The organism is Formosa sp. Hel3_A1_48 (assembly GCF_001735715.1).
Lineage (GTDB): Bacteria > Bacteroidota > Bacteroidia > Flavobacteriales > Flavobacteriaceae > UBA3537.
On the sequence record NZ_CP017259.1, the window covers coordinates 1,021,200 to 1,251,885 of the forward strand.

Genomic DNA, 230,686 nt, shown 5'->3' on the forward strand with positions numbered 1-230,686 from the left:
CTGTATATTGAAACAACATCTCCAGGCTGTCTTGCAGGTGGTGTTGGTGCTGCTGTTGTTGGCGCTAAAATTTCTGTAACCTCAAAGTCCTCTTCAACATATGTAGTTGTTTGAATTGCTGCACCTTTTACTTCAATTGTGATATCGTAAACCCCAGCATCATTATATTGAATAGCAGCAGTTTCACCAATATTTGCAGAAATAGGATCTGTACTGCCAGTCTCACCAGAGTAGACATCAAAACTAACCGCAAAATCTGCATCTACAGTAACATTAACTAATTTTGATACAGATGTACTATTTTCAACTGTTACCTCCAAATTTTCAGGCGCATTAAAAGACACCACAAGTTCTTGGCTCAATGTAGTTGAAAGGCCAGTTATACCGTAAGCAGTAGCAGTAACTGTATAAGTACCCTCTGCGTAAGTGTGCTCAGTATTACTCCCATTTTCAAGTTCAACTAATTCCTCGGTATCATCGCCTAAAGAAATATCGAACGTAATAGCGCCTTCAGCAGTAGGCGTAATGGTAACCAATCCTGTGTTGTCTTGTGTGACATTAAATGCCATCGCAAGGGCTGTAGGAGCTTCAACAGCACTTAAATTCACGTTTTTTTCGTCATCGGCACAGCTCCAAATAGTTGCTACTACCAGACATAAACTAAATATATATTTTATTGTTTTCATCATTTATATTTTAATAGTTTGGATTTTGATCCCAATTACCCGCAGAGAATTGAATCTCTTGAAAAGGGATAGGAAATAATTCATGCTTTCCTGCAACAAAACCATCAATAGCTTGAGCAGCTCTACCCGTACGAACAAGATCAAAGAAACGGTGTCCTTCGCCTAAAAGTTCATGACGTCTTTCATCCAGTATGGCATCTGTCAATGCAGCTCCTGTAGCAGAACTGTTATGACTGCTATCGCCAAATGCACGTTCTCTGACTTGGTTTAAGTACGCCAATGCTTTTGTTTCATCTAAATTACCTCTGTTATTAGCTTCAGCAGCCATCAACAGCACATCGGCATAACGAATGGCTCTGTAGTTATTCGGATTGGTAAGATTTTGATCCCCAATATTTTGATCTCCTTTTCGAGGTAAATATTTACGGTTGTAAAATCCAGTATGTTCATAACCTTCAACATATGTGGCCTCTGTCTCTTCAGCCCAAGCAACGATATCTAAAATAGAAACGTCTTTTCTTGTGTCATCATTGTCAAAATTGTCAAATGCTTCTTGAGTTGGTACATTGAAACTATACCCAGAGTCGTAAGTCGGTCCTGTATGGTTACGTATACCCATAAAACCAACGGCAACATTTCCTTCACTACATTGAAGACAATCAAATCCAGCACCTTCACCATCGGAGTACTGTACCTCAAAAACAGATTCAACACCATTTTCACCGTCATTTTCAAATATTTCTGAATAATCATCAACTAATTGATAAGGACCATTGTCAATCAAATTACCTAAAACAGTTGCAGCATCAGAAAATTTATCTTGATATAAATACGCTTTACCAAGTAAAGCTTGTGCTGCACCTTTTGTTACTCTACCGACTTGAGGGGCGGTATAATCAAGGTTGTTAGCGGCAAAAATTAAATCACTCTCTATGAGCGCATAAACTTCTTCAACTGAATATCTAGGAATAGAGGTTTCGTCTCCTGGTGAAAATCGTTTTCCACCACCTTCAAGTGCGTTAGCGTAGTCCTTAACTGGAATTCCACCAAACCATTTCACCAATTCGAAATGAAAATAAGCTCTTAAAAAACGAACTTCAGCCACCATTTGTACGCGGCCGTCAAAATCTATGTTATTTTGAAATTCTAAGAAATAGTTAGTCCTTTTAACTCCTGCAAACATCCAATTCCATATATCTCTAAGATTTGCATTAACTGGAGTATGGGTCATGTCATCAATTTGTTGGAATCCGACAACATCAGTAGCACTTTCGCCACCACAGAGTGTATTGTCCGAAGCAATCTCTCCTAGTAGATTATTGACATAAGTTGCTTGGAGTAAGTCGTATGCTCCAACAAGTGACATGTAATAATCGTCCTCAGAGTTAAAATAGCCTTCCGAATCAATCAAGTAATTTTCTTCCTCGTCCAAAAACTTGTCTGTACAAGAATAGAGTCCTAGTGTTAGTAGCACTAGCGCTACTAAAGTAAATTTATTGTTTTTTATTGTTTTCATTGTGCTCTATTTTAAAATGAAATATTTAGTCCTAAAAGGAATTGTCTTGTTACAGGATAAAAACCTGGGTCAATTCCTCCACCTATGGCATCTCCAGTAGTTGCCGCTGGGTCAAATCCTTTATACTTTGTAAATGTAAAGGCATTGTTTACAGATCCGTAAACTCTTAGTTTAGAAATCCCAGCTTTTTCAATAGCCGATGAAGGCAAGCTGTATCCTAGTTGAATGTTTTGGATTCTTAAGAAAGAAGCATCTTCAACAAAGAAATCTGAAAATAATTTATTGGAAGTCGCCCCGGTAGTAGCTCTTGGAACTTCATTACTAGTTCCAGGACCGGTCCAACGATCTAAGTAGTAATCTAGTCTATTGACATTTTTTTGATCTCTTTCATAGTTACGTACCATGTCTTTTCCAAGCTCTGCATAAGCATAAGCTGAAAAATCAAAATTCTTATAGTTTATTCCAATATTGAAACCCATAATGTAGTCAGCTATTGGTTTACCTATAAATGTACGGTCATTGGCATCAATCTCACCATCACCATTGACATCCACAAATCTTAGGTCACCCGGTTGAGCTGCATTACCCAAACCTGCTTGAGATGGGTGCGCATCAACTTCAGCCTGACTTTGAAATATTCCATCAGTTTGAAGTCCATAAAAATAACCTATTGGTTGACCAACTTCCATTCGTGATGGAGCTAATTGACCAATCCCGAAAGACCCTCCTTCAATTGCAACATCGCTGTTGATTGAAGTTACTTCTCCGTCAAGATTAGTGACATTGTAACTTACATTGTATGACAAATTATCGTTGATCTCATTTGCATAGTTAAACATCAACTCGAGTCCTTTAATTCTTGTTGTTCCAGCATTTACTATAGGCGTTCCAGAACCAGGAGCTGTGGCTCCAAGAATTCCAGAAAATGGAAGGCCAGGAATTAAAAGGTCTACACGGTCTTCAACAAAATAATCGGCAACAATTTCTAATTTATTATCAAATATTTTCGCATCTAAACCAATATCAAGTTTTTCTGCAGTTTCCCATGAAGCTACAGAATTCGGTAAGGGCCCAAGCGCAGTACCGTTGGTCAAAGTATTATCAAATACATAAGTGGCTTCTCCGTTAAGTGATGCTCTATACAAGTCACTTCCAACTAAGTTTCCTAGTGTACCGTACGATGCTCTCAATTTTAAGAAGTTTATAAAATTAACGTTTTCCATGAACGATTCTTCAGAAACTTTCCAACCAGCAGTTGCTGATTTGAAATAATCTACTCTATAATCTTGAGCAAATGCAGAGGAAGCATCTCTACGCAACATTGCAGAAATTAAATACTTCCCTTTGAAGTCGTACTGAAGACGTGCAAAATAAGACAAAAGTCGGTTATCATATGTGTATGACCCATTTTCTTTAGCCTCATTTGTTCCAGTGGTAAGTGCTATATCAGCAAATGCCCAGGAGTTGTTAGGAACATCATATCCGGTTGCAAATAATCCATCACCCCAATCTTTAGTCACGGCCATACCCAATGTAATTTCAGCATTGTGGTCGTTTAAGAATGTTTTTTTGTAGTTAAGAAAACTATCCCATGTATAAGAATTAAATTGTTCTTTACTTTGATTTACTGTACTTCGTGTTGTGTTGAATACCTTACCTGCTCCATATTCAACAATTGGTGAGAACTTTTTCGCCTTGTCAGAGTATGACTTGAACCCCATACGCGTTGTTGCAGTCAAGCCATCCAAGACTTTATATTCTATTTGGAAATTCCCTTCAATACTACTTCCAAAATAGGAGTTGTAGGTGTCTCTTATCTGAGAAAATGGATTAATAATCTCGTTACCAAAAGCGCCATTCAAATCTTCTTGATCTAAGGCATACAATGGCGAATAACTCAATGCATTAAACAATACTGAGCCTAGGCCAGATTCATTAATGGTTTTGCGCTCATTAGCGAAATAGTTTAGGTTTAGCGTTGTTTTTAAACGTTCATTGACGTCAATTCCTAATCTAAGCTTGACGTTATCTCTTTTGAAGTTGGATTTATTACTCGCAATAATACCTTCTTGATCTAGATGTGATGCTCCAAGGTAATAAGTAATTGCATCAGTTCCACCAGAAAGACTTACATTATGATTTGTGATCATGGCTTGATCAAAAAGGTTGTCTTGCCAATCGTTGTCGTTTTCTAAATTATTTAGATTTGGGTAAGGAATAGTTTCTCCATTTGCAGCATAACTTTCGTTTATTAATGCTGCATACTCTGAACCGTTGAGCAGAGACAATTTCTTAGTGGTCTCTTGAACACCTGAGTATACATTGTAAGACACTTGAGGTGCAGAGTTTTTAGAACCACTTTTTGTGGTGACTAAAATAACACCATTAGCTCCTAATATTCCGTATATAGCGGCTTGTGCGTCCTTAAGAACAGTTAATGATTCAATATCGTCTGGGTTGACGCTATTCATAGAAGCTACATAACCATCTACAATAACAAGAGGATCATTACTGCCATTAGTACTTACACCACGAACAAGAACACGAAATCCACTTCCTGGAGAACCAGATGCTGTAGTTACAGAAACTCCTGCAGATCTACCTTGAAGTGCTTGCGCTACATCGACTGGCTTAAGTTTCTCAATAGTTTCAGACTTGATCATAGAAACTGCTCCTGTAAGATCTTTTCTGCTTTTTGATCCATATCCAATTAGCACAACTTCATCCAAAGATTCGTTATCTTCTTCAAGATTGACTTGCATGTTAGCTGTAGCTGCAAGTTCTTGTGTCTTAAACCCTATGTAAGTAAATACAATAATTGAATTTTGAGAAACACTACTTAATGAGAAATTACCATCAAAGTCAGTGACTGCTCCATTATTTGTGTTTTTTACTAGGACGTTAACTCCAGGAAGCGGCATTCCATCCGCGCTGGATTTTACAGTTCCAGTTACTGAAAACGATTGCGCAAATGCATATGAGGAGCAAAGAGCAATCATCAGTATGGAATAAAATATTCTTTTCATAAAAATCGGTTTGTTTGTTTTTTGTTAAATTTATCATAACATAATGTTGTGGTTGAAAAATTTACCGCTACAAAAAATATACATCTACTAAAAAAATACAAATCGACGTATAAATTATGTTTACAGGTTAGGTTTGGGGAGAGTACTAGAGAATTAAAGTTAAATTGTTTTCTTAAATTACATTATTGTTTGGGTAGTGTATGGTTTTTTTTAAAAAAAAATGAAATTACAACTCTAGAATATAATTCGCTAGGCTTGTTTTTGGTGGTAAATCCATCTTTTTTCGCAAACGATATCGCTTGACCTCAACACTTCTAGGTGATATATTCAGCAACGGTGCTATCTCTTTTGATGATAAATTGAGTCTTAAATACGCACAAAGCTTTAGGTCATTTGGCGTAAGTTTTGGATGGTTTTGTTTGACTAATTTTAAGAAGTCCTTGTCGGCATTGTCAAATGCCTCTTTAAATAATTTCCAGTCGTCAGTATTATTTAGATTTTTATCAATGATTTTTATCACCTTATTGATACCCTGTGAAGAACTCTCTTCCTTGATTGCTGTTTTAATGGTATTTAAAAACTCGTTTTTCTTGATTAAACTCATTGTTGAGATGGCTAGTTCACGATTTTTACTTTCAATATCTAACTCGAGTTTTTCATTTTTTAGTTGCATTAATTTTTGATTAGTTTCTAGCTCATTAAGTGCCATTTCTTTTTGTGACTTAAGTAGCAACTGTTGCTGTTGGCGCTTGTAATATCCTTTGTAAATAATATGGATAATTACAGAAAAAATAAGAAGAAGTATTACATAAATAGCTATAGCTACAGCGGATAAATACCATGGGCGCTTGATAATGAATGGAAAAGAAGCAACATTTATAGTTTCTGTGTCTCCTATTTTGCCTTTAACCTTAAAAACATACTTGCCATAAGGAAGATTTTCAAATATTTGAGTGCTCTGTGGCTGCCAATTAGACCAATCTTCGGACCAGCCTTCTAGCTTATATGCGTAATTCAAGTCTACTATATTTCCATACTGTGGAATGTTATAACTAAAGTTTAGGTTGTTGTTTTTGTAATTTAATGTTGGTGATTGATATAAGTCCAATGTAGTTCTAGGCTCATTATTGACGTTTGCCTGTATGTAGTTTATTTGGATGTTCTGCCGATTTTCCTGCCTTGGAGTATCCACTTTCAGAACGAAATAGCCATTAGAAGACCCCAACAAATAATCAGAATCATTAATTTTTGTGAGGTTTTCAAATCCTACAACTACTTTTCTAAAATTAGGTATCGACACCGGTATTTCCTCCAAGTTTGGCTTATCACTTAAACTTCCAGGACTCATAAGCAAGAGGTTATTGTCGGCAAAACACCATTTGATTTGATCGGTTCCGTTGACATCCAAAATGGTAGATGTTGAATTGTAGCTGTCCAAAACATCAGAAATAAATGGATCTTTGGTAAATGACCCTGTTGAATCATCTAATTTATAAACCCCATTGGCAGAAGTATAATAATAACTGTTTGAGAAATTTATAAAGTTTGAGCCAAAGCCAAAATCAATCGAATCTATTATCCTCGTATCATTTACTTTTTGAAAATCATTGGACAATTCCAAGACATGTAAACCCCGTAATTCGTGATTAACATAAAGCCTTAGTCCATTGAGTTGAAAAAAACGGCTGGAGATATCAAAGCCTTGAATTTTGTTTCGATATTTCCAACGATTGGATTTGTTTTCTAGCACGTGAAGACCAGAATAATTTCCTTGTAAAATTAAATTTGTTTCTTTAATTTTCTTGAAATCCCAAGTTCCATTAGCATCAAATATTTTTGTTTTTATTCTACCATCTGCTACAACTAAAGTTCCTAAATCGTGACCGCAAAAAAGTTGATCATCAATAACTTTTAACACCCATACCTGGCCGCTTGTCCCCTCAACAAAATCAAAATCTCCAGAACTATCTTTTGATTTCTTGAACAGGCCCTGATTTGTGCCAAGATATAAATCATTATTATGAACTACAGAAGTGTAAACAGTCCCTATTTTTCCTTTTGCATCATTATAAACCCTAAATCTTGATGATAAATTCACATGACTTATTCCAATATCCATCCCTAACCAAATATTATTTTTTTGATCTTCAAAAATCGATAGAACCGTATTATTACTCAGTCCTTTTTCATAACTCAATCTGTACTTGAGACGTCCATCATTTTCAATGTGAATCAATCCGTTTGAAATAGTCCCCAAAACCAAACTACCATCACTAAGTTGTTTAGATGTATAAATGGTTAAGTCGTTTGTGTCTATGTTTAATTTCCAAGGGCTAACCTGGTTGTCCTTAACAAAATAAAAGCCATTTTTTGAGGTTATAAAGAGGAGTTTGTTGTCTATTATTGAAATCCCAACAAGTCGTGAAGCTATCAACGACGGATTGTCTGTTACTAATACCTCAATCCCATTAACAATTTTGTATATCCCCTTATTTTTTTTTGCAAAATAAATAATCCCTTCAACATTAAATATATTCCAGATTTCATCTTTCGATTCAATGACACGGGTTTTCTTGGTATCCCTATTGAGCATATAAATTCTGGACAAGGATTGAAATAAAATCCAGTCATCTAGAACTTTAATATTCCAAAACTGTTCTTCTTCCAAAACAGATATACCATACTCCTCAACAAGAGATTGATAAATTAGATCTCCATATTGATTGTGCTCCCAATAACCAAAGTCCATGTAACTGCCCGAGTAAACTTTTGAGCCATCAGCTTTTACAGATCGAACAATAGAGCTGTCATCAGTTGGATGAAGCTTCCACTTTGAACCATTGAATTCAAGAACCCCAGTATTATTAGCAAAATACATTTTCAAATCATCAGATTGGGTAATACCCCAATTTTGATTTGCTGCATTGTATATCTCTGGGGGGAAAGTCATCACAGGGGGATGTTCTTGAGTATGGCCCAAAAAGACAATATGGAAAAAAAGTGTAAATTTTAATAACCTCATTGTTAAACCAATTAAATTGCAAGAAAGTTAAGCTTATCTCTTGATTTGACTTGCAAAATACGAATTTTAAACAAAGTGAAGATAAAATTTAACACCCAAAGAGATACATATGATTTTTACCTACCATACAATAGTGTCAAATAATTATTTTTTAAATTAAAGTACAGCTCTGAGATTTATCATTTCTATATCTGTTAAAGGGATTATTTAGAACTCATTTAAGCTCTATCAACTATACAACAAGATTAAAAAATAACCATACATTAATTATTACATTAAATCACAATAATTGAAATAAAATTCAATAGGTAAAAACGCAAAACAAAATGAAAAAGCAAAGCACCGCCGAAGCGATGCTCTACCAATTAACCAATTTAACTTTGTAATAAGATATTAAATTACAATGTAAATATAGATCAGTATATAATACGCTGCAAGCGCTATGTAACAAACGGCTTATTGATGTAATAAACGGCAATCTGACGTAATAATCGGGAAAAACAAGCATTAAAAAATATGTTTTTTTATGAAAATATTGGGAAATATTAATCACTAATTAATAGTAATACTATTATATTTGCATTGTTTTACTATGGAAAATTCAAACTTGCAAATAAAAATAAGAAGCTCCCTTTTTTCTAAGGACCCTGAATCCTCGGACTTAGGGAGGGACATCATTTCTAAAAGCATTGAAATGATTAATCTTTTGGGGTTTGAATCTTTTACATTCAAGAAACTCGGAGCAGCAATTGGCTCAAATGAAAGCTCAGTTTACCGCTATTTTTCCAATAAACACATGCTATTGGTATACCTTGTAAACTGGTATTGGAGTTGGATGGACTACAAAATTGTTTTAGAAACTTCAAAACTCAACAAAGCAGAAGATAAAATAAAAATGTCCATAGAGCTTCTTGTAGCTGATATCAAACAAGACAGTAATTTTTCTTTCATTAATGAAGTTTTACTCAATAAAATTATTATTACTGAGTCATCCAAAGCGTACCACACAAAAGATGTTGACAACGAAAATGAGAAAGGATTTTATAAAACATATAAACAGGTCGTTCAAAGGGTGAGTGATTTTATTATAGAATACAATCCAAAGTACGAGTTTCCGCACATGTTGGTGTCTACCATTATAGAAGGCGCACACCAACAGCGTTATTTCGCAGAACATCTGCCTGCACTAACGGATGTTGAAAAAGGTCAAAACAACATCATACGCTTTTATACAAACCTCATTATTAGCACATTGAAATGATATTAAAGCCACTTTATAAAGTTTACTTTGCCCGTATTGTTTTTAGCAGTATTCTCGCTCTAACAATTATTCTTCAATCGGCAGCACCCGTTTTCGATTTAAGTTTTGACACAGATTACAATATAAATTGGAACGATTCAGATTCAAGTGAGTCCGATGTAGTTGATGTTGAAGAAAACGAACACAAGAAAGATTTTAACCCTTTACTTCATTTTTATTACCAATCGTGTACATACGGCTTAACCAATGCATGCTATCGTTTGCATAAACATTCTAACATACAACTAGATATAAATTTACCTCCTCCTGAGCAGTTTTGTGTCTAAATTGTAAAAAGACAGTCTCTTTCGTAAAACTATCACAAACATCATTAACCTAATTAATCTTTTTTTTAAAAAATTAAGAAAACCAATTTATAATTAATCATGAATCATTTAAGTCCTTTTAAAAATTTAAAATCTGATATTCCTGCTAGTATTGTTGTATTCTTTGTTGCACTCCCTTTATGCTTAGGTATAGCCTTAGCCAGTGGTGCCCCATTGTTTTCTGGCCTAATTGCTGGAATTATTGGGGGTATTGTTGTTGGATTACTCAGCGGCTCTGCTATTGGAGTTAGCGGCCCAGCAGCGGGATTAGCAGCTATCGTTTTAACCTCTATTGGAACGCTTGGCGGTTTCGAAAACTTTTTACTTGCTGTTGTTCTAGGTGGTGTCATACAAGTTCTTTTTGGTGTACTCAAGGCTGGAGTAATTGGCTATTACTTTCCTTCATCTGTGATCAAGGGCATGTTAACAGGAATAGGAATCATCATTATCATAAAACAAATTCCTTATTTCTTTGGCTACGACAAAGTACTTGCTGCAAATGCAAGTTTTACAGAAATGTCTAACTTCATTAGCCCTGGAGCTACACTTATCGCCTTTATCGGCCTAGGCATCTTAATTTTGTGGAATACTTGGTTGAGTAATGCGCATAAATTTTTTCAAATCATACAAGGCCCAGTTGTGGCAGTTGGAGTAGGAATATTATATTTTATATTAACTAAAAATAATCCCAGCTGGCAAATAGAATCGGCCTTATTGGTGAATGTTCCAATACCAGGTGATATCAACTCGTTTCTTGGGCAATTTTCTAGTCCTGATTTCAGTCAAATAAGTAATCCTGAAATTTGGTTAACAGCCTTCACAATCGCACTTGTGGCAAGTTTAGAAACCTTACTATGTGTTGAAGCCACAGATAAATTAGATCCAAGAAAAAGAGTTACTCCGACAAACAGGGAGCTTTTTGCACAAGGAACCGGAAATATTATTTCGGGCTTAATTGGGGGGCTCCCAATTACACAAGTTATTGTACGCAGTTCAGCGAATATTCAATCTGGTGGAAAAACAAAAACATCGGCAATTGTCCATGGTTTTTTGTTGTTGCTTTCAGTATTAATTATTCCAAAGCTTCTTAACAATATTCCGTTATCCGTTCTTGCATCCATATTATTAGTTGTTGGATATAAGCTTGCTAAACCTAAACTATTTATTTCTATATACAAGCAAGGATGGAAGCAGTTTGTTCCGTTCATAGTTACCGTACTTGGAATCATCTTTACAGATCTTCTAATTGGAATTGGACTAGGATTAGCGGTTGGTGTAATTGTTGTTCTTATTAAAAGCTTCCAAAACTCGCACTTTTTACACATAGAAGACAAAAGCAATGGAGTCCGAAAATTAAAAATGACTCTTGCAGAAGAAGTTACATTTATAAATAAAGGAGCAATTCTCAAAGAACTAGAAGCGATTGAAAAAGATACTAATCTAGAAATTGATGTTCGAAAAACACGTTTTTTAGACTATGATATTATTGAAATTCTCGAAGATTTCTCACTCAAAGCCAAAAATAGAAATATTGATATCACTCTAATATCTGAACGTGGAACAGTAAAAAACCCCGAAAGTTTTATTGAATTTTTTAAACTACGCCCTACGGCATAATAATTTATAACAATTAAAATATAAAAATAATGAACGCACACACAAAAGATACACAAGATAAAATGACTCCTCAACTAGCAAAGAATACTTTAGTTGAAGGCAACACACGTTTTGTTCAAGGCCAACAAGCTGGTCGAGACCTTATGAGTCAAGTGAAACAAACAAGTACTGGACAATATCCGTTTGCTACTGTATTGAGTTGTATAGATTCAAGAGTTTCGTCCGAGCTAATATTTGATCAAGGAATTGGTGATATATTCAGTGTTAGAATTGCTGGGAATTTCGTCAACGAGGACATTCTTGGAAGTATGGAATTTGCCTGCAAATTGGCAGGAACAAAATTGGTTGTTGTATTAGGGCATACTGCCTGTGGCGCTGTAAAAGGAGCTTGTGATCATGCGCGCCTAGGAAACCTCACGGCTTTAATAAATAAAATTGAACCTGCTGTAGAAGCCGTTACTGAACCAACAGATGAAAGCCAAAGAAACTCATCCAACATCGATTTTGTCAATGAAGTAGCAAAAAAGAATGTATATATGACTATTGACAACATTCGTGAATCAAGCCAAGTTCTAAAAGAAATGGAAGATGCTGGCGAAATTGAAATCGTTGGGGGTATGTATGACATAAAAACTGGAGAAGTAATATTTTATTAATCTATGAAACTCAGATTTATATTGAGCATTGGCCTTCTTTTTTGGGGGTCAATGTTTGTTAAAGCTCAAACCGACACTGGAAATTGGCTGATGTATTTTGGCACTAATAAAGTCAGTGAAAAATTCAGTATTCACACAGAAGCTCAATACAGAAATCATACCATTAGCCCTACAAATATAGAACAGCTATTGCTTCGTACTGGGCTAAATTACCATTTCAGGCCCAACGCATCGGCAACTTTTGGTTACGCACATATTGGCAACTATGAATACGACTCTGAAAGGAAAAGTCCAGAAGTTGAAGAGCATCGTATATGGCAACAGTTTTTGACCACCAATACCATTGGTCGGGTAAAACTGGAACATCGTTATCGGCTGGAAGAACGTTTTGTAGAAGATGATTTCAAAATGCGCTTTCGCTATCGATTAATGGTTTTTATACCTCTAAATCGTCCTAAAATAGAAGCGGGAGCTCTATACTTAGGTATTTATGATGAGCTATTCATAAATGATAAACGGAATTTTTTTGATCGCAACCGATTGTACGGAGGATTAGGCTACCAATATGCAAACAACATACACTTTCAAGTAGGTCTATTGCGCCAAGAAGTACAAACTACTGCCAAAACATTTTTGCAGTTTGGCTTGATTTTTAATACAGACTTAAGAAATACTAAGAATTAATTTAATTTTGGAAACTTGGCTTTGATTTTGTTCAAAGCCAAGTTATCTATACCGCCAATATGCTTGTGTTTATGTCGTGTACCGCATGCATAAGATCCGTCTTGAACTTGTGCCCCAATAGTTTGGTAAGCTTCCCTAAACGTCGCGCCATTTTGTACCAGTGAATTGATGCTGTCTACAGTAAATAAATACTTATACTTATCATCATCCAAATTCACGGATTTAACTTCAATCTGTTTCAGTCCATAATCAAAAATAGACAATACTGTTTTTAGTGTCTCAAAAGCTGAAATCATTGGCGATTTTAATAATTGAAAATCCCGATGGTAGCCGCTTGGTAAATTGTTTGTCATCAATTGTATTTGAGACGACAATCCTTGTAAGCCATTACATTTCGAACGTATTAATTCAAACACATCTGGATTTTTTTTGTGCGGCATGATGCTACTCCCTGTTGTAAGCTCTTCTGGAAAGCTGATAAAATCAAAATTTTGACTCATGTACAAGCAGATATCCATTGCAAACTTGGAAAGAGTAAATGCTAGGTTTCCTAAACTCGATGCAATTATTTGTTCGTTTTTCCCTCTTGACATTTGAGCAGATACAACATTGTATTTTAAATCTGAAAAATTCAGTAATTCTGTTGTCATCTCACGATCAATTGGGAAGGAGCTCCCATAGCCAGCTGCAGAACCTAATGGATTTTGATCCACAACTTTTTGTGCTGATTGAAGCACTATAACATCGTCAATAAGAGATTCGGCATAAGCCGAAAACCAAAGCCCAAAAGACGATGGCATAGCCACTTGAAGATGCGTATAACCAGGCAATAATTCTGACTTATGTTGTTCTGCTAAATTCAATAATGTATCAAACAAGACTTTAACTTGCTTTTGAATGCTTTTCAAATTATCTTTATAATACAACTGCAAAGCCACCAAAACTTGATCATTTCTTGAGCGTGCAGTATGTATTTTTTTTCCAGCAGTGCCAATACGCTGGGTTAGCTCGTGCTCAATTTTAGAGTGAACATCCTCAAACTGATTTTCGATTTTAAAAATACCGCGCTTTTCTTCTTCTAAAAGTTTGCCGATAGCGCGCTCAACTTGTTCAAGCTCACCCTTGTCTAAAATTCCAATATGGGCTAACATTTTGGCATGTGCAAGGGAGGCTTGTAAATCGTACTTAGCAATATACAAGTCAATGTCTCGATCATCTCCAACCGTAAACGCTTCAATAGTTTTATCAATAGATACTCCTTTGTCCCAAAGTTTCATAGATTATAGTATTTTATTTAATAATTGGATATATAATGCAATCCCTTCTTCAATTTCATGTACGTAAATAAACTCATCAGCTGTGTGCGATCGAGTACTGTCTCCAGGGCCTAACTTCAGTGAATGACAACTCAACACCGCCTGATCTGAAAGAGTTGGCGAACCGTATGTTTCTCTCCCCAACTCAATCCCCGCCTGGACTAACGGGTGGTTTTTAGAAATACTAGAGGAATTTAAATTTGTACTTCGCGCTGTTACTTTTGCATTTGGCAAATGCTCTTGTAGGAGAGCTACAATTTGAGCATTAGAATAACAATCGTTCACGCGCACATCTACCACCATAACAACCTTTGCTGGAACGGCATTATGTTGCTGACCCGCATTAATTTGTGTCAGTGTCATCTTTACACGGCCCAAAGCCTCAGATTCTTGTTCAAATTGATAGGTCTTTATCCATTCCATCACTGGAATGGCATTGTATAGTGCGTTGTTCTCATTGGGGTGAGCGGCATGACTCGGCGTTCCTGATACCTCAACATCAAAAACCACCAAACCTTTTTCGGCAACTGCCAAATGCATTTGAGTAGGCTCACCAACTATAGCTACATCAATTTTTGGAACAATGCTAAGCATAGAATTGAGGCCATTTGGCCCACTACTTTCTTCTTCTGCTGAGCCCACGAAAACCAAGTTATAAGCCAATGAATCCCGATCATAAAAATAAGTAAAGGTTGCTAAAAGTGACACCAAACACCCCCCTGCATCGTTACTCCCAAGACCATAAAGCTTGCCATCTTCAATATGTGCATCAAAAGGGTTTTTAGTGTACCCACTGTTTGGTTTCACGGTATCATGATGAGAATTGAGCAAAAGTGTGGGTTTTGCTGTATCAAAAGATTTATTAGTTGCCCAAACGTTATTTTGATAGCGATTGTATGGGATTTCGAACCTTTGAAACCATCGTTCCAAAAGCAAGGCCGTTGGGTCTTCTTCAGATGAAAATGAAGGCGTTTCTATCAAGTTCTTTAATAATTTAATAGCCGACTGAGTAAGAGTGTCTATGGTTATCATAGTGTTAAAGTTGTGTAGTTGTTAGAATCCCCCGAAAGCATACTTGGCTGACCAATACATACCCTCGAAACCTGATGTTGTAAAGCTTCAAAGCAATTTTGTAATTTTGGCAACATTCCGTCTGTAACTAATCCTGATTTTACAAGTTCATCATATATCGGCTTATCTATTGCTTTTATTAATGAATTTTCATCATTCTTGTCTTTTAAAACTCCTTGTTTTTCAAAACAGTAATATAATGTAACATCAAAAATATCGGCTAGAGATTTTGCTATTGAAGCGGCAATAGTGTCTGCATTGGTGTTGAGTAATTGTCCTTTTTTATTGTGCGTAATAGCAGAAAAAACTGGCGTTAATCCTGCACTTAACAACATTGAAATATAGTCCGAATTTACATTTTGAATATCCCCCACAAATCCATAATCAACATCCAAAACAGGCCGTTTTACAGATTGAATAGAATTAGCATCAGCTCCAGAGCAACCTATAGCGTTACACCCCAGCGCTTGTAGCTGAGCTACTATCGAAGTGTTTATTTTTCCAGCATAAACCATAGTGATTACTTCAAGAGTATTAACATCTGTAATACGCCGTCCATCCACCATTTGAACCTCTAATTGCATTTTTTTTGATAATTCTGTCGCTGATTTCCCACCACCATGTACCAATAGTTTAGATCCATCAATAGCAGCAAATTGAGACAAAAATGAATTTTTGGCTTCAGGATCATCTAAAATATGACCTCCTATTTTTACAATACTTAGTGACTGTTTCATAATGATTCTAAAATTTGTTTCAACACAATTTGAGCAGCAAAAGTTCGGTTATTAGATTGGTCGATGCATAAAGACTTTGGGCTATCAAGTACAGCGTCCTCTACCACAACGTTTCGTCGGACTGGAAGGCAATGCATAAATTTAGCTTTGCCAATTTTCTCTTCTGTAATCATCCAATTTGATTTTGGTTTTAGAATTTTTCCATAATCAGTAAAACAGCTCCAGTTTTTGGCGTAAATAAAATCAGCATTTTTAAAAGCTTCTATTTGGTTATTGGATACAGCTGTGTGTTTTACAATTGATGGATCCAAATCATAGCCTTCAGGATGAACTATACTAAAATCCACATCTTGAAGCTGCATGGTCCGCACAAAAGAATTGGCAACTGCATGCGGTAAAGCTTTTGGATGTGGGGCCCATGAAAGCACAACCTTTGGCTTGATTTTATCACTTTGCTCTGCAATGGTAATGGCATCCGCTAAACCTTGCAAAGGATGAGCTGTAGCGCTTTCCATATTGATTAGAGGAACTGATGCATAAGCAGCAAAGGCATTCAAAACCCACTCGGACTGATCCTTGACCTTGTCTGTCAAAGTTGGAAATGCTCTTACACCAATAATGGTGGCGTATTGAGAAATGACTTGAGCGGCCTCTTTTATATGTTCCGAAGACTGTAAGTCCATAACCGCACCTTCTTCAAACTCTAATTGCCATGCGTCATTGACATTCAAAACAATGACACTCATTCCCAAATTTTTAGCTGCCAACTCTGTGCTTATTCGCGTTCTTAAACTTGCATTAAAAAACAATAAGACTAAAGTCTTTTGAGTACCGAGACTACTGTACGCATATGGATTGGCTTTTAGTGCAAGGGCATCTTGAACGGTTTTGTTCAAATCTTTAATACTTTTGATGTTTAAAAAGTGATTCATAATTCTTGTTTTAGAGCGCTGAAAAAAGTATCGATATGTTCCTTTTTGATCGTTAAAGGAGGTAAAATGCGTATTAAATTTGGGTTTTTGGAACTTCCTGTAAATATCCTGTGGTTAAACAGCAGTGATTTCCTTAATTGAGCAACCGGGAATTCAAATTCCAATCCGAGCATCAAACCTCTACCCTTAAGTTGAACAATTTGAGGAATATCTTTGACAAGTTGCCTAAAATAGAGCTCCATTTGTTGTGCATTATTCATCAAATTTTGACCCTTTAACACGTCTAAAACACTAAGAGTAGCCGCACAGGCCAAGTGATTTCCTCCAAAGGTTGTTCCTAAAAGTCCGTAAGACGCTTCGATCTCTGGATGAATCAAAATACCCCCGACTGGAAATCCGTTGCCCATACCTTTGGCCATAGAAATAATATGCGGGGTAATACCATGTTTTTGAAAAGCAAAAAAATCTCCGCTTCGGCCAAAACCAGATTGCACCTCATCGGCAATGAGTACAGCACCATAAGTTTTACAAAGCATTTCTAGTCCTTGACAAAACGCTGTAGTAGTTTGATCTAACCCACCTACTCCTTGAATACATTCAATAATAACAGCACAGGTTTCTCCTTTTTTAAGCGTGTTCTCTACCGCCTCCAAATCCCCTAATGGATGAAAATCTACTTTTTGCTGTGCATTAAGTGGTGCTATAATATTTGTATTGTCCGTGCTCGCTACTGCTGCAGAGGTCCGCCCATGAAAAGAATTTTCAAAGGCAATAATGGATGCTTTGTTGGTATGAAATGAGGCTAACTTTAAAGCATTTTCATTGGCCTCTGCCCCCGAACTACACAGAAATAATTCGTAATTTTGACATCCAGAATCTATGGCCAATTCTTTGGCCAATTCAATTTGTAATGGGTTTTTAACCGCATTACTATAAAAACCAATTTGGTTCAGCTGTTGAGTTATGCTCTCAACATATTTAGGATGAGCATGCCCAATAGAAATCACAGCATGACCGCCGTAGAGATCCAAATATTGTGTGTCTTGATCATCAAAAACATAGACATCTCTTGCACGAACTGGCGTTACATCAAATAATGGATAAACATCAAATAATTTCATACTTGATTGGTTTTTATAGCATTAATTTTCTGAAATGAAGCTACCATTCCTTGAATCAAAGAAGAGCTTAAACCCTTGTGTTCCATTTCATTCAATCCTTCAATAGTACAGCCCATTGGTGTGGTCACTTTATCTATTTCTTCTTCGGGGTGATGTCCATTTTGTATCAAGAGTTGCGCTGCGCCTTCACTGGTATGCATAGCCAAGCGTTGCGCTTCTTTAGCATCAAAGCCCAATTGAATAGCGGCTTGAGTTGTGGCACGAATCAAGCGCATCCAAAAAGCAATACCGCTAGCACACACTACTGTTGCGGCTTGCATTTGCTCTTCCGGAATACAAATTGTTGCTCCAAGTCTATTGAAAATAGCTTCGGCAACAGATAATCTTGATTTGCCTGTTTGATTACTGCACAAGCAGGTCATGGATTTACCAACAGCAATAGCTGTGTTAGGCATCGCTCTTATGATGTAATTTTGAGCACCAACTATACTTTCTATTTTAGAAATAGAAAATCCGGTTATAGTCGAAATCACAATGTGCTTTTCTGTAAGATGTGACGCAATTGATTCTAAAATAGATTGTAAATGCGCGGGCTGAACAGCAAAAATCAGAATATCAGAATTCTGTACAGCTTTGCTATTGTCCGCCGTTAGATGAACATTCTTGTAGCCTTCAAACTCTTGCAGTGCTTCTAGCCCTCTTCGCGTTAAATATAAAGATGTAATGGCGTTGTTGATAATAAGCCCTTTAGCAATCGAGCGCCCTAGGTTACCTGTTCCAATAATTGCTATTTTCATAGTTTATAAAGTGTATAATTGAGTGTTAATTCTTCTCCTTTTGAAATTGATCTAATTGTTTTCACAAATCTGTCTTCGCTTATGAAAATTGTCTCCAAATTTGGAGCTTCTGAATGATTAATAAAACCCCCTAACGGTGTTCTTATAAAACCATTTTCAAATCGATTGTCACGAACATGTGAAATACCTAAAATTACCCCCTTCTTGATATCCTCAGAAGCGAATAAGCCCAAACCTTCTATTTTTGATTTGGCAATTGTAAGCTCTTTTGGTAGTGGTCTGTAAGTCATGATTAGAAATAGCTTGCTTTGAGTTTTAGTCCTGTTTTTTCTTCAATTCCAAACATCAAATTCATGTTTTGAATAGCTTGGCCTGAAGCGCCTTTTAAAAGATTATCGATAGCACTAGTTATGAGTAGTTTATTGTTGTATTTCGTAAGATGAAGTATACATTTATTGGTGTTTACCGCCTGCTTGAGATGGACTTCATTTTCAGAAATAATGGTGAAAGGTGCATCTTTATAAAAAGACTGATAAAGCGATTGAATGGTCTCTAAGCTTTCATCAAGTTCTAAGTATAAGGTCGCAAAAATTCCACGAGAAAAATTCCCTCTATTTGGAATAAAGTTTAGCGCAGAATCAAACTCTTTTTGTAGTGAAACTAAAGACTCTTTAATTTCCCCTAGATGTTGATGCCCAAAGGCTTTGTAGTACGAAAAATTATTATCACGCCATGTATAATGAGTTGTGGCGGAAAGTTTTGTTCCAGCACCTGTAGCGCCTGTAACAGCGTTGATATGTACTGGGTTTTGAATCAAATGATGAGCTGCCAACGGCAATAGCGCCAGCTGAATCGCTGTTGCAAAACAGCCAGGATTAGCAATATAATTAGCCTTTATTATCTCCTTTTTATTTAATTCGGGCAGCCCGTATATAAATTGTTTAGCTTGAAAATTAGCTGAAGTTTTTAACCTAAAATCATGACTCAAGTCTATGATTTTTGTACAACTTGAAAACTCATGGGCCTCTAAAAACGCTTTTGAATTACCATGCCCTAAACACAAAAACAAAACGTCTATATTTGGATTTATTTGATCTGAAAACTGTATAGAAGTTTCGCCTAACAAATCTTGATGAATAGCACTCAATAGTCGCCCCGCACTTGATGTGCTGTACACAAAATTTATGACAGCTTTTGGGTGATTTAACAACAATCGTATTAGCTCACCAGCAGTGTATCCTGCTCCACCAATTATTCCAACTTGTATCATGATTTTGAATTTAAATTTTGAATAATTTTATTTTGATTGGCCGTTATTTTTATAAATCCTTTCGCATCGTCGGCAGTCCATGCAGTATTCATTTCGCCATAGCTTGCAAAATTAGAGTTCATTAAGTCATAATCAGATGTAATACCCTCTATTGTAAAATGATAAGGCTTCAAAACAACGGTGACATCTCCACTAACACTAGCCTGACTGGATTGAAAAAATGCTTCCATATCACGCAGCACAGGATCAAGGTATTGACCCTCATGAAGATGCATCCCATAGTAACTAGCCATACTGTCTTTGTGTTGCAGTTGCCATTTGGAAAGGGTGTGTTTTTCTAACAAATGATGGGCTTTGATGATGATCAGAGCTGCAGCAGCTTCAAAACCAACACGGCCTTTGATACCCACTATGGTATCGCCAACATGAATGTCTCTGCCAATGGCGTATGCTGATGCTAGTTCATTAAGCATTTGAATATTGACAACCGGAGTGTTTTCTACATCATCTACAGCGACTAATTCTCCCTTTTGAAAACTAAGTTTCACCAAAGTTTGTGCGTTGTTTTTGAGTGGAGAAGGGTAAGCTTCTTCTGGCAAAGCCAAGTGAGATGTCAAGGTTTCATCACCGCCTACACTCGTCCCCCAAAGGCCTTTATTAATAGAATATTTAGCTTTATCCCAAGCCAAGTCAACCCCCTTAGATTTTAAATACGTGATTTCATCTTCCCTACTTAATTTATTATCACGAATAGGGGTGATAATTTCAATTTCTGGTGCCAAGGTTTGAAAAATCATATCAAAACGCACTTGATCGTTTCCTGCTCCTGTGCTTCCGTGTGCAATGTATTTAGCGTTTATAGATTTGGCATAGGTTACTATTTCTATGGCTTGGATTATGCGCTCAGCACTGACGGAAAGTGGATAGGTATTATTTTTGAGAACATTTCCAAAAATTAAATACTTAACAACTTTTTGATAAAATTGCTCTGTGGCTTGAATATTTTTGTAGGCAAACGCACCCATTTTATAGGCTTTTACCTTAATGGATTCAATTTCATTTTTAGTGAAACCCCCTGTATTTACACTAACGGCATGAACCTCATAACCAAGATCTTGTGACAGATGTACTGCACAATAAGAGGTATCCAAGCCGCCACTGTAGGCCAAAACTAATCTGTGTTTAGAATTCATTTTATTGTTTTTTAAGAAAAAGAGTTTGTTTAATACTTTTTAAGCGTTTAAAAGTTGAAGTCTTAATTTTTTTTGGACGTTTCTTTTTTTGCTGTTTTGGATCGAACAACATTCCGGTGCACAAGCACATTGATTGCTCAGTACGCTGTAAAACATCATAATTTTTACAAGTTTGACAGCCCTTCCAAAAAGACGGCTCCTTAGTCAACTCAGAGAAGGTCACAGGTTTGTACCCCAAATCCGTATTAAGTTTCATCACGGCCAGCCCTGTGGTAATGCTAAACACCTTTGCTTTTGGGTATTTAGTTCTAGAGTGATCGAATACCAATTGTTTGATTTTTTTTGCTAATCCCTGGTTTCTATAATCAGGATGTACAATTAGACCAGAATTGGCTACAAATCGCTGGTGGTCCCAAGTTTCGATGTAACAAAATCCAGCAAATTTATCCCCATCTAACGCAATAACTGCATCACCTTGATCCATCTTTTTACAAATGTATTCGGGAGAGCGCTTGGCAATACCTGTACCTCTGACTTGTGCAGCAGATTCAATAGTGGCACAAATAACTTGTGCATAAATATGATGTGATTTATCTGTGATAACTAGTTTCATTATCAGAAGATTAATTAGAGTTAAAGCTTAAAGAAAATTGAAAAGGAAGAACCGGACTCACCTAAGTTCCAAAAATTATAAATACACCCTAAGGGCGACGACGGTAGTGACGCGGACACAATGGAGCACTACTCGGTAGAGTTAGTGAACAAATGTTTGATAGTAAAAACTTTGTGTCAATCATGATAATTTTATAACGGGGTAAAACTATAAATTAATTTTTTATTTGAAACTCCGAATCCAAATTATTTTCAAAAATTAAAGAATTGTCATTTGAAAATAAAAATATTAACTATTTATCAATTAAAATTCTGCAAATCAAACAAAACTTAAAAATAGGCACAAAAAAACCACCCAAAGGTGGCTTTTGTTGTGATTTATTATGGTGAAATACTAATTATCTGAAGCTGGAAGTCGCTGGTAAACATAAAACTTATCAACTTTACCATTCTCAAAATATACATCTGACAAATGAATAACACTCCTATCTTGACCCTCAACTGTCATTGTAACTTGTGCCCCAGTGACCACCCACTGCCCATCTTTTTGAGCTTGCAAATCATTAACTTTCATTGGAAATGAGAAAAATGTATTCCATTTTGGATTTGCTCCTTCAAACCATTCCGCCAAAAATGCTGCATGTGCTTTTTTACCTTTAATATATTCTCCATTTGGGCCCCAAATTTGTATTGACTCAGATTCCATTTCCATAATGGCTTCAATATCCCTGCTGTTATGGACTGCAATATATTCATCCCACAATTTTACAACAGAATTATCTCCAGAGGAAGCTGTATAGGTTCGATTTGGTGTTTTTAAATAACCAACTTCTCTGTCGACTTCCACAGCGCTTTCTGGGGGTGAAGTTTTTTTTGTATTACCAATACTAATGGCACAAGAAGACATTAAGATTAACGTCATACTAAGCAATGCTACTCTGTTCATTGTTTTATGTTTTTAAAAGATTAATGACCTAAATATAAAAAAAATTAGTTGTAAATTAAAAGTTAATTTAATAGATTTAAGCCATAATTAACCAATAATTAAAACTATGAAAAAAATATCCTTATTAGCAATAGTAGTTCTATTTGCTTCTAGTTGTATGCAACAACAACACCCTGACTATGCAAAAAACTTAGAAACAGCCAAAAAGCTTTTTCAGCTTCATGAGCTAGAAGATTATGACGGACAAGCCGCACTTATAAGTAAAGATATCGTTGCTGAAACGTCTTTGTATGGTTCAGAAAAAATGGGCTATGATGAGTTTATGGCTAACATAAAAGGCTACCATATGGCCTTTGATAATGTTAAGTACACTCCTGAAGTTTGGCTCCCTGGATCAGACACATTAGGAAACTTGAATGGAAGTGTACGCACCTATGGGGTATGGACAGGAACACAAGTTCAAACCAAAAAAGAGTTAAGCCTAAAAGGCTACTGGTACTTTGGTTTTGACGAGGATGGTTTACTTAACGCACAAGGGGATTATTTTGACTTTGGTGGAATGGTTGACGCTGTTTATCCCAAAAATTTAGTTATTGTTTCTTTGGATATAAAAGAAGGGAAACTTGACAATGTTTTGGAAATTTTAAACAGCGAAGGTGGTCTACCTACCACAAGAGCATACGAGGGATGCCTTTCTTTAGAGATGACAATCAATGAGAATAGTAATACCATTTGGGTCGTTGGTGAATGGGCGACAAATGACCACTATGCCGCTTATTTAAAATGGAGGCAAACCGAAGATACTGTAATAGGCGCAATGGTGCCTTTCCTTAAAGGAGGTGCAGATGGGATTAATATTGTGCATCCAAATACGGGCTACCAGTCCTTTTAATTGTTTAAATTTTAAAACCAAAATATTATGAAATACATAATTAGTTTTTTTTCAATATGTGTGTTGCTAAGCAGTTGCAACAACACAGCGTCTGTTGACATGGAAAAGGCTACTCAAGAAGCGAATGATTTTATTGCAAGTCAATTTGATTTCTTTACAGAAAGTAGTCTTGAATTAGCCAAAGAAACCTTTACCGAAGATGCAATCTTAATTGGTACAGATGCAGCTGAGTACCTCTCTGGCTGGGCTGAAATTGAGCCTTCAGTAGAAGCTCAGTTAGCTATTAAAGATCCCGTCTTTAGCGCGCGGAAATTAAATGTTGTCATGGCTGATGGCGGTGATATGGCTTCATATACGCAAGAGCTTGATTTCACCTTCAATATTGGTGGGGAAGCAGGAGAAGTTAATAACGTTAGAAATAGTGGTGTGATAAAAAAAATAGATGGACAGTGGAAAATCGTTCAAATTCATTGGTCTATTGGGCTTGAAGGACAAGCTGTAGAATATGAAATACCAGAATAAATCTTAGAGCACTTTAATTACTAACCAATACCAAAAAAAGGCACCCAATTGGGTGCCTTTTTATATAGAATAATTTAAATTTAAACTAGTACTGATAAAGGGTTATAAATAGAAGAAAAAAACGATGTTTATACGATATAACCTATTACAGCAAAAACGAATTAGAGTGTAAATCTGAATTCAAAACAGTCGATATTTTGACAAAAACTAGCTCTTGAAATAGAAAACAAGATGTTATAAGGAATAAGAGTTTCAAATTGGTAGTATTTAAGGTTAATATTACTAAAGATTTTAATAAATAAAAAATTTAAAGAATCTTACATAACAAAAAAACCCGCAACGACTGTTGCGGGTTTTGTACACCCCATTGAGCTATTTTCGAAACAGAGTTTGGAATTTTTATAAAGATTTAAATCGACCTAAACTATAACAACGATAAATTCAAAAATTCCACAATTTCTTTTCAAGTTGTTCAAGACTAACCCCTTTGGTTTCGGGTATACATCTGTAGACAAATAGAATTATAAACAAAGTGAAACCAATAAAAATGAAATAGGGTAAAGATCCATTCCAAAAGACATTGTTGTTTATTTCACTTCCAGTAACCATTGGAAATGTTTGAGATACCAAATAATTGGCAGCCCATTGTGCTGCTACAGCTATTGACATGGCAACACTTCTAATTTTATTGGGAAATATTTCAGAAAGTAATACCCAAACAACTGGACCCATTGATAAAGAAAATGAAGCAATAAATATCAATATTCCTATTAGTGATAAAACACCTATGGATTGTTGTTGTAGAGTGATTCCCAAAAATAAAAATCCTATTATCATACCAATACAACCAGCATAAATAAGTGGTTTTCTGCCAAATTTATCAACACCATACATGGCAACTAATGTGAATACAACATTTATAAAAGCAAGAAGAATTTGCTGCTTTAACACATCGTCTTGCCCAAAACCTAATGCTTTTTCAAAAATATCTGCACCATAATACAATACCGCATTGATGCCTGTAAACTGCTGTAATATAGATAAAATGGACCCTATGAAGATAATGCTTAATACTGATTTTGAAAAATAATTTACTTGGTTCGAGTCCGTTTTATCAGACTGTAACGATGAATTAATTTCTTGCATATCTTGGTGTGCACTCTCTGCGTCTTGAAGTTTAATTAAAACCTCTACGGCCTCATCATGTTTACCTTTAATCGCTAGCCATCTTGGGCTTTTGGGGACAAAGAATAATAAAATTAAAAACAAAGTACTTGGAATTAGTTCCGACCAAAACATTCGTCGCCAACCAAATGAAATATTTTCTGATTGAGATAAATCATTGCCAATAAAATAGGTTGCCAAAAACACAGCAAAAAAACCAATAACTATAGCGAGTTGATAATACGTTACCATCTTACCTCTTATGGAATTTGGTGCAATTTCAGCAATATACATCGGTGCATTCATTGATGCAATACCTATACCTAAACCACCAATTATTCTAAAGATCACTAAAACAGTTACAGATTCAGGAAATAGACTTGGAAGACCAGAACCATATGCTGAAATAGTAAAAAGTATTGCAGAAATTATTAATGATCTTTTTCTTCCAATTTTAATACTTAATTTTCCTGAGGTTATTGCACCTATAAAGCAGCCTAAGAGACCACTACCGACTACCCAACCTTTTAAGGCGTCGCTTAATTCAAAATACTTGCTTAAATAAAATTGAGCGCCATTTATAACTCCTGTGTCGTAGCCAAATAATAACCCTCCAAGAGCCGAAATTATGGTAATAAATAAAAGATATGTCCTCTTACTCAATGTAATAATTTTTTAAATTAATATAGTACAGATTGCATTGCATGAGGCAAAATTGTTTGCTGAATTTCCGCACCCTCAACAATGAGTTTATAATCAATTGGCAGGTCCGTTTTATTCATGACCACAGTTACAATATCCCCATTTGGATTTTGAAAAGATGTACTTTCAATTGTACTTCTACTTGTCGTTGTGCTAATACGCTTTGCTTTGGGCTCTATGAATTTTGAAAAATGTCCAATGTAATAATAGGTTGGGGTATAAATTAGCTCGTTTGTTTTTGTATTGGCATGTATAGGCGCAAAACAGAAATTCTGTACATGGTTTGGTCCTCCAAATTCATTGAGTAAAATATTCCAATCGGTCCAGCCTACAGTACCACTATTAAAATCATTAATCATAGAATTTCCATAACGTTCAGCATTAGACCATCGTTCGTATTGAGTGGGGTCAAATTTTTCTTGACATCCTTCAGTGAATAATAAATTCATTTTGGGAAATGATTCTTTAATATTTTTTAGATTGTCATATTTCGGGTCTCCACCAGTCCATGTTTCGTACCAATGAAACCCTATCCCCCATGCATATTTCTTGGCTTCAGGATCTTCAAAAATAGTGTTGGCTCGATGAGATATTAAATCTCTATTATGATCCCATACGACAATGTTTTTGTCACCAAAACCATTCTTTTCAAATGTTGGTCCCAAGTAATTTTTTAGGAAATCTCTTTCTTCTTCGGCAGTATATATACAAGACTCCCAACGCTGTACCGCCATAGGTTCGTTTTGGATGGTAACGCCCCAAACAGGGATTCCTTCTGCTTCATAGGCATCGATAAATTTAACGTAGTAATTTGCCCAAGCTTGATTGTATTCCGGCAGTAGCTTCCCCCCACGAAGCATATGGTTGTTGGTTTTCATAAATGCTGGTGGACTCCAAGGGCTAGCATAAAACACCAAATCGTCATTTATTATCGCTTGTGCACGCTTTATCATTGGTATGCGTTTTACTTTATCCATTTCTATAGAAAACGTCTTAAGTTCTTTGTCGCCTTCCTCTATATAGGTATGACTACCTAAACCAAAATCACTACTGTGAATACTGGTTCTTATGATGTTATAGTTAATCCCTTCTTCAGTAAAATAAGCGTTGAGAAGTTCTTCTTGTTTATCTTTACTTAGTTTAGAAAACACTTCTGCTGAAGCATCTGTAATTGCACCTCCAATGCCTAAAAATTCTTGAAATTGTTTTTGAGGATTGACAAAAATAGCCACTTCCGTTTCTAAAGGTTGATTTGCTTCAACAAAAAAATTTTTGCTGTCTAAAGAAAGTCTTTTATTTGTGTTTTCCGCTGTGGTGTAAACACTAACCTCATTGTTAATATAGTTAGATTTTGTATCGATTACATTGTGGTTCTCGATTAAACGTTCTGTTTTTTCGCTTTGTTTACACGAAAAAAAGGTAATTATTAGGGCAACTAGATATAAGGGATTTTTGTTCATATTTTTTATTATTTACCATACATATGTGCCAACAGCGCCTGATTTTAGTGATGTCGTAACAGACTCTCCAGGTGTCTTTATGTTAAAAGATATATCTATGTTGGAATTATTAAGTACAATTACAACAATATTACCCTCTGGAGTTTCAAATGCAACATTGGGTAAATCAGAAGAGTAATTGGATTGAATTCTTTTGGAACCTGGCTTAACGAATTTTGAAGCGTGAGCAATGACATAATACCCAACATTCCTCTGAACATTATTACCGTCAATGGTTAGTCCTCCCAAGCATTCTGTACATCCTCCATCGGTGTGAGGTTGAAGGCTTGAATTTGAGGCTAAATTCCATTCTAAGACCGTTTTACACCAATTTCTTGTCGCACCAATAATCAACTCTTTCATGTGCCAACGCAAATTGTCGTCAAATTCACTATTGACACCAACCCATTGTTCTGTGAAATATAAATTTTTGTTAGGGTGGGCATTGTGTAGAGAAGAAAGATTATTAATAGACCCATTATAAAGATGAAATGCAGAACCGTCTACATACGCATTAGCAACAGGATCATCTAAAATACTTTTAGCATAAATTATATTGTCTGCATTGTGGTCCCAAATAATAATTTTGGTTTGAATATTGGCCATTTCAAATGCTGGACCTAAGTGATTTTTAATAAAATTTAATTGATCCAATGATTCCATATACATACTAGGATTGTTCCCGTCATGCAAAGGCTCGTTTTGAACTGTTATGGCACTAATGGGAATGCCTTGGTCGGCATATGCTTGAATATAGTTTACAAAATAATTGGCATAAACTTCAAAATATTCTTGTTTTAAACTCCCTCCAATAGAATTATTGTTGGTTTTCATCCATGATGGTGCAGACCATGGTGAGCCCATTATTTTAATGTTTGGGTTTATGGTAAGAATTTCATTCAATACAGGGATTAAATTTTGCTCATCATTAGCAATAGAGAAATTATCTAAATTAATATCTGTCTGCCCACTAGGCATATCATTGTATGAAAATGGTGTGGCGTCAAGATCAGAAGCTCCAATACTAACTCTTAAATAACTAATTCCCATATTATCTGGATTAAAAAGCTCATTTAACAACTCTGCTCTTTGAGAAGGTGACATATTGTTTATGTGTAGGGCACTCCCTCCTGTCAATGTAAAACCAAAACCATCCATTTCTTGAAATTTAATTTCTGGATTTACCGTAATAGAAAAGTTTTGATTTCCCAAAAAAAGAGGGACTTTATCCGATTGTAAATCAAATAATTGTGTTCGATCTGCATTGGTTAAGTACAAATCAACATTGCTGTAATCAATAGTTGGGTTTGTTGGTATATAACTATTATTCGAGTTATCTTTTCCTGATGAGCAATGAAATAATATCGTGCTCAATAATATTAGTACAAATTTATTCCTCAAAATATAAATTTAAATGGTCTGTTTCCATAGCTATGGGCCCATTTAATCTCTTGGAAATGGGCCCACAAACAAATAAACCAATTCAAAAAAATTCTTTTTTTAATTAATAGTTCTCATTTCAATATTGTCGACAGAAACGCCGTCCAATAAATCTTCGCCACCGCACTTGATTACCAAATAAATAGTTTCTGTAGATTGTGCAACAAAAACACCTTGTTCGCCTGGAAAATCACAACCTACTACAGAAAGATAACCGCTAAATGCTTCAGTGGCACAACCACCCCATGTGCTAAATTTTGCTATCGCTCCACCAGCAGAGTAATCAGAGCCGTCTACAGGGGTTGTAGAAGATGCAAATACTTCAAACCAAGTATTTTGAACACCTGTAGTTGAACTCACCAACATGTCGACTTTATAAGTTATACCTTCTATAACGTCAACCGCTTGATAAATTCCTTTTTGGTTCCAGCCACCACCAGCAACTTTTGCTTTACCATCAGCAAAAGTCCATTCAGTTCCAGAAGCGCTAATATTAAGTACTGTCCATTCAGAAACATCATCAGCAGTATCAAACTTTCCTCCTCTGACAATATTCCCAGCTAAAGGGTCAGATGTTTCAACGACAAGCTCTTGTTCTGCAATTGTTGATGCTCCGCCAATTCCTGTAACTCTGTGTTTAATAGTATAAACGCCAGCATCTGGGAAGAATACTTCTTTTGTAGCGCCTCCAATATTAAATCCAGTATCATCGGCAACATTCCATTGTGATGTTAAATAAGTGCTGTTTGCTGTAAACAAATATGTATTGTTTACCCCATCAACTGGAGTAATAGTAAAACTAGCATCCATTTCAGAAGCACTAAGTCCATTTGCATCTTGAAATTCATCAGGCTGACATGAAATTACGATTAAGGCCGTGAGTAGTACATACAAAACCTCAAAAGCACTGTTTTTTGTTCTATTTAATTTCATAATATTACTTTATATAATTAATAATTAGGGTTTTGAACTAATGTTGTATTTTCTAGTTCTGGAAGAGGAATCGGTAAAATTTCATTTTTATTAGGCGTAAATCCTTTAAATGCTAATGCCGAAGCAGCATTCCCTGTTCTAACCAAATCATACCATCGGTGACCTTCACCAGCTAATTCTAAGCGACGTTCTTGCGTAATCGCTTGTAAAGAAACTGGAACTGAAGGCAGTCCTACTCTCGCTCTCACAGCATCTAATAAAGCTTGTGCACGTGTTCCAGTGCCTCCAAGAGCTTCAGCTTCCATCAAATAAGTGTCTGCTAAGCGAATGATATATGTATTTTGTCTGTAATTCAAAACTGGCTCTCCTCCTCCTGTTGTTACATCACTTGTTAATGGCATAAACTTTTTCAAATAGTAGCCTGTGTGTTGGTAGCTTTGTTCAAATTCCACTTCTCCAGCATCGGCATACGCTTGCAAATCTTCAATGGTTGAATCAAATCTTGGGTCGCCAACCATTACATCATATAAATTTTGAGTAATGATATTGAAACCCCAACCAGATGCATAACTTGGTGCATTAGGGCTTAACCTAACATATCCTCGAGGTCCACTCATCACATTTAGACTATTTCCTTCGTCTGAATCTGAGCCCCAATTACCCCATCCTGAGTTACTAAGGTTTGAATGAGACACTTCGATGATTGCTTCAGGATTGAAATCAATATCCGCACCCCATAAATCTGAGAAATCATTCAATAAGGCATAACCGTAAGGACTAGTCGCACCAGGTGTACCATTCACTTCTGAAAGTATACTGGCTGCTTCTGAGTTTTTATTTCGATATAAATAAACTTTACCCAAAAGTGCTTTTACTGCCCCTTGACTAAGTCTTCCTGCCTCGCTGGCCATATCCAATTCTGCAAGGGTTGCAGGAAGGGCTGGGATAGCTTGAGTCAAATCAGTTTCTATTTGATTATATACGTCATTTGGGTCCGCTTGTGTGATAGTATAATAATCATCAATACTGATTGGACCCGTTATTAATGGAATGTTTCCAAATAAACGTACCAATTCAAAGTAATATAAAGCTCTGAGTGACTTTGCTTCAGCTGCAAATCTTGCTTTGGTATTCTCTGGCATATTTATTTGCGGTAACTTCGACAATAAAACATTGGCTCTGAAAATACCTTGATAATAATCATTCCAATAGCTTGGCGCAATGGTTGATTCGCTTATAGTGTAATTAGAAAATACCTGCAGTTGGCTTCCATCTGATGAACTTCCACCACCTGTATAATGATCGTCCGAACCAGAATTTAGTAATGAAATCATATTTTCAAAACCTCCTGATTGTTTTCTTAAGATATCGTAAACTGCAACTAATCCAGAATATGCTTCACTTTCATTGTTGTAGTAATTATCTTCAAGAAAAGTTCCTTTAGGATCTACTTCCAAGTATTCTTTGTCACATGCCATTGTGATTAATACTACAGGGATGTACATCAATACTTTTTTAAATGTTTTTAACTTCATAATATTATTTTTAAAACTGTAAATTAATTCCAAGTTGATTGGTAACAGCTTGTGGATAATACCCACGATCGATACCAAAAATTCCACCTCCAATTTCAGGGTCATATCCGCTGTATTTAGTGAAAGTTAAGAGGTTTTCTGCGGTGTAATAAACCCTCAATTTATCAATTCCTAATTTGTCCAAAACACTTTCTGGTAGACTATAACCAATTTGAATAGTTTTTAGTCGCAAGTAATCACCATCTTCCAAATAGAAATCTGATGGATTAGAAAAGTTGTTGTTTGTGTCATTGGTTGTCAGTCTTGGATGAGTATTTGAGGTTCCCTCACCTACCCATCTCCCCAAGGCTGCTGTTTGGTAATTTGCATTAACAATGTCTAATCGTCTTAACCCTTGAAAAATCTTGTTCCCTGAGGCACCTTGACAAAACATGAAAAAATCGAAGTTTTTGTAGTCTAAATTCAGTGAAAAACCAAAAGTGAATTTTGGTAGCGAACTTCCTAAGAATCCTCTATCATCAGAGTCAATATCCCCATCATCGTCCATATCAACCCACTTGAAATCTCCTGGTTGCGCATTTGGTTGAATAATGGTTCCATTTGAACTAACATAATTGTCAATTTCTGCTTGGTTCTGAAAAATTCCATTGGTTTTGAACCCATAAAAGGAATTCACGGGCTGGCCAACTTGAGTTCTTGTTATTGGAAAGTTCGTCGATTGAATAGATGCTCCTCCAGAAAGAAAATCTACTCCATTTCCTAAATGAGTAACCTCATTTTCTACATAAGAAACGTTTCCATTAAAGGAAAGATCGAATTCTCCAAAACTTTTGTTGTAGCCCAACTCGATGTCATAACCAATGTTGTCCATATCAGCGATATTGCCAACAGGATCTCCTATAGCACCAACATAACCTGGAATTGCTATATTTTGCAATATTCCTGTAGTAGTTTTTTTGTACCAATCGAATGATAATGAAATGTCATTGAACAAACGCGTGTCAAATCCAATATTTAACTGGCTTGTTTCCTCCCATTTTAAATCTGGATTAGATGGTGCATTAGGGCTATTCCCAATAACTATTGAACCAGGGTTGCCAATGGTGTAGTTTCGTCCTCCACCAATTGTCGACAAGTATTGAAAATCTCCAATATTATCACTTCCTGTTACACCAAAACCACCTCTTATTTTAAGTTGATTTACGACATCATTATCGTTCCAAAATTCTTCTCTAGATGGAACCCATCCAGCAGAGAATGATGGGAAAAATCCAAATTTATTATTTGAACCGAATCGAGAAGAACCATCTCTTCTAAAAATTGCTGTAAGCAAATATTTTTCATCAAAATCATACGTTAATCTCGAAAACAATGAGGTTACTCTGTGTTCTACACCTTCATATGAAGAAGCATTAATTTGTTCTTGAGGGACTGAAAAATTGAATGATGCATCGGAATAGTTATCTACTGGAATATCATAATAAGTTACACTCTCTCCAAAAGTAATATTATCAGCATATACACCTTGCCCTAAAAGAACAGTAAAATTGTGGTCTTTGATTTTTTTAGAATACGAAATTGTGTTTTCTAAATTCCACCCCAATCCTCTGTTCGTTCCACGCGATATATTGTTTTGATTTACAATTGTAGCAGCATTCAAATAAGAAACAGGAGTAAAACTTTTGTATCCCCAGTAGGCAAGTTTTGCCCCAACCGTACTTCTTAATTTAAGCCCCTCAATTGGTTCATACTCTACAAAAGTATTCCCCACAAAATTATCAGACCAACCATAGTTGCCTAAACGGGTCTTTTGATAGGCCAATGGATTTGACATTTCCTGTGCAACAAAATTAGAAATACCATAAGGGTTCCCGTTATTATCTCTCCAAATTCCTTCATTGGTGTATGGAGCTTGGCCTGCAAATACAGGATCTGTTTCTACAATTGGAGTTGTTGGGTCCAAATTGATGGCAGAAGATAATGGGCCACCAAACTCACTGTTTGTGTTTCCAATACCAACATTTTTCTCATTAGAATATCCTAAAGTTTGTCCAAAACGTAATTTATCTGAAATTTCGTGTGTTGAATTTAATCGAACATTTTTTCTAGTATAATTAGAAATATCGCTCATAACGATCCCCTCTTGTTTGTTATATCCAAAAGATGCATAAAACTTGGACACATCGTTACCCCCACTAAGACTCAACTCGTGCTGAGAACGCATGGCACTATTGTTAAAAATTACGGATTGCCAGTCTGTACCTTCTCCGAGAGATGATGGATCTGTAATTTGAATAGTTCCTCCTCCATTAACATATTTTTCATTTAATAGAGTAGCATATTCTCTGGCATTTAAAAGGTCTAATTGTCGAGATGCAGATGATACACCTGTATAGCTGTTTACATTTACACTTAGCTTTCCAGATTTACCTTTTTTGGTAGTAATAAGGATTACACCTGCAGCGGCTCGAGCACCGTATATTGCTTGGGATGCAGCATCCTTAAGTACTTCAACAGATTCAATATCAGATTGATTTAAAAAGCCAATACCACCTGAATCTACAACAACTCCGTCTACAACCCATAGCGGTTCGTTAAATCCTAATGTAGTGATTCCTCTAACTCTGACTGTAGAATTAGAACCAGGTTGTCCAGAAGTTGCAGCAATTGTAACTCCAGAAACACGCCCTTGTAGTGTTTGCTCGACTCTGGTGATTGGTAAATCTTCTAATTCTGTTTGTTTTACCCCAGAAATCGCACCTGTAATAACACTTTTCTTCTGTGTGCCATATCCAACGACAACAACTTCGTCTAGTAGGCTTGTATCTTCCTCCATTAGAACATTTATAACGGATTTACCGTCGACAATAATTTCTTGAGTTTTGAAGCCAATATAGCTAAACACCAATACTTTAGAATCTGAAAGCTCAGTGTTTAAACTGTAGTTTCCATCAAAATCAGTAATAGTTCCTACGGTAGTTCCTTTTATCACCACAGAGACACCTGGTAATGGCATGTTATTGTTGTCAATGACCTGACCAGTAAGACCATTCTGACCAAATGCTGTGTAACTTAACAACATCATAGAAATGGTAAAAAATAACTGTTTGGTTAGTTTCATATTAAAATATTTAAGATTACTATTTCGTTTGCGTTGCAATATAGTTTGGTATTTATCTTAAATCAATGGCGTATAAATAAAAAGTGGATTTTGAATTTGTAAAAAAATACCTAAAATACTGTTAATCAGTAATTTAAAATTTTAATTGGATAAATTAAAAGTGGATTAATGTCACGGAAATCGGTAAAAAATTAAGAAAATTTTAAGAAATTGAGCTATAAATAAATGTCAAAATCGAAAATTGTCAAAACCTTAACTGTATTTTTAGTAAAATGAAAATAAACTAAAGTCAATGATTAGGTTATATATATTTTAAAGAATCCTCGAATGTGTCTTTATCCAAAGCACGATTATTTATCGCAGCTCGATAATTATAAATTGTATTTACCGAAAACCTTAATATTTTGGCAATATTTGAACTTCGTGTAATTCCTAATTTTATTAGAGCCAAAATCCGCAGTTCTGTATTGAGTTTAGATGAGTTATGTATGGATAATTGATTTTCGGGTTTAAGCAATTTATTTACTGACTCAATAAAATTTGGATGGATATGCAGAAAAGATCCGTCAAAATTTTTATTAAAAATCTCTAACTCCTCATCAATCAACTGTTTAGATTTTGATAATTTTAGTAAGGCATTCATTTGATTGCTGTTTACATACTTACTGACCAATTTTCTATAAGAATCTAGTTTAGATATATATTCAGAATATAAATTTAAAAAAGAACCTATATAATGTTCTTTAATTTTATCTACTTTTGATAGCTTATCGTATAAACTTTTTAAATCCTCATTAAGAATTTTTAATTCATTTCTAGCTTTTGAAACTTTGACAACCTGTTTGTATAAAGAGAAAATTGCAAAAATTAAAAAAATTGAAAGCAAACCAATTGATATGACCAATACTTGAAGTTGCTTTTTTTGTTTTGCGCTTTTATCTTCATACGCTTTAGTAATTAATGGCATCGTATTGGCAATATTTACAAATCTTAAATTGGAGTTGAAAAACTCGGCATCGTCATAAGAAAAATTTATATAACGGTATGCTCGGTCAATGTCACCTTCGTTGAAAAGAATCTTCGCAAGAGTTCCAAGAGAAGCATTGTCTTTTACCGAAGCCTGAATGTCAGAGATTGCGGAGAGAATTAAATATTCTTTTTGTTTTATTTGATTTCCAGTCATCTCATAGAGCAGAGATCTTTCAAATGTAATTAATGAAAATAAACGAGTCCCTAAGCTAACTTTTTCAAGTCTGTTGTTATTGATTTTAAAAGCCATGTCAATATTACGGCTGTCTCTAGATTCTTTTTCTTTAAGTCTCAGTGCTTCATCTGAATTCGGTTTTAACTCTAAAAAAAGAGAGTCCTTGTATATGTTATAAAGATGATTATATTTTAATTGCCTGGATTTTACAGAAGTACTATAAGCCAATCCTGAGTAACCTTCTTTTAATGCATAAAAATAATTTTCGAATAATGGTTTTTGAAGTGAGTTTCGGTCTATTTCGCTCAAAGCATCAATTGATTCTTTGTAGCGCCCTGTATTTACTAAAACCATACTCATTTTTAATATAGCATCATTAATCAAAATCTTATTGTTTAGCTGATTAGCAAGTTCAATATTCTTTTCAATATATTTTAATGAGTTATCAAAATTGTAATATTGATACAGCTTAAAAAGTTCATCATTGACTCTAATTTTTTCTTCAAGAACATTGGTTTTAAAATAGTCATCTAACAATCTTTTTATTTGATTCTCTTTTGCCTTGTCAAATACTTTTTGCTTTTCCATTTTATGCTCAAGAACACTAATTAATGAGTCGATATTTTGACAAAAAACTAGTTCTTGAAATAGAAAAAAAGATGTTATAAGGAATAAGAGTTTCAAATTGGTAGTATTTAAGGTTAATATTACTAAAGATTTTAATAAATAAAAAATTTAAAGAATCTTACATAACAAAAAAACCCGCAACGACTGTTGCGGGTTTTGTACTGAAGACGGGACTTGAACCCGTACGGCCTAATGGCCATTGGATTTTAAGTCCAACGTGTCTACCAATTCCACCACTTCAGCATTAAGACTTAAAAATTCTGAGCGAAAGACGGGATTTGAACCCGCGACCCCCACCTTGGCAAGGTGATGCTCTACCCCTGAGCTACTTTCGCAATTTATAAGAACGTCCCTTTGATATACAAAGGGGTTGCAAATTTAACACATTTCTGATAATACCAAAGTTTTTTTTGGTTTTTGTCATCACTTCTTTGTGAGCATTCGCTTAATTTCATTAAGCTTCATCAAAGCCTCAACGGGCGTCAGGCGATCGATATCTGTATCCAAAATATCGGTTTTTAATTCCTCCAACAATGGGTCGTCCAAATTGAAAAAACTCAATTGCATGTCAGAATTTAAATCTTTGACTTTAGCCGTAAGTTCATCACCAGAATGTGATTTTTCGAGTTGTTTCAATATTTTTTTTGAGCGTTGTAGTACCGCCTGTGGCATTCCAGCCATTTTTGCGACATGAATTCCAAAACTGTGCTGACTACCTCCAGCAACTAAGGTTCTTAAAAACAATACATTGTCTTTCAATTCTTTAACCGCAACATTATAATTTTTGATGCGCGAAAACGATTCTGTCATTTCATTTAATTCATGATAATGGGTTGCAAAAAGTGTTTTAGCGCGCGAAGGATGTTCATGTAAATATTCACTAATTGCCCAAGCTATAGAGATCCCATCATAGGTGCTTGTTCCTCGTCCAATTTCGTCTAACAACACTAAACTTCGCTCTGAAATATTATTCAAAATTGAAGCGGTTTCATTCATTTCTACCATAAAGGTGGATTCACCCATAGAAATATTATCACTTGCGCCCACTCGCGTAAAAAGTTTATCAACCACGCCAACCCTTGCCTTTTCAGCAGGAACAAAACTACCTATTTGTGCCAATAAAACAATCAAAGCGGTTTGACGTAAAATTGCAGATTTACCCGACATATTAGGCCCTGTAATCATTATGATTTGCTGGGTTTCACGATCTAAAAAGACATCATTGGCTACATAAGTTTCACCCAAAGGAAGTTGCCGTTCTATGACAGGGTGACGGCCCTTTTTGATGTCTAAATCAAAAGTGTCATCAAGTTCTGGTTGGGTATATTGATGCTGTTTGGCCAAATGTGCAAAAGCACTTAAGCAGTCCAATTGGGCAATCAATTGAGCATTTTGTTGTACGTCTTTGATATAGTCGTGCATCCAAACAATTAATTCTGAAAAAAGGCGCTGCTCAATAGCTAAAATTTGATCTTCAGCTCCTAATATTTTTTGTTCATATTCCTTTAGTTCCTCAGTAATATAGCGTTCAGCATTAACCAAGGTTTGTTTCCTTACCCAATGCTCAGGCACCTTGTCTTTATGGGTGTTACGCACCTCAATATAGTAGCCATAAACATTATTTGAAGCAATCTTCAGTGAAGGAATACCCGTAGCTTCACTTTCACGGGCCAACATTTGATCAAGATAGTCCTTCCCCGAAAAAGCAATAGCACGCAAAGACGCTAATTCTTCAGATGCAGAAGAAGTAATACTATTCCCCTTTAAAATATTTACGGGCGCATCTTCATTAAGAGTACTTTCAATTTTTGTAATAAGAGCATCACAATCCTGAATCTGCTCCCCTAAACTTTTCAAAGTTGAATGACCACTCTCCAAGGCAAGTGTTTTAATTGGTAGGATTTGCTCTAAAGAATTTTTAAGTTGCACCACTTCACGGGGGTTAACTTTACCCGTGGCAACCTTAGAAACCAAACGCTCCAAATCACCAATTCCTTTGATGCTCGATTGCAATGCCGACAATGCAGATTCACTTTGATAAAAATAGTCAACCACATCGTGACGGGCTTTAATTTTTTCAACAGTTTTTAATGGAAGTGCAAGCCAGCGCTTAAGTAGCCTTCCGCCCATTGGAGATAAAGTTTTGTCTATAATTTGTATTAAAGTAACGGCATTGTCGTTGCTGGAATGATACAACTCTAAATTGCGAATCGTAAATTTGTCCATCCAAACAAATTCGTCTTCTAAAATACGCTCAATAGAAGTAATATGTTGCAATTTATGGTGCTGAGTCTCACCCAAATAATGAAGTATAGCACCTGCAGAAACCAAGCCATATGGCAAGCCCTCAACGCCAAATCCTTTTAAGGTTTTGGTTTGAAAATGAGTACATAAAGACTCATAAGCATAATCCTCTTGAAACACCCAGTCTTCTAAATAAAACACATTAAAATCATCCCCAAAAGTTTGACTGAACTTTGTGCGCTTTTGTTTCTCAATTAAGACTTCACTTGGGGTGAAATTTTGAAGCAATTTAGCCACATAAGCTTCCGTTCCTTGTGCTGTCAAAAACTCCCCAGTAGAAACATCCAAAAGAGATATCCCAATCGATTTTCCAAAATAAACAGCTGCTAAAAAATTATTGGTTTTAGAGCTTAAAACCTCATCATTCAGCGAAACACCAGGTGTTATGAGCTCTGTGACCCCGCGCTTGACAATCGTTTTTGTTTTTTTAGGATCTTCTAGCTGGTCACAAATCGCTACACGGGCTCCTGCTTTTACTAATTTTGGTAAATAGGTGTTTAGGGAATGGTGTGGAAATCCTGCAAGCTCTGTTTCACTCTGACTTCCAGCACCGCGTTTGGTCAAGATAATATCTAATATTTTTGCGGCCTTTACAGCGTCGCTGCCAAAAGTCTCATAAAAATCGCCCACACGAAATAACAAGAGAGCATCGGGGTACTTTGCCTTAATGGCATTGTACTGTTTCATGAGCGGTGTTTCTTTTTTTAGTTTTTTGGCCAACGATTCTTCCTTTTAAAAAGTGTACTTTTGTGGGTATATAAAGATGCTAATGTAACTAATTTTAGCGTGTTTTAAAACCTAACAACAGACAAATAAACTCATGCGAAAATTAAAAAATAGCGAATTGAATCGGCTGAGTATTGAAGACTTTAAAACAATAGAAAAAACTCCTCTGATTGTCATTTTAGATAACGTAAGAAGTTTAAATAATATTGGCAGTGTTTTTAGAAGTTCGGATGCTTTTCGCATTGCGCATATTTACCTTTGTGGCATAACGGCCACTCCTCCTCATAAAGACATTCAAAAAACAGCTTTAGGCAGTACAGAATCTGTGTCTTGGTCCTACGCCGAAAATACTTTATCTGTTGTACAAGACCTTCAACAAAAAAAGGTAACCGTCCTCGCTGTGGAGCAGGCCGAAAACGCAGTTCTATTGCAGAATTTTGTTCCTCAAAAAAAGACAAGCTACGCAGTTGTTTTTGGGCATGAGGTTAAAGGCGTTTCTCAAGAAGTTGTAAATCAATCGGATGGTGTGCTAGAAATCCCTCAATTTGGAACCAAGCATTCCTTAAATATTGCCGTAAGTTGCGGGGTTGTATTATGGGATTTATTTTCAAAAATAAATCAATCTTGAATTTGTTTAAGCAGCCATAGATAGTCGTGACGATTTTCAATAAAATCGCGCTCCGAAATGTCTATTATTTTCACTTCAGACTGTGGGTTATTTTTCATAAATTCTAGGTAGCCAAGATGAATTTTATCTAAATAAGCAGATGCTAAATTACGCTCATAGTCGCGCCCTCGTTTTTTAATATTCTGCTGTAGTTTGTCTGTGTTCTGATGCAAATAAACATACAAATCGGGGCGTTTTATATCTTTATAAACTTGATAAAATAATTTTCGATACAGTAAAAACTCATCAGCAGATAAAGTAATTTTCGAAAATATTAGTGATTTAAAAACATCATAATCCGCAATGATAAAGTCTTTAAACAAATCCAATTGGGCTAAATCATCCGAAATCTGTTGGTAGCGGTCAGCTAAAAAAGACATTTCTAAAGTAAATGCATACCGTTCGGCATCTTCATAAAATTTGGGCAAAAAGGGATTATCTGCAAAACGCTCAAAAATAGATTTTGCATTAAAATCCTGGGCCATCATATGAGTTAAACTCGTCTTGCCTGCGCCAATATTACCCTCGATCGCAATAAAATTGTAGGCTGTAAAATCAAAGTCCTGTAGTGGGTTTTTGAGCTGAATGTCGTGTTTTGTAATCGGACTGTTGTCTGTACAAACATCTAAAATTTTTGACACTGTTTTGTTTTGTTGAGGGTGGAACAAGTCTGCTGCAATTTCAACCAAAGGTTTGAGCACAAAAAGACGTTGATCTAATCGCGGGTGTGGAACTGTTAAAATATTGTTTTCAATAATTTGATCATCGAAAAACAATATATCCAAATCTATGGTTCGAGCGCGGTATTGGCCATCATCAAAGCGCTTACGCCCGTGACGTTCTTCTATTTGAAGAAGTTTTGAGAGTACTATTTCAGCAGATAAACAAGTCCTAACTTGAAGACAAGCATTTAAAAAAGCATCGCCTTCAAACCCCATTGCAGGTGTTTCATAACAACTGGATAAACGCAACACACTCCCTACCTCGTAATGAATGGCCTCAACCGCCAATTGAAGATGAGAAAAACGATCCCCAACATTACTGCCAATTCCTATAAAAATACTTTTTTGTTCTGTCATAAGAAGCAGCAATTTAAGTAAAAGAAAAATTAATATTATATCTTTACTAAAGAAATTATTGACAACGAATGACACTGAAAGACAAAGTCTTAGCGCAACGCCTTTATTTGATTTTAGGGATACTGTTCATCACATCTCTTGTTGTTTCTAACCTTATATTTAAAAAATTCTTTTATTATTACCCTTTTGATATTTCTCTTTTCGGAGTCAATTTATTTGAAATTTCTGTAGGCATCTTGCCGTACCCTATTACCTTTTTGATAACTGATTTGATCAGTGAAATTTACGGCAAGAAAAAAGCAAACGAAGTGGTTGTAGGAGGAATTTTTGCTTCATTTTTTGCCATGGGAATTATTTATGTAGCCAATGCGGTACCAGCAACTGATTGGTCGCCTGTTTCAGACGATTTATTCTCAACAGTGTTTGGGAGTACAGCCATTGCTGTTTTGGCAAGCATGATGGCCTATCTTTTTGCTCAATTTATCGACATACAGATTTATCATTATTGGAAACGCCTGACTGCGGGTAAACATCTATGGTTACGCAACAATTGCTCTACGTTTTTATCACAATTTATTGATACTGCTACGGTACTTTTACTACTGTGTGCATTTGGAGAAATCAGCTGGAATTTGTTTGGTGGATTACTGCTTGCTGGATTTCTATTCAAAATTATCATCGCCGCACTTGATACTCCATTTTTATACCTTGGTGTATATATGTTTAGAAAACGCTTTAAACTTGATATCAACGAAGAAATTGAATTGGATTAAGCTTGTACATCAAGACCAATAACAAGACCTTCATTGCTGCGTACATTAAAAACTGTTTCATCATCAAAAATGAGGTATTGCCCTTTAATACCTACTAAAATTCCTTCGTATTCTGGTGTTTTAGTAAGGTTCAAGCTTTTCGGTTTTTCAGGGTATTTATGAACTGGGAATTGCAAGTTTAGCGGCTCATTATTAATTAGAAAATACGGCTTGACTTCTTCTGGAAGAAAGGACGAGAGTTGATGCCGCCAAACAGACAAATCTTCTTGTGTTGCGTTGCCTTTTAACATTTCTCGCCAATTGGTTTTATCGCTAATATGTTTTTTTAAAGCGACCTCAGCCACACCTGCTAAGTACCGATTAGGTACTTCTAAAATTTCAAGAGCAGTTTGTGCCCCTTGATCGATCCAACGCGTTGGGACTTGTGTTTTTCTCGTTACACCTACCTTAACATTACTCGAATTGGCCAAATACACAATATGGGGTTGTAACTGAACTTTTTTTTCAAATTCTAAATCGCGTTCTTCAATATCCAAATGCGCCTTACTTTTCTCAGGATGCATAATCCAATCGGCAGTTTGTGGTAGTTCAAAAAAACAAGACTTACAAAAGCCTTGACGAAAGGTAACTTCCCTGCTTCCGCAACTTAAACATTCAAATCCAATAAATTTTAATTTTAGCTTTTTATGAATCAATTGATGTGCTTGAATAAGCGCGCCTCCAAGAGACAAATAATAATTTATGGGCGCCGCTAGCTCCGTTTGCATTTTTGTAAGCACACCTTGATAAAGCATAAATAAATTTTGTTACTTTTAACATTGTAAATATAGCTATTTTTTATGCCAATTCCATTAGTCAATTCCGTTGCGTCCTGGTTTTTAAAGAAGCGTTTTCATCAAATTGATTTGTTTCTTAAATACCCCTACGAAGTTCAGAATGAGTTACTTACTCAACTGCTGGAATTGTCAAAAAACACTGAAATTGGAAAGAAATACAATTTTGAATCCATTGGGTCATACAGAGAATTTGCTGAGCGAGTTCCTGTTTCTACTTATGAAACTTCACATGAATTGATCGAGCGCTCGCGCCGAGGAGAGCAAAATATTTTTTGGGCTAAGCCTATTAAATGGTTTGCAAAATCAAGCGGGACTACAAATTCCAAAAGTAAATTTATCCCCGTCAGTAACGCCTCTTTGGAGGACTGTCATTATGCAGCAGGGAAAGATTTGTTGTGTATGTATTTGAATAACAACCCTGATTCTGAGCTTTTTAATGGTAAAAATTTACGCCTTGGGGGGAGCAAAGAACTTTACGAAGAAAATGGGACTATTTTTGGGGATCTTTCAGCTATTTTAATTGATAATATGCCGTTTTGGGCAGAATTCAGCAGTACGCCAAGCAATAAAGTCTCGCTAATGAGCAACTGGGAAACAAAAATGCAAGCGATTGTGGATGAAACTATCAAAGAAAATGTAACGAGCTTAGCTGGTGTTCCTTCTTGGATGCTGGTGTTGTTAAATAATGTTCTTGAGACTACAGCTCACTCTAATTTATTGGAGATATGGCCCAATTTGGAAGTTTACTTTCACGGAGGAGTTAGTTTCATGCCCTATGCCGATCAGTACAAAAAAATAATCCCGTCCTCTTCATTCAAATACTATGAAACCTACAATGCTTCAGAAGGATTTTTTGCCATTCAAGATCAAAACGACTCAAACGATTTATTATTGATGTTGGATTATGGCATTTTTTATGAGTTCATCCCTATGGATGTATATGGTACTAAAAACGAAAAAGTAATTCCATTGTATGCGGTCGAAAAAGGCAAAAATTATGCTGTGATCATCACGACCAATGCTGGGCTTTGGCGCTATCAAATTGGCGATACGGTTCGTTTTACTTGTATTGACCCCTACCGCATTAAGGTAACAGGGCGTACGAAGCATTTTATTAATGTGTTTGGGGAGGAATTAATAATAGAGAACAGCGAGCGCGCCTTAAAAAATGTATCAGAAAAAGTGGGTTGTGAAATTAGCGAATACACAGTTGCACCAATTTTCATGCAGGGTAATAACAAAGGGGCGCATGAATGGCTCATTGAATTCAAAACACCACCGAAAGATCTGAACTATTTTTCAGAACTTCTAGATAATGCACTAAAAGCATTGAATTCCGATTATGAAGCCAAACGCTACAACAACATGACTCTAAATCCTCCAAAAATTATTCTTGCACGCAATGGACAATTTCACGATTGGCTGAAAAGTAAAAACAAATTAGGCGGACAACATAAAATTCCTCGGCTCTCAAATTCAAGAATATTATTAGAAGAGTTAATGGCACTAGCCTAGATTGTAGCCCTTGCTTATGCAACAGCATATTACTTTTAAAAGAATTGTAAACAGAAAGCTATGAGACCGCCTTAAGTTGATTTAAGCGGGTTCTACTCAGGTGCTTTTTAACATAGGCTTTATCCACAACCAGAGACGTTTCTTCGCTTCCAGGAAGCGAAAACATAGCATCGGTTAGAACTTCCTCACATAAAGAACGCAATCCACGGGCTCCTAGCTTATACTCTACTGCTTTTTGTACGATAAAATCCAAGGCTTCGTCTTTAAAGCTTAGCTTGATGTTATCCATTTCAAAGAGTTTAATATATTGCTTGGTTAGTGCATTTTTAGGCTCTGTAAGAATCGCTCTCAAGGTTGCTTCATCCAATGGGTTCATGTGTGTAAGAACGGGAAGTCGTCCAATAATTTCAGGGATAAGGCCAAAATCTTTCAGGTCCTTCGGAGTAATATATTGCAAGAGATTTTGGGTGTCTATTTGTTCGCCTTCTTGAACAGATTTGTAGCCAATAGCTGCCATATTGAGGCGTTTCGAGATATGACGCTCAATACCATCAAAGGCTCCACCGGCGATGAATAAGATATTTTCAGTATTAACTTCAACGAATTTTTGATCAGGGTGTTTTCTTCCTCCTTTTGGGGGAACATTAACTACAGTCCCTTCCAACAATTTAAGCAATGCTTGCTGTACTCCTTCACCCGATACATCTCTTGTAATCGAAGGGTTATCACTTTTTCGTGCAATTTTATCAATCTCATCAATAAAAACAATTCCACGTTCGGCTTTTTCTTGATCATAATCAGCCGCTTGTAAAAGACGTGTCAACATACTTTCTACGTCTTCCCCGACATAACCCGCCTCTGTCATGACTGTTGCATCTACAATAGCCAAAGGGACGTTGAGCATTTTAGCAATGGTTTTGGCCATTAGTGTTTTGCCTGTTCCTGTTTGGCCAACCATGACGATGTTACTTTTCTGTATTTCAATATCCTCATCAGTAGTGGTCTGCAATAAGCGTTTGTAATGGTTATAAACAGCCACAGCCATCACTTTTTTTGTTTGATCTTGGCCAATAACATAAGCATCCAAAAAAGCTTTTATTTCTTTCGGCTTCTTGAGCATCAGTTCAGAAGAGAGTTCTTTGTCTTGATGCTTTGACTCTTCGGCAACAATTCCATGGGCTTGTTCTATACAACGATCGCAAATATGCGCATCAAGGCCTGCAATAAGTAGATTTGTATCTGCTTTTTGTTTACCGCAAAATGAACATTCTAATTCTTCTTTAGCCATAAGAGATTGAGGTTTTGTGTGGTGGCACTATGCCTTTCTTGACAATATTTCATCAATCATTCCGTACTCAAGGGCTTTATCCGCTTTCATCCAGTAATCTCGATCACTGTCTGCATATACCTTATCATAGTCTTGTCCAGAATGCTTGGAAATAATATTGTAGAGTTCTTCTTTTAATGTTAAAATTTCCCGTGCAGTAATTTCAATATCGCTTGCTTGCCCTTGAGCGCCACCCAAAGGTTGATGAATCATGACACGAGAATGCGTCAGCCCACTGCGCTTTCCTTTTGCACCAGCACACAACAGCACAGCACCCATAGAAGCTGCCATTCCTGTACAAATGGTAGCAACATCTGGTTTGATCAGCTGCATGGTGTCATAAATACCTAGACCAGCATAAACACTTCCACCTGGGGAATTAATGTAAATCTGAATGTCTTTAGCAGCATCTGTACTTTCCAAAAACAATAATTGAGCCTGAATAATATTGGCCACTTGGTCATTGATTCCCGTACCAAGAAAAATAATTCGATCCATCATAAGACGTGAGAAAACATCAAAAATTGCAATGTTCATTTGGCGTTCCTCAATAATATTTGGGGTAAGCCCCGTTGGCATCATACTGCTAACAATCTTGTCGTAGTAGGTGCTGCTGATGCCTTGATCTTTGGTCGCAAATTTTTTAAATTCCTTTCCGTAATCCATATATATGTTTGTTTTTGAGAATGTAAATATACTATTATTTTCGAAGGATAGTTTATTTTTTAAATACAAAAAAACACTTCCGAAGAAGTGTTTAAAATTTATTTTACAGCTAAAAATTACTTTCCGTAAACTTCTTTAACAAAAGCCTCATAGCTCATTTCTTTAGCTTTAAGTTTTGCGTTGTCTTTGTAAAAACTTAACAATTTCTGGCTTGTCAATTGCTCTGACATTCGTTTTACTTCATCTTGATTTGACAACACACGCGCCACTATATCTTCTACTTCTTTTTCAGAAGGATTCAATTGTCCGAATTGTGCCATCTGACCTTTAATCATTTCACCAGCATAAGCTTTCAATTCCTCAAAATTCACCTGTAGATTATTGTCTACAATCAGTTTGCTCTCTATCAACTGATAACGCATACTTTTCTCAGACTTTTCATACTCTTCTTTAGCCTGAGCTTCATTCATAGGCTCTTCACCTACTGTTTGAAGCCACTTTTGTAAAAATTCAGCTGGTAAATCAAACTTGGTATTTTCTACTAAATATTCAGTGACATCATTTAATAATTTCTGATCTGATTGCTGAACAAATTGCTTTTCTGCATCTGCCTTAATTTTTTCTTTTAGTTCAGTAACCGTTTTTACAACGTCTTTACCAAATAATTTATCGAAAAGCTCTTGATCCAAATCGGCTAAGCCTCTTTCGTTTATTTCATTGACTGTAAATGTGAGCTGAACATTCAAATCATTAGCCGTGTTTTGATCAATTTTTAGGTAGGTTGTCAAGTCATGTGCTTCCTTGAAAAGTCCTTTTGATTTTACAGTGATGATATCTCCGGATTTTGCACCAATAAATTTCTTTAGATTGGATTTCCCCTTCAATTTGTCCAATGAAATGGTCGTGGTCGATTCAATACCCACTTCATCATTGAAAAACACTCCAGTTAGTTCGTCACCTTCACTAGCTTCTGACTTAGAAATCAGTTGACCATATTGCTTTTGTATATTGGTGATTTGATCTTGAACCATTTTATCGTCCGCCACAATAGTATATTGTGTGATCGCTTTACGTCCTTTTAGCTTTATGTCAAACTCTGGACTTAATCCAATTTCAAATTCAAAAGAGAATGCGTCAGTATCCCAATCAATATCATCTTGCGCTTTTGGCAACGGATTCCCCAAAACGTCTAACTTTTCATCATTTAGATATTTACCTAAAGATTCTTGAAGTAGTTTGTTGACTTCCTCAGCCAAAACGGCTTTACCGTATTGTTTTTTGACCAAGCCCATTGGAACTTGACCTTTTCTAAATCCTGGAATATTTGCAGACTTTCTGTAATCGGTAAGAATTTTTTCTACTTTATCAGCATAATCTGACTTTTCAATGTCGATTTTTACAACCGCATTTAAAGCATCTTTATTTTCTCTTGTAATATTCATTGTTATGAATTAAAAATTGGGTGGCAAAAGTACAACAATTTTAATGGAGTACAAATATTTTAATAATTTGAAAATCAGGACAAAAAGTTTGAAACAGCTGCAAAAAATGCTTCAGGGTTTTCGGCATGAAGCCAATGGCCTGCTTTTGGGATGGTTTCAATTCTAACATTTGAAAATTGCACAGAAATTTGTTTTTCATCATCTGGGCCGATGTATTCGGAGCGATCACCTTTAAGAAATAGTGTAGATCGCTCCACGCTCATTTGAGCTGGTAGAGCTTCACCTACCTCAGCAACATTCTTTTTTAATGCTTTCAAATTGATACGTAAAGCCAATTGTCCAGGCTGAATCCAATATAAGTTTTTTAATAAAAACTGTCTGATTCCGAGTTCAGAAATATACTCGGACAGTTTTTCATCGGCTTGTTTTCTTGATTTTATTTGCGAAAAATCAAGCGAGTCAAGCCCTTCCAAAATAGCATCGTGATGCACCGGATAAAACCGAGGGGCAATATCGGCTACAATGAGCCGATGAACTAAACTGGGGTAAAGAGCGGTAAAAAGCATTGCAGTTTTTCCACCCATTGAATGCCCCAAAAGAATGCATTTTTCAATGGCGTTTTGTGTGCAATACCTCAGCAAATCTTGCGTAAGAAGTTCATAATCAAATTTGTCGTCGTGAAAACTTCTGCCGTGGTTTCTTTGGTCAATAAGGTGAATTTGATACCCCAATTTTGAAAAGCGAAGAGCCATGGTCTTCCAATTGTCGCCCATCCCAAGAAATCCGTGTAGTATGATAAATGGCTGCCCTACCCCAATTACTTTTGCATGCAGATTCATGACTCCAATCGATTCAAATACATATTGATGACATTTTCTACTCCTAAGTATAGGCTTTCAGAAATTAAGGCATGACCAATCGAAACCTCCAATAAGTTTGGAATATTTTGCTTGAAAAATTTAATGTTATTTAAAGATAAATCATGCCCTGCATTTATACCCATCCCTAATTCATGAGCAAGAACAGCGCAGTCGGTGTAGGGTTTAATTGCAGCTGAATTACCAATGGCATAGTTGTGTGCAAAACTCTCTGTATACAATTCAATGCGGTCTGTGCCCGTAGCCTTGGCAGCTTCTACTTGATGAAGGCTAGGGTCCAAAAATATTGAAGTTCTAATGCCTTGCTTTTGAAATTCATCAATAGTTTCACGCAAAAATGAATGGTGTTTTACGCAATCCCATCCAGCATTGCTCGTGATGGCATCTTCAGCGTCAGGTACAAGGGTCACTTGATCTGGTTTAATGACTGAAACTAAATCTATAAATTTTGGAATCGGGTTTCCTTCTATATTATACTCTGTATAAACTTCGGTTTTAAGATCATGTGCGTCCTGATAGCGAACGTGGCGTTCGTCTGGTCGTGGATGAATTGTAATGCCTTGTGCGCCAAACTCCTGAGCGTCTTTTGCAAATTGTATCAGGTTGGGCGTGTCGCCACCTCTTGCATTTCTCAATGTTGCTATTTTGTTGATGTTCACGCTTAATTTTGTCATAACCAGATTGATTTATCTGCAAAAATACAAAGTCCGTAGCTTTTAGTATATTATTTTTGATTAATTTGCAGAGACTTATAAATAAGATATGCCACTGGATCAACACATCATCAACGATCTTAGACCTTTTGATGTAAGCGCCAAAATCAAGGAGCTTCAAGAAGTGTTTAATCAACTGACTTATTCGCATGTGCCGATTCAAAAAGATGGAATTTATATCGGATGTCTTTCTGAAACTGATGTGTATTGCTTTGATGGAAACGAAAAAGTGGAGGATGTCCTTTATGCTGTTGAGCATTTTTTTGTAGAGCAGTCTGCAATTTGGTTGGACGTCCTAGACACATTTGCACTCAACGATTCTAACCTGATGCCAGTTCTAGATTCAAACCACAATTATTTGGGGTATTATTTACTTATTGATATTATTTCATTGTTTAGAAACACTCCTTTTTTTGCAGAACCAGGTGGTACTATCATTATCGAAAAGGCATACAAAGACTACTCGTTAAGCGAAATATGTCAAATTGTTGAATCAAATAATGTAAAAATGCTTGGCGTATTTGTTTCTAAAATAAAGAATGATATGGTACAAGTGATCATCAAAATTGAAAACTCTGGCTTGAGTGCCATATTTGAAAACTTTAGAAGGTATGGCTATACAATTATTTCTGGTCATGAAGACGATCGTTTTTTAAAAACACTTAAAGATCGTTCTGCATACTTGAATCGATATTTAAATTTGTAATTTTGTCCCCATGAAAATAGCAGTCTACGGTCCAGAATTCAATGAACGATCTCACTCGGCTATTGCTGCCCTCTTCGCTTATTTGGGAAGCAAATCTGCTGAAGTTTTTGTAGATGCTCATTTCTTTAATTCCATTCTCGAACACTCCAGCATAAATATTAAAGCCAACACCCTTGGAACCTTTACTGATTTGGATGACTCTTTTGATCTTATGATTAGCGTGGGCGGTGACGGAACAATTTTAAGAGCAATAACACATGTTAAAGATTTAGATATTCCTATTGTAGGTATTAATACAGGTCGACTTGGATTTTTAGCAACAATAAAAAGGGATGATATTATTGGCGCTCTAGACCAAATATTTGAAGGGAAATACCGCATATCGAAACGCAGTGTTTTATCGGTAACGACCAATCAAAAAGAATCGAATTTTGAACTAGACTTTGCATTAAATGAAGTTACGGTAAGCAGAAAAAATACAACCTCGATGATTAGTATTGAAACCTGGCTAGATGATGAGTATTTAAACTCGTATTGGGCCGACGGCCTTATTATTTCTACGCCTACTGGATCAACAGGCTATTCCATGAGTTGCGGAGGACCAGTCATTATGCCAGAATCCGATAGCTTGGTAATTACCCCCATTGCACCTCATAACCTCAATGCACGCCCTTTAGTTATTTCAGCAAAACACAAAATTAGATTAAATGTTAGTGGTCGTGAACATGAGTATTTAGTTTCTTTAGACTCCCGAATTAACTCACTAGACAATTCGATTGGAATTACCATCAAAAAAGCAGCTTTTGACATTAAAATGATTGAACTTAAAGCAGGTACCTTTATTCAAACTTTGCGCAAAAAACTGCTCTGGGGTGCCGATCCCAGAAACTAAAGTAATAATCTCGTTATTTTTCCGTTTAACTTATTCAAAATGAATCTGTTTTGAAGCGATTTCAATTTTGTTATATTTGCACTCATTTTAAATTACATGAAAAAAATTTATTGCATTTTACTTTTTGTTTCAATCATACAATTGGGGGGTGCTCAAATTTATGAAATTGGTGTTTTTGGCGGAGGATCAAATTTTATTGGTGATGTGGGTTCTACCAAATTCATAGCCCCAAAAAAATTAGCAATTGGAGGAATATTTCGCTGGAACAGAAGTGCAAGACACTCTTACAGAGTTAGTGTTATTTACACCACTTTATTAGGAAATGACCGCAAGTCCTCTGATCCAAAAAGACAAGAAAGAGGGTATTTTTTTAAAGAAGAGGCTTTGGAGGTTTCTGCAGGTATTGAATTTACTTTTCTAGACTTCGATTTGCACCGCAATAGCTTTAACTTTAGCCCTTATATTTACACTGGTGTAAGCATGCTTAACCATCCAAACTTTTACTATAACAACAATAAACTAATCTCTGAAAAAACAAAAAGCAATGCTTTTGGAATTCCCATTGCTTTGGGAATGAAAGTGACCCTTACCGAGGATTTAATTTTTGGTATAGAAGTTGCAGCAAGATACACTTTCTCGGACGAATTGGACGGTAGCCTTCCTGATGCTGATGAGTTAAAAGAATTACAATTTGGAAACTTTAACAACAATGACTGGTACGTGTTTAGTGGAATTACCTTAACTTACACTTTTGGACAAAACCCTTGTTTTTGCGACTATTAAATGAGCTCAAAAGACGACATACTCAACCACCCTCTCCCCAAACATATTGCCATTATTATGGACGGCAACGGGCGATGGGCAAAATCTAAAGGAAAAATTCGTGCCTTTGGCCATGAAAATGGCACAAAATCAGTGCGAACCACAGTAGAAAGTTGTGCGCAATTGGGCATTGAACAACTTACGCTTTATGCTTTTTCAACTGAAAACTGGAAGCGCCCAAAACTGGAAGTAAAAACTCTTATGCGTTTATTAATTTCATCCTTAAAAAAAGAAATTAAAACCCTACAGGAAAATAATATCCGGTTGAACGCGATTGGAGATATTAAAACACTTCCAACAAAAGTATACAACGAGCTGATTCATGTGGCCGATGCCACCAAATCGAACACTAAAATGACTTTAAATCTTGCTTTAAACTATGGTTCAAGAGATGAATTAACGCAAATGGTGCAAAAAATTGGAGAAAAAATCAAAAATAATATAATTTCTTCTGAAAAAATTGATGAATCGGTAATAAATCAGCATCTTTACACGCGAAATTTGCCAGACGTAGATTTACTGATAAGAACAAGCGGTGAACAACGACTAAGCAATTTTCTATTATGGCAAATTGCTTATGCTGAATTGTATTTTACAGAAGTGTTTTGGCCTGATTTCAGCGATGAAGATTTATATAAGGCTATTGCCAGTTACCAAAAAAGAGAACGAAGATTTGGAAAAACAAGTGAACAACTTAACTAAACACACCTACAGGTTTCTTAATATAATTTCTTGTCTCATGATTTTAATGTGCTACACAGCACATGGACAAACACTAGATATTTCCAAAAGAAAAGACTACACAATAGCAGATATCAGTGTTAAAGGGGAAACCGTTTATGGTGCTGAAACCATCATCACCTATTCTGGCCTTATCAAAGGGGAAAAGGTAACTATTCCGGGAGGAACAAAAATTAGTGATGGAATAAAAAAATTATGGGATTCGAATTTATTTTCAAATATTGATGTTTTTATATCAAAAATTGAAGGGAATCAAATTTACCTGGAAATTCAACTCGACGACCTCCCTGAGCTAAAAGAAGTGAAAATTACAGGGGTTAAGAAAGGAAAAATCAGTGGAATCGTAGACGAAAACAAACTGACTCCCGGAATTAAAGTCACTGAAAACCTAATCACTACAACAAAATACTATTTAGAAAATAAATACAAAAAAGAAGGATACTTAAACGCAAAAGCATTGATAAGTACCAGCAAAGTCATTGATTCTGTTGAGAAAACTCGTGTTGATATGCGTATTCGAATAGATAAAGGTCAAAAGGTTAAGATTAAAAAAATAGCATTCTATGGCAATAAAAAAATGAGCAGTAAGCGCCTGCGCAAAGCCATGAAAAATACAAAGCAAAAGAACCTTATTAGAGTCCATAAACGTTCAAAATATATTGAAGCTGATTATGAGGAAGATCTAGTGAATGTTGTAAACAAGCTAAAGGAAAAAGGATTTCGGGACGCAAGAATAGTTTCGGACTCATTGGTTGTGAATGATGACAAAACAGTCGACCTCAAGATTACCATTGAGGAGGGCGAAAAATACACTTACGGTACTATAAACTTTTTGGGGAACACCATCTACTCTGATGAACAGTTAAATCAAGTCCTAAAAATTAAAAAAGGGGATACCTACAATGGTGTAGAACTTGAGAAACGTATTGCTGATAACTCAGATCCAGATGCATTTGATCTAACTAACTTATACCAAAACAACGGATATTTATTTTCTACAATAACACCTGTTGAAGTTAGTGCTGATGGCAACGTCATTGACATGGAAATTAGAGTAACTGAAGGTAAGCCTGCTTATTTCAAAAATATTTCTGTCAAGGGCAACAACAAAACCAACGATCATGTGGTGTATCGCGAATTGCGTACACGCCCTGGGCAGCTTTACAGTAAAAGTAATGTCGTAAGAACTGTTCGTGAACTTGGGCAGTTAGGATTTTTTGATGCGCAAGAAATTGCTCCAGACTTTAAAAATGTAAACCCTAACGACGGCACACTTGATATGGAATTTAGTGTTGTAGAAAAAGGATCTAGTCAGATTGAACTTCAAGGCGGTTATGGTGGTGGTGGATTTATTGGCACACTTGGGCTATCCTTCAACAATTTTGCCATAAAAGATTTGTTCAACAAAAAAGCCTATACTCCAGTCCCAATGGGCGACGGACAAAGTCTATCGTTGAGATTACAAGCCAGTCAATTTTTTCAAACCTATAGCTTTTCATTTTCAGAACCTTGGTTGGGTGGGGAAAAGCCTGTACAATTTTCAACTTCGATTTCACAAACAAAACAATTCCTTTACAATAGAGCTACGCGATCAGCTGATAAAGATAGAAGTTTCAATATAACTGGTATTAACTTTGGAATTGCAAAAAAATTAACTGTCCCAGATGATTATTTTGTGCTTTCACAGAACTTAGGTTATCAATATTACGATTTGAATAACTACAATACGGGACTTTTTACTTTTGGTGATGGTAGCGCAAATAATTTGGCATATACAATAGGCTTAAGCAGAAACAATACCTATAATGACCCAATTTACCCAGAAGGAGGGTCAAATTTTAGTTTATCCGCAAAAGTAACATTTCCATACTCTGCAGTTAATGGCGTTGATTACACTGCGCTTAAAAATGAGCGGGACGAAAAAGCTGAGCGAATTCGTGAATTGAGTAATACTACTGATGATGATGAAATTGCTGAAAGAAATGCAGCGAATGAACGTATTAGCGAAATTGACCAAGAGCGATTCAAATGGTTAGAATTTTATAAAATTAAGTTTTCGGGTGATTGGTACACAAGAATTAAAGGAAAGTTGATTTTGAGGCCGCGCTTTGAATTTGGGTTTTTGGGGGCATATAACAACGATCGTGGTGTAATTCCTTTTGAGCGCTTCTTTTTGGGTGGAGATGGAATGACTACCTACAGACTAGATGGCCGTGAAGCTATAGCGCTACGCGGTTATGCCAATCAATCCTTATCGAGTCAAGATGGTGGAAGTATCTACAACAAATTCTCACTCGAACTTAGACACCCAATTACATTAAAAGGACAAACAAAAATATTTGCATTGGCATTTTTAGAAGGTGGAGCCTCGTACAACGACTTTAAGGATTTCAACCCTTTTAACATACAACGTTCTGCTGGGCTTGGAATTCGTCTGTTTATGCCGGCGTTTGGACTCCTAGGAATTGACTTTGGTCACGGATTTGATCCAATCCCTGGTAGTACTGTAAAAAATGGATGGGAAACACATTTCATTTTGGGTCAGCAGTTTTAACTATTGGTAGCGCAAAACTGCTGAATGTTAATGAATTAAAATAAATTGAAATTAATTTCGTTAATTTGATAACTTAAGTCAGAACAACGAAATTCATACAATATGAAGTATCTTAAAATAAACATATTCGCTTCAAACCAAATGAGAACTTTAGCAGTTGTATTGTTTCTTACCTTGCCTTTTTGTTTTTCTTGTTCTGCGCGGAGTCCGGATTGGTTATATCGATACTGAGTATATCTTAGAAAATGTTAATGAATATCAAAATGCCCAAAATCAATTAGAAGCTAAGGTTCAGCAATGGAAAATAGAAGTTGAACAACGACTTGCAGAACTAGAAACTCAAAAAATACAACTCAATAACGAGCGCGTCTTACTTACCAATGAGCTCATCGTTGAGCGTGAAGAAGAACTCCAAATTATAGAAAATGAAATCATTGATTACCAACAAAAGCGATTTGGCCCAAATGGAGATTTGATGATTCAGAAAAAACAATTGATTCAACCCATTCAAGACCAAATATTTGCAGCGGTTCAAGAAATTGCCACAAGCAAAAAATATGATTTTATTTTTGACAAATCTGCTGATGTCGTCATGCTGTACTCTGCAGATCGTTATGATATTAGCGAGCAAGTACTGCGCACTATCAACAGGACTGCTAAACGCGAACAGATAAAAAGTAAAAAAGAACGTAAAGCTGCTGAAGAAGAAGACAATATTGTAGAGGTCGATTCTGATAAAGATGAGCGGCAAAGGTTAATTGACGAACGAAATGCTAAACGCGCTGAAACCCTAGCTAAACGAAAAGCAGAACTAGATGCAAAGCGCGAGGCGCGCAAAAAAGAAATTGAAGAAAAAAAGCGTATAGCTAAGGAAAAGAGAGAAAGTGCACGCACTAAAAAGCAAAATAGAAATTCAAAACAAGAAAGTGAATCAAGTCAGGACAAAGAAAATAGCAATGACGTTGATTCTGCTGTAGATAAGCGCCAACAGTTACTTGATGAACGCAACGCCAAGCGAGCTGAAGCTTTAGCCAAACGAAAAGCAGAACTTGAAGACAAACGCGAGGCACGCGAAAAAGAAATTGAAGAAAAAAAGCGCAAAGCCAAAGAAAAAAGAGAAAAAGCACGCGACAAAATAGAGCGTAAAAAGGCGGGGGAAGAAGACGCAACTACCAAAGATGAAACTACTAGTGACGAAAAGAAAGACACTAAAAGCAATGAAAAAGCAAATAAAACCCTCAGCGATAGAGAAGCAAGAAAAAAAGCTTTAGAAGAAAAGAAAAAGCGTATTTTAGCCGAGCGCAAAGCAAAATTAGAAGCGCAAAAACGTAAACGCGACAGCATTAAAAACAATAAAAAGTAAAATTAAATTATAACTAAAAACAATGAAACATTTAAAAAGTCTACTATTAGCAGCAACCCTTATCCTATCAGCTAGTCTTACTCTTCAAGCGCAATCTAAAGTTGCACATATCAATACACAAGAATTGGTAGAGTCTATGCCTGACATGAAAAGTGCAAAATCTGAACTTGAAAAATTAGCTAAGACCTACGAAACTGACATTCAAGCAATGGCTACTGAACTTCAAAATAAAATTACGCAGTACGACGCTGAATCTTCCACAAAAACAGATGAAGAGAACGGTAAGCGTTTACAAGAGGTCCAAAGCATGGAACAAAGTATTCGTCAGTACCAAGCTCAAGCCCAACAAGACTTGCAAAAAAAGGAATTAGACCTTCTAAGGCCTATAACTGAAAAAGCAAAAAATGCTATTCTTAAAGTTGGTAATGCACAAGGGTTTGACTATGTGCTAGATTCTTCACAAGGCCAGGGAGTTATTATGGCGAACGGAAAAGACTTGTTAACAGACGTACGAACTGAATTAGGGTTCTAATAAGTCTAAAAAATACTTCTAAAAAGCTGCTCCTATGTGAGCAGCTTTTTTATTTTTGTACATATATGAGTTCAAACCCTATAGGTCTTTTTGATTCTGGCGCTGGAGGGCTTTCTATTTGGAAAGAAATAACAACATTATTGCCTGATGAATCTACAGTTTACATCTCCGATGCAAAATATGCCCCCTATGGCACAAAAGGAGAAGGGGCAATTCTAATCCGCTCAAAAATTAACACAGAATTACTCCTAAAAAAAGGCGCAAAGGCTATTGTTGTTGCTTGTAATACAGCAACTACTAATGCAATTTCACACTTGAGAGCACAGTATAAAGTCCCATTTATAGGAATAGAACCTGCCATAAAACCAGCTGCGTTTAAAACGAAGACAAATGCCATAGGAATCTTAGCCACAAAAGGGACCTTGAGCAGCACACTTTTTCACGAAACGTCTAAGCGATACACTTCAAACTTAAACGTCGTTGAGCAAGAAGGCAATGGTATTGTAGAGCTTATTGAAGCTGGTGCGCTATTTTCTGAGGAGATGGAGCAGTTACTCAAAGCCTATTTAAAGCCAATGCTAGAAGCCAAAATAGATAATTTGGTATTGGGGTGTACACACTATCATTTTTTAATACCTGTCCTCAAAAAATTACTGCCTGAGGGCATTACGATAATAGAATCTGGCCCTGCAGTTGCAAAACAAACCAAAGCAATACTTGAAAAATATAATCTTTTGAATTCTAGTCAGCAGAGTGTGAATTATTCATTCTTCACAAATGGATCGACTGGCGTAATGGCTAATTTGATGAATTTGGAAAAAAGGACTATTAAAAAATTAGATTAAAATCTAATTCACACTTGGACAGTTACAGTCATACTTTTCTTTACGGCATCCAAAATTGAACCCTAGTGTCAACTGATGGTACCCTCCATTGTCAAGAACAATCGAATTGGCCTGATAAGAATAGGTGTAGGCAAACATAAAGTTGTTGTATTCAATACCAATAAGCGGTGTAAAGTATTGAAGCTTTTGACTGCTGACCGTGTTTCCGTTGATGTATTCTGCTCCATCAAAACTCCTTCTGTATGATACTCCCGCGTAGATAGAACCAAAATCAAAATCTCTGTAAGCTTTAAAATTTGCATCAAAAAATGATTCTTCAGTAGCGTCTTTGTACGAAAACAAAATAGATGGTTCAAAACTCCAATCACTTCCAAATTTTGAAAATACATTTCCTGCAGAAAAAAGGTATGTTGTCAGATTATCATAACTGACGCCTTGCTCGTTAATATTAACACCTTCATTTTTAAGAAGATTTTTGATCGTCGCGTGCGCATAAAAATTAATAAAATGGTATGAAAATCCAAAGTCCACATTAAAGTCTGTAGCGCTTTGTTCTATACCTCCAATAATGGGGTCAAACTCAATAAAAGCAGTCTCGTCTAACTTATACTGAATCATTCCAGCGCTGAGGCCAAACGAGAGCATATTTAAGTCGATTGTGTTTCTAGAAAACATTAAATGATGTGCATAAGTAAAATAGGCTCCTGTTTGAGAATGATATCCATTTTGATCATTAAAAACAATAGCACCAACTCCAGATTGAGAATCCCCAATTCGCCCATTAATACTTAATGTTTGTAAACTTGGCGCGTTTTCCTGTCCAAACCATTGTTGTCTGGCGGTCAATCGAACTTTATTACAATTAGCTACCCCAGCCATCGATGGGTGAATCAAATAGTAATTATCAGTCAAGTAATCTGAATATATTGGTAATCCTTCTTGAGCTTGAAGTTCATGAATTGAAAAACACAAGACAAGCAGGAATGTAATTTTATTGGTTAATTTCATTTTAATTTTATCTTTTCAAAGTAAAATGTGCTTTAAATTGCTTAAGGTCGTTTTGGCCTTCAGTATGGTATTCTAACGAAAACCAATAGTCTGAAGTTGGCATCTGCTGGCCATTGTATGTGCCGTCCCATCCTTCACCTGCAGGGGTGATTTGCTTAAGCAATTTTCCGTACCTGTCAAATATATAAATTTTTGCGTTAGCTTGATACCTTAAACTGCTAATATTCCACGTGTCGTGGTAGCCATCGCCATTGGGTGTGAAATATTTTGGATAATCTACAATATAAATCATCGTTGCTGTTACACCACAACCATTCACATCCCGTACGTAAACCGTATGATCACCGGGGTCTACCCCTATAAATGTTCCGCTGTCTAACCATGGACCCTGATCCAAACTAAACTCGTAAATCCCTGTCCCAACAGCTGTAGCGACAACCACATGTGTGTCTGCAAAAGCCTCAGTCACCACATCTACCGCTACTGCTGGGGCTCCACTCTCACTAACCGTGAAAATCTCTAAAGGTGCTGAGCAGCCTGCCGCTGTTGAAGCAAAACTGACCTCTAAGCTGTAAATACCACCCTGATCAACCGTGTAGGTTGAATCAGTACTGAGTACATCTCCAAGTTCGTCTCGCCATATAAAATTGTAAGTCGCTGGTGAAAGCCCTGGATCAACAACAACATAATCTAATCCGCCCCCTGTAGCATCAGAACAAATCACATAATTGCCCTCCAAATCGATCTCAGGCAAAGGATCAACCACCAAATCTATGGTACTGGTCGCATAACAATTGGTAAGTGTGTTCTCCAATCGTATGTGGATCGTTTGCAGGTTTGGTGTCGTTGTGGTGATGTTATCCCCCAAGGCAGCTGTGTTGTTCTCTGCATCTGTTAGTGTAAGGTGGTAGCTCACCACCATATCCGTCTGCGCCCCTATCACCTGAGCAGCTACTCCACTCATATCAAAGGTCTGTAAACCATCGGTATCATCATCACATTTAGAGTCAATAAATGCTGGGGCTGGAACTGGTAAAGGATTGACCGTGACAGTGACTGTAAAGGCTGCGCCTGTACAATTGTCCGATGATACTGGCGTAAAACTATAAACCACATCCAATGGTGTAGCTGTAGTGTTGGTCCATACATCCGATGCAATGGCATCTGAAGCTAAATTTGTGCCCAACACCGCGTTTGAAGCATCTGCTGCTAATCCTGCCTCTGGTGTAATTGACGTAAGATCATAACTCACCACAGATGGTCCGTCTACATCATCAGCCAAAGTAAGACCTACAGTCGATGCGCTACAAACAGTGGCACTCTGGTCTGTGACCTCTGGATTAGGATACACAGTAATATCAAATTGAGTAGTTTCATAACAATCAGGCAACCCATCCTCTTCAACTCGAACATAGATCGTTGTTGAAGTTATAGTCAATGGACTAACAAGAGGACTATCCCCCGATTCTGCATCTGTAGGGTCAGAATGATAGGTTACTGTAAACGTTGATGGATCCTGAAGAGCCCCTAAAATAGTTGCCGTTTGTTGTTCTAAATCAAATGTGGCCTCCAATGCGCCTGTACCGCTAGAATCACATTCAAAAAAATCTTGTGGCGCTGCGGCAGTAGCTTTATTAGTTACAATCAAATAAAACAAAGGATCAGGACTGACACTAAAACAATTTTCATCATCCACAGTATCAATTCTTACGTATATGGCTTGATCGGATACAGAGCTGTAAATATTAGGTAAAGAGTTTTCAGATAAAGTTGCATCTTCATAAGTGGTATAGTAAGTTACATTATAATTGTCAGAATTTAAAGTGCCTAAAATATCTGTATTTTGTGCTTCTAGATTAAATTCTTCAATTCCATCATTGGTCACATCGTCACATAAAACTAAATCACCAACATCAGAAATTGGCGGACTATCTATAAGAATCAGATTAAATGAACTTGTTATAAAACAGCTCCCCGTCAAAGCGTCTTCTATTCGGACGTATATCAATTCGAGATTAGAAATTGGCGTATAATTGGTGAATGTTAAAATGGGCGCAAGATCATTTTGAGCATCCTCAGGTGTGTTATGATAAGTAATATTGTAATCTAGTGGGTCTTGGGTGCCTAAAATAAGTGTATTGTTATCAGAAAGATCGAATGTGGGGTTTGCCGAATTGCAGGCAGTCAAATCAGAAATAGCTTCAATACTTGGTGAAAGCTTATATTCAACGAGTACTGAGTCTGAGGCGACACAATCTGCACCAAAAGAAATATCAACAGAATAGGAGCCAGCAAGACTGACTTCAAGCGTTGATAAGTTTTCCCCTTCGATTTCGACTTCGTTAAGATACCATGTATGCTGAGCATCTGGAAATTGAGTGTCTAAAGTAAGAGAATCCCCTAAGCACAATGCTGTACCGCTTTCGATAGTGATATCGTCTCCAAGATCTCCCCCTAAATCAAAACTCCCTGCTTCCAAAAATACAGCAGCATCCCACGAGGTATCAATTGCATCTGCTATAACAAGCTTTATTGTATAACTTGTATTGGGAGTTACTTGAGATTGTGCAGTCATACTAACGGAATGGCCAATAAAATCAATCGGACTATCAGTTGCAGGTAACCCTCCACCACCATAATAAGCAGCGAAAAACTCTTCATTAGAAGATTGGCAGTCTTGGTTATATGCCCCATTGCGAACACTAAGTACAGAAATTGGATCAGTAGTCTCTGGAACTAATGCTAGATTGGTTGTTTGACCAGTATCATTGTTCGTTAAGAGAAATGCAAAGGCATCTGTATATTCACACTGATATGTGCCATATTCTTCAGAGGCAAAAACAAAATTGAAACTGATGGAATTAGCCAAAGGAACAAAATCAAATTTTATATAAGTTGCATTATTACTTGTGCCAGGGCTAAGGTCAGGAATAACATTTTCTAAGTCTGTATCACCGGGCCAATTAGATGATCCAGATGAAAGAGTGGTCGCTTCTGGTCCTTCAGCTTCAGAAGCATCTCCTGTCGTTAGCAAAATTCCCTCAGTAAAAGGAAATGATACGCCATTCCCAGAAAAATAACCAATTCCATTTGTTGATTCAAAATTAGTCCCTGTTGAAAATTCAATATTTGAAATTTCAGCACAAGCGCTGTTGACTAATATATCCTGAACTAACTCTTCAACTGTATACGTGGATTGGTCAACCAACAAATAAGGTCCAAGGACTTGAACCACAATAGTAGTCGAATCTGAGCATCCCGTTGGGTTAGTATCCGTTACATTAAGCGTGACCGTAAATGTTCCAATCGTGAAGAAATTGTGACTTACATTCTGTCCAGAATCAACTGAACCATCTCCAAAATCCCAATCATAAGTTGCACCGGTTCCATCTAATGAAAAGGTAGCATCTCCTGTAAAATTTACTGAGTCTCCTTGATTAATTACTAAGTTCCCTCCCAAACCTGTAGGTGGGTCTGTTGCGGCAATAATTGCTTCAATATCTTGACAAGGAGTTGCACAACTAATTGTTGCTGCAAAACCTCCTGCACCTATAGAGCCATTACTTTGAAAAGTTAGTGTGAGACAACCAGAAGTGTTTGTAGCAATGACTTGCCCTGGTGTGTTGGTGCCAGAATAGTTCCCTAAGATTGAGGCAGTATTGTCATCGCCATTATAGATAGTTAGAATATCCGCGCCATTTTGAGTATCAAAAAAAGTAAAATCTAATTGAACTGCATCACCAGGATTTTCAGCGCAGATAGTCAGCGTTATGTCCTCACTGTTTGCGTAATTAGCACTAACCCCGCCAGAATCATAAAGAGTCCCGGTACATTGATTTATAGCACCATCTTGCATGTTAATTTCCTGAGCGAGGACAGAAAAACTGCATACTAAAGTCAATAAAAAAATGGGGGTAAATACCTTCACAATAATTTACGTATTATCCAAATATATTAATTTGTTTTTAATATTGAATTCCAAATGACTACACTATGTGTTGTTATGATAAGTTAAATTACAGAACCGCAATAGAATTCTTTAGTATCTTTGCAAAAAAAATGCCATGAATGCCATTGACATTACGCCTCAAGAAACGAGCAATCCAAAAATATTAAAATTCGAAGCTAACACATTCCTTGTTCAATACGATAGCTTTGAATATGCCAATATAGATGAAGCCAAAAACTCCCCCTTAGCACAACAATTGTTTTATCTGCCTTTTGTCAAAAAAGTTTACATATCGGGTAATTTTGTTGCTATAGAACGCTATGACATCGTAGCCTGGAGTGATGTACAGAACGAGGTGGCAACGCAAATACAAGATTACCTCAACAATGATGGTATTGTAGTAATTGAAGAAAAATCAAAAAAGAGTCCAGTTACCATCTATGCTGAAAGCACACCAAATCCAGCGGTATTGAAATTTGTAGCTAATAAAAATTTAGTCAATTCGTCATTTGAATTTGGTTCAATTGAAGAGGCAAAGCACTCACCATTTGCAACCGCTTTATTTCAGTTTCCATTTGTAAAGTCTGTCTTTTTAGAAAAAAACTTTGTGTCAATAACAAAATTTGATGTAATAGAATGGGAGGACATCACTCTTGAGCTTCGGACTTTTATTAAAACTTATATTGAGCAAGGAAAACAAATGATTCTCAGCTCAGCAACAGAAGAACTTGAAAAAACAACTGAACAACTGGACAAAGCCTACGAAAAATTAGATGATATCTCCAAAGAAATAATAAACATCCTTGAGCAGCATGTGAAACCCGCAGTCGCAAGCGATGGGGGAAATATTATGTTTGATTCCTATGCTGCAGACAGTAAAACAGTACGAGTGGTTCTACAAGGAGCATGTAGCGGGTGCCCTTCTTCGACATTTACGTTGAAAAATGGCATTGAAGCAATTCTTAAAGAAATGATGGGTGATAAAATCAGTTCGGTTATCGCTTTGAACGGATAGATTCTGAAATATTTTTTTATATTTATATTCTGAATCATTCTTAACCTAAAATCTATTATTATGGGAATTCTTAAAGTTATCGAAGTATTATCTAATTCCAACAAGAGTTGGGAAGACGCCACAAAAAAAGCAATTCAACACGCTTCAAAAACTGTTAAAAACATACGGTCTGTCTATGTACAAGATCAAAGTGCCACCGTCAATAACGGCGATGTTGACGAATTTAGGGTCAATTTAAAAATAACTTTTGAAGTGAATTAACTTTTTTTAAAAGTACAAGAAAAGCTGCTTTTAAAGAGCGGCTTTTCTTATGGAACTAAATTAGCTATTGCTTTAGCAACTGCAGCCCCAAGGGCAATGCCCATACCACCCATACGCACCCCTATAAAAACCCGGTTAGAGTATTGACGGACGATGGGTGTTTTATGATGTCCTATCCCCATTATGCCCGACCACTTCTGCTCAATTTCTATCTTTGTATTTGGTAAAATAATAGTTTTTAAGATCGTCTCCAGGTCAGATTGAATTAAAGACGTTGTTGCCATAGCCGTTGTCGTCTCATTAGCAAAATCCAAATTTCGACCACCCCCAAAAAGAATTCTATTATTGATGTTTCTAAAGTAATAATAGCCTCGATCGAAGTGGAAAGTCCCTTTTATATGAAGTGCGTCAATGGGCTTTGTAACCAATACCTGTGCGCGGGCAGGCTTTAAATCTAGCTCGAGTAGTTTGTTTGAAAATCCATTAGTTGCAATCACCATTTGAGAAGACTCAAATTCAAATTGATTGGTTTTTATGTGAACTGTATTATTTGCCTCCTGAAACGAATCGACGTTTACTCCATTTAAAATCAAAACCCCTAAACTTTGTGCTTTAAGAAGCAAAGACTGCATCATTTTACCGGTATCAATTTGGCCTTCAAATTTATTATATAGGTAATTTGGAAGAACCCCATTGAAGTTAAATTTGTTAGTATAAAGTAAAAAAACGTTCTCCTTGAAAACAGGTGTCAACATCGAATTAATAGCGTTCATTTGATCAATGCAAGAATTATAAAGCTCTAAATCTTTTTTTAGAAATAGTTCATAGCCTCCATGTGCTTGATACCCGATTTGATCGTCCCCTAACAATTGTCTAAGCAACTTAAGCCCTTCAACTCGCTTCTTCAATAATTCAAGCACCTCATCTGTCGAATGTGCTTCCATATCATCAATAAGCTCACTCAAGCTTCCGAAGCATGCGAAGCCTGCATTTTTTGTACTTGCTCCTTGAGGAAGAATTCCTCGTTCCAAAACTACTATTTTTGAGTTTGGAAAACGCTGTTTCAGAAATACCGCTGTGCACAAACCCACAATACCACTCCCTACAATTGTAAAGTCAATGTTACTTAACCATTCTTTTTGTTCCCAATAGGATAAATTCATGGTCTAAAGTTAGTGGTTTTCATAAAAAAACTCCGAAAATATTCGGAGTTTATAAAAGGAGTTAGTTAGGTGATTCGATGACAAAATCTTCCATGAATTTTGTAGTATAATTACCCGCAATATAATCTGGATGATCCATCAGTTGTCTGTGGAAAGGAATTGTTGTTTTTATGCCTTCAATCACAAATTCGTCTAAAGCTCTTTTCATTTTGAATATGGCTTCCTCACGAGTTTGAGCCGTGGTGATGAGTTTAGCAATCATTGAATCGTAATTCGGGGGGATAATATAACCCGCATATACGTGGGTATCCAGACGAACACCATGGCCTCCTGGAGAATGTAATGTGGTGATTTTTCCAGGTGAGGGTCTAAAGTCATTAAATGGATCTTCGGCATTGATTCGGCATTCGATTGAATGTAAATTGGGGAAATAATCTTTACCTGAAATAGCTACTCCAGAAGCAACCAAAATTTGCTCTCTAATAAGGTCAAAATCAATAACCTGCTCAGTAATAGGGTGCTCTACTTGAATTCTAGTATTCATCTCCATAAAGTAGAAGTTTCTGTGTTTGTCCACCAAAAACTCTACTGTACCCGCACCTTCATACTTAATGAATTCAGCAGCTTTTACAGCAGCCTCACCCATTTTTTTTCTCAAAGCATCCGTCATAAATGGAGAAGGAACTTCCTCTGTCAGTTTCTGATGACGTCTTTGAATAGAGCAATCTCTTTCTGATAAATGACAAGCTTTTCCGTTTGAATCTCCAATAATTTGGATTTCAATATGTCTTGGTTCTTCAATGAGTTTTTCCATATACATGTCATCATTTCCAAAAGCAGCTTTTGATTCTTGTCGTGCAGAATCCCAAGCATCTTTTAGATCTTCTTCTTTCCAAACTGCTCGCATTCCTTTTCCGCCACCTCCAGCAGAAGCTTTAAGCATCACTGGATAGCCCGTTTTCTTAGCTGTTTTTTTACATTCACTGAACGTCTCTATTACACCTTCACTCCCGGGGACACATGGTACACCTGCAGCTTTCATAGTGGCTTTTGCATTGGCTTTGTCACCCATGCGGTCAATCATTTCGGGCGATGCACCAATAAATTTTATACCGTGCTCTTCACATATTTTAGAAAAACGTGCATTTTCTGATAAGAAGCCATATCCAGGATGGATTGCATCTGCATTTGTGATTTCTGCTGCAGCGATGATATTAGCTACCTTTAAATATGATTCACTACTTAAGGCAGGACCAATACAAACAGCTTCGTCTGCAAATTTGACGTGTAAACTTTCTGCATCTGCTGTAGAATAAACTGCTACAGTTTGGATGCCCATTTCTTTACAAGTTCTGATGACCCTTAGCGCAATTTCTCCTCGGTTTGCGACTAATATTTTTTTAAACATATCTTGTTGATTTTAAAACGTTAATTTCTTCTTTTAAAGTAAATTCTCATTACTTTTAGAATTCAAATTAAGAAGGGTCTACCAAAAATAAAGGCTGATCAAATTCCACAGGTGAAGCGTCGTCGACAAGTATTTTGACAATTTTACCTGATATTTCAGATTCAATTTCATTGAAGAGCTTCATCGCTTCAATAATACATAACACATCGCCTTCAGCAATAGATTGACCAACTTCTGCGAAAATAGGTTTGTCTGGTGAAGGTCTTCTGTAGAATGTACCAATGATTGGAGATTTAATAGTGATGTACTTTTCATCTTCAGCAGCAGTTTCAGCTTTCGGAGTTTCAGCAGTGGCCGGAGCAGCTACTGGTGCTTGCGCAACTGGTGCTGTCGGCATTTGAACAGGAACAGTCACTTGCTGAACTTGTTTTGTGTCTGACTCTTTGCCTGTACGGATTGTGATTTTTACATCATCCATTTCAAGCTTTACCTCGCTTGCTCCAGACTTAGCAACAAATTTGATTAAATTTTGAATTTCTTTTAAATCCATAATTATAGTATTTAGTATTAGTTAGTTTTTGTTTTTGTGTAGGCCCATTTAAGATAAATGGCGCCCCAACTGAATCCGCCTCCAAAAGCAGCAAATATTATGTTATCCCCTTTTTTCAGTTGATCTTCATAGTCATTAATAAGTAATGGAAGTGTTGCTGAGGTTGTGTTTCCATATTTTTCAATATTGAGCATTACTTTATCATCCTCCAATCCCATTCTGTTTGCAGTAGCATCGATGATGCGTTTGTTGGCTTGGTGAGCTGCCAACCACTGCACATGATCTTTCGTAAGCTTATTGCGTTCCAATATTTTAACTGCTGCGCCGGCCATGTTGGAAACAGCATTTTTAAAAACTGTTCTCCCTTCTTGAAAAGCATAGTGTCCTCCATTGTCTAAAACATCATGAGTTATTGGATGAGAAGACCCGCCATATGTGGCTTGGAGAAACGATCGGCCTGAGCCGTCTGTCCTAAGATATTCGTCCTGCAAACCTAGATTTTCTTCATTTGGCTCGAACAAAACTGCACCAGCACCATCGCCAAAAATGATACAAGTCGCACGGTCTTTGTAGTTAACAATTGAAGACATTTTATCTGCTCCGATAAGGAGTATTTTTTTATAGCGCCCCGACTCTATGTAACTCGCTGCAGTTGACATTCCAAAAAGAAAACTAGAACATGCAGAATCCATATCATAAGAAAAAGCGTTTGTTGCGCCAATTTGTGTAGAAGTATAAGAGGCCGTGGAGGCCGCCTTCATGTCTGGTGTTGCCGTAGCTACGATAACCAAATCAATTGTGGCGGGGTCTAGACTGGCTTTCTGAATCAAATTCTGAGCAGCTTTAATAGCTAAAAAAGATGTCCCCTTGCCCTCAGCTTTGAGTATTCTTCGTTCTTTAATTCCTGTTCTTGTGGTAATCCACTCGTCGTTTGTCTCTACCATATTTTCTAACATAGCATTGGTGAGTACAAATTCAGGAACGTAGGCACCTACAGCTGTAATTGCTGCTGAGATTTTGCTCATATGTGTTTTATTAAATTCATAGGTTTTGACGAAAAAGTGCTCAAAAACATTAAAAAACGCTTCAAAAATACTGCTTTTTGTTCAAAATGAAGCAAAAATTGTAAATTTTTAAAATTAAAAAAAAACGCTCAATGAGCGTTTTTTTTATTAGAATACGTTTGTGCTTTATGCCACATTTTCTTCACCAGCGGTGTTATCGATAAGGACTTGTCCTCTATAATATAACTTCCCCTCGTGCCAATGTGCTCTGTGGTATAAGTGTGCTTCACCAGTTGTTGGGCATGTCGCTATCTGTGGCGTAGATGCCTTGTAATGGGTACGCCTTTTATCTCTTCTTGTTTTGGAGATTTTTCTTTTAGGATGTGCCATTTTTTATATTATTTATCCGTTAATAATTTTTTTAATGAATCCCAACGCGGATCAGTGTCTTTGTCAGAATTTTTATTTTCTAAGCTTTTTGGGCTTAAGTCTTCTAGTGCTTCAAGTATGTCAGAGTTAAGTGTTCCATCTTCGATGCCTGGGTGAAGCCGTTTTTGTGGAACAGACAACACAATAAGTTCGTAAATATAGTGTGCAACGTTGATTTTAAATTCTCCATGAGGAACAATTAATATCTCTTCGTTATCATCGTTATATTCTGAACCAAATTTGACAATCAAACTAAAATTAGATTTGATTGGCAGGTCAAAGGCTTCGTTAGTGAGGTCGCAATTTACATTGACTGTACCTTCAACTTCAAAATCCAACTCCAAGAGAGTTGTCTTTTTTTGAAACTTAAGCGTTGTTTTTAATTGGACATCGTTAAACTCGTCGTACTCAAAATGTTCAAAGAACGTATGCTCTATATCGTACTCGAAAATATGCGCGCCAAGCTTAAGTCCTACAAATTGTACATCAAATGCTTTTAATGGCTTCATTATTCTGCATATTCGAGCGTGCAAATATATACATTTTTTTTAGGTTTTGCCTCAACTCCGCTTTTTTTATTTTCTCTTTTTGGGTTGCTTTTGAAGTGGGTTTTCATTCAAAACAGCAGCCATATTTCTATTTTTAAAAATTTCAAGACCCGTAAAAATTGCCTCTTTGAATGAGTCAATATTGGCAATCCCTTGTCCAGCTATATCGTAGGCTGTGCCGTGGTCAGGTGAGGTTCTAACTTTGTTGAGGCCAGCTGTATAGTTTACGCCATTTCCAAATGTTAAGGTCTTGAAGGGGATTAGTCCTTGATCGTGGTAGGTTGCCACAATTGCATCAAAATTTTGATAATTGTTGGACCCAAAAAAACTATCAGCTGCATAAGGGCCATAAATAAGCTTTCCTGATTCTTTGATTTTTCTCAGAGCTGGGCGTAAAACTGTGTCATCTTCAGAACCAATAACGCCATTATCTCCAGTATGTGGATTGATTCCCAATACAGCAATTTTAGGAGTTCCTATGGCAAAATCGGACTTTAAAGACTTATAAATGAGGTCTATTTTGCTGGAAACAAGTGCTTCATTAATATGCTCTGGGACTTCGCCTACAGGCACATGATCTGTAAGTAACCCTACTCTCAACGAATCGGAGACCATAAACATCAAGCTGTTGCCTTCCAATTCTTGGTTTAAAAAATCGGTGTGGCCTGGAAACTGAAATGCATCAGATTGAATGTTGTGTTTGTTAATCGGCGCAGTCACCAAGACTTGAATTTGATCTGTTTTAAGGTCTTCTACAGCTGCTTTTAGAGAGCGAAGAGCATACTGCCCTGCCTCAGCAGTTTCTTTGCCAAATACAATAGCCACTTGTTCTTCCCAAACATTCAAAATATTGAGTTTGCCATCTATAGCTTTATTGGTATTTGGAATCTCATTGAATAATATAGAACTTTGAAAATGCTGCTTTAAAAAAGACATTGATTTCATTGAAGCATAAACTACAGGAGTGAAAAAATCAAGTACCCTTTTATCTTCAAATGTTTTGATTATGAGCTCGCCTCCAACGCCATTTAAATCGCCTATAGTAAACCCAATTTTTATTTTTTTCTCTTTTCTCATCAAAAATGATGTCTAATGTTCGTAATTTTGACATTGCAAATTTAATGATTAAAAACATGTTTACTGGCATTATTGAAGATTTAGGGGTAATTGAAGCACTCAATCAAGAGGATACAAACTTACATTTAACGATAAAGAGTAAGTTAGCTTCAGAGCTTAAAATAGATCAAAGTGTTTCACATAATGGGGTTTGTCTCACAGTCATTGATCTAAGTCCGACGACCTACACCGTTACTGCAATAAAAGAAACACTAGATAAAACCACCCTCAACAGCCTAAAATTAGGCGCTATAGTAAACTTGGAGCGTGGTCTTAAGCTTGGGGCTCGATTGGATGGACATATGGTACAAGGGCATGTGGATCAGGTTGGGCAGTGCGTTGGGGTTGAAGAACAAAATGGGAGTTGGATATTCCGTTTTGAATATGACTCAAGCTTGGGCAATGTTACTATTGAAAAAGGTTCTGTGACTGTAAATGGCGTGAGCTTGACTGTAGTTGACTCTAAAGACAATGGGTTCAGTGTTGCTATAATTCCATACACCTACGCGCATACCAATTTTCACACCTTCAAAAAAGGCTCAATTGTCAATTTGGAATTTGATGTAATTGGAAAATATGTTTCAAGGCTTTATGCAAAAACCTCTATTTCTTAATCAGAGCCTCGTTCTGCGCTTCTAGTAAATCTTTAATTTTTGAGAGCAATTCAATATCAACTGGTGTAGGTACTGATTGGTCCTCTAAATCGTTGGCCTGATTTTTAAGCTTATTTATAAATTTTACAACAATAAAAATAGTAAAGCCAACAATGAGGAAATCCAGAACCGTTTCAATCAATAAGCCGTAATCAATCGACACTTGTGCAGCAGTGCTACTAGCCTCTCTCAATACAATCTTCTTTTCTCCAAAACTAATGCCGTCAGAGAGCAATGATAAAGGAGGGAGAATAATGTTTTTGACCAAAACATTAACAATCGCATTGAAGGAAGCACCAATAATGATTCCAACAGCCATATCTATCATATTTCCTTTTACAGCAAAATCTTTAAAATCTTTTAATAGTTTCATTGGTTTTCGTTTTTGTCAAAAATAAAAAAAGCCTCAACAATGTTGAGGCTTTTTTTAAAATTAAAGAGTTATTATTTGGCAAGGCCAAATTTCTTTGTTTCAGGATCATGGCCTCCAATAAGCACCAATATTTCATCATCATGACCTTCAATAGCAGACCAGAATTTTTTTCCTGAATCGTCCATTTGTACTCCAATATTTGCTTCTTCAAAAGCAGCAAAATCTGCCCAAGTATCAAAGAATTGATAGGTGTGCCAATCAGCTCCAGAGCCATAAAGATGTCTACTAGCATAAGCTGCAACAGCATGCCCACTTTCTTTCAAGTTTTTTAAACTTCCATTTACAATACCTTCAAAGAAATCTCTATTTTTACCCCACTTTACTTCGTATTTACTCACTACAACGACTTTTTTTGTAGACCAATCCAATGATTGAGCTTCGTATGTTAAATCTTCTAACCCTTCGCTCATCCGAACTTGATCGGAGTGGTTGTCGGCATACATGCGCGTGTAAGTTCTATAGTCAGACGTCATTTGATTTTGACCTTCTTCATCTAAATTCATTGCTTTTATATTCGCTTGAAGAGCCTTATTTGCAAAATCTGCGTCTTTTACTAAATCTTCTGCAGAGGCATAAAAATCGTAAATCGCAAAACTGTAATCCCCAGCAAAAGCATGTGCAAATAACCCACCGCCTTGAAGGGTTCTTTCTTCAGAAATTGAAAGATTTGAAAATTTCTCATGAAGATCCAAAAATTGATCTGCTTCCTCTCTTGGAACTGTTACATAAGTGATGTTTACAACTTGAGCAAAAAGTGAACCCCCAACGAAGAGACAAAGTATAATAATTAAGTTTTTCATAGTAAAATTGTTTAAAGTTTTTAGTTTTTAAGCATTGACTTAAATAAATCTAAGTAAAATTAATTTCCGTAAAACATGGTGCTCATGGTATTATGATATAAATTTATTAGTAAATCCAGCCACCAATATTACCTCTAAATTCTGCAGGATAATTCTTTACGCGCTCTTTTAGTTGTTGAGAAACATTGCCTGCAACCACTAGAGATTTGAAGGCAAACATCTTCATAAAAGTTTCAATGTTTGGCCCATTTTCAAATTTATCAGCATGGAAAATGAAATCCTCTGAGGATCTGAATTTTTCAATCAAAGTTACTCTTTTCCCGTCTTCAGATATAAAATAACTGTAGTCGTATGTGTTTGGCTCGTTGTCTCTTATGAATTGATTTAGATTCTTTGTAAATGCTTTTACATCCTCTTTTGAATACCCTGAATTTACAGCCATATCAATGGTAATTACCACCTTTGGTGAAGTATTATTTGCGGCTGCCTTCGCATTCATTTCTTTCTGAAAAACAGAGGTGTCAAAAAACTGCACCTCTTTGATGATTTTATCACCAGCCCATTGATAAGACAAATGAAACGGAAAGGATACATTTTGACCAGTATACTTGCCTTTTGCTGAAAATGTATTCCAGATGTTGGTCCATACAATACCATTGGAATAGGTTACGGTTTCAACTTCAGATCCAAGAGCATCACCATTCATTTCCAGTACTGAAATATCATCGAACATATCGTATAAATTTTCAACAGCAGAAATAAATCCTGATTTATTTAATTTATTTCCAGCAGGATCTACAAATTCCATGCTATCTGAAAAGATTTCTTTAAGGTAATCGATGTTTTCCTCGCCAACTTTTTCGAAAAGAGTTTTGATGGTTTCTGATTTTTTATCATTAGTCGTAACCTCAGCATAGGGTTGTTGGCATGCGCACATCAATAGGGCAACAGAGTATATAAATAATTTTTTCATTAAAAGTTTTATTGGTTTGGAGACTAAAATAAAAAAAATTACTTGCAAAAAAAAATTAAAATAAAAATTAAACTCCTGACTTTTGAAAATTTTGTTGTATTTAAAATTTATTAACTTTAGAACATGAAAGATTTGAAATATTTATTTGCTTATACCGTGCCAATTTCGGCTTATATCTCATTCGAATTTGGAGGTGTTTTATCTTATACCGCTGTTTTTTATGCCTTTGTTGTGCTTCCCTTTTTGGACATCATTACTGGACAAAACAAGGGGAATCTATCAAATGAAGAGCTAATGAGCAAAAAAAAGAAATGGGTCTTTGATGCTATGCTTTACCTAAATATTCCCCTTGTTTTTGGACTTTTGCTTATGGTATTTACAAAAATCCAAACAGAGGTTTTAGCTACATACGAACTCATTGGCTTAAGCCTTTCGGCTGGTATTTTATTGGCTACAAATGCCATAAACGTAGCACATGAACTTGGACATAGAGGGCCTTACATTGAGCGGTTTATGAGTAAATGTTTGTACATGCCCTGCTTGTACATGCATTTTTATATCGAGCATAATTTTGGGCATCACCTCAACGTAGCTACACCTGAAGATGGTGCTACTGCCAGATACAACCAAACGGTATATTCTTTCTGGTGGACTTCAGTTTCAAAGCAATACTTAAGTGCTTGGAAACTTCAACTCGAGCTTTTAAAACGCCAAAATACTGGATTCTTTTCTTTGAAAAATGATGTCTTTTGGTACCATTTGATTCAAGCTGCCTACCTAATGGGTGTTTTTAGCTTTTTTGGGGTACAGGTTATGTTGTTTGCCGTTGTTATTGGTGTAATTTCTTTTCTTTTTCTAGAAAGCATCAATTACATAGAGCATTATGGATTAAAACGTTTTAAAACGCCTTCAGGACGTTACGAACGAGTAAGGCCACAACATTCTTGGAATTCAAATTTCAATATAGGGCGTATTGTTTTGTATGAACTCACCCGACACAGTGATCACCACTACAAATCTTCAAAAAAATATCAGCTTTTAAATAGCTATGAAGAAAGCCCAACCCTTCCATTGGGTTATCCGGCTTCAATATTACTTAGTTACATACCTTTTCTGTGGTTCAAAGTCATGAACCCACTTGTTCCAAAACAAATGAAAACGAATTTACTTTGATAATAGAATAGTTGCTTATCCTTTTTCTAGAAATAGCCAAAAGACAAGATAGACCATACCCAAACCTGCAAAAATGGCTAATATGCGCCATATAATAGGATCTGTTTTGGTATAAACAGCAAAGCCATAACATACCCCTCCTAAGTAGCCTTTGTTGGGGTATCGATATAATTTATTCATGACAGAAGATTTGATATTTCAAAGATACTAAATAATCTTATGCTTGATTAGCTTTAAGAAATGAACTCATTTTTTATTCTACAGCAAAGAATTTTCTGTAGACGTGTTCGTCTAACATTTGCTTATATTTTGGTGTAAAATAATTATCCCAAAAATCAGTGATTTCATCGGAGTGGGAATTTTCATATTCTGTATCACTTTGCCAAGTACTAAGCCACATATAGCGGTGCTGTTCAGCAAGATCATCTGACTTGACCTCATAAACTTTGTAACGCGCTTTACCAAAACCGTTTTTTTTATAAATGGCATTAGCAACGCCCAAGTCTTTTTTGAATTCTTCAATAGTAACACCAGCTGGCAAATCGAAAAGATGAAGACTAATACGTTCTTTGGACTGGCCAAATGAAAAAGCAGAAATTAAAAAGGCAAAAAGATAAACTAGTTGTTTCATTGTTTTGATTTTGATTAACTCTACTAAATTAAAAAAATTAGTTGCAAAATAAAATTTAATTATTGAAATTGCAGAAACTAAACATTAGATTTTTTAATTCAATTATTACCATTAAATAAAACAAACATGAAAAATATTAAAAATTTAGCTCAAGGAATGCTGTTTTTATTTGTAATTCTGAACTTGTCAAGCTGTAATACTGTTTCTGAAAAACATGCGCAATTAGAGGCAGATGAAATACAACTGAATGCAGATATTAAGCTGTATACTGCGGTTTGGGACAAAATAATTAATGATCGACAAATTGATTTAATTAACGAAGACGCTTTTGATGTAAATGTCACTGCTGTTGCCACTTCAAATGGTGACGTTGTTGGCTTAGAAAATTTTAAAAAATATTACGCCAATTATATAGTAGGGTTCTCGGATGCAGAATTTACTTTTATTGATGTCTTTGGGCAGGGCGATAAAATTGTAAAGCATTGGAATTTTAAAGGAACACACGATGGCGACTTTTTTGGTGTGCCTGCTACAGGTAAAAAAGTAGATGTTTCTGGTGTAACATTAGTACAAATGAAGGATGGTAAGATTGCTGCGGAACAAGACTACATGGACTTTCTTGCCTTTTACAAACAACTTGGATTGTTGTAAGAAAAAATAATGGAGCTGGATTTTTCAACTTAATAACAGCAATCATTAAAATGATGGAGTGTACAGGATGATTTTTTTATTCATAAAAAATTGCTCAAAATTTTAGCTGTAGTTGCGGCTCATAAAAAAAGCCTCCTAAAAAGGAGGCTTTAATGTCTAATAAATTCTAATCCTTAACTATTCCTTGACGGGCGATACGGAGAAATTGACTTTTCGGTTTACCAGGTCCCAGGATCCAGTAACTAAATTAATCAGGCCACCAACCTTGTCATTGTCCATGGCAATTGACTTGAATTTTCCGTCTTCTTTTTTCCAAACTCCATTGGTGGTGCCTCTAAAAAGCTTGTCTTGAACTTGAGTGAAAAAATACCCAAAATACTCCCCCTGAGTTTCATCGGTTGAAAAATTTGAGAATGTAATTGATCCATAGGCCATACCGTAAGGCCCTGCTTGACCAGAAATTGCCATTTGCCAATCTTCTCCATCGACAGTTGAGGCACTATCAATATCAAATACGACATCAAACGATTTTGAGGAATCCCATTCTAAATCCTGAGCTAAAGAAAGAGTTGAAAATAAGACCGCTGTAATTAAAAATAGTTTTTTCATTTTTTATGTAAAATTGGTTAATATTAGTAATTCAAATATACTAAATATTCATTTTAAAATACAAGTTACTTTAGCCCCCAAGTTACTAATGAGTTGAAAAACAGCGCTCTACTAACTCAAATCAACAGCCCATAATTAGTTGTGCCTAATTTTAATTTACTATACACCTGCGAGCAAATTCAATGAGTGCAACAAGGGATAATGACTATAGCTTAGGATTTGATTCATATTTGTCATCTCCAGCCCTGCTTTTTTTTTAAGGACCTAGATCCAAATGTCGTTTTCTGCTGTGTTTTCACTTTCGATTTGATCGCCAGTATTCTTTACACCAACCGGCTCAATCATCATTAAATGAACCTCGTTCTTTGCATAAGGCTTATGCTCCATCCCTTTGGGTACAACAAAAAGTTCCCCCTCGCTAATAGTGACTGCTCCATCTCTAAAGTCAATTCTTAATTCCCCACTAATGACTATAAAGGCTTCATCAGTATCAGAATGAGCGTGCCAAATAAAGTCTCCTTCCAGTTTGGCAATTTTAAATTGATAATCATTCAATTCTGCAATGACTTTTGGTTTCCATTTGTCCTGGAAAAGTGAAAATTTGTTCTTAAAATTTATTGATTTATAATTCATGAACAGGATATAATAAATTGAAGTTTAACCTATGAAAAAGTACAGAAACAGCTGATCCAAAAAAAGAAGGATATGCCTAGGGTTTAGCTTGGTCTGCATCTAAATTAGTTGCATTGGTCTTGATCGCTTCTGAAAAATAGAATTTAAACTTCAGTTTACCATCTACCTTAAGGGCGTAAGTGCTTTCAAGCCACTCAAATTCAAGTTTAGTTTTACCCTCTGGAGTATTGACAATAAACTCACCAAATTGTTTGAGAGAAATATGAGCAGAATTATAGTCAGTATCAATTGTAATATTTTCAAATTTTCGCTTACTGCTTATAATGTCGAAACTTTTTACAAAGGCAATAAATTCATCTTTTGAATAGCGTCTGCTATTTTCAAATATAAAAAAGTCGTCTGTAACTAAAGAATCAAAACTGTCTAAGTCGTTATCTAAAACCTCAAAAAAGGTCTCAAATGTTTCCATGACTTCTTTTTCAGAAATTTTTATTGGTTTTTGACAAGCGAAGATGAATAAAGTGGAAAGTAAGATTAGTTTTTTCATTTGTAATAATTTAGAGGAATCGAATTCTGATGTATTTTTTTTGGCTAATTTTCAAATCAAAATACAATCCATAGAAATTTAATGCATAGCATTTATAAAGAAATTTGTTCCAAATTGCTCGCACAATATAAATTTAACAGCCCAATAGGTTGCATATCCAGCCAACACAACTAAAAAGTGACACGGCTAATACAGCCAATAATGTAATTTCGATTTTCTTCATTCTAAAAAATATTTTTTAAATATAAGAAATTTACGTTTAACTTATTTAATAGGACTAGAACTAGCTAGATTAAAAGAAGAGAGGATAAGCCTGTGTTTTAATCACAACCAGAGCTTAACCTAACCAAACTATATCCAGGTGTTTCAAAATATGCTTCTCCACCATTACATTCAAATATAATTGGAGTAAGTAATTCACTTCCAAAATGTAAATCAATAGTAAGGACATTGTCTTCAAATGTGTAAGGATTGGTGGTCGGTAAATGATTTTCATCGTTTGCTTCAAAAGATTCATACAGAGATTCACAGTCGTCAGAAAGCTCAGAAGTACAGTAATAAGTATACCTTATTCCGTTTTCAAATAGGTACATTGTGTTTGAAATGCCTTGCTCCCCTATTCCAGGGGTATCTGAGGGGAACACCCATTTACCCTCCATCGTATAAGCTGATTGTGTATCATCACTACAAGCGAAGATTAAAAAAGCGGAGATTAAGAGTAGTTTTTTCATTTTAATTAAATTGGTTTATACTTCAAATATATGAACTTTAAGTTAAACTTGTTTAAGAGGTTTAGAAATAGCAGAACTGAAAGTAGAAGATAGCCTTTGGTTTAGTTGTTACTAAACCTTTGATTTATTTTTCTTTAAATTTTTTACTGCCAAATAGGTAATGAAAAGAAACCAATAAAATAATGGAGTTTCCAAAATTGGTGGAACAAATTCAAAATCAGTAAACTCATTACAATAAATATCAAAAAGAACTATCGCAAGAGAGCCAAAATATAATATTGAAGGGAGATATTTTTTTGAGTGTATAAATTTTTCAAGTTTATTCATAAGGAAATATTATAATTGCTAAACTACGAGAAGTTATGCCTATAGTTTAGTCTCCCAAAATTAATGAGGCTACAATCATAGAAATGATAATAAAGCCTGCAACAATAAGAAAAATTTTAGTTTTCTTTTTATTTTTTTCACTGCCAGCATCATTAAGGTCTGGAAGCCTGCCTCCTAAATAAATATTCATTAACTGCTAAATTGAATTATACTTCAAATATAATGAATGTATCCCTAACATATTTACGTGGTTTAAAAATAGTAGAATTATGAGTTGAAATTCCGATTAGACTACTACTCCTTTAAGACCATATCAATACATATGACAGCGGCAAAAATTAGACGCCTTAAGGGGTTTGCTTTTTCAACACTATCACTTATATCAAGGACATAATTATCAGCGCTTGTAAGCAGCTCTTTCCCAATCCCAGCCCATTTTTTTGTGACAGTAGCAATTGTGTTTTTGTCCTTTAAGAATTTAAAATTCCAAGCAATTAGGCTGCCGTCTAATTTGGAGGCAAAATTCCCTTTATCGTCAAACATCTCAAAATTATTTCCTAATGGGAATAATCTCTGTTTAAGAACGCCAATAAGCTTATCATTTTCATCAAATACTTCAGTTTTAGATAAGACTAATGAAATTCCTTTTTTTACCTTCATAACTTTTTTTCCATCGATCCCACTAACCTCAATTTCAAATGGGGTCATAGATTTAAAGTCTGATAAAAGCAGTCTAATTATTTTGTAAAAAGGGTTTAAATTTTTCTCTCTACAATGTAAAATGATTTCATTCGTTTGTGGGTCATAAACATCATAATTATTAGACGCTTTAAACAGATTTACGTGCTCTTTAAAAAGAAATGTATTTTTTTGTAAACTATTTATCATTTAGTTTGTGAATTAAACTTGCTATCACTGCTTTAAGCGAAGATTAATAAAACGGAGCGTACGAGTAGTTTTTTCATTTGTTTGTCTTTTTAGTTTTTCTGTAAATAAGCTCGAAAAGACCACCAATAACAATAAATGCAACAATGCGCTCAAGAAGACTTAAGCCAATATATCGTCCGCCTAAAACTACAATTCCTCCAATTGTAAAAGTTAAGATGTTGTAAGTCTTTTTGTTCATAGTTTTGAATTATTCTACAATGTACAAAATAAATTCACATCGTTTAAGTCCAAGTATAGTACTTGTTAGCGCAGTAGCTTTGGAACAAAGCGTGTTGAGAAAACAACTAAAAGCCAATGTCTGTCAAATGTCTGTCAGTTTTTAGTAAGTTTAAACTGTTTTTTGAGATGTTTAAATGAAAGACGTGAAGGGCGCTATTTAAGAAGAAACCCACCTGTTGGTGGGCTTTGATTATACTTATGTAGTGTAGCGGTGACACTTGTGGAGAAGATCGGATTCGAACCGACGACCTCTTGACTGCCAGTCATTAAATCCCCAAAAAACTACAATAACTTGCCGCTTTTGTTAAAAACTTCCCCTATTTTTTTAAGATGTAAATATATAATTTAGTCCCGAATACCGCAAAACATTAACTCATGTTTTGGGGACCAAATTAGGGACCATATGGCATTATTGATTGGAATTAGAAACGAAACTAATAAAGATGGATCTGTATTATTACATGTACGCTTTAAAAATAAATATTTTGACAAGAAAGTTTACACTCAAATCAAGGTTTTAAAAAAGTATTGGGATAAAAAAAACAAGACGGTAAAACCCAATCATCCTTGTTTCGAACAAAAGAGCAAACAAATAAAAAAATTAAAGGATATTATTCATGACCTCAACATGCAAAATATCGTCTCATCACTGTCATATAAAGAGGTGCGTTATAAACTAACCAATGGCTCCTATGTAAATACTATTGACTCATATTTAGATCAATATCTTAAGAGTCAAATTAAAGAAACTACATTTAAAGACTACAAATCAAAAATACAGTCTATTGGTAAAAACATGGATATTGATAGCCTCAAATTCGAAGATATATGTGACAAAAATAATTGGATAAAATTGAAAGAGAAACTTAAAGAGAAAGACAGAAGTCCAGCAACCTTCAATTCCTATTATAAGGCCGCAAAATCAATTCACACTCATGCATCAAAAGACGAGATTACATTTTCTGTCTTTCCTTATGTTAGATATAATTCTGAAAATAATTATACCAAAAAATGGTTAAAACCTGATGAATTAATTGATATCATTAATAATCTCAGTTCTGATAAAGAAGGATTTAAAAATGATGCAACTTCGATTTTAATTTACTTAATGATGTTCTCAATGAGGGGAATGTACAGAAGAGATATTGATAAACTTTCAATGGAAGAATTTGTTGACTCGACGTATAATAATTGTACAAATTTTTCATTTGGAGAAAAAAACATGGTTTATAGACACTTTAGATCAAAAACTAATAAAATGGGGCTGATTTATCTTGGGCTATATCCAGTTCGCGAGATTATACTGTCATTAAATCATTTAATTAATCCAACTAGCAATTATCTTTTCCCTGTTTTTGGGGGTAATCTGCATCCAAATTTTTGGAGTTTACAATCAAAAAGGTTTAAAAAACTAACAAGTCATAATTTTAAGTCTGCAAGAAAAGCCTTCAATACAATCGCATCAATAAATAACATTCCTGACTACGACATAAGGGAACTTATGTTTCAGCAAGACAATACTATTTCGAAACACTATAAGGACACTCAAGCGCAAGAAATGTTAGTCAAGTATTCAACATATCATTTTGAGATTTTAATTAAATACAGAGTTCATGAGATGTTTGAAATGATAATTCATAAATTGATTGAAAACGGACAAACCAAACTTAAAAAATTACTAAAGTTAGAAGATATTATTAAAAAAATAAATAACCCTAAAGTTAATTCTACAGGTCAAAGAGTCATTAAAAAAGTCCGACATAAAAATGACAATCAAATTTTATCAGCATAAATGTCAAACATTTTTATTATTGCGCTACAGATAGAAAGTCTATCGAAAGCGTGAGAATCGCTTAATCTATGTTATGTCTAATAATCATGTTATGGAAATAAACAAACAATACGCATCTTGGTTAAATACCTACAAATGGAATTACTTTATTACACTACGTTCAAATTATAAATACAACTACATGACAGTTCGAACTTGGATGAAAAACCTATTTAATAAACAAACTTCCGTTACGCGTGTTTTCTTTGCTACTGAAAGAGATAAAGGGGACTGGAAAAGCAATCACACTCATGTGCTCATATCATCAAAAAAAACTATAACGTATTCCGAATTAAAGAAAACATTTAGTTGCTCTGTGGGAGACTATCAAATCATCAACGATAACGAAGGTGTTACAAAGTATGTTACAAAGTTTATGGGTAAAAACATTGATTATGGCTTTAAGGGAGATTTTTAAAAATTAAAAATCTCTACCTACCCTATTTTACTTTTTGATTTCCCTTTTTACAGTTTCGGGCGATTTATTGTATGTTGGATCATTACCACAATTAAACAGTTTGAATGCTTACGATTTAATTAAGTTGTTTATAAAATCATATTTTTTATTTGACAGCCTATTAATTAATCTAAAATAATCATCCTCCCAAAACTCAGTATTGTAATAATACTTCATTTTTACTTTTTCATTTTCCACAACACTGGAATATTTTGAAATTAAATTTTTATATTTTTTTCGGATATCCTTATAAATTCGAAATGCGGATTCTTTTTTCATAATTTCATAGTACAGTTCTGGGTAATATATTTTGGAATGCAATATGTACTCCTTGATCCAAAAATCAAACTCATGATATGCAGTCATTTTACTTTGCAGATCCATTACCCATTCCATTAGATAATCATTAGGGTATATTTCCTTATATATCGGTAGCATATCAAAAGAGAACTTAGATGAATGATAGTATGCATTAAACTCGTCTAATAAACCAATAATTCCATCAACTTGAGTGGATGAATCTCCTTTAATGTAAGTTTCATATCTTGAAGTAATTAATGCTTCAGGGATAATCTTCGCTAATTCTGATGAGGGGAACACTATACCTTTAAAAATACTTATATAGTTATTTTTATCTGATATATAAAAATAAGATCTTATATCTTTAAAATCGTGAGGCAGATAATTAGATTTCATTTCTTTAAAAAAGTATAAACTTGTAAGGCCATGACATATCTCGTGAATATTAACAGACATAGATTTAAGTATACTTTCTTTTGACGATAGGTCTAAATATGAGTAGGTACCTGAACTCTTTTTTGTGCTAATTTCTGTACCATCATGTGTTGTGTAGGATAATTCATTTGGTAAATCATTGTATAATTTTAAAATATTATACGATTCAATTGAATTATTCATCATTTGAGCCAATATCCAATCTAAATTATCTTCCTGTCCAAACCCTAGTGCAGTTGTAAATAATAATAGAAATAAATTTCTCATTAAAGTAACTTAAGATATTCACACATTTTACTGTCTGCAATTATTATATATATGCCGCCTAGTGTAAAACCAATTGGGATTACTAAGTTTAAAAAATTAAAAATGAAACTTAAATCTCCTCTTTTTGATCTAATTAATTTATAATTTTTAGCGGTACCAATTTGAAAAAATGAACATATTAGTCCAATCCACAAGTATATGAAAGCATCTTCGTGATCTATTCCACCCAGAGTACATAATAAAGAGTCTCTGAAAAAATATAATGCAATGGAAATTAACACAACTGTTAACCAAATAATAAGAAAAATAAAACGTTTTTTCTTATGCTGCTCAGAGTCACTTTTGCTGCCAAACCAACTATCAATAAATTTTCTCATAAAACTAAGTTAAGGGTTTTTGACTATAAATTAATCTTCATCTCTATTTCCATATCTATCTCTCATCATTTCAGCGAATAACTCTAAAGAATTAATATCTATTGAATCCATTAGCCTGCCACAGTCGTCTTTAGGTTTGAATGTTTTAATCTGAATTTTCTTTAGATTTTTCGAATCTTCTCTTCTTGTGTCTGTAGTGTTTCTTTGTGCGTGTTTTGCCATTTCTTTTAAAAAAGTCTTCTGGTCCATTGTGTCTGTTTTAATAATTAATTATTTAATATATTGCAACAAGGAGAGGATATGGTATACTCGATTATTTTGGAGAGTTCCCGCATTCTAAACCACCGTGCATCGATTTTGTCGGTTGGTACGCATTAGCGTTCTTGATGCTTAACAAATATAGACAAAATGAAAAAACAAACAATTGTATTTATTATGATACTTTCTTTTCTTGTATCGTCTAGGATAATTTATAAGGAAAGATATTATCGAACACGATCAATTCATAAAATAGAGATAACTCAAAATGAATATAGTCGATATGAAAATTCCAATAGTAGAGGAGGTAAGCATGCACTCTTCATAGAAAAAGAGTACGATTATTTAATCGGTGGTATTATATCTTTCAGTTTAGGGCTTCTACTAATTGGATACAATCATTTTAAAAAAAAATAATCCTACAGAGGTAATTGTGAATAATTTAAATAACAGTTTGTGTTAATTATGAATTTAAATTTGGTAAAAAAACAATACAATAATCTACTCAACGATATAGAATTTGACGAGTTGGATTTAGGGTTAAAGAAGCCTAATATATTTCAAATCTTAAGTATAACAAGAGCGGAAATTAGGCATTCAAACTTTTTAGCCTGGTTGCTTGACCCGAATGAGTCACACAAATTAGGGGGATTATTTTTAAAAAGGTTTTTAAGAGAAGTCTTCTCTTCTAACCGTTTTGAAGATATTGATCAAGTTGCTGTCGAGGGATTAGATCTTTCATCCACAAAAGTCTTAAGAGAGTGGAGTAATATTGACATTCTTATAAATGTGGATGGTATAATCATATGTATAGAAAATAAAGTTGGATCAAAGGAACATTCAAATCAATTAGAACGCTATAAAAAAATTGTTGAAAACCAGTTTCCAGAGCATAAAAAAACATTTGTTTATCTTAACCCTGATGGATTAGATTCCGAAACACAAACAGACTACTATCACCCTATTGGGTATAACTTTGTAGTTGAGTCTTTAGAAAGAATTTTGGATATTTATGACCATTCATTAAACGAAAGAGTAAAAAATTATATATCAGATTACATTATAACAATTAAGAGAGAAATTATGGGGAGTGACAAACTAATCAAGACCGCACAAAATATTTATGAAAACCATAGAGAACTTTTTGATTTTGTAATCGAACACAAACCTCAGCCTGTTGATAGATTAATTCCAATTTTAAGTCAAGAAATTGAAAAAAAGGGATGGATCTTAGGATCTTGTAGCGGAAAGTATTTAAGATTCTACACTCCAGAAATAAAAGACTTAATATATTTTAATAAGATTAAGAAAAATGGATGGAAAAATCGAGAATCATTTTTAATGGAATTTATAGTTTACCCTCCAAACAAAAAACTAGTATTTAAGCCTGTAATTGCTCCTTCTGATGACAATTATGATGTTAAAAAACTAGACTCAATGCTAAGAGAGATTGAAGGTTTTAAAGAACCTAAGGGTAAACAATGGTTAGTGAATTATCAGCAGAATATTAAGTTTGATTTTGACCAAATTCCCGAACTAACTGATGACGAAATCAAAACAAAAGTAAACTTGTTTATAGAAAAAATATCCCCTGCAGTAAATAAGATTACAAATAAATTTTTAGAAAACTCTCAGGTGCTTTTGAAAATGAAGGAAAATAAATAACCTTGCCAAAAGATGCCGTCAAAAAATAAAAAATCACTTGCTGAAACTCACCCTGAAGTTGCCAAACAATGGCATCCCACAAAGAATAGTGGTTTTTCTTTTGACGATGAAAACCTAAAAAAATATATAAAATATTGGTGGAAATGTGACGTAGCAGATGACCACGAATGGCAATCGAATATTTACAACCGATTAGATGGGAAAGGATGTCCTGTTTGTATTGGACAAAAAGTTGTTAAATCGAATTGTTTAGCAACAATAAATCCTGAATTAGCAAGACAATGGCATCCAACAAAGAATGGGGGTTTATCACCTTATAATGTTAGTCCAAAAAGTAATAAAAAGGTATGGTGGAAATGTGATATAGGAGATGACCACGAATGGGAATCTAAAATTAGCAATAGAGCAAATGGCAAAAACTGCCCAATTTGTTCAGGTCAAAAAGTTGTATTATCAAATTGTCTCGCCACAACAAATCCTGAATTAGTAAGACAATGGCATCCAATAAAGAATGGAAATTTAACCCCTCACGCTGTTACTTATGGATCAAACAAGAATGTATGGTGGAAATGTGATAAAGGAGATGACCACGAGTGGGAAGCATCCATTGTGAATAGAACTAAAAGGAACAGTGGTTGTCCTGTGTGTGGAAATGATAAAATAGTATTATCAAATTGTCTCGCCACAACAAATCCTGAATTAGCAAGAGAATGGCATCCTACTAAAAATATTAAACTTACTCCTTTCGGAGTTACTGAAAAAAGTACAAATAAAGTATGGTGGAAATGTGATAAAGGAGACGATCACGAGTGGAGAGCAAGTCCTCTAATGAGAAAGAAGACTTCTTGCCCTGTTTGTGTAAATCTAAAGATTGTTAATTCCAACTGTTTAGCAACAACCCACCCAAAAATCGCCAAACAATGGCATCCAACAAAAAACGGAAACTTAACCCCATTAGATATTAGCGTTGGAAGCGCAAAAAAGGTATGGTGGAAATGTAATAAAGGAGATGACCACGAATGGAAAACAAGTTCTGCTAAAAGGTTATATGGAAGAAATTGTCCTTTCTGTACCCTCACTCCCCAATCAAAACAGGAACTTACAATAACTTTTGAGTTAATGAAACTGTTTAAAAATATTGACCCAAAAGGGTTAAAAACTCGTTTAGAAGGACGATTAAGGGCAATCGATATATTTATTCCAAAACTTAATTTATGTATAGAATTTGACGGTTCTTATTGGCATAAAGATAAGCGAGACATAGACAAAATCAAATCTGAAATGCTATTTGAAGAAGGGTTTAAGTTAATACGAGTAAGAGAAGAACCACTTAAAAAGATATACGATACAGATGTTATAAGTAAGAAACCCTACGACGGCAAACAAGTGACTAACGACATACTATCAATGATTTTATCTATATTTGAGTTAGACTATAAATTAGTGTCTAAAATTAAAGCGTATCAATCCAAAGATGGTTTACAAAACGAAAAAGGATTAGATAAATACATTGATAAAATACTAACTGAAAAAGCAGAAAAAAGTGGATAAAATAAAGAACTTCTTTCTAAATAATTTCATAATAATAATTCTTATAACTCTCTGTTATTTGATTTATAATGAATACTATAATATTCTTTTGTACTTGTTTTTGATATGGATAATTTCTGTAGCCGGAATATGGATTTATGCCGCTTTTCGTGCGTATCAGTTAAAGGACCTAAAAATAATTTTAACGCGTTCGTTATTACTTAAACTTTTTTATTTATTAATAATTATTGGTTTTGTTGTTAAATCAATTCCTTCAGTATTAGATTCGTTAACCTTTTTATATTATGACGAAAACAAAGAAAAAATAATAAATGCGCTTGTAGCAAGTAATTCAAAAACAAGTGTAAGATCCGATGGATCAACTTTTACAAGCATAAATGATAATAACGATGGAGTTAAATATATTTTTACCCTTCCATATTATTCATCCACTGAAAGTGATTCATTACCAACCTCAACAACAAAAGAGGAAACAATTAATTACTTGAAAGAAATACTTAAAGATGAGGATATAAGACGATTTAAAAATTATGATATCTACTTTAAATTTATGTATTACAACCAGAATAATTATTTAGTTAGGGAAATTAAAATAGACCCAAATAAAGATTTTTAGTTTAAAAATAAACGTGATTTTTCTTTAACCCCAATCCAATGGTTCATTAATCGTATGCAATATGTTTCTATTGTTAGATAGGAGAATTATCAATACAATAGCACCATTTAGACATAAACAATTTCAATTCAATTTTGAAGATTAAAAAATTGCTGTAAATCAACAAGTTAAGATTAAGTTTAAAGTGTCAATAGAAAAGAAAATCTATTTTCATTATTAAGTGAAATAATGCACCAAATATAAATGTCATATTATGAGAGCCTACTTTGAAAAGCACCAAAAGCGTAATAGAACTTCCATAAGACTTCCGGATTGGATGGAACACCAATGCAAAAGAATAGGATTATTTGAGTCTAAATCAACTTCAAAAGTGATTAGAGAAGCCATTAATGAGTATTTAGAGGGCAAAGAAATGGGATATGGAAGTTATCTTCAAGTGCAGGGTAAATTTATCAACAAGTAAATTTAGGGACCAAAACAGGGACCAAAAAAAGAGACAGTTCACTTTGAAAAGTCTCTTTTAAGAAGTGGAGAAGATCGGATTCGAACCGACGACCTCTTGACTGCCAGTCAAGCGCTCTAGCCAACTGAGCTACATCCCCTTTCTTTTGGTTCTATGAACAAAAATTTTTGCAAATTTAATTCTATAGAACAGGCCAAATTTAGTAAAAACATAAAGACAAATTACAGTCATTCTCATTCTTTTCTGTTTATTTTTCAATCCCATTATTTTCTTGGCCTGTGGTTTTAATGACTATATTTGAACTTAAGCTATTTAAACTCATGAAAAAAATCATATCCGTATTATGCTTTTCAATTTTTCTCTCGAAAATTTGTTCCGCACAGCAATTTTCTAAAGCAGTAACCAAAGAGTCGTTTACGGAATGGAATTTTGGTGTAGCTTTCATAGAAAGTGTGGCTCCCTTCCCTGGCGCTTCATTTCTTTGGGGTAAAACACACACATATGAAAATAATCTAATATTTGAGTACGAAGGTGGATTTGCTTTTCCTACACTTGTGACAGGAAAAGTAGGAATAGGTAAAAAATTCGAAAACACTAAAGCTGTCATCGGAATTAGGCCATTCCCATTTAATATCTATGGACAAATGAGTATTGCTGAAAAAGAAAACGGTTATTGGATTGCTTCAATTGAATACAACCCGCTGAACCCTAAAATACGCACATCAGTGGCCGTAATAAATTTTGGATACAGACGGAATTTTGAGCTTAAAAAAAAGAAAAGTATACCCCCGAGCTTATAAGCTAAAAAAGCGCATAAAATTTCAACGCTCATACACAATAGTTATTTGTATTAAAATTCTATATCTTTGGTTAATTCACAACTCATGAGAACACTTTTATACCTTTTTTCTGTTTTTTTGTTTTTTTCTTGCGCTAATAATGATGCTGTTGTTTCATGTGTGTTTTCTCCGGATCTAGAAACTTTTGAAGTTACTTATATATCATCCAGCTCAGCTATACTAACGGGAAGGATATCCTTTAATGCTGAAAACTGCAACATCCCCCCTGGGGCCCAACAGGGGTTTGTATATAGCACCTCATCTCTACCTTCAATTGAAGACAATTTAATTGCTGTTTACGGGACCGATGTTGGTGTCAATTTAGATAATTTAGAACCCAATACAACATACTATGTGCGGACATTTATCGCTAATTCATTAGGTGAGTACTACGGTAATGAAGTGCTTTTTGTGACCTCAAATGCTATTAATTATGGCATTAGTACCTATGAGACTAGTTTCCAAGGATTGGACAGAGATTATATTGTTTATATCCCTGAAAACTACACCCCAGAACACCCTTCCCCCCTGTTGTTTGTATACCATGGTTTTGGGGGTAACAACAACCTTACGATGAACTACACTGGCTTTAATGAAATTGCAAATCAAAACAATTTTATAGTGGTATATCCACAAGGGAGCAACTTTATAGGCGTCCCTCACTGGAATGTAGGTGGATGGACTCTGGGAAGTACAACAGATGACATTGCATTTACGGAGTACCTGATCAATACTATTTCCGATCAATACAGTATTAATAACGATAGAGTATATGCCACTGGAATGTCCAACGGAGGGTTTATGAGTTTTTTATTGGCCTGCCAAATGAGTGATACTTTTGCCGCTGTAGCCTCGGTTACTGGTTCGATGACCACAGAAACATATGAACAATGTACTCCTTTGCGCGAGTTGCCTGTTTTACAGATTCATGGTACAATCGACCCAATTGTACCCTACGCTGGTGTTCAAGCTTGGAATACGCCTATAGATGAAGTGTTGACTTATTGGGCAACTAATAACGAATGTAATTTAACCCCGCAAATTATTAGCTTAGAAGATATTGACCCTGACAACAATATTAGAGTTGATGAAATTACATATGACGGCGGGACTAACGCTAGCGTTGTAAAACACTACAAAGTCTATGGGGGGGGTCATGACTGGTTTGATAACGCTGAGATTAGCGCCAGTGAATTGGTATGGGAATTTTTCTCTAACTACGACCTCAATGGGTTAATCAATTGACTAAAGAACTAACCCCGTTCAAATTGATTTTGTATTTTTGAATTCAATTTCAAGTCCTTGAATACAGCCATTAGCAATAATCAAATAAACAGACTCGCTGTTCCCGCGATCATCGCTGGAATTTCAGAGCCCATTTTATCATTAACTGATGCAGCCATTGTAGGCCACATCTCAATCAATGCTACAGAATCACTAGCTGCAGTTGGTATTGTTTCGTCTTTTCTCTCCATGCTAATATGGGTTTTAGGACAATCCCGTTCGGCCATATCCGCAATTATTTCTCAATATTTAGGGGCAAATAAGTTGAATGAAGTCAAGCAGCTCCCTGCACAAGCTATGGCTATAATTATAACTTTAAGCATTGGCGTTTGTGCGCTGACTATGCCGTTTTCTGAAGCAATTTTTAAGTTTTATAATGCCAAAGATCTTTTGCTTAGCTACAGTGTAGAATACTTCAATATTCGGATTATAGGATTCCCATTTACATTATATACCTTTGCAATATTTGGTATTTTTAGAGGCTTACAAAACACATATTACCCAATGGTAATTGCCCTTATAGGGGCAGCAGTGAATGTTCTTCTTGATTATGTTTTAGTATACGGATTAGATGGGGTTGTCCCAGCACTAAATCTAAAAGGTGCAGCCATCGCAAGCGCTTGTTCCCAATTTCTGATGGCACTTTTATCTACTGTTTTGTTATTGAAAAAAACACCCATCAATTTAAAATTGGCGCTGCCGCTCAATAAAGAGTTGCCAAAATTCTTACAAATGATTGGTAATCTCATCATTAGGACTTTAGCCTTAAATTTGGCCTTATATTTTGCAGCAAGCTTCGCAACTGCCTACGGCACCAATTACATTGCTGCCTACACAATAGCAATAAACTTATGGTTTTTTGCAGCCTTTGCTGTAGATGGTTATGCCAGTGCGGGAAATATAATGTCAGGCAAACTTTATGGTGCAAACCAAATCAAACTACTAGTCGAACTGAGCAATCGCCTACTAAAAAGAGCGTTAATTGTTGGTTTCTTAATGGCGGGGCTAGGAGCTCTTTTTTACAGCGCTTTGGGAACAATATTTACCAACGAAAAAGCTGTGCTTTCTGAATTTTATAAAGTTTTTTGGATCGTTCTTCTCATGCAGCCATTTTGTGCCTTAGCTTTTGTCTTCGATGGTATTTTTAAAGGGCTTGGGCAAATGAAAACATTAAGGAATGTACTAGTGTTGTCTACAATTTTAGTGTTTATTCCTGCACTTTTTGTTGGACACTACAATAACATGAAACTTCATGGAATACTTCTTGCGTTTACCCTATGGATGATTGCACGTGGCGCCCCATTAGTTGTAAAATTTAGAAAACAATTTTTACCCCAAATTCAAAACCATTAACTTTGTTTAAAATTAACAAATAATCACAACATCAATCTATGCAGAAAATAAGAATAACAAAGCAGTTTTCGTTTGAGACAGGGCATGCATTACACGGCTACGATGGAAAATGTAAAAACATTCACGGGCATAGTTATCGGTTGGATGTTACTGTAATAGGAAAGCCTGTAGCAGACGAATCGAATCCAAAGTGCGGCATGGTGATTGATTTTTCAGATTTAAAAAAAATTGCTAAAGATGAGATTGTGGACGTTTTCGACCATGCTACAGTTTTCAATAAAAACACCCCTCATTTAGAATTAGCAATGCTACTGAAGTCTAAAGGACACAATGTTCTGTTAGTTGATTATCAACCAACTACCGAAATGATGGTGATCGATTTTGCTGAAAAAATTAAAAAACGACTACCCAATAACATTAAATTACACGCTCTAAAACTTCAAGAAACAGCTACTAGCTTTGCTGAATGGTTTGCGAACGATAACGAATAATGCGTATGAACACCATCAACGTTCCAAAAGGGAAGAATGTATATTTCACATCAGATCATCATTTTGGTGCCCCTACAAAAGCGGCTTCAAAACCTAGAGAGGAAAGGTTTATTTCCTGGTTAGACCACATAAAACAGGATGCTGATGTGCTTTTTATCTTAGGGGACTTATTTGATTTTTGGTTTGAGTACAAGTACGTTATCCCAAAGGGCTTTACAAGAGTTTTAGGAAAATTAGCTGAATTGAGCGACCAAGGCATAGAAATACACTTTTTTGTGGGGAATCACGACCTTTGGATGCGGGGGTATTTTGAAGAAGAGTTAAATATTAAAGTTTATCATAACACAGAAGAATTTAAAATCAACGATATGGTATTCTTTATCGGCCATGGCGATGGTCTTGGGCCACATGATAAAGGGTACAAAAGATTAAAGAAAGTGTTTAAAAATTCATTTTTCAATTGGCTTTATCGTTGGCTTCATCCCGATATTGGCGTACGTTTTGCCCAATACCTTTCGCTTAAAAATAAACTTATTTCTGGCGATGAGGACGCAAAGTTTTTAGGAAACGATGACGAGTGGCTGGTGCAATATGCACAGCGAAAATTAAAGGATAAGCACTTTGATTATTTTGTTTTTGGCCACCGCCATTTACCGTTGGAAATACAATTAAATCCCAAATCCAAATATGTCAATCTTGGTGATTGGATCACACACTTTACCTACGGTGTTTTTAATGGTGAAAAACTTGTTCTTAAAAAGGCTAAATCTTAAATTATCTCTATTTTAAACCAGTAATTATTTTTTGAGAATCTCCACTGCATATTCAAAAAAGTTCTGCTGAAAACATTACAATTCAATTTTAAAAAAACGAGCGTAACCATCACCTTTTTCATCCTCAGATGTAAGCCAAAACCTATTAGGGCTTAAAATTTTTATTGCCTCTACTTGACAGACTCCAATTGGAATTTCATACATGTTTATATTATAATCTGACTTTCGAGTTAAAGTGAAGTTTTTTAGAGTAAGTAAATAATAAATGTTAAAGTCAATCGTCGCAGACATCACAAGTGTTTTGGTTGCTTCGTGATAATCTGCCCCTGTAATAATAGACTGGGTGTTTAACTCTCCTATTTTTTCAGCTTCATAATTGCCTGGAGTTTTTGGCAATTTATAAATTTGAGTGGTTTTGGTTGCTCTATTCTTTGTAAAAATAAGTAGATTTTCTCCAATAGATATAATAGCCTCAGCATCAAATCTTGACTTTAATTTATAATTAAAATCTTTTTGTTCAGGATACGTGAATTGTATCAATTGTATTTGCTCTGAACTCTCTGGGTCTATTGGGATTTTAATGATATTTAAATTTTTTCGAGTGTCATAATTATTTCCAGTATCAGCTATGTATAAATATGTTTGATCTCTTGTTATATCCTCCCAATCATTATTTACTTGGTCTTTTAGTAAGCGTTTCTGGATAATTTCCCCCTTTTTATTTAGATAATATAATACTGGGGCACCCCCTGAATCATTATGAGTTACAAAATGATTCCCAATAATTTCTAATCCAGATGTTTCATTTAAAAGCGATGAGAGGTCGTATAGCCTAGTGACTTTCTGTGAAAAGGATTGATAAGAGATTATACATACAAAAAATAAAATGTTTTTAATCATTTCATTATCTTTTGCCAATCCACAATTTTAAAATTTTGATTTAAACCATCATTGTCATCATCTTGAGCAATAAAAAACCCTTTAGGGAACAAACTTGTTGAAATAGTCGAAACATCAATTCCGTCTGTTTCTGTAGTCCCATCTATAGATTTATTAGCAATTATTCTAAAAAATTGAATTGGCGACAAAGTTTCTCGGTCTATAATTAAGTATCCATTAGAGCCTTGTATTGAAGCAATTAACTGACCTTTACCATTTGGCTCTTCTCTTAAAGCTAAACCCTCAAAATCCGGCTTCAAATGCTTATTTTTTTTATAAATTAGCTTGCGTTCTGGTGATATTGATGGATTAGCATTCACTTCCCAAATCCCTTTACGTTCTTGTGCAATATAGACTTTCTCTTTATATTCGTCTGTAACAATTCCCTCAACTATGGATGAAAATTTAAGCGTTCTGATTTTCTTAATTTTAGGTAAGGCCTGATTGTTATTATAAACCCATTGTTCAACGCGTCCTTTCTTATCGCTAATAAATATATATGTATTGACTGGACCATTGTAAAATGTAATTCCATACACATCTTTAAGTGAATTTAAGGGCTGCCTTATAAGCTGTTGCTTTAGATTACCCTGAATATCAAACAAATACAAGTCAAGAGCATTATAAGTTCTATTTGTACCACAAACAATAAATTGATTCGTATTGTTTTTTGATGGTATGATATCAACATTATTAATTCGGCCTAATTCATAATCATGAATTTTATTCCCTTTTAGATCATAAACAATTATTCCATATTTCTTATCAGATGAAATAATTAGTGATTGGTCTGGGGATGATTTGTTTTCTAACACACAGATGTCATCAGCCGCATCATCCTCTGCAAACACAGGCTCAGTTTCAACATCAGCACTGACTTCATGATATGGCAAAGGACCTAATAAAATAGGTCCCTGCGCATTCAAAAAACAAACATTAAATAAACAAACAATTAACTGTAAGATTTTTTTCATTAAAAATCATATTTAAGTCCTAAGTTCCAGCTGACGTTATAATATTCAAGTTGCATCGTTCTTGACTCTACTCCTTGGAAATATCTTAGGGGTTGATTTGTTAAATTCTTGCCTTCGGCAAAGATACTCCAGTTGTCATTGATTCTATAGTTAGCATTGACATCCAAAAAGGCTTGCTCATCATAGTAACGATCAAAATCTTCATCGTCACTAATTTCGTCTAACGAACCTTCAGAATAATTATAAGACGCTCTAATAAAGAATTTACTGTTTTCGTAAGCTAGCGATAGGTTATACATATTATCGACTTGACCTACTAAAGGAACATCTGAACGGACCACAGTATTTTCTGGGTCTTCGTCAGGGAATATAACGTCACCCGTTGATGAGCTTGTAAAAGTGTAGTTACCCATAAATAGAAAGTTCTTCAAAAACCTTGTCTGATAGGTAATTTCTAATCCATTTACATCTGCTTCTGCACCATTTCTTAATTGACTGAACTCAACATTATCGTAGCCAGCATATGATTCATTGAAAGAAGTATAACGGTAAAGCCAGTTTTCAATTCGTTTATTAAAATAACCTAGGGAGAAAAATCCAAATCCATCAAAATAATACTCTGCCATAATATCAAGGTTTGTGGACAATGCAGGTTTTAAGTCAGGGTTACCAATATTTACAGCTTCTTGTTCTTCAATAGATATGTAAGGCACTAAATCAAAATAAGCTGGTCTGGCTAAAGACTGAGTGGCAGCAAAGTTTAAATTAAATTTATCATTAACATCCCACTGAATGGTTAAATTCGGAAGTATATTGGTGAAATTTGAAGAACCTGAAACAGGATTTAAGTCTGAAGGCGTTTCCATTGTCTCGTCATCAAATTCGAAACCTGTGTAATCTATACTTGTAGCTTCAAGACGTGCTCCAACAATTGTTTTTACATTTCCTCTTTTGTTTTTTAATGTAGCCATGGCATATGCAGCTGTAATTGACTCGTCCGCATCGTAATTACCTGCTCCAAATTCATCTAATGGATACCCTACAAAAAAATCATCATTTGTTCCACCAAGAGATAAGTTCCCCAAAGCATTCGCAGTCATGAAAATTCCACTCTGATATTGGTGGCCTGGCTCATAACCAGAAATTGTAGCATCAAAATTAGAAACAGTATCTAAATTTCCAAGAAGTGCATCACCATTAGAATTTTCTTCGTATTCATACCATACATCATCGCGCATTTTTGTTTTTGTATTTTGCTTAAACCCAAATTTTATCTTATCATTATTCGCTACTGGCAATTCAAAATCAACTCTAAATACAAAATGATCTTCCTCAGTCATTTTGAAGGCGTCTTGAGCCCATTTGAACTCATAGTTTGATGGATCATTCCATAAATCACCATCCCAGCTAAAAGTTGGGAATTTAGGATTTGATATGTCTAATGAAGTAAAAGGAACATCAACATCTGATTGATAACGAACATAGCGCTCGTTTGGTCGTTCCTCACTAGCTTTGGAAGTACTAACTTTCCAATCGACCGCTAATTTTCCCAATTGGTGCTCTCCACCAAGAGTAAATTTTTGAGTTCTCTGATCTTCAAGACGTGCGCCATCATTTTTATCATCATTGATACCACCTTTTGTTTGACGTCTTATAGTTGCAGTCCCAGATATTCCATCAGAAGCCATGTCAATGCTTCTTACTCGCATTCGAAATCTTTTTTCCCAATCGTCTCTATGGTTATAGATAGATTTAAAATACAAGGAGTTGTTTTCATTAAATTGGTAATCGAAGTTCAAACTTGCACTTCGTCTTGTACGTTTTACGTCGTATCGTCTAATGTCCATTTCACCAATAGGTCCATCTTCTGCCCAATCCGAAGGATCATTCCACTCAAATTCAATATTATCGGAACCATAATCCTTGGTTTGGATTGTACCAGAAAATGTATAACTAAATTTGTCCGAAAGTTGATCACCAACAACAACAGCAAAATTAGAATTGTAACCTCCAGATCTAATGGGCTGACCACCTCCACCTGCAGTAATATTTGCTCTAAATCCGCTAGGTTTTGAACGTGTGATTAAGTTTACAGAGCCCCCAATCGCATCAGCTTCCATATCTGGAGTTAATGTTTTATTGACTTCAATAGATTGAATCATTGCGGAAGGTATTAAATCTAATTGAATATTTCTATTGTCCCCTTCGGCTGATGGAATTCGTTCTCCATTTAAGGTAACAGAGTTTAGGCCTGGGCCAAGACCTCTCATTACAATATTACGTGCTTCACCTTGGTCTGCTTGCATACTTACGCCAGCAATACGCTTGATAACATCACCAACGTTATCATCTGGATATTTCCCAATTTGATCTGCAGATACAACGTTTGTAATGTTTAAATCAGATTTTTGTTTATTGAGACCTTTTATGATTCCATCTTGAAAAACTGATAAAACAACTTCATCTAACTCATCAACAGTCGGACTGAGTACAAAAATTTCATTTGTAGTTTCCCCGGATATTATGTTAATTTTTTCTTCAAAAGCTTCAAATCCAAGATAAGAAATCTTAATCGTTTGTTCGCCTTCAGTATCCAAAATTGTAAAGAATCCGTTGAAATCTGTAACAACAGCTTTGGACGAAGGTTGTGTTTGAACAGTAGCCCCAGGAAGAGGAAAACCGTTATTATCAAGAACACGACCTTTTAAATTCGTGGTTTGTGCATAAGTTAAACTTATACAAAGTAATAAGATAAATGTAAAATAATTTTTCATAATTTTTGGTTGTTTAAAACAATCCAAAATTACCTTCACATTTCTATTATGATTTTAAAATTATTTTATTTAAATGTTAAAGAAAATTATTAAAACTTTATCTGTAAGTTAATAATAATTCTAAACCATAAATTTAAAGTTAACACATTTTTGAAAAAAAAATTTAAAACTATTTTTGGTTGTCATCTTTTAATGTTTACAAAACCAATTAATACGTTAAACTTAATGTTACGCTAAATTTAATTTATTGTTAGCATTTTATGGATTTGTTACGTTAAAATGAATATCTTAGTATTTACAAACCAATATGTCTGAAAATGGAACTATTTGATATACCAATTTTTGATAACGACTTTTATAAAATGTGTTTTAGGTTTTTAATTAATATAGCATTCTTAACTTTCGTTATTAGATTCTCGTATTATCACTTTACAAAAAAAGCAGATTATTTATTTGCCTTTTTTTTAGTGGGTATCGTTGTGTTTTTCTTGTGCTTTACACTCAAAAAATATGAGATAAACTTAGGATTGGCTCTCGGGCTTTTCGCAATTTTCGGGATTTTAAGATACAGAACCGATCAAATTAAAATTAGAGAAATGACTTATTTATTTGTTATTATTGGGCTCTCTTTAATCAACGGATTATCCAATAAAAAAATGAGTTATGTAGAAATACTAACATTAAACACAACGGTTAGCATATTTGTGTTTTATTTGGATCGTTACTGGAGCTTACAACGCCTAATACCTCAAGAAAAAATTGTACCAAAAGATTTCAGAACGCAAGACATCATTTACAACTCACTAGAAAATATAAAACCCAAACATCATAATTTACTCAAAGATGAACTTGAGAATTCCCTTGGGGTTAAAATTTTAAAATTAGATATTGGTGAAGTAGACTTTGATAAACAAATCGTTAAAATAAAAATCCGCCACAAGAAGTTAATATGAAAACCGAAATGCTTCTCCAAAGCTCTTTTCGCCTCATTTTAATGCTTTTGCTGGTGGTCAACAGTGTTGATGCGCAAATCAGCAACGATCTTGAAGGTTGGAGCGCTGTTGAACTAAACTTAAAGGCCACCAAGAAGTTGTCCTTTTCGGTAGCAGAACATTTAAGGTTTCGCAACGACATTTCTACTGTAAAAAATTACTTTACCCAGATTAAAGTGAATTACGAAATCCTTAAAAACCTTGAGCTTGGCGCTGGAGTGCGCTACATTACTAAAAATGATGATGTTGGCGGACAACAAGGATATGACCCTTTTTTTAGATATCAATTTGATGCGGCTTATAGACACAAAATTGAAAAGCTTGGCCTATTCTTTCGCCTGAGGTATCAAAACAAAAATCAATTGGGACGCTCTGAAAGTGAAGGAGATGTCGCTAAAGAATTCATACGAACGCGCTTTGGAGTCGGTTATAAAATCAAGCCCCTTAAACTCACGTTAAGGTTGTTTGCAGAGCATTTCAATCAGCCAAATAATTCAAAAATAGAGCAAAGCGAAACGCGTATGCGTTACACACTAAAACTGAACAGAAGGTTTAAGAAAATTGGTGCTTTTACTCTTTTTTATGGCATACAAAACAATAGTGTTGGGGATTTGAAAACCAAAAAATCTTTTTTAGGGCTTAAATATGCCTACAAGATTGACTTTACGAAATAAGCTCTTAGTCCTCATTTTCATGAGCTTCAAGCTCGCCCTCAAGGTCTAAATTTCTAAAACTTGGTGAAACAATTCCTGTTGTCAAAACAGTGATCAAGGTCATTGTTCCGCCAAAGACAACGGCAGTGACTGTACCCATCAACTTTGCAGTAAGCCCACTTTCAAAAGCGCCTAATTCATTCGATGAGCCTACAAACATGGAGTTTACAGATGACACTCGTCCACGCATGTGGTCTGGTGTTTTGATCTGTAAAATAGTTTGTCGAATAACCATCGACACTCCGTCGGTTACTCCACTAAAGAAAAGGGCAACTACCGAAATCCAAAACACAGAAGAAAGTCCAAAAACAATTATAGATACCCCAAAGCCAAAAACAGCAAAAAGTAATTTTAACCCCGCTTTTCTGGCAATGGGTATGTAGGCCGTTGTAAGCATCGTTAAAAAAGCGCCTACAGCAGGTGCAGCGCGTAAAATTCCAAATCCTTCGGAGCCAACTTTTAAAATATCTTGAGCAAAAATTGGTAAAAGCGCAACAGCGCCACCAAAAAGCACTGCGATCATGTCCAAACTTAAAGCCCCTAAAATCGCTTTTGTTTTAAATACAAATCGTACCCCTTCTTTCAAGCTTTGAATAACAGGCTCCCCAATTTTGGGGTTCAAAACCGGTTTTTTTGAAATCACCAATGCGAGTAAAAAAGCGCAAATGACCAACACAAAGACAATACAAAGCGACCAATGAACTCCAATCCAATTGATGGTGAACCCAGCAAAAGCTGGCCCTAATATCGACGCCATTTGCCAGGTTGAGCTGCTCCATGTGGCAGCATTTGGATAAACCTTTTTTGGGACGATAAGAGCAATTAACGAAAAAATAGTTGGTCCAAAAAATGCACGTAACATTCCCCCAAAAAACACAAACGCATAAATTGAGTACAAAATAGATTGTTGAGACCATGCTACAGAAACAGAAGCATCAGAAAGAAAAAATAAACCCAAACTGATTAAAGAAAACAGGCCAATACACCACAAAAACAAATTGCGTTTTTCGCGCTGATCAACAATATGACCAGCAAATAATGCCATACTTAAGGCTGGGACAATTTCCATAAGACCAATAATACCTAGGGATAATGGATCCTTGGTAAGCGAATACACCTGCCATTCAATAACTATAAATTGCATTGACCAGGCAAAAACCAACATAAAACGCAACAAAAGAAAAACATTAAACTCTTTAAATCTTAGCGCTGCGTAAGGATCTTTTGTTACCATATTTATTGCTTTATATCTTTGAGTTTTAACTGCAGACTGATACGGCCGTTCCATTGGTTTTCATCTATAGCATAGGCAATACTGAAGGTGCTTTTATTTGCAACATAAGGCAGTTTATCCCCCAACCCAAATCCAATACCATTGATGGGCTCTCCATTGTGTTGAGCCACGCTAATTTTGAGGTGTTTGTCCTCTTCTCCAACACATTTTGCATATCCGGTATCTACCACGTCACTTGTCATAAAAACAGGAGCCATGTTTTGTGGTCCAAAAGGTGCAAATTGTTTTAAAATTCTGTAAAATTTTGGCGTAACAGCACTCAGTTGAATTTCTGCATCGATAAGCAATTCTGGTGTTCTTAAATGCAATGCCAAAGTTTTATCCACTTCGTTTTCGAAGGCTTGTTTGAATGCTCTAAAATTTTGCTCTTTAATGCTAAGCCCTGCCGCATACTTATGCCCGCCAAATTGCTCAATATATTTACTGCAGTTTTGCAAGGCTTCATAAACATCAAATCCACGAACAGAGCGAGCAGAAGCTGTAAGTAAGTCTCCGCTTTTTGTGAATACCAATGTTGGACGGTAGTAGATTTCAATAAGCCTTGAAGCCACAATTCCGATTACCCCTTTATTCCAAGACGAGTCGTAAACAACAGTTGATGAACATTCGGTCTCATTAAGTTCCTCAATCTGTGCAAGAGCCTCTTTGGTGATGTTTTGATCCAATGCTCTACGGGTTGTGTTGAAAGACTCAATCTCTTGAGCAACAAGCTCAGCCTGGGTTATGTTGCTTTCTTTTAGAAGTGATACCGCATAATTACCATGCTTCATTCGTCCTGCCGCATTGATACGGGGTGCAATAACAAAAACAACATCAGCTATTGTCAACGTAGTTTTTTTAATATTTTTTATAAGTGCCTGAAATCCTGGGCGAGGACTGGCATTCATGACGCGAACCCCGTGATAAGCCAATATTCGATTTTCGCCTACTATAGGAACAATATCGGCGCCTATTGCCGTTGCTACTAAATCTAAATAGGGTAAAAAATCTTTAAGAGACTCGCCTTGATTATGGCCCAAAGCGTGAATCAACTTAAATCCAACACCACATCCACAAAGCTCCTTAAATGGATAGGTACAATCCGCTCTTTTTGGATCTAATACGGCAACCGCTTGAGGTAATTTATCTCCAGGGCGATGATGATCACATATAATAAAATCTACTCCTTTATCTTTTGCATATTGTACCTTGTCAACCGCTTTAACTCCACAATCCAAAGCAACAATTAACGTAAAATCGTTATCAATAGCATAATCAATACCCTTGTAGGACACGCCATATCCCTCTTCGAATCGATCGGGTATATAGGTCGCGATTTGATCCGTTTTTGTTTCAAGGTAAGTTGCCATCAAAGCTACAGAAGTAGTGCCATCAACATCGTAATCTCCATAAACCAATATGCGTTCGTTTGTGGCCAAAGCACGTTCAATGCGTTCGACAGCTTTATCCATATCCTTCATCAAAAAAGGATGGTGTAAGTCTTCAATTTTGGGGCGGAAAAATGCCTTGGCCTCCTCAAATGTTTCTATACCGCGTTGGACTAAAAGATGAGCGATAGAGCGATCTACAGCTAGTGCATCTACTAAATGCTGAACTTTGTGTTCGTCTACTGAAGGCTTAAGGGTCCAGCGCATTGGTTATTGAGTTTGAAAATGAATTTTAGTATTTACATTTGCAAACTTTCGAAACATTTCCATCACTCCACAATATTTTTCTACCGACAACTCAACCGCACGTTTGTGTTTTTTTTCATCAATGTGTCTACCTGAAAAATAATAATCAACATCTACATTATGATAGTATTTGGGATGATCATCAGTAAGTTCACCAACCACATCAATTTGCAGCCTGTAGTCTGTAATTTTCATCTTTTTAAGAATATCAACAATATCAATTCCCGAACAACCTGCAAGAGAAGATAACATCATCGCTTTGGGCGAAAGCCCCTGCTGTCGAGCAATACCATGGTCTGTAGTATCCATAAGCACGGTATTACCACTTGGATTATCAGATTCAAAAAGCATCCTGCCTTTCCAATGCGTTGTCGTTTTGTGGGCCATAATAAAATTATTTTTTGTTACTTGTTCTATCAAAAATACCATTAAAAATTTAAAGTATGCCTTTAGTCACACCATTAAACCCAGAACATGATTTAGAAACTAAATCATTAGCAGATTTTTTTAATGAAACCTTAGGATTTTGTCCTAATTCGGTACTTACTATGCAGCATCGCCCAGCAATTAGTAAAGCATTTATTAATTTAAACAAAGCCGTAATGGCCAATGAAGGGCGAGTTTCATCAGCGCTGAAGCGCATGATTGCATGGGTGAGTAGTAATGCTACAGGATGCCGATATTGTCAGGCTCATGCTATTCGAGCAGCAGAACGTTATGGTGCTGAAGAAGAACAATTAAATAATATTTGGAGCTACAAAACACACCCTTCGTTTAGCGAATCCGAACGTGTAGCATTGGACTTTAGTTTAGCAGCCTCTGTAATTCCAAATGCTGTGGATGATGCTCTTAAAAAACGATTGTACACCCATTGGGATGAAGGGGAGATTGTAGAAATGTTAGGGGTTATTTCATTGTTTGGTTACCTCAACCGTTGGAATGATTCAATGGGAACAAAAATTGAAGATGGAGCTGTGGAAAGTGGGATGATGTACCTTGGGAAAAATGGCTGGAATAAGGGGAAACACCTCTAAATTTATCGCCCAGAAATAACAATTACAATCTCACCCTTTACAGCTGCCTTACTGTAATGGTCTAAGAGTTCTTTTGCTGTTCCTCTGCGGGTTTCCTCGAAAAGCTTAGTAAGCTCCCGAGAAATAGAAATTTGACGATCTTCCCCAAAAAATAAACAAATTTGCTCTAGGGTTTTGTTTAGTTTGTGTGGGCTTTCATACAACACTATTGTTCGTTCTTCTTCTGCTAAGAGTTTTAAGCGCGTTTGACGGCCTTTTTTAATGGGTAAAAATCCTTCAAAGATAAAGCGATCATTGGGAAGGCCTGAGTTTACAAGTGCGGGTACAAATGCTGTAGCGCCTGGCAAACACTCCACGGGAATTTGTTCGGCCACGCAAGCGCGAGTAAGTAGAAATCCGGGGTCTGAAATAGCAGGTGTCCCTGCATCACTTATCAATGCAATTTCAAATCCAGATTTTAATTTTTCTATGATACGGTCCAGTATTTTATGCTCGTTGTGCATATGATAGGATTGCATCGGGGTCGATATTTCGAAGTGCTTCAAAAGTTTTCCTGATGTTCTGGTGTCCTCGGCTAAAATTAAATCCACAGATTTTAGTGTAGAAATTGCACGTAATGTGATGTCCTCCAAATTACCAATAGGTGTTGGTACGATGAATAGCTTCATGAACACAAGTTTATAACCAAAGGTACAATGTTTTTAAAAAAATAGATTTGTTTTTAAGGATTATAAATCAATTCAATAATTTATTTTTGTTAAAAACCACAACTATGAATCGAAAATCACTTAATCCACGTAAATAAATATTTATATTCTTTTCAAGAAGAAATTACGATAAAATCTTTAAGGTAAAAAGGCTCAAAATAAGCTACATCTTCGAACTCTTGTTTTTTAAACTTACAATAGGAAAGATGGCACATTTGTTCCGCTGAGGGAAGTTGAGAATCAAAATGAGCATTTGGATGGTTGATGATTGCTTTAGTTTTTTCTACTCCGTTGCCAATAAAAAAAACAGCATTCTTTTGTAGTAAATTGCTGTATGAATTTTCATCTAAAATTTTAGCTGATGTGGTTTCAATAGATTTATATGTTTCGTCAAATACTGCAGAATACACTTCCATTCTTCGAGCATCTAGCATTGGCACAATAAATCCCGATTTAGCTTCCGCTTTATGGGCGAGAACTTCTAGTGTAGGTACAGAAACTAGAGGAATTCCCAATGCAAAACAAAGCCCTTTTGCGGCAGAAACGCCAATACGCAATCCGGTGTAAGACCCCGGGCCTTTACTCACTGCAACAGCATTAAGATCACTCCGCTTTACCCCAGCTGAGCTTAATACAGAATCAATATACACATGCAAGCGTTCTGCATGAGAATAGTTTAAACTATTGTCTTCTTTAAGAACTGTTAGTTTCCCATCAACGGAAAGGGCTACCGAACAATTAGTAGTAGACGTTTCAATATTTAAAATATTGGCCATTTACAAATTTAATGGTTTCCCAAGATAAAAGTCAAGAACTTTAGTTTTAAAAATGAAATCGTATTTGGCACGCACCAAACTAGACTGCGCATTGACCAACTGTGTTCTGTTTTGCTCCAGATCTAAAGAGTTGAGTACGCCGATGTTATAGCGCTCTTGTGCGTTATCAAAAGAAAGTTGACGTGCAGCAACTGTTGTTTGTGCTGAGGTGAATGTTTTCAGCGCTGCTTTAGCATCAGTAAAAGCGCGCTGTATGTTGACCTCGAGGTCTAATTTTGCTTGCTCTAAAGCCAATTTTCTATTCTCTACTTGTATGGAAGATTTTGACAAAGCTGTCTTGTTTTGAAATCGCGAAAAAATTGGAATATTTAAATTTAAAGACAGGCTGTGTCCTTTATTGTCATTAATTTGTTGAAAAAATGAATTGTCGGAAGATAAATTAGAAAAGTTTGCTCCAGTGTTGAGCCCATAGCTAAAACTGAGTGTAGGATAAAATCCACTTTTAGAAATTTCGACACCAAGCTCAGCAGATTCAATATTTTTTTTGGCGACCCTAATTTCGCTTCTGTTTTCAAACGCATAATTCAATATTGGGCGTACATCACTGTACATAAGCAACTCCGAAGGGGCATCCAAATCAATGATTTCTACATCAAAACCATCAAAGGAAACTTGTAATGTTTGTGCTAATGACAAAAGCGCAAGTGTAGAGCTATTTTCGGCTACTGTCAAGTTTTGTTCGTCATTTGCAAGAGTAGCCTCAGCATCAAAAATATTAGCCTCTGGCTGTGTCCCTGCTTGAACAAGAGCTTTGACGCGCTCCAATTGTTCTAGTGAAAAATTATACTGTGCTTGCGCAATGGATAGATTTTCCTTGTTCAGTAAAACGTTTAAATATGAGTTTACAACACTTAAAGCAACATTGTCTTTGATCCTATTAAACTCTTCAAGATTTGCTTCTTTGTTAATTAGAGCCTGCTTGTAAATATTAGTGTTGCGAAATCCATTAAAGACCGTTTGTGAGACATTTAAACTCAAATTTGTTGAATGAAAAGTTCGGTCTACAAAATTTCCATCAAAAACCTCAACATTCCCCAAATTAAGACGCTGAGAAGTATTTGCCCCAAGTGCCGGTAAGAAATTTCCTTTGGCTGCAATAATATCTTGATCATTTGTCAACAAGTTATTTTGACTTTGTTTAACTGAAATATTGTTCTCCAAAGCATGAGTAATACACTCTTGTAGTGTCCACTGTTTTTGAGCAGAGCTAATGAACGAACCTAAAAAACAAAAGAATAGGAGTAGTTGTTTCATGTTTTTGTTTTGTATTTGATTACTAATCATTTTCATCTTCGGATTCGTCTTCATCTGATTCTTCAAAAGTTTTATTCCAAATTTTGATCCTGTCTGCTTCGTCCAGACCCTCTGTAATTTCAATATTTATTCCGTCCGAGATCCCAATTTCAACATTTTTTGTTCTAAAGGAACCATCATTAGTCAGGAGTTCAACAAAAGGCTTTTCGGTAATTCTATTGAATTGTAATAAGGCTTCTCTAATGACTAAAATACTGTCTTTACTTTCCACCTCAATTTCTGCGTTTGCGCTATAGCCTGCACGAATCTTATTGCTGGATTCTACAGTAACATCGGCCTTAATCACAAACTGAACTGCACCACTTTCCTCAACCCCTTTTGGAGCAACAAAAGTTAGTTTTGCTGGAAATTCTTTTTCGTTAATTGCGCCCAGAATTACTTTTATTTCTTTGCCTTCTTCCAGCTTGCCCACTTCTGATTCGTCTACTTTGCCTTCAAAAATCATTTTGCTCATGTCTGCAACCGTCGCAATTGTTGTCCCTGCATTAAAGTTGTTACTCTGAATAACTTGATCGCCTTCACGAACTGGTATTTCTAAAATAGTCCCAGGGATTTGTGCCACAATATTGGTATTTGCAGATCCGCCTCCGGAAATAGAGCCTTGGCGAATAATCTGGTAATCGTTTTGGGCTTGTGTGTAATTTTCTTGCGCTTGGTTGAGGCTCAATTCATTATTTTCAAAATCTTGGCGCGAGATCACCCCCTTTTCATAAAGACTTTTGTTTCGGTCAAATAAAGTTTTTGCATTATCATAAGAAAACTTTGCTGTTTTAATACGACTTTGTGCACTAACCAAGGATTGCTCATTGGGGACAACACGAATCTTCGCAATCAAATCTCCTTTTTGAACTAAATCTCCTTCTTCAACTAGAATTTTATCTACTATTCCAGAAATTTGAGGTTTAAGTTCAATTTCCTCCTCGGGGTTTAACTTACCTGTAGCCACGATTTTGGTGTCGAGTGTCGTATAAAACGGAAGTTCTGTTTCATAATCTACAACATCCTCTGTATTAGAGTCCTTAAAGTATTTAAGTACGACGACTAAAAGTAGCAGCAATACGATGCCTAAAATAATTTTTACTGTTTTATTCATTGTTTTAATTTATTTATTCTTCTCTTAATGCTTCTATCGGTTTTACACTAGTTGCTTTGAAAGCAGGGATCAAACCAATTAATGTGCCTAAAATAACTAATATAATTAGAGCTATAAATACAACGGAAATGGAAACTGATGCATTTACTAAAGTAGCATCATCACCCTGTCCCCAAGCTCTATCGATAAAAATCAATATCCATCCGCCTGAAATAATTCCTAATAGCCCAGACATTATAGTCAAAAACACGGCTTCAACAACAATTTGACGTTTAATTTCGAATGGTGTTGCCCCCAGTGCTCGGCGTACGCCTATTTCCTTGGTGCGCTCTTTAACTGTAATGAGTAGTATGTTTCCAATAGCAAAAACACCCGCGATTAGGGTCGCTATTCCTACAAACCAAGTTAGAAATTGCATACCCGTTAAAAACCCTGTAACCTTCGCAAACTCTTTCCCCAAATTGAAACTCCCAAACGCGCGCTTATCTCTTGGATGAATCTTGTTCAAGTTGCGCAAAAGAAGTTTTGTGTCTGCTTCAATTTGTTTGATGTTATATTCTGGTTTTCCGGTTATGACCATCCATCCTATATTATCACCTTGATTATAGATTTGTTGAAAGGTTGTAAAAGGGATGTGCACATCGCTTGATGGCCCCATGTTAACGTTCCCATTTTGAAAAACCCCAATAATTGTAAAGTTGATGCTATTCATTTGCACATAAGCCCCTATGGGGTTCTCGTCCTTCTCAAAAAGTTGCTTATAAATATCCTCCGAAATAACTGCTACTTTTTTGTTGAGATTAATGTCATTTTGATTGATAAAACGCCCCTCAATCATCTTCTTTTTTTGAATTTGATCAAGCAAAGGGTAATCGCCATTTACGCTAAAATTTCCAGATAAAAAGTTGCGTACAACTAAAGCTTGATTTCTGTTTCTAGGGACTACAAACTCAATCCCCTCTATATTGTCTTTAATTTTATCAACGTGAGATAGTTTTAGGCGTACCCTTTTTCCTTCTTGAAATCCTTTGAAAGGCATACTTGTACTTTGTCCCCAAACAAATACACTGTTAGTTGCAAAATCGCCAAAAATACGATTAAAGGAATTCTCCATTCCTTTTGCAGCGCCCAAAAGAGCAATAAGCAATAAAATCCCCCACCAAACACCCACCATAGTGATGCCTGTACGAAGCTTATTTTTGCTCATACTGTCGTAGACTTCTTGCCAGGTATCTCTTTCAAATAAAAATTTCATAATACTAGTCGTCTCTTAGTGCTACTATTGGTTTTATTTTAGATGCTTTTTTGGCTGGTATATAGCCTGCTATTGTACCAGCAGCAATTAGGGTTATAGTCGCAGCAATAACAAGCGATCGGCTGACGCTCGGGTCAGTTATAAAATAGCTTTTTAGACTTGGTCCAGCCCATTCCAAAACCCCAACCCCTGCCAGCAATCCAACATAGCCTGCAATAGTTGTTACTACTACAGATTCGACCAAAATAATTGCAATTATTGCTTTTGGTGAAGCTCCTAATGCTTTCCTAATACCTATTTCTTTAGTGCGTTCTTTGACAATAAAAATCATGATATTACTAATCCCAACAACGCCTGCAATAAGTGTCCCCATGCCTATAATTAAAATCAAAATTCCTAATACAGAAGTCATTTGATTAATCCCTTTGTTTTGCATAGCCATATTGAAAACACGGATAGCACGCTGATCATTTTTAGCCACAGTAAAACGCTCTTTTAATTTTTTTTCTAAGGCTACACTAAAATCAATCGCTTGATCGTAATTATATTGGGGATTATAGGTTAAATTTATTTGATCCACATAATCATTATTTCCATAAAGCTGTTGGGCCGTTGAAAGGGGCATATGAATTAGTCGTTCTTCGTCATCACCGCCGTCATCAATATAGGTCCCCACGACTTTATACATAATACCGCTTAAGTTTAAGTATTTGCCAATTGGATCTTCGCTCAAAAATAAATCCTCGCGTACTAAATCTCCAATGATTATAACTTTATTGGCCATTTTCATGTCGCGTTGATTGATGTAACGCCCATGAGTTACTTTAGTTTTTTCAACATATTTATTGTCGGGATGAACTGCTCGAACAGAGTAGCTGTTTTTTTCGTTTTTATAGTTAGCCAACACATTTCGGTAAACACGGGAGGTTATAAATTCTATACTTGGATCAAAATCAGATTTTATATAGTCATAATCTTGGTTTTTGAATTGTATACGGCGGCCTGTTTGAAGGCCTTTGTTGGCTTTAGTTGTTCTTCCAGAACGAATATACACTGCATTAGCGGCATCATCTACAAATGCCTTAGAGAAGGTGTTGTTTAGCCCATTAGCTAACCCAAAGAGAATAGTGAAAAGTAAAATAGCAAACGCCACCGTGAAGCCAGAAAGAAGACTTCGGGTTCTGTTTTTATTTATGCTTTGAAATATTTCGCGCCAAAGGTCTATATCAAACATCGACTGTTGCTCTTACCTGTTTCACTAAGTTGTCTTCCGTAATGACTCCGTCTTTCAAACGTACAATTCGTTTACACATGGCGGCAATATCTCGTTCATGAGTAACAATTAAGATAGTTTTACCTTCATCATTGAGTTGCTGTAAAAATGCCATTATATCGTAGGAGGTTGTTGTATCTAAAGCACCTGTTGGCTCATCTGCTAAAAGCAGTTTAGGCTCAGAGGCTAAAGCTCTGGCAATAGCCACTCTCTGTTTTTGACCTCCGGAAAGTTCACTAGGCAAATGAGTTGCCCAATCTAAAAGACCAACTTTTTGTAAGTGAAATTTGGCTTTTTCTTGGCGCTTTTTTCGCTTCAACCCTTGATAATACAAGGGCAATGCAACGTTTTCTAAAGCATTTTTATAATTTATTAGATTGAAGGATTGAAAGATAAATCCCAAGAATTTATTTCTATAAACAGCAGCTTTTTTTTCCGTTAAATTTTTAATAGGAACATCGTCCAAAATATAATCTCCCTCATCGGCTTCATCTAACATCCCAATGATGTTTAATAATGTTGACTTCCCTGAACCAGAAGAGCCCATGATAGCTACCATTTCTCCTTTGTCAACAAAAAGATCAATACCTTTTAAAACATGAAGACTAGAATCTCCAATAGGATATGATTTGTGAAGCTTTTGAATTTTTAACATGTGCTATTATTCATTTTTAATATTAATAAGACGAGTTCTGATATATTTTGTTACAATTAATACTGAAAAAATGCGCCATTGAACGATGGCGAACCCAATTTTTATTTATATTTATTTTGTCTTTATGTGCAAAGCCCCCGCAAATACAGACTTTAACAGAGTATCATTTATAAAACGCCTACTTATGACCTCAAAGCGATCAAAACAGTTCTTACTAAAAACCCTAGGCCAACGCATCAAAAATTTACGTAAAGAAAAAAACATGTCTCAGTACGTAGTGGCCAAAAAATGCAATATGGACTTTGGAAGTTATTCAAACATCGAAAATGGAAAAAGGAACGTAACAGTATTCACCTTACAAAGAATAATAAAAGTGCTTAAAGTGCCCTTTCGTGAACTCTTTAATTTTTAGAAGATTTTTTAACAAATCTGTATAAGATCAATGCCAATCCCCCAATAAGTACATAAGGGATTAGCATAAGGTATACAATGCCATCATTCACCCCTTTGGCGGTGGCTTGTCCTGCCTCACTCTCAAGGACAGCTCTACACATGGCACATTGTGCACTGGAATAAGCAGTAAAACCGACTGACAATATGATAACCCAAAACTTTTTCAAACTTAAATATAATATGGTGAGATCATTACATAAACAATCACGCCCGTAGTAGCGACATACAGCCATACAGGAAACGCATATTTTACAATCCTTTTATGGGCTTTAAAGTCTCCTAAATAGGCACGGACATAACTGTGTAAAACCAAAGGAATTACAATAATAGATAGAACAATGTGAGATATTAAAATAAAATAGTATAACGATTTTATCGACCCCTCACCCCCAAATGGTGTAGGGTCACTAGTCATGTGATAGGCAACATACATCAAAAGAAAAACCAATGAACAGGCTACTGCGGTCTTCATTAAGTTTTCGTGCAACGCCACTTTTTTGTTTTTTATGGCCCAAAGTGCTGCAAGTAATAATACCGCTGTAATCCCATTTATAGATGCGTAAATAGGTGGTAAAAATGTAAGTGCTTCTACATTTGGAATTCGAATTCTAAAAAGCAATGCAACTACAACCGGTATGGCTACAGAAACAATATTAATCCACAATTTGAATTTCTTTTCTATTGGTTTTGCTGAGTTATTCATGATTTAATAATTTTAAAATATCTTCTTTTAAAGCTGAAATTTCTTCCAATTCTCCTTCATCGTTTATTTGCTCTTTCTGACTGATAACTCCTTTGTAATAAATTTTAGGATTGCCAAAATCATCAGTTCTGGAACGAATATACCCTTGTCTATCAATTAAGGCAAAGTTGCCTGAGTGTTCAAAACCTCCAGCTGCACCCTCAACTTCTGCGGCATAGAGATTGAATCCTAAATTAGCTAAATTATAAATATCCTCTTGTTGCCCCGTTAGAAAATGCCAATTTGGATTGCTTACTCCATATTGATCTGCATAATTTTTCATGACCTCAACAGTATCATAATCAGGATTAATAGTAAAAGAGGCAATACCAAAATCATCGCGCTTGGGAAAAGTGTTTTGAATATCAACTAAATTTTGATTCATTTTTGGACAAATTGTTGGACATGTTGTAAAGAAAAATTCTACTAAATACACTTTCCCCTCAAAATCTTTATTTGTAATAACTTTTCCATATTGATTGGTAAAGCTAAAAGGCATCACTTTTTTTCGTTCGCCATTTATTACCAAATATGAAAGTTGAGTGTCATCTTTTGTTTGTAGCTTGACATTATCGCTTCTGCTCTCAACCCTAGTGACATCATTATTTTGTATTCTATCTATTATTCTTGGAATAAAAATTATACCAAAAACAAGAACAATAAAGGCAATGCCTACGTATGAATAATTAGTTGATTTCATTGTTTAATATATCATCAGCTCTACGTGTGTTAGAGTCAAATTTACCTTTTCGTTTTTGGCGGTATTCCGTGAACAAGATCCGCATGTCATCACTCATTTTATTTTTGAGTTCAGATACTTCTAAAACATTATAGGAATATAGTCCTTGAATTGGTGCGTCTTGTTCTTTTTGCGTTTTTGTTCTGTCATCCAAGCGCCCACGTTGATGGCGCTCTTTGTCAATGATGAAAACGTAATCGGATCCTAAATCTGGTCTCAAAACCGCTGAAATTTTTAAATTGGTATAAGCGTTTTGTAAAGCTTCTGGAGACCCGAAGGCAAAAGTCCAATACTTTAGAGGTTCAAATGCGTTCAACTCTTTTTTTAAAGCTTGGGCTTGGGATTTAGCCGATTCTGGTAACAAAACAACGATTTGAAAGCGTTTAAACCCGCGGAATTTATCATAAACCAACTCTTTTAAATTTAGTGCTGGCGTAGCGTCTTGCATTGGATCTTCGCCAAGGAACCCTAAAACTGTAAGTTGGTTTTCTAGGGTAATAGACCCTCCTTCACTTGTTTTGAAATTGTGTAGTTCCGGAATGTTTGTTTTAACAATATCTAAAGCGTTGTAATTATGCTTTGAAGGATATAAAAACAACAAGAAGAGCACTGGCAAAAAAAACAGGACACATAAAACAAGGGGTTTTTTAATCTTTGAAAACATCATGCTGCAAAAATAAAAAAGACGGTCATAAGTAACCGCCTTTTTTATTATAATATATTCTTAATGTTTAAAAGTCTCTTTTTACAAATCCGTTAGTGTAAACAGATTCGATGTATCCTCCTTCTTGAAGTAATATAAATACTAGGTAAAAAATGAGAAAAACTGCAGTCCAAACTACCAGTCTTCTGAGTGATTTTGTCTCATCACGCATGTGCATAAAATCCCAGGTGATGTAATAGGCCTTGACTATTGTTAAAACAATAAATATTAAATTTAGACTTTTTGTATAAATGAAAGCCGAAAATAAAATGTTTAGTAGTGTTGCACCTAATCCGCCTTCAAAAGGCGTCATGGATGGTGACATAAGAATTTCTGGTTTAAAAATCCCTAGAACAACTTCCACAGCAGTAACTATAGTCAGGAATATTAAAACACCCCATATTTTTTGTGTGTTAGATTTAAATTTTATTAAACCTCTGAAAATTTCTAATTTATGTGCGTGTGCCATTTTAAAAATATTATATAATTATACAAGGTAAAAGAAAGTGAATACAAAGACCCATACTAAATCGACAAAGTGCCAGTATAGCCCTACTTTTTCTACCATTTCATAGTTCTTTCTGCGTTCGTAGGTGCCGATAATAACATTAAAGAAAATAATGATGTTGATTACAACACCTGAAAAAACGTGGAATCCGTGAAACCCTGTGATAAAGAAGAAAAAGTCTGCGAACAATGGTGCACCATATTCGTTGACCTCAAGATTAGCACCCTTGACATAGCGCTTGCCGTTGTTTTTTACTTGGGCTAATGAGGCAGCCCTTGAAAGAACCGTTTTTTTGCCTTCTTCGTTGATGGTTTGAGTGCGCACTAAAATATTTGGATGTGTCTCTAGTCCGTGGTACACATCGTTTATTGTAAATGCAGGTAAGCTGTTTTCGCTCACGAACCATATTCCATTTTTACTTTGGTGTTGAGTGCGCTCCGAATGAGCCGCCGTTGTAAATTCCTCAACAGCCACTCTTTTAAAAACTTCTTCACCATCAATCGTTTTGTATTCACCAAACTGCAAAATATTCCCCCCTTTTGTCTGAACAGCACCATAATCCCCCTGAATAAATGTTGCCCATTCCCATGCTTGAGAGCCTACAAAAATGACTCCTCCAATGATGGTAAAAAACATATACCAAATCACTTTGTTTTTCTTCATTTGATGGCCGGCATCTACAGCAAGAACCATAGTCACTGAAGACATTATTAGTACGAAAGTCATAAATGCGACGTAAATCATAGGAAGTTCTTGGCCGTGTAAAAAAGGTACGTGTGTAAAAACTTCATCGGCGATTGGCCAATAGTCTATAAACTTGAATCGAGAAAAGCCATAAGCAGCCAAAAAGCCAGAAAATGTTAAAGCATCCGAAACAATGAAGAACCACATCATCATTTTTCCATAACTTGATTTTAGTGGCTGATTGCCCCCGCCCCAAGTTTTTCCTTCTGTTCCTGTGCTAACTACTGTAGAATCCATAGATGAAATATTGTTTTTTGAATTGTGCAAAAATAATCAATTTATTTTGTTAAAGAAATATAAAAAGAAAAAGAGATAAAGCCATAAAATATCAACAAAGTGCCAAAACGTTGCGGCCAAATCAAAGCCTAATTTATTTGTGGGCGAATATTTCTTTTTCAAGTGGTTAATCGTTACTACGCTAAGGCAAATTAAACCGGCAACAACATGTAAAATATGCACAACAGCTATCACGTAAATATAAGACATGGTGATATTGCTTGTAGGCCCTGTAAAATTAAATCCAGACGCAATAATTTCATTGAATCCAGAAAATTGGGTATAAATAAAACCAAGCCCTAAAATAAAAGCCCCTATGAGAAGTGAAAGACTTAACTGATTTTGTTTTTTTTGGAGGGCTTTTTTTGAGAAATATAAAACAATACTACTCATTACAATAAGCACAGTACTCGCTGTAAATGATTGAGGCAAATCAAAGTTAGAAAGCCAATCCTCTCGTGTGCTGCTTACTATAAATGCACTTGTAAGTCCTCCAAATGACATTACTAGGGATATAATGCCAAACCAAAGCATCATTTTTTTTGCTCTTATATTCTTTTCTTTTGGTGTTCCTTGAGTTAAATCCATAATACTATATAAATTTATCCAGCACATAAATAAATTGCAAGCTTGTGATGTACAAAATACTCACAAACATCAATTTCCGTGCGGATTGATCCGTTTGTTGTTGAAAAAGTTTGAAGCCATAATATAAAAACCCCAGCCCAATGACGGCAATAAGTACAGCTCCCAATAGCGAAAGTTGTAGATTACCAGTAACCCCAAATGCTGGGACTAGTGAAATAAGAACGGTCCAAGCTATATAAATTATAACCTGCAAAACAGTGCCTTTATCTTTAGCTCCAGTAGGGAGCATTAAGAACCCTGCTTTCTTGTAATCGCTATCTAAAAACCATGCAATTGCCCAAAAATGAGGAAATTGCCAGAAAAATTGAATCAAAAAAAGAGTCCCGGGTTCAATATCAAATTTTCCTGTAAAAGCAACCCAGCCCAACATAAAAGGAATTGCTCCGGGGATAGCGCCAGCAAAAACCGACAGTGGAGTTTTTTGTTTAAGAGGAGTATACACACTGGTATATAAAAAAATTGAGACCGCAGCAAACATCGCTGTTCTTGGGTTAATAACGTACAAAACCGACAACCCTAAAATTGTAAGTACAAGGCCTAATATAAAAGCATTGGTTACAGAGATTCTCCCCGAAGGTATAGGCCTATTTTCTGTACGAATCATAAGCGCGTCTAGGTCACGTTCAATAATCTGGTTAAAAACATTTGATGCCCCAACCATACAATATCCGCCAACCGCGAGTAGGCCCAAAACTGAAAAACGTACCTCCTCAGCAGCTAATAAATACCCCGCAATAGAAGAGAAAACAACACTTAAAGATAAGCCCATTTTAGTAACGGCCTTAAAATCCTGAAAGCGTGTAGCAACATTTAGAGATGAAACAGCTTGTTGGGTCATATAATAGAATGCTTGGGATTTGCGCTGCAAAGATAATCCTTAATTGCATCTAAATCAATATATTTTGGAAAGAAATCCGGGGTAAAAAAATTAAGTAATCACAAGATGAAGCGGTAAGTTGCTTTGATCAAAAATATATTTTGCGGTTGTTGATCCAAAATCCCTGTTTGAAATCCATCAATAAGACCTTCTGCAGTTGAAATATTAGCTCTTGTCCCCTGAGACCAAACCAAAAATAGCTCTGAGCCAGGAATATATTCCCAACGCAACACCAAATTAGAATTGAACTGAACAAATGAAAAATCAGGGTTATTAAAATTGTAATCCGTCAGGCCGTCAGCATCGTCATCAACTTGATAAGTGTCATCAATTAAATCGATTTGTGAGGCATTGTAAGCATAGAACCGGTCGTTCAGGCGGTTGGCGGTTGCATCAGTTACATATTTAAAGTCTTTAAACTGGCCCTTTGAAATAAATGGCTGGGCATAGTATTGTATAGTTAAGTTTGGGTTGATGGTATAATTTAAACGAAAGGAAGCACTTAGTGTTTGATTGTCTATAGTGCCTAAAATATAGCGCTTTGAATTATTGTAATCTACTTGAGTTACATACTGCGTCTTGTTCGGACGTGTTTCAAATTCTGGTGAAATTGAAATATTCAACGCTTTGATGGGTTGATAATTTAAATCTAATTCAAACTTGAGAAATGAAAAATTGTCCTCTTCGGCTTGAGAGTGAATGGCTCCAACACGAGCATTAAAGTTCTTTCTGTCGTCGGTATTTATGAACAAAAACTTAAAATTTTCTTTCGAGAAACGCCATCTAGGCCCTCCTCTCAAGGCCGTGTTTTGATAAATTTTAGGTTTGTGTGTTAGCCCTATGCTCATTCTCCAATTGTTCAAAAACCCTAACCGCGATCGAAAATCATATTGGGTTCTGATGTGATTTCCCTCAAAATCATGAGTAGTGAATTGTTTAAATCTCAAAGTAACATCTCTAAAAATAGAAACTGGTTTTGCCGTGTTGTAACTCAAATCAAAAAATTGAAACTTTTGATCGGCACGACGTAAAAACCCAATATCATTGAGTTCTAGCTCCGGGGAGGCCCAATTAAATCCCGCTTTAAAATTCCAATTTATACCACCAACTCTACCAACTTCAAAAAGCCCACCAGTCCCTGTAAGTGAAGTTCTATTCGGATCCACTTCTACATGAGAGGCATCAACTCTATTAAAAAGGTGGGTGATATTTTCTTGTGTGGCCTTTATGGCCTCAGGGCTTCCTTCCACACGGCTTAGTACAAAATTAGTCTGTATGTAGTAGTCCCGATTTTTCCATTGGTGTTTAAAATCGATACCTCCAGAATAGGCTGCTTTCCTAAGTTCGGATGTTGCTTCAGAAGTAGAACGATTAGTTGCCGTAAACATACCGCCCAAAAAGGTGTTTCGATCGTTCATGTCCTTTTGGACTCTTCCTACAAAATAATTTGTAAAAGGCTCTGCCTCAGCTTTTTCCACTGTCCCATCATTGTTGATTTCAACATATTCTTTAGCGGTCATACTTTCTAAAACTCCGATTGACCATCCATTTTTTGTTTTACCGCTAAATTTGGCCGCTCCTAGTATAGTTGTGTTTTGAGGCCGATTTGTGTAGGCAACATCATCTACAGGTGGATATACTTGAGGGCTTCTCCCAATACGTCGGGAAAAAAACAGATTGTTCCGGTTTCCTGCAAAACGATAATCAAAAATGTTTTTATTTTCTACAAAAAATGGTCTTTGTTCACGGTTAAAAATCTCAAAGCCGTCTAGAGCAATAGCAGCAGGATCTGCCTCAACTTGTCCAAAGTCTGGATTGACCGTTAGATCTAAAGTCAAATCATTAGTTACTCCAATCTTTGCGTCCAAACCGGCATTGATTTTAGAATCCCGCCCATCGCGATATGGGTTGCCAGCTTCGGCCTTGTAAGACTCTAACTGAGCAACAGTGAAAGGTTGAATTTCTAACTGCTTTTGGGGCCTTATATTTTTGATTCCCCTAAGTTCTCCTGCTTCGCTAACCCAGCCCGCAGAGCCTACTGGAATTCGATCCCATGCGGATAATTCATTTGCTCTAAATAAATTACGGGCTACATTTAGACCCCAAACTTGTTCATCCGGATCACCAAAACGCAATTGACTTAAAGGGATTTTCATTTCAGCAGACCACCCCTCTGAAATAATTTGTGCTTTTGTGGTCCAAATTGGGTTCCAGCTATCGTCAATATCACTCCCGTTTTCGGTAATAAGTTCATCTCCACGAACACCTGCAGCAGTGACTGTAAATAGAAATGCAGTACGGAGGTCATGATAACTATCAATGAGAACATTCATTCTATCGCCCTCAAAGCCGTCACGCCTCGAAAGGCGATTGGTTATTGTTTCAGGTGCAGTATCCAAAGCCAATAGCCCTATGTATAAATGCTTTTGGTCGTATAAAATTTTAAATTTCGTTTGTTCACTTGGCGCAGTATTTTCGTCAGGAAACACTTCAATAAAATCTGAGCCCCAATCCACCATGCTCCAAATAGAGTCGTCAAGTAAACCATCAATTTTAGGCGCTTTTTCCGAGCTTATTTCTACAGTAAAATATTGGTTTGGAACTGTTATTTGTGCTGTCATCCAGATTGGCAAGAATAAGGAAAATCGTATAAAGCATTTAAATCTTAGCCTTTTCATAGAGTTTAGAGCAGGTTCATTCGTAAAATATGGTGTAAATGTACAATCACAATAAAAATATCCGCTTGAATTTTGAAAAATTTAACATTCAAATTATGTGGTCTTTGCTGAAAACTCTTTTGAATTAATGTAAAAAATAAGCAGCAGAAGATTTTGTTAATAACAATTTATAATTGTAGATTTGCAAACTCTTTTTTTAAGAGGAATGTATAATTTGAAAAATATTTTAACGTGGATACCCTAAGTTATAAAACAATTTCAGCAAACAAAGCCACTGTCGATAAGCAGTGGGTACTTATAGATGCAGAAGGACAAACCCTTGGGCGTTTGGCTTCTAAAGTAGCGATTCTTTTAAGAGGAAAGCACAAGCCAAACTTTACACCTCATGTTGATTGTGGTGATAACGTGATTGTTATCAATTCTGAAAAAATCAACTTATCAGGAAACAAGTGGAATGACAAATCTTACATCCGCCATACAGGATACCCTGGTGGGCAACGATCTTTAACAGCAACAGAGATGTTTGCTAAAGATCCTGCACGCTTAGTTGAAAAATCAGTAAAAGGAATGTTGCCCAAAAACAAATTAGGAGCGGCATTGTTTCGCAACTTGGACGTTGTAGTAGGCGCTGCGCACAAACATGAAGCGCAACAACCAAAAACAATTAATTTAAACGAAGTTAACTAATGGAAGTTATTCACAAAATTGGTCGAAGAAAAACAGCTGTAGCGCGGGTTTATGTTTCTGAAGGAAAAGGAAACATTACTGTAAATAGTAAAGACATTAAAGACTATTTCCCAACAGCAACTCTTCAATATAAAGTAAATCAGCCATTGGCACTCACTGACAACGAAGGCAACTTTGACGTCAAAGTTAATGTTCATGGTGGAGGTTCGACAGGACAAGCGGAAGCTGTTCGTTTAGCTATATCTCGTGCTATGTGCGAACTTAATGAAGAAAACAGAAGTGTTTTGAAACCAGAAGGCTTACTTACAAGAGACCCTAGAATGGTTGAGCGTAAGAAATTTGGACAGAAAAAAGCGCGTAAGAAATTTCAATTCTCTAAGCGTTAATATATATTTTATAACCCAGTTATTGTTGTCCATGACAGGCCAACTGTCAGGATTTAGTTTAGCATCTAAATGTATAAGGCCTAGTTTTAGCCACTTGTACATTGCTAATTCAACAGAACGTAAACTAACACAAAAATGGCACAAGTAGAAGTTAAAGACTTACTCGACAACGGTGTACACTTCGGACACCTCACAAGAAAATGGGATCCAAACATGGCTCCTTTTATTTACATGGAGCGCAATGGTATTCATATCATCAACCTCTACAAAACAGCTGCAAAACTAGAAGAGGCTACAAAAGCTCTTTCTAAAATAGCGGCCTCTGGACGAAAAATTCTTTTCGTAGCTACAAAAAAACAAGCAAAAGATATTGTCGCTGAAAAAGCAGCAAACGTCAATATGCCTTACATCACCGAGCGATGGCCAGGCGGGATGCTTACAAATTTTGTAACAATCCGTAAAGCCGTTAAGAAAATGGCTGCAATTGACCGCATGAAAAAAGATGGCACATTCAATACGCTTTCAAAAAAGGAACGCCTTCAGGTTGATCGTCTACGTGCTAAGTTAGAAAAGAACTTAGGATCTATCTCTGATATGACACGTCTACCAGGTGCTTTATTTGTTGTAGACATTAAAAGAGAACACATCGCAATTAAAGAAGCTCAGAAACTTAACATTCCAATTTTTGCAATGGTAGACACAAACTCAGACCCGAGACAGGTTGATTTTGTTATTCCAGCAAATGATGATGCTTCAAAGTCAATCAACAAAATTCTAGCCACTGTTACAGATGGTATTGCTGAAGGGCTTGAACACAGAAAAGCAGAAAAAGAAGGCAAGAGTAAAGAGTCTAAAGAAACTGTTGCAAAAGCTGTTGCTGCTCCAGCTGTTGAAGCTGTTGAAGCTACCAAACAAGAAGAGGAATAAAATTTTTTAAATAAATACAAAACAACCAAGTCGTTAAGTTCTTCTATTGAATAATTTTTCGACTTTTTTTAAAACTTAAAATCATGACAAAGATTACAGCTGCCGAAGTAAACAAATTAAGAAAAGCTACTGGTGCAGGAATGATGGATTGTAAAAAAGCACTTGTTGAAGCCGAAGGAGATTTTGATAATGCAATTGATATCCTGCGTAAGAAAGGGCAAAAAGTCGCTGCCAAAAGAGCTGACCGTGACTCTACGGAAGGCGCTGCTGTTGCCAAAGTAAACGAAGAAAACACGCTTGGTGTTGCCATTGTATTAGGATGTGAGACTGATTTTGTTGGGAAGAATGAAAACTTCCTCGCATTAGCAAATCAACTTGCAGAGATTGCGCTAGACCACACATCTAAAGATGCGTTTTTAGCAGCAGACTTTGGCGGTATGTCTGTAGCTGATAAACTAGTCGAGCAAACAGGTGTGATTGGAGAAAAATTAGATTTAAAGTCTTTTGAAAAAGTGGAAGCTCCATATGTAGGTGCCTATGTACACATCAATAAAATTGCAGCCCTAGTTGGTCTTTCGGCAAACGTGGACAATGCTGCAACACTTGCGAAAGACCTCGCGATGCAGGTCGCTTCAATGGGCGCAACTTCATTATCGTACAAAGATTTCGATCCAGCTTTTGTTGCCTCTGAAACCGAAGCGCGTATTGCTGTTATTGAAAAAGATAATATTGAGCTTGAACGACTAGGTAAAACATTAAAGAATGTTCCTCGCTACATTTCTATGGCGCAATTGACCCCTGAAGTTTTGGCTCAAGCTGAAGAGGATGCAAAAGCACAACTCAAAGCTGAAGGAAAACCAGAACAAATTTGGGATAAAATTTTGCCAGGAAAAATGGACCGCTTTATCTCAGATAATACAACTTTAGATAAAGAACAGTGTCTGTTAGATCAAGATTTCATTAAAGACGATAAAAGCACAGTTGCAAAATATGTCGCTTCTTATGGTGAAGTTGAAGTTACTGAATTTAAAAGGGTAGCTTTAGGATAATTACAATAACTAATTACTGATATAATTTAAAACCCTGTGTCTAATGGACACAGGGTTTTTTTAAACTTAAATCAAAACGGAAAAAATACAAGGGCTAATAACCTTTTAAGATATTCCTTATATTTGTATAACGATCAAAACAATTATGACATACAAACGCATATTACTGAAACTATCTGGCGAAGCCCTCATGGGCAATCGACAGTATGGAATTGACCCTCTTCGTCTTTCCGAGTACGCAAGGGACATCAAAGACATTGTTAACAAAGGTATAGAAGTTGCTATTGTTATTGGAGGAGGAAACATTTTTAGAGGAGTTGCAGGGGCAAGTAATGGAATGGATCGTGTTCAAGGCGATCACATGGGAATGCTCGCAACAGTCATAAATGGATTAGCACTCCAAAGCGCTTTAGAAAATGAAGAGGTCCCTACGCGATTGCAATCAGCGATAAAAATTAATGAAGTTGCAGAACCATTTATACGCCGTAAGGCCATGCGCCATTTAGAAAAAGGGCGAGTTGTGATTTTTGGTGGAGGAACCGGAAATCCATATTTTACTACAGATTCAGCAGCAGTTTTAAGGGCAATTGAAATTGAGGCCGATGTGATAATGAAAGGAACTAGAGTCGATGGCATCTATTCTGCCGATCCCGAAAAAGATGCAACAGCAAGTAAATTTGACAATATTAGCTTTTCTGACGTCCTCAGCAAAGGCCTTAAGGTTATGGATACAACAGCATTTACGTTAAGTCAAGAAAATGAACTGCCTATTATTGTTTTTGATATGAATAAAAAAGGAAATTTAATGAAGATAGTTTCAGGAGAACAGATTGGAACGACAGTAAGTTAATTTAAAAGAAATGAACGAAGAAATTGAATTCATATTGGACAGTACCAAAGAAGCTATGGAAAAGGCCCTCAAGCATCTAGAAAAACAATTTATAAATATTCGTGCTGGTAAAGCAAGCCCATCTATGTTGGGTAGTGTAAACGTTGATTATTACGGGACACTAACGCCTTTAGCTCAAGTTGCTAATGTAAATACACCTGATGGCAGAACCATCACTGTTCAACCGTGGGAAAAATCAATGTTACAAGATATTGAACATGCTATAATGGTCGCCAATCTTGGATTTAACCCCATGAATAATGGCGAAAGTATCATCATCAACGTACCACCACTCACCGAAGAGCGTCGACGTGAGCTTGCTAAACAAGCAAAGGGAGAGGCTGAAGATGCAAAAATCTCTATTCGCGGTGCTCGAAAAGAGGGCAATAATGAACTTAAAAAACTAAATGACATCTCTGAAGACCTTAAAAAAAACACAGAGGCTGATATTCAACAGATGACCGATACACATATCGTGAAAGCTGATACTCTTTTTGCTGCAAAAGAAAAGGAGATTTTGACTGTGTAATTGTCAAAAAAGCGCCAAACTAATTTAACTCTTTTTTTAGAAAAGGCAGCGCACAATTATGCCCCGAAATCCATTGGTTTTCTATACCTTTGGGGACTTCAAAATCAAATATGTTTAAAGTATTTACTTCTGGCTTTTGGGAAGCTGTAGCACGACTAATTCTTCGTAACCGCATCGTTATCCTCATAATGATAGGGCTGGGTACTGCTCTTATGGTTTCGCAATGGAATAAAATGCGCTTTTCGTACACTGAAGCCAATTTGCTTCCTGATCAGCACCACGTAAATCTTGACTACAATACCTTTTTGGATATATTTGGCGAAGAGGGAAATATTATTGTACTTGGCGTAAAAGATAGTACACTTCTAACCGCACAAAATTTTAATGCATGGAACAGCTTTAGTAAATCAATTGAAAAAAATGAAAATATCGAAGCTGTAATCACGCTTCAAGACCTAAAAAAATTAATTAAAGATCAAAAGAAACAACAGTTTATTTTTGAGCCAATAGTTAATGATTCAATCCGCTCGAATGATGAGCTTGAGCAACTTCAAAGCTCACTATTTTCTGATTTTCCTTTTTATGATGAGGTACTTTACAATAAAGACTCTAAAGCAATTCGTACAATTATATACCTTAAAAAATCAATTGTAAACACCTCAGCCAGAAAAGAGTTTATAACGGAGGTCTTGATTCCAAAAATTAAAGCTTTCGAAGCCGCTACAAAAATGAATGTACGAGCATCAGGTATGCCCTATGTCCGCACGCTTAATTCTCAAAATATAATTGATGAAATTGAGATTTTTATACTCGCAGCTATTCTAATCACGTCCCTTATTTTCTATTTGTTTTTTCGTTCGTATCGCGCAACGTTCATCTCTATGTTTGTAGTAGTTATAGGGGTAATGTGGACTTTTGGTATTTTAGGTCTCCTTGAATACGAGATTACTGTACTGACAGCACTAATCCCTCCTTTAATCATAGTTATCGGTATCCCCAATTGTATATTCTTAATTAACAAATACCAACACGAAGTCAATAAACACGGAAATAAAGCCAAGTCTCTACAACGTGTTATTACTAAAGTCGGAAATGCAACACTGATGACCAACACAACTACAGCCTCTGGTTTTGCTACTTTTGTCATTACTCAAAGTAAGCTTCTCACAGAATTTGGAACTGTAGCCTCTTTGAGTATTATGGCTATTTTTGTGCTATGTTTGCTCATTATCCCCATTATTTACAGTTTTATGCCTATGCCTAAGGAAAAGCATTTAGAACATCTGAATAGGCAATGGATCAATAGATTAGGGGACTGGATTGAAAAAACTGTAAAGCACAAAAGCATCACTATTTACTCCTTTTCACTTATCTTATTAATCACGAGTATTATTGGAATTTATCAAATAGAAACAACGGGCAGTTTGTTAGAGGACATGCCTAAAAGCGCAGAATTCTTTAAAGATATCGAGTTTTATGAAAAAGAATTTAATGGTGTAATGCCCTTAGAAATTCTAGTCAACACCAAGCGAAAAAAAGGGGTCCTCAAAAGGTCAACTTTAAAGCGAATGAACGAGCTTGAATTGCTTATTGAAGATATTCCCGAGCTCTCTAAGCCAATATCCATTGTTGGCCTTGTAAAATACGCCAAACAAGCATACTATAATGGAAATCCCAAGTACTATCAATTACCTACAGCACAAGAAAATACTTTCATTTTGTCTTATGCAAAAAACACTACCAATGATGTAAGTTTGCTCAAAAATTATGTTGACTCTACCGGGCAATATGCGCGTATAACTACCTTTATGAAAAATGCAGAAATAGAGAAGATGGAGCGAATAGAAGAGCAGTTAAAGGAAAAAATTGCTAAAATATTTCCAGAGGACCAGTACGAAGTAACCCTCACAGGGAAAGCGTATTTGTTTCAAAAAGGCACTCGATTTCTGATCCGGAATTTAATTCTATCATTGGCTCTAGCAATTGTTCTTATTTCTTTATTCATGGCTTACATGTTTAGATCATTCCGAATGATCATCATATCCTTAATTCCGAACCTTTTACCGCTTTTGATTACAGCCGGAATGATGGGCTATTTGGGCGTCCCCATAAAGCCCTCAACAATATTAGTTTTTAGCATCGCTTTTGGAATTTCTGTTGATGATACCATTCACTTTTTAGCAAAATACCGCCAGGAACTAATAGCTAATCACTGGCGCATAAAGAAATCTATATTTGCCGCACTACGAGAAACAGGAATAAGTATGTTTTACACATCAATTGTTCTGTTTTTTGGATTCTCTGTATTTATTACCTCAAATTTTGGCGGAACAGTAGCTCTAGGGGCGCTAATTTCGGGAACTTTATTACTCGCCATGATGGCTAATTTATTACTTTTACCTGTACTGCTGTTATCTTTGGAGCGTAGTATTGCCAATAAAAAAGTTTTAAAAGAACCAGCGCTTAACATCATCCCTGAAATTGAGGATGTTGATGTGAAATAATTATCAGCCTTCTTTGGTTCTAAAGTTTTATATTTGTACCTAATTTTAGGGACAAATGATCAAGAGTACAATAGCAGAGCTTTTTGCGCAAGAAATAAAACATATAGATGTTGAAGTTAAAGGGTGGGTAAAATCGTTTAGAGCGAATCGCTTTATTGCATTAAATGATGGATCTACGCTTCGTAATATTCAGTGTGTGGTAGATTTTGAATCTATGGATGAGGCATTACTGAAGCGCATTTCAACAGGTGCTGCTGTGCACATAAAAGGCAGTTTAGTCGAAAGTCAAGGCAAAGGCCAAGACGTAGAAATTCAAGTTACTTCGTTAGAAGTTTTAGGAGATGCCGATCCTGAGCTCGTGTCTAAGACTATTTTACAACCCAAGCGCCATTCATTAGAATTCTTGAGAGAACAAGCGCATCTAAGAGCTCGAACCAATACTTTTGGGGCCATAATGCGCCTGCGTTCGTCTCTTTCATTTGCCGTTCACCAGTATTTTCACAACAATGGATTTAACTACATGCATGCCCCCATCATTACAGGAAGTGACGCCGAAGGAGCAGGTGAAATGTTTCGAGTTACAACCCTAGATCCAAAAAACCCTCCGCTTACTAAAAGCGGAGAAGTAGATTACTCAAAGGATTTTTTCGGAAAAGAAACAAACCTCACCGTATCAGGGCAATTAGAGGCTGAAACCTACGCCATGGCGCTAGGAAAAGTGTATACTTTTGGACCAACATTTAGAGCCGAAAACTCTAACACTTCAAGACACCTTGCTGAATTTTGGATGATTGAGCCCGAAGTTGCTTTTATGGATTTGGAAGGAAATATGGATCTTGCTGAAGATTTTCTAAAATATGTAATTGCCTATGTTTTAAAAAACAATGTTGATGATCTCGCCTTTCTAGAAAAACGCCTCGAACAGGAAGAGAAATCAAAACCTCAAAACGAACGCAGCAGCATGAGCCTGACGGAGAAATTAAATTTTGTTTTGGATAACAATTTTAAGCGAGTAAGTTATTCAGAGGCTATTGATATTTTAAGAAATAGCAAGCCTAACAAAAAGAAAAAATTCAAATACCCAATCAATGAATGGGGCGTAGATTTGCAAAGTGAGCACGAACGATTTCTAGTCGAAAAACACTTTAAATGTCCAGTCATCTTATTTGACTACCCGGCTAATATCAAAGCGTTTTATATGCGGCTAAATGAAGACGGGAAAACTGTCCGTGCTATGGATATTCTCTTTCCTGGTATTGGAGAAATTGTAGGCGGGTCTCAGCGTGAAGAGCGCTTAGAAGTCCTCAAGGAAAAAATGGCTGCACTCGATATTCCAGAAGAAGAGTTATGGTGGTACTTAGACCTTAGAACCTATGGAACAGCAGTGCACTCTGGGTTTGGACTTGGCTTTGAAAGACTAGTTATGTTTGCTACGGGAATGAGTAATATCAGAGATGTTATCCCATATCCAAGAACCCCGCAAAATGCTGAATTTTAAGTCCAAGACAGCAGTAGTACACTAATTAATTAAAACTAGAGCCTATTCATTTAATTGTTTTTTTTAATTTTATACAAACCCAAATAAGCAATGCTAAAGCAGTACTTACAATATAAACTTTCACAAAAACTGTCTCCACAGCAGATTCAGCTGATGAAGCTTATACAGTTACCTACACAAGCATTTGAACAACGTCTAAAACAGGAGCTAGAAGAAAATCCTGCTTTGGAGCGCGGTAAAGAGAAAGAAGAGGATGGTTTTGACGATATATATTCCGATCAAGATTATGAAGAAAATGAAAAAATAAATGCTGATGATATTAATATCGATGACTACCTGAGCGATGATGAAATACCTTCCTACAGACTACAGGCCAATAATCATAGTGCAGATGATGAGTCAAAAACAATTCCTTATGCCTCTGGAACATCATTCACACAACTATTAACAGACCAACTCAACACCTTTCGCTTAGAAAACCAAGATTATGAAATAGCAAAATTTCTCATTGGAAGCATCGATGATAGTGGTTATATTCGCCGATCACTTTTAGATTTAACAGATGATTTGGCCTTTACTCAGAATATTTTCACAGATGTTGATACCCTTAAAAAGGTGCTAAAGGTTGTGCAGCAACTAGATCCGCCTGGCGTAGGAGCAAGAAATTTACAGGAATGTTTACTGATTCAATTGCAGCGAAAGGAACAAACACCCGATACAGAGCGTGCAGCTAATATGATTGAAAATGCATTTGAACAATTTACAAAAAAGCATTACCAGAAATTACTCAAAAAATTTGATATCTCTGAAATTGAGCTTAAAGATGCCATATTGGAGATTGAACGGCTCAATCCAAAACCTGGGAGTTCATTTTCCAACAACCTACGCTCGACAGAGCATGTCGTCCCTGACTTTACAATTAAAATTATTGACGGCGAATTGGAGCTGGTTTTAAACGGACGTAATGCCCCTGAGCTACATATTTCTAAATCCTACAACGAAATGTTGCTTGGGTACAAGGCTTCCAAAGAAAAGTCCAGAGCACAAAAAGAGGCTGTTTTATTCATTAAACAAAAACTCGATGCTGCCAAATGGTTTATCGACGCAATACGACAGCGTCAACAAACACTGTTGCTAACCATGAGTGCAATAATGCACTACCAAAAAGCCTACTTTTTATCTGGTGATGAAGAACAACTTCGCCCCATGATTTTAAAAGATATCGCTGACGAAGTAGAAATGGATGTTTCCACTATTTCTAGAGTTGCAAACAGCAAATATGTAGACACTCCCTATGGGACAAAACTCATTAAAGAGTTCTTTAGTGAATCAATGACCAATGACCAAGGAGAAGAAGTGTCTACTCGAGAAATAAAAAGTATTTTAAAAACCATTATTGTTGAGGAGGATAAAAAAAAGCCTTGGACCGATGAAAAATTAGCTAAGATCCTTAAAGAAAAGGGCTATCCTATAGCACGACGGACGGTGGCAAAATACAGAGAACAGCTAGATTTTCCTGTCGCGCGCTTACGAAAACAAATCTAAATTATACTTTTTTAATCACATTGGTTACAATCCCCCAAATCACAAAATCATTCTCAGATGTAATTTTGATAGGATTATAGTTTTTATTTTCAGGCTGTAACCAAACCTCTTCTCCGTCAACCTTTAATCTCTTTACAGTAAACTCACCATCTAAAAAACAAACTGCAATTCTGTTGTGTTCCGGCGTAAGACTACGGTCTATAACTAATAAATCATTGTCATTTAACCCCGCATCTATCATAGATTGACCGCTTACACGGGCAAAAAAAGTCGCCTCTTTATTTTTAATTAGCTCTGAATCTAGAGACAAGCGTTCTTGCTTAAAGTCATCGGCAGGCGAAGGAAAGCCTGCAGAGATTCCGGTATCAAAGTAAATAACTCCGGTGTTGTGTTCTCCGGGTTTTGGAATAAAAAAAGTTAGGGCTTGATTGGTTTTTTTTGACATTGGATTGTAATTATATCTTTCAGATTGGTAGTATAACGCGGCGATAAATGCTCTTGCCGCATTTTCCACGTTCGGGTTAAATCTTGATTAGCTAATTTAACCTTTGAAGTGCCATATTTTTTATTAACACGATCAATCGCATGCATTAGGGGTTTGTGGCGTGTATCTTCATGGGAAAACATTTGTAATTGGTGGTTGTAAGTAGGGACAATTCCTGTCAGTATTACCCCTGCCTTTTTGTAGTGAACGCCTTTTTTGTAAATAGAGCTTATGGCTCGAATGGCGCTAGTACTAAGCAACAAGCTAGAATCTGTAGGAAAGGGAATACTTACCATTCTACTCGCGCGGTATTGCGGGCTATTGGTTTTAAAGCGATCACTACGCAAAAACACAATAAGCATATGACAACTGGAATTTTGTCGTCGAAGTTTCTCAGCACAACTGCTTGCAAAAGTGGAAACACGCTCTTTCAAATCCCCTAAATCCGTTAGGGTTGTCTCAAAACTTCTAGTTGTTGCAATAGCCTGTTTATTTTTGACCTGATCCATCTCAATTTTAGAAATCCCCTCGAGATCCTTCTTGAGCTTCCATTCGGTAATGGAAAATGTTTTCCGTACCCAAAGGTCTGGAAGTTGAACAAAATCATAGGCTGTTTTGCATTGATTTTGGATAAGTCGTTTCTCAAGTGCACGCCCTATCCCCCAAACTTTGTCAATAGAAGTCCACTTAAGTGCTTTAATGCGTTTCTCTTCAGTGTCAATAATATAAACTCCGCCTGTTTCTTTAGGAAATTTTCGGGCAATTTTATTGGCGACCTTTGAAAGTGCTTTTGTAGGGCCAATACCAACACAAGTCGGAATTCCCGTCCACTTCAAAACACGATTGCGTATCTCATGCCCATAAGCATCAAGCTTATAATTATCGAAGCCCTTGAATTGTAAAAATGCCTCGTCTATACTGTACACTTCGATGTCGGGGGTAAATTGGCTCAAAATCTTCATGACTCGACTACTCATATCGCCATATAAAGGATAATTAGAAGAAAAAACCTGAACCTTATTCGCCTTAAAAAACGACTTATACTTGAATGCCGGGGCACCCATAGGAAGCCCAAGTGCTTTCGCTTCATCGCTACGAGCAATAACACAGCCGTCGTTATTCGACAAAATAGCAACAGGTAGCCCTTGTAGATTAGGGTTAAAAACCCGCTCACAAGAGGCATAAAAATTATTACAATCAACTAATGCAAACATGATTTAAAGGTAGTGTATTTATGCTTTTTTTTAAAAGTATCCTGTAATTTATTTCAACACCTACAGCTACTATAAAAATACTTTTTTTGTGCAATTTCTAAAGATTTATAATGTTCGATTTATAGATTTATATACCTTTGAGGCTTATTTTGAATGTGTTAAAATATAAACATGAAAACTAACCTATTTACACTTATTGGTTTGCTTGTAATACAATACGGCATTGCTCAGCAAGTCCAATCTTTAGATTCAGTTACCATTGAATCAACAAGAATAGATTTGCCTTTCAAAGAGAACTCACGAACCATAAGCATCATCACTGCAGAAGTTATTGAAGATAGCCCAGCCACTAATCTAGCAGAGCTATTACAACAAGAGGCAGGAATAGATATTCGTCGTCAGGGAATCTATGGGATGCAAGCAGATTTATATATCCGCGGTGGAAGTTTTGATCAGACGCTCTTACTAATTGATGGTATTAAGGTTGAAGACCCACAAACTGGACACCACACACTAAACATCGCACTTCCTTTGGAAGTGATTAAACGCATCGAGATCATTAAAGGTCCTGCTGCAAGAATTTTTGGGCAAAATGCTTTTACAGGAGCCATCAATATTGTCACCAAGACCAATGGAGACCTAAAAAACAATGTTGGATTCCAGCTGGGTTCATATAACCAACAACACGCAACTGCAACACTTGGGAAAAGTCTAGATAAAGCAAGTGTTATGGGGCATGCATCAATAAATAGTTCAGAAGGATACCGCTACAATACAGATTTCCAGAATCAAAACTACTTTTTAAAAAGTAGCTTCAACACAAAAACAACCCCAATCGATGTTATTGCTACTTTTTCAGAACGCAAGTTTGGTGGTAACCAGTTTTATGCCATAGATGCTAAAGAACAATACGAAGAAACTCAAAGCAGTTTGGTCGGAATTTCAACCATAATCAAACGAGGCGATTTGAAAATTAGTTCTCAACTCTATTGGAAACGAAATCAAGACATGTACCTCTATATTAGAAATAACCCTTCGGTGTATAGGAATTTACATATTTCTAATAAAGTTGGTATACAAATCAACAGCTCATACTCCTCTTCTTTTGGAGTAACTGGCTTTGGCATTGATGTTGCAAAAGTAAAGATGAATAGTAATCGGTTAGGTAATCGTGAACGATGGATGGGGAATTTCTTTTTAGAACATCGTTTTTCGTTATTAGACAACAAGCTTGATGTAACTCCTGGGGTCGCCGTAAACTACTTTTCAGAATTTGATTTTAACGCTTTCCCTGGAATTGATTTAGGCTACCGCATTAATGATTCTTTCAGAGTTTACGCAAATGCTGGTTATACTTATAGAGTTCCAACATATAACGATTTGTACTATGTTGGACGACAGGACATTGGAAACGAAAATTTAGTCCCTGAACGTGCAATCTCAGAAGAAGTTGGACTCAAATATTTTGGTAACAAACTTACCGCATCAGTGGCCTTTTTCAACAGAGATTCCGACAACTTAATAGATTACACCAAAGAAAATGAGGACGATAAGTGGCAGTCTAACAACTTGAAAAGGTTAAATTCTAATGGTATAGAAGCGCAGCTGTCTTCTCCTTTCAAATTGGGCCAGTATACACAAAGCCTAAGCCTAGGATACACCTATTTGAATGAAGATTTAGGGACTGTAAAATCTAATTTCTCAAAGTATATTATTAATTCTTTAAATCAACACCTCACGGCAAATATAAAAACACAGTTTTCGAAAAATTTCTCTCAAAGTGTCGTTTATAAATTTGCAGACAGGGCTAATGGGGAGAACTACAGCGTAGTAGATGTTCAACTGAAATTAATGATCAATACACTAGAACTTACATTGACTGGAAATAATATCTTTAATGCCTCATATATAGAAACGGGTATCGTACCAATGCCGAAAGGTAATGTTTTAGTTGGGTTGCGAGCTTTTTTGTAACTGAGGTCTTTCCCTCTAAAAAATCTGGTTGATTTTATCATAAACCAAATGTGCTTCCCAGCCACGGTACAACAGATAATCAGCCAACTTTTTCCGCTTTTTTGCTATAGAACCTCCTGTAATGGACTCCGCTTTTTTGTGCACGAGCGCTTCAAAAGTTGCCTTATAATCTGTCTCTGAAATTTGGCCTAAGGCTTTTTGGATAAGAAATTTTGAAATGTTTCTTTGCTTAAGTTCAGAAGCAAGGCGACGGCGGCCCCATTTTTTAATTTTAAATTTCCCGCGAACAAAAGCCATACTAAATCGCTCTTCATTTAAAAAATCCCCCTCGATCAGTGCAATGATAATTTGCTCAGATGCCTGAGAAATCATACGCATCTCTTTGAGCTTTTGAGCAACTTCTTTATGACAACGGTCTTGATAAGCACAATAGCTTTGAAGTTTAGCCAAAGCTTCCTCAACAGTATATGTCTTTTTTGAAGAGTACATTAGTTTTTGTAGGTAATGGAGAAAATCAGATTTGTGCCTGGCCCGCTAATTCCAGAAGCATATGGACGATAGCCCTCATTTGATATATTTTCTATGCCTCCAACAAATGAAATAGTATCATTGAATTCATATTGTGTTCGAAAATTAAACGTTAACCAAGAAGGAACAAAAGGGTTTCCATTAGAGTCAAGAGCAAATAAATGAGGAGAAAGTTCGCTTGAAATATCACTCCGACTAAGGCCTGAATTATAATTTAAATAGCCGTCTAGAGTTATCTTGTTGTGCTTCCATATAATATGGGTATTGCCGAATGCAGGCGCAACATGACGTACAGGAACATTAGCGTTGTTTGTGTTTCTTTGCTGCCCTTTGGTTAAACTAAATTGAGACCTTAACTCCAAGGCTCTAGAAAAACGTGCGTTTAACCCGAATTCAAAGCCATAAATCCAAGCCTTCGAGGAGTTTTGAATACTTTGTGTTGTGCTTACCTCTCCGTCGTACATAAGTTGAGATAAGCCGTTAACAACATAATGATCTCTAATCATGGCGTTATCCAAATAAGTATAATAAGAAGATATGTCTAGCAGTAAAGAGTCATCAAAATTCATGTTCAGGCCAAGTTCGGCCCCATAGGCATACTCGGGCTTCAAATTTGGATTTGGCAAAACTACAACACCAGGCTGCGAGTCAAAAACTTTTCCGACATCGTCAATGTTCGGGGCGCGAAAGGCTGTAGATGTATTTAGCTTCCATAATAAAGTCTTGCTCTGTTCCCATGCGATTCCAGCAGTAGCGGTCAATGCACTTGTGTCGAGGCTTAAATCTGCAAAAGGGAGGGCGTAAAATTGCGCATTACCAGATAAGTCTGCATTGATAGTAATTACATTATATCTGATTCCAGACTGAAATGTAAATTTATTTGTTGGTTTGTATTTTAAGCTTAGGTAGGATGCTAAACTACTCCACTGCGAATCATCTGGATAACGTGAAGCTATTCGTTCTACAGAACTATTCTCTAAGTTAATAGACAGCCCTTCAGAATTGATTTTGTTGTAAATATATTCAGCACCATAAGAGATATTCATTTTGTCTGTTATGGTTTTATCTAAGTCAAGATTTATAGAAACGGCCTGAACCTTTTCGGTTCGGTTTTTTTGATTTAAATCATTAAACTTTCGACTTATTCGGCTTTCGCCAAAGTTCTGATAAGCAATTGTTGTTTTTATTTTATCATAAAGGTTGGATTTACTGCTTAGCTTTGTCAGTTGTAAATTGGCTAGCAGCCACTTTTGTGGGCCATAACTCCACTCGGCATAATTGAGGTTTTCGGCTGTGCTTTGAAGCGCTAAACGGTCATATCTAGGGATATCTGAAGTGGTTGCGTAGTGAAGGCCAAAGTCGAGATTTAATGATTCCGTTGGCTTGTATAATATCTTTTGTGCAGCGTGAAATTGATTATAATTTGTGAACTTTTGAACACGGGGGTTGTGGTTAGGCATTGTTATATCCTGACCATTTTGCTGAGTTACATAAAATGGCGTTAAATATTGTTGAATTTCTGTTCTTCCCATTCTCAAATCTCCAAAATCCGAGAAACTCATGCTTGTGTGAAACCCCCATTTGTTTAGGCCTACGTTTAGGCCTACTTGGGCTGTTTTTTCGTTATTCGCAGATGAATACCTTAAATTACTTTTGGTTGAAAATTGAGGCGAGTTAAGTTGGGATAGTTCTGGAGTTGTTGTGTAAAAATTCATGACACCTCCAATAGCATCACTGCCGTATATTACAGATCCGGCACCCAAAATAACTTCAGTGTTTTGAATATTAAATGGATTTATCGAAATAACGTTTTGAACATTTCCCCCTCGAAAAATAGCATTATTTAGGCGTACCCCATCTACAGTGATGAGAACGCGATTTGTTGAAAATCCCCGTATCATGGGGCTGCCTCCGCCAAGTTGACTTTTCTGGACAAAGACACCAGCACTGTTGGCTAAAAGGTCAGCAGAAGTTTGAGGAGTTGCTTGTTCGATCTCTTGTGCATCGATACTGATAATTTTTTGAGGAACTTCCTTTTTACTTTGTTCGAATTTTGAGGCTGAAATGACAATTTCATTAAGATTAGTGGATTTAGGGGTAAGAAAAATCGTGTCTCCTATCTTAGATTTCAAGATGGATTCTCTGTGGTAAGAAATATGCTGAAAATAAATACGTTCAAAGCCCTGAAAACGGGCTAAGGAAATTTGCCCATCAAGGTTAGAAATATTAGTTTTAGTTTTAACCAAATTAAAAACCGCAACACCAGCAATAGGGTCTAAGTTGGTTTCGTCTACAATTGTAACTTGCTGCGCGGATAAATTCCACAAGAAAACACATAAAATACAACTATAAAAATGCTTCATTTTAATTAAAAACCTGATTCAAAATAGATAGGGATTTTGGCGGCTTGAACCCTTGCAAATGTAATTTAAAATACAGTAATATCATATTCAATAGATCTTGCTTTTCAGTAGCATGCATTGGATGATTATTTAGTTCATCAAATTTCGTACCTAATACCGCATTGAATAAAATTAATTTTTGGCCATGAATACAATAAGGGCTATTGGCCATGGCTTGAAATTTTCCTTCTTCTAGATTAAAATACGTCAAATTCATCTTGTTCAATTCAGGAAAGAACCCTAAGTATTTTGTTAAACCCATAAGAAACTTGTGGTGAAAAATACTGCTGTGGTCTATCGTATCAAACCATAAAAATGTTGTCTCTATATACGAAAAAAGTGAAGGGTTAGCCTCCTCTTCCTTGAGAACAGCACTTAATATTTCAGCCAAGAATATCACAACGGTAGACTTTAATATTGCAGTGTGTAGAGATTGAAATGAATGTAGTAAGCGAATATTTTTAAAATAATGTAGATCTCTGCTGTTTTTGTAATCAAATTCAACTTGCAACATTGATAAAGGTTGAAAATATGCAGGCTTGAGTTTTCCTTTTTTAGACGAAAACGCATTTTTTACCACAAAACTTACAATGCCTTTAGCTTCCAAATAGCATTTGACAATAAGATCGTTGTCTTTGTATTTGAGCTTTGAAAGCACTATGGCCTTTGTCGAAATAATCATTGGCGTACAATCATGATTTTAACCACTTTAGTTTCAAAATTATCTAGGTCTGATATCAATACCACATATACCCCTGAAGCGACTGTATTATTTGCTAAATTTCTTCCATTCCAATACGCTGTACCTCCGTCGATTTCTAAATTATAGCCTTTGAAGCGTAGATTGGTATTGGATTCTGCCTCGGCTACCAAATTTCCAGTTACATCAGTTATTTTTATGTTAACATTTTCGCTTAGGTTTTTAATTTTTACTTTATCAACTGATAAATTAAACCCTGGACGTACTGGATTTGGATAAGCAAAAACATCTTCCAAAGAATCGGAAGGGCTAGAGCCCCCAGCTTTAAAAGAAACTAAACCTCTTGAAGTCCCAAAATATATGGTACCGTCATTTACATTTTGAGTCATTGTTATTACAGTGTTGGAGGGCAATGGAGAATTTTCTTTTGTGAAATGATAAATTGTTTTTTGGCCATCAGCACTCAAATAAAAAACACCTGCATCTGCCGTTGAAATCCATTTGTTGTTGGAGCCGTCAACAATGATTTCAGTGATGAATTGAAGCTCCAAAAGTTCTTTTGGGATTCCCTCTTCTAAAATTATAATCGGCTCTGTCCTTAAAACATCTTCTGTGAAAAAATTAGCCGTATTATACAAAATCCTCAACCCTTTGTACGTTCCAATCCAAAGCACATTGTTATTGTCTAAGGCTAGTGCCTTAATATGGTTTATGGGAAGGTTTGCAGTATCTTCACCCTTGACTTGTCGAATCAAATTTCCGTTTTCATTAAAGCCTATCACTCCATTGCTGTAACTTCCAACCCATTTAGTGCCGTTTGGTCCAATAACCAAAGCACCAAATCCATTTTCATCATAAATTGGGTCCTCGATGATAGCATCAAAGCTATAAGTCTGCCATTGATTTGTGGCAGGATTGTACTTTTTCAATGGTTTATCTACTAAGCTTGTAAGGCTCCAAAGGTAGCCCTGCTCATCAAACTGTAAGCCCGAAACTCGAATACTTTTATAATTTGGAGCACTAGCAAGTACTAAAGATTGTAAAGGGCTATTGGTGTCATCATAGAATTCCATGGATTCATTTTTATGAAAATCTAAGAGACCACTGTGAAACGAACTTATAAAAATCTGGTTGGCATTGACGGGGTTTACAGCAATTGCATTTAAATTATATATAGGTTTTTGAATTATTTCCTGAATACTGTCGTAAGGGATATTGTTCCATTTTTCATTTTCGTAATAACTAAATCCATGTGTTTTTAATGGGCTGGGGTTAAAATCCTGATCATAATCTCCATAAGTAACCCAAAGATTTTCAAAAGCGTATTTTAAAGCAAATGGAGTGTTGAGTAATGGCCCGTCTGGGCAAATTTCTTCAAAAGCATTAGGCATTTCTAAAGAAGACTTCAAAACCCCTAGGCTTTCTGAGCCAATAAACATTGTTTGATCAATGAATTGAGCTGTTGTAAAGTTAGTATCATATTGCGGCGAAGCCGAATAAGTAGTTTCGAGAATTAAGCCCGTTCGGTAATTAAATACATTGTCTTTAGTAATCACTTGCAAATTATCTCCACTAGAATTGAAATCAACGACAGTTTCAGAAAAAATTAATGACTGTTCTAGGTTAGAACCATCCAATCGATACAGTTTATTATCTGATTTTAAGGTGTAAAGATTATTATCAAGAGAATTTAGTGCCAAAAAGTTGCCAAAAAATAAAGTGTCCCAAAATTGAAAATCAACTAGATTTGGATTGTCTACATCTGCCGCTTTTAAACCGGAATCCGTGGCAGCATAGAGTACGTTATTAAAAACAAAAGTTTCATTAACCTGAACTTGCGAACCATTCGCGCCAATGTAAAAAGTGTCTCCAAACTCTAAAGTTCCTAAATCATAAATAGAAATGCCGTAGTTGGTTGCAATATATACAACATTGTTGGACTCGTAAAAATGATTTATCTGTTTATTATCCGGCGGGATGGTCGTTTTATTTAAAATATCTACAACTTTTAAAACCTCATTGGTAGATAGGTTAAAAACCTCAATGAGTCCTGTTCTGTATCCAATAATCAAAAGATCATAATCATTGCTAAAGTGAAAAGTTGTGATAAATTCTCCAGATAATCCGTCAATTGTAGTTAGGGTTTCTGTTTCGGTAGTCAGAAGATTATACGAAAACAAAGCATTTTCACTGGCAGCATATATTTTATCACCTCCAGATGCAAGAGCCTTAATATCCGTGTAAGAAAAAAATCCTTGCCAAGCCTCAATATTAGTAACTTGCCCAAATGATTGCTTTACAAGACATACAACTAAAATTATGAAGATTTGTGGTTTCAAAAATATAAATTTTATCAAATATATTTATATCTAACGACAAAACACGGTATTATTATGCATAAACAAAAAAAGCTTCTACGTTGTAGAAGCTTTTTAGTTTTGAAGTAAAGAAAATTAGACTACCCCTTGGGCCAGCATAGCATCGGCAACCTTAACAAAGCCCGCTATATTTGCTCCTTTTACATAATCTATATATCCCGTTTTTTCATCTTTTCCGTACTTGATACATTTGTCGTGTATATTGCCCATAATTTCTTTGAGCTTATCATCTACCTCTTTTCTTGTCCAATTATAGCGCAATGAATTTTGGGTCATTTCTAATCCAGAAGTAGCTACCCCGCCAGCGTTTGAAGCTTTCCCTGGTGCAAATAAAATTTTTGCTCTTTGAAATAGAACTATTGCTTCCTTTGTTGACGGCATATTAGCACCTTCGCTAACACAAACACAACCATTGTCGAGAAGTGTTTTGGCGTCGGATTCATCAAGTTCGTTTTGTGTTGCACAAGGTAGTGCTATGTCGCAGAGCTCGCCCCAAGGCGTTTTATTGGGAAAAAACCGGGCACTTGGATAAGCCTCCACATATGCGCTAATGCGTCCGCGTTTGTTGTTTTTGAGATCCATGACGTAGGCCAACTTTTCTTCATCAATTCCGTTGTCGTCTACAATATAGCCTGATGAATCTGAGAGTGTAATGACTTTACCTCCAAGTTGAAGAACTTTCTCTGCCGCAAATTGAGCTACATTTCCAGACCCTGATATTGTGACCGTTTTACCCTTAATATCATTGCCTTTAGTTTGCAACATTTTTTGTGCAAAATAAACAGTTCCATAACCTGTTGCTTCTGGTCGGATAAGAGATCCGCCCCAAGTTACCCCTTTGCCCGTGAGCACGCCTGTGAATTCATTTTTTAATTTTTTATACATCCCAAACAGAAACCCAATCTCGCGTCCACCTACACCAATATCCCCTGCTGGTATATCCGTATTTGGCCCAATATGACGGAATAATTCGCTCATAAAAGCATGGCAAAAACGCATAATCTCATTATCACTTTTACCTTTGGGATCAAAATCGCTTCCTCCTTTTCCACCACCCATTGGAAGGGTTGTCAAACTATTTTTAAACACTTGTTCAAAGGCCAAAAACTTTAGAATACTCATATTGACCGTAGGGTGAAAGCGCAAGCCTCCTTTATATGGGCCAATAGCCGAGTTCATCTGAATTCGGTATCCTCTATTGACTTGGATTTCCCCTGAGTCATCAACCCAGTTTACTCTAAACATCACTGCGCGCTCAGGTTCTACCATGCGCAAAAGAATATTCTTCCCATGATAAATATCGTGCTGTACAATATAAGGAATCACCGTTTCTGCAACCTCTTCAACAGCTTGCAAAAATTCTGGCTCAAGACCATTTCTTTGTCGCACTAAATCTAAAAATCCTTCAATTTTGTGTTTCATTTAATTTAGTTTTAAGTATACAAATTGTACTACAAATATAATATATCTTAAAAAATAAATTAATATTTTTTTGAATTCGTAATTTTAACTGCAAAACGTGTGCAAATATTGCGAATAATTCAAATATTTAAAACTTAATAGAATTAAATAAATCAATTATGCTCCATGCAGCGCTTGCCTGAGATCTTCGACAAGGTCTTGTTCGTCTTCAATTCCAACACTAAGCCGAATTAAAGAATCGACAACGCCTGTTTTTTCACGTTCCTCTTTCGGAATACTCGCATGTGTCATGCTCGCAGGATGTCCTGCCAAGGACTCTACACCCCCCAAAGACTCTGCTAGAGTAAAGACTTTAAGGCGTTCCACTACCTTGATCGCTTCTTCATAATTATTCCCTTTAGTGGTGAATGATAACATGCCACCAAAATCATTCATTTGATCTTTTGCAATATGATGGTTGGGGTGGGTTTCTAAACCTGGCCAATAAACATTTTCTACCTTGGAATGTTGTTGTAAAAACATGGCTACAGCACGTCCATTTTCACAATGGCGTTGCATACGAACATGCAATGTTTTTATTCCTCTTAATACCAAAAAACTATCTTGAGGACCACAAACGGCGCCACTTGCGTTTTGAATAAAGTACAATTGATCTGCTATACTTTTGTCCTTTACAGCCAAAGCACCCATGACTACATCACTATGCCCGCCAAGGTATTTTGTTGCAGAGTGCATGACAATGTCTGCGCCAAGATCTAAAGGCTGTTGAAGATAGGGTGTGGCAAAAGTATTGTCTACTGCCAATAAAATATTGTACTTTTTAGCTATGGAGGAAACTGCCTTGATATCAATAACATTAAGCATAGGGTTGGTAGGCGTCTCTACCCAAATCAACTTTGTTTTTGAGGTAATATTTTTTTCAATTTCACTAATGTTTTCCATTCCAACAAAATGAAATTTTATCTGAAACTTTTCAAATACTTTCGTGAATAGCCTATAGGTTCCTCCATATAGATCATTAGTAGAAATCACCTCATCACCTGGGCTTAAAAGCTTGATTATAGCGTCAATAGCTGCTAATCCTGAACCAAAAGCTAATCCATAATCCCCGTTTTCTATACTAGCAAAAGATTGTTCTAGCGCATGTCGGGTAGGGTTGTGGGTGCGAGAATATTCATACCCTTTATGTCCTCCTGGGGTCGTTTGCGCGTAGGTAGATGTTTGGTAAATCGGCGGCATTACAGAACCGTATGCTTTATCTGGAGCTTGACCTCCATGAATAGTTTTTGTGTTGAATTTCATTGTTTATTAATTTGAAATTTTATGGTATAATACTGTTTTTCATTGCTAATATATAGCCCAAATGAATGCCTTCGTGAAAATTATTAAATTCAATGGCTTCTTCTACATTAGTAAGAGTGCTTTTGGTTGAGACCGTGTAGGAGTTGTATGAGGTAAAGCGTCCTGCATCGTAATCCTTTTGAGTTTGTTCAATGGTTGAAAATAATAGCTTTTTTAGGTGCTCTACCTCATGTTGGGTAGCGTCGCGCTCTGTTTTGGTTCCTTTTCGAAAGGCATCTACTAAGTCCGAACCAATGAGCATAGGTACATCAGAAAGCTTATAGACTAGTAATTGCTGAGTGACCACCACATGAATAATATTCCAATATATTGAATTGCGGTATCCATCAGGAACTGTATTAAGCTGACTTAAACTAAAATCGACTAAAAACCGATGTAAAATTGCTCTGTTTTTTAGGGTAATATCAAAACTCCTATTCATAATTAAAATTAAATACTTCAGAAGTTAATTTAGAAATGATTTTCTTTGTAAAAGTAATGAAACAATCGCATGAAAAAAATCTATTACCTCAAAAGTTGCAATACATGTTTACGCATCCTAAAATCCTTGGCGCTTTCTGATAAGTTTGAGCTCCATGACTTCAAAGAAAACCCACTTATATCATCAGATTTAGAACATCTTAAAACACTTGCTGGCAGCTATGAAGCACTATTCAGTAGACGGGCAAAACTGTACGGAGAAATGGGCCTAAAAAATGAATCTCTTACAGAACGTGATTACAAGCACTATATCCTGAAACATTATACTTTTTTAAAACGCCCGATCTTGGTGATAGAACAGCAAATTTTTATTGGAAATAGTCCAAAAACTATTGCAGCCGCAAAATTAGCCCTTGCACATGAATAGCCGAGGCAATGCACTTGTTGCGCTTATTTTAGTGCAATTGTTTTATGGGGTGACATTTACTTTTGCCAACGACGTAATTGTAGGTGGATACATTATGCCTTTTGGGTTTATCCTGTTAAGAGTCACTTGTGCCGGCGTTTTATTTTGGTTATTTAGCCTTATGGTTCCTAGTAAAAAAATTGCGCGTAGTGATTTTCCAAAATTGCTTGCTGCTTCCTTTTTTGGTGTGGCTTTAAATATGTTGGCTTTTTTCAAGGGCCTTCAGTACACCACGCCCATCAATGGATCTGTAATCATGATTACTGTTCCTATTATTGTTTTGATATTATCCGCTATCATATTAAAAGAGCGCATTACAGGATTAAAAGTACTTGGGGTTATGTTGGGCCTCTCTGGAGCTTTGGTGCTGAGCTTGTACGGGCAGTCATCTGAGTTCGGTGAAGATATTTTATTGGGGAATTTCTTAATTTTCATAAATGCAGCTTCATATAGCTACTATTTAATTTTGATTAAAAAACTGACTGCAAAATACCACCCTTACGACTTTATAAAATGGCTGTTTTTATTTGGGTCCATTATGGTTTTTCCTTTCGGATACAGCGAATTAAGTGTTGTAGAGTGGGGAAGTTTTCCGGCCTACATTTGGTTTTCAATTGGATTTGTAATTGTCTTCGCAACCTTTGGTACTTATTTGTTAAATCCAATGGCCTTGCGGAATTTAAAAGCCACAACTGTGAGTACATTCTTGTACCTCCAACCTATATTTGCTGGCTTATTCGCTGTGTTTATGGGTAGCGATCAAATAGATACAGTAAAAGGGTTGGCCGCTCTATTAATTTTTATTGGTGTATATTTAGTAACCAAAAAATAATCTTTTTGAAGACCTCCTTTTTTACATCCATAGACCAGCTAGACGATAGCTTTTTAGAGAAAATCAATCCCAATGCTAGTGTATATTTTTCACGCCACTTGCTTTATGGATTTGAGACTTCAAATACAGCTGTTGATGTGCGTTATGTCTGTATCTCAAAAAACAATAACCCTCAGGCACTCGCCTTAGTACAAATCGTTGATTTGAGCGTTGACGTAATTCTGAAAAACATTAAAGTCTCTGAGCGCTTTAGACAAATATTAAATCTATTTTTCTGCAAAGACCATATAAAAATCATGTTCTGCGGGAATGTGTTTTTAAGTGGTGAACACGGCATTAGTTTTGCTCCAAGTTGCGATCGAAAATTAATAGCTGCTGAAATTGGAACAGCTTTAGACGAAATTGCCAAATCAGTTCGGCCGCTGCATGCTATTTTTATCAAAGATTTTCAAACCTCAGCCTTGGAATACACCTCGTCATTTGAACATTTTGGCTTCACCAATATAAAAGTAGAGCCAAATATGATAATTACACTAAAGCAAGATTGGACAACTTTTGATGAATACAAGGCGGCGCTAAAATCTAAATATAGAGTAAAAGCCAATAAAGCAGACGCAAAAAGCGAGCGCTTAGAACTGCGTGCTTTTTCTCAAAATGACATAGAAATTTACAAAGATGAGCTTCAAAATTTGTATCAAAATACCATTGATAACGCGAACTTCAACGCACAAGTTTTAGACCTAAATACTTATATAAAGCTAAAAAACACTTACAAAGATGATTTTATTGTTCAGGGCTATTTTTTGAACGATAAAATCGTTGGTTTCCTATCCGCTTTAGTAAACAAAAAAGATCTTGATGCGCATTTTATCGGATTAGAATATGATTTAAACAAAACCTACGCAATTTATCCCAGGATCCTCAACGATTATATCCGCCTTGGACTAGAGAAAAACGTAGAAAGCATCAACTTGGGGCGAACTGCGTCTGAAATAAAAACAACTATTGGTGCAGAGCCCTTGGAGTTAAGCTGTTACATAAAGCATAAAAACAAATTCATTAATAGATTGATTCAGCCCTTTTTCAGAAGAATTCAAATCAAAAGCTTCAAACAACACAGCCCATTTAAATAGTGCGCGCTTTTCTGTATCTTTGAGCCATAAATTTAACAACAAGGCATGATACACTCGATGACTGGATATGGTAAATCTGTACTAGAATTGCCCACAAAGACCATTCGCTTAGAATTGAAATCGCTCAACAGTAAATCATTGGATTTGAATATGCGCATGCCCTCCATGTATCGCGCAAAAGAATTAGAACTTCGTAAACTTATTGGGCTGCAATTGGGGCGTGGCAAAGTTGATTTTAGCCTTTATGTTGAATTTAATAAAGGAGAGGCTCCCGCAAAAATTAATGTTGAAGTAGTAAAAAGTTATATGGGTCAACTTCAAGGCATATCATCTGCAGCGCCTTTAGAGTTATTAAAAATGGCCGTTAAAATGCCCGACGCTTTAACCACAGAGCGAGAAGATATTGACCCGAAAGAATGGAAGCTTATATCTAGCGAATTAAGTGTCGTTTTGGACCGTGTTGAAGAATACCGAAAAGATGAAGGGGCTGTGCTTAAAACCGACTTTCTCAAACGAATATCTAATATTGATGCTCTTTTAAAAACCATCATTGATATCGACCCTGAGCGTATAGAACATGTGCGCGTTCGCCTCAACAAAGGAGTCGCAGACTTAAAAGAAAAGGTTGATCAAAATCGATTTGAGCAAGAACTTATTTATTATATAGAAAAGCTAGACATAACGGAAGAAAAAATCCGTTTGAAAAACCATTTAGATTATTTTAATAAAACATTAAAATCTGATGATTCTAATGGGAAAAAGCTGGGGTTTATCAGTCAAGAAATTGGTAGAGAAATCAATACTATTGGCTCAAAAGCCAACTTTGCTCCTATGCAAAAACTCGTCGTACAAATGAAAGACGAACTTGAAAAAATAAAAGAACAATTGCTCAACGTACTATAAATATGTTCAACGGTAAACTCATTGTATTTTCAGCTCCTTCAGGCTCTGGAAAAACTACTATTGTCAAACACCTCTTGAAACAAGAAGCGTTAAACCTCGCCTTTTCTATTTCGGCAACTTCGCGGGAAAAGAGAGGAGATGAAATTGAGGGGAAAGACTACTATTTTTTATCCACTGAGAACTTTAAAAAACACATCAAAAGAAGCGACTTTTTGGAGTGGGAAGAAGTTTATCGTGACAATTTTTATGGCACACTAAAAAAAGAAGTTGAGCGAATATGGGCCATGGGCAAACATGTTATTTTTGATATTGATGTTTCTGGCGGATTGCGCATCAAAAAGAAATTCCCAGAAAAAACACTTGCGGTATTTGTAAAACCCCCAAGCATAGATGAGCTCAAAATAAGATTGAAAAAACGTAAAACAGAATCTGAAGATAAAATCAATATGCGGATTTCAAAAGCTTCTGCAGAGCTTGCTACCGCTCCTCTTTTTGATTGCATCATTGAAAATGAAATTCTAGATAACGCTAAAAAAGAAGCGTATTCAACGGTTTTAAAATTTATCGAATCTTAGAAAATGAAAGTAGGTCTCTATTTTGGTACGTTCAACCCAATTCATGTGGGGCACCTTATCATTGCCAACCACTTTGCAGAACATTCCGATTTGGAAGAGATTTGGTGTGTAGTCACTCCGCAAAATCCCTTTAAAACCAAACAGAGTGTTTTAGACAATCACCAACGCCTAGAAATGGTATATTTAGCCACTAAAGAGTATCCAAAAATAAAGCCCAGCGATATTGAATTTCAACTCCCTCAACCAAACTATACAGTGCACAGCCTTGCTTATTTAGAAGAAAAATACCCCAAGCATGAGTTTGCGCTCATCATGGGAGAGGATAATTTAGCGTCTTTACCTAAATGGAAAAATGCTGAGGTTCTCTTAGACCGTTATCCTATTTATGTCTATCCTCGAAAAATAGAACAATCGTATGCTGCTGTTGATTCAAAAGGAACCATAATAAAAGTAGACGCGCCCATCATTGAGATTTCTTCATCATTCATAAGAAAATCCATAAAATCAGCTAAGAATATAAGACCATTATTGCCAGAATCTGTTTGGGTATATTTAGATGAAATGAATTTTTATAAATAATTATGGTAAAAATTGGAGCTATAGAATTGCCTGAATTCCCATTGCTGTTGGCGCCGATGGAAGATGTTAGTGATCCGCCTTTTCGGGCGCTATGCAAAGAACAAGGTGCCGATGTGGTCTACACCGAATTCATATCTAGTGAAGGTCTGATTCGAGACGCTGCCAAAAGCACAATGAAACTCGATATTTATGAAAAAGAACGCCCTGTAGGTATACAAATTTTTGGGGCCAATCTAGACAGCATGCTTCGCGCAGTTGAAATTGTAGAGAAATCAAATCCAGATATAATTGACATCAACTTTGGCTGCCCTGTTAAAAAAGTGGTCAGTAAAGGAGCTGGGGCAGGAATATTAAAAGATATCTGCTTAATGGAAAAGCTAACTGCCGAAATGGTTAAGCGCACCCATTTACCTGTGACCGTTAAAACCCGCTTGGGCTGGGACCACGACTCAATTCGTATTGTAGAGGTTGCGGAAAGACTTCAGGACGTTGGCATAAAAGCGCTGTCTATTCACGGAAGAACTCGAGCTCAAATGTACAAAGGTAATGCGGATTGGGTTCCTATTGCTGCGGTAAAAAACAATCCTAGAATGCATATCCCCATTTTTGGAAATGGAGATGTCAACTCTCCAGAACGGGCCATGGAAATGCGCGATTCTTATGGTTTAGACGGTGCCATGATTGGTCGAGCTTGTATTGGAAACCCTTGGTTTTTTAAGCAGGTTAAACATTACTTTGAGACGGGAACGCATCTAGAACCTATAAGTATGTCCGAACGTGTAGAGGCCGCAAGACGGCATTTGAAAATGGCTATTGATTGGAAAGGGGAAGTTTTGGGTGTGCTCGAAACAAGAAGGCATTATACCAACTATTTTAAAGGAATCCCTAATTTTAAACCATACAGAACAAAGATGGTGACCAGCGACCACAGCCAAGATGTATTCAAAGCCTTTGATGAAGTCGAAGCCAAATTTGCTGCCCATCAATTTGCTTGATCTGTAAACTGAAGTTTCTTTAAGTTCCAAGATGCTAATCTTGAAGCAATAAGCCCTAAGATAAGAATTGTTGAAAAAGCGATTGTAAAATTACTCCCCTTTAGCACAACGGGGTAAGCCAAGCTTGGTGTAATCATAAGCAAATCAAAACACAACTGAAGACCGATAATTATAGCGCCTAAAAAAAGACCGATCAATCCCCCGATAATAGTCATTAACCCCCCCTGTATAAAAAAAATATTTTGAATTTCTTGTTTGGTGGTACCAATGCTATATAAAGTCTTTAAATCGTCTTTTTTATGCAGAATCATCATGATGATTGATCCAACAATGTTAAATAATGCTATAATTAATATTAACGTAAAAATAAGATAAACCGCAAGGTGTTCAGCATTGAGCATTTTGTATAAAGCGGCATTGAGCTGTACTCTACTTTTTATGACAATTTCATCATCAAAAATCTTTGAAAGAGCTAATCTTATTTTGGTTTCATCTACACCTGGTACACTTATTATTTCGATCGCACTTATTTTGTCTGGCTTAAGACCAAGCAAATATTGAGCATTTTGAAGTGAAGTATAGACTCGAGAACTGTTAATTGACTCATTGATTTGAAAAAGCCCAACATTAGCCACTTTCATGCTTTTAAATGCCCCTTTGACAGAAGTAATTTGTCCGGTGCCTGGTTTGGGTGCGTAAATGCGTATAATTTTAGTAAGGTCGTATACACCAAACCCTAGAGTGTTGCTGACACCCCAACCCGCAACGATCTGTTGAAGATCTTGTGAAATCCAATCGCCGTAAGTCAAAATAGAGTCTATGGTTTTCTGAGGGTAGTGTTTGTCTACGCCTTTTAAATCAATAGCTAAATACTTCTCCTCACAACTCAATAAAACTTTTTCTTCAACAACTGTAGAAAATGAGGCAATCCCTTCTATTTCGCTGAGCATCTTGCGCTGAGTTGAAGACAAACTAATATTTTTAGATTGGCTTGGCAAGACCTTAAAATCAGGGTCTGTAAAAGATGTAAACTCTAAGCTAAATGCCTTGAGCCCATCGAAGCCCGAAAGGACTATGAATAGAGCTGCGGTTCCTAAAATTATACCCAATCCAGCAACCAGAGTAATGTAATTAATCGCTTTGTTTTTACTTTTTGTAAACAAATATCGCTTGGCTATGTAGAGCGAAAAATTCAACTATGCTTTTTTTCTTTTTTGTAGAAGGTCATCGTTAAGAATAGGGTTTTCTGTCCCTTTTAGAGATCGATCGATTTGATCAATATATTCCAAAGAATCGTCGATAAAAAACAACAATTCAGGCATCCTTCGAAGCTGATGTTTGGTACGTTGTGCCAATTCGTGTTTGATGATGGGTGCATTTGAAGAAATACCTTCAATCAGTACTTTGGCCTGCTTGATCGGAAAAATACTTAAGTATACCTTAGCAATAGACAAGTCTACAGTGACTTTGACTTGAGTTACTGAAATAATAACCCCTTGCATGCCCCCTTCTCTAGCGGCGCCTTGAAGGACTTCAACTAAATCCCGCTGTAAAACCGAGGCTATTTTCTTTTGTCTTTGACTTTCCATAGGGCAAAAATACTACAATTCTTCTGTAATTTTTCAAAAGCCTTGTTTTTTGCTTTAAATTTGTAAAAGATGAAAAAAATTGAACACATCGGTATTGCCGTGAAAGATCTTAGGAAATCTAATCGGCTTTATGCAAAATTGCTGGGGGTTGAGCACTACAAAATTGAGTGTGTAAAATCCGAAGGTGTCAATACCTCCTTTTTTAAAGTCGGCGAGAATAAGATTGAATTGCTGCAGGCGACCAGCCCAGATAGCCCAATTGCAAAATTTATTGAAAAAAGAGGAGAGGGCGTACATCATATTGCTTTTGCAGTAGATGATATTGGCGCTGAAATCGAGCGATTGAAAACAGAAGGATTTGAGCTGATTCACCACAAAGCTAAGCCTGGTGCTGATGGTAAGTTAATTGCATTTTTACACCCAAAATCATCTGGTGGAGTACTTATAGAACTGTGTCAAGATATGGATAATAAAGAATAAATTTCTTTTCATAATTTTAAAAATGGTTGTAATATTGCAGCCACTTTGGTCCCATAGCTCAGTTGGTTAGAGCATCTGACTCATAATCAGAGGGTCCTTGGTTCGAGCCCAAGTGGGACCACCCTGAAAACCCTTCTTAATTGAGGGGTTTTTTGTTCCAAAGCAACTGCGCTAAAAATGTACTTTACATAAAATAAAATTCAATATCTTTGACTAAACCATTTTAGCAAAATGAAAAAACTCTTCTTACTCTCCGCTTTATTAATCTTTGCTTGTAGTAGTGATGATTCAGACTCTTCAAATTCGAATGAAGATTCAATTAATCCTCCAGCCTGGATTCAAGGGGTGTGGACTAACGATTCTATTTCTGCCTTTGAGTTTAGAGCTGACGATATGTGTGTTACAGCTGGGAGTACAAATTGTTACAAAGCACTAATGGCTCTTTCTACTGAAAGCAGTGCGTATGAAGAAATTTCTGATACAAGATACTATGTTGTGGTTAGTTACGGTTTTTCTGAGAACACCTATGAATTTGAAAAAGTTTCTGAGAGTACTATAAATTGGATTTTATATCCGTCAGGTATAATTTCTACATTCACCAAAAATTGAGAAAATACTACCTCAACCAAACTTCACAAACTGTAATCCTAACTAAATGAAAAAAACACTCTTCTTACTCTGCGCTTTATTAATCTTCGCTTGTAGTAGTGATGATTCAGAAGACAACCCATTACCAGCTTACACAGTTGAAGGCAAATGGTTGTGGTCTCCAGACCCAGAAGACAGAACATATGTAAATACAATGTTTGAATTTGTAGGTGGTAACGTGTATACATCTTATGCAGTAAACTGTGGCTGGGAAGATAACTATTGTACCGATGCAGATTTTAATGCATTGGATGAATCAGATAGAATCCCAGGAGTTGATACGTACACATTTGATGGAAATACTTTAATATGGGATGAAATCCCACGAGAAGTTTCATTTGAATGTGATGGTGGTATAATGCTAAATGAAAATAGTTATAAACTTTGGAGATTAAATTCTGACTGTAACTAAACCATAGGCATATCTTCTTCTTTTAGTTCTGCTATTTCTAAACTTCTTAAGTAGGTTAGAGATACATTTCTTATATTTAGGCTATGAAATTTCGAAATCCAATGAAAAATAAATGGGGACAATGGAAAGACGATGCGACATTGGCTGAAAAATGTTTTTGGTCTTTCATCTTTGTAGCTGCAGGAATGACAATAGGGGATTTAATTCTTGACCTTTTTATTTAGGAAACCATAGGCATATCTTCTTCTTTCAGTTCAGCTATTTCTAAACCTCTTAAGTAGCTTTGGCTTATGTTTCTTATATTTGAGAATATAAACATTTTAATTTTGAAGAAATTTTTGTTGTTAGCTTTAATTGTTTTAGGCATTACTTACTCCAATGCCCAGTCATTATCTGTTAATGAAGCATTCGATGTTTTGACAAAATGGGAAGGGCAATGGAAAAACAGTGCAGTTTTTGAAGAATCTGTATGGATACGAGAAAGCGTTAAAACTCGTGGGAGAACAAGCTCAAGTTTAATACTTTCCAACAATTACCTTGAGATAAACATTAATAATGGAGATAACACATCAAAACATATTATTTGTTACGACCAAAACTCAAAAAAATTCAATAGATGGGAATTTAAAAATGATGGTGCTAATACTTTTTGGATTGGAGAATGGAATAAGAAAGACAAAACTATGACTTGGGATTTTATAGATTTTTCGGGAAATGGAATCGTTGGTCAAATTATTGAAAGTATTGCATCAGAAGAAGTTATTAATTCAGAAATTATTATGAAAGACAAAGACGGAAACACATTGCTTAAAATTAATTCCACTAAAATCAAAATCTAAACCATAGGCATATCCTCTTCTTTTAGTTCATCTATTTCAAGTCCTTTTAAGTAGGTTTAAATTTATATTTATTACGTTTATAATATGAGAAACTTCTTTGTAATATTATTGTCAGTTTCAATTTTATCTTGCGGCAAAGACCCTTATCCTAAATTTGACATTAAACTCCCTTCAGGTTTTAAAACCGAAGTTTATAAAGACGGATATAATTTATTAACAGCATCTAAATATGTTAATGGAAATATCGAAAGTATGATTGAATTACGATACTCTGATGATTGGTCTTTTTCAACATTTTCAAATGACACCTACATTTCTGAAATGCTAAAAACTGACAAGTTTGAGGATGCTTCATCAATGACGTTCAATAACTTTAAGGTTCAAATTAAAGAGAAAATGTACTTTAAAAATTTAGGCTATTGTTTCTACTCTATTTACAGTGGGGATTATTATGCTAACAATGTTAGAGTTACAAATGTTGTCGTTCAATTTGTTAAAGGAGACAAATTATATACTTTGTTGGGAAGTACATTCCCTGAAAACTTTTCTAATTATCACAAACAATTTTTAAATACATTTGAAACTTTCACACTATGAAAAAAGCACTATTAATTATTTTGAGCATTATAATTTACTTATTTGTTTTGTGGTTACTTGTATTAATTTCTATTGGTATTAATTTTGCTGTTTTTGAAAGAGGTACAGGCGGTATAACTGCACTAGGCTCAATTATATCTTTTTGGCTTTCTTACAAATTTGTAAAATGGCTATGGAAAAAGTACTTTTATCCTACTAAACCATAGGCATATCTTCTTCTTTCAATTCAGCTATTTCTAAACCTCTTAGTTCTGAACTTAGTTTAATTGTAAAAACTTAAATTAGTTGTGTTTTTCAATAAGTAAAATCTTTTTTATATTAGAACTTCTAAATTTGATTATTAATGAATAACCTTTTGTTTGTTTTTTTGACTGGCACTTTAATAAGTTTTGGTCAAACTCTCTCCGTAGGGCCTAATAGTTCAATAAATATTAATTCCAGTAGCTCTCTTTCAGTTGATGGCTTAGAACTTGCGCCTAACGAAGCTTATACTATTTCAGGACCCAACACTATAGACCGTTCTAATGGACCTATTGTTGTGGGCGATAATACAAGTATTAATAGAGTCTACGAATTATCTGCTGAATTGTCTAACTATTCTGGAATACTCAACTTTAAATACTTGGAAAGCGAACTTAATAGCATATTGGAAGCCGATTTGGTATTAGAGGTCCTAAATACAAACGGAGTTTGGACGTCTGTTCCAGCGAGTATTGATGAAGCCAATAATACCCTAAGTTATGATTTCACGGAACTTGTTGGGTTTACTTCAGTCACAGCCAGTGATGTGTCGGCAACGCTAACCGTTAAGCCAGTCTTATTAGACGGCTATGTACGTGTGTATCCAAACCCTACAACAGACTTTTTACATATTGTATCCAACACAGCCCAAAAAGCCACACTATTTAACACAGCAGGCCAAAAAATATTAGAAACTAATAACGCTACAGCGTTAGATGTCATAGACCTACCTTCAGGGGTTTACTTATTAAACTTAACAAACGGTCAAAACCAAATTTCAACTTTTAAAATAATAAAGAAGTAAGATGAAAAAAATTACATTAATAGCACTTATGTTGTTCACAGCATTGGGTTACGCACAAGTAGGTATCAACACAAATAACCCAGATGCCTCTTCAGCATTAGAGATTGAATCCACTACAGGTGGAATTTTAATACCAAGACTCACAGAGACGCAGCGCGATGCGATATCTGCACCTGCTACAGGTTTAATGATTTATCAAACAGACCAAACGGCTGGTTTTTATTTTTATGATGGAAATGTTTGGACTAAAATCGATGGAGTAGCTGGCCCAGCAGGAGCAGCAGGAGTAGATGGAGATGACGGAGCAACAGGCCCAGCAGGAGCAGCAGGACCAACAGGCCCAGCAGGACCTGTAGGCCCAGCAGGACCAACAGGTCCAGCAGGACCAGCAGGAGCAGATGGTACCTCTTACACACAGCCCACTTATAATATTGGAGATATTGTTAATGGCGGTGTAGTTTTTTGGTTAGATAGCACGGGTCAACACGGTTTGGTTGCGGCATTTTCAGATGTAGCAACTTCTGTAGAATGGGGTTGTTATGGTACAGATTTACCAAACGTACTGAATCGCCCTTATAATGGAGGTAATCCTTCGGGTTTAGGTGCTGAAATAGGAGATGGTTTTAATAACACTAATGATATACTTCAAGATTGCCCTACTGCTCCCGCTGCTTTAGCGGCAAGGTCTTTAGGAGCACAATGGTTTTTACCAAGTGCAAAGGAGTTAAACCAAATGTATATCAATAAAACAACTTTAGAGGGGGTCTCTGGGTTTAATGGATTTAGTTTTGTCTACTGGAGTTCTACGGAGCTCGATGCCAATATCGCGTGGAAACAGTATTTCGTCAGTGGTAATCAGTACAACACCAATAAGTACTCCACAAACTTTGTGCGTGCTGTTCGGGCTTTTTAGTTATTTATCAATTAAAAAACCTAAACCATAGGCATATCTTCTTCTTTTAGTTCAGCTATTTCTAAACCTCTCAGGTAGGTTAAACTTACGTTTATAGATGAATGTCCCATAGCTTTCTGTAGCTTTGTAATAGAACCTGTACGCTTGAATATTTCTATAGCCCCTGAGTGTCTAAATGAGTAGAGTGTTATACTGTCGTCAACTGATTTATTGCTGCGCTTAAATCGCTTAAAAAGGGTCTTAAAATAACCACTGTTATAGGGCTTTTCAGTACCAGTAAAGATATTGTAGTTCTCGTCTGATTTTCTAAGATATGAGCGTACTATATGAGGTACTGGTACGAGTCTATTGCGCTTAGATTTTACTTTATCTCCAGAGAGTCTAATAAGTGATAAATCCGTATTAAAATCACCCCACTTTAAGCGTCTAATCTCTTGATGAGGTCTTAGTAAACAGCAGTACGTTAGTAGACAGCACAGATGCAAGTTCTTATTAAACTTATATACCTCATCTAATAGACCTTTTACATCGCTAATAGGCTTATGTAGTGTTTCAGTCTGTTTACGAGTCTTTAAAGTCATCCGCTCTATAGTAAAACCATTATCAGCCAAGTAATTAACCAGTACGTTTAAGTGTCTTCTAGCTGTATTGTAAGAGGTGTTATTAGCATACTTTAAAGGTATACTGTGCAAGAAGCGAATAGAAATAGAACCCTTATAAATTAACTCTTCTCTTAAACAACAAGACAGTAAAGTAAGCGTCTTTATATAGGATACCGACAGAGGCTCTTTTAGTTTGGCTTCTATGAGACTATCAAACAGCACAATAGTCGTTAAGGGTTTAGTAAATGAGTAATTATTAGAGACTAAATAACGATAGACCTCATCAGCTAATAGAACAGCTTTACTACGTCTTAGTTTAGTGGGATAGGAATTAGGAGCGAGAGACGAATTAATACGCTTACCATTAAACAACCGATAACGCTTATAATTTAGATTGAAATCTATAAAGTAATTATCGTAGGAGTCTTTACGTACTTTAGGGTAAGATAGACTATAATTTGGCATATATATGGCAGTTTAATTAAACATTACATTTAAAGAACTACGTAATATACTGAGGCTCAGTGGTTAGAAAGCTTGCTTCGTCGAAGACAGCATCTGACTCATAATCAGAGGGTCCTTGGTTCGAGCCCAAGTGGGACCACCCTGAAAACCCTTCTTAATTGAGGGGTTTTTTGTTCCAAAGCAACTGCGCTAAAAATGTACTTTACATAAAATAAAATTCAATATCTTTGACTAAACCATTTTAGCAAAATGAAAAAACTCTTCTTACTCTCCGCTTTATTAATGTTTTGTTGTGACGATGATACAGACTGTTTCACGGTCATAGATAAGATTATTTCGGAAGGCGAATACATTTTGGTTGGCGATTTTGACACCTCAAATACAGATGATGACGGCCCTCTCAATGGCTATGCGGACGTCAATTTGCCCGTTTCCCAAGAGGTTTATGACACCTATGATATTGGCGATAAATATTGCTACGATTAGTAAAGCCACAGGAAACAAGTATTCTAAACTAACAAAAACACTAAAATACTTACAAAACTTTTAACATTTTTTAAATTAATAATATTTATTTTTAAAAAAATTTAAAGTTTTATGAAAAATATTAAAGATTTCGTATTCAAATGGTACCCTGTAATTCTTGCATTTATATGTCTGCTTTACTCCGTTGGTTTGGGCCTTATGGGACAAACTGAAGAAGCCCAATATTCGGCCCATTGGCCAGGAACAATTCTTTTATTTGCATTAGTAATCAGACAAAGAAGAAGAGTATGAGTGTAGCAATGTTTATTATAGGGGCTATCATTTTCTCATTTTATGTGTACTTCCTCATCTGGAATATTTTCCACAGTACAAAAAAACAACGCGAGGAAAATAGGTACCCAACACAAAATGATCCAGTAGACCTTGACGGCATGGGGAATTTTAGCCGATTCCCTGAGAATAAATAGTTAGTCAAGAGAATCATCGCTGTTTAATGATTTTATTTTACAAGTAAAATTTAATATATTTGATCTAATTCATTAAAATATTAAAAAAAATAAATCATGAAAATTAAAAGAGGGGGTGTGGGCTTTCACGTGGCATATAAAGTACCAAACAACAAGACACAAATGATGGAGTCATTCTTGGATTCGCATGAAAACTTCATGCGTGAAACTCACCATATCGAAGGGACAGTAGAGCCTGTTGTGCTTTGCTATGCGGTTTTGAAAAGTCCAGAGTTTAATAATCCACTCGATCCAAGCAGTGGCGAAACAGGACATACGCTGTATGGTATAACAGAAATTTACAATGGCCCTGAAGGCGCGCAAGCACATATGGTGCTTGGACAAGAGCGTGCGGAAATGTTTGCAGAGCTTGTCAAATTAACTAATGAATATTGCGTAAGTGGGATATTGGGCGCGCCAATTATTCGCGCCATGCATTAAACTAAAATAGTCTAAAAAATGAAAAAAATAATTATTTTATTATTGTTGTTTGTAGGTATCAATGCCACTGCACAGCAAATGGGGTTCAATTATGTAGAGATTACGGCCGAGGAAAACGCTGAAAAAGCAATCGCTGAGTTGTTTGACAGCTATATGGAAGGCAAGGACAGAAAATCTGGAAATATCTTTTTAGAGCGTCTTCGCCATGGAGGAGAAAATGGGCGAACACATCGAATCGTCTGGATATGGGAACTAGATAATGGAGGCTTTGTGGAAGAACCAGGTGAAAACGAATCAAAAGCTTTTTGGAGAGGACTTAGAACATTGGTTGATTCATGGGGCGAGGCAAGGGCTGGTCGAATATTAAACGTTCGTTTTGGTGATGAGGAAAAGAATTCATCCATACACATATGGGACATAAAAGCAAGTGATGAAGAGGCTTTTATTGCAGCTCAAAACACATTGGTAGAAGAGGCTTCATCAGCATTTGAAGACCGATTAGTTGGCTTTGGAACTTATGATGTCAATACCCCAAATGGCGCTACTCACTGGTTTCTGGTTTCTGGAGAGGACATAAACGATCATTTGAGTCTGTATAACGCTCTTCGCAAAGAACACGAGAATGCTTTTTCGAAATACTTTAAGAACAGAGGCGAAGTAGAATACGCTCAAGATTTTATGGTAAAGAGAATCAAAACCTACTAATAGATTTTGAAAAATATTAAGCATAAAAAACCCACTCTTAGGAGTGGGTTTTTTAATTGTTTTCGGAAAACGTATTATACAGACTTTACGAATGGAAGTCCAGTTTTTTCATTTTCAACAATCTTTTTTCCAGCAGGAAGGTCACACGTGTTTGAACGCTCATCTTTTGCGAAATAATAAATTGTTTGGTTTCTTCCACCTTTCAAGACCACGTCTTTAGTGTGTAAATAATAAGTTTTTCCTTTGCTATTTTTAAATGAATATCCCATAATGTAATTATATTTTAATCTAAATTACAAAAATTACTTCGGTATTACCAAAAATTTTATCAGATAAATAACATTTTTCTTAAGAAGTAGGCCTAATTGTTAATAAAATCCAATATTTCTGCCCAAACTTTTATTAAGTTCGGAGGCATTTCAGAATCTTCCCAAGGCTGTTTTGCCCCAAAAACATGATTCCCTCCCTCAATGCATTTATAAATACTGCTTGAGCTCCATACGTGTAGTTTTTTAGCTTCTTCAATAGAGACGGCTTGGTCGTCATCGCCATGAAGAATAAGGTGAGGAATAGTACATTTTTTAGCGGCACGTTCTATATCTAATCGAGCCTCATGGGCTAAAAAATCATTGTAAAACTGAATGTGGTGGGGCATTTGCTGCCTGGTGCGTTTGTTTTCTACATAATACACACCGTCTTTTTTCCACCTCCTAAGTGCATCTCCTTTTGGAAACCTTGATTTATAGTCGCTAACCCCCGCCAAGGTGATTACTTTTTTTACTCTTAGATCTTCGCTGGCTTGTATGGTGACTATTCCACCAGCCCTACTATGGCCCATAAGAAAAATAGATTTCAAATCTATGGCATTACCCTCTTCATGATTTTCAATAACCCAATCTAAAACACAAGACAAGTCATGAAGCTCTTTGGAATAGTTGTTTTGTGCAAAGGCTTCTAGGTCGGGAAAATCTAAAGGCTGTTGAACAGTGCCGCCATTGTGTGAAAAATTAAACTTTAAAAATGCAATCCCCTGAGAAGCAAAAGCTTTCGCCAGTAAACCCCATGCCCCCCAGTCCTTATAGCCTTTGTACCCGTGACAAAACACAATAAGCGGGGCGGATTTAACAGTATCTTCAAAAATAAGATCAAAAACAATAGGCCGATCTTGTGGCCTATAGATAACCTTATTTAGCTGCTGAACAATCATACCTCTTTTTCAATAAATTTAATGTCTGGATTAAACAATTCTGCAAGCAACTCAACTAATTGTTTTTCATAGGCCTCTAAAATTGTCTCGGAAATGTGTTGCTGTTTTAAAGCGCTATTCCCTAGTTTATCTTTCTTAGTGAATTTAATATACCCTGATTTAAAATTCTTAAATGAAAAAATTCCTGCTTCTGTTGGGCCATCATAAGGGTGGGTCTTATTAAGTATATAAGCATACATTAAAATTTGGAAGCTCTTGTTATGCTTTTTATAATCCTTCGTGATATCACCCCAGTCGACTAAATTTAAGTCTGTCTGTGTCACCTTTGAGGTCTTGTAGTCAATGATTCGCTTAGTTCCATTACAAATATCTATTCGGTCAACATTCCCCTTTAATCGAATGGGAAATTCAAATAATGAGTTAGTGAAATCATAGGCAACAGGCTGCTCAACAGCCAAGAGCTGAACCTCATTACCTGCTTTTAGAAATTGAATTTCGTAGTCCAAAAAATTACGAATATAGCGTTTAGCGATTTCAAAACTTATGAGGTTTTTGCCCTGTGTTATGTCGCCTCTCTTATAGAGTTTTTTAAAAAATTTTTCTACTGTTTTAGAAATTTGGTGTTTTAGTTCTTCCAGCTTGTTAGGTTCTAAAAACGCTCCGATGAAAGGGGTGTAAAACGCCTCCAAAGTGTAATGGATAACACTGCCAAATGTGCTAGCCTCTATGATTTCCTCTAAATTGTTAGGCTGTTTTAGTCCTAAAATTTTATGATTATAAAACTCAATTGGATTTCTAACGTATTGCCCCAAAGATGAAGGCGAAAATCCAGCTTTGGCTATAGTCTCAAGGGATTTTAGAAGTTTCTCTGTCTTTATAACTTGTAGCGGAGATGGGCTGAGTATTTCTATTTTAGGTGTAACTATTTTGTGCTGTAGCTGGTGATGGCCTTCAAGTTCCATTTGTGCCAAAAATCGACTAGGCTCACCGCCATTTAAAGCGTCGGGTTCTGTATTGTAAACAAGATGAATATTTTTAGCACGTTGCATAAGTCGATAAAAATGATAGGTGTACACCGCGTCTTTTTCTTTATAGGTTGGCAGACCGTTTTCAAGTTTGACGTCAAATGGAATAAATGAATTCTGTGTTTTTCCAGCCGGAAGAATCCCCTCATTCACTGAAACAACAATGATAGTTTCAAAATCTAATACACGCGATTCCAGCATGCCCATAATTTGAAGACCCCTAAGTGGCTCTCCCTTGAAATCTAAGGTTTCCTTTGCCAACAACTCTCGGTATAAAGAGTGCATGATTTTAATGGAGCTGATGTAATTATAGGATTGACTTAAATGCTCTATTTGATTGAATAATTCGAAAAAGCGCAATAAATACTCCAACGGCAATACATTGTTACTTTTTTCAGCATCATATGCTAATTTCAGTTCAAAAATCAATGTTTTAATCTGTTGTAAAGCAGTTTTTGGTTGATTATTCCAAGGCGCTAAAAGAAGCTCAAATAGGTGTTTTAAATCTGGGGCGAGTATAATCAAATCGCGCAAAGATATGGTGGTACGATTTTGGTCCTTTATAGCATTGAAAACACTCTTAAGAGAGTTCGTGGAGTTTTTAAACAATAACGAAATAAAAGGATGTGTTAATATTTCATAAACATCTTTGTAGTAAAATACAGACTCTTCAGATGTGGTCTGAACCAGAAACCACTGTTCAAAGAAGGAGGCCAGCGGGATTTGACGTAGTGGCAATCCCATCGTGATATTTATACTTTTGACCTTTTTAGGGATCGAGTGCAATACAGGAAGTAATAATGATTCATCACCTAACACTAGAGCCGTGTTTTCAAGTTTATTTTGTTCGTATAAATTGTCTAATAATTCTCCGACATACTTGACCTGACTAATATTTTTTGGAGTCCCTGTTATAGTAATGTTTTTCTGTTCTTGATAGTGCTTGGTTGTCCAATTGAAATTGTGCGTTTTGTAAAAAGGCCATGTCTTTTTATAATGCCTCATAAAGTGGCCTGCGTCATGAAAATTTGACTCCAAAAAACCTTGATCAATATCCCAAAAGATCTGTGCTTTATTTTGCTGCAATAGTTCTTGGACTAAGATGGCTTCTGAAGAATTTAAAGCATTAAACCCTAAGAAAATGTGTTGGCTGCGCTTGCTGTTTTGAATATACTCTTCAATATTATCAACAGCAGCTCTATACATCAGCCCCTGATAACCAATTCCTTTATTTAAGAGTTGGTCCACAAGTCGTGTATAATAGTGTTTTAGCTCTTGCCAAAAATACAGATAGCCTTTAACCATTGTGGTAGGGTTGGGCTCCAAAGACCAGTGATTGATGTGTTGAATAGCACTGAGGTAATCAAATATTTTTGATGGGGGAATTAAATACCGGTCAATCTCATTGAAATCTTGTATGACCATAGGAGCCCATTTTGAAAACTGATCAAAAGACTCTTGTTTGTCCTTTGGGGTTACTGAAATATAAACACCATAAAATTCAAAGAGCAACTCGACAGCATTTATCTTCTTCAGCTGTGAGAGCTCTTCCACAAAGGATTCAATAGAGCAGATCTCTGGTAAAAAACTTGCTTCTGTTGTATGTGTTGAAAGTTCTTGTTTTAAAAAGACCCCTGCGCGTTTGTTGGGCAAAATAAAGGTTAAAGCAGATAAATCTACTTTTTTGTTTTTTAACTCTTTTAATACCTCTGCGATGAAACTTGCCATACCCTAAAAATAAAAAACGCCTCGCAAAAGCGAAGCGTTTTTAAATATATTTTTGAGGTTTAAACGATTAATTCGCAAGTTTTACCTCTACTCTTCTGTTTGTAGCTCTTCCCTCAGAAGTATCATTAGAAGCAATTGGTGAATTTTCACCAAAGCCAATAGACGACAATCTTGAAGCATCAACTCCATTAGCTGTTAAAAAGCCAACAACTGTTGCTGCTCTTTCTTCAGAAAGCTTTTGGTTGAATTGTTCAGAAGCAGTGCTGTCTGTGTGTCCTTCAACTACAAAATTTGCTTTTGGGTATTCTTTAAGAATCGCGACGATTGCTTGTAATGTTTCATTGGCAGCCTCTTGAATATCAGATTTTCCAGTTGCAAAGTTTATTGTTCTTGCATAGCTTGTCAATTGAGCTTGTACATCTTCATTTGGCGCTTCTGGGCAACCGTTGTTTGCTACTGTTCCTGCTTCATTCGGGCATTCATCGTCCTTGTCTAAAACTGAATCGCCATCAGTGTCTGGCCATGGGCAACCACCATTTGCAGCGTCACCAGCTTCGTTAGGACACTTGTCATCGGCGTTAGCAACACCATCATTGTCTGAATCAGGGCAGCCGTTTAGGGCCGCTACTCCTGCTTCACTAGGGCAGCTGTCTTTGTCATCAGAAACACCGTCTCCGTCAGTGTCGGCACAACCATTAAATTCGGCTAAACCTGCTACTTGTGGACAGGCATCCTCAGAATCTTGAATGCCGTCACCATCTGAATCCGGACATCCATTAAACTCAGCTAAACCAGGAACTTCAGGACAAGCGTCTTTTTTGTCATAAACGCCATCGCCATCTGTGTCTGTACCTCCGAAATTAATTGAAAGACCAACATTATGTTGGAAATGCTTTGTTAAATAGTCTTGAAAAGAGTGCTTATATGTTGCCTGGTAAGTAAAGCCAATGTTGTCAGAAAACCAGTATGATACACCTGCGGTTCCATTTACTGTTCCTGCACCAACAAGTGCACTTGCAGAACTGCCGGTGTTGTTTGAGTTATAAGGCCCTTCTTCAATCCATGTGTAACCTCCACCTAGGCCAAGGAAAGGTTCAAAGTTTCCAAAATTAGCTAAATCTCTAAGTGAATACTTTACTGTTGCGTCAAGCGCATAATACTTTAATTCTTCTATTGAAACAGTTTCATTTGTCACATTATCAGATCCCCATTTTTCAATGATGTTAAAAGACCCGGAAACACCAAAAGAAAAGTTGTCCGTAAGGTATTTAGAAACAGAAATTGAAGATAGAGAAGGAACAAAGTTCCAGTGCCCTTCAACATTGTAGAACTCGTTAAAAAGCTCTCCTTGTGGTGAATCCTCTCCAACAGGATATACATCCACAGCGTTAACACCAACGGTGATTTGCCAAGGGTTGTTATCGTCTTGAGCGTTTACGTTAGCAACAGACACGACGAGCATGATAGAAAGTGCTAACCTTTTTAAATTTTTCATAATTATTTTTTTATTTTGATAGAAGTTAAATTCATTGCAAAAGTAATACCTAAAGTTCACTAAACAAATATAATGTATGAAAATTGCACTTTTTTAATTTAAAAAGCTAAAAATCAGTAGATTAACTAATTATTTTCAAGTGTTTGCCAACACTTTTAAATGCGGCAATTGCCTTATCTAGGTGTGATTTTTCATGAGCTGCGGAGAGTTGTACACGGATTCTGGCTTTTTCTCTTGGCACAACAGGGAAGAAAAAACCTATGACATAAATCCCTTGTTTAAGAAGTAAACTTGCCATTTTTTGAGCCAACTTTGCATCATAGAGCATCACGGGTACTATTGCGGAATCACCATCAATAATGTCAAATCCAAGATTTCTTATACCTTCTTTAAAATAATTTGTATTGTGTTCAAGGCGATCTCGTAAACTTGTGTCATTTGATAATAAATCAAAAACTTTAATGGAAGCACCTACCAAGGCCGGCGCTAATGAATTAGAAAACAAATAAGGTCTAGACCGTTGGCGCAGCATAGATATAATCTCTTTTTTCCCAGTAGTATAACCCCCCATGCCGCCGCCAAGCGCCTTGCCTAAGGTGCCTGTTATAATGTCTATTCGACCCAAAACATTCTTGTCTTCCAATGTGCCAATCCCTGTTTTGCCTATAAACCCCGCTGCATGACACTCATCAATCATAACCAAGGCATCATACTTATCTGCTAGATCACAAATAGCATCAAGAGGGGCAAGTAAACCGTCCATAGAAAAGACGCCGTCTGTCACAATAATTTTAAAGCGCGCACCACTAGAGTCAGCAGCTTGTAATTGAGTTTCTAAGTCCGCCATGTTGTTATTCTTATAACGAAAACGCTTGGCTTTACACAAGCGCACACCATCTATTATAGAGGCGTGGTTTAAACTGTCCGAAATGATCGCATCCTCTGCGCTTAAAAGTGGTTCAAAAACTCCGCCATTAGCATCAAAAGCTGCAGCATACAATATAGTATCTTCTGTTTGATAAAAATGTGCAATTTTTTGCTCTAGTTGTTTGTGTATGTCCTGAGTACCACAAATAAATCGAACGGAAGCCATTCCAAATCCATGGGTATCCATGCTGTCCTTTGCAGCTTGAATAACTTCAGGATGATTGGCGAGACCCAAGTAATTATTGGCGCAAAAATTCAACACCTTTTGTCCTGTATCTAGCGTGATTACTGGGCCTTGAGAGGATACGATAATACGCTCTTCTTTGTATAACCCTTGTGCCTTTATGGCTTGCAGTTCTTGTTCTAAATGTTTTTTAATAGATGTATACATGGGAAATTATTTATATGACCGTTTTAATTGTAAGCTCTGGGTGAATGTACACCAATATTTTTTTCTCCACAATATACCCCAATTGCTGGACAACAGAAGCATAAGTTTGTAGCTGCTGTTGGTGTTTTTGCAAATATTGGCCGGTCTTATAGTCAATTATTACAGCCTTGCCGCTCGCATTTACAATGAGCCGATCTGGTATAATAATTTGACCTGAACCAGTAATAATCTCGCGCTCGTTATACACCTCAACACCAGGACTAAAGTACAACTTAAGTTGTGGGTGGAAAACGATAGATTCTAGAATTTTAAAAAGCGGTTGGCTTTGCTCTGTTGAGATTAACCCTTCCTCTAAAGAAGTGTTAATTGTCATTTGAATATCTGATGACAAATACACTCTAGCTAATAACAGGTGGATTAAGTTTCCTTTTTCAATAGCTTCTTTTTGAGCACTGTCCCAAAAATAATCAGCTTTTAAGGCCATAGAAACATTGAGTTGGCTTTTTAGTGTTGACACAAATTTTCTTTGTAGCTGCATTGGATGTTGTGGGGCATCGAGAGCAGCAATTGGCTGCATTGAACCAAAGGAGTATCTAGAAACTCCAGCACGCCACGTTCCTGTAGATTTTAGAAATCCAATAAGAATGTCTGAATATGTCTTTAAATCTGCTGTTGATTTGTTTGCTGATGATCGATTTCCGATAATGTAAAGCTGCTCAGCAGCACGGGTAAAAGCTACATAAAGCAAATTAATATTATCTAATTCTAACTTGGCCTGGTGCGCCTTATATCTGGCTTTACCCTCAGTACCATAATGCTCAAGATCTTTGTTGTAATTGATCAAAAAATAGGGAAAATTATCATCTAGCTCTTGTATTGGCATCCATTCTTTAGGTTCAATTTCTTTATAAATACTTAGTTCTGCAAAAGGGAAAATAACAACAGGAAACTCTAGCCCCTTGGCTTTGTGTACAGTCATAATCTGTACTGCATCTATCCCCTCAGGTGAAACAACACTAAGCTTTTCTTTATTGTGTTCAAAATAAGTTAAAAACGGGGCAATACCCGACGACTTTTTTTGAGTAAACTCAAAAATAATGTCCAAGAAAAATTGAATGTGCGCATTCGTGTTTTGGACCAAATGAAATGTAGATATAATGTATTCCGCCAACTCATATACAGACAGCTGAATGGCTGTCTGAGGGTCGAAATTGATATTGAATTGTGAAAATGACGCAAAGTACGGCAAGAAATCTAAGTGCAAATAATTCAATCGAAACTGATGCCCGTCCGTGACATTGTTTCGGCTAATCAAATAATTCAAAATATTTAATTTCGCTGTAGTGTCCGTATTGTCTTTGAGGAATGAGAAAACATTAATGATAAACTTGACTTCCTTTGATTCGGCTACCAGAAGTGTTTCGTTAGAAATAATATCAATGCCTTTGGAACTCAAGTAGTTTGCAACAGCAACCCCTTCCTTCCGTTTGCGCACCAATACACAAATGTCTTTATATTTGGCGTCAGGATTAGAAGCTTTATATATACTAATGTTGTTATGCACTTCTTCAGCGTAGAGCGCTTCTTTGTCAGAGCCTTGATCGAAATCTAAAAAAGAAAGCTGAACATACCCCGGCTTAGTTTTGTTCTGTTCTTGAGTTGCGGATAAATAAAGGTTCTGATGTGTAGCCTCAGAGAAAACTGCTTTTGAGCAGAAGTTGAAGAAGTCATTATTAAATTTGACTACTTCTTTACAGCTTCTGTAATTTGTCGGCAAATTAGCAATACGTGCATCAACAGGAAGTGTATGTTGATTGTTAATAAGACTCATAAACTGCTCTGGCTTACCCCCTCGCCAACGATAAATCGATTGTTTTGCATCACCCACAAGTAGCACACTGCCCTTCCCTGCTGCTAAAGCGTTTGTAATTAAAGGGTCGAGGTTTGTCCACTGCAGTTCTGAGGTGTCCTGAAATTCATCAATAAAATAATGATTAAATTTTTCACCAATTCTTTCGTATATAAAAGGTGCGGGTTGGGTCTTTATTTCTTTCCCAATAATGGTATTAAATTCTGAAATTAATATAATATTTTGCGCCTCCTTGATTGCATTGATTTCATTTTGAATAAGAGTTAAAACAGAAACTGGTGTGATATTTTTGCGGATATTTTGAAGATAACGTAAGCGGTAAACCGCTTGCTTTGTGCTCAAAAAGGCGGCTACTAAATCCGTTCGTAAAGCATCTATTTTTTGTGAAATACGTTCAGGGGTGTTCTTTTTATACAAAGGAGTTGTCTCGATATTCTTTTGCCAAACCAAATCAAATTTAATATTATATTTTTTGGCTGTAAGGGCTGCAAAATGCTTAGGTAAGGAGCCCTTATAAAAATCCACAAAAGTCAGTCCTTGCCCAACAATAAGGTCTAAAACTTGAGTGGCGACCTCTGTTATTTGTTGCTCTAATGCTTTATATTCTCTTTCGAGGGTGGCTTTCAGGCCTTCAAATGCAGCTAATTTTTGATTGGATAAGGACTCCAAATATGGAAGAGCAGTTTCTTGAGTGAGTAATTTTGCTGATTTATACAAATCCAAGGCAATGTCCCAGCTTTTATCATCCTCTAATTTAGAAAGAGCATAGGCCACAAGGACTTTAGTAAGCGCCTTGTCTTTTCCTGTTTTTGAAATCATCTGATCAACGGCTTTTTGCAACAAACTATCTGTATCTAACTCTACCTCAAAATTTACAGGAATTCGGAGATCATAAGCAAATGTTCTTATGAGCCGTTGATTAAATTTATCAATTGTGGACACATCGAATCCGCCATAATTGTGTAATATTTTGCGGATTAATTGTCTTGCTTTATCATGGATTTTTTCTGGACTTAAACTCAGTTCATGAGTAAGGTCAGTAAATAAATCGTCTTTTGTGGTTAGGATGTTTGACGACGAAAAGCGAAGTAAGGCTGAGACAATACGCCTTTTCATTTCGTCTACCGCTTTGTTCGTAAATGTAATTGCAAGCACATGACGGTGAGGTAAATAAGCTTCTGAAGTCAGTACTATTTTTAAGTAATCCTTGACTAAAGTATAGGTTTTGCCGCTTCCAGCAGAAGCATTGTATATCTTGAATGATGAGCCGCTCACTAAATAAAATTTATACCAAAATAAACAATCTAAATCACATACTTAATTTAATTTGATTGGAAAATCGTAAATTTGATCTAAAGTATTTAACCTTAAAAATAATAACATGGCTTTTGAATTACCAAAATTAAACTATGCTTACGATGCATTAGAACCAAACATTGATGCAAGAACAATGGAAATCCACCACTCTAAGCATCACAACGGATACACCACAAAATTAAACGCTGCTATTTCAGGAACAGCATTAGAAAACCAGAGTATTGAATCAATATTAAGCTCTTTGGACATGAGTAACAAGGCGGTTAGGAATAATGGTGGTGGATTTTATAACCACAGCTTATTTTGGGAAGTAATGAGCCCAATTGATAAAGGCGAACTTTCAGGAGAATTAAAAGATGCAATCCTTGAAGCTTACGGTTCTTTTGAGGACTTTAAGTCTGCGTTCTCAAATGCCGCTGCAACACAGTTTGGCTCTGGTTGGGCGTGGCTTTGCGTCCACAAAGGGGGTAAAGTAGAAGTGTGTGCTACACCTAATCAAGACAACCCACTCATGCCGGGTGTATCATGTGGCGGCACTCCAATTTTAGGTATTGACGTATGGGAACATGCTTATTACTTAAATTATCAAAACAGACGTCCAGACTATATCAATGCATTTTTTAATGTAATCAACTGGAATGAAGTAGCAAAGCGTTTTGCGGCAGCGAAATAAGCACACAAAACTATCGTATAAATAAAAAAGGTGAACAGATGTTCACCTTTTTTGCCCCAAATCTACCATGAACTTAACCTACTTATGTTATGGTGAATCAAATATATACTTTAATTATTTAGCCTTTTTGTTTTTTAGACGAAATGCACTTTTTTTAGACGAAATGCACTTTTTTAGTAGGCGCGCTCGTTTTTACCTTCGTAAAAGTTTATAAACGCTTGATTAACTACGCGATTTCCTCCGTCAGTTGGGTAATTTCCTGTAAAATACCAGTCTCCTAAATTATCCGGGCAAGCCTTGTGTAAATTTTCAATGGTTTGAAAAATGATTACAACCTCAGCGTTTATCTCATCCCCGCTGAGTAAATCAGCTATTTTGCTTGATATCTGCTCTGCGGAAAATGAGGAATAAATCTCTTTGACGAAGTTCTTTACCTCATTGTCACTCAAATGTTCTTGCGCCTTACATTTGGCGTAAACATCATCAATGAGCTGATCTTGCTTTTGGTCTTTTAGTAGCGCTAGTGCCGCTCTAAACGCAACCAAGCCTTCTAAATTTGCCATATCAATGCCGTAGCAATCGGGGTAGCGGATTTGTGGTGCTGAAGATACCACCACAATTTTTTTAGGGGATAGGCGGTCCAACATTTTTAATATACTTTTCTTTAGTGTTGTCCCGCGTACGATGCTGTCGTCAATTATAACCAAATTGTCTTCTTTTTTTACAACACCATATGTAATGTCATATACGTGTGCTACCAAATCGTCCCTACTGCTGTCTTCAGTAATAAATGTTCTAAGTTTTACATCCTTAATTGCGATTTTTTCTATCCTTGTATGTTGCGATAAAATTTGAGTTACTTTCTCTGCCGACAAAGAGCGTCTTCCCTCCAAAATTTCATCTGTTTTTGTTTTGTTTAGAAATGCCTCAACCGATTCAACCATACCAAAAAAAGAGGTTTCGGCAGTATTGGGTATAAATGAAAAAACTGTATTTTTAATATCGTTATTGATATGTTTCAAAACTTCTGGAACAATAAGTTTTCCTAATAATTTTCGTTCTTTGTATATTTCAGCGTCGCTACCTCTCGAAAAATAAATCCGCTCAAAAGAACAGGCCTTACGTTCTGTGGGTTCTAAAATTTTATTTATTGTGGTTTCTCCAGATTTTTTGGTGATAATAGCATGTCCAGGTGGGAGTTCGTGAACCGAGTGGTAATCCACATTAAAAACGGTTTGAATTACCGGTCGTTCTGAAGCCACAACAACGACCTCATCATCCATGTAGTAATACGCTGGGCGGATCCCAGCCGGATCGCGTAAAACAAATGAATCGCCGTGGCCAAGCATACCCGCCATTGCATACCCTCCGTCCCAATTTTTTGAAGACTTTTTTAAAATCTTTTTGAGATTTAGGCGTTCTGCAATTAAAGGAGAACATTCCATTTTAGTATAGCCTTCCTTTTTTAATTTTTTATAAACTTTTGAAACCGCATCATCCAAGAAATGGCCAATACGCTCCATTATTGTAATCGTATCTGTGTACTCTTTTGGGTGCTGGCCAATTTCTACTAAATTCTTAAACAACTGACGGACATTAGTCATGTTAAAATTTCCTGCTAAAATAAGGTTGCGATGCATCCAGTTATTTTGTCTCAAGAACGGATGTACGCTTTCAACACTGTTTTTCCCAAATGTTCCATAGCGAACATGGCCAAGCATGACCTCCCCAAGGTAGGGCACCATTCTCTTTTGTAATGCGGTGTTATTAGCGCACTCAGGGTTATTGACCAACACGGTATTAATCCGTTCGTTGATTTGCTCAAACACATCTTGAATAGGTTGTTGGGCAACAGAGCGCACACGGCTTATGTAGCGCTCACCAGGATTCATGTCCAATTTTATACTTGCAAAACCAGCACCATCCTGACCTCTATTGTGCTGCTTTTCCATGATCAGGTACATCTTGTTTATCCCATAAAAAGCAGTGCCATACTTTTCTTTGTAAAAATCTAAAGGCTTTAAAAGGCGAACATGGGCTATGCCACATTCATGTTTAATTGCATCACTCATGTGTGAAGGTTGTGGTTGGTTAGTGTCTTTGTAATAATACCATTTGTACTCAAAATTAATACAGTTTATTAAGTTAATTCAATGTCAAATTGGGTTAGGTTTTTAAACATCTGAAGCCGCTCAAAGACCTCTTTAGATGATAGATTGCTAATTCGCTCTGTCCCAAATTTTTCCACAGTAAAAGAAGCTAATGCAGAGCCATATACAACAGCTTTTTTCATGTTTTCAAAACTAAAGTTGTTTGTTTTGGACAAAAATCCTGCAAACCCGCCAGCAAAAGTGTCACCAGCTCCCGTAGGATCAAAAACCTCCTCAAGTGGAAGCGCAGGTGCAAAAAACACATTGTCGCCACTGAATAATAATGCGCCGTGTTCTCCTTTTTTTATCACTACGTATTTAGGCCCCATTTCGTGAATGTTTCGTGCTGCTGCTACCAAAGAGCTTTGTCCTGATAATTGCCTCGCCTCCTCGTCATTAATCGTAATTACATCGACTCTTTTAATGACTTCCATCAAATCCTCTAAAGTATTGTCCATCCAAAAGTTCATCGTATCCAATATGACCAAAGCCTCTTTATTGGTAACTTGATCCAAAACACTAGATTGAACAAGAGGGTGCAAATTTCCTAAAACAACAACATTGGCGTCCTTAAATTTAGAAGGCACTACAGGTTGAAAGTCTGACAACACATTAAGTTCAGTAGACAATGTGTCTCTTGTGTTCATGTCGTTATGGTAGCGCCCACTCCAAAAAAATGTTTTGCCTGATGAGATAATTTCTATGCCAGAAATATCAATGTTGTGTTGACGAAAAAGCTCTAAATGAGTCTCAGGGAAATCTCCGCCAACAACCGAAACTATCGCACTCGCTGTGTCAAACTGCGAAGCTGATAGCCCTATGTAGGGCGCTGACCCTCCAAGAATTTTATCGGTCTTCCCAAAAGGTGTTTCAATAGCATCAAATGCAACAGTACCGACAATTAGGAGTTTGTTCATAAACTTGTAGAAAAATTAAAGGACAAATCTACAAAAAATTATAGGTTATTGACGTTAAATTTGACGCAAAAAGTTAATCTCACTTTCTTCCAAAATCTGCAGGAATTTCACCCCAAGATTTTGTGTCCCATTTTACAACTTTAGTTGTAAAAGTGTTGTTTTGTAGCCACTGTTCTGCACGATCTATTAAGACAAAAACGGCTTGGTTTTCTTTGGTGCGTTTCAATTTTGTGTTACACTTTTTTTTTCTGACCCAACTCATTGCGGTTACAGAGTCTGTATATAGCATGACTTGGCTTTCTTGGTTTTTAAGTAATGCGAGTCCGTGAACTAAAGCTAAAAACTCCCCAATATTGTTTGTGGCTTTTTGGAAAGGTCCTTTGTGAAAAAGTAAAGCTTTGGTTTGGGTGTCAACCCCCCTATACTCCATGACACCAGGGTTTCCGCTTGAAGCAGCATCAACAGAAATAGAATTTAAGTTAGGCCCCTCTATTTGATCTCCTCTTTTTGGAATGCCCTTTTTAGCTTTGTTTTTTTCTATATAATCTTCGTAAAGCCCTTCAAATGCTTTAACAGCGGTCGCCTTTGTTGCAAAAGACTTGTATTGTGCCCCTTGAAAGTTTTTTATTTGCAACTGGCATTCAGGCCACGTCTCGAACACACCTGTTTTATGACCCTTCCAAACGGTATAATATTTTTGTTTGGCCTTAGGCATCTGACAATAAAATATTTTTGATAATCTTGGGAAAATGTGCCATTTCTAGCTTGTGAACCTTGCGTGCAACATCATCTGCAGAGTCTTTAGGGTCAACAGTGCACTTTGCCTGAAAAACGATTGCTCCTTCATCATATTGTGCATTCACTTGATGTATTGTGATTCCTGTCTCCTTAACCTTTGCCGCAATAACCGCTTTATGCACATGCATTCCGTACATCCCTTTTCCTCCAAAATCAGGTAACAACGCAGGGTGAATATTTACAATTTTATTTTCGAACTCCTTAACTATGTGCTCAGGGAATTTCCACAAAAACCCCGCAAGTACAATAAAGTCAACCTTGTATAAATGCAAAGCCTTAATAATAAAATTAGGGTCTAAAAGTTCTTCTCTGTTGAAAAACAATGTGTCTACAGCTAAAGATTTTGCGCGTTCTAAAACTTTGGCATCCGAATTATTTGACAACACCAAAACAACCTTTGCAGTGGTATCATTTTGAAAGAACTTTATGAGATTTTCGGCATTGGTGCCGGAGCCTGATGCAAAAACAGCTATTTTTTTCATTATATTATAGTTTTTAACACTAATTGCTCTACAAAAAAAGGGATAATATTTTTAATAGCCATCTAATTTCCTTGATCATTCTCTGTTTATTTAAAAGAATGCGCACATTTTTTTAGGATTTATTCTTTTTAAAATAAAGTTTTTTATTTTTGCACCCTAACTAAAACTTAAAATTAATTATTATGTCAGACATTGCATCAAGAGTGAAAGCGATTATCGTTGATAAATTGGGCGTTGATGAAAACGAAGTAGTAACTGAAGCAAGCTTCACAAACGATCTAGGAGCAGATTCACTAGATACTGTAGAGCTTATTATGGAATTCGAAAAAGAATTTGATATTCAAATTCCAGATGATCAAGCAGAAAACATCGCTACTGTTGGTCAAGCCGTTTCGTACATAGAAGCAGCGAAATAAAACCGTCGTAAAAAAATTTATGAACTTAAAGCGAGTTGTAGTCACTGGGCTTGGTGCGCTAACGCCCATAGGAAATAACAAAGACGACTATTGGAACGCTCTAGTAGCAGGAAAAAGTGGTTGTGCCCCTGTAACTTATTTTGATACGGAGCACTTCAAGACTAAATTTGCTTGTGAATTAAAAAATTACAACGTATCTGACTTTTTTGATCGCAAAGAAGCCAGAAAAACAGACAAGTTTGCGCAATATGCTATGGTGGCTTCTGACGAGGCCATCTTAGATGCCAAGCTTAATTTGGAAACCATAGATAGGTTTCGTGTTGGTGTCATTTGGGGTGCGGGTATTGGTGGAATTGATACTTTTCAGAAAGAAATCGCCAATTTCGCAACCGGCAACGGCATGCCGCGTTTCAACCCGTTTTTTATCCCTAAAATGATTGCTGATATTGCACCAGGCAACATTTCCATAAAGCATGGGTTTATGGGGCCAAACTATACAACTGTTTCGGCCTGTGCGTCTTCAGCAAATGCAATCATTGATGCTTTAAACTATATTCGCCTTGGTCATTGCGATGTTATTGTCACTGGCGGAAGTGAAGCTACAATCAATGAGTCTGGCATGGGCGGATTTAATGCAATGCATGCCCTGTCGACAAGAAATGAAAGTCCGGAAACCGCATCTAGACCATTTGATGCAACCCGAGATGGCTTTGTTTTAGGTGAGGGTGCTGGTGCCCTGGTTTTGGAAGAATACGAGCATGCTAAGGCAAGAGGCGCTAAAATCTACGTTGAGCTTGTTGGGGGCGGCTTGTCTTCAGATGCTTACCATATGACTGCTCCTCATCCTGACGGAATTGGAGTAACCGCAGTAATGAAAAACTGTTTGGCTAACGCTGGCTTAAAGCCCGAAGATGTAGACGCCATTAACACCCACGGAACATCCACGCCGCTAGGGGATGTTGCTGAGTTAAAGGCAATTTCAAGAGTGTTCGGTAGCCACGCAAAAAACATAAACATAAACTCCACTAAATCAATGACAGGGCACCTACTCGGCGCAGCTGGAGCTATAGAGGCTATTGCTTCAGTACTGTCTATGCAAAACGGAATTGTTCCGCCTACAATCAACCACACAACGCCCGACGAGAACATCGATCCGGACCTCAATCTTACACTGAATAAGGCTCAAAAAAGAACAGTAAATGTTGCCATGAGTAACACTTTTGGTTTTGGTGGGCATAATGCTTGTGTTGTTTTCAAAACTCTAGATGACTAAATTTTGAACTATATTCAAAATATATTAAAGTTATGCCATAAAACAAACAATAAACTCAGTACTGCCCTTGAACCTATTTTAGGGTTTAAGCCAAAAAAAACACATTACTACGATAGAGCCTTTACCCACCGCTCTACCAATAAAAAAGACGAGGAAGGTAACCCTTTCAATTACGAGCGGTTAGAGTACGTGGGCGATGCTATATTAGGAGCGGTTATTGCTCACTATCTATATATTTCTATTTTGGATGCCAATGAAGGTTATTTAACAAAAATGCGTTCAAAAATTGTAAGCCGTTCGCATTTAAATAAAATCGGGAAAAGCTTAAACTTAATCTCCTTATTAGACTCCAAATTAGACCATAATAAATTTGGGGATAATATTCACGGCAACTTGTTTGAAGCGCTTGTTGGAGCAGTGTTCTTAGATCGGGGGTACAGCACAAGCGAACGATTTATTTTTGACAGCGTCATCGACCCTCATGTAGACCTTGATCAGCTCGAAGGCAAAGTTATTAGTTACAAAAGCCTTATGGTTGAATGGTGTCAAAAAGAAAAAAAGAAAATTTATTACGACCGTTGTCAAGACGAGGGTGTTGACGAAATAAAACACTTTTCAGTACTTTTGAAAATTGATGGCAAAGTGATAGCTAAGGCACGCGCTACTTCGCGAAAAAAAGCTGAAGAAAAGGTAAGTCAAAGAGGGTATTTTGCGCTTCAAGATAAAATACAATTGTAGTTGGGGAATTAACTACATCGTTTTCGTAATAATTTAAAACTATGGCAATATAGAAGTGTCTTCTGTTTGCGCTTTTATCTTTATATTTACACCAATGTTTTTGAATTAAATTATGGCAGTACATAAACTTGTTTTGGACGATTTTGTTGATGCTGATTATTCGCTTTTTGCCATCCACTGCGACCTAGAAGATTACCGCCTTGCCTTTCATATAAACTGCGCTTTAAACACAAATTTAAGACGCACAAAAGAAGATATTGACTTTAACGACAACAAGGCTTCATTTTCCTTGTTTGAATGGGAAAATGCTAATTTAAAAACTACGTGGAATTTAATTAAAAACAGCTGTCTGTTCGAAGATAATTCAATCAATCAAGGCTTGTTTGCAGCCCGTTCAGAAAAAAACTGGACTACTTACCATCTGCTCAATGAACATTCTTCGGTAAATTATTTTTTAAAAATTAGTGGAGGAAACAATGAAGCAGACGAAACCGCATTAGAATTGCAAAAAATTTCGGCAATAAATATGGCTTACGCACTAGATGTCGAGGAACTAAAATCAAAAGATTACTTAATACTAAATTAATGTCATACAAAAGAAAAAAGACCAAGATTGTTGCCACTTTAGGGCCGGCCATAGATTCAAAAGAAATGCTCTTAAAAATGGTCGCTACTGGTGTAAATGTCTTTAGAATAAACTTCTCACATGCAGACTACGACGATGTAAAAAAGCGTGTTCAATATATTCGTGAAATTAACGAAGAACACGGATACAACGCCTCTGTTTTAGCTGATCTTCAAGGTCCCAAGCTGAGGGTTGGCGTAATGAAAGACGATGTTGTTGTAGCGCCAGGAGACGAAATTATTTTCGCAACAGGCGCTCGCTTCGAAGGAACAAAGGATCGTGTCTACATGACGTACGACCGTTTTCCTTTAGACACTAAGCCAGGCGAACAAATCTTGCTAGACGACGGGAAGCTAATCTTTGAAGTTGTCTCAACAAATCAAAAAGATGAAGTTAAAGCTAAGGTAATTCAGGGCGGCCCCTTGAAGTCCAAAAAAGGAGTTAATCTTCCAAATACTAATATTTCACAGCCGGCGCTGACAGAAAAAGATAAAGAAGATGCTCTTTTTGCTATTGAACAAGAGGTAGATTGGATTGCGCTTTCGTTTGTGCGCAACGCTGAAGATTTAATGGAGCTTGAGGCCATTGTTTCTAAACACAGCAGTTATAAAATCCCCATTATCGCAAAAATAGAAAAGCCAGAGGCCGTCATAAACATTGATAAAATTGTCGCTTATTGCGATGGCTTGATGGTTGCTCGAGGGGATCTCGGCGTCGAGATCCCAGCCCATGAGGTGCCTTTGATTCAAAAACAATTGGTACTCAAGGCAAAAAGCGCACGTATTCCCGTAATCATAGCCACTCAAATGATGGAGTCTATGATCACAAGCTTAACACCCACTAGAGCAGAAGTCAATGATGTAGCAAATTCAGTGATGGATGGTGCTGATGCTGTGATGCTCTCTGGTGAAACATCTGTCGGGCAATACCCTGTTCAAGTAATTCAAAAAATGTCAGACATTATCAAGTCGGTCGAAAACTCAGAGCTTATTCATGTGCCCCAAAAGCACCCACACATTAAAACAAAGCGCTACATTACAAAGTCTATATGTTTCCATGCTGCTAATATGGCCAATGAAATTAACGCACGAGGCATAACCACCTTAACAAATAGTGGCTATACCGCCTTCCAAATATCGGCATGGCGGCCAAAAGCGCATATTCTAGCATTTTCATCCAATAAGAGAATCATCTCACAGCTTAATTTACTCTGGGGTGTCCGTGCGTTTTATTACGACAAATTTGTGTCCACAGACCAAACTGTTGTAGATGTTAATAAAATTGCCGTGGAAAAAGGTTATTTGGAAGATGGAGATATGGTAATAAGCCTAGCGGCAATGCCTATTCAACAGAAGGGCATGGTAAATACAATGCGTGTTACTGAGGTCAAAGCTTAAAATTCAAACTTCAGCTGCACCGTAACGTTTTCTGGCGCAACATCCTTTTTTATGTTGCTGTTTAGGTTTGAGATAGAAATTCCCACAAGCCGAACAGAGTTTTGAAGCCCTTCTTGAAAAAGCAACTCCTTAGCGTGTTCAAAAATAACATCTGCCGTGCTTATAAAGTACGTCAGTGTTTTGCTTCTTGTTTGAAGCTTAAAATCGCTATATTTTATTTTCAAAGTAATGGTCTTTCCTGCAATATTTAGCCGCTGTAAGCGCCCTGAAACTTCCTGAGCAATATGGCTTAACTTTTCAATAATAAAAAGTTCACTCGAAAGGTTATTTGAAAAAGTGCGCTCGGCCGCTAAAGACTTTCGAGCTCGGTTTGGCTTTACAGAGCTCAAGTGAACACCCCTAACAACATTGAAATAATATGCGCCGGATTTACCAAAGTGCTCCGTTAAAAACGGTTGGGTTTTGCTCTTCAAATCCAGCCCTGTGAAGATACCCAACTCATACATTTTATGAGCAGTGACCTTTCCAATGCCATGGAATTTTCTAATATCAAGGGCCTCTAAAAAAGCTAAAACTTCTTCCGGTGGTACCGTTTTTTGGCCGTTGGGCTTATTGTAATCACTTGCAACTTTAGCAATAAATTTATTAATCGAAATCCCTGCAGATGCACTAAGTCCAACTTGTGTTTTGATTTTTTCTCTTATTTGATATGCTATACGCGAGGCGCTTTGTATGCCCTTTTTATTTTCTGTGACGTCAATATAAGCTTCGTCAAGAGAAAGAGGTTCCACAAGGTCTGAGTATTCAAAAAATATAGTGCGAATTTTGTTTGATATTTCTTTGTAACGATCGAATCGAGGAGAGACAAACACCAATTTAGGACATAGCTTTGCCGCCAAAGTGCCGGACATTGCGCTGCGAACACCAAATGTTCGCGCTTCATAGCTTGCAGCGCTAACTACCCCGCGCGCTTTCCCCCCACCGACAGCTATGGGTTGCCCTTTCAAAGCTGGATTATCCATTTGCTCCACAGAAGCATAAAAAGCGTCCATGTCCACATGAATAATCTTTCGAATTGGTAAATCGCTAAACATAGTGTAAATTTAATGCTTCTAATCCATACCTAATTTTATTTGTGATAGAAATCGAGCGTAAATTTTTAGTCAAAAATGACAACTTTAAACATGAGGCCATTAGGGCCTTAAAAATGACCCAAGGTTATTTGTCCAAAGACCCTGTGCGCACCGTGCGAATTCGAATTAGTGGTGAACAAGCGTTTATAACAGTAAAAGGAGAGGCCTCAAAAAGTGGCGCTTCTCGCTTTGAGTGGGAAAAAAGCATCCTGGTAGAAGAAGCACAGCATTTAATTGCTATGTGCGTCGATGGTGTCATCAACAAAATAAGACACTATGTCCAATATGAGAATCATCTTTTTGAAGTGGATGAGTTTTTAGATGACAACCATGGATTAATTGTAGCAGAGGTTGAGCTTGATAATGAAAATGAGGTCTTTAAATGTCCAGAGTGGTTGGGTAAAGAGGTCACTGGAAAAAAGAAATATTACAACAGCCAATTGAGTCAAAATCCTTTTAGGCGGTGGTAGCTAAGTCTACTTTGAGTAAATTACAACAGTAAAAAACAAAAAAACATGTCAGAAACAATAAATATTAAAGAAACGCTCAAATCATTAGGAATTGAAGAGCATAATTCAGGTTCTTCAACTGGAAATAAATGGTTTGGTTCTACAAAATCTATCTCATCTGTTTCGCCGGTGGACGGCAGCCAGATCGGCACTGTATCTATAACGAGCCCAGAACAATATGAAATGATCATGAGCAGCGCAAGCACTGCTTTTAAATCTTGGCGAACTTTGCCTGCGCCACAACGCGGAGAGATTGTTCGGCAATTTGGCGAGCGGTTAAGGGTTTTAAAAAAACCATTAGGCGAGTTAGTTTCCTACGAAATGGGTAAAAGCCTTCAAGAAGGCCTTGGCGAGGTTCAAGAAATGATAGACATCTGTGACTTTGCAGTGGGCTTATCCCGGCAATTGCATGGATTAACTATGCATTCTGAGCGCCCAGGTCACCGGATGTATGAGCAGTACCATCCACTGGGAACTGTAGGGATTATCTCTGCCTTTAACTTCCCTGTTGCTGTATGGGCTTGGAATACCGCACTTGCATGGATTTGTGGCGACGTTTGTGTGTGGAAGCCCTCAGAAAAAACGCCTCTGTGCGGAATTGCTTGTCAAAAAATTGCTGCAGCCGTGTTTGCTGAAAACAACTTACCTGAAGGTATTTCGTGCTTAATAAATGGAGATTATTCCGTTGGTGAGTTCCTTACAAAGGATAAGCGAGTCCCATTAGTTTCCGCTACTGGATCAACTAGAATGGGAAGAATTGTTGCAAAAACAGTTGGAGAACGCCTTGGGAAATCGCTCTTAGAGCTCGGGGGTAATAACGCTATAATAGTAACCCCTGATGCTGATATAAAAATGACTGTAATTGGGGCTGTATTTGGGGCGGTTGGTACTGCCGGCCAGCGCTGTACATCTACGCGCCGCTTGATTGTTCATGAGGCTGTTTACGACACTGTAAAGACGGCCGTTTTACAGGCTTACAAACAATTGCGTATTGGTAACCCTTTGGACCAAAATAATCATGTAGGCCCGTTAATTGATAAAGGTGCAGTTGAAAATTACCAAAAAGCTCTAAAAGAGGTTGTCGCTGAAGGCGGGAAGATTATTGTCGAGGGCGGGGTTTTGAGTGGCGCAGGATACGAAAGCGGATGTTATGTTAAGCCTGCAATCGCTGAAGCAAATAACAGTTTTAAAATTGTACAGCACGAGACCTTTGCTCCAGTTCTGTATCTTTTAAAGTATTCTGGGGGGGTTCAAAATGCTATTGAATTACAAAACAATGTAGCCCAAGGATTATCATCGGCTATCATGACAAATAATCTGCGCGAGGCGGAGTTTTTCTTGTCTCAATCAGGAAGTGATTGCGGAATAGCAAATGTAAACATAGGAACCTCGGGGGCTGAAATTGGAGGTGCCTTTGGCGGTGAAAAAGACACTGGTGGAGGCAGAGAGTCTGGAAGCGATGCATGGAAAATATACATGAGAAGACAAACCAATACTATTAACTACACAAGCGATTTACCGCTAGCGCAAGGCATTAAATTTGATTTGTAAGCTTTTTAACTCTTATTATTAAAAACAAAAAAAAGTCACATAATTATGTGACTTTTTTTTGTTTTTAATGTCTAAATGAGCATCGGGTAGCTATTTACCCTCATTATATTTTAAAATAATGCCTCGTGAGTAAAAAAACAACTTATTTGTTTGGGGTCTTAGCTTCTCTAATTATTGGATCCTTTCTGCACTTTTCATTGTGTGCACATACAGATGAAATAACCAAGCCCGCCGTGATAACTAAAGGGCAAAAACAAGACAACAATTCTATACCTTTTATGTTTGATGACGGATATACCGTAATTCAAAGCAATGATAACTTTCGTTTTATGACATCTGGTCATGTGCTTATGCAGCCTATTTCAGATAATTTGTTGTCGTGTGTAAATCAAATGATTTTGCGCTTGAGGGAGCGAAAACCCCAAACACTAACCATCACCGGGCTTTACAGAGAAGACGAAGATAATTTATCTAATTTTGATAATCTTGGTGATGCGCGCGCAAATGAAATTAAAAACTTTCTGGTGAACCAAGGACTTCCAAAAAACCAAATTGTTATAAGTAACAAAAAGATTGAAAAAAGGCAAGACGGAAAAGATGTTTTGACGAGTTATTATACGCTAAAAGTTGAAACTTCAAATGAGCTATTGTTAAAGTTAGAAGAAGTCAAATCAAAAATCATTGAAGATCCAGTACTGATTAACTTTGAGGCTAAAATGCCAAATGCAGTCTTAAGCCCAGACCAAAAAAACAAATTAAAAAGCCTCGCAATACTCCTTAATAAGTCAAAAAACGCGCAGTGCATGATAGTTGGCCACACTGACAGCATTGAACACAAAAGACACCCCCGGCTTCTAGGAAAAAGTAGGGCTGAATTTACAAAAAGGGCCCTAATGAAATATAAAGTTAATCCTGAAAAAATAAAGATAACTTCTCATGGCCCATCAAGGCCTATCGCACTGAATAATACAGGTGAAGGAAGAGCGCTAAATAGAAGAACAGAGGTAATAATTAATTAAATACTCATGAGTAATTGTCTATTAATACAACTTGGTGTGGGCTTGTTGTCTGCGTTTTTTGGGTTCCTATTAGGGCGCCTCTACTGCAAAAAGAGGGGCTACAGTGCTAAATGCGGGTCAGAACAACACAGTAGCTTAACTGCTCAACAAAGCGGCTTTAAAAACACAGATCAAAAGCGTTTAACAACGACTAAAATTCCGCAATTTAATGCAGCACTAGCAAAACAGGCTTATAATAGAACAGTAAAAGAAAATGACCTCAGGGTGATTGAGGGTATTGGGCCAAAAATTCAACATCTTTTTCATAAAAATAATATTAAAACCTGGAAGTCACTTGCCAACTGTAGTGTCGAAAAATGTCAGTACGTTTTGGATAAAGCAGGAGAGGCTTACAGAATCCACAACCCAAAAACATGGCCTAAGCAAGCCCGCATGGCTTATGAGGGAAAGTGGCAAGAGCTGCGCCAATGGCAAGACAAACTTGATGCAGGCCATTAAGCAAAAAAACTGTAACCGGAAAAAAGTTGCGTTTTTAGTTGTACTTCACTTTTCGAAGTATGCGCAGGCTTTCTTTGTACAATTTGTGTAAATCGTGACTATACTTTGCCAAAAATGGTTTGGCAGACTCCAACAACGTCAATGCTTGTGTAAAGCCATTAAAGTGACAAATCAAATAAGTGATAGGGATGTTTTTTAAATCTTGCTGCTCCCTTTCAGTTAAGATTTGATGGGTCTTTAATTTTTCAATTATTGCATTGTTTGTGTTAAAAACATGATGTAATGTTTTCTTGTCATAAATAGGCGGCTGGAACAACAACTTAGTTTCAATGCTGTACTGTGCGTGATCAGAAAACTCAATACATGTCTCCTCTAATTTTAGATATTTATCTTGGCCATTGAGTCCTAGATTTACATACTCTATAATTTTAAAGCAATCAGCGTCATAATTAATTTCAACCTCATCTAAAGTTGAGTAAAATAGCCGAACCTGTTCGTTGATAAGCGCTATATCAACTCTTGAATAAAAAGTTTGATTTCTTACATTTTTCTTTTGGCCAGACCAACACATCACGAAATACTCCTTGAAAACCCGGTATGTGGGGTGATAATCCTTTCTATTATTCAAAAAGTCAAACACCCCATCTAGCGTATATTGAATGTTGTTTTGGGCGTGTTGCTCTATCGATGCTACAATTTTTGAGTTTACATCTCTGAGCTCAATATCAAAAACTTTCGGCATGCTCGTACTCCCATCTCTAAAAAAAATAGAGCCGCCGTAGTATTTCCAAATATTCTTTCGCAAGGCTGTAACTTTGCGTGTGTTTTTTGCTCTGATGGTAACTAAACCAACAACTTTATCATCCGAAAGATGTGGGAAAGAAACATTTTCGTACTGAATGATTGGCGGGCATTCAAGGTAAGCATTGATTAGGTTCTGGATTTTGCTATCGTCAAAAAAATCTACTCCAATAATCTCATTTGTTGGGTCCTCTATTCCAATAATAATATAAGAATTGTTGTTAGGATTGGAGTTGGATAGTGCGCAAATATGTTTCAAGAACTTTGCCTTCCCTTCTTTTTCCCCAATATTTATCTGACGCTTTTTATCATAAAAACTGTTCTCATCATTGTGAGCTAGTAAGTTTTTGATAAGTAAGCGTTTATTAATCATTAGAATGAAATTTTATCTTTTCTATAAGTACTTTTTTTGTATCAAGCCCTTTGCTTAATGCTATTAAAATTAAAAAATAAAAGCCTATTCAGCTCTCAAAAAAATCTTTATTTTTAACCAATTCTTAACAGAACTAAGAAAAATATTTTAACACCTTGCAAAAGAAGAGAACAATATAATAGATCCTGAATAATGGAAGAAAACAGTCAAACAGTAGATATCAAATCAATAAACGAAAAAATTGAAAAGCAAAGTGCTTTTATTGATCTGCTTACTTTAGAAATAAACAAGGTCATTGTTGGTCAAAAGCACATGATAGAGCGCCTTCTGATAGGCCTTTTAGGTCAAGGTCATATTTTATTGGAAGGTGTGCCTGGTTTAGCGAAAACACTTGCAATAAACACCTTGTCACAAGCGGTTTCTGGTAGTTTTAGCAGAATACAGTTTACCCCAGACCTCCTTCCTGCTGATGTTGTCGGTACGCTCATTTACAACATAAAAGCAAATGAGTTTAATATAAAAAAAGGTCCAATATTTGCCAATTTTGTCCTGGCAGATGAGATCAACCGCGCACCGGCAAAAGTACAGTCAGCACTTCTAGAAGCTATGCAAGAAAAGCAAGTGACAATTGGCGATGAAACTTTCATTTTAGAAAAACCTTTCTTAGTAATGGCAACTCAGAACCCGGTCGAACAAGAAGGGACCTATCCGCTCCCTGAAGCTCAAGTGGACCGTTTTATGCTAAAAACTGTAATCGATTACCCAAAACTTGAGGACGAACAACTAATTGTTCGTGCGAACTTGAAAGGGGCATTTGAAAAAATAAAACCTGTAGTAAGTGTCAAGCAAATCCTAGATGCTCAAAAAGCAGTACGCGAGGTTTATATGGATGAAAAAATTGAAAAATATATTCTTGATATCATTTTTGCAACGCGCTACCCCGAACGCTACAATTTAGCAGAGCTAAAACCGCTCATATCATTTGGGGCATCGCCAAGGGGAAGTATTAACCTAGCGACTGCAGCAAAGTGCTACGCCTTCATCAAACGCCGCGGCTATGTCATCCCAGAAGATGTTCGTGCAGTTGTCTTGGATGTTCTTCGCCATCGAATTGGAATCACCTACGAAGCAGAGGCTGAAAATATAACCTCCGAAGATATTGTACACAAAATTGTAAATGTAATAGAGGTGCCTTAGTGGGCGTCTGTTAATTATCTTTTCTAGATTAAAAAATTCACGTGTTAGTATAAATGGATACAAAAGAGCTCCTAAAAAAAGTCCGTAAAATTGAAATCAAAACAAGGCGATTGTCTGATCATGTTTTTGGTGGAGAGTACCATTCGACCTTCAAAGGACGTGGAATGACTTTTTCGGAAGTAAGACAATATCAATTTGGAGATGATGTGCGTAATATTGATTGGAATGTTACCGCGCGATATAACGAGCCTTATATTAAGGTTTTTGAAGAAGAGCGGGAACTAACCATGATGCTCATGGTTGATGTTTCTGGGTCGGGACAATTTGGGACGTTTCGTCAATTTAAAAGTGAATTTATTACCGAGATTGCCGCTACCCTTGCTTTTTCTGCAACCCAAAACAACGACAAAATTGGACTCATTCTTTATTCTGCCGATGTCGAGCTTTATATTCCACCAAAAAAAGGACGGTCTCACGTCTTGCGCATAATTAGAGAGCTTATTGAATTTAAACCAAAAAATAAGCAAACCGACACTGCAGAAGCTTTAAAGTTTTTGTCCAATGTGATGAAAAAAAAGGCTATTGTTTTTCTGCTTTCAGATTTTATAGATTCTGGTTATGATCACAATTTGAAGATTGCGTCCGGAAAGCACGACATAACCGGGATTCGTGTATTTGACAAGAACGAAGCCGAGATTCCTAATCTAGGAGTCGTGCAAATGCTAGACCAAGAAACCGGGACATCAACACTGGTGAATACAAGCTCAAGAAAAATAAGAAGGATTTATGCAAAACAATACTTAAACCAAGTCAACTATTTTAAGGATAGTTTTAAAAAAGCTGGGGCAGGACAGCTCGAATGCAGACTTGACGAAAGTTATGTGAAAAAATTATTAGGCTATTTCAAACAAAGAGGATAAACAAAAGGGATGAAATTCAAAAGGCAGTATTTAAGATCATGGTCAAAAAAGCAGTGCTTTTTAGTGATGGTTTTGCTTGCTTTTGTTAGTAGTGCACAACTCAAAACATCAGTAGATACAACATCAATAAAGATTGGTGAGGAGTTATTATACAGTATTGAAGCAGAAATTGACAGCACAACAGTAGTTGTGTTTCCTGAAGGGCAAACTTTCAAGCCTATGGAAATGATTGAAAGCTATACCGCAGACACGCTGCACGGCAATTTTAAATCCAAACTCATAAAAAAATACGGTCTCACCCAGTTTGACTCTGGCGCTTATACCATTCCACGCCAAAAAATATTAGTTGGGGACAAAACAATATTCTCAGACTCCTTACGCATAATTGTACAGCCCGTAGCTGTTGACACAACCAAACAAAAACTTTATGACATAAAGCCTGTAATTCATGTGGTGAATCAACGTTCTTTTTTTGATCATTATTATTGGGTATTTATTTTATTCTTAGTTTGTGCAGGTGGTGTCATATATTGGTTATTTTACAGGAAAAAAACACTTTCTGAGGAGGAGAAAATTGCAGCCCTACCACCATACAGACGGGCAAAATTAGCTCTTGACAATCTTGACGAGCAATCGTATTTCGAAGATCAAAAAATCAAAGAGTTCTACTCTGAACTAACGTTTATTTTACGTAAATACCTCAACGAAAAAGTCTATGACCAGTCGCTAGAAAGTACAACAGATGAACTTGTTCAGAGGCTTAGTGCGCTTAGAGACTCAAAACATGTTTCAATAAATAAAGAAACTATAAAAAACATCCAGGCAACCTTGCAGCGCGCAGACTTAGTGAAATTCGCAAAATCAAAACCTGATTTTGAAATTGCACGTATGGATAAACACGTAATCGATAAAGAAATTGATCATGTAAGAGCAGCTCTCCCTGAGCCCAGCGAAGAAGATCTTTTAAAAGATTTGGCCTATCAAAAAGAACTGAAACAAAAACAACAACGAAAAAAAATAATTGTTGTCGGCCTTTCTTTTGTGGGTGTACTCATTGCGGCTTTTGTTGGGTTTAGCATAGTTTATGGGTTTAATTCGGTAAAAGACACCGTACTGCGTAACCCCAGTAAGCTTCTTTTAGAAACAGAAGATTGGGTCACCAGTGAATATGGTGCGCCAGGAATTATTGTTGAGACTCCAAAAGTTTTAGAACGACAAAAAAAGGAAAAACTATACGAGACTACGGATTCTCTAAACACAAAAGTATTTACGTGCGATAATTCTAAAGTCCCTTTGGAAATTATTGTCAAAAGCTCAAAGAAAAATTCAAGCGATAACGCAAAAAACTCAAGCAATGAGCCATTAGATCTGATTAAAATAGCAGATTACGAGCTTAGTTTGCTGGAGAAAAAAGGGGCTGTAAACATCATTCCTCGAAATGAAAAGTTTGTTAGCCCTAACGGCCAAGAAGGGGTGAAAACCTATGGTACAGCGACCCTTGCGTTCAAATCAGGAAGATTGACCGAAGGGTCTTTTGTAATCTTAGGGTTTTCGACTGCAGCTGTTTTACAACAACTTATTATAGTGTGGAAAGCTGACGACCCCTACAGCAAGCAAATAGTTGAGCGCATATTGAACTCCGTAGAACTGATTAAACCAAACGAAAACTAATGCTGCAAGGAATAGAATTTACACATACAGAATTGCTTTGGTTACTGCTGCTGCTTCCTCCGCTGCTACTGTGGTATGTTATAAAACATAAAAAACAAACTGCGGTTCTAGAAATTTCAAATAGCTCAGGGTTGGTAAAAGGAAGTTTGTTTTGGACTGTTTTAAAACATTGTTTGTTCGGCTTCCGTACGCTTGCCCTTGTCTTAATCATTGTTGCAATGGCAAGGCCACAGAGCGTTGACGTCTCCACTAAAACAAAAAAAACTCGTGGGATTGACATTGTGATGGCTATTGATGTATCGGCAAGCATGCTTGCAAAGGATTTAAAACCAAACAGACTTGAGGCACTAAAAGACGTAGCGGGTAAGTTTATAGCCCGAAGGCCAAATGATAGAATAGGTCTTGTAGAATATGCAGGGGAAAGTTACACAAGAACTCCAGTCACAAGCGATAAAAATATTATTTTTAATTCCTTAAAAGAAATAAAATACAACACAATCATCACGGGTGGAACGGCAATTGGAATGGGGCTTGCAACGGCTGTCAATCGCATAAAAGACAGTAAAGCTAAAAGTAAAATTATTATTCTTTTAACCGATGGAGTTAATAACTCTGGTTTTATAGATCCGCTAACGGCAAGTGAGTTGGCTTCAGAGTATGGAATAAAGACCTATACCATCGGCCTAGGAAGTAACGGTATGGCATTGTCTCCTGTAGCTATTCGAAATGGCAAAATCCAATACTCTAGAATTCAAGTTGAAATTGATGAAAAATTACTTAAAGAAATTGCTCAGGGAACTGGCGGAAAGTACTTTAGGGCAACAAACAACAAAAAACTTGAAGAAATTTATGCTGAAATTAACCAGCTTGAAAAAACAGAAATAGAAGAATTTAAATATTATAATTACGAAGAGAAGTTTCGGCCACTGGTCCTATGGGCCCTTGCATTACTAGTTTTTGAATTTTTGCTTCGTCACACCTTATTAAAAAGTTTTATTTAACTATGTTTCAACTCGAAGAAGACATATGGTTTTGGCTTTTATTTATAGTGCTTGGTATGCTTATTGTATTCTTGTGGGTACAAATATGGAAGAAAAAGACTAAGCGAGAGTTTTCCGATTTGGAATTATTGGCTCGTTTAAGTCCAGACCAATCAGTGTTTAAATCTGTCCTGAAGTTTATTGTGCTTTCGCTCAGCATTGTTTGTTTAATTATCGCCTTAGTAAACCCAAAAATGGGCACATCACTACAAACGGTCAAAAGACAAGGGGTTGATGTTGTTTTTGCTATAGATGTATCCAAAAGTATGTTGGCAGAGGACATTGCGCCCAATCGCCTTGAAAAAGCAAAGCAGCTCACTACGCAAATTATAAATAGCCTTGTTAGTGATCGTGTTGGTATCATTGCCTACGCGGGAAAGGCTATTCCACAATTGCCAATTACAACAGATTATGCTGCTGCAAAAATGTTTCTTCAGAACATGAATACAGAAATGCTTTCTTCCCAGGGTACAGCTATAAATGAGGCTATTCAGCTGTCTCGTAGCTATTACAATGATGAAGAGCAAACAAATCGGGTGTTGGTTATTATTTCAGATGGGGAAGACCACAACGACTCGAGTATCAATGTTGCTGGGGCTGCCGCAGAAGAAGGGATCAAAATATACACCATTGGTGTTGGTAGTGAAAAAGGAGGACCAATTCCATTGAAGAAAAATGGAGTTGTGATGAGTTATAAAAAAAACCAAAGCGGGGAAACTGTAATTACAAAATTAAACAAAAAAACACTGGCTGAAATTGCTGAAAACACGAATGGTTCATATGTTGATGGTAAAAACACCAAGAGTGTAACAGAAACAGTTAGCGATATTTTGAATAAAATGGATAAAAAGGAGTTTGAAGCCAAAGAGTTTGCTGATTATGAAGATCAATTCCAATGGTTTTTAGGATTAGGTCTTTTCTTTTTAATTTTGGATATTCTTTTTTTAGAAAGAAAAACTGCTTGGCTCAAGCGCCTGAATTTGTTTAATGAAAATCTATGAGAAAAATCGTTTATAAGCACTTGTTTTGCAAACCAACTTTAAACTCTTTTTTAAGCTGCTTTATGTTGTTTGTGTGTGCCGCTTTTGTGAATCAATCACAGGCACAACAAAAAGATGAAATTCAAGCCGAATCAGACGCTTTTGTATACGACGGAAATGCTGTTCTGGACGAAAATTTCACTGAAGCTGAAAAATATTACCGCAGAGCGATTTCAAAGAAAGCTACTAATGCAAAAAGCTCATATAATCTTGGTAGTGCTTATTATGCCGCTGAGTTTTACGACGAAGCACTTTCAAAGCTTATTGAGTCAACAGAACATGGCAACAAAAAAGAAAAGCATGCAGCGTTCCATAATATTGGAAATACACTCATGAAAAATAAAAAATGTAAAGAAGCTGTTGAGGCCTATAAAAGCGCGCTAAGAAATAACCCGGCAGACGATGAAACCCGATATAACTTAGCCCTAGCAAAAGATTGTGCTGAAGAGCAAGGTGGTGGCGGGGACGAAGGCGACGATGATAAAGAAAAGGAAGACAAAGACGAGCAAAATAAAGACCAAAAAGAAGACAGCGACAAACAACAAGATAAAGACGAACCAAACAAAGATAAAGACGACAAAAATAAAGATCCTAAAGAAAAAGGGGGCGACCAAAAAGATAATAAGGACAAGCCAAAAGATAAAGAAGGAGATCAAAAAAACCCCAATCAAAACAACAAAAACAGACAAGGAAAAATGTCGCCGCAACAAGTAAAAAATCTACTTGAAGCTATGAATAATGAAGAAAAAAAAGTTCAGGAAAAAATGAATGCCTCCAAAGTAAAAGGAGTAAAAGTAAAAACAGATAAAGACTGGTAGTTTATGAAATTTAGAGTGCTTATTTTTTTGATGTTCCTTTCAAGTTTTAGCTATGCTCAAGTCGTTTTCGAAGCAAAAGCAAGCAAAACACAATTAGGAGTAAATGAGCGTTTGCGTGTAGACTTCACCATGAACGAAGATGGCGACAATTTCACACCGCCTAGCTTTGAAGGCTTCAAAGTCGTTGGCGGACCAAGTCAATCCATAAAAAACTATTCCATAAACGGTAAGCGTTCGTTTTCTAAGAGTTATAGCTATTTTTTGTCTCCAACAAAAAGAGGGGTGTTTACCATAGGGCAATCCAGTATTGAAATAAACGGAGAATCCTACAAAACCGCCCCAATGAAAATTACAGTCACAACAGCTGTAGATGTACCAAAAGACCCTAATGACCCAAACTATATTGCTTCAGAGAATATCCATTTGGTTGCAGAGGTTTCTACAACAAACCCGTACCTCAACGAGCCTGTAAGTGTTGTTTATAAACTATATGTAGCAGAAAATACTGGTGTGAGAAACTGGTCTGAACTAGACAGTCCTAGGTATAATGATTTTTGGAGCCAGAACATTGATGTTAAGGGTCAAAACGTACGAGAGGGAAAATATAAAGGAGAAGACTATCGCTACGCTGTTTTGAAAAAAACAGTGCTTTACCCTCAAAAAACAGGAAAATTAAATATTGAGCCGCTCACCTTAGACGTAAGTGTTGAGGTGCCCTCAAAGAGGCGAGATATTTTTGGGCGATTTATAACTACTACGGCTAATTTGACAGTAACAGCTGGAAAAAGAACTATCAATGTAAAACCTTTGCCTAGCGCTGGAAGACCAAAGGATTTTTCAGGGGCTGTTGGACGTTTTGACTTTAGTCTTTCTTCGAGCAAAAAGAAGTTAGAAGTCACAGAAGCGTTCAACTTAAAACTTAAGGTGTCTGGAAGTGGTAATCTCAAGTTATTCGAGCTCCCTAAGCCGAAACTTCCCAGTGCGCTTGAAGTTTACGAGCCCGAACATTCCGAAAAAGTTTCTACAAACCTCTCAGGGATGAAAGGCAGTATAACAGATACTTATACGATTGTACCCAATGATCAGGGGCGGTACCCAATCCCCGCGGTTAGCTTTTCTTATTTTGACCTCAAGTCTGAGGCTTATAAAACAATTAAATCAAATGAGTTAGTGGTTTCGGTTATAGGAAGTTCTGGAGTAACGCCAAATGGTGATTCAAACACAAAAGAAGTGCAAAAAACAAACGTTACCGCACTCTCAAAACAGTTTTTTTCCTTTAAATCTAACGCAGATTTAGAGCCTATTGCTCAAAACGCCTTCTACAATACAAAGCTGTTTTGGTGGTTGTTCTTAGGGCCATTGCTTTTAATTCCGTTACTGATCATTTTTACGCGCAAGCAAGAAAAAAGAGCAATGGATGTTGCTGGAAATAAAACAAGAAGAACGAATAAGCTTGCTCGTAAATATTTTGGGTCAGCGAAAAAAGCAATTGGTGAAAAAGAGGCGTTTTATGTGGCCTTGGAGCGCGCATTACATAATTATCTGAAATCTAGATTGAAAATTGAAACAAGTGAATTATCCAAGGAAAAAATTGCGCTTCTTTTAGAAAAAAGAGGGGTGGATCAATTGTATGTCCAATCGTTTTTAAATATTATCGAATCTTGCGAGCTAGCCAGATACACCCCATTACAGGCTTCTGACATGACCCGCGCTTATAAAAAATCAGTTGAGGTAATTAACACATTAGACAAACAACTAAAATAATATGAAAAAACTAATTGTTCTTTTTTGGCTGATTGGGCTTCTTGGTTTTTCACAAGAAAATCTATTGTTTGAACAAGCAAACACACTGTACAATAAAGGCGAGTATCAGGGCGCCATTTCCATATACAACAAGATTATAAGCAATGGCTTTCATTCTAGTGCCTTGTACTTTAACATGGCTAACTGCTACTATAAAGCAAATGAAATAGCGCCAAGTATATATTATTACGAAAAAGCTTTAAAATTAAGCCCCTATGATGAAGAGACACTTAACAACTACAGCTTTGCTAAGCAAATGACAATCGATAAATTTGATAATATACCTGAGGTTGAAGTGCTTAAGTTCTATGAGAAAATGGCGGGATTTTTTAATGTCTTTGGGTGGTCTATTTTTTGCATACTAACGATGTGGGTGTTCGTGTTGTTGTTTATTGCATATTATCGTTCTGAAACCACGAAAAGCAAAAGAGCATATTTTATTCTAAGTGTTTTCTCTGTTTTGAATCTTACTCTGGGGCTTGCTTTACTCAATAAAAAACTAAATCTAGACAACAAGCGTTTTGCTGTCGTTTTCTCGCAAGAGGTTGCCTCAAAATCCGAGCCTAATCTAAAAAGTGAAACAGTTTTTATTCTTCACGAGGGCGCGAAAATTCAAATTCTTGAATCGTACAAAAAAGAATGGACAAAAATTAAGCTTATTGATGGCAAAAGCGGATGGTTGCCCAACCAAGTCTTTAAAGAGTTATAATTAACGTATCTTTAAAACAATTGATGTTTTTGTTTGATTTTAATAAATAATTTATATTTTTATTAAAAAATCAACAAAAATGAAAGGCTTTTTTTCAAATATCAAAGGCGATGCTTTTGGTGGTATTACTGCCGGAGTCGTAGCACTTCCTTTAGCGCTTGCATTTGGGGTTTCCTCTGGCTTAGGACCTAGCGCTGGACTCTATGGCGCAATATTTATCAGTTTTTTTGCAGCCCTTTTTGGAGGAACTAATACCCAAATTTCTGGACCTACAGCGCCAATGACTGCAGTAAGTATGGTTGTAATTGCCAGCATCGTGGTTGCAAGCGATGGTGATGTGAACAAAGCATTACCTTCTATACTGATGGTTTTTTTCCTAGCAGGCCTAATTCAAGTTGGTCTAGGGCTTGTTGGAGTGGGAAAATATATTAAATACATTCCCTATCCTGTTGTTTCTGGGTTTATGACAGCAATAGGAGTGATCATTCTTTTAACTCAAATTCTACCATCTTTAGGTTATAGTCCTAAAGAAGACATGGAATATGTGAACCAGTTTAAGCCTCAAGCGGAAGAAATCATACTAGAAAACATATTGAAAGAAGAGGCGGGAGAAGGCTTGCTTGTTTTGGAAGATTTCAAAGAAACTATCAGGCGAGCTGGCAATATTACTGAGGCAGATATCCTACGAGAGTCTAAAACTCTTGCGGCAAAATACGCTTCGGGTACAATTGGTGCAGTAAAAGTAATGCCTCGGGCGCTTCGCAACATAAACTGGCTAGAGCTGCTTCTTTCGCTTGGCACAATTATAATCATCTTTGGTTTTAGAAAGATATCAAAAGCAGTCCCTAGCACACTTGTTGCACTTATAGCGATGTCTGGAATTGCTATTGGCTTTGGACTGGAATACAAGCCGATCGAACAAATCCCTGAGGGACTTCCTGTGCCTAAATTAGAGATGTTTTCTCATTTCAATCTTGGCAGTATTAGCCCCTATATATTCTCGGCACTCACATTGGCGCTTTTGGGAGCTATAGACTCTTTACTAACAAGTATAGTGGCCGACAACATGACAAAAACCAAACACAAACCAAATAAAGAACTTGTTGGTCAGGGCATCGGTAATAGTATCGCCGCAATTTTTGGTGGAATTCCAGGTGCGGGTGCAACCATCCGAACTGTAGTTAACATCAATGCTGGAGGAAAGACTAGATTGTCTGGAATGATTGCTGGTGTTTTGCTGTTGTTTATTCTTCTTGCATTAGGACCAATTGCGTCAAAAATTCCTGCGGCTGTATTATCTGGAATTCTTATAACTGTTGGTATAGGGGTTATGGATTATAAGGGGCTTAAGGCTATACCTATATTGCCAAAAGATATTTTCCTTGGGCCTGTTAAACTAAGCTCTGAGGTACTGATTATGATAATTGTTTTACTATTATCAACTTTTTGGGATTTAATTTTCGCGGTTGGAATTGGGCTTCTTATTTCTTGTTTGATGTTCATGAAGCTTATTGGTGACCTTACCGCAGAAAGATCAGAAGTTGGGCCGCTTAAAGAGGAAGCTTGGCCTGATGAAATTGATTTTCCAAAAAATTTAAAGGATAAGGTGTTTATTAAACATATTAAAGGGCCTCTTTTCTTTGGTTCGACCTCGGAATTTGAACAGCTTTACAAACAAATTCCAGAAGGCGCTAAAACGGTAGTGATTCGGCTTAGCAGAATGCAATATATGGACCAAACGGGTTTATATGTTATGGAAGACACCCTTCAAGACCTAAGGGTTAGGGGGGTAGATGTAATTTTTGTAGGTCTATTGAAACAGCCTAGGTATATGATGGAGCGAATTGATATTATACCAGATTTTATTCCTGAAGAGCGTATTTTTAAATCTTTCAAAACGTACTTAATGTCGCTTTCTAAATGATCTATTCTTGCTCAGAAGTGCTAAAATCAGGAACGCCAAAGGCTTGGTCGTCTCCAGCAAAACGGGGTAAGATTAACGGAGCCAAAACACCCACTGGCTCGTAAAATATAGAGGTTTTAAGCTCTTCGTCAGAAACCATCTTTAAGCTTGGGTTTACGCGCTTAAAAACAAGCAAGACAATAGATAAAATTAGCGCCACTTTGAGGCCTCCAAAAAGAGCACCCAGAAACTTGTTTATAACACCAAGCGCAGCAAAATCAGCAAGCTTTGTCAAGGCTTTACCCGCCAAGGATACCGCAAAAACGATTATTACAAAAGTAATAACAAAGGAACTTACGCTCATTGTGTGTTCAGACCAATCTACATAGCTTGATAAAAATTCTGAAGCATAGTTGCTAAAATGAACAGCGCCATACACGCCCAACATTAGAGCCAAAAGAGAAGCAACTTCTACAAAAAGACCCTTAAAAAACCCTTTAATAATACCATATATAATAAGGGCGCCTAGAACAATGTCAATTACAGACATAAAATAATGTGGGTTAAAATTTCTTTAATTAAAATTAGACTCTAAATTTACAAAATAAATTATGGCAAGAGACGAAGAATTAAAAAAACGCTGGGATACCCTTATAAAGAAACTCTCTTTACGCTTCGCTGATGGTGCGCCCCTAGACCTCGACGGTATAATATATCTTATTGGTGTACAAGAATTGGGGCAGTTGCATAGGCGTTTCAAAAAAGATGAAAAACTAAACCTCATGCATATTGCTATATGCCGCCTACTGACTCCGTACGGTTACTATGCGCTAGATTACGTAGACGAGGAAGGGTGGCCTCATTATCAAATAAAAGAAGAATTGCCTAATCTGAAAGCTGGAGAACAAAGCATCTTAATGAAAGAGGCGATTGTAAACTATTTTCTCGAACAGAAGTTTATTGACTAAGATTTCTTAAATTTGGCTTTTATTTTCAAACCATGATTGACCGCATTCAAAAATTAATCGAAGAAGCCGATAGCTTTACAACAAATTCTCTTGCTGATTTAGAGGCTTTTCGTGTCAAGTATTTAGGTAAAAAAGGGTTCTTGAATGGATTGTTTGCTGATTTTAAATCAGTCCCAAATGATCAAAAAAAAGCATACGGTCAAGCTATAAATACATTAAAATCTACGGCTCTTGAAAAGGTAAGCACATTAAAGGCTGAACTAGAGGCAAATACAACAAAAACGTCTGCTGTTGGAGATTTAACACGGCCTGGTGATCCGATTAATATCGGAGGAAGGCATCCTATTTCCTTGGTTAAGAATCAAATAATAGATATTTTCTCGCGTATAGGATTTAATGTCAGTGAGGGGCCAGAAATAGAGGATGATTGGCACAACTTTACTGCACTCAATCTTCCGGAGCATCATCCGGCAAGAGATATGCAAGACACGTTCTTTATACAAACTGACCCAGATATTTTATTGCGCACACACACAAGCTCTGTTCAAGTGCGCTATATGGAGAACAATGCCCCGCCAATTAGAACGATTTCGCCTGGCCGTGTGTATAGAAACGAGGCTATTTCTGCTCGCTCACATTGCTTCTTCCACCAAGTCGAAGGACTATACATTGATAAAAATGTAAGTTTTGCCGACTTAAAGCAAACTCTACAATACTTTACAAAAGAGCTGTTCGGAAAGTCTAAAATCCGATTAAGACCCTCATACTTTCCATTTACAGAGCCAAGTGCTGAAGTTGATGTCTACTGGGGTTTAGAGACTGAAACAGACTATAAAATGACAAAAGGTACTGGTTGGCTAGAAATAATGGGGTGTGGAATGGTTGATCCAAATGTATTGAAAAATTGCGGAATAGACCCAAAAGAATATTCGGGTTTTGCCTTTGGCATGGGCATCGATCGAATTGCGCTTTTATTGCACCAAATTAATGATATTCGTTTGTTAAGTGAAAATGATGTGCGTTTCTTAGAACAATTTAAAAGCTCCTTTTAAACATCCTTTAAAGCCGATCCTTATTAATCGAATTTTTCAGCCAGCTCTCTGAGTGCTTCTTTAGGGTTTTTTTCTTTATAAAGCACATCATAGACCATTTTAATAATCGGTGTTCTGGCCGAATTTTCATGCGCTTGATTTATTAAATATGCGCTTTTTGTGGCATAATAGCCTTCGGCAATCATATTCATTTCCATTTGGGCTGATTTCACTGTATATCCTTTTCCAATCATGTTACCAAACATCCTGTTTCGTGAAAAAGTTGAATACCCTGTAACCAAAAGATCACCCAAATAAACCGTTTCATTTATTTTTCGCTTCATTTTGTACACTTTTTTAATAAAGCGTTTCATTTCACGAATTGCATTACTCATTAGTACACTTTGAAAATTGTCTCCATAACCAAAGCCGTGCGCCATCCCAGCAGCAATGGCGTAAATGTTTTTCAGCATAGCTGCATATTCGGCTCCAATAACATCGTCATGGGTTTTTGTTTGAATATAATGACTAGAGAGTTGGCTAGCTATAGCTGTAGCTGTAGTGGTGTTCGTACAGGCTACCGTCAAATACGAAAGGCGCTCGAGGGCAACTTCCTCCGCATGGCATGGGCCCGCCAAGACCGCAATTTGGTCAAATGGGACTGCTCTGTGTTGGTGGAAATGCTCACCAACGAGCAAGCCTGTCTCTGGAATAATGCCCTTAACAGCAGAGAGAATAATTTTAGTTGAAATGTCTATGTTAAGTTTCTTTAATTGCGCATACACAAAAGCTGAGGGAATGGCAAACACAAGAACGTCGGCCGATGCGGCAACCTCATTTATATCTGAACTGAGTCTTAATTGATCTGTATTGAAAGATACAGAGCTTAAATAAGAAGGGTTGTGTTGTTCTTTTTGAATGTAATCAATTGTTTGTTGCTTACGAACATACCAATTAATTGATGCTGTTTTCTCACATAGCATTTTTACAATCGCTGTTGCCCAACTCCCATTTCCAAAAACCGCATATTTCAACTCCGTCGTCATTTGTTATGATTTTGCTAGCAAAAATACTAAAAAATTAATGCTTATAAAGCACTAAGGGTGAAGCTGATGTGCTTTTGGCATGCCTTTTGAAACTATAAATATAAGTTAAACTCATTCTTAATGAAAACACTAAATTCTCTTTTTGTATACGCTATATCTTTTTTGTTTTTAACCTCTTGTGGCCATGATGAAATACACCCCGCTGATGTGAATAATAGTGTTACGCTAGAACAACTTCTTGGAAGTTATGATCTTTGGTATGTGGATCTCGAAAGTACATTGGGCGATGGGCAAACCGTTTTTGTTGAAATGGCATTTACGCTCTCTTTTTTAAATGGAAGCATATATGCTAACAATAATCTAGTGGGGTTTGGTGAGCGTGGTAATGGGTTTGGGACATATGTTGGGATGTATGATGCTAATGGAATCGTTTTGGACGTTAACCACGCTTTGGATGGACATCAGCGCTTTGAAGTATACCAAGTAAGCATCTCCTCCATAGAGCTTTATAGCCCAATCAATGATACTTCCTACTTCTTAAGAGGTTTTCAGCGCAGTACATTTGACTATGATGCCATATTTTTTGAGAATATTGATTATTTCTTGCAAGAGTATCGGGCCTGGGATAACAGCCTAACTACTGCTGAGGGTGCTGAAACAGCATTTGATGACGAAAACTATCTCTTTTTTTACAGCGAAGGGGGTCAGGCTCTTTTTAAAAGTTCTATTGATGAAAACATCGCAAACCCTGACCAAATCCAATGGGACTATACAGGGGCATATTCAGTAGAGGACATTATTGGAGGCGGTACAAAAAGGTTAACCCTGAAATATGCTTTTAACGGTTCCGATTATTTTGAACTTTCCGTAATTGACGACGAAACTATCAAGCTTTATCACCCAATTTCAGAAAAAACATACGTATATAGTGGCCGTAACTATATTGCGTTTATGAGAACTATACAGAGCGATAAACAAGGGGTTAAAAACCAAAAATTACGTCCACAAAAAACAAAGAGACAAGAAAACAAAAGGTCTCAACATAGGGCTTCGGAATTATTGTATTTTATCAACTCTTGAACCTGTTCTCGATAGTGTCTAAAAAACGTGTTTCGTACTCTTCCTTGCCAGTCCAGTTGTTATAATCTGGTTTAATAATGTTTTCGATAAAATCGGAAATCTCTTCAAATGAATCCATAGTGCTTAGTTGAGAGATAACTCGATCGTAATCTTCATTGTTGTTTTCAAAAAGGTGGTTAACAAAAGCTAGGCGGTCATTTAGTCCAATTTGAAAACCTGTCGGCTTGAGCTTTTCATTCAATGATGTGGGTGACTCGTTTTGCTTTTGAGGTTCTTCTTGTTCATCAACAGCGGCAAAAATAGGAAGTTGATTGTAGCTTGGCGATAAAGTAGATAAGTCTTGTTCTACAGGGGTTGATGTTGGCTGCTCGTTTATTTCATCAACTAAATCATCTACCGCCGCTGTTTCTTGAGGCATTTGGGCCACAATATCTTTTATTTTTTCTATCGCTGGCTCCATAAGTGCTTCATCTTGTTCATGATCTATATTAACATAAACTTGTTCATCTACCTCAATAGAATCTGTGACTTTATTATTAAATGCCTCCTCTAAAGCGTCAAAAAAAGATGCGCTTGTGGCAACATTATCAGGAATTTCTCCGTTGAACTGAGATTCTAAAAAATTTAAAACAACAATTTTTTGGTAGAGCAAAGCTATTTCTTTCTGCATCTTTGGTAGGTCTTCCTTACCGGTCAGCTTCAAGATTCGGTGGGCTATGCTTATAAGTTCTGATTCGAGTTTCTTTTTCATTATAAAATAAAATTAATACGGTTGAATAAGTTTTAGAGTTATGCTTTTATTTTTAGTAAATTTACGTCGCGGTTATTACAAGCATTCAAAAAAATTGATTGCGTTAAAATTACAAAATGTTTCTTGAAAATACAGTAAACCCTAAAGAACAATTTGGATGGATTGAAGTCATCTGTGGATCCATGTTTTCTGGAAAAACAGAAGAGTTGATTCGTCGCCTAAAACGTGCTCAATTTGCCAAACAAAAAGTTGAAATATTTAAACCGGCAATAGATGTCCGCTACGACGACGAACGTGTTATTTCTCACGACGCTAACGAAATTCGATCGACGCCCGTGCCCGCTGCTTCCAATATCCCTCTTCTTGCTGACGGCTGCGATGTTGTGGGTATAGACGAAGCTCAATTTTTTGATGACGAAATAGTGAGCGTCTGTAATGTGCTGGCCAACAAAGGGATTCGTGTAATTGTTGCGGGATTAGATATGGACTTTAAAGGCAACCCATTCGGTCCTATGCCGAATCTCATGGCTACAGCCGAATATGTCACTAAAGTGCACGCTGTTTGCACAAGAACAGGAAACTTGGCCCAGTATAGCTTCCGCAAATTAAATGACGATAAGCTTGTGCTCTTAGGTGAAGTAAACGAATATGAGCCCCTTAGTCGTAGCGCGTTTTACAAAGCTATGACTGAGGAAAAGATAAAAGGTATTAAAGTTGTAGACCCTGAAAATATAGCGGATAATAAGACCGAAAATTAATACTTGTGGTGGGCGAAACAACATTAGAAATAAACCTTGCTGCGCTAAAAAACAACTTTAGCCTTCTACGAGAAAAAACAAACAATAACACCATGATGCTCGCTGTTGTTAAGGCGTTTGCCTATGGCAGTGACGCCGTACAAATAGCGCAGCAACTTGTGGCTTTAGGGGTGGATTATTTTGCCGTTGCCTACGTAAGTGAAGGTGTTGCACTAAGAAAGGCGGGGATACAAACGCCAATTCTAGTGCTTCATCCTCAGCCAATCAACTTTAATATGATCCTTGCTCATAATCTTGAGCCTAGTTTGTATAGCTTTAAAACACTGGTAGAGTTCGCAGAGATTGCAGAGGCCAATCGCCAAAAAAATGTCCCTGTACACATCAAGTTTAATACAGGATTAAATCGTTTAGGATTTCAAGAACCTGAGCTAATTAAAGTAACAGACGTTATAAAGACTTATGATTCCATTAGGGTGCAGTCTGTGTTTTCTCACCTAGCCGCAAGTGAAGACCTAAAAGAGACCGCCTTTACACAGGCTCAAATTACACGCTTTAAATCCATTACTAAACAATTTCAAAACCTATGCGGTTATCCTTTTATCAAGCATCTTTGTAATACTTCAGGAGTAGTGAATTTTCCAGAGGCTCAGTTTGATATGGTGCGCTGTGGGATAGGTCTGTACGGGTACGATAATATGCAAAAAGACAAAAGTAGATTTATACCTGTTGCTACGCTTAAAACTGTAATTTCTCAACTACATACAGTTAATAAAGAAGAAACTGTTGGCTATAACAGAGCATTTAAAGCAACTCAAGACCTTAGAATTGCTACCTTGCCTATAGGGCACGCCGATGGAATTGGTAGACAATATGGGAACGGAGTGGGGGCGGTTTACTTGAGCGGCCAAAAAGCTCCTATTGTTGGAAATGTATGTATGGATATGATTATGGTGGATGTTACAAACATTGAGTGTAAAGAAGGGGATGAGGTTGTTTTATTTGATCAAGAAAATACTGCTGAGGATTTTTCTAAAGCTGGAAATACAATACCGTATGAACTCCTAACGGCAGTTTCTCAACGCGTAAAACGCGTCTTCGTAACAGAATAATTTGGTTTTCTCCCTAGATTTAGATAAGTTAGTAACAATTATTTAACCCCAAATCTAAAACCTATGTTCAAAGAATTCAAAGAATTTGCAATGAAAGGCAGTCTAGTGGATATCGCTGTTGCCTTTGTTATGGGTGCGGCATTCAAAGATGTTGTCACCAGCTTTACAGGCGGAATTATTTCTCCGTTAGTTGGTCTTATTTTTAACGCAAACCTTAAAGACCTAAAGTACGTTATTCAAGAGGGCGTTATAAACAATAATGGTGTTGTTGAAGGTGAGTCCGCTATACTATGGGGGAACTTTATTACCTATCTTATTGATTTTATCATCGTTGCTTTTGTCATGTTCTTAATCATTAAAGGAATAAACGCTTTAAAACGGAAAGAGGAGGATGTTTCCACTGGCCCCTCTGACAACGATCTTTTGTCTGAAATTAGAGATTTGTTAAAAAAATAGTTGGTTTTTTAAAGAATGAATGCATGACCGCCTTTTTTTATATGTAAAATTTAAAGAAAAGTCAGTGCTTATTTAGTAATTTTATGGCCTAATTTTTTAAGGGTTATAAAATGAAAATAGCAGTCGTAGGCGCAACGGGTATGGTCGGAACCATAATGATGAAGTTATTGGAAGAGCGAAACTTTCCTGTTACAGAACTTATCCCTGTAGCATCTGAGCGCAGTGTTGGGAAATCTGTTTTATTTAAAGGTAATGAATACAAGATCGTTGGTTTGGAAACCGCCGTTGAGCTTAAACCAGACATTGCTATTTTTTCGGCAGGTGGTGATACTTCATTGGCGTGGGCGCCAAAATTTGCAGAGGTTGATTGTGTAGTGATTGACAACTCTTCGGCGTGGCGTATGGATCCTACCAAAAAGCTTGTTGTTCCGGAAATAAACGCAAATGTCATTACGGGTGAAGATAAAATAATTGCAAACCCAAACTGCTCTACGATTCAGTTAGTTATGGCTTTGGCGCCACTGCACGAACGTTATAAAATGAAGCGCGTTATTGTCTCTACTTATCAATCTGTTTCGGGGACTGGTGTGAAGGCCGTGCGGCAAATGGAAAATGAAATCCATGGAAAAAGTGAAGAAATGGCCTACCCGTATCAAATTTTTAAAAATGCGCTTCCACACTGTGATGTTTTCCTAGAAAATGGATACACAAAAGAAGAGATGAAACTGGCAAATGAGCCACAAAAGATATTGGGTGACGATTCTTTTGCCATCACTGCAACTGCTGTTAGAATACCTACTGCAGGTGGACATTCTGAATCAGTAAATGTTCAATTTGAAGAAGATTTCAAGCTTAATGATGTGCGCAGTATTCTTAATGAAATGCCAGGTGTGACTGTACAAGACAACCCTGAAACCAATACCTACCCTATGCCTATACTGGCGCACAATAAGGACGATGTTTTTGTGGGGAGAATTCGACGAGACGAGAGCCAAGCCAATACATTAAATATGTGGATTGTTGCTGATAATTTGAGAAAGGGAGCAGCAACCAACGCGATTCAAATTGCTGAATATATGGTAGAGCATGTATTTAGCTCAGCCTCATAATGCTTTCGGTTAAAAACATTTCTTTTAGCTACTCAAAAAGTCAAATACTTTCCGGAATTTCCCTTTCTGTAAAACGGGGAGATTATCTTGCAATTGTTGGCGAAAGTGGATCAGGGAAAAGTACGCTTTTAAAACTAATTTACGGAGAGTATGACCTAGATGAGGGCAAAATTTTGTGGAACGGTTCAGCTGTTTTAGGGCCAAAAGACAAGCTCGTTGTGGGGCATGGATTCATGAAATATGTTGCACAAGAGTTCGATCTAATGCCTTTCACAACAGTAAGTGAAAACATAGGAACCCACCTCTCCAATTTCTATCCAAAGGAAAAAGAAAAACGCATCAAAGAATTGCTAAAAGTCGTTGAGTTAGAAGAATTTAGCTCTACTAAAGTAAAGCTGCTCAGTGGTGGGCAAAAACAACGCGTGGCCTTAGCTAAAGCTATCGCTAAACAACCTGAAGTTCTTTTATTGGACGAACCGTTCAGTCATATTGATAACTTTAAAAAACAATCATTACGAAAGAGTTTGTTTCAGTTCTTAAAAACCAAACAAATTACTTGTATTGTTGCAACTCACGACAAAAATGACGTATTGGCCTTTGCTGACCATATGGCCGTTTTGAATAACGGAAAAATAATTCTTAAAGGCCCGCCTAAAAAACTCTATAAAGACCCACAATATGATTTGGTTGCTGCTTTTTTCTCTGACTATTGCATCCTTAACGATGTTATTTATTACGCAAATCAAATTGAAGTTTCAGGCCAAGGGTCAATTAAAGCACATATAAAACATAATTATTTTAAAGGAACACACTATATGATTGAAGCGGAAACGGAAGGCCAAATCATTTACTTCAATCATCCTTTTCCGCTTGACATTAATCAGAGCGTGCTTTTAACAACAAAAGAAAGTCTCTAAAATTTCACTAAATTAGTGGCAGTCTCAAGTTCAACTTTCACGTTAAAACGTCTTGTTTTTGTGTTTAAATTAAATAATTATGGCACCTATTGCTGCTTATTCCGAAGAAGTTATTGAAAGGCTTCCAGCTCATTTAAAACAATTTATCGCACCACAGAATTATGAGGAGTATACGCCAGTTAACCAAGCAGTATGGCGATATGTTATGAGAAAAAACATCTCTTACCTAAAAGATGTTGCGCACCAATCTTATATTGGTGGACTTAAAAAAACGGGGGTTCTCGTCGAGTCAATTCCAAACATCTACGGAATGAATCGTATCCTTAAAGATATTGGTTGGGCGGCTGTAGCTGTCGATGGTTTTATTCCGCCCAATGCCTTTATGGAGTTTCAAGCTAATAAGGTACTTGTTATTGCTTCTGATATAAGACAGCTCGAACATATCGAGTATACGCCAGCACCCGATATTATTCATGAGGCATCAGGTCATGCGCCAATCATTGCAAATCCTGATTATGCAGAATTTTTAAGGCGTCTTGGTGAAATTGGTGCAAAAGCTATTCTTTCTAAATACGATATTGATCTGTATGAAGCGGTGCGTAAACTCTCTATTCTAAAAGAAGCGCCCGGAGTAAAACAAAAAGATATTGATGCCGCGGAACTAGAGGTTAACGTCCTTCAAAACCAACACGAAGAGTACTCGGAAATGGCACAAATAAGAAATATGCAGTGGTGGAGTGTTGAATACGGCTTAATAGGAGAAATGAATAATCCTAAAATATATGGCGCTGGCTTGTTGTCCTCAATCGGGGAAAGCGAATGGTGTATGCGTGATGATGTTGAAAAAATTCCTTACTCAGTTGATGTGGCTCAGGTGGGTTTTGATATCACAAAACCCCAACCTCAACTTTTTGTAACACCAAATTTTGCATACTTAATGGAAGTGCTTGAAGAGCTTGCTAATACACTAAGCGTAAGAAAAGGAGGGTATAAAGGCCTACAGAAGCTTATTGATTCAAAAGCAATAGGTACAATTGAGCTGAGTACAGGGTTGCAGGTTTCCGGAGTATTTACCCAAATGATCATGAACGACGATAGAGAGGTTATCTACTTTAAAACTGATGGCCCTACAGCTCTGGCGTACAGAGATAAAGAACTTATTGGTCATGGAATTAAAGCACACAAAGATGGATACAGCTCTCCGTTGGGTATGCTGAAAAGCGTCAACCTTCCGATTGAAAACATGACTCCAGTAGACCTAAAGGCATATAATTTATACGACGGCCAGCGCTTAGCTTTTGAATTTGAAAGCGGTATAACGGTCGAAGGTTTAAACATTACAGGTATAAGAAATGTAAAAGGTAAAATCATGCTTATACAGCTCAAGGATTGTACAGTACGCTATGGCAAAGAGGTTCTTTTTAAACCTGAATTTGGGGTCTTTGACATGGCTATTGGAAATAACATTGTTTCTGCGTTTGCGGGTGCGGCAGACAGCAGCTCTTTTCCAAACCTATATGCGGTGTCAAAGACCAAAACAATTAAAACTAAGAAAAAGCCCAAAAATATAGCCCTTGAACAGCTCTACCAAAGTGTTCGGTCTTATAGAACAACTAAGCGTTTCTCATCAAGCGATTTGGAAAAAGTTTTTGAAACACTAGTTAAAAATCACAAAAACGACTGGTTACTTCAAATTGAACTTTTGGAACTTACGGAAGATAGTAGCTTAATTCTCAAGATCAAAAAACACTTAGCTGAAATCATTCAAAACAAACCTGAATTAAGTAGGTTAATAGAATCAGGTATTAGATTGATTTAATTTTTATTTTGCAAGTCATTTTTAGTACCTTTATCAATAATCATCTTTAAACCTTATTTATTATGAATTTACTACTGTATGTTTTTATTTTATTTGGCGCGCTTATTCTCTTTGCGGCATTTTTTGTTGTGAAACAACAAACCGCAGCGATTGTAGAACGTTTTGGTAAGTTCCAAAGTATTCGTCACTCTGGGCTTCAACTAAAAATTCCTTTGATTGATCGTATTTCCGGACGATTAAGCCTAAAAATTCAACAGCTGGATGTTATTGTAGAAACAAAAACATTGGATGATGTTTTTGTACGTCTAAAAATCTCTGTTCAATACAAAGTTATTCGCGACAAAGTATATGAGGCATTTTACAAATTAGATTACCCACACGATCAGATTACATCCTATGTTTTTGACGTCGTACGTGCCGAGGTACCAAAAATGAAACTAGATGACGTCTTTGTTAAAAAAGATGACATTGCTATCGCCGTCAAGACTGAGCTTAATGATGCGATGATGGTTTTTGGGTATGATATCATCAAAACGCTTGTTACAGACATCGATCCAGACGCGCAAGTGAAAGAAGCGATGAACAGAATTAATGCATCAGAACGTGAAAAAATTGCTGCTCAGTTTGAGGGTGATGCAGCACGGATTTTGATTGTAGAAAAAGCCAAGGCGGAGGCGGAAAGCAAGCGCCTTCAAGGACAGGGTATCGCAGACCAGCGCCGAGAGATCGCGCGGGGGTTAGAGGAATCTGTAGAAGTGCTGAATAAAGTGGGAATCAATTCACAAGAAGCTTCTGCACTTATTGTGGTAACACAACACTATGACACGCTTCAATCAATAGGAGGCGAAACAAATAGTAATTTAATTTTATTACCAAACTCTCCGCAAGCGGGAAGTAATATGTTAAACGATATGGTTGCGAGTTTTACCGCTAGCAATCAAATTGGAGAGGCTATGAAAAAGAAAAACGGAGAATAAAGGCTGTTTTAGTCTTATATAAGGACCGCCTCAGCAGCGAGTAAATCATTACTATCTGTTGAGGCTTTTTCTATGAATTCATCTATAGCGGAATTGCGTTTCTGACCATTATCTAATAGAACTTTAAGCGCAATCATTACTGCGATACGAGTCCCTGTTTTTTTTACTGCTGTGCCAAAAAGAGGGGCTAACTCGTCGTAAGCTATTCCTTCAGAAAGCGCTTGAATTTCTGTTTTAACTTTTGCTTGTTTTTGTTCCGGTAAATTGGTGTATTTTTTTCCTAGTTGTTTTATAAGGTCAATTGCCTTCCGTTTCTGTTTTGGTTTAATTGGTTGAACAGCTTTGGGGGTTGATTTAGTTTTTTGCTTCGCCCAATTGTCTCTAAGTCCAACCGTTTTATTAAAAACAATCTTATTTTCATTAGAATCCTGATCTACACAAAAATACCCCATACGCTGAAACTGGAACTTATCCCCAGCTTTAGGATTAGAAATGTTTGGTTCTATAAAAGCAGTTGTTTTGGTGAGTGAGGTTGGATTAAGAAAAGTCATGAAATCCTCTTCTTGACTATCTGGTGCCTCATGTGAAAACAAGCGGTCATAAGCCCTTATTTCGGCCTCTACAGCATGTTGGCAAGACACCCAGTGCAGTGTGCCTTTTACTTTTCTAAGGCTTTCTTCTGTGCCGCTTCCGCTTAAGCTCTTTGGGTCGTAAGCACAGCGTATTTCTGTTATTTCCCCAGCTTTATTTTTAGTAACTGATTCTGCCTTTATTATATAAGCGTTTTTTAAGCGTACTTCTTTTCCTAATGTTAAACGAAAATATTTGCTGTTTGCCTCTTGTTTAAAATCTTCTCTTTCTATGTAAAGTGTATTAGAAAAAGGGACTTTTCTACTTCCAGTTCCCTCATCCTCTGGATTATTTTCTGCGTCTAAATATTCTGTTTTCTGCTCTGGATAATTTGTTATTATTAATTTTACAGGGTTTAGAACAGCCATAATTCTCGGAGCTGTTTTGTTTAAATCCTCACGAACACAAAACTCAAGAAGGGAAACATCAATGACATTATCCCTCTTAGCAACCCCAATCGTGTCTATGAATTTTTTTATTGAATTTGGTGTATACCCTCTTCGCCGAAGACCAGAAATTGTAGGCATTCTCGGGTCATCCCAGCCCGAAACAACTCCGTTTTGAACAAGCTTAAGAAGTTTTCTTTTGCTCATTACTGTATAACTTAGATTTAATCGTGCAAACTCTCGTTGTTTTGGTAATAAAGCGTATTGGTCTTTGCTGTAAGTGTATACAGAATCTTTAAACCAATTATACAGTTCCCTGTGTGGTTTGAATTCCAAAGAACAAAGCGAGTGCGAAATTTGCTCAATGTAATCACTTTCCCCATGGGTCCAATCATACATTGGATATATACACCAGTCTGATCCTGTTCTGTGGTGGTCTGCGTGTAATATGCGGTACATTATGGGATCGCGCATTAGCATGTTTGGATGTTTCATATCTATTTTGGCTCTAAGGACGTGGGTGCCCTCTTCAAAATCACCGTTGCGCATTTTGTGAAATAAAGCTAAATTTTCCTCTGATGTTCTGTCGCGGTAAGGTCCGTCAACGCCTGGCTGTGTTGGGGTACCTTTCTGGTCGGCCATTTCTCCACTAGACTGTGAGTCAACATAGGCTTTACCGTCATTAATCATTAAAACAGCCCAATCAAAAAGTTGTTTAAAGTAATCTGAGGAATAGCACTCCTTATCCCAAGAATAGCCCAACCACGCAATATCTTCTTTTATCGCATCTACATAAGCTTGCTCCTCTTTTGTGGGGTTGGTGTCATCAAATCTTAAGTTAACCGGTGCAGAATACTTTTGCCCTAATCCAAAGCTAATACCAATAGCTTTAGTGTGTCCAATATGAAGATAGCCGTTCGGTTCTGGTGGGAAGCGGAAACGCAAATGAGCAGAACTTAATCCGTTTTTTAAATCATCTTCTACTATTTGCTGTAAAAAATTAAGCGGTTTTGTGTTATCTATCGCCATGGTTTCTTTTTTGTGCGCTATTGCAAAGCAAAATTAATCAATTAAAAAGATTGTGAATATATCTTTAGAAGAAATGTTACTTTTGTCAAAACAAATAATTAAAATGGGAATAATAAAGGTTGAAAATATAAGAGTTTATGCGCATCACGGGTGCTTGAAAGAAGAAACGGTTATTGGAAGCAACTACCGGGTGGATGTGGCGGTTAGCGCAAATCTTGATAAGTCTTCAAAAACCGATGATTTGAAAGACACTGTAGATTACGTCACTTTAAATTCAATTGTTGTGGATGAGATGGGTGTTCCCTGTAAACTTTTAGAAACAGTGGCTCAACGGATTATTGCTCGTTTTCTTAATGAGTGTGCCGAAGTCGATTGGGCTTCTGTGTCCGTGTCAAAACTAAACCCCCCGATTGGTGGAGATGTTGAAAAGGTTACTGTAATGTTGGAGGAAAAAAGGTCTTATTAGCCTGGCACAATAACGCTTAACGCAGTTTTCTTAAGTGATATTCTTAACACATTAGAGTTAACAACAATAGACTCACCGTCTAATTGAGTCAAAAATTCTTCATTTTTTTTGTTAGTAATTAAAATATCCTCTGCTTGAAGATATTGCGCCTTTTCAAATCTTCTTTTCTTAAAAAACACAATTTGATTGGCAAATAAAATCTTTTGAAAAAGCGAAAGGTGTTCAGTAAAAACAAGATCTAATTTACCGTCTTGTAGTGAGGCGTCTGGCGTAAAAGAAACATTGTATCCCATTTCATTTGAGTTAGAGATAAATAAAACAAGGGGGGTTATAGTTGTTTTGTAACCGTCAATTACTAAATCTAAGGTCATGTTTAAGGGTTCACTTAGAAGACCTTTCAAAACCGCACGAAAATAAGACATAAACTGTCGTTTTTTTGAGTCCGTATAGTGATTAATCACTCGGGCACCAACACCTATGCTCATGTTGCTAAAAAAATAATGTTGATTTACTGTTCCGACATCAATATTTATGGCTTTTTCATTTTTAATAACCTCTAAAGCCCTTATCAACTCGTTCGGTATGCCCAAGTGGGATGCTAAACCATTTCCTGATCCAAATTTTATAATCCCCAACTTTACCTTTGTGCTTATAAGTTGTGATGCAACTTGATTTATGGTTCCGTCCCCGCCACACGCAACAATTACATTGGCGCCCTCCTGTATTGACAACTTTGTTAGTTGACAAACGTCCCCAGGTTTTTGAGAAATTTTTAACCTAAAATCATAATTTTTAGTGTTTAAAACAGAACGAATAAATTTAATATTTAGGTTATTTTGACCACTACCTGAAACTGGATTTAAAATAAAATGAACACTTCTTTTCGGCATCTTATGTTTGTTATATCGGGCTAGATTTAAGCATTAATATTTATTTCTCTTGTGTGTGCTGTTTTTTTGCGTAAATTTGCAGTCCTTTTTGGCGTCTTGGCCGAGTGGCTAGGCAGAGGTCTGCAAAACCTTTTACAGCGGTTCGAATCCGCTAGACGCCTCAGAACTATAAACCACAACTTTGTTGTGGTTTTTTTCTATCTAATATCTTCAATTATTTGAGTGGGGTTTAGTTTGTCCTTAGGTAAAAACCCTTTTGTGATTAGAGTTATACCACATATTAACAGCAAAACACCTAAGGCTTTCTTTATGTTTAAAATTATTAAAGGGGTTAAATAAGCTTTGAGGCGTTTAGCTAATAAAATTTTAACGACATCTGTTAGAAAATATGAAATAATTAGAGTGCCAAAAAAAAGTAAAAACCTGCTCGGATTTGCATCTAGATTTGGTCCAACAACTATAATAATTCCTAACCAAAACACTAAAACACCAACGTTTATAAAATTAAGCAAAAAACCCTTTACAAACAATTGCAAATAATTACTTTTTAGTGGCGCATGATGGTTTGTGTCTAGTGTATCTCCCTTTGCTTTTTTGGAAAATACAATAACCCCATACAGGGAAAGAAGTGTTCCTCCAAAAATATACAGACCGGGTTGATTACTTAGATTTTCCAGAAGTTGATAACTACTAAAATAAGCTAAGAAAATAAAAATAATATCTGCTAAAACAACACCAAGATTGAAAGAAATAGCTGCCCTGAATCCCTTTACAACACTCGTCTCTAAAAGAACAAAAAAAACTGGTCCTATCATAAAAGATAAGAAAAAACCTAAAGGTATGGCTGCTTGAATATCTTCTAACACTATAATCTATTCTTTGAAAATGACTCGACCTCCGAAAAGTCTATTTTGCTTAAGTTGTTTTGGGGTTCCATATATAAAAACATCACCGCCAGAAAATATTTTAACATCCAAAACATCTGTCGTTTTTACTTCTGCTTCTCCTCCTGCTTTTATAAAAAGTGTGGTGTTTTGAGCCCTTGTTTTGCTTCCTTTGTAAATACCACCTGTTCTTATATTAAGTTGCTGTCGCTCAGAATTTCCTGTTGTATTAATAACACTTCCGGTTACGGCTTTAACATTTAATACTTTTGTTTCCACGACAGCTGTAATTTTACTTCCTTCCTGTGCTTTTAAGGTTAGCTCATATTGTTTGATTGGTTCTTCTATGGTAACAACAGCACCCTCATTAGCATCTACTTCATCTATCGAGGTGTAATAAAGTTTGAGGTTTGTTTTTGCTCCGCTGAACATTTTATCTACTTTCATTTTGACTTTAAGAGTGTTGTTTTTTTGAACAATTCTAACAGCGTCGGCTTGCTCTCCAGATATAATGATTTTGTTTTGATCTGATTTAATTAAGCTTACATTAATAAGATCATAAACTTTTAGTTGTGAGAACTCTCCTAAGGTTTTGGTTATTGGAGTTTGGGAAAATAATTGTGTGCTTAGAAGTAGTATTATATAATATTTTTTGTTCTTCATTTTTTAAAATTTAGGTTAATTTAAAATCTAAGTGTCTTTTTAATAAATCTGCTTTTTTTACTTGTACTTCAACCTGGTCACCAAGTTGGTATTTGTTTTTTGAGCGCTCTCCTATTAAAGCATAGTTGTCTTGATCAAAAGAATAATAATCTCCGCTGATGTCTTTGACACGAACCATTCCTTCACATTTATTTTCAATGATTTCTACATACATACCCCACTCTGTGACACCGGAAATGATCCCAAGAAAAGGAGTGTTTTTTTTATTCATCATATATTTTATTTGCATGTATTTGATTGAATCTCGCTCTGCCTTTGTCGCTAAATTTTCCATAGAAGAAGAGTGTTTACACTTCTCTTCAAACTCAGTAGCGTTAACTGTTTTATTACCATCTAAATAGTGTTGTAACAAACGATGTGCCATAACGTCTGGGTATCGTCTTATTGGGGATGTAAAGTGGCTGTAATAATCGAAAGATAGACCGTAGTGTCCTATATTTTGAGTAGAATATTCTGCCTTACTCATACACCGTATTGCTAAGGTATCAACTAGATTTTGTTCTTTTTTTCCAACAACGTTAATTAATAATTTATTTAAAGAAGAGCTTATTTGATTTTGATCTTTAATATTTATTTGATGACCAAATTGAGAAACAACTCGTTGTAGACTTTCTAATTTTTGTTGATCTGGTACGTCGTGAACTCTGTAGATGAATGTTTTTTTAGGGGTTTGTTTTCCTATAAATTCTGCAACTTTTTTATTAGCTAATAACATAAATTCTTCTATTAACTTATTTGCATCCTTAGATGTTTTAAAATAAACACCTTTAGGCTCCTTGTTAGTTGATAGTGTAAATTTAACCTCTTTTTTATCAAAAGATATTGCACCATCATTCATTCTTTTAGCTCTTAATATTTTAGCGAGGTCATCTAATTTTAAAATTGCTTCTTTTATAAGGTTCGTCGTTTTGTATTGTAGTTTAGTTAATGCTATTTCTTTTGGAATAAGAAGATCTTTCGTTTCTATAATGTATTGTGCTTCTTCATAACTAAATCGAGCGTCACTATAAGTGACTGTTCTTCCAAACCATTGATTTTTAAGTTCTGCATTATTATCTAGTTCAAAAACTGCAGAAAATGTATATTTCTCTTCATTTGGTCGTAACGAACAAGCATTATTAGATAATACTTCAGGGAGCATTGGAACAACTCTATCTACAAGATAAACCGATGTAGCGCGTTCGTAGGCCTCATCGTCTAAAATAGTACCTTCTTGTAAATAGTGAGAAACATCAGCAATATGTATACCTATCTCATAATTTCCATTTTTAAGTATTTGAAATGAAAGGGCGTCATCAAAATCTTTTGCATCTTTAGGATCGATGGTAAAAGTTAATATTTGACGCATATCACGTCTCTTTTTTATTTCTTCCTTTGTAATAGATGTATCTAAATTATTAGCGAAGTCTTCAACTTTTTTATCAAATTTGTAAGGTAAACCATATGCTGCGAGAATGGCATGTATTTCTGTTTGGTGGTCTCCAGCATCGCCAAGAACTTCAACTACTTTTCCTGTTGGACACTCTGCTTTTGAAGGCCATTCAACTATTTTAACTAAAACCTTTTGACCTTCTTTTGCATTTTTTATTTTCTTTAAAGGGACATAGATATCCACTGGCATTTTTTTATCATCTGGAACTACAAAAGCAAAATTTTTATTTAATTGAATAACACCAACGTATTCAGATTTTGAACGTTTTAATATTTGGGTTACTTCACCTTCTAATCTCCCTTTTTTCTTTCTATTTAGTATATAAAATTCTATTTCATCTCCTGAAAGTGCACCCATAGTTTTATTAGAGGATACAAAAATATCTTCTTCGAAATCATCAGATATAATATAACCTGATCCTCTAGCTGTAAGATCAAAAATACCTGTGAGGTATTTATTGTTTTTCTTTATTGTGTAAATTCCTCTTCTTTTTTCTTCTATTTGATTTGAAATCATAAGGTAATGGAGGCACTCAATAACCTCAGCTCTCTTTCTTGGATTGTGTATCCCAAGCTTCATAGATATTTGTTTGTGGTTTAAAGAAGTTGAAGAATTGAGAATAGATAAAATTCGGGAAATATGCTTTTTGAAAGCAGTTGATTTAGTTTTAGATTTCTTTGGCATCTAGTTTTTGGTTTAAACAAAACTACAACTTTAATTTCTTCATTTATTTAGCTTAAATTAACTTTATCCACATTATACAACATAAATATCTTTTTTTTTAAAAATTTAAAATATTAATGGTTATAATGATTGCTTGTTAATAGCTATAATAACTTTTAATTATTTTTTAATTATACCTGTAAATAGTGTTATATCTTAATTTTTAAAATGTTTATAACGTCCTTTAAATTAAAGATAAACCATTAATTAAAAATAACAACTAAACTTTTTTATTTACATATTTTTCTTACTATAAAATATTTCTTTACAATTAAATTATATTTTTTATAAACTATATTTATTTATTAACAGGATATAAATAAAACAATTAACAGCTTGTTTTTTTTGTAAGTTTACACAACTTCAATTAATGAATTAATTATGAAAATTGCAATAGGAAACGACCACGCTGGAACCGAATATAAGTTTCAAATATTAACATATTTAGAATCTAAAGGTATTGAAGTTATTAATTATGGAACTGATAACACCGATAGCGTAGACTATCCTGATTTTGTTCACCCAGTAGCTAAAGATGTAGAAAATAAAAATGTAGAATTAGGTATTCTATTATGTGGGAGTGCAAACGGTGTAGCTATGACTGCTAATAAATATCAAAATATAAGAGCAGGTTTATGTTGGACTACTGAAATAGTGGAACTTGTTCGACAACATAATAATGCTAATATTCTTTGTATACCGGCACGCTATACTAGTAAAGAAGAAACTTTATTAATGGTTGAAACTTTTCTCAACACACCATTTGAAGGAGGAAGACATCAAAAACGTGTTGATAAAATTCCAAGCTGTTAATAATCCAACAGTTCTTTTATGTCCTCTATTTATATACAGAAATTTGAAGAGCTTTCAAAATCCGATCTATATGCTATTTTACGTCTACGATCCGAGGTTTTTATTGTAGAGCAAGATTGTGTATATCAAGATGTTGATAATAAAGATCAAATTTCGCTCCACGTTTTTTTAAAAAAAGGGAACGCTATCATTGGTTATACAAGATTATTCCGCCCTGGAGATTATTTTGAAGAGGCAAGTATTGGGCGTGTTGTTGTTTCTAAAAAGTATAGAAATAAAGAATATGGAAAACAACTTATGAATGCCTCTGTTCAGGCAGTTTATAAATTTTTTAACCAAAGAAAAATAAAAATTTCAGCACAATGTTATTTAAAGAATTTCTATAATGATTTAGGTTTTTTAGAACAAGGAGAATCTTATTTAGAGGATGGTATTCCCCATATAACTATGATAAAAAATTAGTTTTATTTTTTGATATATGTGATTTCAATTTCTACTCTTCTATCAAATTTAGGATCACCTCCCAAAGGATATTTATGTTTTAAACCCATATATTTCATCCTTTTTTTAGCAATTCCATTTTTCATTAAATAATTAAAAATATAACGCGCTCGTGCAAGCGATAAGTTTCTTTTTCCTGTGCCTCTATCTACAGCATCCCTTCCATTTGCTGTACAACACACATGCCCTTTAATTGTGAAGTAAACTTCTTTCTTTCTGTTTAAAATTCTTGCTATTTTTTCAAGATCAGGGATTGATTCTTTAAGGATATAACTATAGCCTGTACGAAATAATATATTATTTAAAGTAATATTATCTCCAACTCTTAAGTCACTTTCTAATGTGATTGGTTTCTTTCTTTCATCAATATTATCTTTCTTAACCTCTATTTTAGTATTACCATACTCAACATTTATTTCAACTTTTCTATTTAATCCACGGATCACATTTAAATCCTCTGTAGAAATTATTTTTAGTAAAATTTCTCCTTTACCGTCGACATTACTTATCAGTTGTTCATTAATTTTGTTTTCAGAGAACAACTGCTTTATCTCATCTGCTCTGTTTTGTGATAGTACTAAATTATACTGATCAGAACCCCGATCATCACAGAACCCATAAATTGATATTTTTTTTATTTTTTTAAGAGCTAAACCTTGTATAAAAAAAAGTAACCTATTTTTTTCAGTTTCAGGGACTTCATACTTATCGGTTTCAAAATAAACCACATGCTGCTGATTTGATTGCGCTACCATAACTCCATTATAAAACAACACTAAAAACAGCAACTTTCGCATAACTCAATATATCTAATTTATTTTAAAATGGAATAATATTCCTTAGGATCTTCAAGCAAAGACTTTGCTGATTGTATTCCTTTATTATTTACCAAAGAAAATTGATATAACCCTTCTTTGTAAAATATATTTTTTACAATTTCCTCAGATAAATGGTTCATGATTTTTTCTTTTGATGCTTCTAAGGCTAATATTTTTTCTTTTCTTAAAGACGACTTTACTTCAATCAAAGAAGAATTTATATTTTTTAAACCTTCTTCTAAACTATAACTATATGCACGATTAAGATATTTTTCTGTTTTCGTTCCCAATGAGAAGTTATTTTGTAAACAAAATTCTTTAAAACTCTTAAAAACAGAATCTTCCAACACATAATTTTCCCATTTTTCCAAGCTACTTTTTCTACAATAATCTGTTGCAAAAAGAAAAAAGAGGTTTTCTTTTTTAAGGCCATTTATTAAGTCAAAATCAGCCTTAGGTTCTGTCTTTATATCTGGCATTACACCCCCACCATCATAAACGATTCTTCCGTTTTTTGTTTCAAACGCCTTGTAATCACTTTCATTTCTTTTTTGCGCTTCTCCATTTTTTGTTCTTTGGCTGTAATTTAAAGCCTGGATACACCTTCCAGAGGGGGTGAAATAACGTGATATTGTTATTTTTAATTGTGCCCCATAAGGCAGGGGTTTTGGTTGTTGTACAAGGCCTTTACCAAAACTACGGCTTCCTACAATTACCGCTCTGTCTAAATCTTGCAATGCTCCAGCCACAATTTCACTCGCTGACGCACTGCGTTCATTTATCAAAACGACCAGAGGAATATCTTCGCTAACAGGCTGTTTTTGTGTAATGAATTGGTTATTATATTGCTCTATGTTTGAACGTGTAGTCACCACCAGTTGATTCTTAGCGACAAATAGGTTAACAATTTTTACAGCTTCTTGTAGTAAACCTCCAGGATTATTTCTTAAATCTAATATTAAACCTTCTGCTTCATCAATAAGTAAAAATTTAAGAGCAGATTCTACTTCTCTTGAAGCGCTTCTTGAAAATTTATCTAAAGCTATGTACCCCACATTATTTTCCAACATTTGATACAAAGGCACAGCTTTTTGTTTCTTTTCTTCCCTTATTAACTCAACTTGCTTTTCCTTATTATCTCTTTTGTAGGTAATTAAAACAGAAGATTTGTTTTTACCATTGAGCAATAACTTGGCTTGTTCGAAAGATTCTGAGAGCCGTAGGTTGTTGATTTTAATAATTTCATCTCCAGCCTTTAACCCCGCTTTATCGGCAGACAACCCTTTAAACGGTTCTTCAATAAATAGTTTTTTTTCAATTACCCTCATTTTTGCACCTATACCAACATAGACACCTGAACGGTAGATTCTAGCATTTTGAACGTCCTGCTCTGTGCTATAAATAGTATATGGGTCTAATTCAGTAAGCATGTGTTTTACCCCATTTTCCATGAGTTGTGCAGGATTTGTTTTATCTACATAACCCATGTTTATTTCCTTAAAAATAGAATTGTAAATTTCTATTTGCTTTGCAATTTCAAAGAAGTCATAACGGAACCCAGTAAGTGTTACCCCGATAAATAGACCTATCAAACCCAACCCAACTTTCTTTGTAATTAACTTTTTCATAATTTTTTTGAACTAACTTTCTTTGCTAAATTTTTAAACTCTTCTGTTAGTTTGTTCCACTCCGGCATTTCTTTTCCTGTATATATAAGCATGTAAGAGTGTGGATTTTTAGTGTTCTCTAAAAAGGACAACAAATACAGCTTAGCCGCTGCGCGCATTTGTCTTTTAATCCTATTTCTTTGAACAGCCAATTTGAAGTTACGCTTCCCTACAGACACACCAAAGGAAAACACCTCATCTTCTACAAAGAGTAACCTAAGTGGAAATAAATTAACACTCACACCCTCTTCAAACAAACGATCAATATTTTTTTTCCCTTTAAGTTTATTCAATTTTTTTAAATACTATACTGTTATTATCCCTGTTTATATCTGCAGTCCGTTGGTCTGGATCAATTATTACCTGTTTTACTTTCTTCTTTTCATCCAAAATAAAGGAATATGTTGGGAACGCCCAAGCCCAATCGTCAAGAACTAACACATCTTTTTCTACCGGCTTTTCACCACGCATCATTTGTAACGGTATATAATATCTTACTTTCTCACCATTATTAAAAGTAATTTCTATTTCTGCAGGCATTGGCATTAACCCAACCCGTTCGAGTTCGATTATTGTGCCTCCATTTTCTTCACTTATTGATTTTACTCCGTAATCAATAGTGTTGTTTGTTTTTGTCCAATCTATTAAATACCAGTCCAGCTCAATTCCAGAAGCTTTTTCTGCACACCTAATAAAATCGTTTGGGGTAGGATGTTTAAAAGCCCATAACTCATAATACCGTTTTAGTGTTGTCCTAAAGTTTTTTTCTCCAATAATATAATTAAGCTGTCTTAAGAAAATTGCTCCCTTAACATAAGAAGACACGCTGTAAGCGTTGTTGTATTGATATCGATCAGCATGCGTGCTTTGTGGTTGTTCTTTCCCGCTCAGCGCATATTCAGTATAGCGCCTGTGTGCGTTATCAAAGTAGCTGTTTTCGTCTAAACCAACAACATCAACCTCAGCCATTGTACAAATATACTCTGTAAAACCCTCGTCCATCCATGGGTGCCTACTTTCGTTGGTTGCCATCAAAAAATGGAACCATGTATGTGCTAATTCATGAGCCGTTACTCCAACTAAGCTCTCAAAGCTACGTTCTCCGGTAATTAACGTACACATAGCATATTCCATTCCCCCATCACCCCCCTGAATAACAGAGTATTGTTCATAAGGGTAGGGCCCAATGTGTTTATTAAAAAAAGACATAAGCTTCGCTGTAATCGGTTGTAAGGCCCGCCAATGCTCTTTGTATTCCTCACTTAAAGAGTTCTTATAATAGAAGTTCAATACTGGGCCGTTTTCAATTTGTAATTTATCATGAATATAGCCCCGATCAGCCGCCCAAGTGAAGTCATGTACATTGGGTGCAATAAAATGCCAGGTATTAGTTTTTTTTGCTTTCTCACTTAGTGCTCTAGTCTGAATTTCAATATCAGCTGTGTTTTGTAAATACCCTGTTCCTGCAACAATGTAACGATTGTCTATAGTAAGTTTTAAGTCGAAATTACCCCAAACCCCATAGAACTCTCTTCCTATATATGGATCGGCGTGCCAGCCTTCAAAATCATATTCAGCGAGCTTTGGATACCACTGTGCCATCGATAGTGCTACACCTTCTTTACTGTTTTTTCCCGCCCGCCTTACAATAAGCGGAACTTGCCCTTCAAAATCAAGCTCAAAGCTTGTTTGACCTCCAGGAAGGATTGGAGACTCAAGGTCAACTTCCAAAATTGTGCCCGACAATTTAGATACTAACACTAGGCCATTTTGAGTTAGATTATTAACCCTTAAAAAGCCCTGATCTTCTTTTGCCAAATTTTGAATTTTATTCATCACCCTGCTATCTGAATCAGCTATCGTTCTTGACCTTATATCCATTTCGCTCCCAGGCTGAAAGGCATTGAAGTATAAATGAAAAAAAACCATATTTAGTGTGTCTGGGGAGTTGTTTGTGTATACTAATTTCTGTACACCTTTATAATTGAACGTTTCAACATCCATGTTTACCTCCATCGTGTAATCTACATGCTGTTGCCAATAATTGAAATTATTTTGTCCAAAACTAAGTGTTGTACACCCAAGCATTAGGACCACAATTAAGTGTATGTTTTTCATGTTCAAAGTCATTTTGAAAGTTTAGACGCCATTATTAAGGCGTTGTATGCGTTAACCAATCTACCAGATTTACAAAGGTTATTCATCAGGCTTATTGTTCCATCCTCAAGCGCCACCTCTTTTTTTATAGGCAAACCAGAAACCATAATTATTTTTTTTACTTCAGAAGCACTTAACTTAGGGTACTGAGAAAATAAAAGTGCTGCTATACCGCTAACTAATGGTGCCGCCATAGAAGTTCCTTGTGCAAACTCATACTTGTTGTTTGGATAACTAGAGTAAATTTGTGTGCCAGGAGCAAATACGTCAACACTACTTTTCCCATAGTTAGAAAAACCTGCGATAAGATCCGAACTATAATCACTTGTAGACGCACCAACGCTTATAAAATTATCCGAAACTTCTTCTCCTATACCATCTTGGTCATTGGGATAGTTTTTTACAAAATCATTGTTTTCTCCATTATTTCCAGCTGCAGCGACAATCAAAACGTCGTATTTTGCGGCATAAGCTATTGCATCCTTCACCCAATTGCTGTGATCAGAGAACCCCTTCCCAAAACTCATATTAATTACCTTAGCTCCGTTGTTTACAGCGTAGTAAACACCTAGAGCCACGTCTTTATCGTATTCATCGCCGTTAGGCGTGTTTCTTATTGCCATAATTTTTACATTATCTGCCGCTCCATTTATTCCTATACCATTATTTCGCTTAGCTGCAATAATGCCTGAAACATGTGTGCCGTGACTTCTTCCTTCCTTGGGTCTAACATTATTATCCCCATAAGCTTTATCCCTTATGTCGTTTGGGTCGTCATTTACGATAGAGCGACCATCAAAATCTATATTTAGATTATAGTCTAGACGCTCATTAAAAGATTTTAGGTCGCGTTTAAGACTTTTTTTAAGCCCTTCAATTGTCTCGTAGCCAAAACCATAAGATTGTTTAATTATACTTAAGTGTTGTGCCAGGACAGGGTCTTTTGTGGATATGTTGTAGACCTCTTCTTTTGTAAAATTGTCTTTGTTAAGATGTTCAAGAACTGCATTTTCAGAGGAGGTCAATTGATTAAGAATCGTATTGTATTGTTGCTTCAACCGCGCGTATTTACTGCGTTCCCGGCTATATATTCTTTCAGCTTCTTTGTACCTTGGGTGGGCAGTATTCTTTGTTGCCAAAAGCCGCACATATTCTAACTGTTCATTGTTGGCCTCACCTAAAAAGTTCCAACCATTTATGTCGTCAATGTAGCCGTTTGCATCGTCATCAATTCCATTGTTTGGAATTTCGTCTTGATTGATCCAGATGTTTTCTCTTAAATCTTCATGTGTTATGTCAATCCCAGAATCAATTACTGCAACGACAATTGTTTTGCTTTTTGGTTTGACTAATTTTTCATAAGCAAGGTTTAAGCTTACCCCAGGAACAGTGTCTTTTTGTAAATCCAAATGGCTCCAGATTTTTTCTTCAACGGCGGTTAAGGGAGAAAATTTAGAAGGAGTTTTATCTATGTTTTCTATTGGTGTTGAGATAATTGGGGCGGTTGAGCCACAGCTATTAAACAGGAGCACACTAATTATTGTAAGGTGCATAAACGCATTGGTTGGGGTTAAGTTTTTCATAATTTTAAAAAATAGAGTTGAAAGAATGGGTAGAATTTAGGCGAACACCTTTTTCTGAATGTTTGACCGTTATAATTTCATTGCAGGCGTCGTGCTCCATAAAAAGATAATAATTTTCATTGGCTGCTAAATTGAGAAAAGCCTCTTTTTCTTCTAAAGTGATTAGAGGGCGGGTATCGTACCCCATAATAAAGGGTAAAGAAACATGGCCTGCAGTTGGCAACAAATCTGCCATAAAACAAAGTGTTTTCTCTTTATATTTTATAATAGGGATCATTTGTTTTTCTGTATGCCCGTTAGCAAAGAGCACATCAAAACCAAGCGGGCAGTTTCTCGCAAAACCATTTTCTGCCGAAGCAATGTATTTTAAATGACCAGATTGTTCAATAGGCTCAATGTTTTCGATCAAAAATGAAGCTTTTTCGCGTTTGTTGGCATTTTTCGCCCAATGCCAGTGATCTTCATTACTCCAATAAGTTGCATTCTTAAACGTTAGCTGATAGGCCGTCCTGTCGGTGTTCCATTCCACAGCCCCACCACAATGATCAAAATGTAAATGAGTCAGAAACACATCAGTTACATCATCCTTACTGAATCCGTATTGTGCTAGGGCGCGCTCTACACATTGTTCACCCCAACGGCAATAGTAGTTAAAGAATTTTTCAGACTGCTTATTGCCCATTCCACTATCAATCAATATAAGACGATTATCGTTTTCAATTAATAAGCAACGCGCAGCGATATCAATCATGTTGTTATGATCTGCAGGATTGGTTTTTGACCATAGAGACTTCGGCACCACACCAAACATAGCGCCTCCGTCTAGCTTAAAATTTCCGACATTTAAAGGGTATAATCTCATCAAATCACTTCATAAATAAGGGCAGCAAACAACCTTATTTGCCTTTTATTAAACTAAATATAAGACATTCGTTAATAACAAAAAAATAAGTTTAACCTTAGTCGTTTAGCTTAAGCACCGCCATAAAAGCCTCTTGAGGAATTTCTACACTTCCCACCTGACGCATTCGCTTTTTTCCTTTCTTTTGGTTTTCAAGAAGCTTTCGTTTCCTAGAGATGTCACCGCCATAACATTTTGCCGTTACGTCTTTACGTACAGCCTTAACAGTTTCTCTAGAAATAATTTTCGCACCTATTGCGGCTTGTATAGGAATATCAAACTGTTGCCTAGGGATAAGCTCCTTGAGTTTGCCGCACATTTTCCGCCCAATTTTTTGTGCGCTGTCGAGGTGAATAAGCGCCGATAAAGCATCTACAGATTGACCGTTAAGCAAAACATCCACCCGAACTAATTTTGAGACCCGCATACCAATAGGGCTATAGTCAAAAGAAGCATAACCTTTAGACACGGTTTTTAGGCGGTCATAAAAATCAAAAACAATTTCTGCCAAAGGCATGTCAAAGCTAAGCTCTACGCGTTGGGTTGTAAGGTAGGTCTGATTGGTGATCTGTCCTCTTTTTTCAATACAAAGCGACATAACATTGCCGACAAAATCAGATTTGGTAATAATGGTAGCTTTGATATATGGCTCTTCAATTCGGTCTAATGTAGATGGGTCAGGAAGATCCGATGGGTTGTTTAACAAGATTAACTCGTCAGGATTCTTTCGGGTGTATGCGTGGTATGATACGTTAGGAACGGTTGTAATTACCGTCATATTAAACTCTCGCTCTAACCGCTCTTGTATGATTTCCAGGTGCAACATGCCTAAGAAGCCACAGCGAAAACCAAACCCTAAAGCTGCCGAGCTTTCTGCCTGAAACACCAATGAGGCATCGTTGAGTTGAAGTTTTTCCATAGATCCTCGGAGTTCTTCATATTCTTCGGTATCTACAGGGTATATACCAGCGAAAACCATTGGTTTTACATCTTCAAAACCATCAACAGCTGCGCTTGTTGGGTTTTGAGCGTCTGTTATTGTGTCCCCAACCTTAACTTCTCTTGCGTCTTTAATACCTGTAATTAGGTAACCCACGTCACCTGTTTTAATTTCTTTCTTTGGGGTTTGTGTCAAATTTAAGGTTCCAACCTCATCCGCACCATAGATTTTGCTAGTTGCCATAAATTTAACCGACTGGTTTTTCTTTATACTACCGCTGACTACCTTAAAATAAGTTTCAACCCCCCTGAAGGAATTGTAAACAGAATCAAATACTAGGGCTTGAAGCGGTTCGTTAGGATTACCCTTTGGGGGTGGAATAAGTTTAATTACTGCCTCTAAAATAGTGTCAATACCTAGACCAGTTTTGGCACTTGCAGGAATTACATCTTCTGCCCTACACCCTAAAAGGTCGACAATGTCGTCTGTCACTTCCTCAGGATTTGCACTCGGCAGGTCTATTTTATTCAAAACAGGGATTATTTCTAAATCATTTTCTAAAGCCAAATACAAGTTTGATATGGTCTGCGCTTGTATACTCTGAGCAGCGTCAACAACCAATAGCGCACCCTCACAAGCCGCAATAGATCGTGACACTTCATAGCTAAAATCTACATGGCCAGGCGTATCAATTAGATTCAGAGTGTATTGTTCTCCATTGTATTCATAATCCATTTGTATGGCGTGGGACTTAATTGTGATTCCCCGCTCACGTTCTAAGTCCATATTGTCTAAAAGCTGGTTTTGCTTTTCCCGCTCACTAACAGCCCCTGTAAAGTCCAAAAGACGATCCGCCAAGGTGCTTTTACCGTGGTCAATATGTGCGATAATACAAAAGTTTCTTATATTTTTCATCGAGTTGTTTGCCTGCTTATGAGAGCACAAAAGTAGTCAAATTTATAAGACCATTTAGCTTTGTTTATGCTTGCTGCTGTATAAGTGCGTTAATCCGGCCTATTGTTTCCTTTTTACCAATATAGAAAACAATTTCAAACACATCTACGCCTTCTAAAGCCCCAACAAGAGCAACCCTCAACGGCATCATTATTTTCCCAAAGCCAATGTTTTTACTTTTAATCCAGTCAGACACAGCGATTTTAATCGATTTTGCAGATCCGTCATTTGCATTTTCTAAAACAGAAACTAGTTCTGTTAAAAGCACATTAGTATCTTCCCTCCAAGCTTTTTTCAGGCTTTTCTCATCATATCGATCAGGCGCTTCAAAGAAGTATTTGCCCAGTCGCCAAAGATCTGGAACAAGATCAGCTCTTTCTTTGATAAGGCCAATAACAAGTTCAACATAGTTTTGGTCTAATCCGTTGAGCACTTTATGAGAGCTTGTTAATTGTTGCGCTAGTTCTGCATTGGATGCGCGTTGAATATACTGGTGGTTGTACCATTTAATCTTTTCAGGATCAAAGCGAGCCCCCGCTTTGTTTACGTGGTCAAAATCAAAAGACTGTACAAGTTCATCTAATGAAAAAAGTTCCTGCTCTGTTCCAGGGTTCCACCCTAAAAAAGCTAAAAAATTAATTACAGCTTCAGAAAGATAACCGCTTTCTTTATATCCGCTTGAGTCCGTGTTAATGTCTTTCCATCTTAAAGGAAAAACAGGAAACCCCAGTTTATCACCATCACGCTTGCTTAGCTTTCCTTTTCCGGTAGGTTTTAAGATTAATGGCAGGTGTGCAAATTGTGGAGCATCCCACTCAAAAGCGTCATAGAGCATTTGGTGTAACGCCAAAGATGGCAACCACTCCTCACCTCTAATCACGTGAGAAATAGCCATAAGGTGGTCATCTACAACATTTGCTAAATGATAGGTTGGCATTCCATCTGATTTAAATAATATTTTATCATCAAGAATACTACTGTCTATAGACATCTGACCCCTCACAAGATCATTTAGTTTTATAGTCTGCCCCTCAGGCATTAAAAAACGCACAACATAGGGCGCACCACTTTTTATTCTTTGGCTGGTCTCTGCTTCTGTTAAAACTAAAGAGTTTACCAGCCTACCTTTCTTTCTGTTGTGCCAGTTGTATATGAAGGTTTTACCTTTTTCTTCGTGGTTTTTTCGTTCTTTTGCCAAATCATCAGCACTATCGAACGCGTAATAAGCCCTTCCTTTTTTAAGCAACATATTGATGTGCTCTCTGTAAATTTTTTTCCGCTCACTTTGTCTATAAGGCCCGCAGTTACCTTCTTTTCCAGGACCCTCCGAAAAGGGGATCTTACACCAATTTAAGGCATTTATAATGTAGTCCTCTGCGCCAGAAACATAGCGGTTTTGATCCGTATCCTCGACGCGTAAAATAAAACTTCCCTTGTGTTTTTTAGCAAATAAATAATTAAACAGCGCGGTGCGCACACCACCGATGTGTAGCGGGCCGGTTGGGCTTGGTGCAAAACGGACGCGAATAGGGTTTTTCATTGAGTGTTATCTTACTGCAAAGATATATGCCCAAAGTCGAATGCCCAAACAAAAATGCCTTTGCTTTTTTTTCCTTTATTCACGCTTTACGAGTGTTAATTATTATTGTAGATTTATAGACTAAAAACAGGCCTTGGACCATTTTGATGAAATAAGAGAAAAGCTAGAAGCGTTCATCAAGCGCTATTATGCAAGCGCTTTAATAAAGGGCGCCCTGCTCTTTTTTTGTTTTGGGCTCTTATACATTTTATTTTGGTCGTTAATTGAATCATTTTTTTGGTTTTCAGCAACAGCGCGTGCCTTTGTTTTTTGGTCTTTAATTTCTTTTGAAGCCTTTTTGTTTATCAAGTTTTTATTGGCTCCTTTTTTAAGCTTTTTGAGGTTTCGTTCAGGGATTGATCACCAGCAAGCCTCTAAAATTATTGGTGATTTCTTTCCAGAAATCAAGGATAAGTTGTTGAATGCAATTCAGCTAAATAGCCAGCCTCAATCTGAATTTATAACAGCAACAATTCAGCAAAAAACGCAAGAGTTTAAAAACATCTCCTTTAAAAGAGCGGTACGGTTGAGAGACAATCTAAAGTATTTGAAATACGCTTTTATGCCTTTATTTGTTATTGGTATAGTTTATGCCTCTGGAAGCCAATCAAATTTTAGAGAAGGATTAAGCCGTGTGGTTGACTACAAAACACACTATACCCCCCCAGCGCCATTTAAATTTATTATTCTTAATGAGTCGCTCAAAACAATTGAAAAAACTCCTTTTTTTCTGAACGTCAAAACAGAAGGGCGTGTTGTCCCTGATAAAGTTGAAATTAGTTTTGCAGGGCAATCATATTTTCTAAAAAAGGTAGACAACCAATTATTCCAATACAGGTTTTTAAACCCTACAGAGTCTTTAGGCTTTAGTCTTTCCTCAGGCGATACCCAATCGCCTTTATATCAGTTCTTAGTGCTAAAGGCTCCAAAAATAGTCAATTCTCAACTACTGATTGATTACCCGCCCTACACAAAAACTAGAGATAAAAGGGTCGCCAATTTTTCAAACGTTTCTGTTCCTGAAGGCACAACGCTCACTTGGTCATTAACCGCCCAATCCACTGAAAACATTACTTTCTCGACCGCTGAAAAAACCTTAGATTTCACCCGCTCGAGAAATAATTTTTTCACAAGCAAACAAGTGTTTTCCGACCTTGCTTACACTATTCAAACGAATAACAGCGCGCTAAAACAGCACGAAACATTGTCATTTAATATTCGTGTCAAAAAAGACCAGCCCCCAAGCATAAGGGTTATGCAAAAGCGTAATGAATCGAACGATAACGCGTTCTATTTTTATGGGCAATTAAGTGATGATTACGGCATCTCTAATCTTGAAATTCAATATTATCCTAAAGGTGATCCCGGGCAGAACAAAACCCGCAATATTTTGTTTGACGATAATTTAGAGTTTGTTTATGATTTTCCTAACGATTTAGATCTTTTGCCAGATACAGCTTATGAATTCTATTTTGAAGTTTTCGACAACGACCCCTTTCCAAAGCCTAACAGTACTAAAACAGAAGTCTTCACTTATTTGTTTAAAAGTAACAAATCTATTCAAAATGAGGCGCTTGTAACTCAGAAAAGTGTTGTTCAAGGATTAGAAAAATCGGTCAAGTCAGTTAAAAATCAAAACAACCTCATAGATCAGTTTACAAAAGAACAACTTCAGAAGGATAAATTAAGCTTTAATGATAAGGAAAAGATTATCGCGTTATTAAGGCGTCAGAAGCAGCAGGATGATATTTTAAAGCAGTTTAACAAACAAATGGAAAAGACACTTAAGGAGTTTAGTGAGGAGCCTCCAGATTCTTTGAAAGAAGAATTAATTAAACGAATTCAAGAGCAAAACCAACGCCTTGAAGAGGACGAAATGAAGCTCCAAGAACTTGAGCAGCTCGCCAAAAAGATTCAACAAGAGGGGCTCATGGAAAAGTTAAAGAAACTAGGTCAACAAAGTAAAAATAAGCAACGAAGCCTACAACAAATGTTGGAGCTAACGAAGCGTTATTATGTTTCAAAAAAAGCTGAACAACTTAAAAGAAGCTTAGAAGAGCTGGCGGATAAGCAACAGGCGCTTTCCAATAGTCACATCAAAAAACAGCACCAAGATAAACGTGAGCAAGACGAGCTAAACAAAACATTTGCTAAAATTAAAGAAGCACTAGATGACCTCCGCAAACAAAACAATTCGTTAAAAACACCGCTTTCGATTCCAGATACACAAAATGAAGAAGAGTCTATTCAAAACGATCAGCAAGACGCTAGTAATCTTTTAGAGCAATCTCAGAATACAACTAACCCAACCAAATCTGATCAACAAAAGAGCAAAGCGCAAAAAGCACAAAAGAAAGCTGCTCAAAAAATGAGACAACTCGCTCAACAAATGAGCCAAAACATGGCTGGAGGCGCCTCAAAACAGAATAGTGAAGACGCAGAGACGCTACGCCAAATATTAGATAATCTATTGGTTTTTTCTTTTGAACAAGAGGGTTTGATGAATCGATTTCTAAAATCTAATACACAAGAAATCCTCACCCAAAAGCCTATTAAGAAGCAAATGAACCTAAAGACTCATTTTGAGCACATAGACGATAGTCTTTTTATGGTTTCACTGCGCCAACCGATGATTTCAGAATCTATAAACAAGGAAATATCAGATGTTTATTTTAATATTGATAAAGCGCTTAATTCACTTTCCGAAAACAGAAACTATGAAGCTACAGCAGCACAGCAGTACGCAATCACATCAACCAATAATTTGGCAAACATGTTGAGTGATATTTTGGATAAACTCGAAATGGAACTACAGCCGAGCCCAGGCCAGGGCAATGGAGAAATGCAATTACCAGATATTATAATGAGTCAAGAAGGTTTACAAAAACAAGCGGAAGAGATGATGAATGGGAAAAAAGAGGGCAAACAAAAATCCGGCAAGCAAGGAGAAAAGCCCAAAGGACAAGGCAAAGGCGAAGAGCCTGGATCATCTTCAAAAAACGGCAGAGAACCTAGCCAATACAGCGACCCCGAGGAATCTGGACAGTCTTTATTCGAATTGTACAAGCAGCAACAAAAGCTGCGCCAAGCACTCGAGCGCGCTTTGGAAAAAGAAGGCTTGTCCGGTCAAGGAAAAACAGCCCTAGAGTCAATTAAAAAAATTGAGCAAATGATTGTAAATCAAGGTGTTAGCTCAAGTTTGATTAAAAAAATGCAGGCCTTAAACTATGAGCTTCTAAAACTTAATGAAGCGGCACTAAACAAGGGACAGTCTTCAAAAAGGCAATCCCAAACAAACAAAAGAAGATTCACACAAGGAGAGCGTTTAACCAAAGAGGAAATCAAGCGCCTTTTTAACTCCGATGAGATTTTAAATAGAAAGCCCTTACCTTTGCGAAAGAACATTAAGAAAAAAGTAGAACGTTATTTCAATGCAAAAGATGATTAGCTTTAACAACACAACCACTTTTGATATACCCAACAAAACCAAGATAAAGAAATGGCTGTGTGCTATTCTAACTGAAGAAAGCTTTTCTTTGGGAGAGTTAAATTTTTTGTTTTGCGACGACCACCACTTGCACCAACTTAATGTTGAGTTTTTAAACCATGACACGTTAACGGATATTTTAACTTTTGATTATAATGTAGGACAAGAGGTTTACGGAGATATTTGTATTTCTGTTGACCGCGTTGTTGAGAATGCGAAAGACTTCAACACTAGCACCCTAAATGAGTTACACCGCGTGATCGCTCATGGGGTATTACATCTATGTGGATACAAAGATTCTACAGAGCAGCAAAAAAAACAAATGCGCCAAAAGGAAGACCACTACCTTTGTCAGTTTGAATTAATCAGATAAGCGTATATTTGCACAAAATTGTTCCACGTGGAACACAACTCGATACAAATGTTCGATAAAGTTTATGATGTAATTGTTGTTGGAGGTGGACACGCTGGGAGTGAAGCCGCCGCTGCTGCTGCTAATATGGGCAGCAATACGCTATTGGTTACCATGAACCTTCAAAATATTGCACAAATGTCTTGCAACCCAGCAATGGGCGGTATTGCAAAAGGTCAAATAGTTCGCGAAATTGATGCCCTTGGCGGATACAGCGGAATTGTTAGTGACACTTCCGCAATACAGTTTAAGATGCTTAACAAATCAAAGGGGCCGGCAATGTGGAGTCCAAGAGTGCAAAGTGACCGAATGCGGTTTGCGGAAGACTGGAGAATGCTTTTAGAGCAAACCCAAAACTTAGATTTTTATCAAGATATGGTCGTTGGCCTTCTTATTAAGGGCGAGCAGATTGTTGGTGTAAAAACTTCTTTAGGACTTGAAATAAAGTCCCGAAGTGTGGTGCTCACCAACGGAACGTTTTTAAACGGACTCATACATATTGGGGATAAAAATTTTGGCGGAGGACGTGCTGGTGAACGAGCTGCAATAGGGATTACAGAACAACTGATTGATTTGGGGTTTGATTCAGGACGAATGAAAACAGGCACCCCGCCACGTGTTGATGGGCGCTCATTAGATTTCTCTAAGATGATTGAACAGCCTGGGGATGTTACCCCTCAGAAATTTTCATACTTAGAAACAACCAAGCCCTTAGAAAACCAACGCTCTTGTCATATGACCCACACGAGCGCAGAAGTTCATAATCTATTGAAGGAAGGCTTTGATCGCTCACCAATGTTCAACGGTAGAATTCAAAGTATTGGGCCAAGGTATTGCCCTTCAATTGAAGATAAAATCAACCGATTTTCTGAAAAGGAGAGGCATCAAATTTTCGTTGAACCTGAGGGCTGGAATACTGTTGAATATTACATCAACGGATTCTCCACTTCCTTGCCAGAAGACGTTCAATACAAGGCCTTAAAGGCGGTCAAAGGTTTTGAGCATGTTCGATTTTTTCGCCCTGGCTATGCTATCGAATACGACTACTTCCCCCCAACTCAGTTAACCTACTCTCTAGAAACAAAGTTAATAAAAGGCTTGTTCTTCGCAGGCCAAATAAACGGCACAACTGGGTATGAGGAAGCAGCATCCCAAGGGCTTATGGCTGGAATCAATGCGAGCCTAAGCGTCCAAAATAAGGCGCCATTTATCTTGAGAAGAGATGAGGCTTATATTGGTGTTCTCATAGATGATTTGATAACCAAGGGAACGGAAGAGCCTTATAGAATGTTTACATCTCGTGCAGAATACCGGACCCTTTTACGTCAAGACAATGCTGACTTAAGGCTTACCCCAAAAGGATACGACTTAGGAATTGCCAGCCTTGTACGGCTCCAACGTATGGAGCGCAAACACAATCAATCTAAAGATTTCGTTTCCTTTTTCAGAAAGCAGAGCGTTAAACCCGAAGAGGCTAATCCAGTCTTGGAGTCTAAAAGCTCATCTCCTATTAAGCAATCAGACAAGATGTTTAAAATCTTTTCTAGACCCAATATCACAATAGACGATGTACGAAAGTTTCAGGCTGTAGAGGACTATATTAGCGAGCATAACCTCAACGATGAGGTTATTGAGCAAACAGAAATTCAGATTAAGTATTCTGGTTATATTGAAAAGGAAAAGAACAATGCCGACAAGCTAACCCGTCTTGAATATGTCAAAATCCCTAAAGAATTCGATTACACACAGGTCAAATCGATGAGTTATGAGGCTCGAGAAAAACTGCATGCGGTTCAGCCGGCCACAGTAGCCCAAGCTTCTCGGATAAGTGGTGTGTCGCCCAACGACATATCCGTTTTACTTGTTTTCTTAGGGCGATAGTCAGTATATTTTATATTTTTGTTCCACGTGGAACACATGAACGAAAGCAACACATTTTTTCTAAAAACAAAAGATTTTTCTGTAAGTGGAGAGAATTTTGAATTGCACTACAACAAGGCAAAAGATATGCTGTTGACCACCCCCTTTCCTGCATTAAAAGATTTAGCGGCCTATTATGACAGCAGTCAATACGATTCTCATACAACACAGAAACGAACTGTATTTGATTGGGTTTATTATATTGTACGTCGCCATACACTAAAAAGAAAGTTGCGCTTGATTTCTCAGTTTAAGATCCAAAAGAAAACGCTTTTAGATTATGGAGCAGGCGTTGGGAGTTTCGTTCGTATGGCTAGAAAATCCGGATGGGACAGCGTAGGAGTTGAAGCTTCAAAACAAGCACGCTCAGCAGCAAACCAAGTACTGCCAGAATCGGTTTTTAATAACGAATGGCTCAAGAATTTACCCTCCAAAAGCCAATCAATAATCACGCTTTGGCACGTACTAGAACATCTGCCCAACCTTAACTCAAGCATTCAGGAATTTAAACGGCTATTGGCTGACGATGGCCGACTCATTGTGGCGGTTCCTAATTACAAAAGCTACGACGCCGAATACTATAAAGCGTTTTGGGCAGCTTATGATGTGCCAAGACACCTGTGGCATTTCTCTCCAAAATCAATTGCACGACTCTTTTCACAATTTGATTTTGAGTTAGAGTCTACTCATCCTATGCTTTTTGACGCTTACTACGTGAGCTTATTGTCTTCAAAAAATAAATATGGAAGAATGAAGATTATAAATA

The 230,686-nt window shown here is 36.4% G+C and carries 222 protein-coding genes, 7 tRNA genes and 1 riboswitch (2 of these 230 only partly in view); of the genes, 108 read left to right on the forward strand and 121 right to left on the reverse strand.

What is annotated here, in order from left to right:
* The 4 genes from FORMA_RS04645 to FORMA_RS04660 all read right to left on the reverse strand — a co-directional run.
* On the reverse strand, positions 1-689 hold the 5' portion of the coding sequence (locus FORMA_RS04645) for a hypothetical protein (protein WP_157506028.1). It extends 1,363 nt beyond the left edge of the window; only the first 689 of its 2,052 coding nucleotides appear in the window; the start codon lies at positions 687-689; its stop codon lies off the left edge, out of view.
* Positions 690-696: 7 nt separating this feature from the next.
* Positions 697-2,202, reverse strand: coding sequence for a RagB/SusD family nutrient uptake outer membrane protein (locus FORMA_RS04650; RefSeq protein WP_069674559.1), 1,506 nt, complete (start codon positions 2,200-2,202; stop codon positions 697-699).
* 11 nt (positions 2,203-2,213) lie between these two features.
* On the reverse strand, positions 2,214-5,228 hold the full coding sequence (locus FORMA_RS04655) for a SusC/RagA family TonB-linked outer membrane protein (protein ID WP_069674560.1): 3,015 nt from the start codon (positions 5,226-5,228) through the stop codon (positions 2,214-2,216).
* A gap of 226 nt (positions 5,229-5,454) precedes the next feature.
* Positions 5,455-8,250 carry a helix-turn-helix and ligand-binding sensor domain-containing protein gene (locus FORMA_RS04660; RefSeq protein ID WP_069674561.1) on the reverse strand — a complete coding sequence of 932 codons (2,796 nt, stop codon included), beginning with the start codon at positions 8,248-8,250 and terminating at the stop codon, positions 5,455-5,457.
* 592 nt (positions 8,251-8,842) lie between these two features.
* On the opposite strand from FORMA_RS04660, the gene FORMA_RS04665 reads away from it, so the two are divergent.
* From FORMA_RS04665 to FORMA_RS04685, 5 genes are all read left to right on the forward strand, one after another.
* Positions 8,843-9,511 (forward strand): TetR/AcrR family transcriptional regulator, encoded by a 669-nt coding sequence (locus FORMA_RS04665; RefSeq protein WP_069674562.1) that lies wholly within the window; start codon positions 8,843-8,845, stop codon positions 9,509-9,511.
* The gene (locus FORMA_RS04670) at positions 9,508-9,837 is read left to right on the forward strand and encodes a hypothetical protein (RefSeq protein WP_069674563.1); all 330 of its coding nucleotides are present in this window, start codon (positions 9,508-9,510) and stop codon (positions 9,835-9,837) included. The genes FORMA_RS04665 and FORMA_RS04670 overlap by 4 nt, the downstream gene beginning before the upstream one ends.
* A gap of 99 nt (positions 9,838-9,936) precedes the next feature.
* Complete coding sequence (locus FORMA_RS04675; protein ID WP_069674564.1) at positions 9,937-11,493, forward strand: SulP family inorganic anion transporter; 1,557 nt, start codon at positions 9,937-9,939, stop codon at positions 11,491-11,493.
* Positions 11,494-11,522: 29 nt separating this feature from the next.
* Positions 11,523-12,149 carry a carbonic anhydrase family protein gene (locus tag FORMA_RS04680; RefSeq protein WP_069674565.1) on the forward strand — a complete coding sequence of 209 codons (627 nt, stop codon included), beginning with the start codon at positions 11,523-11,525 and terminating at the stop codon, positions 12,147-12,149.
* Positions 12,150-12,152: 3 nt separating this feature from the next.
* Positions 12,153-12,833 carry a DUF2490 domain-containing protein gene (locus FORMA_RS04685; RefSeq protein WP_083236557.1) on the forward strand — a complete coding sequence of 227 codons (681 nt, stop codon included), beginning with the start codon at positions 12,153-12,155 and terminating at the stop codon, positions 12,831-12,833.
* On the opposite strand, the gene argH is transcribed toward FORMA_RS04685, so the two are convergent.
* From argH to FORMA_RS04740, 11 genes are all read right to left on the reverse strand, one after another.
* A complete protein-coding gene (argH, locus tag FORMA_RS04690) occupies positions 12,830-14,110 on the reverse strand; it encodes an argininosuccinate lyase (protein WP_069674566.1) in 1,281 nt (426 codons plus the stop codon). The two genes, FORMA_RS04685 and argH, sit on opposite strands and share 4 nt — an antisense overlap.
* A gap of 3 nt (positions 14,111-14,113) precedes the next feature.
* Positions 14,114-15,181, reverse strand: coding sequence for a M20 family metallo-hydrolase (locus tag FORMA_RS04695; protein ID WP_197500746.1), 1,068 nt, complete (start codon positions 15,179-15,181; stop codon positions 14,114-14,116).
* Positions 15,178-15,957 carry an acetylglutamate kinase gene (argB, locus tag FORMA_RS04700; protein ID WP_069674567.1) on the reverse strand — a complete coding sequence of 260 codons (780 nt, stop codon included), beginning with the start codon at positions 15,955-15,957 and terminating at the stop codon, positions 15,178-15,180. The genes FORMA_RS04695 and argB overlap by 4 nt, the downstream gene beginning before the upstream one ends.
* On the reverse strand, positions 15,954-16,889 hold the full coding sequence (locus tag FORMA_RS04705; RefSeq protein WP_069674568.1) for an N-acetylornithine carbamoyltransferase: 936 nt from the start codon (positions 16,887-16,889) through the stop codon (positions 15,954-15,956). Before FORMA_RS04705 ends, argB begins: the two co-directional genes overlap by 4 nt.
* The gene (locus FORMA_RS04710) at positions 16,886-18,010 is read right to left on the reverse strand and encodes an aspartate aminotransferase family protein (RefSeq protein ID WP_069674569.1); all 1,125 of its coding nucleotides are present in this window, start codon (positions 18,008-18,010) and stop codon (positions 16,886-16,888) included. Before FORMA_RS04710 ends, FORMA_RS04705 begins: the two co-directional genes overlap by 4 nt.
* Positions 18,007-18,807: a pyrroline-5-carboxylate reductase gene (gene proC, locus FORMA_RS04715; protein WP_069674570.1), complete on the reverse strand. Its 801-nt coding sequence runs from the start codon at positions 18,805-18,807 to the stop codon at positions 18,007-18,009. Before proC ends, FORMA_RS04710 begins: the two co-directional genes overlap by 4 nt.
* Positions 18,804-19,097, reverse strand: a complete 294-nt coding sequence (locus FORMA_RS04720; RefSeq protein WP_069674571.1) for an SET domain-containing protein-lysine N-methyltransferase — start codon at positions 19,095-19,097, stop codon at positions 18,804-18,806. Before FORMA_RS04720 ends, proC begins: the two co-directional genes overlap by 4 nt.
* 2 nt (positions 19,098-19,099) lie before the next feature.
* Positions 19,100-20,077, reverse strand: a complete 978-nt coding sequence (argC, locus tag FORMA_RS04725; protein ID WP_069674572.1) for an N-acetyl-gamma-glutamyl-phosphate reductase — start codon at positions 20,075-20,077, stop codon at positions 19,100-19,102.
* Positions 20,074-21,270, reverse strand: coding sequence for an argininosuccinate synthase (locus tag FORMA_RS04730; RefSeq protein WP_069674573.1), 1,197 nt, complete (start codon positions 21,268-21,270; stop codon positions 20,074-20,076). The genes argC and FORMA_RS04730 overlap by 4 nt, the downstream gene beginning before the upstream one ends.
* Before the next feature lies 1 nt (position 21,271).
* Entirely contained in the window at positions 21,272-21,883 is a 612-nt protein-coding gene (locus FORMA_RS04735; RefSeq protein ID WP_069674574.1) for a GNAT family N-acetyltransferase, read from the reverse strand.
* A gap of 393 nt (positions 21,884-22,276) precedes the next feature.
* Positions 22,277-22,828, reverse strand: coding sequence for a YybH family protein (locus tag FORMA_RS04740; protein ID WP_083236558.1), 552 nt, complete (start codon positions 22,826-22,828; stop codon positions 22,277-22,279).
* A 106-nt stretch (positions 22,829-22,934) separates the two neighbouring features.
* On the opposite strand from FORMA_RS04740, the gene FORMA_RS09195 reads away from it, so the two are divergent.
* Together FORMA_RS09195 and FORMA_RS04750 are read left to right on the forward strand one after the other, a co-directional pair.
* Positions 22,935-23,720: an antibiotic biosynthesis monooxygenase family protein gene (locus FORMA_RS09195; protein ID WP_157506029.1), complete on the forward strand. Its 786-nt coding sequence runs from the start codon at positions 22,935-22,937 to the stop codon at positions 23,718-23,720.
* Between the two features lie 27 nt (positions 23,721-23,747).
* On the forward strand, positions 23,748-24,242 hold the full coding sequence (locus FORMA_RS04750) for a nuclear transport factor 2 family protein (RefSeq protein ID WP_069674576.1): 495 nt from the start codon (positions 23,748-23,750) through the stop codon (positions 24,240-24,242).
* Positions 24,243-24,683: 441 nt separating this feature from the next.
* Here the strand turns inward: FORMA_RS04750 and FORMA_RS04755 are convergent, their stop codons facing one another.
* From FORMA_RS04755 to mutS, 10 genes are all read right to left on the reverse strand, one after another.
* Positions 24,684-26,069 carry a sugar porter family MFS transporter gene (locus FORMA_RS04755; protein WP_069674577.1) on the reverse strand — a complete coding sequence of 462 codons (1,386 nt, stop codon included), beginning with the start codon at positions 26,067-26,069 and terminating at the stop codon, positions 24,684-24,686.
* Positions 26,070-26,086: 17 nt separating this feature from the next.
* Positions 26,087-27,568, reverse strand: coding sequence for a glycoside hydrolase family 30 protein (locus FORMA_RS04760; RefSeq protein ID WP_069674578.1), 1,482 nt, complete (start codon positions 27,566-27,568; stop codon positions 26,087-26,089).
* A 12-nt stretch (positions 27,569-27,580) separates the two neighbouring features.
* Positions 27,581-28,981 carry a glycoside hydrolase family 30 protein gene (locus FORMA_RS04765; RefSeq protein ID WP_231924966.1) on the reverse strand — a complete coding sequence of 467 codons (1,401 nt, stop codon included), beginning with the start codon at positions 28,979-28,981 and terminating at the stop codon, positions 27,581-27,583.
* 126 nt (positions 28,982-29,107) lie between these two features.
* On the reverse strand, positions 29,108-29,980 hold the full coding sequence (locus FORMA_RS04770; protein ID WP_069674580.1) for a hypothetical protein: 873 nt from the start codon (positions 29,978-29,980) through the stop codon (positions 29,108-29,110).
* A gap of 17 nt (positions 29,981-29,997) precedes the next feature.
* On the reverse strand, positions 29,998-31,515 hold the full coding sequence (locus tag FORMA_RS04775; protein ID WP_069675450.1) for a RagB/SusD family nutrient uptake outer membrane protein: 1,518 nt from the start codon (positions 31,513-31,515) through the stop codon (positions 29,998-30,000).
* A gap of 10 nt (positions 31,516-31,525) precedes the next feature.
* Entirely contained in the window at positions 31,526-34,636 is a 3,111-nt protein-coding gene (locus FORMA_RS04780; protein ID WP_069674581.1) for a SusC/RagA family TonB-linked outer membrane protein, read from the reverse strand.
* Positions 34,637-34,937: 301 nt separating this feature from the next.
* Positions 34,938-36,428, reverse strand: coding sequence for a DUF6377 domain-containing protein (locus tag FORMA_RS04785; protein ID WP_069674582.1), 1,491 nt, complete (start codon positions 36,426-36,428; stop codon positions 34,938-34,940).
* 198 nt (positions 36,429-36,626) lie between these two features.
* Positions 36,627-36,710: transfer RNA gene (locus FORMA_RS04790), tRNA-Leu, on the reverse strand.
* A gap of 20 nt (positions 36,711-36,730) precedes the next feature.
* A tRNA-Gly gene (locus tag FORMA_RS04795) sits at positions 36,731-36,802 on the reverse strand.
* An 88-nt stretch (positions 36,803-36,890) separates the two neighbouring features.
* Positions 36,891-39,491 carry a DNA mismatch repair protein MutS gene (gene mutS / locus FORMA_RS04800; RefSeq protein WP_069674583.1) on the reverse strand — a complete coding sequence of 867 codons (2,601 nt, stop codon included), beginning with the start codon at positions 39,489-39,491 and terminating at the stop codon, positions 36,891-36,893.
* A gap of 100 nt (positions 39,492-39,591) precedes the next feature.
* Between mutS and FORMA_RS04805 the strand changes: the two genes are divergently transcribed.
* On the forward strand, positions 39,592-40,125 hold the full coding sequence (locus tag FORMA_RS04805) for an RNA methyltransferase (RefSeq protein ID WP_069674584.1): 534 nt from the start codon (positions 39,592-39,594) through the stop codon (positions 40,123-40,125).
* Here FORMA_RS04805 and folK read toward each other — a convergent pair.
* The gene (gene folK / locus FORMA_RS04810; RefSeq protein WP_069674585.1) at positions 40,116-41,243 is read right to left on the reverse strand and encodes a 2-amino-4-hydroxy-6-hydroxymethyldihydropteridine diphosphokinase; all 1,128 of its coding nucleotides are present in this window, start codon (positions 41,241-41,243) and stop codon (positions 40,116-40,118) included. The two genes, FORMA_RS04805 and folK, sit on opposite strands and share 10 nt — an antisense overlap.
* 68 nt (positions 41,244-41,311) lie before the next feature.
* On the opposite strand from folK, the gene FORMA_RS04815 reads away from it, so the two are divergent.
* Complete coding sequence (locus tag FORMA_RS04815) at positions 41,312-42,016, forward strand: queuosine precursor transporter (protein WP_069674586.1); 705 nt, start codon at positions 41,312-41,314, stop codon at positions 42,014-42,016.
* Here FORMA_RS04815 and FORMA_RS04820 read toward each other — a convergent pair.
* Positions 42,013-42,810 (reverse strand): DUF2797 domain-containing protein, encoded by a 798-nt coding sequence (locus FORMA_RS04820; protein ID WP_069674587.1) that lies wholly within the window; start codon positions 42,808-42,810, stop codon positions 42,013-42,015. The genes FORMA_RS04815 and FORMA_RS04820 overlap by 4 nt on opposite strands.
* Before the next feature lie 45 nt (positions 42,811-42,855).
* On the opposite strand from FORMA_RS04820, the gene FORMA_RS04825 reads away from it, so the two are divergent.
* Positions 42,856-44,367 carry a GH3 auxin-responsive promoter family protein gene (locus FORMA_RS04825; RefSeq protein WP_069674588.1) on the forward strand — a complete coding sequence of 504 codons (1,512 nt, stop codon included), beginning with the start codon at positions 42,856-42,858 and terminating at the stop codon, positions 44,365-44,367.
* A 58-nt stretch (positions 44,368-44,425) separates the two neighbouring features.
* Here FORMA_RS04825 and clpX read toward each other — a convergent pair whose 3' ends face one another.
* The 5 genes from clpX to FORMA_RS04850 all read right to left on the reverse strand — a co-directional run bounded on the left by clpX (position 44,426) and on the right by FORMA_RS04850 (position 49,354).
* Positions 44,426-45,655 carry an ATP-dependent Clp protease ATP-binding subunit ClpX gene (gene clpX, locus FORMA_RS04830; protein WP_069674589.1) on the reverse strand — a complete coding sequence of 410 codons (1,230 nt, stop codon included), beginning with the start codon at positions 45,653-45,655 and terminating at the stop codon, positions 44,426-44,428.
* A 27-nt stretch (positions 45,656-45,682) separates the two neighbouring features.
* Complete coding sequence (gene clpP, locus FORMA_RS04835; RefSeq protein WP_069674590.1) at positions 45,683-46,360, reverse strand: ATP-dependent Clp endopeptidase proteolytic subunit ClpP; 678 nt, start codon at positions 46,358-46,360, stop codon at positions 45,683-45,685.
* Positions 46,361-46,476: 116 nt separating this feature from the next.
* Complete coding sequence (gene tig / locus FORMA_RS04840; protein WP_069674591.1) at positions 46,477-47,802, reverse strand: trigger factor; 1,326 nt, start codon at positions 47,800-47,802, stop codon at positions 46,477-46,479.
* Positions 47,803-47,876: 74 nt separating this feature from the next.
* Complete coding sequence (locus FORMA_RS04845; protein WP_069674592.1) at positions 47,877-48,641, reverse strand: alpha/beta fold hydrolase; 765 nt, start codon at positions 48,639-48,641, stop codon at positions 47,877-47,879.
* Entirely contained in the window at positions 48,638-49,354 is a 717-nt protein-coding gene (locus FORMA_RS04850) for a pyridoxine 5'-phosphate synthase (RefSeq protein ID WP_069674593.1), read from the reverse strand. The genes FORMA_RS04845 and FORMA_RS04850 overlap by 4 nt, the downstream gene beginning before the upstream one ends.
* Positions 49,355-49,442: 88 nt before the next feature.
* On the opposite strand from FORMA_RS04850, the gene FORMA_RS04855 reads away from it, so the two are divergent.
* From FORMA_RS04855 to murI, 8 genes are all read left to right on the forward strand, one after another.
* Complete coding sequence (locus FORMA_RS04855) at positions 49,443-50,099, forward strand: CBS domain-containing protein (protein ID WP_069674594.1); 657 nt, start codon at positions 49,443-49,445, stop codon at positions 50,097-50,099.
* Positions 50,100-50,109: 10 nt separating this feature from the next.
* The gene (locus tag FORMA_RS04860; RefSeq protein WP_069674595.1) at positions 50,110-50,991 is read left to right on the forward strand and encodes an NAD kinase; all 882 of its coding nucleotides are present in this window, start codon (positions 50,110-50,112) and stop codon (positions 50,989-50,991) included.
* A 96-nt stretch (positions 50,992-51,087) separates the two neighbouring features.
* A complete protein-coding gene (locus tag FORMA_RS04865; RefSeq protein ID WP_069674596.1) occupies positions 51,088-51,774 on the forward strand; it encodes a type IX secretion system protein PorG in 687 nt (228 codons plus the stop codon).
* On the forward strand, positions 51,775-52,515 hold the full coding sequence (locus FORMA_RS04870; RefSeq protein WP_069674597.1) for an isoprenyl transferase: 741 nt from the start codon (positions 51,775-51,777) through the stop codon (positions 52,513-52,515).
* Positions 52,436-55,108: a BamA/OMP85 family outer membrane protein gene (locus FORMA_RS04875; RefSeq protein WP_083236560.1), complete on the forward strand. Its 2,673-nt coding sequence runs from the start codon at positions 52,436-52,438 to the stop codon at positions 55,106-55,108. Before FORMA_RS04870 ends, FORMA_RS04875 begins: the two co-directional genes overlap by 80 nt.
* Positions 55,109-55,265: 157 nt before the next feature.
* Entirely contained in the window at positions 55,266-56,471 is a 1,206-nt protein-coding gene (locus FORMA_RS04880) for an OmpH family outer membrane protein (protein ID WP_069674598.1), read from the forward strand.
* Between the two features lie 22 nt (positions 56,472-56,493).
* Entirely contained in the window at positions 56,494-57,003 is a 510-nt protein-coding gene (locus FORMA_RS04885; RefSeq protein ID WP_069674599.1) for an OmpH family outer membrane protein, read from the forward strand.
* Between the two features lie 65 nt (positions 57,004-57,068).
* A complete protein-coding gene (gene murI, locus FORMA_RS04890) occupies positions 57,069-57,848 on the forward strand; it encodes a glutamate racemase (RefSeq protein WP_069674600.1) in 780 nt (259 codons plus the stop codon).
* 3 nt (positions 57,849-57,851) lie between these two features.
* Here murI and FORMA_RS04895 read toward each other — a convergent pair whose 3' ends face one another.
* Both FORMA_RS04895 and FORMA_RS04900 read right to left on the reverse strand, forming a co-directional pair.
* Positions 57,852-58,856 (reverse strand): PorP/SprF family type IX secretion system membrane protein, encoded by a 1,005-nt coding sequence (locus tag FORMA_RS04895; protein WP_157506030.1) that lies wholly within the window; start codon positions 58,854-58,856, stop codon positions 57,852-57,854.
* A 7-nt stretch (positions 58,857-58,863) separates the two neighbouring features.
* Positions 58,864-62,784 (reverse strand): choice-of-anchor L domain-containing protein, encoded by a 3,921-nt coding sequence (locus tag FORMA_RS04900; RefSeq protein ID WP_157506031.1) that lies wholly within the window; start codon positions 62,782-62,784, stop codon positions 58,864-58,866.
* 136 nt (positions 62,785-62,920) lie between these two features.
* On the opposite strand from FORMA_RS04900, the gene FORMA_RS04905 reads away from it, so the two are divergent.
* Complete coding sequence (locus tag FORMA_RS04905; protein WP_069674603.1) at positions 62,921-63,820, forward strand: NifU family protein; 900 nt, start codon at positions 62,921-62,923, stop codon at positions 63,818-63,820.
* Positions 63,821-63,880: 60 nt separating this feature from the next.
* Positions 63,881-64,081, forward strand: a complete 201-nt coding sequence (locus tag FORMA_RS04910; RefSeq protein ID WP_069674604.1) for a dodecin family protein — start codon at positions 63,881-63,883, stop codon at positions 64,079-64,081.
* A 47-nt stretch (positions 64,082-64,128) separates the two neighbouring features.
* Here FORMA_RS04910 and FORMA_RS04915 read toward each other — a convergent pair whose 3' ends face one another.
* The 7 genes from FORMA_RS04915 to pdxA all read right to left on the reverse strand — a co-directional run bounded on the left by FORMA_RS04915 (position 64,129) and on the right by pdxA (position 70,260).
* Entirely contained in the window at positions 64,129-65,244 is a 1,116-nt protein-coding gene (locus tag FORMA_RS04915; RefSeq protein WP_069674605.1) for an NAD(P)/FAD-dependent oxidoreductase, read from the reverse strand.
* A gap of 61 nt (positions 65,245-65,305) precedes the next feature.
* Positions 65,306-66,652, reverse strand: coding sequence for an acetyl-CoA carboxylase biotin carboxylase subunit (gene accC / locus FORMA_RS04920; RefSeq protein WP_069674606.1), 1,347 nt, complete (start codon positions 66,650-66,652; stop codon positions 65,306-65,308).
* Between the two features lie 67 nt (positions 66,653-66,719).
* Positions 66,720-67,202 carry an acetyl-CoA carboxylase biotin carboxyl carrier protein gene (gene accB, locus FORMA_RS04925; protein ID WP_069674607.1) on the reverse strand — a complete coding sequence of 161 codons (483 nt, stop codon included), beginning with the start codon at positions 67,200-67,202 and terminating at the stop codon, positions 66,720-66,722.
* Positions 67,203-67,219: 17 nt separating this feature from the next.
* Positions 67,220-68,227 (reverse strand): beta-ketoacyl-ACP synthase III, encoded by a 1,008-nt coding sequence (locus FORMA_RS04930; protein ID WP_069674608.1) that lies wholly within the window; start codon positions 68,225-68,227, stop codon positions 67,220-67,222.
* Between the two features lie 165 nt (positions 68,228-68,392).
* A complete protein-coding gene (gene rpmF / locus FORMA_RS09200) occupies positions 68,393-68,596 on the reverse strand; it encodes a 50S ribosomal protein L32 (protein WP_083236561.1) in 204 nt (67 codons plus the stop codon).
* 8 nt (positions 68,597-68,604) lie between these two features.
* Positions 68,605-69,144 carry a YceD family protein gene (locus FORMA_RS04935; RefSeq protein ID WP_069674609.1) on the reverse strand — a complete coding sequence of 180 codons (540 nt, stop codon included), beginning with the start codon at positions 69,142-69,144 and terminating at the stop codon, positions 68,605-68,607.
* 66 nt (positions 69,145-69,210) lie between these two features.
* A complete protein-coding gene (gene pdxA, locus FORMA_RS04940; protein ID WP_069675453.1) occupies positions 69,211-70,260 on the reverse strand; it encodes a 4-hydroxythreonine-4-phosphate dehydrogenase PdxA in 1,050 nt (349 codons plus the stop codon).
* A 56-nt stretch (positions 70,261-70,316) separates the two neighbouring features.
* Here pdxA and FORMA_RS04945 point away from each other — a divergent pair, with 56 nt between their 5' ends.
* Entirely contained in the window at positions 70,317-70,913 is a 597-nt protein-coding gene (locus FORMA_RS04945; protein WP_069675452.1) for a riboflavin synthase, read from the forward strand.
* Here the strand turns inward: FORMA_RS04945 and mscL (FORMA_RS04950) are convergent.
* The 3 genes from mscL (FORMA_RS04950) to FORMA_RS04960 form a co-directional block, all read right to left on the reverse strand.
* Positions 70,903-71,325 carry a large-conductance mechanosensitive channel protein MscL gene (gene mscL, locus FORMA_RS04950; protein ID WP_069674610.1) on the reverse strand — a complete coding sequence of 141 codons (423 nt, stop codon included), beginning with the start codon at positions 71,323-71,325 and terminating at the stop codon, positions 70,903-70,905. The two genes, FORMA_RS04945 and mscL (FORMA_RS04950), sit on opposite strands and share 11 nt — an antisense overlap.
* A 71-nt stretch (positions 71,326-71,396) precedes the next feature.
* Positions 71,397-72,185, reverse strand: coding sequence for a hypothetical protein (locus FORMA_RS04955; RefSeq protein ID WP_069674611.1), 789 nt, complete (start codon positions 72,183-72,185; stop codon positions 71,397-71,399).
* Positions 72,186-72,291: 106 nt separating this feature from the next.
* Positions 72,292-73,158, reverse strand: a complete 867-nt coding sequence (locus FORMA_RS04960; RefSeq protein ID WP_069674612.1) for a nuclear transport factor 2 family protein — start codon at positions 73,156-73,158, stop codon at positions 72,292-72,294.
* A gap of 123 nt (positions 73,159-73,281) precedes the next feature.
* Between FORMA_RS04960 and FORMA_RS04965 the strand changes: the two genes are divergently transcribed.
* On the forward strand, positions 73,282-74,331 hold the full coding sequence (locus tag FORMA_RS04965) for an alkane 1-monooxygenase (RefSeq protein ID WP_069674613.1): 1,050 nt from the start codon (positions 73,282-73,284) through the stop codon (positions 74,329-74,331).
* Between the two features lie 15 nt (positions 74,332-74,346).
* Here the strand turns inward: FORMA_RS04965 and FORMA_RS09205 are convergent, their stop codons facing one another.
* Positions 74,347-74,511, reverse strand: coding sequence for a PspC domain-containing protein (locus tag FORMA_RS09205; protein ID WP_083236562.1), 165 nt, complete (start codon positions 74,509-74,511; stop codon positions 74,347-74,349).
* Between the two features lie 73 nt (positions 74,512-74,584).
* Entirely contained in the window at positions 74,585-74,962 is a 378-nt protein-coding gene (locus FORMA_RS04970; RefSeq protein WP_069674614.1) for a hypothetical protein, read from the reverse strand.
* A 126-nt stretch (positions 74,963-75,088) separates the two neighbouring features.
* On the opposite strand from FORMA_RS04970, the gene FORMA_RS04975 reads away from it, so the two are divergent.
* Positions 75,089-75,613 (forward strand): ester cyclase, encoded by a 525-nt coding sequence (locus FORMA_RS04975; protein ID WP_069674615.1) that lies wholly within the window; start codon positions 75,089-75,091, stop codon positions 75,611-75,613.
* Positions 75,614-75,790: 177 nt separating this feature from the next.
* Here FORMA_RS04975 and FORMA_RS04980 read toward each other — a convergent pair whose 3' ends face one another.
* From FORMA_RS04980 to FORMA_RS09275, 9 genes are all read right to left on the reverse strand, one after another.
* Positions 75,791-76,222, reverse strand: coding sequence for a hypothetical protein (locus tag FORMA_RS04980; RefSeq protein ID WP_069674616.1), 432 nt, complete (start codon positions 76,220-76,222; stop codon positions 75,791-75,793).
* A gap of 264 nt (positions 76,223-76,486) precedes the next feature.
* Positions 76,487-76,855 carry a cupin domain-containing protein gene (locus FORMA_RS04985; protein ID WP_069674617.1) on the reverse strand — a complete coding sequence of 123 codons (369 nt, stop codon included), beginning with the start codon at positions 76,853-76,855 and terminating at the stop codon, positions 76,487-76,489.
* A 76-nt stretch (positions 76,856-76,931) separates the two neighbouring features.
* Positions 76,932-77,402, reverse strand: coding sequence for a nuclear transport factor 2 family protein (locus tag FORMA_RS04990; protein ID WP_069674618.1), 471 nt, complete (start codon positions 77,400-77,402; stop codon positions 76,932-76,934).
* A gap of 320 nt (positions 77,403-77,722) precedes the next feature.
* Entirely contained in the window at positions 77,723-78,133 is a 411-nt protein-coding gene (locus tag FORMA_RS04995; RefSeq protein WP_069674619.1) for a hypothetical protein, read from the reverse strand.
* Positions 78,134-78,244: 111 nt separating this feature from the next.
* The gene (locus FORMA_RS09370) at positions 78,245-78,460 is read right to left on the reverse strand and encodes a hypothetical protein (protein ID WP_069674620.1); all 216 of its coding nucleotides are present in this window, start codon (positions 78,458-78,460) and stop codon (positions 78,245-78,247) included.
* 46 nt (positions 78,461-78,506) lie between these two features.
* A complete protein-coding gene (locus FORMA_RS09265) occupies positions 78,507-78,650 on the reverse strand; it encodes a hypothetical protein (RefSeq protein ID WP_157506032.1) in 144 nt (47 codons plus the stop codon).
* Positions 78,651-78,754: 104 nt separating this feature from the next.
* The gene (locus tag FORMA_RS05005; protein WP_069674621.1) at positions 78,755-79,348 is read right to left on the reverse strand and encodes a phospholipid scramblase-related protein; all 594 of its coding nucleotides are present in this window, start codon (positions 79,346-79,348) and stop codon (positions 78,755-78,757) included.
* Positions 79,349-79,421: 73 nt separating this feature from the next.
* A complete protein-coding gene (locus FORMA_RS09270; protein ID WP_157506033.1) occupies positions 79,422-79,586 on the reverse strand; it encodes a hypothetical protein in 165 nt (54 codons plus the stop codon).
* Positions 79,587-79,848: 262 nt separating this feature from the next.
* A tRNA-OTHER gene (locus FORMA_RS09275) sits at positions 79,849-79,945 on the reverse strand.
* A gap of 85 nt (positions 79,946-80,030) precedes the next feature.
* Between FORMA_RS09275 and FORMA_RS05010 the strand changes: the two genes are divergently transcribed.
* Entirely contained in the window at positions 80,031-81,419 is a 1,389-nt protein-coding gene (locus tag FORMA_RS05010) for an Arm DNA-binding domain-containing protein (protein ID WP_069674622.1), read from the forward strand.
* A gap of 73 nt (positions 81,420-81,492) precedes the next feature.
* Complete coding sequence (locus FORMA_RS05015) at positions 81,493-81,876, forward strand: hypothetical protein (protein WP_197500748.1); 384 nt, start codon at positions 81,493-81,495, stop codon at positions 81,874-81,876.
* Between the two features lie 108 nt (positions 81,877-81,984).
* On the opposite strand, the gene FORMA_RS05020 is transcribed toward FORMA_RS05015, so the two are convergent.
* From FORMA_RS05020 to FORMA_RS05030, 3 genes are all read right to left on the reverse strand, one after another.
* On the reverse strand, positions 81,985-82,845 hold the full coding sequence (locus FORMA_RS05020; RefSeq protein ID WP_157506034.1) for a hypothetical protein: 861 nt from the start codon (positions 82,843-82,845) through the stop codon (positions 81,985-81,987).
* A 71-nt stretch (positions 82,846-82,916) separates the two neighbouring features.
* Entirely contained in the window at positions 82,917-83,294 is a 378-nt protein-coding gene (locus FORMA_RS05025; protein ID WP_069674625.1) for a hypothetical protein, read from the reverse strand.
* Between the two features lie 30 nt (positions 83,295-83,324).
* The gene (locus FORMA_RS05030; protein ID WP_069674626.1) at positions 83,325-83,543 is read right to left on the reverse strand and encodes a hypothetical protein; all 219 of its coding nucleotides are present in this window, start codon (positions 83,541-83,543) and stop codon (positions 83,325-83,327) included.
* A gap of 55 nt (positions 83,544-83,598) precedes the next feature.
* Positions 83,599-83,689, reverse strand: a riboswitch (SAM-I-IV-variant riboswitch).
* A 328-nt stretch (positions 83,690-84,017) separates the two neighbouring features.
* Here FORMA_RS05030 and FORMA_RS05040 point away from each other — a divergent pair.
* From FORMA_RS05040 to FORMA_RS05055, 4 genes are all read left to right on the forward strand, one after another.
* Complete coding sequence (locus FORMA_RS05040) at positions 84,018-85,217, forward strand: PDDEXK-like family protein (protein ID WP_069674628.1); 1,200 nt, start codon at positions 84,018-84,020, stop codon at positions 85,215-85,217.
* Between the two features lie 12 nt (positions 85,218-85,229).
* Entirely contained in the window at positions 85,230-86,768 is a 1,539-nt protein-coding gene (locus FORMA_RS05045) for a zinc-ribbon domain-containing protein (RefSeq protein WP_069674629.1), read from the forward strand.
* Positions 86,761-87,384, forward strand: coding sequence for a hypothetical protein (locus FORMA_RS05050; RefSeq protein WP_157506035.1), 624 nt, complete (start codon positions 86,761-86,763; stop codon positions 87,382-87,384). Before FORMA_RS05045 ends, FORMA_RS05050 begins: the two co-directional genes overlap by 8 nt.
* Before the next feature lie 253 nt (positions 87,385-87,637).
* Positions 87,638-87,847: a hypothetical protein gene (locus FORMA_RS05055; RefSeq protein WP_069674631.1), complete on the forward strand. Its 210-nt coding sequence runs from the start codon at positions 87,638-87,640 to the stop codon at positions 87,845-87,847.
* Between the two features lie 65 nt (positions 87,848-87,912).
* Here the strand turns inward: FORMA_RS05055 and FORMA_RS05060 are convergent.
* Positions 87,913-87,986: transfer RNA gene (locus tag FORMA_RS05060), tRNA-Ala, on the reverse strand.
* Between the two features lie 181 nt (positions 87,987-88,167).
* Here FORMA_RS05060 and FORMA_RS05065 point away from each other — a divergent pair.
* The 5 genes from FORMA_RS05065 to FORMA_RS05085 all read left to right on the forward strand — a co-directional run bounded on the left by FORMA_RS05065 (position 88,168) and on the right by FORMA_RS05085 (position 92,587).
* Positions 88,168-88,647 (forward strand): hypothetical protein, encoded by a 480-nt coding sequence (locus FORMA_RS05065; protein WP_069674632.1) that lies wholly within the window; start codon positions 88,168-88,170, stop codon positions 88,645-88,647.
* Between the two features lie 84 nt (positions 88,648-88,731).
* The gene (locus FORMA_RS05070; RefSeq protein WP_157506036.1) at positions 88,732-89,931 is read left to right on the forward strand and encodes an alpha/beta hydrolase family esterase; all 1,200 of its coding nucleotides are present in this window, start codon (positions 88,732-88,734) and stop codon (positions 89,929-89,931) included.
* 57 nt (positions 89,932-89,988) lie between these two features.
* Positions 89,989-91,323, forward strand: coding sequence for an MATE family efflux transporter (locus FORMA_RS05075; protein WP_069674634.1), 1,335 nt, complete (start codon positions 89,989-89,991; stop codon positions 91,321-91,323).
* Positions 91,324-91,361: 38 nt separating this feature from the next.
* A complete protein-coding gene (locus FORMA_RS05080; protein ID WP_069674635.1) occupies positions 91,362-91,814 on the forward strand; it encodes a 6-pyruvoyl trahydropterin synthase family protein in 453 nt (150 codons plus the stop codon).
* A 14-nt stretch (positions 91,815-91,828) separates the two neighbouring features.
* Positions 91,829-92,587, forward strand: coding sequence for a UDP-2,3-diacylglucosamine diphosphatase (locus FORMA_RS05085; RefSeq protein ID WP_069675454.1), 759 nt, complete (start codon positions 91,829-91,831; stop codon positions 92,585-92,587).
* A 75-nt stretch (positions 92,588-92,662) separates the two neighbouring features.
* On the opposite strand, the gene FORMA_RS05090 is transcribed toward FORMA_RS05085, so the two are convergent.
* Genes FORMA_RS05090 through FORMA_RS05100 form a run of 3 tightly spaced genes read right to left on the reverse strand, consistent with a single transcriptional unit; the run spans position 92,663 to position 97,274 of the window.
* Positions 92,663-93,505: a hypothetical protein gene (locus FORMA_RS05090; protein WP_069674636.1), complete on the reverse strand. Its 843-nt coding sequence runs from the start codon at positions 93,503-93,505 to the stop codon at positions 92,663-92,665.
* The gene (locus tag FORMA_RS05095; protein WP_069674637.1) at positions 93,484-94,500 is read right to left on the reverse strand and encodes a phytase; all 1,017 of its coding nucleotides are present in this window, start codon (positions 94,498-94,500) and stop codon (positions 93,484-93,486) included. Before FORMA_RS05095 ends, FORMA_RS05090 begins: the two co-directional genes overlap by 22 nt.
* Positions 94,500-97,274: a TonB-dependent receptor gene (locus tag FORMA_RS05100; RefSeq protein WP_069674638.1), complete on the reverse strand. Its 2,775-nt coding sequence runs from the start codon at positions 97,272-97,274 to the stop codon at positions 94,500-94,502. The genes FORMA_RS05095 and FORMA_RS05100 overlap by 1 nt, the downstream gene beginning before the upstream one ends.
* 362 nt (positions 97,275-97,636) lie before the next feature.
* On the opposite strand from FORMA_RS05100, the gene FORMA_RS05105 reads away from it, so the two are divergent.
* Entirely contained in the window at positions 97,637-98,227 is a 591-nt protein-coding gene (locus FORMA_RS05105) for a DUF4956 domain-containing protein (protein ID WP_231925008.1), read from the forward strand.
* Entirely contained in the window at positions 98,224-98,940 is a 717-nt protein-coding gene (locus FORMA_RS05110) for a DUF2490 domain-containing protein (RefSeq protein WP_069674640.1), read from the forward strand. Before FORMA_RS05105 ends, FORMA_RS05110 begins: the two co-directional genes overlap by 4 nt.
* Before the next feature lie 4 nt (positions 98,941-98,944).
* Here the strand turns inward: FORMA_RS05110 and FORMA_RS05115 are convergent, their stop codons facing one another.
* The 3 genes from FORMA_RS05115 to FORMA_RS05125 are packed head-to-tail and all read right to left on the reverse strand — an operon-like array spanning position 98,945 to position 102,333.
* Positions 98,945-100,213 carry an MFS transporter gene (locus tag FORMA_RS05115; RefSeq protein WP_069675455.1) on the reverse strand — a complete coding sequence of 423 codons (1,269 nt, stop codon included), beginning with the start codon at positions 100,211-100,213 and terminating at the stop codon, positions 98,945-98,947.
* 2 nt (positions 100,214-100,215) lie between these two features.
* A complete protein-coding gene (gene recJ, locus FORMA_RS05120; RefSeq protein ID WP_069674641.1) occupies positions 100,216-101,907 on the reverse strand; it encodes a single-stranded-DNA-specific exonuclease RecJ in 1,692 nt (563 codons plus the stop codon).
* A 3-nt stretch (positions 101,908-101,910) separates the two neighbouring features.
* Positions 101,911-102,333, reverse strand: coding sequence for an OsmC family protein (locus FORMA_RS05125; RefSeq protein ID WP_069675456.1), 423 nt, complete (start codon positions 102,331-102,333; stop codon positions 101,911-101,913).
* A gap of 56 nt (positions 102,334-102,389) precedes the next feature.
* Between FORMA_RS05125 and FORMA_RS05130 the strand changes: the two genes are divergently transcribed.
* Positions 102,390-102,980, forward strand: a complete 591-nt coding sequence (locus FORMA_RS05130) for a carboxymuconolactone decarboxylase family protein (protein ID WP_069674642.1) — start codon at positions 102,390-102,392, stop codon at positions 102,978-102,980.
* Positions 102,981-102,982: 2 nt separating this feature from the next.
* Here FORMA_RS05130 and rsmI read toward each other — a convergent pair whose 3' ends face one another.
* From rsmI to FORMA_RS05165, 7 genes are all read right to left on the reverse strand, one after another.
* Positions 102,983-103,648, reverse strand: a complete 666-nt coding sequence (rsmI, locus tag FORMA_RS05135; protein ID WP_069674643.1) for a 16S rRNA (cytidine(1402)-2'-O)-methyltransferase — start codon at positions 103,646-103,648, stop codon at positions 102,983-102,985.
* A gap of 152 nt (positions 103,649-103,800) precedes the next feature.
* Positions 103,801-104,463 carry a tRNA (adenosine(37)-N6)-threonylcarbamoyltransferase complex dimerization subunit type 1 TsaB gene (gene tsaB / locus FORMA_RS05140; protein ID WP_069674644.1) on the reverse strand — a complete coding sequence of 221 codons (663 nt, stop codon included), beginning with the start codon at positions 104,461-104,463 and terminating at the stop codon, positions 103,801-103,803.
* Positions 104,464-105,777: a TolC family protein gene (locus tag FORMA_RS05145; RefSeq protein ID WP_069675457.1), complete on the reverse strand. Its 1,314-nt coding sequence runs from the start codon at positions 105,775-105,777 to the stop codon at positions 104,464-104,466.
* 22 nt (positions 105,778-105,799) lie between these two features.
* Complete coding sequence (locus FORMA_RS05150; RefSeq protein WP_069674645.1) at positions 105,800-106,930, reverse strand: efflux RND transporter periplasmic adaptor subunit; 1,131 nt, start codon at positions 106,928-106,930, stop codon at positions 105,800-105,802.
* A gap of 13 nt (positions 106,931-106,943) precedes the next feature.
* The gene (locus tag FORMA_RS05155; RefSeq protein WP_069674646.1) at positions 106,944-108,185 is read right to left on the reverse strand and encodes an ABC transporter permease; all 1,242 of its coding nucleotides are present in this window, start codon (positions 108,183-108,185) and stop codon (positions 106,944-106,946) included.
* Between the two features lie 4 nt (positions 108,186-108,189).
* The gene (locus FORMA_RS05160) at positions 108,190-109,419 is read right to left on the reverse strand and encodes an ABC transporter permease (protein ID WP_069674647.1); all 1,230 of its coding nucleotides are present in this window, start codon (positions 109,417-109,419) and stop codon (positions 108,190-108,192) included.
* The gene (locus FORMA_RS05165; protein WP_069674648.1) at positions 109,412-110,113 is read right to left on the reverse strand and encodes an ABC transporter ATP-binding protein; all 702 of its coding nucleotides are present in this window, start codon (positions 110,111-110,113) and stop codon (positions 109,412-109,414) included. The genes FORMA_RS05160 and FORMA_RS05165 overlap by 8 nt, the downstream gene beginning before the upstream one ends.
* Before the next feature lie 184 nt (positions 110,114-110,297).
* Here FORMA_RS05165 and FORMA_RS05170 point away from each other — a divergent pair, with 184 nt between their 5' ends.
* A complete protein-coding gene (locus tag FORMA_RS05170) occupies positions 110,298-110,525 on the forward strand; it encodes a helix-turn-helix domain-containing protein (protein ID WP_069675458.1) in 228 nt (75 codons plus the stop codon).
* On the opposite strand, the gene FORMA_RS09420 is transcribed toward FORMA_RS05170, so the two are convergent.
* From FORMA_RS09420 to FORMA_RS05215, 9 genes are all read right to left on the reverse strand, one after another.
* Positions 110,515-110,667 (reverse strand): hypothetical protein, encoded by a 153-nt coding sequence (locus FORMA_RS09420; RefSeq protein WP_335583337.1) that lies wholly within the window; start codon positions 110,665-110,667, stop codon positions 110,515-110,517. The genes FORMA_RS05170 and FORMA_RS09420 overlap by 11 nt on opposite strands.
* A 68-nt stretch (positions 110,668-110,735) precedes the next feature.
* A complete protein-coding gene (locus tag FORMA_RS05180) occupies positions 110,736-111,269 on the reverse strand; it encodes a DUF420 domain-containing protein (protein ID WP_069674650.1) in 534 nt (177 codons plus the stop codon).
* Positions 111,262-112,008 carry an SCO family protein gene (locus FORMA_RS05185; protein ID WP_069674651.1) on the reverse strand — a complete coding sequence of 249 codons (747 nt, stop codon included), beginning with the start codon at positions 112,006-112,008 and terminating at the stop codon, positions 111,262-111,264. Before FORMA_RS05185 ends, FORMA_RS05180 begins: the two co-directional genes overlap by 8 nt.
* Positions 111,995-112,714, reverse strand: coding sequence for a hypothetical protein (locus FORMA_RS05190; RefSeq protein WP_069674652.1), 720 nt, complete (start codon positions 112,712-112,714; stop codon positions 111,995-111,997). Before FORMA_RS05190 ends, FORMA_RS05185 begins: the two co-directional genes overlap by 14 nt.
* A gap of 64 nt (positions 112,715-112,778) precedes the next feature.
* The gene (locus tag FORMA_RS05195) at positions 112,779-113,219 is read right to left on the reverse strand and encodes a cytochrome C oxidase subunit IV family protein (RefSeq protein WP_069674653.1); all 441 of its coding nucleotides are present in this window, start codon (positions 113,217-113,219) and stop codon (positions 112,779-112,781) included.
* Between the two features lie 18 nt (positions 113,220-113,237).
* Positions 113,238-114,239 (reverse strand): cytochrome c oxidase subunit 3, encoded by a 1,002-nt coding sequence (locus tag FORMA_RS05200; RefSeq protein WP_069674654.1) that lies wholly within the window; start codon positions 114,237-114,239, stop codon positions 113,238-113,240.
* 36 nt (positions 114,240-114,275) lie between these two features.
* Positions 114,276-114,866, reverse strand: a complete 591-nt coding sequence (locus FORMA_RS05205) for a cytochrome c oxidase subunit 3 (RefSeq protein ID WP_069675459.1) — start codon at positions 114,864-114,866, stop codon at positions 114,276-114,278.
* Positions 114,867-114,870: 4 nt separating this feature from the next.
* Positions 114,871-115,764, reverse strand: a complete 894-nt coding sequence (gene cyoE, locus FORMA_RS05210; protein ID WP_069674655.1) for a heme o synthase — start codon at positions 115,762-115,764, stop codon at positions 114,871-114,873.
* 98 nt (positions 115,765-115,862) lie between these two features.
* The gene (locus FORMA_RS05215) at positions 115,863-118,424 is read right to left on the reverse strand and encodes a DUF5916 domain-containing protein (protein WP_231924968.1); all 2,562 of its coding nucleotides are present in this window, start codon (positions 118,422-118,424) and stop codon (positions 115,863-115,865) included.
* 288 nt (positions 118,425-118,712) lie between these two features.
* Here FORMA_RS05215 and rplM point away from each other — a divergent pair, with 288 nt between their 5' ends.
* From rplM to rpoN, 9 genes are all read left to right on the forward strand, one after another.
* Positions 118,713-119,168, forward strand: coding sequence for a 50S ribosomal protein L13 (gene rplM, locus FORMA_RS05220; RefSeq protein ID WP_069674657.1), 456 nt, complete (start codon positions 118,713-118,715; stop codon positions 119,166-119,168).
* Positions 119,168-119,554 carry a 30S ribosomal protein S9 gene (rpsI, locus tag FORMA_RS05225; protein WP_069674658.1) on the forward strand — a complete coding sequence of 129 codons (387 nt, stop codon included), beginning with the start codon at positions 119,168-119,170 and terminating at the stop codon, positions 119,552-119,554. Before rplM ends, rpsI begins: the two co-directional genes overlap by 1 nt.
* 135 nt (positions 119,555-119,689) lie before the next feature.
* Positions 119,690-120,481 carry a 30S ribosomal protein S2 gene (gene rpsB / locus FORMA_RS05230; protein WP_069674659.1) on the forward strand — a complete coding sequence of 264 codons (792 nt, stop codon included), beginning with the start codon at positions 119,690-119,692 and terminating at the stop codon, positions 120,479-120,481.
* 83 nt (positions 120,482-120,564) lie between these two features.
* Positions 120,565-121,530 (forward strand): translation elongation factor Ts, encoded by a 966-nt coding sequence (gene tsf / locus FORMA_RS05235; RefSeq protein WP_069674660.1) that lies wholly within the window; start codon positions 120,565-120,567, stop codon positions 121,528-121,530.
* A 145-nt stretch (positions 121,531-121,675) separates the two neighbouring features.
* A complete protein-coding gene (gene pyrH, locus FORMA_RS05240) occupies positions 121,676-122,380 on the forward strand; it encodes a UMP kinase (protein ID WP_069674661.1) in 705 nt (234 codons plus the stop codon).
* A gap of 10 nt (positions 122,381-122,390) precedes the next feature.
* Positions 122,391-122,948, forward strand: coding sequence for a ribosome recycling factor (frr, locus tag FORMA_RS05245; RefSeq protein WP_069674662.1), 558 nt, complete (start codon positions 122,391-122,393; stop codon positions 122,946-122,948).
* A 110-nt stretch (positions 122,949-123,058) separates the two neighbouring features.
* Positions 123,059-125,452 (forward strand): efflux RND transporter permease subunit, encoded by a 2,394-nt coding sequence (locus FORMA_RS05250; RefSeq protein WP_069674663.1) that lies wholly within the window; start codon positions 123,059-123,061, stop codon positions 125,450-125,452.
* A gap of 55 nt (positions 125,453-125,507) precedes the next feature.
* Positions 125,508-126,950, forward strand: coding sequence for an asparagine--tRNA ligase (asnS, locus tag FORMA_RS05255; RefSeq protein ID WP_069674664.1), 1,443 nt, complete (start codon positions 125,508-125,510; stop codon positions 126,948-126,950).
* Between the two features lie 90 nt (positions 126,951-127,040).
* Complete coding sequence (rpoN, locus tag FORMA_RS05260; RefSeq protein WP_069674665.1) at positions 127,041-128,495, forward strand: RNA polymerase factor sigma-54; 1,455 nt, start codon at positions 127,041-127,043, stop codon at positions 128,493-128,495.
* Between the two features lies 1 nt (position 128,496).
* On the opposite strand, the gene FORMA_RS05265 is transcribed toward rpoN, so the two are convergent.
* Both FORMA_RS05265 and FORMA_RS05270 read right to left on the reverse strand, forming a co-directional pair.
* Entirely contained in the window at positions 128,497-128,940 is a 444-nt protein-coding gene (locus FORMA_RS05265; protein ID WP_069674666.1) for a LexA family protein, read from the reverse strand.
* Positions 128,913-130,193 carry a Y-family DNA polymerase gene (locus FORMA_RS05270; protein ID WP_069674667.1) on the reverse strand — a complete coding sequence of 427 codons (1,281 nt, stop codon included), beginning with the start codon at positions 130,191-130,193 and terminating at the stop codon, positions 128,913-128,915. The genes FORMA_RS05265 and FORMA_RS05270 overlap by 28 nt, the downstream gene beginning before the upstream one ends.
* Before the next feature lie 171 nt (positions 130,194-130,364).
* On the opposite strand from FORMA_RS05270, the gene FORMA_RS05275 reads away from it, so the two are divergent.
* Entirely contained in the window at positions 130,365-132,167 is a 1,803-nt protein-coding gene (locus FORMA_RS05275) for a TonB-dependent receptor plug domain-containing protein (RefSeq protein WP_069674668.1), read from the forward strand.
* Between the two features lie 15 nt (positions 132,168-132,182).
* Here FORMA_RS05275 and FORMA_RS05280 read toward each other — a convergent pair whose 3' ends face one another.
* From FORMA_RS05280 to FORMA_RS05310, 7 genes are all read right to left on the reverse strand, one after another.
* Positions 132,183-132,656: a regulatory protein RecX gene (locus FORMA_RS05280; protein ID WP_069674669.1), complete on the reverse strand. Its 474-nt coding sequence runs from the start codon at positions 132,654-132,656 to the stop codon at positions 132,183-132,185.
* A complete protein-coding gene (locus FORMA_RS05285; protein ID WP_069674670.1) occupies positions 132,656-135,058 on the reverse strand; it encodes a TonB-dependent receptor in 2,403 nt (800 codons plus the stop codon). The genes FORMA_RS05280 and FORMA_RS05285 overlap by 1 nt, the downstream gene beginning before the upstream one ends.
* A 1-nt stretch (position 135,059) precedes the next feature.
* Entirely contained in the window at positions 135,060-135,779 is a 720-nt protein-coding gene (gene recO / locus FORMA_RS05290; RefSeq protein ID WP_069674671.1) for a DNA repair protein RecO, read from the reverse strand.
* A complete protein-coding gene (gene porZ / locus FORMA_RS05295) occupies positions 135,776-138,136 on the reverse strand; it encodes a type IX secretion system anionic LPS delivery protein PorZ (protein ID WP_157506037.1) in 2,361 nt (786 codons plus the stop codon). Before porZ ends, recO begins: the two co-directional genes overlap by 4 nt.
* Before the next feature lie 114 nt (positions 138,137-138,250).
* Positions 138,251-139,597 (reverse strand): NADP-specific glutamate dehydrogenase, encoded by a 1,347-nt coding sequence (gene gdhA, locus FORMA_RS05300; RefSeq protein ID WP_069674673.1) that lies wholly within the window; start codon positions 139,595-139,597, stop codon positions 138,251-138,253.
* Between the two features lie 156 nt (positions 139,598-139,753).
* A complete protein-coding gene (locus FORMA_RS05305) occupies positions 139,754-140,899 on the reverse strand; it encodes a cystathionine gamma-synthase (protein ID WP_069674674.1) in 1,146 nt (381 codons plus the stop codon).
* Positions 140,900-140,918: 19 nt separating this feature from the next.
* Positions 140,919-141,380: a DinB family protein gene (locus tag FORMA_RS05310; RefSeq protein ID WP_069674675.1), complete on the reverse strand. Its 462-nt coding sequence runs from the start codon at positions 141,378-141,380 to the stop codon at positions 140,919-140,921.
* A 69-nt stretch (positions 141,381-141,449) separates the two neighbouring features.
* Here FORMA_RS05310 and FORMA_RS05315 point away from each other — a divergent pair, with 69 nt between their 5' ends.
* Genes FORMA_RS05315 through dusB form a run of 7 tightly spaced genes read left to right on the forward strand, consistent with a single transcriptional unit; the run spans position 141,450 to position 146,862 of the window.
* The gene (locus FORMA_RS05315; protein ID WP_069674676.1) at positions 141,450-141,806 is read left to right on the forward strand and encodes an arsenate reductase family protein; all 357 of its coding nucleotides are present in this window, start codon (positions 141,450-141,452) and stop codon (positions 141,804-141,806) included.
* A complete protein-coding gene (locus FORMA_RS05320; protein ID WP_069674677.1) occupies positions 141,799-142,677 on the forward strand; it encodes a DMT family transporter in 879 nt (292 codons plus the stop codon). Before FORMA_RS05315 ends, FORMA_RS05320 begins: the two co-directional genes overlap by 8 nt.
* Positions 142,678-142,682: 5 nt before the next feature.
* Positions 142,683-143,810 (forward strand): peptidogalycan biosysnthesis protein, encoded by a 1,128-nt coding sequence (locus FORMA_RS05325; protein WP_231924969.1) that lies wholly within the window; start codon positions 142,683-142,685, stop codon positions 143,808-143,810.
* A 45-nt stretch (positions 143,811-143,855) separates the two neighbouring features.
* Entirely contained in the window at positions 143,856-144,713 is an 858-nt protein-coding gene (locus FORMA_RS05330) for a YicC/YloC family endoribonuclease (RefSeq protein WP_069674679.1), read from the forward strand.
* A 2-nt stretch (positions 144,714-144,715) separates the two neighbouring features.
* Positions 144,716-145,288, forward strand: a complete 573-nt coding sequence (gene gmk / locus FORMA_RS05335; protein ID WP_069674680.1) for a guanylate kinase — start codon at positions 144,716-144,718, stop codon at positions 145,286-145,288.
* 3 nt (positions 145,289-145,291) lie between these two features.
* Complete coding sequence (gene nadD / locus FORMA_RS05340) at positions 145,292-145,867, forward strand: nicotinate (nicotinamide) nucleotide adenylyltransferase (protein WP_069674681.1); 576 nt, start codon at positions 145,292-145,294, stop codon at positions 145,865-145,867.
* A 2-nt stretch (positions 145,868-145,869) separates the two neighbouring features.
* On the forward strand, positions 145,870-146,862 hold the full coding sequence (gene dusB, locus FORMA_RS05345) for a tRNA dihydrouridine synthase DusB (RefSeq protein WP_069674682.1): 993 nt from the start codon (positions 145,870-145,872) through the stop codon (positions 146,860-146,862).
* Here dusB and FORMA_RS05350 read toward each other — a convergent pair.
* Positions 146,850-148,058, reverse strand: coding sequence for an ABC transporter permease (locus FORMA_RS05350; protein ID WP_069674683.1), 1,209 nt, complete (start codon positions 148,056-148,058; stop codon positions 146,850-146,852). The genes dusB and FORMA_RS05350 overlap by 13 nt on opposite strands.
* Entirely contained in the window at positions 148,059-148,451 is a 393-nt protein-coding gene (rbfA, locus tag FORMA_RS05355; RefSeq protein WP_069674684.1) for a 30S ribosome-binding factor RbfA, read from the reverse strand.
* A gap of 69 nt (positions 148,452-148,520) precedes the next feature.
* Here rbfA and mce point away from each other — a divergent pair, with 69 nt between their 5' ends.
* The 10 genes from mce to FORMA_RS05400 all read left to right on the forward strand — a co-directional run bounded on the left by mce (position 148,521) and on the right by FORMA_RS05400 (position 153,385).
* The gene (gene mce, locus FORMA_RS05360) at positions 148,521-148,931 is read left to right on the forward strand and encodes a methylmalonyl-CoA epimerase (protein WP_069674685.1); all 411 of its coding nucleotides are present in this window, start codon (positions 148,521-148,523) and stop codon (positions 148,929-148,931) included.
* Between the two features lie 47 nt (positions 148,932-148,978).
* Positions 148,979-149,052: transfer RNA gene (locus FORMA_RS05365), tRNA-Ile, on the forward strand.
* Between the two features lie 110 nt (positions 149,053-149,162).
* Positions 149,163-149,540 (forward strand): hypothetical protein, encoded by a 378-nt coding sequence (locus FORMA_RS05370; RefSeq protein WP_069674686.1) that lies wholly within the window; start codon positions 149,163-149,165, stop codon positions 149,538-149,540.
* A gap of 46 nt (positions 149,541-149,586) precedes the next feature.
* Complete coding sequence (locus tag FORMA_RS05375) at positions 149,587-149,991, forward strand: hypothetical protein (protein WP_069674687.1); 405 nt, start codon at positions 149,587-149,589, stop codon at positions 149,989-149,991.
* 83 nt (positions 149,992-150,074) lie between these two features.
* Entirely contained in the window at positions 150,075-150,215 is a 141-nt protein-coding gene (locus FORMA_RS09280) for a hypothetical protein (protein WP_157506038.1), read from the forward strand.
* 102 nt (positions 150,216-150,317) lie between these two features.
* Positions 150,318-150,830 (forward strand): hypothetical protein, encoded by a 513-nt coding sequence (locus tag FORMA_RS05380; RefSeq protein WP_157506039.1) that lies wholly within the window; start codon positions 150,318-150,320, stop codon positions 150,828-150,830.
* 84 nt (positions 150,831-150,914) lie between these two features.
* Positions 150,915-151,427: a hypothetical protein gene (locus FORMA_RS05385; protein WP_069674689.1), complete on the forward strand. Its 513-nt coding sequence runs from the start codon at positions 150,915-150,917 to the stop codon at positions 151,425-151,427.
* Entirely contained in the window at positions 151,424-151,633 is a 210-nt protein-coding gene (locus FORMA_RS05390) for a hypothetical protein (RefSeq protein ID WP_069674690.1), read from the forward strand. The genes FORMA_RS05385 and FORMA_RS05390 overlap by 4 nt, the downstream gene beginning before the upstream one ends.
* A gap of 137 nt (positions 151,634-151,770) precedes the next feature.
* Complete coding sequence (locus FORMA_RS05395; RefSeq protein WP_069674691.1) at positions 151,771-152,472, forward strand: T9SS type A sorting domain-containing protein; 702 nt, start codon at positions 151,771-151,773, stop codon at positions 152,470-152,472.
* Between the two features lies 1 nt (position 152,473).
* Positions 152,474-153,385, forward strand: coding sequence for a DUF1566 domain-containing protein (locus FORMA_RS05400; RefSeq protein WP_069674692.1), 912 nt, complete (start codon positions 152,474-152,476; stop codon positions 153,383-153,385).
* 20 nt (positions 153,386-153,405) lie between these two features.
* On the opposite strand, the gene FORMA_RS05405 is transcribed toward FORMA_RS05400, so the two are convergent.
* Positions 153,406-154,452 carry a site-specific integrase gene (locus tag FORMA_RS05405; protein ID WP_069674693.1) on the reverse strand — a complete coding sequence of 349 codons (1,047 nt, stop codon included), beginning with the start codon at positions 154,450-154,452 and terminating at the stop codon, positions 153,406-153,408.
* Positions 154,453-154,503: 51 nt separating this feature from the next.
* Between FORMA_RS05405 and FORMA_RS09285 the strand changes: the two genes are divergently transcribed.
* From FORMA_RS09285 to FORMA_RS05430, 6 genes are all read left to right on the forward strand, one after another.
* Positions 154,504-154,591, forward strand: a tRNA-Met gene (locus tag FORMA_RS09285).
* Between the two features lie 110 nt (positions 154,592-154,701).
* On the forward strand, positions 154,702-154,938 hold the full coding sequence (locus tag FORMA_RS05410) for a hypothetical protein (RefSeq protein ID WP_069674694.1): 237 nt from the start codon (positions 154,702-154,704) through the stop codon (positions 154,936-154,938).
* A gap of 111 nt (positions 154,939-155,049) precedes the next feature.
* Entirely contained in the window at positions 155,050-155,229 is a 180-nt protein-coding gene (locus FORMA_RS05415) for a hypothetical protein (protein WP_069674695.1), read from the forward strand.
* Entirely contained in the window at positions 155,226-155,405 is a 180-nt protein-coding gene (locus FORMA_RS05420; RefSeq protein WP_069674696.1) for a hypothetical protein, read from the forward strand. The genes FORMA_RS05415 and FORMA_RS05420 overlap by 4 nt, the downstream gene beginning before the upstream one ends.
* A 117-nt stretch (positions 155,406-155,522) precedes the next feature.
* Positions 155,523-155,885 carry a hypothetical protein gene (locus tag FORMA_RS05425; RefSeq protein WP_157506040.1) on the forward strand — a complete coding sequence of 121 codons (363 nt, stop codon included), beginning with the start codon at positions 155,523-155,525 and terminating at the stop codon, positions 155,883-155,885.
* A gap of 18 nt (positions 155,886-155,903) precedes the next feature.
* Positions 155,904-156,590, forward strand: coding sequence for a hypothetical protein (locus FORMA_RS05430; protein WP_069674698.1), 687 nt, complete (start codon positions 155,904-155,906; stop codon positions 156,588-156,590).
* Positions 156,591-156,664: 74 nt separating this feature from the next.
* On the opposite strand, the gene FORMA_RS05435 is transcribed toward FORMA_RS05430, so the two are convergent.
* The 6 genes from FORMA_RS05435 to FORMA_RS05460 form a co-directional block, all read right to left on the reverse strand.
* Complete coding sequence (locus FORMA_RS05435) at positions 156,665-156,859, reverse strand: hypothetical protein (protein WP_069674699.1); 195 nt, start codon at positions 156,857-156,859, stop codon at positions 156,665-156,667.
* Between the two features lie 92 nt (positions 156,860-156,951).
* Entirely contained in the window at positions 156,952-157,797 is an 846-nt protein-coding gene (locus FORMA_RS05440; RefSeq protein ID WP_069674700.1) for an alpha/beta hydrolase family protein, read from the reverse strand.
* Positions 157,794-160,550, reverse strand: a complete 2,757-nt coding sequence (locus tag FORMA_RS05445; protein ID WP_069674701.1) for a PD-(D/E)XK nuclease family protein — start codon at positions 160,548-160,550, stop codon at positions 157,794-157,796. The genes FORMA_RS05440 and FORMA_RS05445 overlap by 4 nt, the downstream gene beginning before the upstream one ends.
* 67 nt (positions 160,551-160,617) lie before the next feature.
* Positions 160,618-162,045 (reverse strand): OmpA family protein, encoded by a 1,428-nt coding sequence (locus tag FORMA_RS05450; protein WP_069674702.1) that lies wholly within the window; start codon positions 162,043-162,045, stop codon positions 160,618-160,620.
* Positions 162,046-162,166: 121 nt separating this feature from the next.
* Positions 162,167-163,363 (reverse strand): glycine C-acetyltransferase, encoded by a 1,197-nt coding sequence (kbl, locus tag FORMA_RS05455; protein ID WP_069674703.1) that lies wholly within the window; start codon positions 163,361-163,363, stop codon positions 162,167-162,169.
* Between the two features lie 10 nt (positions 163,364-163,373).
* Positions 163,374-166,508 (reverse strand): UvrD-helicase domain-containing protein, encoded by a 3,135-nt coding sequence (locus FORMA_RS05460; protein WP_069674704.1) that lies wholly within the window; start codon positions 166,506-166,508, stop codon positions 163,374-163,376.
* Positions 166,509-166,614: 106 nt separating this feature from the next.
* Between FORMA_RS05460 and FORMA_RS05465 the strand changes: the two genes are divergently transcribed.
* A complete protein-coding gene (locus tag FORMA_RS05465) occupies positions 166,615-167,223 on the forward strand; it encodes a superoxide dismutase (RefSeq protein WP_069674705.1) in 609 nt (202 codons plus the stop codon).
* A gap of 173 nt (positions 167,224-167,396) precedes the next feature.
* Here the strand turns inward: FORMA_RS05465 and FORMA_RS05470 are convergent, their stop codons facing one another.
* From FORMA_RS05470 to purN, 4 genes are all read right to left on the reverse strand, one after another.
* Positions 167,397-169,295 carry an amidophosphoribosyltransferase gene (locus FORMA_RS05470; RefSeq protein ID WP_069674706.1) on the reverse strand — a complete coding sequence of 633 codons (1,899 nt, stop codon included), beginning with the start codon at positions 169,293-169,295 and terminating at the stop codon, positions 167,397-167,399.
* A gap of 68 nt (positions 169,296-169,363) precedes the next feature.
* Positions 169,364-170,290 carry a PfkB family carbohydrate kinase gene (locus FORMA_RS05475; protein ID WP_069674707.1) on the reverse strand — a complete coding sequence of 309 codons (927 nt, stop codon included), beginning with the start codon at positions 170,288-170,290 and terminating at the stop codon, positions 169,364-169,366.
* A 79-nt stretch (positions 170,291-170,369) separates the two neighbouring features.
* Entirely contained in the window at positions 170,370-171,005 is a 636-nt protein-coding gene (locus FORMA_RS05480; protein ID WP_069674708.1) for a ribonuclease H1 domain-containing protein, read from the reverse strand.
* A complete protein-coding gene (gene purN / locus FORMA_RS05485; protein WP_069674709.1) occupies positions 170,998-171,570 on the reverse strand; it encodes a phosphoribosylglycinamide formyltransferase in 573 nt (190 codons plus the stop codon). The genes FORMA_RS05480 and purN overlap by 8 nt, the downstream gene beginning before the upstream one ends.
* Before the next feature lie 182 nt (positions 171,571-171,752).
* Between purN and FORMA_RS05490 the strand changes: the two genes are divergently transcribed.
* The 5 genes from FORMA_RS05490 (at position 171,753) to pyk (ending at position 176,019) form a co-directional block, all read left to right on the forward strand.
* Positions 171,753-171,986, forward strand: a complete 234-nt coding sequence (locus tag FORMA_RS05490; protein ID WP_013869581.1) for an acyl carrier protein — start codon at positions 171,753-171,755, stop codon at positions 171,984-171,986.
* A gap of 19 nt (positions 171,987-172,005) precedes the next feature.
* Positions 172,006-173,259, forward strand: coding sequence for a beta-ketoacyl-ACP synthase II (gene fabF, locus FORMA_RS05495; RefSeq protein ID WP_069674710.1), 1,254 nt, complete (start codon positions 172,006-172,008; stop codon positions 173,257-173,259).
* Between the two features lie 3 nt (positions 173,260-173,262).
* Positions 173,263-173,997, forward strand: a complete 735-nt coding sequence (locus tag FORMA_RS05500; RefSeq protein ID WP_069674711.1) for a ribonuclease III family protein — start codon at positions 173,263-173,265, stop codon at positions 173,995-173,997.
* Positions 173,998-174,109: 112 nt separating this feature from the next.
* The gene (locus FORMA_RS05505; RefSeq protein WP_069674712.1) at positions 174,110-174,583 is read left to right on the forward strand and encodes an IPExxxVDY family protein; all 474 of its coding nucleotides are present in this window, start codon (positions 174,110-174,112) and stop codon (positions 174,581-174,583) included.
* Positions 174,583-176,019, forward strand: coding sequence for a pyruvate kinase (gene pyk / locus FORMA_RS05510; protein ID WP_069674713.1), 1,437 nt, complete (start codon positions 174,583-174,585; stop codon positions 176,017-176,019). The genes FORMA_RS05505 and pyk overlap by 1 nt, the downstream gene beginning before the upstream one ends.
* Here the strand turns inward: pyk and dinB are convergent.
* Positions 176,016-177,113 carry a DNA polymerase IV gene (gene dinB / locus FORMA_RS05515; RefSeq protein WP_069674714.1) on the reverse strand — a complete coding sequence of 366 codons (1,098 nt, stop codon included), beginning with the start codon at positions 177,111-177,113 and terminating at the stop codon, positions 176,016-176,018. The genes pyk and dinB overlap by 4 nt on opposite strands.
* Positions 177,114-177,154: 41 nt before the next feature.
* Between dinB and FORMA_RS05520 the strand changes: the two genes are divergently transcribed.
* From FORMA_RS05520 to FORMA_RS05535, 4 genes are all read left to right on the forward strand, one after another.
* A complete protein-coding gene (locus tag FORMA_RS05520; RefSeq protein ID WP_069674715.1) occupies positions 177,155-177,622 on the forward strand; it encodes a CYTH domain-containing protein in 468 nt (155 codons plus the stop codon).
* Positions 177,623-177,667: 45 nt separating this feature from the next.
* Positions 177,668-179,212, forward strand: coding sequence for an L-piperidine-6-carboxylate dehydrogenase (amaB, locus tag FORMA_RS05525; protein ID WP_069674716.1), 1,545 nt, complete (start codon positions 177,668-177,670; stop codon positions 179,210-179,212).
* Positions 179,213-179,337: 125 nt separating this feature from the next.
* A complete protein-coding gene (locus tag FORMA_RS05530; protein ID WP_069674717.1) occupies positions 179,338-180,231 on the forward strand; it encodes an OmpA family protein in 894 nt (297 codons plus the stop codon).
* A 6-nt stretch (positions 180,232-180,237) separates the two neighbouring features.
* A complete protein-coding gene (locus FORMA_RS05535) occupies positions 180,238-180,729 on the forward strand; it encodes a hypothetical protein (protein WP_069674718.1) in 492 nt (163 codons plus the stop codon).
* A 34-nt stretch (positions 180,730-180,763) separates the two neighbouring features.
* Here FORMA_RS05535 and FORMA_RS05540 read toward each other — a convergent pair whose 3' ends face one another.
* Positions 180,764-181,903, reverse strand: a complete 1,140-nt coding sequence (locus FORMA_RS05540) for an ATP-binding protein (RefSeq protein WP_069674719.1) — start codon at positions 181,901-181,903, stop codon at positions 180,764-180,766.
* A gap of 192 nt (positions 181,904-182,095) precedes the next feature.
* Here FORMA_RS05540 and FORMA_RS05545 point away from each other — a divergent pair, with 192 nt between their 5' ends.
* The 9 genes from FORMA_RS05545 (at position 182,096) to FORMA_RS05585 (ending at position 193,025) form a co-directional block, all read left to right on the forward strand.
* Entirely contained in the window at positions 182,096-183,100 is a 1,005-nt protein-coding gene (locus tag FORMA_RS05545; protein WP_069674720.1) for an AAA family ATPase, read from the forward strand.
* A gap of 53 nt (positions 183,101-183,153) precedes the next feature.
* Positions 183,154-184,020 carry a DUF58 domain-containing protein gene (locus tag FORMA_RS05550; RefSeq protein WP_069674721.1) on the forward strand — a complete coding sequence of 289 codons (867 nt, stop codon included), beginning with the start codon at positions 183,154-183,156 and terminating at the stop codon, positions 184,018-184,020.
* Between the two features lie 9 nt (positions 184,021-184,029).
* On the forward strand, positions 184,030-185,691 hold the full coding sequence (locus FORMA_RS05555; protein WP_069674722.1) for a hypothetical protein: 1,662 nt from the start codon (positions 184,030-184,032) through the stop codon (positions 185,689-185,691).
* Entirely contained in the window at positions 185,691-186,692 is a 1,002-nt protein-coding gene (locus FORMA_RS05560; protein ID WP_069674723.1) for a VWA domain-containing protein, read from the forward strand. The genes FORMA_RS05555 and FORMA_RS05560 overlap by 1 nt, the downstream gene beginning before the upstream one ends.
* Before the next feature lie 2 nt (positions 186,693-186,694).
* Positions 186,695-187,732, forward strand: coding sequence for a vWA domain-containing protein (locus FORMA_RS05565; protein WP_069674724.1), 1,038 nt, complete (start codon positions 186,695-186,697; stop codon positions 187,730-187,732).
* Positions 187,729-188,589, forward strand: coding sequence for a tetratricopeptide repeat protein (locus FORMA_RS05570; protein ID WP_231924970.1), 861 nt, complete (start codon positions 187,729-187,731; stop codon positions 188,587-188,589). Before FORMA_RS05565 ends, FORMA_RS05570 begins: the two co-directional genes overlap by 4 nt.
* Positions 188,590-188,592: 3 nt before the next feature.
* Positions 188,593-190,353: a BatD family protein gene (locus FORMA_RS05575; RefSeq protein WP_069674726.1), complete on the forward strand. Its 1,761-nt coding sequence runs from the start codon at positions 188,593-188,595 to the stop codon at positions 190,351-190,353.
* Between the two features lies 1 nt (position 190,354).
* Positions 190,355-191,101 carry a tetratricopeptide repeat protein gene (locus FORMA_RS05580; protein WP_069674727.1) on the forward strand — a complete coding sequence of 249 codons (747 nt, stop codon included), beginning with the start codon at positions 190,355-190,357 and terminating at the stop codon, positions 191,099-191,101.
* A gap of 79 nt (positions 191,102-191,180) precedes the next feature.
* On the forward strand, positions 191,181-193,025 hold the full coding sequence (locus FORMA_RS05585) for a SulP family inorganic anion transporter (RefSeq protein ID WP_069674728.1): 1,845 nt from the start codon (positions 191,181-191,183) through the stop codon (positions 193,023-193,025).
* A gap of 1 nt (position 193,026) precedes the next feature.
* Here FORMA_RS05585 and FORMA_RS05590 read toward each other — a convergent pair whose 3' ends face one another.
* Positions 193,027-193,554 carry a CvpA family protein gene (locus tag FORMA_RS05590; RefSeq protein ID WP_069674729.1) on the reverse strand — a complete coding sequence of 176 codons (528 nt, stop codon included), beginning with the start codon at positions 193,552-193,554 and terminating at the stop codon, positions 193,027-193,029.
* Between the two features lie 61 nt (positions 193,555-193,615).
* Here FORMA_RS05590 and FORMA_RS05595 point away from each other — a divergent pair, with 61 nt between their 5' ends.
* Positions 193,616-193,972 (forward strand): hypothetical protein, encoded by a 357-nt coding sequence (locus FORMA_RS05595; protein WP_069674730.1) that lies wholly within the window; start codon positions 193,616-193,618, stop codon positions 193,970-193,972.
* Positions 193,973-194,004: 32 nt separating this feature from the next.
* Positions 194,005-195,024: a phenylalanine--tRNA ligase subunit alpha gene (gene pheS, locus FORMA_RS05600; protein ID WP_069674731.1), complete on the forward strand. Its 1,020-nt coding sequence runs from the start codon at positions 194,005-194,007 to the stop codon at positions 195,022-195,024.
* Between the two features lie 23 nt (positions 195,025-195,047).
* Here the strand turns inward: pheS and FORMA_RS05605 are convergent, their stop codons facing one another.
* Complete coding sequence (locus tag FORMA_RS05605; RefSeq protein WP_069674732.1) at positions 195,048-196,049, reverse strand: NAD(P)H-dependent glycerol-3-phosphate dehydrogenase; 1,002 nt, start codon at positions 196,047-196,049, stop codon at positions 195,048-195,050.
* A 120-nt stretch (positions 196,050-196,169) separates the two neighbouring features.
* Here FORMA_RS05605 and FORMA_RS05610 point away from each other — a divergent pair, with 120 nt between their 5' ends.
* Positions 196,170-197,129, forward strand: coding sequence for a hypothetical protein (locus FORMA_RS05610; RefSeq protein ID WP_069674733.1), 960 nt, complete (start codon positions 196,170-196,172; stop codon positions 197,127-197,129).
* Here FORMA_RS05610 and FORMA_RS05615 read toward each other — a convergent pair.
* Positions 197,119-197,880, reverse strand: coding sequence for a hypothetical protein (locus FORMA_RS05615; RefSeq protein WP_069674734.1), 762 nt, complete (start codon positions 197,878-197,880; stop codon positions 197,119-197,121). The genes FORMA_RS05610 and FORMA_RS05615 overlap by 11 nt on opposite strands.
* Positions 197,881-197,996: 116 nt before the next feature.
* Between FORMA_RS05615 and FORMA_RS05620 the strand changes: the two genes are divergently transcribed.
* From FORMA_RS05620 to FORMA_RS05650, 7 genes are all read left to right on the forward strand, one after another.
* Positions 197,997-198,638, forward strand: a complete 642-nt coding sequence (locus tag FORMA_RS05620) for a thymidine kinase (protein ID WP_069674735.1) — start codon at positions 197,997-197,999, stop codon at positions 198,636-198,638.
* A gap of 8 nt (positions 198,639-198,646) precedes the next feature.
* A complete protein-coding gene (gene alr, locus FORMA_RS05625) occupies positions 198,647-199,747 on the forward strand; it encodes an alanine racemase (RefSeq protein WP_335583339.1) in 1,101 nt (366 codons plus the stop codon).
* A gap of 63 nt (positions 199,748-199,810) precedes the next feature.
* A complete protein-coding gene (gene mscL / locus FORMA_RS05630) occupies positions 199,811-200,203 on the forward strand; it encodes a large conductance mechanosensitive channel protein MscL (protein WP_069674737.1) in 393 nt (130 codons plus the stop codon).
* Between the two features lie 110 nt (positions 200,204-200,313).
* On the forward strand, positions 200,314-201,312 hold the full coding sequence (locus tag FORMA_RS05635; protein WP_069674738.1) for an aspartate-semialdehyde dehydrogenase: 999 nt from the start codon (positions 200,314-200,316) through the stop codon (positions 201,310-201,312).
* A complete protein-coding gene (locus tag FORMA_RS05640) occupies positions 201,312-202,229 on the forward strand; it encodes an ABC transporter ATP-binding protein (RefSeq protein WP_069674739.1) in 918 nt (305 codons plus the stop codon). The genes FORMA_RS05635 and FORMA_RS05640 overlap by 1 nt, the downstream gene beginning before the upstream one ends.
* A 79-nt stretch (positions 202,230-202,308) precedes the next feature.
* Positions 202,309-204,048 (forward strand): aromatic amino acid hydroxylase, encoded by a 1,740-nt coding sequence (locus FORMA_RS05645; RefSeq protein ID WP_069674740.1) that lies wholly within the window; start codon positions 202,309-202,311, stop codon positions 204,046-204,048.
* 62 nt (positions 204,049-204,110) lie between these two features.
* Positions 204,111-205,025 carry an SPFH domain-containing protein gene (locus tag FORMA_RS05650; protein ID WP_069674741.1) on the forward strand — a complete coding sequence of 305 codons (915 nt, stop codon included), beginning with the start codon at positions 204,111-204,113 and terminating at the stop codon, positions 205,023-205,025.
* 14 nt (positions 205,026-205,039) lie between these two features.
* On the opposite strand, the gene FORMA_RS05655 is transcribed toward FORMA_RS05650, so the two are convergent.
* The gene (locus FORMA_RS05655) at positions 205,040-207,070 is read right to left on the reverse strand and encodes a glutamine--tRNA ligase/YqeY domain fusion protein (protein WP_069674742.1); all 2,031 of its coding nucleotides are present in this window, start codon (positions 207,068-207,070) and stop codon (positions 205,040-205,042) included.
* Between the two features lie 103 nt (positions 207,071-207,173).
* Here FORMA_RS05655 and folB point away from each other — a divergent pair, with 103 nt between their 5' ends.
* Entirely contained in the window at positions 207,174-207,536 is a 363-nt protein-coding gene (gene folB, locus FORMA_RS05660; protein ID WP_069674743.1) for a dihydroneopterin aldolase, read from the forward strand.
* Here the strand turns inward: folB and FORMA_RS05665 are convergent.
* Positions 207,533-208,426: a diacylglycerol/lipid kinase family protein gene (locus FORMA_RS05665; protein ID WP_069674744.1), complete on the reverse strand. Its 894-nt coding sequence runs from the start codon at positions 208,424-208,426 to the stop codon at positions 207,533-207,535. The two genes, folB and FORMA_RS05665, sit on opposite strands and share 4 nt — an antisense overlap.
* Positions 208,427-208,516: 90 nt before the next feature.
* Here FORMA_RS05665 and FORMA_RS05670 point away from each other — a divergent pair.
* Positions 208,517-208,587: transfer RNA gene (locus FORMA_RS05670), tRNA-Cys, on the forward strand.
* Between the two features lie 36 nt (positions 208,588-208,623).
* Here FORMA_RS05670 and FORMA_RS05675 read toward each other — a convergent pair.
* From FORMA_RS05675 to rnr, 3 genes are read right to left on the reverse strand one after another with little or no spacing between them, the layout of a single operon-like run.
* On the reverse strand, positions 208,624-209,292 hold the full coding sequence (locus FORMA_RS05675; protein ID WP_069674745.1) for a LysE family translocator: 669 nt from the start codon (positions 209,290-209,292) through the stop codon (positions 208,624-208,626).
* 6 nt (positions 209,293-209,298) lie between these two features.
* A complete protein-coding gene (locus FORMA_RS05680; protein WP_069674746.1) occupies positions 209,299-209,973 on the reverse strand; it encodes a head GIN domain-containing protein in 675 nt (224 codons plus the stop codon).
* Positions 209,974-209,983: 10 nt separating this feature from the next.
* A complete protein-coding gene (gene rnr, locus FORMA_RS05685) occupies positions 209,984-212,149 on the reverse strand; it encodes a ribonuclease R (protein WP_069674747.1) in 2,166 nt (721 codons plus the stop codon).
* A gap of 420 nt (positions 212,150-212,569) precedes the next feature.
* On the opposite strand from rnr, the gene rpiB reads away from it, so the two are divergent.
* Entirely contained in the window at positions 212,570-213,001 is a 432-nt protein-coding gene (rpiB, locus tag FORMA_RS05690; protein WP_069674748.1) for a ribose 5-phosphate isomerase B, read from the forward strand.
* Between the two features lie 18 nt (positions 213,002-213,019).
* Positions 213,020-213,463 (forward strand): GNAT family N-acetyltransferase, encoded by a 444-nt coding sequence (locus tag FORMA_RS05695; RefSeq protein ID WP_069674749.1) that lies wholly within the window; start codon positions 213,020-213,022, stop codon positions 213,461-213,463.
* A gap of 2 nt (positions 213,464-213,465) precedes the next feature.
* Here FORMA_RS05695 and FORMA_RS05700 read toward each other — a convergent pair whose 3' ends face one another.
* The 8 genes from FORMA_RS05700 to gltX all read right to left on the reverse strand — a co-directional run bounded on the left by FORMA_RS05700 (position 213,466) and on the right by gltX (position 224,062).
* Positions 213,466-214,257: an OmpA family protein gene (locus tag FORMA_RS05700; protein WP_231924971.1), complete on the reverse strand. Its 792-nt coding sequence runs from the start codon at positions 214,255-214,257 to the stop codon at positions 213,466-213,468.
* 59 nt (positions 214,258-214,316) lie between these two features.
* Positions 214,317-215,948 (reverse strand): S41 family peptidase, encoded by a 1,632-nt coding sequence (locus tag FORMA_RS05705; RefSeq protein ID WP_069674751.1) that lies wholly within the window; start codon positions 215,946-215,948, stop codon positions 214,317-214,319.
* Complete coding sequence (gene rnpA / locus FORMA_RS05710; RefSeq protein ID WP_069674752.1) at positions 215,945-216,280, reverse strand: ribonuclease P protein component; 336 nt, start codon at positions 216,278-216,280, stop codon at positions 215,945-215,947. Before rnpA ends, FORMA_RS05705 begins: the two co-directional genes overlap by 4 nt.
* Positions 216,273-218,105 carry a M1 family metallopeptidase gene (locus FORMA_RS05715; protein ID WP_069674753.1) on the reverse strand — a complete coding sequence of 611 codons (1,833 nt, stop codon included), beginning with the start codon at positions 218,103-218,105 and terminating at the stop codon, positions 216,273-216,275. Before FORMA_RS05715 ends, rnpA begins: the two co-directional genes overlap by 8 nt.
* Positions 218,106-218,113: 8 nt before the next feature.
* The gene (locus FORMA_RS05720) at positions 218,114-219,727 is read right to left on the reverse strand and encodes a S8 family peptidase (protein WP_069674754.1); all 1,614 of its coding nucleotides are present in this window, start codon (positions 219,725-219,727) and stop codon (positions 218,114-218,116) included.
* Positions 219,728-219,731: 4 nt separating this feature from the next.
* The gene (locus tag FORMA_RS05725; protein WP_069674755.1) at positions 219,732-220,589 is read right to left on the reverse strand and encodes an MBL fold metallo-hydrolase; all 858 of its coding nucleotides are present in this window, start codon (positions 220,587-220,589) and stop codon (positions 219,732-219,734) included.
* Between the two features lie 97 nt (positions 220,590-220,686).
* On the reverse strand, positions 220,687-222,483 hold the full coding sequence (gene lepA, locus FORMA_RS05730) for a translation elongation factor 4 (RefSeq protein ID WP_069674756.1): 1,797 nt from the start codon (positions 222,481-222,483) through the stop codon (positions 220,687-220,689).
* 64 nt (positions 222,484-222,547) lie between these two features.
* Positions 222,548-224,062: a glutamate--tRNA ligase gene (gene gltX / locus FORMA_RS05735; RefSeq protein WP_069674757.1), complete on the reverse strand. Its 1,515-nt coding sequence runs from the start codon at positions 224,060-224,062 to the stop codon at positions 222,548-222,550.
* Between the two features lie 133 nt (positions 224,063-224,195).
* Between gltX and FORMA_RS05740 the strand changes: the two genes are divergently transcribed.
* The 4 genes in view from FORMA_RS05740 to FORMA_RS05755 are tightly spaced (at most 48 nt apart) and all read left to right on the forward strand, a layout consistent with a single transcriptional unit that may run on beyond the window.
* Entirely contained in the window at positions 224,196-227,549 is a 3,354-nt protein-coding gene (locus FORMA_RS05740) for a DUF4175 family protein (RefSeq protein ID WP_069674758.1), read from the forward strand.
* Positions 227,542-227,961 (forward strand): rRNA maturation RNase YbeY, encoded by a 420-nt coding sequence (gene ybeY / locus FORMA_RS05745; protein WP_069675460.1) that lies wholly within the window; start codon positions 227,542-227,544, stop codon positions 227,959-227,961. Before FORMA_RS05740 ends, ybeY begins: the two co-directional genes overlap by 8 nt.
* Before the next feature lie 48 nt (positions 227,962-228,009).
* Positions 228,010-229,881, forward strand: a complete 1,872-nt coding sequence (gene mnmG, locus FORMA_RS05750; protein WP_069675461.1) for a tRNA uridine-5-carboxymethylaminomethyl(34) synthesis enzyme MnmG — start codon at positions 228,010-228,012, stop codon at positions 229,879-229,881.
* 36 nt (positions 229,882-229,917) lie between these two features.
* Positions 229,918-230,686: the 5' portion of a class I SAM-dependent methyltransferase gene (locus tag FORMA_RS05755; RefSeq protein WP_069674759.1), read on the forward strand. 92 nt of this gene lie beyond the right edge of the window; the window shows 769 of its 861 coding nt (coding positions 1-769); it begins with the start codon at positions 229,918-229,920; its stop codon lies off the right edge, out of view.

Excerpts from the sequence above, each read along its gene's own strand:
- FORMA_RS04650 (WP_069674559.1), bottom strand. The coding sequence starts at position 2,202 with ATGAAAACAATAAAAAACAATAAATTTACTTTAGTAGCGCTAGTGCTA.
- FORMA_RS04655 (WP_069674560.1), bottom strand. The coding sequence starts at position 5,228 with ATGAAAAGAATATTTTATTCCATACTGATGATTGCTCTTTGCTCCTCA.
- FORMA_RS04660 (WP_069674561.1), bottom strand. The coding sequence starts at position 8,250 with ATGAGGTTATTAAAATTTACACTTTTTTTCCATATTGTCTTTTTGGGC.
- FORMA_RS04665 (WP_069674562.1), top strand. The coding sequence starts at position 8,843 with ATGGAAAATTCAAACTTGCAAATAAAAATAAGAAGCTCCCTTTTTTCT.
- FORMA_RS04670 (WP_069674563.1), top strand. The coding sequence starts at position 9,508 with ATGATATTAAAGCCACTTTATAAAGTTTACTTTGCCCGTATTGTTTTT.
- FORMA_RS04675 (WP_069674564.1), top strand. The coding sequence starts at position 9,937 with ATGAATCATTTAAGTCCTTTTAAAAATTTAAAATCTGATATTCCTGCT.
- FORMA_RS04680 (WP_069674565.1), top strand. The coding sequence starts at position 11,523 with ATGAACGCACACACAAAAGATACACAAGATAAAATGACTCCTCAACTA.
- FORMA_RS04685 (WP_083236557.1), top strand. The coding sequence starts at position 12,153 with ATGAAACTCAGATTTATATTGAGCATTGGCCTTCTTTTTTGGGGGTCA.
- argH (WP_069674566.1), bottom strand. The coding sequence starts at position 14,110 with ATGAAACTTTGGGACAAAGGAGTATCTATTGATAAAACTATTGAAGCG.
- FORMA_RS04695 (WP_197500746.1), bottom strand. The coding sequence starts at position 15,181 with ATGATAACCATAGACACTCTTACTCAGTCGGCTATTAAATTATTAAAG.
- argB (WP_069674567.1), bottom strand. The coding sequence starts at position 15,957 with ATGAAACAGTCACTAAGTATTGTAAAAATAGGAGGTCATATTTTAGAT.
- FORMA_RS04705 (WP_069674568.1), bottom strand. The coding sequence starts at position 16,889 with ATGAATCACTTTTTAAACATCAAAAGTATTAAAGATTTGAACAAAACC.
- FORMA_RS04710 (WP_069674569.1), bottom strand. The coding sequence starts at position 18,010 with ATGAAATTATTTGATGTTTATCCATTATTTGATGTAACGCCAGTTCGT.
- proC (WP_069674570.1), bottom strand. The coding sequence starts at position 18,807 with ATGAAAATAGCAATTATTGGAACAGGTAACCTAGGGCGCTCGATTGCT.
- FORMA_RS04720 (WP_069674571.1), bottom strand. The coding sequence starts at position 19,097 with ATGACTTACAGACCACTACCAAAAGAGCTTACAATTGCCAAATCAAAA.
- argC (WP_069674572.1), bottom strand. The coding sequence starts at position 20,077 with ATGATACAAGTTGGAATAATTGGTGGAGCAGGATACACTGCTGGTGAG.
- FORMA_RS04730 (WP_069674573.1), bottom strand. The coding sequence starts at position 21,270 with ATGAATTCTAAACACAGATTAGTTTTGGCCTACAGTGGCGGCTTGGAT.
- FORMA_RS04735 (WP_069674574.1), bottom strand. The coding sequence starts at position 21,883 with ATGAAACTAGTTATCACAGATAAATCACATCATATTTATGCACAAGTT.
- FORMA_RS04740 (WP_083236558.1), bottom strand. The coding sequence starts at position 22,828 with ATGAACAGAGTAGCATTGCTTAGTATGACGTTAATCTTAATGTCTTCT.
- FORMA_RS09195 (WP_157506029.1), top strand. The coding sequence starts at position 22,935 with ATGAAAAAAATATCCTTATTAGCAATAGTAGTTCTATTTGCTTCTAGT.
- FORMA_RS04750 (WP_069674576.1), top strand. The coding sequence starts at position 23,748 with ATGAAATACATAATTAGTTTTTTTTCAATATGTGTGTTGCTAAGCAGT.
- FORMA_RS04760 (WP_069674578.1), bottom strand. The coding sequence starts at position 27,568 with ATGAACAAAAATCCCTTATATCTAGTTGCCCTAATAATTACCTTTTTT.
- FORMA_RS04770 (WP_069674580.1), bottom strand. The coding sequence starts at position 29,980 with ATGAAATTAAATAGAACAAAAAACAGTGCTTTTGAGGTTTTGTATGTA.
- FORMA_RS04775 (WP_069675450.1), bottom strand. The coding sequence starts at position 31,515 with ATGAAGTTAAAAACATTTAAAAAAGTATTGATGTACATCCCTGTAGTA.
- FORMA_RS04780 (WP_069674581.1), bottom strand. The coding sequence starts at position 34,636 with ATGAAACTAACCAAACAGTTATTTTTTACCATTTCTATGATGTTGTTA.
- FORMA_RS04785 (WP_069674582.1), bottom strand. The coding sequence starts at position 36,428 with ATGGAAAAGCAAAAAGTATTTGACAAGGCAAAAGAGAATCAAATAAAA.
- FORMA_RS04805 (WP_069674584.1), top strand. The coding sequence starts at position 39,592 with ATGCGAAAATTAAAAAATAGCGAATTGAATCGGCTGAGTATTGAAGAC.
- folK (WP_069674585.1), bottom strand. The coding sequence starts at position 41,243 with ATGACAGAACAAAAAAGTATTTTTATAGGAATTGGCAGTAATGTTGGG.
- FORMA_RS04815 (WP_069674586.1), top strand. The coding sequence starts at position 41,312 with ATGACACTGAAAGACAAAGTCTTAGCGCAACGCCTTTATTTGATTTTA.
- FORMA_RS04820 (WP_069674587.1), bottom strand. The coding sequence starts at position 42,810 with ATGCTTTATCAAGGTGTGCTTACAAAAATGCAAACGGAGCTAGCGGCG.
- FORMA_RS04825 (WP_069674588.1), top strand. The coding sequence starts at position 42,856 with ATGCCAATTCCATTAGTCAATTCCGTTGCGTCCTGGTTTTTAAAGAAG.
- clpX (WP_069674589.1), bottom strand. The coding sequence starts at position 45,655 with ATGGCTAAAGAAGAATTAGAATGTTCATTTTGCGGTAAACAAAAAGCA.
- clpP (WP_069674590.1), bottom strand. The coding sequence starts at position 46,360 with ATGGATTACGGAAAGGAATTTAAAAAATTTGCGACCAAAGATCAAGGC.
- tig (WP_069674591.1), bottom strand. The coding sequence starts at position 47,802 with ATGAATATTACAAGAGAAAATAAAGATGCTTTAAATGCGGTTGTAAAA.
- FORMA_RS04845 (WP_069674592.1), bottom strand. The coding sequence starts at position 48,641 with ATGAATCTGCATGCAAAAGTAATTGGGGTAGGGCAGCCATTTATCATA.
- FORMA_RS04850 (WP_069674593.1), bottom strand. The coding sequence starts at position 49,354 with ATGACAAAATTAAGCGTGAACATCAACAAAATAGCAACATTGAGAAAT.
- FORMA_RS04855 (WP_069674594.1), top strand. The coding sequence starts at position 49,443 with ATGCCACTGGATCAACACATCATCAACGATCTTAGACCTTTTGATGTA.
- FORMA_RS04860 (WP_069674595.1), top strand. The coding sequence starts at position 50,110 with ATGAAAATAGCAGTCTACGGTCCAGAATTCAATGAACGATCTCACTCG.
- FORMA_RS04865 (WP_069674596.1), top strand. The coding sequence starts at position 51,088 with ATGAAAAAAATTTATTGCATTTTACTTTTTGTTTCAATCATACAATTG.
- FORMA_RS04870 (WP_069674597.1), top strand. The coding sequence starts at position 51,775 with ATGAGCTCAAAAGACGACATACTCAACCACCCTCTCCCCAAACATATT.
- FORMA_RS04875 (WP_083236560.1), top strand. The coding sequence starts at position 52,436 with ATGAAGATTTATATAAGGCTATTGCCAGTTACCAAAAAAGAGAACGAA.
- FORMA_RS04885 (WP_069674599.1), top strand. The coding sequence starts at position 56,494 with ATGAAACATTTAAAAAGTCTACTATTAGCAGCAACCCTTATCCTATCA.
- murI (WP_069674600.1), top strand. The coding sequence starts at position 57,069 with ATGAGTTCAAACCCTATAGGTCTTTTTGATTCTGGCGCTGGAGGGCTT.
- FORMA_RS04895 (WP_157506030.1), bottom strand. The coding sequence starts at position 58,856 with ATGAAATTAACCAATAAAATTACATTCCTGCTTGTCTTGTGTTTTTCA.
- FORMA_RS04905 (WP_069674603.1), top strand. The coding sequence starts at position 62,921 with ATGAATGCCATTGACATTACGCCTCAAGAAACGAGCAATCCAAAAATA.
- FORMA_RS04910 (WP_069674604.1), top strand. The coding sequence starts at position 63,881 with ATGGGAATTCTTAAAGTTATCGAAGTATTATCTAATTCCAACAAGAGT.
- FORMA_RS04915 (WP_069674605.1), bottom strand. The coding sequence starts at position 65,244 with ATGAATTTATCCTATTGGGAACAAAAAGAATGGTTAAGTAACATTGAC.
- accC (WP_069674606.1), bottom strand. The coding sequence starts at position 66,652 with ATGTTTAAAAAAATATTAGTCGCAAACCGAGGAGAAATTGCGCTAAGG.
- accB (WP_069674607.1), bottom strand. The coding sequence starts at position 67,202 with ATGGATTTAAAAGAAATTCAAAATTTAATCAAATTTGTTGCTAAGTCT.
- FORMA_RS04930 (WP_069674608.1), bottom strand. The coding sequence starts at position 68,227 with ATGAGCAAAATCTCAGCAGCAATTACAGCTGTAGGTGCCTACGTTCCT.
- rpmF (WP_083236561.1), bottom strand. The coding sequence starts at position 68,596 with ATGGCACATCCTAAAAGAAAAATCTCCAAAACAAGAAGAGATAAAAGG.
- FORMA_RS04935 (WP_069674609.1), bottom strand. The coding sequence starts at position 69,144 with ATGAAGCCATTAAAAGCATTTGATGTACAATTTGTAGGACTTAAGCTT.
- pdxA (WP_069675453.1), bottom strand. The coding sequence starts at position 70,260 with ATGAGAAAAGAGAAAAAAATAAAAATTGGGTTTACTATAGGCGATTTA.
- FORMA_RS04945 (WP_069675452.1), top strand. The coding sequence starts at position 70,317 with ATGTTTACTGGCATTATTGAAGATTTAGGGGTAATTGAAGCACTCAAT.
- mscL (WP_069674610.1), bottom strand. The coding sequence starts at position 71,325 with ATGAAACTATTAAAAGATTTTAAAGATTTTGCTGTAAAAGGAAATATG.
- FORMA_RS04955 (WP_069674611.1), bottom strand. The coding sequence starts at position 72,185 with ATGAAAAACTTAATTATTATACTTTGTCTCTTCGTTGGGGGTTCACTT.
- FORMA_RS04960 (WP_069674612.1), bottom strand. The coding sequence starts at position 73,158 with ATGAAAAAATTATTTATATACTCTGTTGCCCTATTGATGTGCGCATGC.
- FORMA_RS04965 (WP_069674613.1), top strand. The coding sequence starts at position 73,282 with ATGAAAGATTTGAAATATTTATTTGCTTATACCGTGCCAATTTCGGCT.
- FORMA_RS09205 (WP_083236562.1), bottom strand. The coding sequence starts at position 74,511 with ATGAATAAATTATATCGATACCCCAACAAAGGCTACTTAGGAGGGGTA.
- FORMA_RS04970 (WP_069674614.1), bottom strand. The coding sequence starts at position 74,962 with ATGAAACAACTAGTTTATCTTTTTGCCTTTTTAATTTCTGCTTTTTCA.
- FORMA_RS04975 (WP_069674615.1), top strand. The coding sequence starts at position 75,089 with ATGAAAAATATTAAAAATTTAGCTCAAGGAATGCTGTTTTTATTTGTA.
- FORMA_RS04980 (WP_069674616.1), bottom strand. The coding sequence starts at position 76,222 with ATGAAAAAACTATTTTTAATTACAGCGGTCTTATTTTCAACTCTTTCT.
- FORMA_RS04985 (WP_069674617.1), bottom strand. The coding sequence starts at position 76,855 with ATGAATTATAAATCAATAAATTTTAAGAACAAATTTTCACTTTTCCAG.
- FORMA_RS04990 (WP_069674618.1), bottom strand. The coding sequence starts at position 77,402 with ATGAAAAAACTAATCTTACTTTCCACTTTATTCATCTTCGCTTGTCAA.
- FORMA_RS04995 (WP_069674619.1), bottom strand. The coding sequence starts at position 78,133 with ATGAAAAAACTACTCTTAATCTCCGCTTTTTTAATCTTCGCTTGTAGT.
- FORMA_RS09370 (WP_069674620.1), bottom strand. The coding sequence starts at position 78,460 with ATGAATAAACTTGAAAAATTTATACACTCAAAAAAATATCTCCCTTCA.
- FORMA_RS09265 (WP_157506032.1), bottom strand. The coding sequence starts at position 78,650 with ATGAATATTTATTTAGGAGGCAGGCTTCCAGACCTTAATGATGCTGGC.
- FORMA_RS05005 (WP_069674621.1), bottom strand. The coding sequence starts at position 79,348 with ATGATAAATAGTTTACAAAAAAATACATTTCTTTTTAAAGAGCACGTA.
- FORMA_RS09270 (WP_157506033.1), bottom strand. The coding sequence starts at position 79,586 with ATGAACAAAAAGACTTACAACATCTTAACTTTTACAATTGGAGGAATT.
- FORMA_RS05010 (WP_069674622.1), top strand. The coding sequence starts at position 80,031 with ATGGCATTATTGATTGGAATTAGAAACGAAACTAATAAAGATGGATCT.
- FORMA_RS05015 (WP_197500748.1), top strand. The coding sequence starts at position 81,493 with ATGTCTAATAATCATGTTATGGAAATAAACAAACAATACGCATCTTGG.
- FORMA_RS05025 (WP_069674625.1), bottom strand. The coding sequence starts at position 83,294 with ATGAGAAAATTTATTGATAGTTGGTTTGGCAGCAAAAGTGACTCTGAG.
- FORMA_RS05030 (WP_069674626.1), bottom strand. The coding sequence starts at position 83,543 with ATGGACCAGAAGACTTTTTTAAAAGAAATGGCAAAACACGCACAAAGA.
- FORMA_RS05040 (WP_069674628.1), top strand. The coding sequence starts at position 84,018 with ATGAATTTAAATTTGGTAAAAAAACAATACAATAATCTACTCAACGAT.
- FORMA_RS05045 (WP_069674629.1), top strand. The coding sequence starts at position 85,230 with ATGCCGTCAAAAAATAAAAAATCACTTGCTGAAACTCACCCTGAAGTT.
- FORMA_RS05055 (WP_069674631.1), top strand. The coding sequence starts at position 87,638 with ATGAGAGCCTACTTTGAAAAGCACCAAAAGCGTAATAGAACTTCCATA.
- FORMA_RS05065 (WP_069674632.1), top strand. The coding sequence starts at position 88,168 with ATGAAAAAAATCATATCCGTATTATGCTTTTCAATTTTTCTCTCGAAA.
- FORMA_RS05070 (WP_157506036.1), top strand. The coding sequence starts at position 88,732 with ATGAGAACACTTTTATACCTTTTTTCTGTTTTTTTGTTTTTTTCTTGC.
- FORMA_RS05080 (WP_069674635.1), top strand. The coding sequence starts at position 91,362 with ATGCAGAAAATAAGAATAACAAAGCAGTTTTCGTTTGAGACAGGGCAT.
- FORMA_RS05095 (WP_069674637.1), bottom strand. The coding sequence starts at position 94,500 with ATGAAAAAAATCTTACAGTTAATTGTTTGTTTATTTAATGTTTGTTTT.
- FORMA_RS05100 (WP_069674638.1), bottom strand. The coding sequence starts at position 97,274 with ATGAAAAATTATTTTACATTTATCTTATTACTTTGTATAAGTTTAACT.
- FORMA_RS05105 (WP_231925008.1), top strand. The coding sequence starts at position 97,637 with ATGTGTTTTAGGTTTTTAATTAATATAGCATTCTTAACTTTCGTTATT.
- FORMA_RS05110 (WP_069674640.1), top strand. The coding sequence starts at position 98,224 with ATGAAAACCGAAATGCTTCTCCAAAGCTCTTTTCGCCTCATTTTAATG.
- FORMA_RS05115 (WP_069675455.1), bottom strand. The coding sequence starts at position 100,213 with ATGGTAACAAAAGATCCTTACGCAGCGCTAAGATTTAAAGAGTTTAAT.
- recJ (WP_069674641.1), bottom strand. The coding sequence starts at position 101,907 with ATGCGCTGGACCCTTAAGCCTTCAGTAGACGAACACAAAGTTCAGCAT.
- FORMA_RS05125 (WP_069675456.1), bottom strand. The coding sequence starts at position 102,333 with ATGGCCCACAAAACGACAACGCATTGGAAAGGCAGGATGCTTTTTGAA.
- FORMA_RS05130 (WP_069674642.1), top strand. The coding sequence starts at position 102,390 with ATGCCTTTAGTCACACCATTAAACCCAGAACATGATTTAGAAACTAAA.
- rsmI (WP_069674643.1), bottom strand. The coding sequence starts at position 103,648 with ATGAAGCTATTCATCGTACCAACACCTATTGGTAATTTGGAGGACATC.
- tsaB (WP_069674644.1), bottom strand. The coding sequence starts at position 104,463 with ATGGCCAATATTTTAAATATTGAAACGTCTACTACTAATTGTTCGGTA.
- FORMA_RS05145 (WP_069675457.1), bottom strand. The coding sequence starts at position 105,777 with ATGAAACAACTACTCCTATTCTTTTGTTTTTTAGGTTCGTTCATTAGC.
- FORMA_RS05150 (WP_069674645.1), bottom strand. The coding sequence starts at position 106,930 with ATGAATAAAACAGTAAAAATTATTTTAGGCATCGTATTGCTGCTACTT.
- FORMA_RS05155 (WP_069674646.1), bottom strand. The coding sequence starts at position 108,185 with ATGAAATTTTTATTTGAAAGAGATACCTGGCAAGAAGTCTACGACAGT.
- FORMA_RS05160 (WP_069674647.1), bottom strand. The coding sequence starts at position 109,419 with ATGTTTGATATAGACCTTTGGCGCGAAATATTTCAAAGCATAAATAAA.
- FORMA_RS05165 (WP_069674648.1), bottom strand. The coding sequence starts at position 110,113 with ATGTTAAAAATTCAAAAGCTTCACAAATCATATCCTATTGGAGATTCT.
- FORMA_RS05170 (WP_069675458.1), top strand. The coding sequence starts at position 110,298 with ATGACCTCAAAGCGATCAAAACAGTTCTTACTAAAAACCCTAGGCCAA.
- FORMA_RS09420 (WP_335583337.1), bottom strand. The coding sequence starts at position 110,667 with ATGTGTAGAGCTGTCCTTGAGAGTGAGGCAGGACAAGCCACCGCCAAA.
- FORMA_RS05180 (WP_069674650.1), bottom strand. The coding sequence starts at position 111,269 with ATGAATAACTCAGCAAAACCAATAGAAAAGAAATTCAAATTGTGGATT.
- FORMA_RS05185 (WP_069674651.1), bottom strand. The coding sequence starts at position 112,008 with ATGAAATCAACTAATTATTCATACGTAGGCATTGCCTTTATTGTTCTT.
- FORMA_RS05190 (WP_069674652.1), bottom strand. The coding sequence starts at position 112,714 with ATGATGTTTTCAAAGATTAAAAAACCCCTTGTTTTATGTGTCCTGTTT.
- FORMA_RS05195 (WP_069674653.1), bottom strand. The coding sequence starts at position 113,219 with ATGGCACACGCACATAAATTAGAAATTTTCAGAGGTTTAATAAAATTT.
- FORMA_RS05200 (WP_069674654.1), bottom strand. The coding sequence starts at position 114,239 with ATGGATTCTACAGTAGTTAGCACAGGAACAGAAGGAAAAACTTGGGGC.
- FORMA_RS05205 (WP_069675459.1), bottom strand. The coding sequence starts at position 114,866 with ATGGATTTAACTCAAGGAACACCAAAAGAAAAGAATATAAGAGCAAAA.
- cyoE (WP_069674655.1), bottom strand. The coding sequence starts at position 115,764 with ATGACCCAACAAGCTGTTTCATCTCTAAATGTTGCTACACGCTTTCAG.
- FORMA_RS05215 (WP_231924968.1), bottom strand. The coding sequence starts at position 118,424 with ATGACAGCACAAATAACAGTTCCAAACCAATATTTTACTGTAGAAATA.
- rpsI (WP_069674658.1), top strand. The coding sequence starts at position 119,168 with ATGGAAGTTATTCACAAAATTGGTCGAAGAAAAACAGCTGTAGCGCGG.
- rpsB (WP_069674659.1), top strand. The coding sequence starts at position 119,690 with ATGGCACAAGTAGAAGTTAAAGACTTACTCGACAACGGTGTACACTTC.
- tsf (WP_069674660.1), top strand. The coding sequence starts at position 120,565 with ATGACAAAGATTACAGCTGCCGAAGTAAACAAATTAAGAAAAGCTACT.
- pyrH (WP_069674661.1), top strand. The coding sequence starts at position 121,676 with ATGACATACAAACGCATATTACTGAAACTATCTGGCGAAGCCCTCATG.
- frr (WP_069674662.1), top strand. The coding sequence starts at position 122,391 with ATGAACGAAGAAATTGAATTCATATTGGACAGTACCAAAGAAGCTATG.
- FORMA_RS05250 (WP_069674663.1), top strand. The coding sequence starts at position 123,059 with ATGTTTAAAGTATTTACTTCTGGCTTTTGGGAAGCTGTAGCACGACTA.
- asnS (WP_069674664.1), top strand. The coding sequence starts at position 125,508 with ATGATCAAGAGTACAATAGCAGAGCTTTTTGCGCAAGAAATAAAACAT.
- rpoN (WP_069674665.1), top strand. The coding sequence starts at position 127,041 with ATGCTAAAGCAGTACTTACAATATAAACTTTCACAAAAACTGTCTCCA.
- FORMA_RS05265 (WP_069674666.1), bottom strand. The coding sequence starts at position 128,940 with ATGTCAAAAAAAACCAATCAAGCCCTAACTTTTTTTATTCCAAAACCC.
- FORMA_RS05270 (WP_069674667.1), bottom strand. The coding sequence starts at position 130,193 with ATGTTTGCATTAGTTGATTGTAATAATTTTTATGCCTCTTGTGAGCGG.
- FORMA_RS05275 (WP_069674668.1), top strand. The coding sequence starts at position 130,365 with ATGAAAACTAACCTATTTACACTTATTGGTTTGCTTGTAATACAATAC.
- FORMA_RS05280 (WP_069674669.1), bottom strand. The coding sequence starts at position 132,656 with ATGTACTCTTCAAAAAAGACATATACTGTTGAGGAAGCTTTGGCTAAA.
- FORMA_RS05285 (WP_069674670.1), bottom strand. The coding sequence starts at position 135,058 with ATGAAGCATTTTTATAGTTGTATTTTATGTGTTTTCTTGTGGAATTTA.
- recO (WP_069674671.1), bottom strand. The coding sequence starts at position 135,779 with ATGATTATTTCGACAAAGGCCATAGTGCTTTCAAAGCTCAAATACAAA.
- gdhA (WP_069674673.1), bottom strand. The coding sequence starts at position 139,597 with ATGAAACACAAAATTGAAGGATTTTTAGATTTAGTGCGACAAAGAAAT.
- FORMA_RS05305 (WP_069674674.1), bottom strand. The coding sequence starts at position 140,899 with ATGAAATTCAACACAAAAACTATTCATGGAGGTCAAGCTCCAGATAAA.
- FORMA_RS05310 (WP_069674675.1), bottom strand. The coding sequence starts at position 141,380 with ATGAATAGGAGTTTTGATATTACCCTAAAAAACAGAGCAATTTTACAT.
- FORMA_RS05315 (WP_069674676.1), top strand. The coding sequence starts at position 141,450 with ATGAAAAAAATCTATTACCTCAAAAGTTGCAATACATGTTTACGCATC.
- FORMA_RS05320 (WP_069674677.1), top strand. The coding sequence starts at position 141,799 with ATGAATAGCCGAGGCAATGCACTTGTTGCGCTTATTTTAGTGCAATTG.
- FORMA_RS05330 (WP_069674679.1), top strand. The coding sequence starts at position 143,856 with ATGATACACTCGATGACTGGATATGGTAAATCTGTACTAGAATTGCCC.
- gmk (WP_069674680.1), top strand. The coding sequence starts at position 144,716 with ATGTTCAACGGTAAACTCATTGTATTTTCAGCTCCTTCAGGCTCTGGA.
- nadD (WP_069674681.1), top strand. The coding sequence starts at position 145,292 with ATGAAAGTAGGTCTCTATTTTGGTACGTTCAACCCAATTCATGTGGGG.
- dusB (WP_069674682.1), top strand. The coding sequence starts at position 145,870 with ATGGTAAAAATTGGAGCTATAGAATTGCCTGAATTCCCATTGCTGTTG.
- rbfA (WP_069674684.1), bottom strand. The coding sequence starts at position 148,451 with ATGGAAAGTCAAAGACAAAAGAAAATAGCCTCGGTTTTACAGCGGGAT.
- mce (WP_069674685.1), top strand. The coding sequence starts at position 148,521 with ATGAAAAAAATTGAACACATCGGTATTGCCGTGAAAGATCTTAGGAAA.
- FORMA_RS05370 (WP_069674686.1), top strand. The coding sequence starts at position 149,163 with ATGAAAAAACTCTTCTTACTCTCCGCTTTATTAATCTTTGCTTGTAGT.
- FORMA_RS05375 (WP_069674687.1), top strand. The coding sequence starts at position 149,587 with ATGAAAAAAACACTCTTCTTACTCTGCGCTTTATTAATCTTCGCTTGT.
- FORMA_RS09280 (WP_157506038.1), top strand. The coding sequence starts at position 150,075 with ATGAAATTTCGAAATCCAATGAAAAATAAATGGGGACAATGGAAAGAC.
- FORMA_RS05385 (WP_069674689.1), top strand. The coding sequence starts at position 150,915 with ATGAGAAACTTCTTTGTAATATTATTGTCAGTTTCAATTTTATCTTGC.
- FORMA_RS05390 (WP_069674690.1), top strand. The coding sequence starts at position 151,424 with ATGAAAAAAGCACTATTAATTATTTTGAGCATTATAATTTACTTATTT.
- FORMA_RS05395 (WP_069674691.1), top strand. The coding sequence starts at position 151,771 with ATGAATAACCTTTTGTTTGTTTTTTTGACTGGCACTTTAATAAGTTTT.
- FORMA_RS05400 (WP_069674692.1), top strand. The coding sequence starts at position 152,474 with ATGAAAAAAATTACATTAATAGCACTTATGTTGTTCACAGCATTGGGT.
- FORMA_RS05405 (WP_069674693.1), bottom strand. The coding sequence starts at position 154,452 with ATGCCAAATTATAGTCTATCTTACCCTAAAGTACGTAAAGACTCCTAC.
- FORMA_RS05410 (WP_069674694.1), top strand. The coding sequence starts at position 154,702 with ATGAAAAAACTCTTCTTACTCTCCGCTTTATTAATGTTTTGTTGTGAC.
- FORMA_RS05415 (WP_069674695.1), top strand. The coding sequence starts at position 155,050 with ATGAAAAATATTAAAGATTTCGTATTCAAATGGTACCCTGTAATTCTT.
- FORMA_RS05420 (WP_069674696.1), top strand. The coding sequence starts at position 155,226 with ATGAGTGTAGCAATGTTTATTATAGGGGCTATCATTTTCTCATTTTAT.
- FORMA_RS05430 (WP_069674698.1), top strand. The coding sequence starts at position 155,904 with ATGAAAAAAATAATTATTTTATTATTGTTGTTTGTAGGTATCAATGCC.
- FORMA_RS05435 (WP_069674699.1), bottom strand. The coding sequence starts at position 156,859 with ATGGGATATTCATTTAAAAATAGCAAAGGAAAAACTTATTATTTACAC.
- FORMA_RS05440 (WP_069674700.1), bottom strand. The coding sequence starts at position 157,797 with ATGATTGTTCAGCAGCTAAATAAGGTTATCTATAGGCCACAAGATCGG.
- FORMA_RS05445 (WP_069674701.1), bottom strand. The coding sequence starts at position 160,550 with ATGGCAAGTTTCATCGCAGAGGTATTAAAAGAGTTAAAAAACAAAAAA.
- FORMA_RS05450 (WP_069674702.1), bottom strand. The coding sequence starts at position 162,045 with ATGAAAAATTTAAAAAGGTTAGCACTTTCTATCATGCTCGTCGTGTCT.
- kbl (WP_069674703.1), bottom strand. The coding sequence starts at position 163,363 with ATGTATACATCTATTAAAAAACATTTAGAACAAGAACTGCAAGCCATA.
- FORMA_RS05465 (WP_069674705.1), top strand. The coding sequence starts at position 166,615 with ATGGCTTTTGAATTACCAAAATTAAACTATGCTTACGATGCATTAGAA.
- FORMA_RS05470 (WP_069674706.1), bottom strand. The coding sequence starts at position 169,295 with ATGAGTGATGCAATTAAACATGAATGTGGCATAGCCCATGTTCGCCTT.
- FORMA_RS05475 (WP_069674707.1), bottom strand. The coding sequence starts at position 170,290 with ATGAACAAACTCCTAATTGTCGGTACTGTTGCATTTGATGCTATTGAA.
- FORMA_RS05480 (WP_069674708.1), bottom strand. The coding sequence starts at position 171,005 with ATGCCTAAGGCCAAACAAAAATATTATACCGTTTGGAAGGGTCATAAA.
- purN (WP_069674709.1), bottom strand. The coding sequence starts at position 171,570 with ATGAAAAAAATAGCTGTTTTTGCATCAGGCTCCGGCACCAATGCCGAA.
- FORMA_RS05490 (WP_013869581.1), top strand. The coding sequence starts at position 171,753 with ATGTCAGACATTGCATCAAGAGTGAAAGCGATTATCGTTGATAAATTG.
- fabF (WP_069674710.1), top strand. The coding sequence starts at position 172,006 with ATGAACTTAAAGCGAGTTGTAGTCACTGGGCTTGGTGCGCTAACGCCC.
- FORMA_RS05505 (WP_069674712.1), top strand. The coding sequence starts at position 174,110 with ATGGCAGTACATAAACTTGTTTTGGACGATTTTGTTGATGCTGATTAT.
- pyk (WP_069674713.1), top strand. The coding sequence starts at position 174,583 with ATGTCATACAAAAGAAAAAAGACCAAGATTGTTGCCACTTTAGGGCCG.
- dinB (WP_069674714.1), bottom strand. The coding sequence starts at position 177,113 with ATGTTTAGCGATTTACCAATTCGAAAGATTATTCATGTGGACATGGAC.
- amaB (WP_069674716.1), top strand. The coding sequence starts at position 177,668 with ATGTCAGAAACAATAAATATTAAAGAAACGCTCAAATCATTAGGAATT.
- FORMA_RS05535 (WP_069674718.1), top strand. The coding sequence starts at position 180,238 with ATGAGTAATTGTCTATTAATACAACTTGGTGTGGGCTTGTTGTCTGCG.
- FORMA_RS05540 (WP_069674719.1), bottom strand. The coding sequence starts at position 181,903 with ATGATTAATAAACGCTTACTTATCAAAAACTTACTAGCTCACAATGAT.
- FORMA_RS05545 (WP_069674720.1), top strand. The coding sequence starts at position 182,096 with ATGGAAGAAAACAGTCAAACAGTAGATATCAAATCAATAAACGAAAAA.
- FORMA_RS05550 (WP_069674721.1), top strand. The coding sequence starts at position 183,154 with ATGGATACAAAAGAGCTCCTAAAAAAAGTCCGTAAAATTGAAATCAAA.
- FORMA_RS05555 (WP_069674722.1), top strand. The coding sequence starts at position 184,030 with ATGAAATTCAAAAGGCAGTATTTAAGATCATGGTCAAAAAAGCAGTGC.
- FORMA_RS05560 (WP_069674723.1), top strand. The coding sequence starts at position 185,691 with ATGCTGCAAGGAATAGAATTTACACATACAGAATTGCTTTGGTTACTG.
- FORMA_RS05565 (WP_069674724.1), top strand. The coding sequence starts at position 186,695 with ATGTTTCAACTCGAAGAAGACATATGGTTTTGGCTTTTATTTATAGTG.
- FORMA_RS05570 (WP_231924970.1), top strand. The coding sequence starts at position 187,729 with ATGAGAAAAATCGTTTATAAGCACTTGTTTTGCAAACCAACTTTAAAC.
- FORMA_RS05575 (WP_069674726.1), top strand. The coding sequence starts at position 188,593 with ATGAAATTTAGAGTGCTTATTTTTTTGATGTTCCTTTCAAGTTTTAGC.
- FORMA_RS05580 (WP_069674727.1), top strand. The coding sequence starts at position 190,355 with ATGAAAAAACTAATTGTTCTTTTTTGGCTGATTGGGCTTCTTGGTTTT.
- FORMA_RS05585 (WP_069674728.1), top strand. The coding sequence starts at position 191,181 with ATGAAAGGCTTTTTTTCAAATATCAAAGGCGATGCTTTTGGTGGTATT.
- FORMA_RS05590 (WP_069674729.1), bottom strand. The coding sequence starts at position 193,554 with ATGTCTGTAATTGACATTGTTCTAGGCGCCCTTATTATATATGGTATT.
- FORMA_RS05595 (WP_069674730.1), top strand. The coding sequence starts at position 193,616 with ATGGCAAGAGACGAAGAATTAAAAAAACGCTGGGATACCCTTATAAAG.
- pheS (WP_069674731.1), top strand. The coding sequence starts at position 194,005 with ATGATTGACCGCATTCAAAAATTAATCGAAGAAGCCGATAGCTTTACA.
- FORMA_RS05605 (WP_069674732.1), bottom strand. The coding sequence starts at position 196,049 with ATGACGACGGAGTTGAAATATGCGGTTTTTGGAAATGGGAGTTGGGCA.
- FORMA_RS05610 (WP_069674733.1), top strand. The coding sequence starts at position 196,170 with ATGAAAACACTAAATTCTCTTTTTGTATACGCTATATCTTTTTTGTTT.
- FORMA_RS05615 (WP_069674734.1), bottom strand. The coding sequence starts at position 197,880 with ATGAAAAAGAAACTCGAATCAGAACTTATAAGCATAGCCCACCGAATC.
- FORMA_RS05620 (WP_069674735.1), top strand. The coding sequence starts at position 197,997 with ATGTTTCTTGAAAATACAGTAAACCCTAAAGAACAATTTGGATGGATT.
- mscL (WP_069674737.1), top strand. The coding sequence starts at position 199,811 with ATGTTCAAAGAATTCAAAGAATTTGCAATGAAAGGCAGTCTAGTGGAT.
- FORMA_RS05635 (WP_069674738.1), top strand. The coding sequence starts at position 200,314 with ATGAAAATAGCAGTCGTAGGCGCAACGGGTATGGTCGGAACCATAATG.
- FORMA_RS05640 (WP_069674739.1), top strand. The coding sequence starts at position 201,312 with ATGCTTTCGGTTAAAAACATTTCTTTTAGCTACTCAAAAAGTCAAATA.
- FORMA_RS05645 (WP_069674740.1), top strand. The coding sequence starts at position 202,309 with ATGGCACCTATTGCTGCTTATTCCGAAGAAGTTATTGAAAGGCTTCCA.
- FORMA_RS05650 (WP_069674741.1), top strand. The coding sequence starts at position 204,111 with ATGAATTTACTACTGTATGTTTTTATTTTATTTGGCGCGCTTATTCTC.
- FORMA_RS05655 (WP_069674742.1), bottom strand. The coding sequence starts at position 207,070 with ATGGCGATAGATAACACAAAACCGCTTAATTTTTTACAGCAAATAGTA.
- folB (WP_069674743.1), top strand. The coding sequence starts at position 207,174 with ATGGGAATAATAAAGGTTGAAAATATAAGAGTTTATGCGCATCACGGG.
- FORMA_RS05665 (WP_069674744.1), bottom strand. The coding sequence starts at position 208,426 with ATGCCGAAAAGAAGTGTTCATTTTATTTTAAATCCAGTTTCAGGTAGT.
- FORMA_RS05680 (WP_069674746.1), bottom strand. The coding sequence starts at position 209,973 with ATGAAGAACAAAAAATATTATATAATACTACTTCTAAGCACACAATTA.
- rnr (WP_069674747.1), bottom strand. The coding sequence starts at position 212,149 with ATGCCAAAGAAATCTAAAACTAAATCAACTGCTTTCAAAAAGCATATT.
- rpiB (WP_069674748.1), top strand. The coding sequence starts at position 212,570 with ATGAAAATTGCAATAGGAAACGACCACGCTGGAACCGAATATAAGTTT.
- FORMA_RS05695 (WP_069674749.1), top strand. The coding sequence starts at position 213,020 with ATGTCCTCTATTTATATACAGAAATTTGAAGAGCTTTCAAAATCCGAT.
- FORMA_RS05700 (WP_231924971.1), bottom strand. The coding sequence starts at position 214,257 with ATGGTAGCGCAATCAAATCAGCAGCATGTGGTTTATTTTGAAACCGAT.
- FORMA_RS05705 (WP_069674751.1), bottom strand. The coding sequence starts at position 215,948 with ATGAAAAAGTTAATTACAAAGAAAGTTGGGTTGGGTTTGATAGGTCTA.
- FORMA_RS05715 (WP_069674753.1), bottom strand. The coding sequence starts at position 218,105 with ATGAAAAACATACACTTAATTGTGGTCCTAATGCTTGGGTGTACAACA.
- FORMA_RS05720 (WP_069674754.1), bottom strand. The coding sequence starts at position 219,727 with ATGAAAAACTTAACCCCAACCAATGCGTTTATGCACCTTACAATAATT.
- FORMA_RS05725 (WP_069674755.1), bottom strand. The coding sequence starts at position 220,589 with ATGAGATTATACCCTTTAAATGTCGGAAATTTTAAGCTAGACGGAGGC.
- lepA (WP_069674756.1), bottom strand. The coding sequence starts at position 222,483 with ATGAAAAATATAAGAAACTTTTGTATTATCGCACATATTGACCACGGT.
- gltX (WP_069674757.1), bottom strand. The coding sequence starts at position 224,062 with ATGAAAAACCCTATTCGCGTCCGTTTTGCACCAAGCCCAACCGGCCCG.
- ybeY (WP_069675460.1), top strand. The coding sequence starts at position 227,542 with ATGATTAGCTTTAACAACACAACCACTTTTGATATACCCAACAAAACC.
- mnmG (WP_069675461.1), top strand. The coding sequence starts at position 228,010 with ATGTTCGATAAAGTTTATGATGTAATTGTTGTTGGAGGTGGACACGCT.